The sequence below is a fragment of the Levilactobacillus parabrevis genome, from assembly GCF_044051715.1.
Classification (GTDB): Bacteria; Bacillota; Bacilli; order Lactobacillales; family Lactobacillaceae; genus Levilactobacillus; species Levilactobacillus parabrevis.
In genome coordinates this window covers 1,959,180-2,189,865 of the sequence record NZ_CP168688.1, presented here as the reverse complement: position 1 = coordinate 2,189,865, position 230,686 = coordinate 1,959,180, and the positions used below count along the sequence as shown (strand labels likewise).

Annotated in this window: 189 protein-coding genes, 7 tRNA genes, 3 rRNA genes, 1 other RNA gene, 1 pseudogene and 1 other annotated feature (2 of these 202 only partly in view); of the genes and pseudogenes, 163 read left to right on the top strand and 38 right to left on the bottom strand. The window is 49.3% G+C overall.

All coding sequences use genetic code 11. The annotated features are described in order from the left end of the window. The 5 genes from ACEPSU_RS10290 to ACEPSU_RS10270 all read left to right on the top strand — a co-directional run. A protein-coding gene (locus ACEPSU_RS10290; protein ID WP_020089167.1) for a metal ABC transporter permease crosses the window boundary here: on the top strand, positions 1-435 show its 3' portion. 363 nt of this gene lie to the left of the window's left edge; the window shows 435 of its 798 coding nt (coding positions 364-798); its start codon lies off the left edge, out of view; its stop codon occupies positions 433-435. A gap of 457 nt (positions 436-892) precedes the next feature. Beyond that, positions 893-1,732 carry a pur operon repressor gene (gene purR, locus ACEPSU_RS10285; RefSeq protein ID WP_027825945.1) on the top strand — a complete coding sequence of 280 codons (840 nt, stop codon included), beginning with the start codon at positions 893-895 and terminating at the stop codon, positions 1,730-1,732. An 11-nt stretch (positions 1,733-1,743) separates the two neighbouring features. Next, positions 1,744-3,123 carry a bifunctional UDP-N-acetylglucosamine diphosphorylase/glucosamine-1-phosphate N-acetyltransferase GlmU gene (glmU, locus tag ACEPSU_RS10280; RefSeq protein WP_395321443.1) on the top strand — a complete coding sequence of 460 codons (1,380 nt, stop codon included), beginning with the start codon at positions 1,744-1,746 and terminating at the stop codon, positions 3,121-3,123. A gap of 83 nt (positions 3,124-3,206) precedes the next feature. Then, positions 3,207-4,187, top strand: coding sequence for a ribose-phosphate diphosphokinase (locus ACEPSU_RS10275; RefSeq protein ID WP_020089164.1), 981 nt, complete (start codon positions 3,207-3,209; stop codon positions 4,185-4,187). A gap of 109 nt (positions 4,188-4,296) precedes the next feature. Continuing rightward, entirely contained in the window at positions 4,297-4,647 is a 351-nt protein-coding gene (locus ACEPSU_RS10270) for a DUF3899 domain-containing protein (RefSeq protein ID WP_395321442.1), read from the top strand. A 189-nt stretch (positions 4,648-4,836) separates the two neighbouring features. Here ACEPSU_RS10270 and yidA (ACEPSU_RS10265) read toward each other — a convergent pair whose 3' ends face one another. The 7 genes from yidA (ACEPSU_RS10265) to ACEPSU_RS10235 all read right to left on the bottom strand — a co-directional run bounded on the left by yidA (ACEPSU_RS10265) (position 4,837) and on the right by ACEPSU_RS10235 (position 11,742). Continuing rightward, the gene (gene yidA / locus ACEPSU_RS10265; protein ID WP_395321441.1) at positions 4,837-5,646 is read right to left on the bottom strand and encodes a sugar-phosphatase; all 810 of its coding nucleotides are present in this window, start codon (positions 5,644-5,646) and stop codon (positions 4,837-4,839) included. 19 nt (positions 5,647-5,665) lie between these two features. Beyond that, the gene (yidA, locus tag ACEPSU_RS10260; RefSeq protein WP_395321440.1) at positions 5,666-6,481 is read right to left on the bottom strand and encodes a sugar-phosphatase; all 816 of its coding nucleotides are present in this window, start codon (positions 6,479-6,481) and stop codon (positions 5,666-5,668) included. 1 nt (position 6,482) lies between these two features. Next, entirely contained in the window at positions 6,483-7,850 is a 1,368-nt protein-coding gene (locus tag ACEPSU_RS10255; protein ID WP_020089160.1) for an HD domain-containing protein, read from the bottom strand. 119 nt (positions 7,851-7,969) lie between these two features. Continuing rightward, positions 7,970-8,806, bottom strand: coding sequence for a lipoate--protein ligase family protein (locus tag ACEPSU_RS10250; RefSeq protein WP_395321439.1), 837 nt, complete (start codon positions 8,804-8,806; stop codon positions 7,970-7,972). A 233-nt stretch (positions 8,807-9,039) separates the two neighbouring features. Further along, on the bottom strand, positions 9,040-10,029 hold the full coding sequence (locus ACEPSU_RS10245) for an ornithine cyclodeaminase family protein (protein WP_395323389.1): 990 nt from the start codon (positions 10,027-10,029) through the stop codon (positions 9,040-9,042). Between the two features lie 18 nt (positions 10,030-10,047). Next, a complete protein-coding gene (locus ACEPSU_RS10240) occupies positions 10,048-10,917 on the bottom strand; it encodes a sulfite exporter TauE/SafE family protein (protein ID WP_395321437.1) in 870 nt (289 codons plus the stop codon). A gap of 15 nt (positions 10,918-10,932) precedes the next feature. Then, complete coding sequence (locus ACEPSU_RS10235; protein ID WP_395321436.1) at positions 10,933-11,742, bottom strand: TrmB family transcriptional regulator; 810 nt, start codon at positions 11,740-11,742, stop codon at positions 10,933-10,935. A gap of 414 nt (positions 11,743-12,156) precedes the next feature. On the opposite strand from ACEPSU_RS10235, the gene ACEPSU_RS10230 reads away from it, so the two are divergent. From ACEPSU_RS10230 to ACEPSU_RS10220, 3 genes are all read left to right on the top strand, one after another. Continuing rightward, a complete protein-coding gene (locus tag ACEPSU_RS10230; protein WP_020089158.1) occupies positions 12,157-12,597 on the top strand; it encodes a DUF1934 domain-containing protein in 441 nt (146 codons plus the stop codon). 44 nt (positions 12,598-12,641) lie between these two features. Beyond that, positions 12,642-13,298 (top strand): DNA-directed RNA polymerase subunit delta, encoded by a 657-nt coding sequence (rpoE, locus tag ACEPSU_RS10225; RefSeq protein ID WP_020089157.1) that lies wholly within the window; start codon positions 12,642-12,644, stop codon positions 13,296-13,298. Between the two features lie 168 nt (positions 13,299-13,466). Beyond that, complete coding sequence (locus tag ACEPSU_RS10220) at positions 13,467-15,074, top strand: CTP synthase (protein ID WP_260338905.1); 1,608 nt, start codon at positions 13,467-13,469, stop codon at positions 15,072-15,074. Positions 15,075-15,515: 441 nt separating this feature from the next. Here ACEPSU_RS10220 and ACEPSU_RS10215 read toward each other — a convergent pair whose 3' ends face one another. Beyond that, complete coding sequence (locus tag ACEPSU_RS10215) at positions 15,516-15,791, bottom strand: type II toxin-antitoxin system RelB/DinJ family antitoxin (RefSeq protein ID WP_395321435.1); 276 nt, start codon at positions 15,789-15,791, stop codon at positions 15,516-15,518. A gap of 64 nt (positions 15,792-15,855) precedes the next feature. Beyond that, positions 15,856-16,278: a MarR family winged helix-turn-helix transcriptional regulator gene (locus ACEPSU_RS10210; protein WP_395321434.1), complete on the bottom strand. Its 423-nt coding sequence runs from the start codon at positions 16,276-16,278 to the stop codon at positions 15,856-15,858. Positions 16,279-16,401: 123 nt separating this feature from the next. On the opposite strand from ACEPSU_RS10210, the gene alsS reads away from it, so the two are divergent. After that, positions 16,402-18,078, top strand: coding sequence for an acetolactate synthase AlsS (gene alsS / locus ACEPSU_RS10205; RefSeq protein WP_395321433.1), 1,677 nt, complete (start codon positions 16,402-16,404; stop codon positions 18,076-18,078). A 13-nt stretch (positions 18,079-18,091) separates the two neighbouring features. Beyond that, a complete protein-coding gene (gene budA / locus ACEPSU_RS10200) occupies positions 18,092-18,802 on the top strand; it encodes an acetolactate decarboxylase (protein WP_020089151.1) in 711 nt (236 codons plus the stop codon). A 600-nt stretch (positions 18,803-19,402) separates the two neighbouring features. On the opposite strand, the gene ACEPSU_RS10195 is transcribed toward budA, so the two are convergent. Continuing rightward, positions 19,403-21,736: an ATP-binding cassette domain-containing protein gene (locus tag ACEPSU_RS10195; RefSeq protein ID WP_395321430.1), complete on the bottom strand. Its 2,334-nt coding sequence runs from the start codon at positions 21,734-21,736 to the stop codon at positions 19,403-19,405. Positions 21,737-22,180: 444 nt separating this feature from the next. Here ACEPSU_RS10195 and ACEPSU_RS10190 point away from each other — a divergent pair, with 444 nt between their 5' ends. From ACEPSU_RS10190 to ACEPSU_RS10165, 6 genes are all read left to right on the top strand, one after another. Continuing rightward, complete coding sequence (locus tag ACEPSU_RS10190; RefSeq protein WP_395321428.1) at positions 22,181-22,717, top strand: TetR/AcrR family transcriptional regulator; 537 nt, start codon at positions 22,181-22,183, stop codon at positions 22,715-22,717. Positions 22,718-22,841: 124 nt separating this feature from the next. Further along, positions 22,842-24,131 (top strand): UDP-N-acetylglucosamine 1-carboxyvinyltransferase, encoded by a 1,290-nt coding sequence (locus ACEPSU_RS10185; protein WP_395361531.1) that lies wholly within the window; start codon positions 22,842-22,844, stop codon positions 24,129-24,131. A 100-nt stretch (positions 24,132-24,231) separates the two neighbouring features. Beyond that, positions 24,232-24,483: a type B 50S ribosomal protein L31 gene (locus ACEPSU_RS10180; protein WP_020089147.1), complete on the top strand. Its 252-nt coding sequence runs from the start codon at positions 24,232-24,234 to the stop codon at positions 24,481-24,483. Positions 24,484-24,728: 245 nt separating this feature from the next. Beyond that, positions 24,729-26,540, top strand: coding sequence for a DUF5776 domain-containing protein (locus ACEPSU_RS10175; protein ID WP_395321425.1), 1,812 nt, complete (start codon positions 24,729-24,731; stop codon positions 26,538-26,540). A gap of 402 nt (positions 26,541-26,942) precedes the next feature. Next, a complete protein-coding gene (locus tag ACEPSU_RS10170) occupies positions 26,943-28,343 on the top strand; it encodes an FAD-dependent oxidoreductase (RefSeq protein WP_395323183.1) in 1,401 nt (466 codons plus the stop codon). A gap of 191 nt (positions 28,344-28,534) precedes the next feature. Next, positions 28,535-29,248 carry a class A sortase gene (locus ACEPSU_RS10165; protein WP_395321423.1) on the top strand — a complete coding sequence of 238 codons (714 nt, stop codon included), beginning with the start codon at positions 28,535-28,537 and terminating at the stop codon, positions 29,246-29,248. Between the two features lie 120 nt (positions 29,249-29,368). Here the strand turns inward: ACEPSU_RS10165 and ACEPSU_RS10160 are convergent, their stop codons facing one another. Further along, entirely contained in the window at positions 29,369-30,394 is a 1,026-nt protein-coding gene (locus ACEPSU_RS10160; RefSeq protein ID WP_060463087.1) for an IS30 family transposase, read from the bottom strand. Positions 30,395-31,015: 621 nt separating this feature from the next. Between ACEPSU_RS10160 and ACEPSU_RS10155 the strand changes: the two genes are divergently transcribed. The 8 genes from ACEPSU_RS10155 (at position 31,016) to ACEPSU_RS10120 (ending at position 50,101) form a co-directional block, all read left to right on the top strand. Then, positions 31,016-31,711 (top strand): WxL domain-containing protein, encoded by a 696-nt coding sequence (locus ACEPSU_RS10155; protein WP_395321421.1) that lies wholly within the window; start codon positions 31,016-31,018, stop codon positions 31,709-31,711. 131 nt (positions 31,712-31,842) lie between these two features. Continuing rightward, entirely contained in the window at positions 31,843-32,889 is a 1,047-nt protein-coding gene (locus ACEPSU_RS10150; RefSeq protein ID WP_395321419.1) for a DUF916 and DUF3324 domain-containing protein, read from the top strand. Positions 32,890-33,362: 473 nt separating this feature from the next. Continuing rightward, entirely contained in the window at positions 33,363-35,759 is a 2,397-nt protein-coding gene (locus ACEPSU_RS10145; protein ID WP_395321417.1) for a hypothetical protein, read from the top strand. A 497-nt stretch (positions 35,760-36,256) separates the two neighbouring features. Further along, positions 36,257-38,758, top strand: a complete 2,502-nt coding sequence (locus ACEPSU_RS10140) for a hypothetical protein (protein ID WP_395321415.1) — start codon at positions 36,257-36,259, stop codon at positions 38,756-38,758. Positions 38,759-39,333: 575 nt separating this feature from the next. After that, positions 39,334-41,643, top strand: coding sequence for a hypothetical protein (locus tag ACEPSU_RS10135; RefSeq protein ID WP_395321413.1), 2,310 nt, complete (start codon positions 39,334-39,336; stop codon positions 41,641-41,643). A 489-nt stretch (positions 41,644-42,132) separates the two neighbouring features. After that, on the top strand, positions 42,133-44,475 hold the full coding sequence (locus ACEPSU_RS10130) for a hypothetical protein (RefSeq protein ID WP_395321412.1): 2,343 nt from the start codon (positions 42,133-42,135) through the stop codon (positions 44,473-44,475). A gap of 608 nt (positions 44,476-45,083) precedes the next feature. Then, a complete protein-coding gene (locus ACEPSU_RS10125) occupies positions 45,084-47,318 on the top strand; it encodes a lectin-like domain-containing protein (RefSeq protein ID WP_395321410.1) in 2,235 nt (744 codons plus the stop codon). Positions 47,319-47,728: 410 nt separating this feature from the next. Then, the gene (locus ACEPSU_RS10120) at positions 47,729-50,101 is read left to right on the top strand and encodes a lectin-like domain-containing protein (protein ID WP_395321408.1); all 2,373 of its coding nucleotides are present in this window, start codon (positions 47,729-47,731) and stop codon (positions 50,099-50,101) included. Between the two features lie 111 nt (positions 50,102-50,212). Here the strand turns inward: ACEPSU_RS10120 and ACEPSU_RS10115 are convergent, their stop codons facing one another. After that, positions 50,213-50,671, bottom strand: a complete 459-nt coding sequence (locus ACEPSU_RS10115; protein ID WP_395321406.1) for a low molecular weight protein-tyrosine-phosphatase — start codon at positions 50,669-50,671, stop codon at positions 50,213-50,215. A gap of 104 nt (positions 50,672-50,775) precedes the next feature. Here ACEPSU_RS10115 and ACEPSU_RS10110 point away from each other — a divergent pair, with 104 nt between their 5' ends. The 9 genes from ACEPSU_RS10110 (at position 50,776) to ACEPSU_RS10070 (ending at position 60,724) form a co-directional block, all read left to right on the top strand. Further along, positions 50,776-51,354 carry a LemA family protein gene (locus ACEPSU_RS10110; RefSeq protein WP_020090210.1) on the top strand — a complete coding sequence of 193 codons (579 nt, stop codon included), beginning with the start codon at positions 50,776-50,778 and terminating at the stop codon, positions 51,352-51,354. An 8-nt stretch (positions 51,355-51,362) separates the two neighbouring features. Continuing rightward, positions 51,363-52,256, top strand: coding sequence for a zinc metalloprotease HtpX (gene htpX, locus ACEPSU_RS10105; protein WP_395321404.1), 894 nt, complete (start codon positions 51,363-51,365; stop codon positions 52,254-52,256). A 118-nt stretch (positions 52,257-52,374) separates the two neighbouring features. Next, on the top strand, positions 52,375-53,115 hold the full coding sequence (locus ACEPSU_RS10100; protein ID WP_395361529.1) for a hypothetical protein: 741 nt from the start codon (positions 52,375-52,377) through the stop codon (positions 53,113-53,115). 216 nt (positions 53,116-53,331) lie between these two features. Continuing rightward, complete coding sequence (gene murF, locus ACEPSU_RS10095; RefSeq protein ID WP_395321400.1) at positions 53,332-54,717, top strand: UDP-N-acetylmuramoyl-tripeptide--D-alanyl-D-alanine ligase; 1,386 nt, start codon at positions 53,332-53,334, stop codon at positions 54,715-54,717. A gap of 194 nt (positions 54,718-54,911) precedes the next feature. Further along, positions 54,912-56,501 (top strand): DEAD/DEAH box helicase, encoded by a 1,590-nt coding sequence (locus ACEPSU_RS10090; protein WP_020090214.1) that lies wholly within the window; start codon positions 54,912-54,914, stop codon positions 56,499-56,501. A 498-nt stretch (positions 56,502-56,999) separates the two neighbouring features. After that, positions 57,000-58,142 (top strand): hypothetical protein, encoded by a 1,143-nt coding sequence (locus ACEPSU_RS10085; RefSeq protein ID WP_395321397.1) that lies wholly within the window; start codon positions 57,000-57,002, stop codon positions 58,140-58,142. Between the two features lie 343 nt (positions 58,143-58,485). After that, positions 58,486-58,848, top strand: a complete 363-nt coding sequence (gene acpS, locus ACEPSU_RS10080) for a holo-ACP synthase (RefSeq protein ID WP_395321395.1) — start codon at positions 58,486-58,488, stop codon at positions 58,846-58,848. Beyond that, positions 58,848-59,975, top strand: a complete 1,128-nt coding sequence (alr, locus tag ACEPSU_RS10075) for an alanine racemase (RefSeq protein WP_395321393.1) — start codon at positions 58,848-58,850, stop codon at positions 59,973-59,975. The genes acpS and alr overlap by 1 nt, the downstream gene beginning before the upstream one ends. Before the next feature lie 350 nt (positions 59,976-60,325). Continuing rightward, the gene (locus ACEPSU_RS10070) at positions 60,326-60,724 is read left to right on the top strand and encodes a type II toxin-antitoxin system PemK/MazF family toxin (protein ID WP_020090454.1); all 399 of its coding nucleotides are present in this window, start codon (positions 60,326-60,328) and stop codon (positions 60,722-60,724) included. A gap of 676 nt (positions 60,725-61,400) precedes the next feature. On the opposite strand, the gene cbpA is transcribed toward ACEPSU_RS10070, so the two are convergent. The 3 genes from cbpA to ACEPSU_RS10055 all read right to left on the bottom strand — a co-directional run bounded on the left by cbpA (position 61,401) and on the right by ACEPSU_RS10055 (position 65,111). Beyond that, complete coding sequence (cbpA, locus tag ACEPSU_RS10065; protein WP_020090453.1) at positions 61,401-62,042, bottom strand: cyclic di-AMP binding protein CbpA; 642 nt, start codon at positions 62,040-62,042, stop codon at positions 61,401-61,403. Between the two features lie 199 nt (positions 62,043-62,241). Then, complete coding sequence (locus tag ACEPSU_RS10060; RefSeq protein WP_395321391.1) at positions 62,242-63,630, bottom strand: L,D-transpeptidase family protein; 1,389 nt, start codon at positions 63,628-63,630, stop codon at positions 62,242-62,244. 521 nt (positions 63,631-64,151) lie between these two features. Beyond that, positions 64,152-65,111, bottom strand: coding sequence for an L-lactate dehydrogenase (locus ACEPSU_RS10055; protein WP_395321389.1), 960 nt, complete (start codon positions 65,109-65,111; stop codon positions 64,152-64,154). Positions 65,112-65,681: 570 nt separating this feature from the next. Between ACEPSU_RS10055 and pth the strand changes: the two genes are divergently transcribed. From pth to ACEPSU_RS09905, 30 genes are all read left to right on the top strand, one after another. Beyond that, complete coding sequence (pth, locus tag ACEPSU_RS10050; protein ID WP_125702034.1) at positions 65,682-66,239, top strand: aminoacyl-tRNA hydrolase; 558 nt, start codon at positions 65,682-65,684, stop codon at positions 66,237-66,239. A gap of 17 nt (positions 66,240-66,256) precedes the next feature. Next, positions 66,257-69,790, top strand: coding sequence for a transcription-repair coupling factor (gene mfd / locus ACEPSU_RS10045; RefSeq protein ID WP_395321386.1), 3,534 nt, complete (start codon positions 66,257-66,259; stop codon positions 69,788-69,790). A gap of 469 nt (positions 69,791-70,259) precedes the next feature. Then, positions 70,260-71,840, top strand: a complete 1,581-nt coding sequence (locus tag ACEPSU_RS10040) for a polysaccharide biosynthesis protein (RefSeq protein WP_395321384.1) — start codon at positions 70,260-70,262, stop codon at positions 71,838-71,840. Between the two features lies 1 nt (position 71,841). Beyond that, positions 71,842-72,117 carry an RNA-binding S4 domain-containing protein gene (locus ACEPSU_RS10035; RefSeq protein WP_020090279.1) on the top strand — a complete coding sequence of 92 codons (276 nt, stop codon included), beginning with the start codon at positions 71,842-71,844 and terminating at the stop codon, positions 72,115-72,117. Between the two features lie 110 nt (positions 72,118-72,227). Then, positions 72,228-72,638, top strand: coding sequence for an FtsB family cell division protein (locus tag ACEPSU_RS10030; RefSeq protein WP_395321382.1), 411 nt, complete (start codon positions 72,228-72,230; stop codon positions 72,636-72,638). A 461-nt stretch (positions 72,639-73,099) separates the two neighbouring features. Then, positions 73,100-73,648 carry a S1 domain-containing RNA-binding protein gene (locus ACEPSU_RS10025; RefSeq protein WP_260339349.1) on the top strand — a complete coding sequence of 183 codons (549 nt, stop codon included), beginning with the start codon at positions 73,100-73,102 and terminating at the stop codon, positions 73,646-73,648. 82 nt (positions 73,649-73,730) lie between these two features. Beyond that, positions 73,731-75,098, top strand: a complete 1,368-nt coding sequence (tilS, locus tag ACEPSU_RS10020) for a tRNA lysidine(34) synthetase TilS (RefSeq protein WP_395321379.1) — start codon at positions 73,731-73,733, stop codon at positions 75,096-75,098. A gap of 16 nt (positions 75,099-75,114) precedes the next feature. Next, entirely contained in the window at positions 75,115-75,657 is a 543-nt protein-coding gene (hpt, locus tag ACEPSU_RS10015; RefSeq protein ID WP_020090275.1) for a hypoxanthine phosphoribosyltransferase, read from the top strand. Positions 75,658-75,766: 109 nt separating this feature from the next. Next, positions 75,767-77,884, top strand: a complete 2,118-nt coding sequence (ftsH, locus tag ACEPSU_RS10010) for an ATP-dependent zinc metalloprotease FtsH (RefSeq protein ID WP_020090274.1) — start codon at positions 75,767-75,769, stop codon at positions 77,882-77,884. A gap of 209 nt (positions 77,885-78,093) precedes the next feature. Next, entirely contained in the window at positions 78,094-78,981 is an 888-nt protein-coding gene (gene hslO / locus ACEPSU_RS10005) for an Hsp33 family molecular chaperone HslO (protein WP_020090273.1), read from the top strand. A 9-nt stretch (positions 78,982-78,990) separates the two neighbouring features. After that, positions 78,991-80,007: a tRNA dihydrouridine synthase DusB gene (dusB, locus tag ACEPSU_RS10000; protein ID WP_395321376.1), complete on the top strand. Its 1,017-nt coding sequence runs from the start codon at positions 78,991-78,993 to the stop codon at positions 80,005-80,007. A 541-nt stretch (positions 80,008-80,548) separates the two neighbouring features. Continuing rightward, positions 80,549-82,114, top strand: a 16S ribosomal RNA gene (locus ACEPSU_RS09995). Between the two features lie 96 nt (positions 82,115-82,210). After that, positions 82,211-82,285, top strand: a tRNA-Ile gene (locus ACEPSU_RS09990). A 22-nt stretch (positions 82,286-82,307) separates the two neighbouring features. Continuing rightward, positions 82,308-82,380, top strand: a tRNA-Ala gene (locus ACEPSU_RS09985). Positions 82,381-82,549: 169 nt separating this feature from the next. Further along, a 23S ribosomal RNA gene (locus tag ACEPSU_RS09980) occupies positions 82,550-85,468 on the top strand. Positions 85,469-85,543: 75 nt separating this feature from the next. Beyond that, positions 85,544-85,660, top strand: a 5S ribosomal RNA gene (gene rrf, locus ACEPSU_RS09975). The 16S, 23S and 5S rRNA genes sit together here with 4 tRNA genes alongside, the layout of an rRNA operon. Positions 85,661-85,666: 6 nt before the next feature. Beyond that, positions 85,667-85,739: transfer RNA gene (locus tag ACEPSU_RS09970), tRNA-Asn, on the top strand. A 29-nt stretch (positions 85,740-85,768) separates the two neighbouring features. Then, a tRNA-Thr gene (locus ACEPSU_RS09965) sits at positions 85,769-85,841 on the top strand. 339 nt (positions 85,842-86,180) lie between these two features. Beyond that, on the top strand, positions 86,181-86,513 hold the full coding sequence (locus ACEPSU_RS09960) for a PTS sugar transporter subunit IIB (protein ID WP_260339901.1): 333 nt from the start codon (positions 86,181-86,183) through the stop codon (positions 86,511-86,513). A gap of 1 nt (position 86,514) precedes the next feature. Continuing rightward, positions 86,515-86,805, top strand: a complete 291-nt coding sequence (locus ACEPSU_RS09955) for a PTS lactose/cellobiose transporter subunit IIA (protein ID WP_395321374.1) — start codon at positions 86,515-86,517, stop codon at positions 86,803-86,805. Positions 86,806-87,209: 404 nt separating this feature from the next. Further along, positions 87,210-88,691: a peptide MFS transporter gene (locus ACEPSU_RS09950; RefSeq protein WP_395321372.1), complete on the top strand. Its 1,482-nt coding sequence runs from the start codon at positions 87,210-87,212 to the stop codon at positions 88,689-88,691. A 222-nt stretch (positions 88,692-88,913) separates the two neighbouring features. Continuing rightward, the gene (locus ACEPSU_RS09945; protein ID WP_395321370.1) at positions 88,914-89,729 is read left to right on the top strand and encodes a metallophosphoesterase; all 816 of its coding nucleotides are present in this window, start codon (positions 88,914-88,916) and stop codon (positions 89,727-89,729) included. A gap of 84 nt (positions 89,730-89,813) precedes the next feature. Beyond that, positions 89,814-89,896, top strand: a tRNA-Tyr gene (locus tag ACEPSU_RS09940). 10 nt (positions 89,897-89,906) lie between these two features. Beyond that, positions 89,907-89,978 (top strand) — tRNA-Gln (locus ACEPSU_RS09935). Between the two features lie 730 nt (positions 89,979-90,708). Next, a complete protein-coding gene (locus tag ACEPSU_RS09930) occupies positions 90,709-93,024 on the top strand; it encodes a leucine-rich repeat protein (RefSeq protein WP_395323379.1) in 2,316 nt (771 codons plus the stop codon). Between the two features lie 312 nt (positions 93,025-93,336). After that, positions 93,337-95,277: a S9 family peptidase gene (locus ACEPSU_RS09925; protein ID WP_395321366.1), complete on the top strand. Its 1,941-nt coding sequence runs from the start codon at positions 93,337-93,339 to the stop codon at positions 95,275-95,277. A gap of 12 nt (positions 95,278-95,289) precedes the next feature. Continuing rightward, complete coding sequence (gene proC, locus ACEPSU_RS09920; protein ID WP_395321364.1) at positions 95,290-96,090, top strand: pyrroline-5-carboxylate reductase; 801 nt, start codon at positions 95,290-95,292, stop codon at positions 96,088-96,090. 526 nt (positions 96,091-96,616) lie between these two features. Continuing rightward, entirely contained in the window at positions 96,617-97,759 is a 1,143-nt protein-coding gene (gene nagA / locus ACEPSU_RS09915; RefSeq protein ID WP_260339907.1) for an N-acetylglucosamine-6-phosphate deacetylase, read from the top strand. 36 nt (positions 97,760-97,795) lie between these two features. Further along, positions 97,796-98,497 carry a GntR family transcriptional regulator gene (locus tag ACEPSU_RS09910; protein ID WP_020089948.1) on the top strand — a complete coding sequence of 234 codons (702 nt, stop codon included), beginning with the start codon at positions 97,796-97,798 and terminating at the stop codon, positions 98,495-98,497. Positions 98,498-98,554: 57 nt separating this feature from the next. Further along, positions 98,555-98,677 carry a hypothetical protein gene (locus ACEPSU_RS09905; RefSeq protein WP_395321361.1) on the top strand — a complete coding sequence of 41 codons (123 nt, stop codon included), beginning with the start codon at positions 98,555-98,557 and terminating at the stop codon, positions 98,675-98,677. Positions 98,678-98,812: 135 nt separating this feature from the next. On the opposite strand, the gene ACEPSU_RS09900 is transcribed toward ACEPSU_RS09905, so the two are convergent. After that, on the bottom strand, positions 98,813-99,550 hold the full coding sequence (locus ACEPSU_RS09900; RefSeq protein ID WP_395323377.1) for a WecB/TagA/CpsF family glycosyltransferase: 738 nt from the start codon (positions 99,548-99,550) through the stop codon (positions 98,813-98,815). A 153-nt stretch (positions 99,551-99,703) separates the two neighbouring features. Between ACEPSU_RS09900 and ACEPSU_RS09895 the strand changes: the two genes are divergently transcribed. The 10 genes from ACEPSU_RS09895 to ACEPSU_RS09850 all read left to right on the top strand — a co-directional run bounded on the left by ACEPSU_RS09895 (position 99,704) and on the right by ACEPSU_RS09850 (position 109,838). Further along, the gene (locus ACEPSU_RS09895; protein WP_020089945.1) at positions 99,704-101,170 is read left to right on the top strand and encodes a nicotinate phosphoribosyltransferase; all 1,467 of its coding nucleotides are present in this window, start codon (positions 99,704-99,706) and stop codon (positions 101,168-101,170) included. Positions 101,171-101,260: 90 nt separating this feature from the next. Further along, a complete protein-coding gene (nadE, locus tag ACEPSU_RS09890) occupies positions 101,261-102,091 on the top strand; it encodes an ammonia-dependent NAD(+) synthetase (RefSeq protein WP_395321357.1) in 831 nt (276 codons plus the stop codon). A gap of 10 nt (positions 102,092-102,101) precedes the next feature. Further along, entirely contained in the window at positions 102,102-102,536 is a 435-nt protein-coding gene (locus ACEPSU_RS09885) for a hypothetical protein (protein WP_125702076.1), read from the top strand. A gap of 174 nt (positions 102,537-102,710) precedes the next feature. Beyond that, complete coding sequence (locus ACEPSU_RS09880; RefSeq protein ID WP_395321355.1) at positions 102,711-104,906, top strand: Tex family protein; 2,196 nt, start codon at positions 102,711-102,713, stop codon at positions 104,904-104,906. Continuing rightward, entirely contained in the window at positions 104,899-105,378 is a 480-nt protein-coding gene (locus ACEPSU_RS09875; protein ID WP_027826011.1) for a SprT family protein, read from the top strand. The genes ACEPSU_RS09880 and ACEPSU_RS09875 overlap by 8 nt, the downstream gene beginning before the upstream one ends. A gap of 20 nt (positions 105,379-105,398) precedes the next feature. After that, a complete protein-coding gene (gene thrB, locus ACEPSU_RS09870) occupies positions 105,399-106,280 on the top strand; it encodes a homoserine kinase (protein WP_395321352.1) in 882 nt (293 codons plus the stop codon). Positions 106,281-106,361: 81 nt separating this feature from the next. Then, positions 106,362-106,446: transfer RNA gene (locus tag ACEPSU_RS09865), tRNA-Leu, on the top strand. Between the two features lie 682 nt (positions 106,447-107,128). Further along, entirely contained in the window at positions 107,129-108,571 is a 1,443-nt protein-coding gene (locus ACEPSU_RS09860) for an MATE family efflux transporter (RefSeq protein WP_395321350.1), read from the top strand. Positions 108,572-108,724: 153 nt separating this feature from the next. Then, positions 108,725-109,336: an HAD family hydrolase gene (locus ACEPSU_RS09855; protein ID WP_020089938.1), complete on the top strand. Its 612-nt coding sequence runs from the start codon at positions 108,725-108,727 to the stop codon at positions 109,334-109,336. 88 nt (positions 109,337-109,424) lie between these two features. Beyond that, positions 109,425-109,838, top strand: a complete 414-nt coding sequence (locus ACEPSU_RS09850; RefSeq protein ID WP_020089937.1) for a PTS sugar transporter subunit IIA — start codon at positions 109,425-109,427, stop codon at positions 109,836-109,838. A 610-nt stretch (positions 109,839-110,448) separates the two neighbouring features. Here the strand turns inward: ACEPSU_RS09850 and ACEPSU_RS09845 are convergent. The 3 genes from ACEPSU_RS09845 to tnpA all read right to left on the bottom strand — a co-directional run bounded on the left by ACEPSU_RS09845 (position 110,449) and on the right by tnpA (position 113,414). Then, positions 110,449-111,498 (bottom strand): GGDEF domain-containing protein, encoded by a 1,050-nt coding sequence (locus tag ACEPSU_RS09845; protein WP_260340350.1) that lies wholly within the window; start codon positions 111,496-111,498, stop codon positions 110,449-110,451. A 219-nt stretch (positions 111,499-111,717) separates the two neighbouring features. Beyond that, complete coding sequence (locus ACEPSU_RS09840) at positions 111,718-112,848, bottom strand: GGDEF domain-containing protein (RefSeq protein WP_395323375.1); 1,131 nt, start codon at positions 112,846-112,848, stop codon at positions 111,718-111,720. A gap of 146 nt (positions 112,849-112,994) precedes the next feature. Continuing rightward, positions 112,995-113,414 carry an IS200/IS605 family transposase gene (gene tnpA, locus ACEPSU_RS09835; protein ID WP_395321346.1) on the bottom strand — a complete coding sequence of 140 codons (420 nt, stop codon included), beginning with the start codon at positions 113,412-113,414 and terminating at the stop codon, positions 112,995-112,997. A gap of 95 nt (positions 113,415-113,509) precedes the next feature. Here tnpA and ACEPSU_RS09830 point away from each other — a divergent pair. From ACEPSU_RS09830 to ACEPSU_RS09820, 3 genes and pseudogenes are all read left to right on the top strand, one after another. Next, positions 113,510-113,707 (top strand): annotated as a pseudogene (locus ACEPSU_RS09830) (helix-turn-helix domain-containing protein); the annotation flags it as partial. 121 nt (positions 113,708-113,828) lie between these two features. Then, a complete protein-coding gene (locus tag ACEPSU_RS09825) occupies positions 113,829-115,001 on the top strand; it encodes an IS256 family transposase (protein ID WP_057879063.1) in 1,173 nt (390 codons plus the stop codon). Positions 115,002-115,027: 26 nt separating this feature from the next. Further along, complete coding sequence (locus ACEPSU_RS09820; RefSeq protein WP_395361645.1) at positions 115,028-116,110, top strand: RNA-guided endonuclease InsQ/TnpB family protein; 1,083 nt, start codon at positions 115,028-115,030, stop codon at positions 116,108-116,110. Positions 116,111-116,314: 204 nt separating this feature from the next. Here ACEPSU_RS09820 and ACEPSU_RS09815 read toward each other — a convergent pair whose 3' ends face one another. The 4 genes from ACEPSU_RS09815 to ACEPSU_RS09800 form a co-directional block, all read right to left on the bottom strand. Next, positions 116,315-116,962, bottom strand: a complete 648-nt coding sequence (locus ACEPSU_RS09815; RefSeq protein ID WP_020089934.1) for an EAL domain-containing protein — start codon at positions 116,960-116,962, stop codon at positions 116,315-116,317. A 150-nt stretch (positions 116,963-117,112) separates the two neighbouring features. After that, positions 117,113-118,024 (bottom strand): metal ABC transporter solute-binding protein, encoded by a 912-nt coding sequence (locus tag ACEPSU_RS09810; protein WP_395321341.1) that lies wholly within the window; start codon positions 118,022-118,024, stop codon positions 117,113-117,115. Between the two features lie 186 nt (positions 118,025-118,210). After that, entirely contained in the window at positions 118,211-118,567 is a 357-nt protein-coding gene (locus ACEPSU_RS09805; protein WP_395323181.1) for a GNAT family N-acetyltransferase, read from the bottom strand. A 265-nt stretch (positions 118,568-118,832) separates the two neighbouring features. Continuing rightward, positions 118,833-119,990: an LCP family protein gene (locus ACEPSU_RS09800; RefSeq protein WP_395321339.1), complete on the bottom strand. Its 1,158-nt coding sequence runs from the start codon at positions 119,988-119,990 to the stop codon at positions 118,833-118,835. Between the two features lie 367 nt (positions 119,991-120,357). On the opposite strand from ACEPSU_RS09800, the gene ACEPSU_RS09795 reads away from it, so the two are divergent. From ACEPSU_RS09795 to ACEPSU_RS09760, 8 genes are all read left to right on the top strand, one after another. Further along, the gene (locus ACEPSU_RS09795) at positions 120,358-121,305 is read left to right on the top strand and encodes an AEC family transporter (RefSeq protein WP_020089930.1); all 948 of its coding nucleotides are present in this window, start codon (positions 120,358-120,360) and stop codon (positions 121,303-121,305) included. A 75-nt stretch (positions 121,306-121,380) separates the two neighbouring features. Beyond that, complete coding sequence (locus ACEPSU_RS09790; RefSeq protein WP_395361527.1) at positions 121,381-122,409, top strand: DMT family transporter; 1,029 nt, start codon at positions 121,381-121,383, stop codon at positions 122,407-122,409. A 267-nt stretch (positions 122,410-122,676) separates the two neighbouring features. Further along, the gene (locus ACEPSU_RS09785) at positions 122,677-123,039 is read left to right on the top strand and encodes a nuclear transport factor 2 family protein (RefSeq protein ID WP_395321337.1); all 363 of its coding nucleotides are present in this window, start codon (positions 122,677-122,679) and stop codon (positions 123,037-123,039) included. 256 nt (positions 123,040-123,295) lie between these two features. Further along, the gene (locus ACEPSU_RS09780; protein ID WP_020090513.1) at positions 123,296-123,967 is read left to right on the top strand and encodes a 2,3-diphosphoglycerate-dependent phosphoglycerate mutase; all 672 of its coding nucleotides are present in this window, start codon (positions 123,296-123,298) and stop codon (positions 123,965-123,967) included. A gap of 246 nt (positions 123,968-124,213) precedes the next feature. Beyond that, complete coding sequence (locus ACEPSU_RS09775; protein WP_020090512.1) at positions 124,214-125,440, top strand: serine hydrolase; 1,227 nt, start codon at positions 124,214-124,216, stop codon at positions 125,438-125,440. Positions 125,441-125,775: 335 nt separating this feature from the next. Beyond that, the gene (locus ACEPSU_RS09770; protein ID WP_395321336.1) at positions 125,776-127,080 is read left to right on the top strand and encodes a GntP family permease; all 1,305 of its coding nucleotides are present in this window, start codon (positions 125,776-125,778) and stop codon (positions 127,078-127,080) included. A gap of 24 nt (positions 127,081-127,104) precedes the next feature. Then, entirely contained in the window at positions 127,105-128,235 is a 1,131-nt protein-coding gene (locus ACEPSU_RS09765; protein WP_395321334.1) for a glycerate kinase, read from the top strand. A gap of 210 nt (positions 128,236-128,445) precedes the next feature. Then, positions 128,446-129,591 carry a hypothetical protein gene (locus ACEPSU_RS09760; protein ID WP_395321333.1) on the top strand — a complete coding sequence of 382 codons (1,146 nt, stop codon included), beginning with the start codon at positions 128,446-128,448 and terminating at the stop codon, positions 129,589-129,591. A 137-nt stretch (positions 129,592-129,728) separates the two neighbouring features. Here the strand turns inward: ACEPSU_RS09760 and ACEPSU_RS09755 are convergent, their stop codons facing one another. The 4 genes from ACEPSU_RS09755 to ACEPSU_RS09740 all read right to left on the bottom strand — a co-directional run bounded on the left by ACEPSU_RS09755 (position 129,729) and on the right by ACEPSU_RS09740 (position 133,309). Continuing rightward, positions 129,729-131,063: a C1 family peptidase gene (locus ACEPSU_RS09755; RefSeq protein ID WP_395321331.1), complete on the bottom strand. Its 1,335-nt coding sequence runs from the start codon at positions 131,061-131,063 to the stop codon at positions 129,729-129,731. Positions 131,064-131,278: 215 nt separating this feature from the next. Next, on the bottom strand, positions 131,279-132,085 hold the full coding sequence (locus ACEPSU_RS09750) for an aldo/keto reductase (RefSeq protein ID WP_395321329.1): 807 nt from the start codon (positions 132,083-132,085) through the stop codon (positions 131,279-131,281). Between the two features lie 193 nt (positions 132,086-132,278). Next, positions 132,279-132,965: a ribose-5-phosphate isomerase RpiA gene (gene rpiA, locus ACEPSU_RS09745; RefSeq protein WP_020090343.1), complete on the bottom strand. Its 687-nt coding sequence runs from the start codon at positions 132,963-132,965 to the stop codon at positions 132,279-132,281. 5 nt (positions 132,966-132,970) lie between these two features. Beyond that, positions 132,971-133,309, bottom strand: coding sequence for an acetyltransferase (locus ACEPSU_RS09740; protein WP_395321327.1), 339 nt, complete (start codon positions 133,307-133,309; stop codon positions 132,971-132,973). Between the two features lie 272 nt (positions 133,310-133,581). Between ACEPSU_RS09740 and ACEPSU_RS09735 the strand changes: the two genes are divergently transcribed. From ACEPSU_RS09735 to mprF, 21 genes are all read left to right on the top strand, one after another. After that, positions 133,582-134,121 (top strand): dUTP diphosphatase, encoded by a 540-nt coding sequence (locus tag ACEPSU_RS09735; protein WP_395361525.1) that lies wholly within the window; start codon positions 133,582-133,584, stop codon positions 134,119-134,121. 94 nt (positions 134,122-134,215) lie between these two features. Beyond that, positions 134,216-135,592: a DNA repair protein RadA gene (gene radA, locus ACEPSU_RS09730; protein WP_395361523.1), complete on the top strand. Its 1,377-nt coding sequence runs from the start codon at positions 134,216-134,218 to the stop codon at positions 135,590-135,592. A gap of 355 nt (positions 135,593-135,947) precedes the next feature. Next, complete coding sequence (locus tag ACEPSU_RS09725) at positions 135,948-137,114, top strand: PIN/TRAM domain-containing protein (protein ID WP_020090339.1); 1,167 nt, start codon at positions 135,948-135,950, stop codon at positions 137,112-137,114. Positions 137,115-137,264: 150 nt separating this feature from the next. Next, entirely contained in the window at positions 137,265-138,755 is a 1,491-nt protein-coding gene (gene gltX / locus ACEPSU_RS09720) for a glutamate--tRNA ligase (protein WP_020090338.1), read from the top strand. Between the two features lie 453 nt (positions 138,756-139,208). Continuing rightward, entirely contained in the window at positions 139,209-140,621 is a 1,413-nt protein-coding gene (gene cysS / locus ACEPSU_RS09715) for a cysteine--tRNA ligase (RefSeq protein ID WP_395361521.1), read from the top strand. Continuing rightward, positions 140,621-141,037 carry a Mini-ribonuclease 3 gene (locus ACEPSU_RS09710; protein WP_020090336.1) on the top strand — a complete coding sequence of 139 codons (417 nt, stop codon included), beginning with the start codon at positions 140,621-140,623 and terminating at the stop codon, positions 141,035-141,037. The genes cysS and ACEPSU_RS09710 overlap by 1 nt, the downstream gene beginning before the upstream one ends. Beyond that, a complete protein-coding gene (gene rlmB, locus ACEPSU_RS09705) occupies positions 141,037-141,807 on the top strand; it encodes a 23S rRNA (guanosine(2251)-2'-O)-methyltransferase RlmB (RefSeq protein WP_020090335.1) in 771 nt (256 codons plus the stop codon). Before ACEPSU_RS09710 ends, rlmB begins: the two co-directional genes overlap by 1 nt. 22 nt (positions 141,808-141,829) lie before the next feature. Next, positions 141,830-142,381 carry an NYN domain-containing protein gene (locus ACEPSU_RS09700; RefSeq protein WP_395321318.1) on the top strand — a complete coding sequence of 184 codons (552 nt, stop codon included), beginning with the start codon at positions 141,830-141,832 and terminating at the stop codon, positions 142,379-142,381. Between the two features lie 384 nt (positions 142,382-142,765). Beyond that, on the top strand, positions 142,766-143,335 hold the full coding sequence (locus ACEPSU_RS09695; protein ID WP_020088136.1) for a sigma factor: 570 nt from the start codon (positions 142,766-142,768) through the stop codon (positions 143,333-143,335). Positions 143,336-143,409: 74 nt separating this feature from the next. Further along, entirely contained in the window at positions 143,410-143,559 is a 150-nt protein-coding gene (gene rpmG / locus ACEPSU_RS09690; protein WP_081624552.1) for a 50S ribosomal protein L33, read from the top strand. A gap of 50 nt (positions 143,560-143,609) precedes the next feature. After that, on the top strand, positions 143,610-143,786 hold the full coding sequence (secE, locus tag ACEPSU_RS09685; protein WP_020088137.1) for a preprotein translocase subunit SecE: 177 nt from the start codon (positions 143,610-143,612) through the stop codon (positions 143,784-143,786). Positions 143,787-143,908: 122 nt separating this feature from the next. Next, positions 143,909-144,460 (top strand): transcription termination/antitermination protein NusG, encoded by a 552-nt coding sequence (gene nusG, locus ACEPSU_RS09680; protein WP_020088138.1) that lies wholly within the window; start codon positions 143,909-143,911, stop codon positions 144,458-144,460. 142 nt (positions 144,461-144,602) lie between these two features. After that, entirely contained in the window at positions 144,603-145,028 is a 426-nt protein-coding gene (gene rplK / locus ACEPSU_RS09675) for a 50S ribosomal protein L11 (protein WP_020088139.1), read from the top strand. Between the two features lie 97 nt (positions 145,029-145,125). Further along, the gene (rplA, locus tag ACEPSU_RS09670) at positions 145,126-145,824 is read left to right on the top strand and encodes a 50S ribosomal protein L1 (protein WP_020088140.1); all 699 of its coding nucleotides are present in this window, start codon (positions 145,126-145,128) and stop codon (positions 145,822-145,824) included. 73 nt (positions 145,825-145,897) lie between these two features. Next, positions 145,898-146,022 (top strand) — a sequence feature (ribosomal protein L10 leader region). Between the two features lie 25 nt (positions 146,023-146,047). Further along, positions 146,048-146,554 carry a 50S ribosomal protein L10 gene (gene rplJ, locus ACEPSU_RS09665; RefSeq protein WP_020088141.1) on the top strand — a complete coding sequence of 169 codons (507 nt, stop codon included), beginning with the start codon at positions 146,048-146,050 and terminating at the stop codon, positions 146,552-146,554. A 57-nt stretch (positions 146,555-146,611) separates the two neighbouring features. Further along, positions 146,612-146,977 carry a 50S ribosomal protein L7/L12 gene (gene rplL, locus ACEPSU_RS09660; protein ID WP_020088142.1) on the top strand — a complete coding sequence of 122 codons (366 nt, stop codon included), beginning with the start codon at positions 146,612-146,614 and terminating at the stop codon, positions 146,975-146,977. Positions 146,978-147,233: 256 nt separating this feature from the next. Beyond that, the gene (locus tag ACEPSU_RS09655) at positions 147,234-147,854 is read left to right on the top strand and encodes a hypothetical protein (RefSeq protein ID WP_395321313.1); all 621 of its coding nucleotides are present in this window, start codon (positions 147,234-147,236) and stop codon (positions 147,852-147,854) included. Positions 147,855-148,080: 226 nt separating this feature from the next. Next, on the top strand, positions 148,081-148,677 hold the full coding sequence (locus ACEPSU_RS09650) for an NADPH-dependent FMN reductase (RefSeq protein ID WP_395321311.1): 597 nt from the start codon (positions 148,081-148,083) through the stop codon (positions 148,675-148,677). A gap of 199 nt (positions 148,678-148,876) precedes the next feature. Then, a complete protein-coding gene (locus ACEPSU_RS09645; RefSeq protein ID WP_020088145.1) occupies positions 148,877-149,572 on the top strand; it encodes a response regulator transcription factor in 696 nt (231 codons plus the stop codon). 6 nt (positions 149,573-149,578) lie between these two features. Next, positions 149,579-150,958, top strand: a complete 1,380-nt coding sequence (locus ACEPSU_RS09640) for a sensor histidine kinase (protein ID WP_395321307.1) — start codon at positions 149,579-149,581, stop codon at positions 150,956-150,958. Between the two features lie 487 nt (positions 150,959-151,445). Beyond that, positions 151,446-154,055 (top strand): bifunctional lysylphosphatidylglycerol flippase/synthetase MprF, encoded by a 2,610-nt coding sequence (mprF, locus tag ACEPSU_RS09635; RefSeq protein ID WP_395323178.1) that lies wholly within the window; start codon positions 151,446-151,448, stop codon positions 154,053-154,055. A 650-nt stretch (positions 154,056-154,705) separates the two neighbouring features. Here mprF and ACEPSU_RS09630 read toward each other — a convergent pair. Further along, entirely contained in the window at positions 154,706-155,284 is a 579-nt protein-coding gene (locus tag ACEPSU_RS09630; protein ID WP_020088148.1) for a TIGR00730 family Rossman fold protein, read from the bottom strand. A gap of 174 nt (positions 155,285-155,458) precedes the next feature. Between ACEPSU_RS09630 and ACEPSU_RS09625 the strand changes: the two genes are divergently transcribed. Both ACEPSU_RS09625 and ACEPSU_RS09620 read left to right on the top strand, forming a co-directional pair. Then, the gene (locus tag ACEPSU_RS09625) at positions 155,459-156,361 is read left to right on the top strand and encodes a 3-hydroxyacyl-CoA dehydrogenase (RefSeq protein WP_020088149.1); all 903 of its coding nucleotides are present in this window, start codon (positions 155,459-155,461) and stop codon (positions 156,359-156,361) included. 106 nt (positions 156,362-156,467) lie between these two features. Further along, complete coding sequence (locus tag ACEPSU_RS09620) at positions 156,468-157,106, top strand: Vat family streptogramin A O-acetyltransferase (RefSeq protein ID WP_395321306.1); 639 nt, start codon at positions 156,468-156,470, stop codon at positions 157,104-157,106. Between the two features lie 378 nt (positions 157,107-157,484). Here the strand turns inward: ACEPSU_RS09620 and nrdF are convergent, their stop codons facing one another. The 3 genes from nrdF to nrdH all read right to left on the bottom strand — a co-directional run bounded on the left by nrdF (position 157,485) and on the right by nrdH (position 161,640). Next, a complete protein-coding gene (gene nrdF, locus ACEPSU_RS09615; RefSeq protein WP_260338822.1) occupies positions 157,485-158,480 on the bottom strand; it encodes a class 1b ribonucleoside-diphosphate reductase subunit beta in 996 nt (331 codons plus the stop codon). 182 nt (positions 158,481-158,662) lie between these two features. Beyond that, positions 158,663-160,828 (bottom strand): class 1b ribonucleoside-diphosphate reductase subunit alpha, encoded by a 2,166-nt coding sequence (nrdE, locus tag ACEPSU_RS09610; protein WP_395321305.1) that lies wholly within the window; start codon positions 160,826-160,828, stop codon positions 158,663-158,665. A 584-nt stretch (positions 160,829-161,412) separates the two neighbouring features. Then, positions 161,413-161,640 carry a glutaredoxin-like protein NrdH gene (gene nrdH, locus ACEPSU_RS09605; protein ID WP_020088153.1) on the bottom strand — a complete coding sequence of 76 codons (228 nt, stop codon included), beginning with the start codon at positions 161,638-161,640 and terminating at the stop codon, positions 161,413-161,415. Positions 161,641-161,839: 199 nt separating this feature from the next. Here nrdH and ACEPSU_RS09600 point away from each other — a divergent pair, with 199 nt between their 5' ends. The 24 genes from ACEPSU_RS09600 to ACEPSU_RS09485 all read left to right on the top strand — a co-directional run bounded on the left by ACEPSU_RS09600 (position 161,840) and on the right by ACEPSU_RS09485 (position 184,014). Beyond that, positions 161,840-162,442 (top strand): class I SAM-dependent methyltransferase, encoded by a 603-nt coding sequence (locus ACEPSU_RS09600; protein ID WP_020088154.1) that lies wholly within the window; start codon positions 161,840-161,842, stop codon positions 162,440-162,442. A 27-nt stretch (positions 162,443-162,469) separates the two neighbouring features. Next, complete coding sequence (locus tag ACEPSU_RS09595) at positions 162,470-163,000, top strand: nucleoside deaminase (RefSeq protein WP_395321303.1); 531 nt, start codon at positions 162,470-162,472, stop codon at positions 162,998-163,000. Between the two features lie 113 nt (positions 163,001-163,113). Beyond that, positions 163,114-163,200: signal recognition particle sRNA small type (gene ffs / locus ACEPSU_RS09590), an RNA gene on the top strand. A gap of 224 nt (positions 163,201-163,424) precedes the next feature. Then, complete coding sequence (dnaX, locus tag ACEPSU_RS09585; RefSeq protein WP_395321301.1) at positions 163,425-165,185, top strand: DNA polymerase III subunit gamma/tau; 1,761 nt, start codon at positions 163,425-163,427, stop codon at positions 165,183-165,185. Positions 165,186-165,205: 20 nt separating this feature from the next. Further along, entirely contained in the window at positions 165,206-165,523 is a 318-nt protein-coding gene (locus tag ACEPSU_RS09580) for a YbaB/EbfC family nucleoid-associated protein (protein ID WP_020088157.1), read from the top strand. A gap of 20 nt (positions 165,524-165,543) precedes the next feature. Then, positions 165,544-166,143, top strand: coding sequence for a recombination mediator RecR (gene recR / locus ACEPSU_RS09575; protein ID WP_020088158.1), 600 nt, complete (start codon positions 165,544-165,546; stop codon positions 166,141-166,143). Positions 166,144-166,154: 11 nt separating this feature from the next. Then, positions 166,155-166,406 (top strand): YaaL family protein, encoded by a 252-nt coding sequence (locus ACEPSU_RS09570; RefSeq protein ID WP_020088159.1) that lies wholly within the window; start codon positions 166,155-166,157, stop codon positions 166,404-166,406. 374 nt (positions 166,407-166,780) lie between these two features. Beyond that, the gene (locus ACEPSU_RS09565) at positions 166,781-167,917 is read left to right on the top strand and encodes a glycosyl hydrolase family 8 (protein ID WP_395321298.1); all 1,137 of its coding nucleotides are present in this window, start codon (positions 166,781-166,783) and stop codon (positions 167,915-167,917) included. Between the two features lie 81 nt (positions 167,918-167,998). Continuing rightward, complete coding sequence (locus ACEPSU_RS09560; RefSeq protein WP_395321296.1) at positions 167,999-169,147, top strand: hypothetical protein; 1,149 nt, start codon at positions 167,999-168,001, stop codon at positions 169,145-169,147. Further along, positions 169,144-169,497 carry a hypothetical protein gene (locus tag ACEPSU_RS09555; RefSeq protein WP_395321294.1) on the top strand — a complete coding sequence of 118 codons (354 nt, stop codon included), beginning with the start codon at positions 169,144-169,146 and terminating at the stop codon, positions 169,495-169,497. The genes ACEPSU_RS09560 and ACEPSU_RS09555 overlap by 4 nt, the downstream gene beginning before the upstream one ends. Beyond that, a complete protein-coding gene (locus ACEPSU_RS09550) occupies positions 169,494-171,059 on the top strand; it encodes a hypothetical protein (RefSeq protein WP_395350879.1) in 1,566 nt (521 codons plus the stop codon). The genes ACEPSU_RS09555 and ACEPSU_RS09550 overlap by 4 nt, the downstream gene beginning before the upstream one ends. Before the next feature lie 198 nt (positions 171,060-171,257). Then, complete coding sequence (locus tag ACEPSU_RS09545) at positions 171,258-172,511, top strand: glycosyltransferase (RefSeq protein ID WP_020088163.1); 1,254 nt, start codon at positions 171,258-171,260, stop codon at positions 172,509-172,511. Next, positions 172,435-174,603, top strand: a complete 2,169-nt coding sequence (locus ACEPSU_RS09540; protein ID WP_395361518.1) for a cellulose biosynthesis cyclic di-GMP-binding regulatory protein BcsB — start codon at positions 172,435-172,437, stop codon at positions 174,601-174,603. The genes ACEPSU_RS09545 and ACEPSU_RS09540 overlap by 77 nt, the downstream gene beginning before the upstream one ends. Continuing rightward, entirely contained in the window at positions 174,596-175,465 is an 870-nt protein-coding gene (locus ACEPSU_RS09535) for a diguanylate cyclase domain-containing protein (protein WP_395321290.1), read from the top strand. Before ACEPSU_RS09540 ends, ACEPSU_RS09535 begins: the two co-directional genes overlap by 8 nt. Positions 175,466-175,638: 173 nt before the next feature. Then, positions 175,639-176,283, top strand: coding sequence for a dTMP kinase (gene tmk / locus ACEPSU_RS09530; RefSeq protein ID WP_020088166.1), 645 nt, complete (start codon positions 175,639-175,641; stop codon positions 176,281-176,283). A 25-nt stretch (positions 176,284-176,308) separates the two neighbouring features. After that, positions 176,309-176,638 (top strand): cyclic-di-AMP receptor, encoded by a 330-nt coding sequence (locus ACEPSU_RS09525; RefSeq protein ID WP_020088167.1) that lies wholly within the window; start codon positions 176,309-176,311, stop codon positions 176,636-176,638. Between the two features lie 9 nt (positions 176,639-176,647). Further along, complete coding sequence (holB, locus tag ACEPSU_RS09520; RefSeq protein WP_020088168.1) at positions 176,648-177,664, top strand: DNA polymerase III subunit delta'; 1,017 nt, start codon at positions 176,648-176,650, stop codon at positions 177,662-177,664. Positions 177,665-177,690: 26 nt separating this feature from the next. After that, entirely contained in the window at positions 177,691-178,029 is a 339-nt protein-coding gene (locus ACEPSU_RS09515; RefSeq protein ID WP_020088169.1) for a DNA replication initiation control protein YabA, read from the top strand. Between the two features lie 16 nt (positions 178,030-178,045). Next, positions 178,046-178,927 (top strand): 16S rRNA (cytidine(1402)-2'-O)-methyltransferase, encoded by an 882-nt coding sequence (gene rsmI / locus ACEPSU_RS09510; protein ID WP_395321288.1) that lies wholly within the window; start codon positions 178,046-178,048, stop codon positions 178,925-178,927. 5 nt (positions 178,928-178,932) lie between these two features. Further along, a complete protein-coding gene (locus ACEPSU_RS09505; RefSeq protein WP_395321286.1) occupies positions 178,933-179,676 on the top strand; it encodes an acyl-[acyl-carrier-protein] thioesterase in 744 nt (247 codons plus the stop codon). Between the two features lie 279 nt (positions 179,677-179,955). Next, the gene (gene tsaB / locus ACEPSU_RS09500) at positions 179,956-180,678 is read left to right on the top strand and encodes a tRNA (adenosine(37)-N6)-threonylcarbamoyltransferase complex dimerization subunit type 1 TsaB (RefSeq protein WP_020088172.1); all 723 of its coding nucleotides are present in this window, start codon (positions 179,956-179,958) and stop codon (positions 180,676-180,678) included. Next, a complete protein-coding gene (rimI, locus tag ACEPSU_RS09495; protein WP_033388466.1) occupies positions 180,662-181,306 on the top strand; it encodes a ribosomal protein S18-alanine N-acetyltransferase in 645 nt (214 codons plus the stop codon). Before tsaB ends, rimI begins: the two co-directional genes overlap by 17 nt. 560 nt (positions 181,307-181,866) lie before the next feature. Next, positions 181,867-182,910, top strand: a complete 1,044-nt coding sequence (gene tsaD / locus ACEPSU_RS09490) for a tRNA (adenosine(37)-N6)-threonylcarbamoyltransferase complex transferase subunit TsaD (protein WP_020088174.1) — start codon at positions 181,867-181,869, stop codon at positions 182,908-182,910. A 30-nt stretch (positions 182,911-182,940) separates the two neighbouring features. Then, complete coding sequence (locus tag ACEPSU_RS09485) at positions 182,941-184,014, top strand: winged helix DNA-binding domain-containing protein (protein WP_395321283.1); 1,074 nt, start codon at positions 182,941-182,943, stop codon at positions 184,012-184,014. Between the two features lie 73 nt (positions 184,015-184,087). On the opposite strand, the gene ACEPSU_RS09480 is transcribed toward ACEPSU_RS09485, so the two are convergent. Continuing rightward, positions 184,088-186,040, bottom strand: coding sequence for an ABC-F family ATP-binding cassette domain-containing protein (locus ACEPSU_RS09480; RefSeq protein ID WP_395321281.1), 1,953 nt, complete (start codon positions 186,038-186,040; stop codon positions 184,088-184,090). A gap of 388 nt (positions 186,041-186,428) precedes the next feature. Between ACEPSU_RS09480 and ACEPSU_RS09475 the strand changes: the two genes are divergently transcribed. The 3 genes from ACEPSU_RS09475 (at position 186,429) to groL (ending at position 190,068) form a co-directional block, all read left to right on the top strand. Continuing rightward, positions 186,429-187,067 carry a redox-sensing transcriptional repressor Rex gene (locus tag ACEPSU_RS09475; RefSeq protein ID WP_020088177.1) on the top strand — a complete coding sequence of 213 codons (639 nt, stop codon included), beginning with the start codon at positions 186,429-186,431 and terminating at the stop codon, positions 187,065-187,067. Between the two features lie 1,026 nt (positions 187,068-188,093). After that, complete coding sequence (gene groES, locus ACEPSU_RS09470) at positions 188,094-188,378, top strand: co-chaperone GroES (RefSeq protein ID WP_020088178.1); 285 nt, start codon at positions 188,094-188,096, stop codon at positions 188,376-188,378. Positions 188,379-188,445: 67 nt separating this feature from the next. Next, a complete protein-coding gene (gene groL / locus ACEPSU_RS09465) occupies positions 188,446-190,068 on the top strand; it encodes a chaperonin GroEL (protein ID WP_020088179.1) in 1,623 nt (540 codons plus the stop codon). A gap of 84 nt (positions 190,069-190,152) precedes the next feature. Here the strand turns inward: groL and ACEPSU_RS09460 are convergent, their stop codons facing one another. Then, positions 190,153-190,995 (bottom strand): CatB-related O-acetyltransferase, encoded by an 843-nt coding sequence (locus tag ACEPSU_RS09460; RefSeq protein ID WP_395321278.1) that lies wholly within the window; start codon positions 190,993-190,995, stop codon positions 190,153-190,155. Between the two features lie 598 nt (positions 190,996-191,593). On the opposite strand from ACEPSU_RS09460, the gene ACEPSU_RS09455 reads away from it, so the two are divergent. Then, on the top strand, positions 191,594-193,429 hold the full coding sequence (locus ACEPSU_RS09455; RefSeq protein ID WP_260340173.1) for an APC family permease: 1,836 nt from the start codon (positions 191,594-191,596) through the stop codon (positions 193,427-193,429). Between the two features lie 145 nt (positions 193,430-193,574). Here ACEPSU_RS09455 and lrgB read toward each other — a convergent pair whose 3' ends face one another. The 4 genes from lrgB to ACEPSU_RS09435 form a co-directional block, all read right to left on the bottom strand. After that, positions 193,575-194,381 (bottom strand): antiholin-like protein LrgB, encoded by an 807-nt coding sequence (lrgB, locus tag ACEPSU_RS09450; protein WP_395361516.1) that lies wholly within the window; start codon positions 194,379-194,381, stop codon positions 193,575-193,577. A 24-nt stretch (positions 194,382-194,405) separates the two neighbouring features. Beyond that, complete coding sequence (locus ACEPSU_RS09445; RefSeq protein ID WP_395321275.1) at positions 194,406-194,855, bottom strand: CidA/LrgA family protein; 450 nt, start codon at positions 194,853-194,855, stop codon at positions 194,406-194,408. Between the two features lie 336 nt (positions 194,856-195,191). After that, complete coding sequence (locus ACEPSU_RS09440; RefSeq protein ID WP_020088184.1) at positions 195,192-195,998, bottom strand: LrgB family protein; 807 nt, start codon at positions 195,996-195,998, stop codon at positions 195,192-195,194. Between the two features lie 271 nt (positions 195,999-196,269). After that, positions 196,270-196,710: a CidA/LrgA family protein gene (locus ACEPSU_RS09435; RefSeq protein WP_020088185.1), complete on the bottom strand. Its 441-nt coding sequence runs from the start codon at positions 196,708-196,710 to the stop codon at positions 196,270-196,272. A gap of 401 nt (positions 196,711-197,111) precedes the next feature. Here ACEPSU_RS09435 and ACEPSU_RS09430 point away from each other — a divergent pair, with 401 nt between their 5' ends. Next, complete coding sequence (locus ACEPSU_RS09430; RefSeq protein WP_260340176.1) at positions 197,112-198,206, top strand: glycosyltransferase family 4 protein; 1,095 nt, start codon at positions 197,112-197,114, stop codon at positions 198,204-198,206. Between the two features lie 134 nt (positions 198,207-198,340). Here ACEPSU_RS09430 and ACEPSU_RS09425 read toward each other — a convergent pair whose 3' ends face one another. Next, positions 198,341-199,003 carry a YigZ family protein gene (locus ACEPSU_RS09425; protein WP_395321272.1) on the bottom strand — a complete coding sequence of 221 codons (663 nt, stop codon included), beginning with the start codon at positions 199,001-199,003 and terminating at the stop codon, positions 198,341-198,343. 77 nt (positions 199,004-199,080) lie between these two features. Here ACEPSU_RS09425 and ACEPSU_RS09420 point away from each other — a divergent pair, with 77 nt between their 5' ends. From ACEPSU_RS09420 to ACEPSU_RS09290, 27 genes are all read left to right on the top strand, one after another. Then, positions 199,081-200,397: a DEAD/DEAH box helicase gene (locus ACEPSU_RS09420; RefSeq protein WP_395321270.1), complete on the top strand. Its 1,317-nt coding sequence runs from the start codon at positions 199,081-199,083 to the stop codon at positions 200,395-200,397. Continuing rightward, a complete protein-coding gene (locus tag ACEPSU_RS09415) occupies positions 200,394-201,071 on the top strand; it encodes a ComF family protein (protein WP_395321268.1) in 678 nt (225 codons plus the stop codon). Before ACEPSU_RS09420 ends, ACEPSU_RS09415 begins: the two co-directional genes overlap by 4 nt. Before the next feature lie 138 nt (positions 201,072-201,209). Further along, a complete protein-coding gene (gene hpf, locus ACEPSU_RS09410; protein WP_020088190.1) occupies positions 201,210-201,764 on the top strand; it encodes a ribosome hibernation-promoting factor, HPF/YfiA family in 555 nt (184 codons plus the stop codon). A 924-nt stretch (positions 201,765-202,688) separates the two neighbouring features. Further along, entirely contained in the window at positions 202,689-205,052 is a 2,364-nt protein-coding gene (gene secA / locus ACEPSU_RS09405; protein ID WP_020088191.1) for a preprotein translocase subunit SecA, read from the top strand. Positions 205,053-205,242: 190 nt separating this feature from the next. Continuing rightward, positions 205,243-206,359, top strand: a protein-coding gene (gene prfB, locus ACEPSU_RS09400; RefSeq protein WP_395321265.1) for a peptide chain release factor 2 whose coding sequence is annotated in 2 segments (ribosomal slippage) — positions 205,243-205,314 and positions 205,316-206,359 — 1,116 coding nt in all. Because the reading frame shifts where the segments join, the coding sequence is not laid out codon by codon here. Positions 206,360-206,567: 208 nt separating this feature from the next. Next, positions 206,568-207,737 carry a PDZ domain-containing protein gene (locus tag ACEPSU_RS09395; protein WP_395321263.1) on the top strand — a complete coding sequence of 390 codons (1,170 nt, stop codon included), beginning with the start codon at positions 206,568-206,570 and terminating at the stop codon, positions 207,735-207,737. A 3-nt stretch (positions 207,738-207,740) separates the two neighbouring features. Further along, entirely contained in the window at positions 207,741-208,448 is a 708-nt protein-coding gene (locus ACEPSU_RS09390; protein ID WP_020088194.1) for a response regulator transcription factor, read from the top strand. Continuing rightward, positions 208,445-209,794: a sensor histidine kinase gene (locus tag ACEPSU_RS09385; protein ID WP_395321260.1), complete on the top strand. Its 1,350-nt coding sequence runs from the start codon at positions 208,445-208,447 to the stop codon at positions 209,792-209,794. The genes ACEPSU_RS09390 and ACEPSU_RS09385 overlap by 4 nt, the downstream gene beginning before the upstream one ends. 296 nt (positions 209,795-210,090) lie before the next feature. Further along, the gene (locus ACEPSU_RS09380; RefSeq protein WP_395321258.1) at positions 210,091-211,938 is read left to right on the top strand and encodes a DUF5776 domain-containing protein; all 1,848 of its coding nucleotides are present in this window, start codon (positions 210,091-210,093) and stop codon (positions 211,936-211,938) included. Between the two features lie 409 nt (positions 211,939-212,347). Continuing rightward, complete coding sequence (locus tag ACEPSU_RS09375) at positions 212,348-213,232, top strand: phosphate ABC transporter substrate-binding protein (RefSeq protein ID WP_395321256.1); 885 nt, start codon at positions 212,348-212,350, stop codon at positions 213,230-213,232. Beyond that, positions 213,232-214,161, top strand: a complete 930-nt coding sequence (gene pstC / locus ACEPSU_RS09370; RefSeq protein WP_395323174.1) for a phosphate ABC transporter permease subunit PstC — start codon at positions 213,232-213,234, stop codon at positions 214,159-214,161. The genes ACEPSU_RS09375 and pstC overlap by 1 nt, the downstream gene beginning before the upstream one ends. 2 nt (positions 214,162-214,163) lie before the next feature. Further along, entirely contained in the window at positions 214,164-215,048 is an 885-nt protein-coding gene (gene pstA, locus ACEPSU_RS09365; RefSeq protein WP_027825863.1) for a phosphate ABC transporter permease PstA, read from the top strand. 49 nt (positions 215,049-215,097) lie between these two features. Continuing rightward, a complete protein-coding gene (pstB, locus tag ACEPSU_RS09360) occupies positions 215,098-215,886 on the top strand; it encodes a phosphate ABC transporter ATP-binding protein PstB (RefSeq protein WP_235804776.1) in 789 nt (262 codons plus the stop codon). A 17-nt stretch (positions 215,887-215,903) separates the two neighbouring features. Further along, positions 215,904-216,662 carry a phosphate ABC transporter ATP-binding protein PstB gene (gene pstB, locus ACEPSU_RS09355; protein WP_260339923.1) on the top strand — a complete coding sequence of 253 codons (759 nt, stop codon included), beginning with the start codon at positions 215,904-215,906 and terminating at the stop codon, positions 216,660-216,662. A gap of 11 nt (positions 216,663-216,673) precedes the next feature. After that, positions 216,674-217,351 (top strand): phosphate signaling complex protein PhoU, encoded by a 678-nt coding sequence (gene phoU / locus ACEPSU_RS09350; RefSeq protein WP_020088202.1) that lies wholly within the window; start codon positions 216,674-216,676, stop codon positions 217,349-217,351. An 847-nt stretch (positions 217,352-218,198) separates the two neighbouring features. Continuing rightward, positions 218,199-218,537, top strand: a complete 339-nt coding sequence (locus ACEPSU_RS09345; protein WP_020088203.1) for a PspC domain-containing protein — start codon at positions 218,199-218,201, stop codon at positions 218,535-218,537. A 1-nt stretch (position 218,538) separates the two neighbouring features. Further along, positions 218,539-218,910, top strand: a complete 372-nt coding sequence (locus tag ACEPSU_RS09340; RefSeq protein ID WP_020088204.1) for a phage holin family protein — start codon at positions 218,539-218,541, stop codon at positions 218,908-218,910. Positions 218,911-218,999: 89 nt separating this feature from the next. Further along, positions 219,000-219,935, top strand: a complete 936-nt coding sequence (gene hprK, locus ACEPSU_RS09335) for an HPr(Ser) kinase/phosphatase (RefSeq protein WP_020088205.1) — start codon at positions 219,000-219,002, stop codon at positions 219,933-219,935. Positions 219,936-219,940: 5 nt separating this feature from the next. Next, entirely contained in the window at positions 219,941-220,804 is an 864-nt protein-coding gene (gene lgt, locus ACEPSU_RS09330; RefSeq protein ID WP_395321253.1) for a prolipoprotein diacylglyceryl transferase, read from the top strand. A 15-nt stretch (positions 220,805-220,819) separates the two neighbouring features. Further along, positions 220,820-221,833 carry an NAD(P)H-dependent glycerol-3-phosphate dehydrogenase gene (locus tag ACEPSU_RS09325; protein ID WP_395321251.1) on the top strand — a complete coding sequence of 338 codons (1,014 nt, stop codon included), beginning with the start codon at positions 220,820-220,822 and terminating at the stop codon, positions 221,831-221,833. Positions 221,834-221,862: 29 nt separating this feature from the next. Continuing rightward, on the top strand, positions 221,863-222,768 hold the full coding sequence (gene galU, locus ACEPSU_RS09320) for a UTP--glucose-1-phosphate uridylyltransferase GalU (protein ID WP_020088208.1): 906 nt from the start codon (positions 221,863-221,865) through the stop codon (positions 222,766-222,768). Between the two features lie 63 nt (positions 222,769-222,831). After that, a complete protein-coding gene (gene trxB / locus ACEPSU_RS09315) occupies positions 222,832-223,773 on the top strand; it encodes a thioredoxin-disulfide reductase (protein ID WP_395321249.1) in 942 nt (313 codons plus the stop codon). Between the two features lie 146 nt (positions 223,774-223,919). After that, the gene (locus tag ACEPSU_RS09310; protein ID WP_260339926.1) at positions 223,920-224,558 is read left to right on the top strand and encodes an HD domain-containing protein; all 639 of its coding nucleotides are present in this window, start codon (positions 223,920-223,922) and stop codon (positions 224,556-224,558) included. Between the two features lie 2 nt (positions 224,559-224,560). Beyond that, positions 224,561-225,082 carry a hypothetical protein gene (locus tag ACEPSU_RS09305; protein WP_020088211.1) on the top strand — a complete coding sequence of 174 codons (522 nt, stop codon included), beginning with the start codon at positions 224,561-224,563 and terminating at the stop codon, positions 225,080-225,082. Positions 225,083-225,346: 264 nt separating this feature from the next. Continuing rightward, complete coding sequence (gene uvrB / locus ACEPSU_RS09300; RefSeq protein ID WP_395321247.1) at positions 225,347-227,353, top strand: excinuclease ABC subunit UvrB; 2,007 nt, start codon at positions 225,347-225,349, stop codon at positions 227,351-227,353. Between the two features lie 21 nt (positions 227,354-227,374). Continuing rightward, entirely contained in the window at positions 227,375-230,224 is a 2,850-nt protein-coding gene (gene uvrA / locus ACEPSU_RS09295; protein ID WP_395323364.1) for an excinuclease ABC subunit UvrA, read from the top strand. A 155-nt stretch (positions 230,225-230,379) separates the two neighbouring features. Continuing rightward, positions 230,380-230,686: the 5' portion of an HdeD family acid-resistance protein gene (locus ACEPSU_RS09290; protein ID WP_395321243.1), read on the top strand. The gene runs 236 nt beyond the window's last position; only the first 307 of its 543 coding nucleotides appear in the window; the start codon lies at positions 230,380-230,382; the stop codon falls past the right edge of the window.

The following is a 230,686-nucleotide window of genomic DNA, read 5'->3' as shown; positions in this document are numbered from 1 at the left end:
GGTATCAGTGCTGGCGATGTCCAGCAGATGCTATGGCTGTCCCTGCTCGTGTTGGTCGTGGTCTTCGTGATCTACCGGTTCCTGAAATTCGATTCATTTGACCATACAGGGGCCCGGGTCAAAGGGCTTTGGACCAATGCGCTGTCGATTACCTTCTTGGTCTTGCTGGCGTTGAGTGTCAGCGTGGCAGCCCAAATCGTGGGGTCACTGTTGATCTTCATCCTGCTGACGCTACCAGCGGCAACGGCCAAGTACTTCGCCCACACGGTGGGGGGGATGATGGTGCTCGCCATCACGTTGGCTTTAGTCGGCGTCTGGAGCGGGCTGGTGCTGAGTTACGTGACGAACTTCCCCGTGTCATTCTTTATCGCGGCTATTGAAGCCGTCTTCTACTTCATTGCGCTGGGTTGGCAACGACTACAGACGGCGGAATGAGCTAGCATACAGGTTGAAAACGGTCGTCTGCGGCTAAGCTTGTTTTCAAATGTGATGTTGGCCCGACCGCGGTGTATTATCCTGGCACGGTTTGCGGTATTTTGAATTATAAGCAATAGCTAAATAAAAAGTGGTCTGAAGCTGTGGTGACTCAACGTTTTGCGTTGAGTCACCACGGCTTTTTTGCATATCGTGATGGCAATCAGTTGAAAGTGACGTGGGAAACCTATAGGCTGATAACTGGAAGTGAGGGGATTGCCCCGAAGTGAGGTTGATTAAGCGTAAATGGTTCAGACCTTTCTTGGCTTTCATAGTCAAATAATGGCGGATTATGCTTTCATTTTGATAAAAGTCCCAAAAAATTATTAATTCTAACCGAAATGTAACGAAAAACCCGAACATTTATGCTAAAATTGGGCTTACAATTAACTCTAAAGAAATAGATGAGGTGAAGAGGTTGAAAGTCAGAAGAAGTGACCGTTTGGTCGATATGACTCGGTATTTGTTAGAACGCCCGCACCAATTGGTGTCTTTGACATTTTTTGCAGCGCGGTATGAATCGGCCAAGTCTTCCATCAGTGAAGATCTGACTATTTTGAAGCGGACGCTCCAAGCTCGTGGTACCGGTCTGCTGGAGACCGTCCCCGGCGCCGCTGGTGGTGCCCGTTTTATTCCTTACATTTTACGAGAAGAAGCCGAACAATTTGTTGATGAAATGATTACTGAATTGTCCGAAGCCGACCGGTATCTACCCGGTGGCTACGTTTATATGTCAGATATCTTGGGCCGGCCCGCAGCCTTGCGGCAAATTGGTCGGATCTTGGCAACCCAGTACCTGAACCAGTCCGTTGACGTTGTCGTGACGGTGGCTACCAAGGGGATCCCGCTGGCACAGAGTGTTGCTAGTTACCTGAATGTGCCGTTTGTGATTGTGCGGCATGACTCTCAGATTACTGAAGGTTCAACGGTGAGTGTGAACTACGTTTCCGGTTCGACCAAGCGGATCGAACGGATGGCGTTGTCCAAGCGGAGTGTGAAGCCAAATTCACGCGTGTTAATCGTTGATGATTACATGAAGGGTGGCGGGACCGTTGGGGGCCTGCGCTCCCTGGTCGATGAGTTTGACTCACAACTCGCCGGCGTGGCAGTCTTTGCCGAAGGTGATTTTGACGGCCAACGGACTGTTAGCAAGTACACCTCGTTACTGAAAATCCAGACCGCGGATGAACAGATCCGTGTGGCGCCAGGGAATTACCTGACTCAGATTTTTGGCGATGAAAATAATTCATTAAATTAGGAGATATCGGAATGAGCACGAGAAATACGATTATCCTCGCAGCCGGTAAGGGTACGCGGATGAAGTCAAAGCTGTATAAGGTTCTACACAAGGTTTGTGGCAAGGCCATGGTCGACCACGTGCTGACCCAAGTTGAAAAGACCAACATGGATAAGGTTGTCACGATTGTCGGCTACGGTGCCGATGACGTGCAAGCCACGCTGGGCGACCGGACGCAATACGCCCTGCAAGCCAAGCAACTTGGGACTGGGGATGCTGTGTTACAAGCTGAACCCATTTTGAAGGATGAAGAAGGGACAACGCTGATTGTGAGTGGCGATACGCCACTGTTCCAAGCACAGACGTTTGAAGACCTCTTCGCCTATCACGAAGCCAAGCATGCGGCCGCTACGATCTTAACGTCCGTTGCCCCAGATCCTACCGGTTACGGTCGAATCGTGCGGAACAATATCGGTATCGTGGAAAAAATCGTGGAACAAAAGGATGCCAACTCCGAAGAACAAGAAATCCACGAAATTAACACCGGGGTTTACGTGTTCGACAACAAGAAGCTTTTCGCGGCCTTACACAAGACCTCTAACGACAACGCCCAGGGTGAATATTACCTGACCGATGTCGTTGAAATCCTGAAGCATGAAGGGGACATCGTGGCAGCGTACAAGATGGCTGACTTTGATGAATCCATGGGTGTTAACGACCGGGTCGCACTGGCCAACGCCACTAAGATCATGCGTGACCGGATCAACGAACAACACATGCGTGACGGCGTAACCTTGATCGATCCCGCCACGACGTACATTGACGCCGGTGTGAAGATCGGGGCCGATACCATTATCGAACCTAGCGTTCAACTAAAGGGCAATACCGTGATTGGCGATGACTGCTACATTGGGTCTCACTCCGAACTACGGAACGCTACGTTGGCCGACCACGTGACCGTGACATCTTCCTTACTTGAAGATTCCGACATGGCCAGTGGCTCTAACATTGGACCTAACAGCCACTTGCGGCCAGAATCTCACATTGGGCCTAAAGTTCACCTCGGTAACTTTGTCGAAGTGAAGAAGGCTACGATTGGTGAGGGAACTAAGGTGGGCCATTTGACCTACGTTGGGAATGCCAAATTAGGCAAGCACATCAACGTTGGCTGTGGTGTGGTCTTCGTTAACTACGACGGCAAGAATAAGCATGAGACCGTTGTGGGTGACGATGCCTTCATCGGTTCTAACTCGAACTTAGTGGCACCGTTGGATGTGGCTGATCACAGCTTTATCGCGGCGGGCTCGACCATTACCGATGCCGTCAATCAATATGACATGGCGATTGCTCGGGAACGGCAGACCAACAAGCCAAATTATTACCAGAAACTGCCTTATCGCGGTGAAGATTAAGCTGAAGGTCTTGTGTTTCGAGACCCGATAGCATAAAATTATTGTAGTGAATTCTGGCAGATAACTTGCTATTGGAGGAAATTATGGCTACGCAATATTTTGACCCTAAATTAAAGATCTTTGCGTTGAACTCCAACAAACCGTTAGCCCGTAAGATTGCTAACGAAGTTGGTGTTGAATTGGGGAAAACTTCGGTGGACCGGTTCAGCGACGGTGAAATTCGCATTAACATCGAACAGAGTGTGCGGGGCTGCCACGTCTACGTGATTCAGTCGACGTCGGCTCCCGTCAACGACAATTTGATGGAACTGTTGATCATGATCGATGCTTTGCGGCGCGCGAGTGCGGCTACCATCAACGTGGTCATTCCGTACTACGGCTATGCTCGTCAAGACCGGAAAGCCCGGTCACGGGAACCAATCACGGCGAAATTAGTGGCAAACATGTTACAAACGGCAGGCGTTACGCGGGTCTTGGCTTTAGACCTGCATGCTGCCCAAATCCAAGGCTTCTTCGACGTGCCAGTTGATCATTTGATGGGCGCGCCACTGTTGGCCGATTACTTCTTAACTAACCACTTGGATGAAGACGCCGTTGTCGTTTCACCCGACCATGGTGGGGTAACTCGGGCCCGGGCATTGGCTGAATTCCTGAAGGCACCGATTGCCATTATTGACAAGCGGCGGCCACGGGCCAATGTTGCGGAAATCATGAATATTATCGGGGACGTCAAGGGTAAGCGTTGTATCATGATCGATGATATGATCGATACCGCGGGGACCATTACGTTGGGGTCACAGGCCTTGATGGATGCTGGCGCCAAGGAAGTCTACGCTAGCTGTACGCACCCGGTATTATCAGGTCCCGCAATCGAACGAATCAAGAACTCACCAATTAAGAAGTTAGTGGTGACGGATTCGATTCAATTGACTGCCGACAAGCAGATTGAAAAGATTCAACAAATTTCCGTCGGTCCCCTGATTGGTCAAGCCATCAAGCGGATCAACGAAAACCGGCCGGTCAGCCCATTGTTCAAGAACCGTTTCCGGAGTCACGAACAATAAAACAGACAAAAAACTTGAGCGGCGCTGGGCGTTGGCTCAAGTTTTTTTCTTATCATTTTTGAAATAAGACCCGTTAGTTACTGGGCTAACGCTGAAGGGAGTTTATGAAATGAAAAGTTGGCAGAGATGGACCACGGGCTGGGTTGCCGGTGGTCTGCTAGTTGCCCTGGCCATGCGCATCTTGGGGCAACCCTTGATGGTGATTGGTAACCTGTTGTTTATGGTGGGACTAGCCTTAGTGCTCTTTGGCCTGATCTGTGTGCTGGCCAAGGGACACATGTTCACTGGCTGGCGGCACAAGCGTAAGAAGGGGCAGGAGCCGCTACCCGGAGAAAAAGTCGACGTGCGACACGTGGCGAGCGTGAAAAATTCACCGATTGTGGTGAATGGTGGTGCGCGCTTCGGGCTGTTAGCCGGCGCTATTTATATCGTTGTTGGGGTTGTTCTGACCTTGTTTTAGGGATTCAGAGGCTTGCTGGCGATGCTGAAAATTAAATCGATTTAGTGATGGGGATGTTGGCCATGGAGCGAGCATCCCTTTTTTGGTTACGCTACTGATTATTGGCGACTGAAGGCGTTGGAAGAAAAGGACGCAAAAAAATTGACCGACTAAGTTAGTGTCGGTCAATCCTAAAATCAAATTAGAGTATTACTTCAAAGCGTACTTCCGGATAGCTGCTGCCACACCATCTTCAGCGTTGGTCAGTGTTACGGCTTGAGCAGCGTCCTTGACCTCGTCGATGGCATTGCCCATGGCGACACCGAGACCGGCGTACTGAATCATGGTCAGGTCGTTTCCTTGGTCACCCAGAGCCATGACCTCATCAGCTGTGAAGCCCAGCTTAGTAGCCAGTTCACCCAGCGTATTCCCCTTGCTGGCCTTCTTGTTCATGACCTCGATAAAGAATGGCGTACTTTGAACCACGTAGTAGCGGTCGCGAACATCTTGAGGGATTTCCTTGTTAACTCGGTTGATGATATCGGGGTCGTCCACAAACATGGCTTTAGAAATGGTTAAGTCGCGATCCATTTCGCCGACTTCGCGGTACCGAATCAGCATGCGTACCAAGTAACTTTCGAAGATTGTGTAGCCACTGAGGTCCTTGTTTGCCGTGTAGATGAAGTCTGGCGTTTCAATCTGGAAGTGAACCTGCATCTTGCGGGCCAGGGCCTCGAGATCGATGTAATCATCGAAACTCAGGGAGTGGTTGGTCATCATCTTGCCGGAGACCGTCTGGGACACCGAACCGTTGTAGGTGATGGCGTATTGGTCATCGCCACTGAGGCCGAGGGCGTCCAGGTAAGGTTGCACCCCAGTCAGGGGACGACCGGTACACAGAACGACTTTGATGCCCTGAGACTTGGCAGCTTGGACGGCTTTAATCGTGGCCGGGGCCAATTCGTTCTTTTCGTTCAGTAAGGTTCCGTCAATATCAATCGCAATCATTTTAATTGTCATGTTGTTCGCAATTCTCCTTTTATGCTAAGTCTGGATTCAACGCGTATTTATAAATGGCCGCCGCCACGCCATCGTCGGCATTGGTCAGGGTGGTCACGTCGGCAGCCGCTTTGACACGGTCGTTAGCGTTTCCCATGGCCACCCCTAGTCCGGCGGTGGTAATCATTGGTAAATCATTGTCTTGGTCGCCAAGCGCCATAACTGCCGCTATTGGCAAGTTGAGGTAGGTGGCTAGCTTCTGTAGAGCATTACCCTTGTTGGTCTGCGGGGCCATGACCTCGATGAAGTGTGGATCGGTGCGAACCACGTAGAAGCGTTGATGGAACGCAGCGGGTAATCGAAGCGCATCAATTTTGGCCACCTCGTCGATATAGACGGCAGTTGGCATCAACAACTGGGGGTCCATCGCTGTGGCCTCTCGGAAACGCAACGGTAAGTGGACCAACTGACTTTCCTTGACCGTATAGCGGCTAATGTCGCGGTCGGCCGTGTACAGGTGCTTGGGTGTGACCACGTGGAAATGAACGCGAGACTTGCGGGCGAACGCTTCGAGGTCTACGTAATCGGCATAACTCAAGGCATTGCTCGCAAGCACTGTTCCCGTTGTGGTTTGCACCAGGCCGCCATTGTAAGTGATGACGTATTGGTCGTCACCGTGGAGGCCGAGGGCGTCGAGGTAGGGTTGCACGCCGGTCAAGGGTCGGCCAGTGCACAAGACGACCTTGATCCCGGTCGCAACCGCTGCCTGAATGGCAGTGATCGTGGCCGCAGTCAGCGTATTCTGTGGATCGAGAAGCGTGCCGTCGATGTCTACGGCAATCAACTTAGGTGTCACCTTAGTCAGAACCTTTCCGATCGATGAGTTGGTCGTTTTGGATGTAGCCGCCGAACTCGTCAAAGACTGGCTGGAAAATTTCAGGAGCATCGTTGCCTGGATTCAACATCTCTTTCGGGAAGAAGAACCGTTGATCTCCGGTAAATTTCCCGCGGATGGCGTTGACCAAGTCAGAGACCGTTGAAAGTTCACGGAGACTGCCGTCTGGTTCCTGAAGTTCAATCTGTGTCAAAGGATGCGTGACTTTGGGATCATAAGCATCATCGTAAGGCAGGTCATAGCTATTGTCGGTGGCCGTGTAGTACTCGGTGTTGAAGCCGACCGAGCGAATCAGATCACGCAGATGCGGCAACTGTTGCTGAGTATGCGCGTCAAAAATGGCACTCTTTAGTGGCTTTCGATCCAAGAAGCGGTGCGCCAGATCGGCCAAAATTTCATCCGGTGATTGCCGCCAGTGAATGAAGTAGGTCGTCAACACGCCATCGTCTAGGTTGAGGTAATCTTCCAGGTCGAATTGGTGGTTGAAGAAGGGCAACAGGAGGTGGGGAATGAAACTTTCATCGCTCTTACCTGCCTGATATAATTCATTGGCGCGGCCGAGTAGGTGATCCAGCACGACTTCCATCGATCGAGAAACCGGGTGGAAATAGACTTGCTGGTACATCTGGAAGCGACTTACAATGTAGTCTTCGACGGCGTGCATGCCATTCATAGCAAAGGCGATGCCGTCCTTGTATGGCCGCATTACCCGCAGAATCCGCGTTAGGTCAAAGGTTCCGTATTCAGTCCCAGTGAAGTAGGCGTCCCGCAAGAGGTAGTCCATTCGATCAGCGTCGATTTGGCTGGAGATCATCTGGACCACTTGTGGATTTGGGTAGGTCTTTTGAATAACGCTGGCTACTTCTTGCGGGAAGGTTGGACTGACCCGCCGTAAAATCTGGTTGACTTCGGTTTTGGGCGAAGTCAGAATTTCAGCGGTAATTGCCTCGTGATCCGTGTGGAAGATATGCTCAAACGTGTGTGAGTATGGGCCGTGGCCGATGTCGTGAAGTAAAGCCGCACACAGCGCGGTCAGCCGTTCGTTGTCATCCCAACCGCCATCACCTGGCGTTTTCGTAGGGTAGTTGCGTTGGAAGTTATCGCAGATTTGGCGCGTGACTTCGTAGACACCCAGTGAGTGGGTGAAACGTGAGTGTTCCGCACCATGGAAGATCAGCGAGGCTGTGCCCAGTTGTTTGATGCGGCGGAGTCGTTGAAATTCTCGGGAATTAATCAGGTCTAAAATAACTTGATGTTGCACGTAAATGTAGTTATGCACGGGGTCCCGGAAAACTTTTTCACGGGGCAGTCGTGCGGTTGCGTAGCTCACAGTGATTCCTCCTGACAATTTAAAATTATTTTTTTTTAGCATCGTTATCGTTCTTACTGGGCCTAGTGTACCAGTTCAGGGGATGAAACCAGAACGAAACGACTCTGAGCAAGCAAGTCTTACATAGCAGTCAAGCGCGGTTGGCGACGGGCCATCTGGGCAGTCTCGCGCGTCAGCGTTGTCGTAAATTGCGGCTCGGCCATCATTGCTGCTAACTTAGCCCGACCGACGCGGAGACCGGCTGTCGAACAAGCGGTGAGAAAACGTTCTTGCGCATCGGCCACGGTCAACGGTTGGTTGAGCAGGGCAGCTGTGGTGGTCATCACGTTAGGATCGACATCAGGAAAATGCCAGTCGTTGGAATGATCGCCCAGACCCGCACGATAGAAGCTGCGAATCAGATCGCCACGCATGGGCTGATCACCGGTGACACTGAGGTAGAGCATCGTGACCAAGGCATTGGTGCTGCGACGCTGGGCAATTCCGGCAATCTTTAGGCCGTTAACGCTCAGGTCGTAGTCGCCGGGACAGTAGGATCGCGTAATTTCATAGTGTTGTAGTGCCAGCTCGGGCCAGGCGGCATCCACGAGACTGGTCATCTGAGCGTAAGCCGCCTCAATACTGGGAATTGACGTGGTCAGCGGGGAAAAAAGTGAAACGTTCAGGACGCCACCATCGGCGACCACGGCCAAACCACCAGAATTTCGAAGAACGTAATCATAGCCATACCGCTGAACGGCTCTAATAGCCGCCGTCAGCTCTGGAAGCCGTTTATCCTTCAGTCCCATGATTACCGTGGGCTGCATGGTCCAGAAGTGCAATATGGGCTGTTTAAGCGTCGGTACCAGGTCTAGCAGAGCATTGGTATAGCCAAAGGCCAGATTTTTCTGGTCAGCCGGAATCGCCGTGGTTACGGTCTGGATACTGTCACCGGGTAAATCGAAGGGTCCCATCATGCCACCTGCTTTCGTGAAATCGTTTCAATGCTCTCATTATACTAGAAAACTTGGGCCACGTCATGGTCTGGACCAATTCTGCTTGATGTTGAGGAAGAGGGTAATTAAAGGTGTCTTCTGGTTAAGTCATAAAACGTATTGTACATTTTGTAGAGTTAAATTAGGGTTGTACAAAAAAACTACCTCCATAGTTGGCATTAATCCAACTAAGAGGTAGTTTATTTGTGAGTCGCTTATAACTTCATACCAATTTTCATTTCTTCGGCTTTTTTTACAATGCGATCTGCTACAACAACATCGAGTGCTGCGGTTCCGACAGTCTTGAAGAAAGTAATATCTTTTTCAGAAGAACGCCCAGTAATATTTTGGTTGATAACTTGTCCAAGCTCACCGCTTATTTCTTGTTTGGTGATGTCTCCGCGCTTAAGTGGCTGAATGATGTCTCCGGCCTCCGATAAGACGCCGTCCATAGTGTCGAAAACTATTCGGTCCGCTTGCTTGAGTAGTTCAACCGGTATTTCACACATTTCTGGCGTGTAAGCACCAACACCGTTGACATGGACACCTTGTTTGACTAACGTTCCATCAAATGTGGGCCGCTTAGAAGTTGTTACAGAAGTGATGATATCGACTTCAGGCACAACAGAGTTAGGATTAGCAACAGGTTCAAATGTTGTTGAGAATGCTTTAGAAAAGTTAAGTGCTGCAGTTTCACAGAACTTCTTTGCACGATCCATGTCTAGGTCCGAAACAAATACTTTGTCGAGGCTACGCACTGTTAGCATGGCTTCCAATTGTGCCATTCCTTGGCCACCAGTTCCAATTAGAAGAGCAGTTTTGCTGTTTTCGTTGGATAATAATTCGGTGGCTGCACCTTGGACAGCACCTGTACGAAGTTGTGTGAGGTAGGTGCCATCTAAAATTGCATTTACAATTCCGGACTGTGCATCCAGAGTAATCATCGTAGCCGGAACGCTGGGCAATTTCTTATCAATGTTGTCAGGATAAACAGAGACAATTTTCACACCCAATGAAGGGTCCGCACCACTGACGTAACCAGGCATGTAAAGACTTTGTCCGTTGTACTCCGGAATGTTGATATTGGTCCGTAAGGGGATGTCAGCTCGACCCGAAGAGTAAAGTGAGAGAGCCTCAGCGTCGGCATCGATGGCATTACGCATGGAGAAGAAAGTTTTGATATCATTTGCAGATAAATATCTCATATTAATAAAAGTCCCTTCTTAAACTGTTTCGGTTGATTTGCGACTATCGAGGTAGAGGCTGATTGCGGAGTAAAGTAGAACAACAATCACAATCCATTGAATGACAGAAGTATTTAAACTCTTAACCAGGTAAACAGCGACTAGCACACCAATGATTCCGAATACCGAAAACATAGTGATTTTTCGTGAATAGTCGTTAAGTTTGATGAATTGCATGCTTCCGATAGAAACAGAGAATGTGCAACCCCCCATCATAATTGGAAAGGCAGCTACAGGATTCATCCCCATGGCGTATACGGTTGCCATAGTTAAGGCATAGGAACCAATTCCAATGTTGTTTAAGGCACCATAGACGAACATCAAGAGGCCAGTTGTCCAAAGCTTCCATCCGTAAAGTTCGGTTGCTGTTCCATTTGAAGGAATCCAACCAAACTTACCGGCTAGGATTAAGCCAGTTGCGACCAATAAACCAATGATAACGAAGATCCGTATGATATGTTCTGGTAATTTCACGACAAAACGGGGTCCTAAGTAGGCACCAATTACTTGGCAAATAATAGCGACTAATAAGGTTTTAACACCAACTGTGATTGTAGAAATGTAGGCAAGGGACATGACGAATACAGGGATTACACATTGTGTATTTAAAGTACCAGGAAGCTTTTTCATGGAAACCCATTTAGCCTTGGGATAGAGGGCCGTCGAAATTGCAAAGTCTGAGATCCCAAATGTGGATAGAAAATAAATAACAATTTGTGAAAGCGGCGTCCAAATGGGGCTTGCCGGTTCTTCCATGATTTCGTGACGATGTTTAAGAAGGTCACGAACAAGAACAAAGATGAATAGAAAGTTGATTGCAATGATAGCAATAATTAGAATTTTTTGCATAATGAATTCCCTTCTTTATTTATCGAAGTAGATATTACGAACGCCTTCCAAATTGCTGCCGAATTTTTCTTCAGCCTCATCGTGCAAAATAGTCAGTGTCCGGAGATTATAGGCGTCGTGGAGGACATACTCCTGTGCCAGAAAAACCATGGAACTATTTTGAGTCCAAATTACATCGGTGTTGCCTGAATCATTGGGGAGTTTTCCGTAGGTAACAGCATTAGAATCACTCACTACATTTATCCAGCGGCCACCGTAGTCTAAGATCTTGTCCGCTTCAAAAAAATGTTTATAAAATCGCCTAAAGGGCAGGTTATATCGATGATGATTGCTGAATAAGATGACAACGAATTTGTGAAGACGGCTCTCGGCATCCGCAAGTGCTTGGGCTAGTTCATCGGTTAGGTCTTCAGAGTAGATTTGAACGTACAGACTTTCCTTGGCATTTCGAATTTGAAACAAGGCTTTTTCGAAGACTTGATCATAAGAGTTAACAGACCAAATCAAACTGGAATTATCATCGGGACGCAAATTCTTAAGTGATTTGTGGATGCCTTCTATATCTTGTTTGCTGTCACGTTGTAATTTGGAGACCAATTCTTCAACTGGTAAAGCAGTGTAAAGTGATTTTTCATCCTTAGACTGAAGGACTAATCCTTTGCTAGTCAATGAAGATAGCACATTGTAAACCTTTGAGCGAGCTATTCCAGCTTTACCGCTGATTTTATATCCTGTAGATGCGTCCATCTGTAGGAGAGAAACGTATACCTTGGCTTCGCTATTGGTTAAGCCAAATTTACTGAGCAGTTCAGTGACTGATTCCATATTTAATACCTCTTTTTTAATAGTAGCTACCATTGGGTACTATTATATCCGGATATTCTTAAAAGTCTATACTTTGTGATAGAATATATAAACATTCACAAGCTTATTTGAGAAATACAAAAAAATATAACATCGCGGTTTCATTGCTGTATAGATGTTTATTCAACCTAATGAGTGGTTAAATGAGTGTCTCTAATTAGTACGCATTTTCACAAACAATAAGGTGTAAACTGGTTAATATTTGTCGATTAGCTGACTAGGATTTAGGCGAAGATAGTTTCAGCAGATTCTATCGTTATAAGTTTCATGTGTTCGTACTGATTCAGAAGTTAGTTAAAAGAGCATAATAAGTAGGCTTTCCGTGGGAAATGAACTATAATTAACCCAGACAATTCGCGGAAAGGAAGTGTGCAGATGGATCAACTATCAGCGGGGGTGCCCGTGATGATTCACTTGGAGACCCATATCAAGCAAAATGATGACGTTTCCGACTACCAGTTAGACGTTGATGGTCAGCTGGTCCAGATGGGAGCCAACCTGTACTTGCGGTATCTGGAACCCGATAATGAGACCGGGGAGCAGACGCCAGTGACGATGAAATTTACGCCGGAGGGTGAAGTTCACCTGACGCGAAACGCCGAGGCGGAATTGCGCCTGCATTTCATCAGTGGCAAGCGCGTGACAGCCCGGTACAACACACCTTATGGCATCATGCCAATCGAAACGGTCACGCCGTATCTGGAGACCAGCTTCAAGGAAAAGCCATTTAGTGGAAATGTGAAGATCGACTATCTCCTCTATGCTGGGGAAGAATTAGTCGGGAACTACAAGATTAGATTGCAATTTACGGCATAAGCGAGTATCATATTTCGTAGACTGTGGAAAGGACGTGCACCAGTTTGGAATTAAAAGTCTTTGAGGGCCAGAATAAAAAGGAATTATCAATGATCGAAGTTGCTCACGCCATTTTGTCACAACATGGCGATGTGATGGCTTTTGCCGACTTGGCAAACGCCGTCCAAGCATATTTGGGTGACAGCGACGCGGAAGTTCGTGACCGGCTGTCCCAATTCTATACGGATTTAAATGTCGATGGTAGTTTCATTTCTCTGGGTGATAACCTTTGGGGACTGCGAACTTGGTATCCGTTTGAATCCATCGATGAAGCAACGGTTCACGCCGAGGAAGATGAAGATCAACCTAAGCGTAAGAAGCGTAAGAAGGTTAACGCCTTCTTGGCTGACACGACCGATGACGATGATGTGATCGATTACGATGACGACGATCCAGAAGACGACGATACCACCACCTACGCCACTGATGACGACGATGATGATAGCGCCACTGGGTCTGGGCCAGATCTGGGTAAGTTACAGACCGGCTTGGGCATCGATGACGATGACGAAGAAGACGATACAGAAGACATCCCTGATGGTATCGAAGATCAGCTTTCTCAAATGGAAGCGCCAGATGATGACGATACTGACAATCTCGACTTTTCCGCCGATGACGACGAAGCCGACGATGACGATGATGATGACGAAGAACAGAAATAAATTTTTTCTGTTCGCTTGACCTCCAGTCTAAAAACAGGTACTATATTTTTTGGGCTCCCTGCTACTTGTAGCAAGGACAACTGGACGGTGAAGTAGCTCCCTATTCCGAATGAATAGGGAGCTTTTTTATAGTTTGAAACCCTAAATAATCTTACAAGGAGTTTGCACATGACCAAATATATTTTTGTGACTGGCGGCGTGGTTTCATCACTAGGTAAGGGGATCGTTGCTGCTTCCCTAGGACGGCTGTTGAAGAACCGTGGGTTAAACGTAACCATTCAGAAATTCGATCCGTACATTAACGTGGATCCCGGCACGATGAACCCTTATCAACATGGGGAAGTCTTCGTGACCGACGATGGGACCGAAACGGATTTGGACTTAGGTCATTACGAACGTTTCATCGATAACAATCTGAACAAGTACTCAAACGTGACGACTGGTAAGATTTATTCAGAAGTTTTGGAAAAGGAACGGCGTGGTGATTATCTGGGAGCAACTGTGCAAGTGATCCCGCACATCACCGGCATGATCAAGGAAAAAATCATGCGCGCCGGCAAGACGTTGGGCGCTGATTTCGTTATCACTGAAATCGGTGGGACCGTTGGGGATATCGAATCCCAACCCTTCCTGGAAGCCATTCGGCAAATGAAGTCCGAAGTGGGCGACGAAAATGTCGTTTACATCCACACAACGTTGGTTCCGACCCTGCACGCGGCTCACGAAATGAAGACGAAGCCTACGCAACATTCCGTGCGGGAACTCCGGAGTATTGGGATTCAACCCAACATTTTGGTTGTCCGGACTGAAAACCATATTACCGATGACATGCGGCAAAAGATTGCGCTGTTCTGTGACGTGCAACCATCCGCGGTTATTGAATCTATGGATGTACCGACCATCTATTCCATTCCATTACGCTTACAGGAACAGGGCTTAGATCAAATCGTCTTGGATCACTTCAAGGTTGACGCACCGAAGTCTGACATGAAGAAGTGGGCCCAGATGGTCGATCACATGCAAAACTTAAAGCGGACTATCAAGATTGCCCTGGTCGGCAAGTACGTGGGCTTACACGATGCCTACATTTCCGTGGCCGAAGCCTTACAACACGCCGGTTATCCGGTCGATGCCCAGATTGATCTGGACATGATCGATGCCGAAAAGATTACCGATGACAATGTTGCCGATATCTTAGGTGCTGCCGATGGGATCATTGTTCCCGGTGGGTTTGGTGACCGGGGGATTGAAGGCATGATTACGGCCATCAAGTACGCCCGTGAACAGGACGTGCCATTCCTGGGAATCTGCCTGGGGATGCAAGTTGCCAGCATTGAATTTGCGCGCGACGTTCTGGGTTACAAGGATGCCAACTCCACTGAAATGGACTCTGAGACCAGCCACAAGATCATTGACCTGATGGCCGATCAGACTGACGTCCACGAAATGGGAGGAACCCAACGGTTGGGGTTGTACCCTTGCAAGCTGTTGCCAGGAAGCAAGGCCGCTGCGGCTTACGACAACCAAGCAATGGTCCAAGAACGTCACCGTCACCGTTATGAATTCAACAACCAATATCGTGCCGAAATGGCAGCCAAGGGCTTGGTCTTCTCCGGGACGTCTCCTGACGATCACCTGGTCGAAGTTATTGAACTACCAGAAAAGAAGTTCTTCGTGGCTTCCCAATACCATCCAGAATTTCTCTCCCGGCCTAACCGTCCTGAAGGCTTGTTCCGCGACTTTATCGCCGCTGCTAGCAAAGAAGTTAAGGACTAGGCTATAAATCAAGTTAATGTCACTAAATAAAACGCCACATCGTCCATATTTCTGGAAGATGTGGCGTTTTTTACGAAAATAGGTCACTATGAGTGCCGATAGCTAGCAATGTCGTCACATCGGTACTGTCATAAAAAACTAGTAAATGATTTCCATTGTGACCATCGAAATGTAGCTCGAGGACTTGAATCGTGACGTGTTCGCTTGTAGGCAGTCGACGTTTGATTTGCTTTTCTAATGATTTTGGAAAATGTAGAGGATGAACGTAGAAATAATCAGGGATCTCGCTCCCAGTCAGTAGGCAGTCGGTGACATAATCCCAAGGAGATCTTTCATCACTATCGAAGGGAACGTGTCCCTCAAAAATAGGGCGCCAACGAGGACTTTTCCTGACGCGTCTCAGTTGATGCTTGAACTGTGAAGTTTCATTAAGGATGTGGCTCATTCACGCAATGACCGTTCAAACGCCTCTTTGGAGGTGCCACCGGATAATGATTTGTCATTGGTCATAGCATCAGTCATTTCCATAATTGAATCAACAACTTCCTGTTTAGGCTGTGCAAAGTGTTCAGGAAGACCGTTGTTGGCGACTGAAGTTAAAACGATCCGCAAATACTCTGAAATTGTGAGTCCGTTTTTTTCAAGTTCAATTTGTGCACGAACTTTAACATCATGCTGAACTCTAGCGTTGATACGATCTGTCTCTTTATTTTGCATGGAACCACCTCCAAAACATAGTGTACACCATACGTCGTACACGTCAACTGATCTTACTCGTCGATTAGTCCACTTCAATAATATTCGTCACCGCCGCCTCAATCGCTGGAATCAGTGGACTATTGGCGTCGATACCGGTTTGGTCAAAGCGGTCCTGCCACCAACTGCGGCGGATCGTTTGCACCTGGTCGACCACGTCTTCGCCGGCAGGGGTCAGCGTCAACAATTGCGTCTTGCCCGTGCCAGCGGTCTTGGTCAGGTAGCCGAGGCCGAGAATCTTGTTGACCTCGCGGGTGGTTAGCCCCTTGTCGATGACCAGTGTCTTAGCAACCTGATTTTGATTAATGTCGGGGTGTTCGTGAACCGTCAATAAAACGCAAGCAGCCGTGGGGTTGAGCCCCAATTTGGCAAATGCCTCACGCGTGTCCTTGTAGTATTTGCGGTGCAGAATCGAAATGTCCTGCGCCAAATAACCGAGATCTTTCATGGATAACTCCTTCCCCGGAATCTTCTGTGTTGACAAAACAACTTAATGCCATTATGATGAATCTAAGTTGACTTGTCAACACAATCAAATGACTGAATAAACTTTAAAAAAGGCGGGGTAACGGTGAAAGATACGAAGACTGGTGCACAAGCACTGATTCAAAGCATGATTAATCAAGGCATTAAGTATGTTTTTGGTATTCCAGGAGCCAAGGTCGACCAACTATTTGAGGGCATTGAATACAGCAAGGATCCACGCGCGCCCAAATTAATTATTACGCGGCACGAGCAGAACGCAGCGTTGATTGCTTCTGGGATCGGCCGGCTGACTGGCAAGCCCGGCGTAGTTGCGACGACTTCCGGCCCCGGGGTATCGAACCTGACGACCAGTCTCATCACGGCCACGGCCGAAGGGGACCCCGTCATCGCCCTCGGTGGACAAGTTCCGCAAGACGATATTGGTCGGCTGACCCACCAGAGTATTCCTAGCAAGGAACTGATGAGCTCGGCTACTAAGTCTAGCGTAGAAGTTCAGAACGCCAATAGTCTTTCTGAAGCGTTTGCAAACGCTTACCAGACGGCAGTTGCACCCAAGGCGGGCGCTACTTTTATTTCTCTACCACAAAACGTCCTGAACGGCGCCGTTGATCGACCAGAAATCAAGGCCGTGCCAACGGTCGATCAAGGGGTGGCGGACGCTGCGACCATTGATGCCATCGTCGAAAAGATTCAGCACGCTAAGTTACCCGTCATCCTGGCCGGGATGCGGGCCTCGGCCAGTGACGTGACGGCGGCCATTCGCGAGCTCTTACAGCATGCCGCCGTTCCCGTTGTGGAAACGTTCCAAGGTGCCGGGGTGGTCTCACGTGACTTGGTTACCAACTACTTTGGTCGGGTCGGTCTCTTCCGGAACCAAGTCGGCGATAACTTGCTAAAACAAAGCGACTTGGTCATCACGGTTGGTTACGATCCCGTGGAATATGAAGCGCGGATTTGGAATGCTGATCGGACAGGCGACGTAATCAGTTTGGACAGTGTAGTTCCTGAAATTACCACGGACTACCAACCCGAAATGGTCGTTCACGCCGACATTGCCAAGACGTTACGGGCCATCGTCCAGAAGTTACCTGCTGATTGGGCTCTGTCCGAAGAGGTTCAGGCGCAACTCGACCAGTCTGGCAAGACGTTAGCCGCTCAGGCCGAAGCACCCGCTGCCGATGACCAACACGGAATTCACCCACTGGCCATCATCCAAGCGCTCCAGAATAAGGTGAACGATGAAACAACGGTCACCGTTGACGTCGGCAGTTTCTACATCTGGATGGCCCGCTACTTCCGGAGCTACCAACCACGGCACCTCCTGTTCAGTAACGGGATGCAAACGCTGGGGGTTGCCTTTCCGTGGGCGATTGCCGCTGCGTTGGAACGTCCTGGCCAACCAATCGTTTCGGTTGCCGGTGACGGGGGCTTCCTGTTCTCCAGTCAAGAGTTGGAGACGGCGGTTCGCTTGAAGTTACCGATCGTCCAATTGATTTGGGACGACGGCGCCTACGACATGGTGAAATTCCAAGAAGTTGCCAAATACGGTCACGAAGCCGGGGTCAGCTTTGGCCCCGTCGACTACGTCAAGTATGCCGAAAGCTTTGGTGCCACTGGCTTACGCGTCGATCATGCCAAGGACTTGGCCGCGACCTTAGATCAGGCTTTCCAGACTGAGGGACCCGTGGTCGTTCAGATTCCGGTTGACTATCGGGACAATTTAAAACTAAAATCATTATTGTTGAAAGATGTTTTAAGCTAAAGGGAGTAATGATATGAACGAAGCAACACTCTATCAACACGGGACCTTGGCCTTACTGGTTCCGGGCTTATTGACAGGAACTCTGACGATGAAGGAATTATTAGCGCACGGCGACACCGGGATTGGAACCGGTGAGGGCTTAGACGGCGAGTTGATTATTCTTGACGGCAAGCCTTACCAGGTCAACAGTCGTGGCGAGGTCAACGTGGTGCCGGAGAGTTTCACGTTGCCATTTGCCAACAGCCACTTCGCCGCTTATCAGCCACTGATGACGGTGGAGAATGCCACCAAGGAAGAGCTACACGATCAGGTGCTGGGCTTGACGCACAACGCCAACACCTTCTTCTCCATCCTGGTCACCGGGACCTTTACGGATGTGAAGACCCGGGCCGTGGCGAAATCCGAACGGCCATTCAAGTCACTAGCAGAAACGGCTAAGCAACAGAGCATCTTCACCCGCGACAAGGTGGAGGGGACTCTGCTTGGTTACTACTCACCACAAGTGTTTGACGGCGTTGCAGTAGGTGGTTACCATGACCACTTTCTGTCAGCGGCCCACGACTTTGGCGGGCACCTGCTGGACTTCGGCACGGTGACAGGGGATGTCCAGGTACAAACGTTTTCAACGTTGGAACAGCATCTGCCGGTAGATGACCAGGCATACTGCGAGCACGATTTCGCCAAAGATGACATCCAAGGCGCCATCCACGAAGCAGAAGGCTAACTGGGTCTTACCAGCGCGCCTTACCGGGTGGCAGAAATCGGCCGTGACGCTGTGGGCGGGCGTCTGGAGCCATAGTGCGGTCTCCCGACTTGGCCATGGACCTCTGAGAAACGAGTTTCATAGCCACCACTTCTCTAAGTGGCTGTGCCACTTAGAGAATTCCCACGGCTGGGCCGATTTCTGCCACCCTCACGGCTTACATGGTAGCTCACCGGGCAACGGTGGTGGAAACCGGTATGAAGTCGGGCGGAATTAAAAGTTTTGAGTTGATATAATTGAAAAAAGGTCCCGCAAATCGAAATTGATTTGCGGGACCTTTCTGTTAGATTAAATTTGAAAAAAGTGAGGACCCGTCGTCATTGCTGTAACGAATGTTCATTGGTTAAAAGCTAGTCTAGCCGGAGGAGGTCAGGATGTAGTCAGCCGTGGCAGCGCTGTTAGACCGGGCGTTTGTTTTTTCCCGGTCTTACAGCGCAGGGCGTGTTTGGAAACTCGCATGACTTTTGCGAGGTTTCAAACCGAGACGGAAGCCAGCTTCTTGGCTGGAGTCGGTCCTCACAGCAGACGGAATCCTGACAGCCGCAGGCGATAGTTTTTAACTTATTCTGAACGCAATGCCGTTGCCGCGTCCTTCTTGGCCGCCATCCGTGCTGGGATGTGGCCACCCAACATGGTCAGCACGGTACTGATGATAATCAGCACGATTCCGTGGACGGGGTTCAGGTGCGCGACGTTACTGAGGTCGGTAATGCTCTTTAAGACGATGTTGATGGGGAAGGTCAGGAGCCAAGCGATGATGACCCCGAGGACTCCGGAACCCACACCGAGGATGAACGTTTCAGCATCAAATACCCGGGTGATATCTTTCTTCCGGGCCCCTAAGGCCTTGAGAATCCCGATTTCCTTGGTTCGTTCGAGGACGGAGGTGTACGTGATGATAGCGATCATGATCATGCTGGTAACCAGTGAGATCCCGGCGAAAGCAACGAGGACGTAGGTGATGGCATCCATCAAGCCCCCGGTCAGGTCGGAAACGGTCCCGGCCATATCGGTGTAGATCACCTTGTCGGATTTGCTCTTACCCTTGTTGTACTTGTCCAGGTAATGGAGGACCTTATCCTTGTTCTTAAAGGTGTTCGGGTAGATCAGGATACTTGCTGGGGTGGTCGAGCCACCAAGGTAGCTGACCAAGTTAGTCTTGGTATCCTTGTTAACGGTTTGACCCGTCATAACGTTGCTGTCGGCCTTCTTTTGGGCCTTTACAATATCAGAGTTCTTGTTGGCTTTGATAATGTTTTGCGTCAGCTTGTCGCTGTAGGCAATCCCGGAAGACAGAACATTCTCAGAGGATTTTGACTTGACCCGCAGAATACCGGCAATCTTGATGGTCGTGTTGTCTTTGTTATTGTAAAGGGAATTCGTTGCCTTATTTGGAACGTAGTTGCCAGTAGGCAGGCTTTGGTAGTAGTTATTATTGTTGACAACTTTGATCTTCGTGCCGACAATCTTATCGTAGTTCAACTTTTGATTGTCCTTAACGTCAAAGTTTAGATTCTTCAGGGCATTGATATTTGTCGAGTTGTCGCGGTCAACGAGTAAGATCACATCGTTGGCACTCTTGGGATAACTCCCGGCGATGACCTTGTAGTGCTTCTTCAGGAAGCTCGTGCCGCCATCGTTAGCGCTCGGGTAGACTGAACCCCCGACACCAGTCGAAGCGGACATGGCAGATTGCATGGCACTTGGACTGTTCGAATTGCTACTGTCGGCGTTGGAGAAGGAGACCGTCTTGGTCTTGCCATCCGTTTGCCGCAGGAGGTTCATCCCGGTCGCGTAGGTGTAGGTGATGTTCTTACTTAAGTTACCGTTAATGTTTTTAACGTATTTTAAGTAACTCTTGGTAATCTTGTTCTGGTGAACGGATTTGTCGGCATCACTGATCTTAGCGACGACCTTGTTGGACTTGGTCGTCTTCTTACTATTCTGGGGACCAGTGGTCGAGCTATCCTGGGCCGTTTGCGAAATGGTGATGGGGAACTGTGCCAGCGTGTTGGACTGGGTCTTGTTGATCTGGGCCTGAAAACCATTGGAGAGGGCCAGCACGATGGCGATTCCGATGATCCCGATACTGGAGGCAAATGCCGTCAGCGCGGTCCGCCCCTTCTTGGTCCGGATGTTGTTAAATGACAGCTTCAATGCAGTCCAGAAGGTCATCTTGGTCTTCTTTAACTTGAATTGTTCGGCATCGGCGTGGTCGTCGTAGGGGTCGGAGTCGTGTTGAATCTTCCCATCGGCGAACTCGATGATCCGGTCGGCGTATTCGTGGGCCAGGTCAGGGTTATGGGTAACCATGATCACCAGTCGCTCAGCGGAGAGTTCCTTGATCAGCTTCATAATTTCTTCGCTGGTTTCGGTATCCAGGGCACCAGTGGGTTCGTCACACAACAGAATCTCTGGTTCGTTGGCGATGGCCCGCGCGATAGCGACCCGTTGGAGTTGCCCACCAGATAATTGATTTGGCTTCTTATTGATATGGTCGGTCAAGCCGACGCGATCGAGGGCCTTGAGGGCCTTTTCCTTCTTTTCAGCGTTGGAGACACCACTCAGGGTCATCCCCATTTCCACGTTGTCGAGGATGCTCAGGTGGCCGATGATGTTATAGCTCTGGAAGATGAAACCCACGGAATTATTCCGGTAGGCGTCCCAGTCGGCGGCGGAGAAGTCCTTGGTCGATTTACCTTCGATAGCCAAGTCTCCGGAGTCGTAAATGTCCAGGCCACCAATACCGTTCAGCATGGTCGTCTTCCCAGAGCCACTTGGACCGAGGATCGCAACGAACTCTTGGGAGCGGAAAGCAACGGAAACATCGTCGAGGGCCTTCGTGACAGAGTCCCCCACGTAGTAATATTTCTTGATGTGTTTGAGTTCCAGCATTTAAAATAATCCTTCCATTTTTTGAATTCGACTGTTGTTTGCGGTGTATTTCTGATAAAATATACATTAATGCAACACCGTGTCTAACATGATAGAAATAAAACCGTTAATTGGCAAGCGCCAATGTCAACAGAACTGTTGTCTTTGCAACTGTTTTGGCCAAGGTGTTGCGCTAATAACAGGCTACCGGCGTCCAACGATGCCTAGGCTAAAGGTCCGTCACTTACCTAACTTAGATGAGTTGCGTGACTGAGCGGTTTTAACGTTAGACAATGAGCATAGACTAAAAACAACCCGTTGACCGGCCTTAACTTTACCATGAAGTGGGGGTTGGCGGCACGTAATGTCTCTTATAATTAATCTATTAAGCAACTGCGATGACGATATGATTTGTGTCGGAGCGGCGGAGAACTGTCGGTGTGCCGGCAAGTGGGAGTGAGAGTTATGGTTGGTGTGAAAAATAATCGGCGGGCCCAGTATACCCAGCGTGTGATTCAGGATACTGTGTTGTCTTTACTTGAGAGTAAACCGATTAACGCCATTTCGGTCACGGAGGTCTGTACGATGGCCGATGTGAACCGGACCACGTTTTACCGGTACTACACCGACATCTATGACTGCGTGGCGAGCATTGAACGGGCCTTTGTGGCGGCTTTGCACCCGTTGAAGGGAGCCAGCCCCAGTCAGGCCTTAGAACACCTCCTGACGGCATTCTATGAGGATAAGAAGCTAAGTAATCTGGTCTTCATTGAAGGTCGAACCGATTTATTGGAACGGATGCAGGAGTTGGTTGCCCAGACAGGGCCTAAGCCGCCGCACATTGCGGACTACCAGGGCGCTTACATTGGCGCTGGTCTACAGAACATTTTAAAAAAATGGGTGAAGGACGGCATGCCCGAATCCCCACATAAACTAACGAAAATCATTATCGACACCATACTCGCCAAGAACCTAGATGACCTCCGAGACGAGGTATTGTAGTGGGCTAATATTACATTTTAGCCAGAATACCGGGAAAGTGTTGTCTTTTTGCCCGGCATTATTTATCATGGTATCTGACTGTATGGAATTAAAAGGAAGATTATTAAGTGAGGATAGCTTCATAATGAAAAAAATGATAATTCACGGCGGCCGTCGCCTTTCTGGAGAAGTGACGATCGGTGGCGCCAAAAACAGCACAGTGGCTTTAATTCCGGCAGCGATTCTCGCTGATACCCCGGTCCGTTTTGATATGGTACCGGATATCCTTGACGTGCACAATTTAATGTTAATTCTGAAATCAATGAACGTGCGCTCGACATTCGAAGACGGGGTCTTAACCATTGACCCAACTGAGATTGTGGAGGCACCGCTACCTAGCAAGGCTATCAAGAGCTTGCGGGCATCGTACTATTTTATGGGGTCCTTGTTGGGGCGGTTCCAACGGGCCACGCTAAGTTTCCCGGGTGGCGATAACATTGGTCCACGGCCAATCGACCAGCACATCAAGGCATTCGAAGCCTTGGGCGCTTCGGTGGAGGAACATGACGGTACGGTGCGCATCACGACCGGTCCCGAAGGCTTGCACGGTGCCCGGATCTTCTTGGACATGGTCTCAGTCGGGGCCACGATCAATTCAATTCTCGCGGCGGTCAAAGCAGTGGGGACCACGGTGATTGAAAATGCCGCTAAGGAGCCCGAAATTATCGACGTTGCGACGTTCCTGAACAACATGGGGGCGCACATTCGGGGGGCCGGTACCGATGTGATTCGTATCGAAGGGGTACCAACGCTGCGGGCGATGAACACCCACACGATTATTCCGGACCGGATCGAAGCCGGGACCTACCTGTCGATGGCTGCGGCCGTTGGGGATGGCGTCGTTATTAAGAACGTGATTCCAGAACATCTCGAAGCCTTTACGGCCAAGATGATTGAAATGGGCGTGCCACTAGAGATCAACGAAGACAGCATTTACGTGCCACGTTCGGAAAACCTCAAACCGATTCGCATCAAGACGATGCCCTTCCCTGGGTTTGCAACGGACCTGCAACAGCCACTAACGCCGTTGTTGTTCCGGGCGAACGGGAATAGCGTGGTTATCGATACCATCTATCCCAAGCGCATCATGCACATTGCGGAGTTACGGAAGATGGGTGCCAATATTCGTTCGGAAGACGACATGATTGTGGTCGATCCGAGTGAGGGGCTGACAGGCAGTCAGGTCGAGGCCGGTGAAATCCGGGCAGGCGCTGCGCTGGTCATCACGGGACTCATGGCCGATGGCGATACTGAAATCGAAGAGGCCGATAACATTCTGCGGGGTTACGACCGCATCGTTGCTAAGCTGACGGCGCTGAACGCGGATGTTGAAATTGTGAGTAAAGAAAGTTTGGTAGAAAACGGCCAAGATTAGCCATTGCCCGTAATTGGGTTTCATGGTATAATTCAACGGTTGACGATTAAATCAATCTCTGGCTCAGTAGATGAACCAGGGCAAAGGAGCGTAATACATTATGAAGCAAGGAATTCACCCAGATTACCACGAAGTTGTGTTCCAAGACTCAAGTACTGGCTTCCAGTTCTTGTCTGGTTCAACGGCAACTTCTGACGAAACGGTTGAATGGGAAGATGGCAACACTTACCCATTGATCCGTGTCGAAATTTCTTCAGATTCACACCCATTCTACACTGGTAAGCAAAAGTTTACCCAAGCCGATGGTGCTGTGGACCGTTTCAACAAGAAATACGGTTTGGCAAACGACTAATTATAATAAATATGATTTGTCGCCGGTGGCAGTTTATAACTGCTACCGGTTTTTGTGTCCATTTTTAGTGTATTAGGGACCACTTCTAGAGTGACGCCAGGGAAAGCAAGCACAGAGCCAATCTAACGTGATGTGAGGCTAGCTCACGTAGAATATGCAATCAGTCTGATTAATAATCGACATGTTTTACCACCTGCTGTGTTAAACTGAGCAATGTATACCAATCATAATAATGAGGTGATTCTATGACTGATCTGGTCCGCCGGCTGTTGGTGGCCGGCCTCACGTTAATCCTAGCGGGTGGCGCAATTGTGCCCGTGACGACCCAGGCAGCAACGGCGAGTTCTGTGGATGCGGTAGCGGGCGATGCCAGTGTTATCCCTGAGCGTATTCAAGTTGATTTGGTACAAGTGCCATACAATCTAATCACGGATGAAAAGGGCGTGACAACTCATGTTCCTTGGTATCCAGAGAATAAGCAACTCTACACTGTTCAAGAAGTGGCAGATGAGAATTTTCACGAAATCTTTGTTTCGGCTGTCGGTGAAGATGATAATTCTTACAATGTTGCGGGAGCTATGCATTTTCTCGGCGGTGGTCTTTTAAGTACGTCTAATGAATCCTTAGCCGACTATCTAACGGGTGACGATTTAAAAACATATGGACTCACTGAAGGAAAAGATTTAACTGAATTTCTCGGCACGTATGTTTATGTGCTCAGCTGGGCACTAAAGACGGCCGCTCAGATCTCTCTAGATCCAGAAGGCGTAGATATTGACGCAATTGTAAAGGACTATCAGGAAAATATCCGTCAAAAACGATTGGAAGCCTCTACGAGTGCATTAATAAAAAATTTTATGCCAATGCTTGATTCATATTTTGGAACTAAGGAAGCAATACTAGGAAATTATCAGGAAGTTTTGAATTTAAAATCAAAGATTTACTTATCGCAATACTCTGCAGAACAACTCAGTAAACTAGATCCAGAAGCCTCAGAGGTACAGGAGCGGGCATTGCTAGGGAGGTCACTCGAGAATTTTGTGACCCAGCAAGATGTGGATGGAACTATGAAGGATGTTGCGGATGGTCAATTAAGCATGGCGGGACAGCCAAGCTGTTTTGTATTTAAAAGGGGAGCTGCACCCATCACACCGTCTACAGTCTCCAGCAAGCCCGTCACTATCCGTTACGTTGACGAGCAAGGCCAGTCATTAAAGCCGGATAAAACGTTGGCCGGATCCCTGGGGACTGATTACCAGGCAGAACCGCTCGAGATTTCTGGGTACAACCTGGTTAAGACGACTGGAGAGGAAACAGGGAAGTTTACCAGTTCTGAACAGACCATTACTTATACTTATTGCAAGGCGGCAGATCCAGTCGTTAAGAAAAGCGTTATTTACGCCACGAGGAAGATTGGGTTGTATGACTCACCAACGTTTACCAAGCAGTCTCGATTGCAATGGTATGCGCAGAAGTCACGGATGAACCGACCGATGTTTAAGATTATTGGTACAGCAACCTCTAAGAATGGCGTCAAACGCTATCAGGTAGTGGATCTCAATGGTCAGGGGATCACGGGGTATATCACTGCCAAGACAGCGTATAGCACGCGCCTCCACTACACGACGCGGCCCAGTCGAGTCACTGTGATCAATCCTGACGGTCTGAATGCTTATACGAAGAAAAGCCTGACAGGTAAGTCTATTCATTACCGGCAGGGTCAGGTTCTTAAGGTAAAACGGGTTGTCACTCATAATCTCAACACGCGATTGGTGCTCAGTAATGGCCGCTACATTTCTGGCAATAAGAAGCTGGTCATCGCGGGAAAATACAAGATGCCTAAACGGGTGCAAGCCAAGACGGCGGTCAACCGCTATGATACGGTGCGGCTGACTAAGCGAAATCGACATTACACTAAGAAGAGCCAAGCCGTCTTTAAGGTACAAGGCTGGGCTTATACCAATGCTAACAATTTCCGCAAAGGGGACACGCTCCGTTACAAAGTTGCCGGCGGCTATATCACTGGGAACTCGCGTTTCGTGAAGGTGATTGAGTGAATCAAATCACAAGATTAATTATCTACTCTATACGTTAAGTCAGGTCCGCGTTGATCTGGCTTTTTTGCTTGGGAAATCCCGTCAGATAGCGGATTTTGTTAATAAGGAGAGTATTTGTTTTGACAAATTAAGTTAATTGGGTGAAAATACACTATCAGTACTGAAACAATCCGTCTCACGCCCGATATGCCGGGCACTAACGTAATCTCAGTGGTTAATATTTAATGGGTACTTCAATCCTTGGATAACCAGTGACTCATTTTGATGAGGCGTCAGTAATGGATTGAAAAGATGAGAAAATAATCGTATTTAATAAGGGCCTGACGAGTTGCCCAAGTTTCATGTGTTCATCGAGGGACACAACTAAATTTATGCGTTGCAGAATATGAGGGGGAACCTATGATGAAGGTCATTATTGTTGGAAGCACCCATGCAGGAACGAATGCTGCGATTCAAATCCTAAAAGATCATCCTGAAACGGAGGTCACCATTTACGAACGGCATACCAATGTGTCATTCCTGTCGACGGGGATTTCGCTCTTTTTGGATGGCCAGGTCAAACACCTGGAGGACATGTTCTATTCGTCCCCGGAAGAGTTAGCTGGTCTGGGTGCCAACGTTCTTACCCGTCACAATGTCGTGAAGATCGATGCGGCCAACAAGACGGTGGATGTTGTCGACATGGATTCCGGCGAATTGACCAGTGACACTTATGATAAACTCATCATGGCAACCGGTTCGACGGTTAACGTGCCACCAATCTTCGGGATCGATGAAGACATGGTCTTACTATGCAAGAATTACGAACAAGCCAAAGCCGTGTATCAGGCAGCTAAGGACCATAACCGCATCGCTATCATTGGTGGGGGCTATATTGGAACCGAGTTGGCAGAAAGTTACGCGCGGACGGGCCACGATGTCCTCTTAATTCAGTCGCAGGATATTCTGTTGGACCACTACGTTGACAAAAATCTGTCGGACAAAGTGGTTGATATCTTACGGGACCAAGGCGTTGAAGTCGTTCTGAACAGCCGGGTTACGGCATTTTCTCAGGATGACAAGGGGTTGGCCATCGAGACCAATGGCGAGACTTACCGCGCGGATGTGGCGATTGTCAGCACGGGTTTTGTGCCCAACACGACGCTCTTACGCGGTCAGGTTAAGATGGATCGTCACGGTGCCATTATCATTAACGATTACATTCAATCTTCAGACCCAGACATCTTTGCCTGTGGGGATGCCAGTGTAGTTAACTTTAACCCAACTGGGCAACCTGCTTATACGCCACTGGCGACCAACGCTGTGCGGCAGGGGATGCTGGCCGGTATCAACGTCTTTGGGAACCTGCAACGCTATATGGGGACCCAAGCGACTTCGGCTATCAACATCTTTGGCCGGACGCTGGCTTCCTCTGGATTGACACTGCGACACGCGGCTTCGGCAGGACTAAACGCGGATAGTGTGACCTTTGAGAGCACCTGGCGACCTGAGTATATGCCGACCACGGATCGCCTGCTGATCAACTTGGTTTACGACCGTGATAATCGGCGGGTACTGGGGGCACAGCTCTTCAGTAAGCATGAGGTTGCGCAGTCGGCCAATGCGATATCGATTGCGATTCAGAACCGTAATACGATCGATGACCTTTCCTTCGTGGATATGTTGTTTAACCCAAACTTCGATGATACCTTTAATTTCCTGAATCTAGTTGCGCAAAAAGCAGTTGCCCAGGAAGCGGAGCGCGGGAACCGGCAACCACGAGTTACGGCGGGCGTTAAACCGGACAAGAAAACCAAAAAGTAAAGTAACTTGTGGCGGGTAGCGGTGAGCTTCCCGCCTTTGTTGTGTGATCGTTGCTTGCAGAATACGAAGGTTAACTGGTGAAAGCTGCTTGTCACAGAACGTGGTGGAACGGTTTCACTTTGTTTTTGACAGTAAGTGGGGTAAAATTTGCCAGTGAAGATAACGCATAGTTGGGGGGAGTGGCAGTAATTATGGCAGATAAACGGCAACAACAGCCGAAGCACCGCTGGCGGTGGTTCTGGACAACGATTTTCATCATCTTAATTATCATCTCGCTCGGGTTAATCTTTAACGAGCAGATTAAGAACTGGTTGATTTCTTCCTATCAACCGCACATCTCCAAGAAGACTGTGCAGAAGAACGAGAAGAAAAAGGCGTCGTATGACTTCAGTAAGGTTAAGTCGTTGGACTTCTCAACCGTGGCTAATGCCCGTTGGAATACGGCTAATATCCACGTGGTGGGCGAGATCTATATGCCGCAGTCAAAGATTCACCTGCCGATTGCGAAGGGTGTCAGTAACGATGTGTTAGCACTGACGGCTGGAACCATGCGACCGGACCAGCAGATGGGACAGGGTAATTATCCGTTGGCAGGTCATCACATGAGTTCCCAAACGATTTTATTTAGTCCTTTGTATTGGAAAACCCGAGTCGGTCAACAAATTTACTTAACAAACGCCAAGAAGGTCTTCGTCTACAAAGTGAGCGTGCGGAAGTTCATTCCAGCAACGGACGTTAAGGTGGTCGATCAGACCAAGAAGACCATGGTGACGCTGATTACCTGTGATGCAACGGGAGCCAATCGCCTAATGATTCGAGGGAATTACGTCAAACAGATGGCCTATAAGGATGCGCCAGTGTCGGTTCAAAAGGGCTTCCATAGTGGATTTAACAATAAAAACTAACGAAAATCTGACATTTTTTGCGAAATTGCAAAAAATGTTATTTTTTTTGAATTTTTTTCGCTCCTCAATTGTCAAATCAAGTGCAACACTAAGAATCTATTCTTAGAAGTGGTCTAGTTGCTAAGCTAGTTCAGGCATTAGATCGGCTGGGCAACGATAGTTTAATGACCGCCGCAGCCGGTTGTTTAAGGTATCCTGAGCCAGCTGAATATCAATGAGTGAGGCCAAAACCAAGGATCTACCCTTCGGGAAGAACTCGCGCAAAAGGCCGTTAGTGTTCTCATTGGTTCCGCGTTCCCATGGTGAATAAGGATGGGCAAAGTAGATGTCCGTTCCCACCACTTGGCTCAAGCTTGAGAACTCGGCACCGTTATCAAAAGTAATGGTTTTAAAGTACTCAGTTCCATAGTCATATAAGGTGTTCTGGAGGGCTTTCAAGCAAGTGTCGGCATGATAATTGGGAAGTTTAACGATGATTTCTAAACGACTAACACGTTCAGTCAAAGTCATTAATGCTGGCTCAGATTCAACTCGTTTACCTTTGACCAAGTCACCTTCCCAGTGTCCAAGCTCTTGACGTGCTTGAACCACAGTGGGACGCTCTTCGATTGAATGGCCCAGATTCTTCTTATTGATTCGGTGATGCTTTGTTCCGGGACGTTTGACTCGGCGACGGAGTTTAGCTGGTAGGTCTGAATTACGGATAGTTAAACGCTGGTCATCAATGTATCGATACACCGTCGGTGTTGAGGGACAGACAACTCCTGGGTAATTAGTCTTGAATTGGTGAACAAAAGTATCCACACTATGCATTCTGGGGCGAGCTTTTAAAGCTGTAACCAAAGCATTACAGAAGGTTTGACAGTGATCAAAGAGTCCACGATAACAGCTGTTTAGCCGGTGCTTACGATAAACTGCTTCGCCAGTTTCCGCCAGATATGACTGTTCGAAGATACGAGTATTAGCGTTAATCTGTGTTGTTGTCCCCCGTCTTAATTCACGCGAAATCGTACTGGGATTACGATGAAGAGCCTTGGCAATCCGGCGGATGGACCAATCTAAGCCCCTTAGGGCTTCAATTCGACCACGTTCAGCTAAATTGAGTTGGTGATACTGATTAGATATGATATTCTTAATTCGGGTCATGAAGATACCTCTTTCTTGTTTGTGGTGAATTAAGAATAGGTCTTCATGGCCTTTTTGACTAGTCTGAATAAAGAACTGGTCTAGTAGAGCAGGTGTTGCACTTCAATTTTAAATCGAGGAATTTTTTTCGCTTGTGAAATTATGAAAGGAATTTCACAGTCGGAAAATGCTGAAGCTCTTGATAAATAAGGGTTCCTTAAAGTTGGTTCGATTGCGCAACTAAAATCCGTAGTGAACAAATACCCTGTGAACGATAGTTAAGAATCGCTTATCACACGACCATTCTTGAGGAATTGAGCTGATGAATCAAAGCGTACCGTGAAAATTTAAGGTTGACAAACGCTGATATATCAATGAATTAAGGCTATATCCGTGTATACTATAAACATAATCACATACTATTAAACAGTTCTGAGAAAAATAATCTTCCCCACACATAATTAATTGTGGACAGAAGAAGAAATCCGTGCTATTATAACTTATGTAATCAGATGAGTTCATCAGATGGTTCCAACGAAACGCCTCTAGTTGGGGCAGGTTCATAAAATAGAGTCGTTGCTTTGGACGAAAAGTTTAGAAGAGTAAAGAACAAAGACAATCAAGTTGAGGGAGATAAATATCATGACTAAAAAAACTTTACAATTAATCGCTACTGTTGCACTTGCTGCTGGGTTTGGGTTCACTACTGTTACTGCTAATGCGGATGAAACAACCACTGCTGACAACACCCAAAAAACTAACGCATCTGTCACGCTGACGCCAGGTACTGGTACTGGTATCCATGATGGGGCCGTGGAATTAACTGCAGCACCAGACTTAACATTCGGTACTCACGAAGTTACTGGTAAGGCTGATAGCTTTAAGATCACTCCTGCTGCTGGGATTACGAATGGGGAGAGTTCTACTAATAAGGCTGCTAAAGCTGGGGACGTTGAAGTTGTCAACAGTGGTAGTGATGCTGGTTGGAACGTAACGGTTGCTGCTACGCCTTTCACAGACAAGACTGATTCAAGCAAGGTGTTATTGGGATCTACTATCGCTCTGAATGGTACGCCTGCAACTGATAATGGTTCTGGTGTCAATGTTAAGCCAGCTACCATTGGTAGCGCCGCTCCTGGTGCTGCTGCCGTAACAACTGTTACTCCTGGTGCCGCTAACGCTGCTACTGTGTTGAACGCGACTGCTGGTAACGGTTATGGTACTTGGCAGAACCGTATCAGTGATGCAAGTTTGAACATTGCTGGTGGTAATGCGGCTGGTGAATACTCATCAACCTTGACTTGGACAATTGCTAACACACCTTCAACCCAAGCTTAATTCAATCAAATATTTTTGAAAAATGAGCTAAATTACCATAAATATTAAATTCGGAATGCGGTAGCGACAGCTACCGCATTCTTTGTTACAATGAAGAAAACGGTTTATAAAATGATGGAGGCAGGTTGACCATGAAACGTTGGTTGAGGGTATTAGTAACGTTAGGGACGTTGTTAGTAGCATTCGGTTGGATGCAACAGACTAAAACTGCAAAGGCAGAAAGTGTTGGTTATTCAGTTAGCACGATAACGCCGAAAAATCAGGATGATAAGAAAGTGACTTACTTTGCGCTTCGTGTGAAGCCTAATGAACAACAGAAATTGACGATTGTTATTCATAACTCAAGTAAGTCAGCGAAGAAATTCCAAGTTGGTGTTAATCAGGCGATGACGAATACTAATGGGGTTATTGATTATAGTCAAAGTAATCCCAAACCGGACAGCTCTTTAAAAGTCGGTATCAAAGATGTCTTTGGGAAAAATGATACACAGAAAGTTACTGTGAATGCCAAGAGTTCTAAGAAAGTTTCCGTGGACTACAAAATGCCAGCCAAGAAAATTGATGGCATGATTCTAGGTGGCATTTACGTCAAAGAAGTTAAAAATGGAAACACAGGCAGTAAGAAAAACGGTGTGACAATTAGTAATGCTTTTGCCTACGTTGTGGGTGTTAGATTGCGTGAAAGTGGTATCGATGTTGCGCCAGATATGCGGTTAAATACTATTAAAGCTGGATCAATCAACGGCTTTAGTCAAGTACAAGCCAACTTGCAAAACCCACGTCCTGGCTTGATGAAGGCGTTGAAGGTGGTTTCTAAGGTCACAAAGCAAGGCAGTTCAAAGACTGTCTTGAGTCAGACTAAGGAAGGCATGGCGATGGCACCTAATACTAACTTTAATTACTCCATTCCATGGGGCAATAAACAGCTAGCTGCTGGGGATTATACCTTGAAACTCGATGCGTACGCCAAGGGTGGTTATCATTGGCAGTTCACGAAGAATTTTACGATTACCCAAAAGGATATCAATTCCTTGAAGAACCGGATCAATACACCACAAAAGAACTACACATGGTGGTTCGTTGCCGGCGGGATTGTAATTGTCCTTCTGTTGGCTATTATCATTTACTTGCTGATGAAGAATCGGAAGAAAGATGATGACACGGACGAAACCGAATAAGTTATAAAATAACGGCTCAATGAATGGGTAGCAGAGATGCTATCTGATTCATTGAGTCGTTTTTGTTTGTTGTGAAACTGAATGCTGTTGACTTTAAGAATCTAGGGAAGTATAAATAACACGCTTTAAAAGTAAGGTTACATATGTGAAAATGTATAACGACTTGTTCGAAAACTTGAGTTCTTAATATAACACGGCAAAGATAGAGATGAAGACTTGTGCCTTACTAAAAGCTTTAATTGACGGCATCTTAAAGTAATCTTAAAATGAAGGACCAATCTAGTGGATTGCCAAAACAGAGCACTTGAATGATGGTATACTATATTTACTAGGAGAGCTAATAATTAGCCACAGATAACATGCTTCTACGGCGAAGGCTAGTTTTCCACGAATGACTGAATGGATAAAGCAAAAGTATCAGGTTGAGGAAATTAGAGTGTGCCGGTCGACTACCGGACAAGGGGGGTTGTGCGATGAATATCAAAAAAGGTATGTTAGAGATGGCTGTGCTGGCCATAGCTGGGTTTGGCGGATGGTCGACTGTATCGGCAAGCGCTAATTCTCAAGTCTTTAACACTGGTCAAGCCGCATTAGATGGTGCGCCCCAAGGAGTCGATCTTCAGAGTGGGTTGGATTCAAACTATTTCACGATTGACCCCAATGTGGGGACGGCTTCTGGTACTAACGCGGCAAAGATGACTAAAGCACATAGCCCAGCTGGAACTGGAAACTCTGCGATTCAGATCTCTAAGGCGGGTGTTCAGGATAGTTGGGGCGCCATCTGGTCAACGGATGAAACTTTTGATCTGAGCAAAAGTGAAACGGCTTCAATGTGGATCTATGCGAGTGGTGAAAATACAGCTAATGTTGGAGATGGTATGGCCTTTGTTCTCCAGAATGGCGGGACCGATGCCTATTCAGGCGCAGGTGAGTCCATGGGAGTCTGGGGTGTGGCTAACGATTTGTTCTCTAATGTGAATCCAGCTAGTTCCGCCATTAAGAATAGCTGGGCATTGGAATTTGATACGTATTCTAACGATGATATTCCTAAGCAAGGCACATACCTAGGCTGGCTTTTCGGGACGACACCTAGTACTTACGACTTTTTCAATAGTTCACCATCGTCGTATGATGTTGAAGGGCCGGGTGACGCACAGAGCTCGCAGTCGCAGATTACAGATGCCCATATTGCATCCAATTATCCAGGGTCAACCGATACTTATACGGGGACTGAGGTCTATGGTAATGGTGGTACGATTAATTCTTCTACTGGCAATAAGATTGCCCATACGGGGAACTTCTACTACTACAATCTCCAACACAAGGGTTTACTGAATGAAGGAGCCACAGGGGGGAGTGGGAAGCTTTCCGATCACCGGTGGCATCATATTACAGTATCTTACACGCCACCGACAACTTCCGGTGGTGATGGGTCCATGACCTACACGTATAATGATAAAAATCCTGACACGGGTCTTCCGCAGAAGTCGAATGACTATGCGACTGTTCCAATTGATTTGAGCAAGTTTAACTTGAGCTCGGGGCAGACCAAGGTCCGCTGGGGATTTACCGGGTCAACTGGACTATATTCCGAAAACAACTTGGTTATCTTCGATCAAATCCCTGGTGAAGCTCAGACTGATGCTTCGGCGACAATGACCACCAAGGATAATGCTGGTGATTACACCAATGATGTCAGCGATGGTGATTCTGTTTCTGGCGACAGCGATGTGAAGCTGACTTATACGTTCGAGCGGACTGGCGGGGATGAAGACTGGAAGTCGGTCAATGGGGATCTCACGATTCCAGATGATATTGATGTGACTTCGGGTTCGATTGCTTATCCGGATGCTAGTTACACGGATAGTAATAAGAATAAAGTCGATGTTTCAAAAATTGTGGCGTTGACCTCTTCCGGGGACGGGCAGAAATTGTCTGTGCCTCTTGCGGACAATGGATTGACCTTGAGTGGCACGCAGAAGGCCACGGTAACCTTATACGGAAAGGTCAAAGATGTTGCATCTACCAGTGACGTGAGTGAGGCGTCGCAGACTAGTTATTTCGTGGGAAGTAACGCGACTTCAACGGCGAAGACACCTAATTTTACGATCACCAAAAAGGTCAACCCGGCGTTAGCGATGGAATTGGATGAGAGTAGTAGTACTTTATCTGTTAACGCCGGCGGTTCTGATGATGCTATCGTTGCTGGTGTAGCTGTACCATCTGATAAGACGATGGATAATGGTGACATCACACTTCATCCGACGATTAATGGTGAGGCGCAAGATACTGTGAACTTAAACGATACAACTAGCGGCACTATGTATGGTTTTAAGTATCATATTGCGAATGACAAGCTGAAAGCTGGCGACAACACTGTTAGCTTCTACGCGACTGATACAGCCGGTGACAAATCAGCAACGGTGTCGACCACGGTGACTGCCGGTACAGTGGGCTTCGGCCATACAAGTGGTGATTTAATTTTTGAGCCCACGACGCTGACAGGTAGTGGAAGTGTGCTCATTGACCGTTCAGATGATTGGAGCTTGAATGTAGATGACAGCCAAACCAAGAACAGTACCTGGACTGTTACGGCCAATACTAATGGGATGTATCTTAACGGAACGGCTACGAGCACACCGCTGGATGGCTCATTGGTCTACACGGATAAGGCTGGCAATACCACGACGTTGAATAGTAGCGACTCGCCGGTGATTGCGAGCGGTACTTCAGATGGCACAGCCAGCACAACCAACATTGCGGCCGACTGGACGGGCGATACTGGCATCCGACTAAGGGTCAATAGTGGTGCGGTTGAGGGTGCCTATTCTGGTACAATTAATTGGTCATTTGTTAATTCAGTTGAATAATTTTCGAGAAAATGTCGCCTGTGGTTACTGCGGGTGACATTTTTTGCGGTTGAAATACCAAAACTCGCGAAAAATTGGATAGTTTTTAACATGATATTTTTAGGCGGATTTAATGTTACATAAGCAGTTCCTTGTGAATAAACTAGCTTTGCACAAGTCAATACAGCTAAAGAAGAGATACCGTTTGTGAAACTAGCTAAAATGTTGGTAATAAAGCAATTGTTGTACTTGCGGATAACTATAATATTATCAATATTTGCTCTTATATTTCTGGACCGTTGATGGTATACTATATTTATTAGGGTGGTTAAATGTTTTGAAAAGAATTCGTTAGCGGGTGCCAAGTAAGTATACCTAAATTACATACACTGAATGAGTCGTTTAACTTGATATGAGTTAAGCAGGACATTTAATCACGAATAGACGAAAATAATGTATTTTAAAAAGTTGAGGATGCACGAAAAGTCCGAAAGTATTCGGATGTGGGGGTTATTTAGATGAAAAGAAAGATAATGGGAGTGGCTGTGACTTTGGCCGTGGCCGGACTAGGGCTATGGTCAAACAAGATTAACGCTCAAGCTATAGCTGCACCGACGTATGGGACTAATGCCGCAGCGTTAGCAGGTGCACCACAAGGTGTGGATTTATCGAGTGCAGAATATAAAGACTATTTTAAAATTAGTAATGATGTTAGTGGGGTTACAGGAAAAAATGTCGCAAAAGTGATGGGAAGCGACGATGGTGTTGGAAGTCCTGCTGGGACTGGTAATTCAGTGATTCAGATTTCTAAAGCTGGTAGTAGTAATACAAATACCTGGGGGTCCATTTGGTCTGCTGACAAAACCTTTGACCTGACACAACCGGAAACGGCTTCAATGTGGATTTATACGAGTGGTGAAAACGCTAGTTCCATTGGTGATGGTATGGCCTTTGTCCTTCAGAATGATGGTGATGGTGTAAATGCCTTTTCTGGGACTAAAACGTGGGGATCTAGCAGTAGTACAGATCGAACTGTAGATGTACCAGGTAAAGGTGAGAGTATGGGAGTCTGGGGTGTAGACCCTGAGGAATACACTAAAAATGATTTGTCAACTTCGGCAATTCAGAAAAGTTGGGCTTTGGAGTTTGATACACACAGTAATGTGGATACACCGCCAGCTACTAATCCTATGCAAATGATTGTAAATCAAATTCAATGGGATCTAGATGATGCGAACCCTGCATCTTTTGATTTAGGAAAATACTATAACAGTTTTGACTCTTCAGGAGATCCAACTGGTGGTGGGACGACAATCCCCAGTAATGACAATCATATTGCTTCAAATTATCCTGGAAAGGCTGGAACTTATTCGTCGGCGACTCAGACAGGTGTGAAGACAACGTGGAGTACAGTTTCAGGACTATTTGGAAAAACTTGGCAGAAATCACCAACAGACTACTATTACTATAAAATGCAGCATCTGGGTTACTTAGGTGAAGGTGCTACAGGATATGGAATGAGTGATCACCGGTGGCATCACATCACGCTTGATTATACGCCACCGACAAGTGGTGACGTTAATGGCAAAATGAAATATACGTTTAACGACAAAGATCCTGAAACGGGATTAGCTAAGGCCTCCACAGATAGTACCACGGTACCTATTAAACTCAGTGCGTTTGGAGACACTACAAAAGTTAGATGGGGATTCACTGGGTCAACTGGTGAAGAAACCGAAAATAATCTGGTTGCCTTTGATCAGATTCCAGGTGAAGCTGAAACTAGTGCAACAGCTAAATTGAGTACAAGAGACGACGCAGGAAATTACACTGCGGTAGACGGTAGCGCTTCAACGCCTACAATTTCTGGTGGAACGCCAGTCAAACTTGAGTATACATTTAAGCGCGATGGTGGTCTAAAGGATTGGAAGAACGTTAATGCTTCATTGACCATTCCTAAGAGCATTCAGCTATCCTCCGGAAGGATAACAAATCCTGATGGTTCGGATGGTGGTAGTGTTGATATTTCAAAGCTAAATGGTACAGAACTTCCGGTTGCATTAGGCAGTGATGGTAATGGTGTGACACTGGCTGGTACACAAGAAGAAAAGATTACACTCTATGGGACGACATCAAATGTTGATACGACTGAAGACAGTACTACGAGTTACTTCCAAGGGACTAATGCGTCTTCTACTGCTAAGCTAACAGGCTTCAATATTGGGAAGTCCAAGTTGTCTATGGACATAGACACGGAAACCCTCGGTAGAGTGTGGCATGTGAATTATGGGGGGAAAACCGATGCTAAGGTTATTGGCGTAGTCGTCCCAACTGACAAAAGTGTGAAGCCAGCAGACATAACTATTCATCCGACATTGAATGGCGTTGCACAAGATACTTTCAAACAGGGTGATGACGATCACTATGACGGAAACTATGGAACGACTGGATTTCATTATACGATACCTAACTCTAAGTTGAAGGCGGGCTCTAATACTGTGAGTTTCTATGCAACGGATAATAATCCAGGTGATGGGCGGTCGCCAGTCGTTTCTACTGAAGTTATTGCAGGGACGGTAGATTTAGGTGATACAAGTGAAGATATGTCGTTTGGAAATATGACTCTGACTGGTTCAGGGGCAGACACAACACTCAAACGAGACAACGATTGGGGGTTAGACGTGATCGATTCTAGGGCTCCCAAGAGTGGTAATTGGCAACTCTACGCGTATGCTGATCCATTAACGACTGACCCTAAGCAGACTGCTGTCTCGACGACTTTGGATGGTTACTTGGTTTATCCGAGTGCGGATGGTATAGATAAGCCCTTGGGAACTTCGCCGGCTACGGCTACACCAGTTGCTAGTGGTGCGCCGAGTGGTGATGATACGACAAAGACGACTAACATTGCGCAGAATTGGACAGATAATTCTGGAATTAGATTAGTTATAAAAGGCGGCGCATCGGCCGGTAATTATAGTGGCGCTATTCATTGGACGTTTGTGAATTCGGCCGGTTAATAAAGATATGAGTCACCCGTGATGTTACGGGTGATTTTTTTGTGATTGACGAATTGTTAAATTGAAGGTTGTGATGTTTAAATTGTTCCGCTACGAATGACTTATCGACAAGACGGATCATATAGAAATGTTTGCAAAAACAAGTCAATGTTACGCAGCCGTAAATATGTAGATGGAGCAGGGACAATCAATTCTACTATAAAGGAATGAATAGCTCAGAAAGCCTTATGGTAAGACTGGTTGATGCTGTTATAACGGTGATTTGTAGAAAACGTTTGCCGTAAAACAACGAATGTTATCGCTTATAATTTCATGGAGTAGATGGTATACCATATCCATAAATGCTGATGCGTAAAATATTTTAAGCGCCATTTGTTGATAACGCTCATGTAAGTTCAGTGAAAATTCATACTGACAATTATCTTCTCTATTTGAGAATAGCATGGGCGAATGCCGTGAATTAAAGACGATCAATAGACAGGGCACATCACTAAGAATGAAGGTAGTATACGAGGAATCCGATGAAATTCGGACGCGGGGGTTTTTGAATGAAAATAAGGCGGAGCATACTAGGCATGATTATAACTTTGACCACGACTGGACTAGGGCTGTGGTCGGTGACGGACAGGGCCAGTGCTGCACCTGGTGCGGGGCCGTTTACGAGTGCGGCTAGTGCACTGGCAAATGCACCACAAGGAACACCTATGAGCAACTATTTTACGCTTGCACAAAAGAATACGGCGGGTAGTGCCGTGTCTAATAATTCTGCCGGCGTTGTCTCGGCTACGAGTCCTGTCGCCGGGATGACCAATAATGCTGTTCGAATTACAGCGGACACTAAAAATCAAACAGGTGCAATTTGGTCGACTAAGGAGTCATTCGATCTGTCTAAGAATCAAGTTGCGTCTATGTGGATTTTTGCGAGTGGTACTGATCCGAAAGGCAAGAATCCTAAGCCTGGGGATGGCATGGCCTTCGTTCTTCAAAACGCCGGGAATACGGATCAGTTTTCTGGCGCTGGAGAATCGTTAGGTGTTTGGGGGACAGATCCTAAGACTAGTAAATCTGAGCCACAAAAGTTGGCAAATACGGCTATTCCAAGTAGTTGGGCCCTTGAGTTTGACACATTTACGAATAATTCGGTACCGAGCACTGGAACTGATATCAACAGTGTACAACCATCAGCTTTTGAATTGGGTAGTGCGTACCAGACTGTGAACTCGGATGGAACGGGAGGGGGGAATAATCTCTCTAATCTTGCTCAGCACTTGGCCTCCAACTATCCTGGTCGAACCAATTCTTACGAAGCCTTAGGAACGTTTAGAGGGCCGGGACTCATACTTTACACGACTTACTATTACTACGGGCTGGCTCACCTGGGCTTTATGCCAGTAGGAAGCACCCTTGCTAACGGCACATGGCATCACGTTACAATGAACTATACTGCGCCGACAACCGCTGGAGCGAATGGAATGATGCAATATACGTTTGATGACAAGAATCCGCAAACCGGAGAGCCACAAGCCGCTTCTTATGGGAGTCGCACAGTTCCGATTGATCTGACGGCTTTTAACTTAAAGGATGGTCAAACAAAGATTCGTTGGGGCTTTACTGGTTCAACTGGAGAGAGTACCGAAAGTAACATGGTTATCTTTGATCAAATTCCCGGGGAGACTAAGACGAAAGCCACAGCAGATATGACCTACGAAAAGGATGGGCAATCAGTTTCAGTCACGTCTGATGGTAAGACTCAGATTCCCGGCGGCTCTAAAGTCACACTGAACTATGCAGCGCAGCGGCTCAGCGGTGATAATGTGTGGAGTGGGTTAAATGCCGAGATTAAGGTTCCGGATTATATTACGTTAAATGGGAAGGCAACGATTTTCTACGCCAACGGGTCGACACGGGAGGCTACAGTCACAAAGCAAAGTGACGGTTATGCTAATATAAGCTTAGCCACAGATGGTAGTAATACAGGCTTGACGCTGGATAACACGGATACGGTTAAGATTGCTGTCGGTGGTCGTGTCCAAAATCCAACGAGCGGGAATACCTACAGTAGTGGTTCTGATTTAACCAGTTATTTTAAGGGAACGAATGCCGTTTCGACGGCGGTCAGTCCGGCCTTTACCATTACACATCAAGACTTGCCTTCGTTGGCACTTTCATTGGATCACGATAAGGTGAACGTTAACGCAGGCGGTGATATTAACCTTTCTGGTAAGCTGGTCACGACAGATGGCTCCCAAATTACGAATAGCAATATGACGCTGAACATGGGGATCACAGTGCCTGGAGCCAGTCTACCAACAACTATCGCTCCCGTTGTTTTGAGTGAAAGTAATCCAGCATCTGGGTTTTCGTTTAAAATTGCGACAAATTCATTATCGGCTGGGACGTATACCTTAAACATCACGGCGACCGACACGAGTAATCCGAGTCACGTGTCAAACACGGCACTCATGACGATTGTGGTTGGTGGGGTTTCATTTGGCAGCTCGAGTGGAGATCTTACGTATCAATCGGCATTAAGTGGGTCGACGAAGATTATTCAGCGTAGCGATCCCAACTGGTCGTTTAATATTAACGATACGCTGATTAAGGGAAGTCCTTGGCATCTAACCGCTCAGGCGTCGAAGCTGACGACTGGGCCGAATGGAACTGGAACGGTACTGGAAGGGGAATTAGTTTACGGTCCGACTAATGACACAATGTCGAGTGCCGTCTTGGTTGACGATCATCAGTCGGATGGTACAAATACTCCCTTCAATATTGCCAGTGACTGGGATGCAAATTCAGGGATTCGACTGAGAGTGAATGGCGGCGCGTTGAAGGGGTCATATTCTGGTGAAGTGGACTGGGTGCTTGCGAATGGTCCTGCATAGCCATTAGATTTCAAAAGTTTAACGAGATTTGCTCCCTGCAGACTATCACGAATTGAACAGTAACTTTATAAATTGACCGCCTACAGAAATGTGGGTGGTCTTTTAATTTGGTCAGATTGTTTCCAAATTAAGGGGGAGAAAACGGTTCGAGAAGTGATAGTAAGTTTGGTTAACAACGCAACCTAAATTTTATGGTCAAATTACCCCATTTACGGGGCTTTCAGAATTATTTTGCTATAACGGTATCGGTTATCATCGTATAATTAACTTAGATATTGATCCCAGAACCAATCAATGAACCAACCTAATTACACTTAAAATCATCACCTGAAAACAATACTTAATGAGGAGGCCAGAGTGGTCTTATTTGGGCAGAGCCGTTTTGCGGACGGAAATTTTGCCGGTTTAGCTGTTAACATAGCGTTAAAAGTTGAGGAATAAGTTTTCGTAGTCACGCCCAACTGAATTGGGCAACGGGGGGGCTATCACATGCGATTTAGAAAAGGATTATTGACATTACTAGGAGCGTTGGCTATTGCTGGGATGGGGCTGTTTGCGGCTCCGGAAACGGCACAGGCTTTAGATTCGCCGGAAGATGCGATGGGCAGTGCACCACAAGGGGTTAAAGTTAAGGGCAATCCTTATTTCAATATACCAGACAAACTAGGAACTACTACCCTTGGAAACAGTGCCAAGCTTTTGGAGCAAGATCAAACTACCAATAGGTTACCGATGGATGGTATTGAGATTAGTAGTTACGGCGGGAAAAATACAGGTGGTGCAATTTGGTCGAATAATCGGTCGTTTGATCTGTATAAGAATCAGCGCTTGTCGATGTGGATCTACATGAGTGCTGATAACTCCTCTTGGACCAAGCCAGGTGAAGGTATGGCCTTCGTTTTGCAGAATGATAGCAATAATGAATTCTCTGGTACAGGTGAAGCATTAGGCGTTTGGGGTGTTGATCCACAATCCAAGGACGGAAGTGCATTGACGATTGCAAATAAGGCAATTCCCAATAGCTGGGCTGTGGAATTTGATACACATATGAATAATACGGATCCATCGGATTCATCATCGAATTGGATTATGGGAAAGCAGGCGCCAAGTGCTTTTGACTTAGGTGATGGATTTGGTTACGCAAATATGTCTGATAATACGGAAGTCTCACGAACTTATGATGGCGAGCATATTGCGTCTGGCTATCCTGGCGATCAAGGGACGTATTCAGATTTTAAAACTTTTGGAACAATACAGACTGGACTATTACCATCAGTTGGTAATTACCATTATTACAAGCAAGTTCATCGTGGTTTAATTACCGATACGAGCACCCTTTTGACTGACCGGGCTTGGCATCACGTGACACTTGACTATACGAAACCCGCAGCTGGTAGTACGATTGGGACGATGCAGTATTATTTAGATGACAAGAGTACCAGTACAGGGGCTCCAGTGACAGTGGATAATAAAAAGACAAAAGCTTATATTGACACGAAGAAATTGAGTGCGGATAGTACTAACAGTAAGGTATTCTGGGGAATTACAGGATCAACGGGTGCCTCAACTGACGCTGATTTTCCTAAAAATGATTCACAAAATAGTTTAGTTGTCTTTGAACATGTTCCTGGTCTGATTGACTCGAGTGCCAGTGCCAGCGTCATTGATGAAGCGACAAATAGTGAGGTTGGCACTGCTGGTATTAGCGGCAATAGTAAGGTGAAAGTTCAATATAAAGTCAATTATGATTCTGGATCGGATTCGTGGGACAGTATCATGGCAAACCTGCGTATCCCGAAAGGCATTCAAATAACGTCCGGAACGATGCAAAAGACTAATGATGCGGTGGCATCGAATGTTGATGTTAGCGGTCTTTCTGGTAAGGCAACTGATGGACAAAGTCTGAACGTCAATGTAGGGTCATTAACGGCTGCGAATAAGACGGCAACCATCACATTGGAGGGGAAGACCCTTAACGATAAGTCTTATACAACCAGCGACGTGACGTCTAACTTTGTTGGGACGGGTGAAATGACCAGTGCAACTATTAAGAGCTTTAAGATTACGCAACAGGCATTAATGCTGAACTTGAATCAGACCAGTATCAATGTTAATCAAGGCAATGATCTCGATATTACAGGGAATGTTGCTAAGGGTGATGGGACTACTTTGACGAATTCTAAGGTGAAATTGAATCCGACAATCTACGATGCACAAAATAATCCGACATCTTTACCAGCAGTAACACTGAGTGATGCCAACCCCGCTACTGGCTTTACTTATCATCTGGCATCGAATAGTCTACCTGCAGGGACGTACAAATTAAGTATTATCGCATCTGACGGTAGCGGAAATTATACGAATCCACAAACGGTAGATATTGTCATCGGTAACGTTGACTTCGGCAGTTCCTCTGGCGACTTGAACTACGATGCAACCATTAGTGGTTCAGGCCAATTGGTCAGTCGCTCTGACCCTAACTGGTCGTTCAATATTAACGATACGGTGACGAGCGGGACCAAGTGGAAACTGGATGCCGAAGCTACGCCATTGACGATGCAGTCTACCACGGGGACGAATGCTCCGGAAACGAATGACACCGGAACGCCGCTGGATGGTCAGCTGGTTTACAGTGATAAGACCGGTATCCATCCATTAACGGCAGATGCCCAGACACCGATTACCAATCATGTTTCAGATGGCTCCAATACACCTGTTAATATTGCTAGTGATTGGGACGATAATTCCGGGATCTTGTTGCAACTGAATGGTGGTGCGGTTCAGGGGAAGTACCGAGGAACAGTAACCTGGATACTGTCGAATACGCCTTAATGCTGAATAGAAATTTACGGAGATGTGGCCATTGACCGCATCTTTTTTTTCGCTCTGTTAGCTAATATTAGATAATTTGTATTCAAATTCTTGTTTGACCGAGGTCAGGATGTATTCTGCAATGTTACAACTTTCTTATAATGTAGAAATTATTTGTATACATCCTGAATGGTATACGTTGACCCAATTCGTTTGTTGTGTGGGGAAAGGCTACGCAGTGGGTGTTGCCTAAATGTGTGGCTTAGTTGAACAATCCTTGGTATAGCTTGAATGAGGGTGGACTCAGCTTTTTGAAAACGTATTAATCAGATAACTTATATTATTTTAGTTGTGTTCCGCCCCTAAACCGAATATAATGAATTTTGTTAATAGGAGAATCAATATAGGGGAGTTGGGTTCTTGGGGAAGAATCCGACTCGAGTTGATTCTACGAGTATTCAATCGGTTGCGCGCTTTTGACCGTCGGGGATTGAAAGTTAACTGAATTTAGGCCGAAACTGCTGATGTGGATAAGACATTGACAAGCAATGCAGCGTGATTGAATGGAGAGAAAGCTCGCCATTACTGACTAATGAAGGCAGCTTTTCGTTTCAGAAGGAGCGGGTATTTTGAAGATTAAATCAGTTTTATTGAGTGTTATGGCCATCGGGTTAGGGATTATGATTTGGGGACGGGGAACGGTTGCGCAAGCAGATTTGACGGATGCCTTAAACAAGGCACCACAGGGAGTTAATGTCGATAGTTACTTTCAGACTGGTAGTATTTTGCCAAACTCAGCAACTAAAGTAGCAACTGATTTTGGGGAAAATCAAGCAGTTCAATTAACAAATAATGCGGGTCAATTAGGAACAATTTGGACCCAAGATGATGCCAAAATGAGCTTGGATTCTGACGAAACGGCCTCCATGTGGATGTACTTTGGTGACAAAAACTCCAGTTCCGGTGATGGTATGGCATTCGTCATGCAAAATGATGATCGATATGATCATGGAATGGGTGCCAGTACCAGGAATGCAAATGGCAATTCAGTTGCAGGAGAAACTTTGGGTGTTTGGGGAACTGATCAGGATAAAAATATGTCTACAGCTGGTGAAGTTGCGGCAACAGGTATCCAAAATAGTTGGGCATTAGAGTTTGATACCTTTCATAACGGGACAACTGGAGAAGGAGCGTTAGGTGCTGGGAGTTCTTTCGATACAGATAGTTCATTGTCGGCCTCCTATGCGCATATTGCTTCTGGATTTCCTGGAAAAGCAAAGACTTACAATATGCATCAGGTACCGGTGACAACGACGACTAAAGTTCCGGATGGGACTTTTTTTGGAATTCCTCAGTATAAAGACGTAAGCACAACTAACCAGTACTATTATGCTTCCATGAATCACACTAAACCTATCGAAGGCAAGTCAGCAGGCTGGTTGGTTGACGGTAAATGGTACCACGTGACTTTAAAGTGGAATGCTGCTGATCAAACAATGACGTATGTTTTTGACGATAAGGATCCGAAGACCGGGCAGCCGAAGGCCAATGCAACAAGCAAAACGGTCAGTGTGCCGAAGTCAACCATTGATCCCGAAAATACTGGAAAAGTTCGCTGGGGCTTTACTGGTTCTACTGGGACTAACTGGGAACCCAATGCCGTTATCTTTGAACAGGTTCCTGGGATCGTCAATTCGAACGCCACTGCAACCTTGAAGGATGAAACAACTCAGAGAACGGTTGCCAGTGGGGACAGCGTTGGTGGTGGACACCACATGCGGTTGACCTACAACTTGGCCTACACGGGCGGTAGTCAGAACTGGAAAGATATTCAAGCTAAGCTTAACTTGCCAAGCAATATGACATTCTCTGGTGGAACGGTTACGTACGGCGATTCGTCGTTAGCCAAAACATCGCTTTCAGCGGCTGATTTGAACACCAAGTCTCCGACAGTGCCAATTACTGACATGTCAAAGACTAATCCAACTGCGACGATTACATTGGACGGTGTAGCGAGTCCTGGTGATTCCGCGTTAGCGATGAGTAAGTTTGTTGGGTCAAACGCGTTGGCTGATGCCACGGTTCCAGCATTCACTGTGACAGCACCGACTAAAACAAGTGCCTTGAATATGGTATTAACCGGTGACAGCGCTAGTGGTGAAACAAGCACGATGCCAGATAAGGATGTTCCGGTGACGGGACAACTGAAATATGACGATAATAGTGTAGTAAACAACGGCACTATGACGCTGCACCCAGTGCTTAATGGTGAATCACTGCCTACTGAGTTGTTGCGTTCATCTGATTCAGCTGGAGCGTTCACTTACAATGTGCCACAGGCCAAGTTGCTATCGGGTCAAGCTAATGACCTCAAGTTATACGCTGAAGATACCGATGGTCGGATCTCTAATGAAGTGACAGATACGATTACGGTGAAGACAGGATCACTAGATCTTTCAGTGCCGACGACTGCTAGTTTTGAACCGACAACATTGACCGGTAAGGAACAATTGATTCGGCCAAGTTCAGACTTAAAGGTAGCTGTAAGTGATACTCGTGGTAAGGGTAATGACTGGACTCTGTATGCTAAGTCGACACCATTTATGTCCAAGCTTAGAGGAACCTTGCCGGCCAGTCTCGTGTATAAGACTGGTGAAACGAAAGATGATTTAAGCGCGGGATATGTTAAGTTACATTCTGCGACGAGCACTAGCGATAATGATGTTACGGATGTGTCTGATGGCTGGACCGCTGACGAAGGGTTACTATTGGATGTTCAAGGTGATGCAGTTGGTGGAGTTAATAACGCACCAATGGCTTATATCGGACAAATAACTTGGAGCTTTACGAATGCGCCAACCTAATGATGAGATGAAGTCAGTCGATAAACGGCTGGCTTTTTTTTGTGTTTCAGTAAGTGTACCAAAAACGAAGACAATTAGATACCTTTATCTGCTAAAAGTGAGATATAAATATAGCGTATAGTCTTTTATAAATATTATTATAACGGCGTTTTATGGATTTTAATGTGGTTTATGTGCTATGCTTCTTTAAAATAGTACTGGGTATTATTATTGAATATATACTACTATAAAATTTGTTATGAAACAGCTACCAAAGCTTTGACTGAATAGAGTGTCGACATCGATTAACTTGACTAGCGAAAATGTCGTGGAAGCACTAATTTAGATTGATATCATAATTGAGAATGTTCGGAGGACAGCTATCTTAAAGGATTATAGGGGCATTGTTCGTAACACAAGGAGTGAGAATTTTGGGGATTAAATCAATAATTTTGGGAATCATGGCGGTTGGGCTAGGGCTCATTATTTTTGAGCGGCAGATGGTGGCACAAGCGTCAAAACAGGAAGATATAGGTACCGTTCTCGCGAATGCACCAAAGGGAATTACAATTGATGAGTACTTTAGTGCTGATAATATTAAAGGAAACGTGGCTACTAAGGTGCCAACTAAGTATGGAGAAAATCATGCTATTCAGTTGACCAGTGCACCTAATCAATTCGGCGCAATTTGGACAAGTGATGAAGCAAGGATGAGCTTAGGAGAAAACGAAACGGCCTCAATGTGGTTGTACTTCGGTAATGATCCTTTCCATGCTGGTGATGGTATGGCGTTTGTTATGCAAAATGATGAACGGAAATCTACTGCGACAGCCACCGATATTACAGGTAACCCAGCTACAGGTGAAACTTTAGGTGTATGGGGAATGGATCAACGGACTGATTTTAAGTTGATACCAGATTTGTCTGCAGTGGCGAAAAGTGCTATTCAGAATAGTTGGGCTCTAGAATTTGATACTTATGGTGGAAATCGTGATGACAATTTGACATCTCTAAAGGGCAATTTCCCCTCCCAATTTGATGTTGAAAACAGAACAGGCTATCCGCACATCGCTTCTAATTATCCTGGAGATAAAAACACTTACCGAGTTGGAGAGAGTGACGACTTGGTGTACTTGGGACCTACGTGGAGTAATTGGTTTGGATCATCGAAAAAGGTGCCTTATTATTATGTTAAAATGGCACATCAAGGTTTACTGTCCAAGCAAAGTGAATTCTTATCTAATGGGCAGTGGCACCATTTAACCTTAAAATGGCAAGCGCCATCGGCTGGGTCGTCTCTTGGGGAAATGACGTATTACTTTGATGATAAAGATCCACGAACTGGAATGAAATTGGACAATCCGGCAGTGCAGTCTGTTCAGGTTGATATCAGTAAGTTCCATCTGGGTGCGGATAAAAAGATTCGTTGGGGATTTACCGGCTCGACCGGAACACGTTATGAAAATAACTTGATCGTTTTTGAAAAAGTCCCAGGACTAGTCGATGTAGATGCCAATGCCCAACTAGTCGATAAGTCCCAGGCAAATAAAGTTATTGATGATCCTAAAGCCAGAGTCTATACGGGAGATCGAATGGTTCTGAAGTATCATCTGAACTATAAGAGTGGTCGTGATTCCTGGCAAAAGATTCAAAGTAAGTTACATTTGCCGGCGGGGATTGCTTTCAACTCGGCAACAGTTACCTACGATGATGGCAAACTCGCTGCTGATAAGGGGACAGAAACCTTCAGCATCAATCCCGATGATATCAGTGGCCAGTCAGTCAGCGGAACCTTGGCGCGATCCTTATCCAAGAACGTAGCCGTTGGTGAAACAACAGGGGCCACAATCACCTTTACGGGGTATGCGACTAGTAAGATAGCAACGGCAAGCACGCCAGAAGAAATTGCGGGTCAGACCAGTAGCTTCGAAGGCACCAATGCCATCACGCAAGCAACGACCAGTGCCTTTCAGCTGGTTGCAGGGGAAGACGATACCAGCGTGATGACCATGTCACTAACGGGTGATCACGTGTTGCCAGGCTCTGATAATCGGCGTGGCCACGAGTCACTGGCTTCAGCGGCAGATGTAACGGTCAGGGGTCGGATCGACTATCGTAAAAAAAGTGATGGTACAGCCATTGCGGGGAAGACGCTGACTTTGCAACCCCGGTTCAATGGGGAGAGTCTGCAGACCAAGGTAATTACGGATGTCGATAAGCGTGGGACCTATGATTTTACTTACACCATACCGGCTGGCAATCTATTGGGTGACGGCCATGACAATATTTTAGAGTTGTTTGCGGCGGATACGGCTGCTCACCTCAGCGCTACCAACAGTCTGCAATACACCGTGACGTTACAAAGTGGGGCCCGTAGCATGTCAGTCAGTTCTTTTGCCACCTTTAATAAGGACAATCCTCAGCATATGACTGGGCGTCAGATGCGACTAAAACCCGATACTAACTGGTCGGTTGTGGTTCATGACTCGGTCGGCAAGAACGATGCTTGGACGCTGCAAGCCAGCGCCTCCCCATTAACCTCGCGCCTACGTGACGGCCTATTGGCTGGTGACTTGAAATACGTCGATGGGGATGGCAATGAGAACAGCTTAACCCAAGGGAGTGTTAATCTGGAACACCATGTCACAGCCTCTGATGATGAGGATTTCGATATTACCAAGTTGTGGCGAGACAAGCCAAATCGAGGTATTTTCTTGGATATTGATGGTGGTGCCGCTCAAGGTCAGTACATGAGCCGCATTAGCTGGACGTTGATTCAAGACCCAATTACGCAAGAAACTTGAATTAATTTGGCTAACTAGTCTCTGCTGAACACTGCAAGGAATCTACAAATCAAAAAAGCAATGCCCGTCTTCACCAACGCTAGCTGGTTCAAAGCGGGCATTACTTTTCGTTTACGCGAGTTCGTCCAGCCAAGCTGGTAGGGCGGTCGCAAGTTCTTGATAGGTTAATTCAAATTTGTGCGTGTACCAGGGGTCGTCGATGGCTTCACCTTCGCGACCAGGGAGAATGTCGAGACACAGCTTGACCTTGGCGGCGTCTGCCGCGTTGGGGGCCATACGTTGTAGGTTAGCCACATTGGCGTGATCCATCGTGATGATGGTGTCGGCCCAATCGAAGTCTTCTGCTGTGATGGGCCGGGAACGATGTTGGCTCGCATCGAGACCATGGGCCCGCATTGCTTTGAGAGCACCGGGATGGGGATGATTGCCCTCTTCCTCGGGACTGGTGGCAACGGAAGCCACCTCGAATTGGTTCGTCAGATGATGTTGATCGAGCAGATCGTTAAAGATAGCTTCAGCCATGGGGGAACGACAGATATTACCTAAGCAAACAAAGAGCACGTGTTGCATGGGAAACCTCCTAATTATTGGTAAAGCCAGGCATACTTACTGGAGTCTGGTTTTAGCCTTTGTTATGATGAGTGTACCAGAAATTTTGAGAAGGAGTGATAGATATGGCCTGGATTATTTTAATTATCGTGTTAGCCATTTTGGTTATTTGGTACGTGAGCGCCTACAACGGTCTGATCAAGACCCGGACGTACGTGCAGGAATCCTGGAGTCAGATTGATGTGCAATTGAAACGGCGGAATGATTTGATTCCGAACTTGGTTTCCACGACCAAGGGTTATGCCAATTACGAGCAGGGAACGTTAAAAAAGGTGGTCGAGTTGCGGAATCAATTAACCGCGATTCCCGCCGATGATCACCAACAGACGATGGAAGTTTCCAATCAACTGTCTACCACATTGCGGTCACTGTTTGCCTTATCCGAAAACTATCCGGATTTGAAGGCCAACACGCAGTTCACCCAATTAATGGAAGAATTGACCAACACCGAGAACAAGATTGCTTACTCACGGCAACTGTATAACAGTTCTGTGGCTAAGCTGACGTTGATGATTCAATCGTTCCCAAGCAACATTGTCGCCAAAGTGCATCACTTCCAGACCAGCGAATACTTGCAGGTGCCTGAAGAAGAGAAGACGACTCCTAAGGTCAACTTTGACGACTTCAATCAATCCGATAAGTAGGCGATAACATGTTATATGACCAAATTGCCATGAATAAGCGGCGCACCAGCTACGTGATGTTTGGCTTTGGCCTCTTGGTTCTGTTGATCGGCGCCGCACTGGGGTACCTCTTCTGGAGCAACTGGCAGTCGGGCGCCGTGATTGCGGCGGTCGTGGCGGGCATTTACATGCTGATCATGATTAGCCAATCGACTAACGTGGTCATGAGCATGAACCACGCCCGTGAAATTACCGATGTGAGCCAGGCCCCAGAGCTGTGGCATCTGATTGAAGACATGGCGATGGTGGGAAAAGTTCCCATGCCCCGCGTCTTCATCATCGATGATCCCAGTCCTAATGCTTTTGCGACCGGGAATAGTCCCGAAAAGGCGGCCGTTGCCGTGACGACCGGGATCCTCCAGCGGTTGAATCGTGAAGAACTCGAAGGCGTTATTGGCCATGAAATTTCTCATGTCCGAAATTACGATATTCGTCTACAGACCATTGCGTTGGCGCTGTCCGCGGCAATCGGAATGCTGGTCAACTTTGCCAGCAACTGGTTGTGGTGGGGTGGCGGCCGTCGGCGTGACGATGACCGCGACTCAGGCGGTAACGTTATTGTTCTCGTGATTTCAATTGTCCTAGTTGTGCTAGCCCCACTTGCGGCCAGTATTGCACAAATGGCGTTGTCTCGAAACCGCGAATATCTCGCCGATGCTTCTAGCGTTGAGCTGACGCGTAATCCACAAGGCCTGATCAATGCGCTACGAAAGATTGACGACAGCGAACCGATGGAAGCTGCGGACCCCAACAGTTCCGCACTGTATATCGGCGATCCCTTCAAGAATAAGCACCGTTTGGGTGACCTTTTCGCGACCCATCCACCAATTGCTGATCGTATTGCACGCCTCGAAAAAATGTAAAAATAAAGGTGCAGTTTTTACGTGAGTTTCGTAGTACAATTAACAATGAGACTAGGGGAAAGAGTGTAAGGTTATGCGCGGAAATTTTGTGTATTTAAGTTTAGAACCCGTGACGAATATGATTTATTCGTTAGGGATATCACCGGCTGATTTTTTAAACGGGATTCCAGCGATTCCCAATCAGCTCCTTTTATTAAACGATGAATCTGGGAACGATGTGGAGATTAATCCCCACACGCGTCTACAGACCATCACGGGGCAGACACAGATTCGGCGCTACATGCTGGCGAAGCACGAGCGCGCCGTGAAGTGGTTAGACTACGCGCACGGTGATGACTTAGACTTCTTGTTGCCGGGTGAGATTGCCGAGCTACTCTATCTGGCCCATATGGAAACCCATATTCGGACACCGTTCTACGCAAAATTACAGAACGACTACGCTTATTTAACGTTACGCGATGGTTTTTACAAGACGTACTACCGCAATTTATCGGATTTTGATCACGTGTTGGAGGTCAGTATCAAACGGCACTTACGAGCGATGCACAATAATCGTTGGGTCTTTGCCCGGCCACTGGCCATCAGTGATGTGCCTCATGAAATCCTGCTGCAACTCACGCAAGGACTGCTGGATGGCACGATTATTGCCTTTGATCAGTTGGTCGAACGACACCGTATCTACGTGATTCCGGTGCGGGCGATTACTCATCCAGAGCGGCAAAACACCTGGTATTCGCAAGAAGAGGTGTATGCCGATTCCCGTGAAGTGGCTAGTCTGCGCTATGACCTTGCTACGCGCGAATGGGCGTTGAGCATTCATGATAATCAGGTATTCAGTGATGTTAAAGACTTAATCTGAAGACGTAAGAACCACCGATGGCTTAGCGGCTATCGGTGGTTTTGTGATTTGAGGTTCACCAAATTCTGACGAGTTTTAAGTTAGTCCACTAGAATTCATGGTATAATGAGTCTCAGTATTTCATTTCGACGTTAACCGGGAAGCAGACTAACTTCCCAGAAACTAACTTAAAGCGGAAGGGCGTTACGCTCTGCCCGTTACATAGGAGCATAAAACATGAAGATGCAGCTTGCTGAAATTGCCCATGCAGTTGGGGCAATCAATGATTTTGAACAATGGCGGAGTGTCAGCGTCACCAGTGTGGCGTTTGATAGTCGGCACCTCCAACCCGGAGGCCTCTTTATTCCGCTGACGGGTGAACAGGACGGCCACCAGTTTATTCAGTCGGCCATCGATCATGGCGCTGCCGCAACGCTCTGGGCTAGAGACCTGGCAACGGCTCCCGCTGGTTTCCCCGTGATTCAGGTTGCCGATTCGTTGAAGGCACTTCAAGCTCTAGCACAGTACTATTTGACGAAGATTAATCCTCGGGTGGTTGCCATTACCGGGAGCAACGGGAAGACCACGACTAAGGATATGATTGCCAGTATTTTGGCGACCCAGTTCAACGTGACCAAGACCCATGCTAATTTCAATAACGAAATTGGCGTCCCAATGACCGTCCTTTCCATGGAACCCAATACAGAAATGTTGGTCGTGGAAATGGGGATGGACCGGCCAGGACAACTCGACTTTCTGAGTAACTTGGTGGCGCCCGATGTTGCCGTCATCACCATGATTGGTGAGGCTCACATCGAGTTCTTTGGGACCCGGGATAAGATTGCTGATGCCAAGATGGAAATCACCCACGGCCTCAGTGAGGATGGAATCATCGTCTACAATGGTGACGAACCATTGCTGCGTGACCGGACAGCTGATTTGAATCTTCGTAAGCGGACCTTTGGGCAGAGCGAAACGACCGATCTCTTTGCGACTGACATTGAAGCAACGTCGACCGCTACCAGTTTTACGACTAATCTCTGGCCTGACAAACCCTTTACGATTCCAATGATTGGGACGTATAACGTGAATAACGCGTTGGCAGCCTTGTCAGTTGCCAATGTCTATCGGATTCGGCCAGAGAATGCCCAGAAGGCACTCGCAACGGTTAATTTGACTGAGAATCGGGCTGAATGGGTCAAGGGTGCCGCTGGTGAGGATATTCTCAGTGACGTTTACAACGCCAATCCCACAGCCGTGAAGCAGGTCTTAGCGGCCTTCTCGCAAACCCCAGTTGTCGGTAAGCGGTACGCGGTTCTAGGCGATATGCTGGAACTCGGTGTGCAAGCAGATAGCATGCACGCTGATATTGCCACCGCCATTGATCCTGATAAGCTCAGTCACGTCTATTTGGTGGGGTCCCACATGGTGGCGTTACAACAGCGTTTGGCACAAGAAATGCCGGACTTGCCTGTGACTCATTTTGCCGCAGATGCCTTGCCAGCGCTTACATCAACGCTTCAAGATACCTTGACGGCGGATGATCAGATTTTATTAAAAGGATCTCACGGGATCCATTTAGAGCAAGTATTAGCGGCGTTACAGGATTCTAAAGAAAAATAATAATTCATGTAAGCAGTTTCCACAAGTCGTGGGAGTTGCTTATTTTGTTTCACCGTTGTATGATGGCTTAGTTGCTTATTTAGAGAAACAAACTTACCCCGCCTTAGCCAATCATTAATCGCACCAAGGAAAACGGATTTTTTCCGAGATTTATGAGGCACTGAGGCGATGCACCTATTAGGAGGAAATTATTTTTGAAGTTTAAAGAACTGGGTCTTTCTGAAGACCTACTGAAGGCTGTTACGACAGCAGGTTACGAAGAAGCGACCCCAATTCAAGCCGAGACAATCCCCATGGTTTTGGCTGGTCAAGACGTTATTGGACAAGCCCAAACCGGGACAGGGAAGACTGCGGCATTCGCCTTACCAATTCTTGAAAAGATTGATAAGAAGAACGAAAACGTACAAGCGCTAGTTGTTTCCCCAACACGGGAACTGGCCATTCAAACCCAAGAAGAAATTTATAAATTAGGCCGTAACGAACGGGCAAACGTCCAAGTCGTTTACGGTGGTGCTGACATCCGTCGGCAAATCAAATCATTAAAGAACCATCCTCAAGTCGTTGTTGGGACGCCAGGTCGTTTACTTGACCACATCCGTCGTCACACCTTGAAGTTGGACCATGTTCAGATGTTAGTTCTGGATGAAGCCGATGAAATGTTAAACATGGGTTTCTTGGACGACATTGAAGACATCATCAAGCAATTGCCAGAGAAGCGTCAAACGATGCTCTTCTCTGCAACGATGCCACCAGAAATCAAGCGGGTTGGGGTGCAATTCATGCACGATCCTAAACACGTGAAGATTAAGGCGAAGGAATTAACGACCGACTTGATCGATCAATTCTACGTCCGTTCTCGTGACTTCGAGAAGTTTGACGTGATGACGCGTTTCTTCGACGTTCAAAATCCAGATTTGACTATCGTCTTTACTCGGACGAAGCGTCGGGTTGACGAACTTTCCAGTGGGTTACAAGCCCGTGGCTACAACGCCGCTGGGATTCATGGTGATTTGACGCAAAAGCGTCGGACGCAAATCATGAACGAGTTCCGTCATGGTAAGCTGGATATCTTGGTTGCGACTGATGTTGCTGCCCGTGGGATTGACATCAACGATGTGACCCACGTGTACAACTACGATATTCCACAAGATCCAGATAGTTACGTTCACCGTGTCGGCCGTACCGGTCGTGCCGGGAAGCATGGGGTTTCCATGACTTTCGTAACGCCTAACGAAATGGATTACCTGCGTGAAATCGAAAAGCTGACGAAGGTGCGTATGCTTCCATTGAAGCCACCTTCGGATGAAGAAGCACTTGTGAGCCAATTAGGTGCTGCTAAAGAAGCAGTTGCTGACTTGGTTAACAAGACGGATACTGAAAAGTTTGCTGAAGTGGCTAAAGGCCTCTTGGCAGAATATGATGCTGAAGACTTAGTTGCTGCGTTATTAAACGACATGACTAAGGATGATAGCAGTCAAGTACCCGTAAAGATTACGCCAGAACGGCCATTACCTAAGCGCGGTAGCAAGGGTCACGGTGGTTATCACCACGGTGGCGGTAACCGTCGCGGCGGCAATGGTGGCGGTGGCTACCGTCATCGTCAAGACCGACGTGGCAATGGTGGCGAACATCGTGGCGGTTCACGTGGTGGGCATGATTCACGCAATCATGACTCCCGTAACCATGATTCACGCAACCATGGTGGCGACCGTAATCGTCGCAGTAACAACAGTGGTCGGCGTTCTGAAGGTGGCCGTGGGTTCACCATTCGGAAAAAAGACTAAATTAAAGATAATTGATTAGAAGGAAGCAACGCTCGGTTAGGCAGACCGGGAGTTGCTTTTTCTTATGGTCAGTACTTTTCAACGCATCATTAACGACGAGTTCCATTCGGTATAATCCCGAGCGATCGTGTAAAGTGTGAAGCAGTCTGCCGATTAGGCTAGGTGATGTTGGCCAGGTTGAAACGCCTAGATAAGTCAGTAGTGTACTTCATTAAATGGTCTAGGCTAGATGCCGTGAATGCGGCTGTTATCAGGATGATACGGCCCCACTAAAATTAAAAACAAAAAAATCACGAAAAATTCTTAAAGCCGTTGGTGCCTGATACCACGGCTTTTTTGATTACATCGCAGAACAAATTGCCCCACAAATCAATTTGTGAGAGTATATTTGCTATTGCGTTTCAATTATTTGCGTGGTAATATTCTCTTATCGAAACGATATGAGAAATCTTATCTAAACAAACGACCCTAGACAACCAACCACGGAGGTTACTAATTATGGCCAATCATTTTGACTTACATGCTGCGACTGCTCTTGCCACTAAGCCAGGACCGTTCATGACCATGATCTTACCTGTTACTGGCGTGCCAGTTACTGACCGGACGCAATTTAACAGCTTACTCAAGGAAGGGAAGCGACAGCTTGAGACCGTCGCGCCTAACCGTGCCTGGTCTGCGTACGAAGATTCCTTTGCGCCGTACGAACACGGCCCACTGACTAACGGAAGTGCCCGCGGCCTGCTAATTATGGCGGGGGCCACGGAGAGTTATCACTACTGGCTGCACACGGCGGTGATGCCGACCGTTACCGTGACCTATCAGCCTAATGTTCTGCCGATTCTACAATCGCGGGATCTGACGAGTGATTATGATCTGTTATTACTGGACGGTAAAGGCTTTGAGCTAGCGCAGGTTCGCAGTGGTCGGCCTGAGTTGGTGAACCTGCCGGTGGAAGCACCGACGACTTTGGAACAAGCACTGGGGAGTGAACTCCGCGATCGCGGGCGTTGGCAACGGTCCGCTGGAGACAGCACGCACTACAGTGGAACGGGCACGTTGGATGCTAGCAAATCTGCCGACCAACGTAACTATTTCATGGCGGTCGATGCCTATGTCAGCCAACACTTCTCTAACGTTGACCAAGTACCATTGATTCTTGTCGCGGCGGCCAGCGACCAGGGGAACTTCCGTAAGCTTTCACAGAATGCTTACTTGGACGCCAACGTTCGGGTCGTGCAGCACCCAAATTTGGCGGCGGCTAACCAGACTCTGGCGGCGTTAACGGTCGGCGTGAACGACCAACGCCACGTCCAGGCCACGCAGATTCGCCAGGACGCCTACGACAAGGTTCGCCAGCAGAATCAAGTCGTTCAGGACCTAGGTGCTCTGGCAACGGCCGCGGTGCAGGGGCAAATCGCCAAACTGTGGATTCAAGACGATGCTAGTCAGCCCGGTCATTTAACAGAGAGTGGTGACGTGATGACAGCAACGGCCCTGAGTCGGCAGAATAACTTGTACAACGACCTCGCGTTGCTAGTCTCGCAGCGTGGTGGGCAGGTTGAAGTACTCCCGGCAGATGCTATGCCAACGCGTAGTCCGATTGCCGCACAGCTACGGATCAGAGAGTCCGTTCAGCTGTAGGGTTGCTTTGGAGGAAAAGGTAAATTGCAAGAGTGTCGGTGGATTCCCCAGTCGTGGTGGCGGTCTACCGGCACTTTTGCCGTTAGCGGGTCACTGCTAGGGTTTCTAAAAAGGCTACGAAAGGGGGTGGTGCCAATGCCCTAGAATGGTTTAAGCCCCGAAAGGTTTGCTATTTCTGGGAATTATCGGCCTGAACACGTTGGCTTTAAGTTAACTTACATTAGAGCCAATCCGCCAACACCTTTAGATTAGTTTATGTTTTCGCTTAACCAGTTAAGTTGTGGGGGTCAATTCGGCACGGCTGTGCTAAAATATAACCTAGACATTATGGAGAGGTGACATCATGATCTACGGAACGGGCATCGATATTACTGATTTGGCGCGGGTCAAGGACGTTGTGGCGAAACAACCACAGTTTTTGCAACGCGTTTTGACACCTGCCGAGTTAGCCGATTATCACGAATTGAGTGGACAACGCGCAGTGGAATTTATCGCTGGACGTTGGTCCGCCAAGGAATCCTACAGCAAGGCCATGGGAACTGGTATTGGTCGGAAAGTGGGTTTTCAAGATATTGAGATTCGGGATAACGATGCTGGCCGGCCCGTTGTGTTACGGCAACCCTTCGCTGGGCGCGCCCACGTTTCAATCTCACACACGGCGACCGTAGTCATGACTCAGGTTATCTTAGAAAGAGGGCAAGCGTAATGGTAGTTGGGGTACACCGTCCAACGCAATTGGTCATTGACCGGGCTGCGTTACGGCACAACATTCACGCGGAGGTTGAACGGTTAGATCAGGGCTGTGAATTGTTTATGGTCGTCAAGGCTAATGGGTACGGCCACGGGGCAATTCAGGTCGCTCAAGCGGCTAAGGATGCCGGGGCCACCGGATTCTGTGTGGCAATTCTGGATGAAGCCTTGGAATTACGGGCAGCCGGGTTTAATGAACCTATTCTGATTTTAGGGGTGACCTCACCGGCCGATGCACCGTTAATGGCGGCTGAGAGAATCTCTACGACGGTTGCGGCGACGGACTGGTTGACTGATGCTCAGGCTTACTTGGCCCTCGCAGAACCAACCGCAGAGCCCTTACACGTTCATCTGGGCTTGGATACCGGGATGGGGCGTATTGGTTTCCGGACAGTCGACGAATTGACGACGGCCATTGACTTTTTAGAGAGTCATCAGTCAACGTTAGACTTCGAGGGGATTTTTACCCACTTTTCTACGGCAGATAGCCCGGATGACCACTATTTCAAGCAACAGGTGGCTAAATGGCACGCCCTCACGGATAATCTGCCCCACCGGCCCCGCTACGTCCACGTTTCCAACTCGGCAACGAGTCTGTGGCACGCAGCATGTAACGACAATATGGTTCGGTTCGGCGTGTCCGGTTACGGCTTGAATCCTTCCGGGACGGCCATCGAAGCACCCTATGCGTTACAGCCGGCTCTGAGCTTAACCAGTGAGTTGGTCTTCACGAAGAAGATCGCGGCTGGTGATTCAGTTGGCTACGGTGCCACCTATACCGCTGAGCAAGACGAATGGGTCGGCACTGTGCCGATTGGTTATGCGGATGGTTACGAACGCCGTCTACAGGGCTTCCACGTGTTAATTGATGGTCAGGCTTGCGAGATTATCGGTCGCGTTTGCATGGACCAATTGATGGTTCGCTTACCCCGTGATTATTCGCGGGGCACAACGGTTACCCTAGTGGGCCAAGACCACGGCGTTGAGGTGACGTTGCAGGACGTGGCTGATTACTGTGGAACCATTCATTACGAGATTGCTTGCGGCTTCACCAGTCGGTTGCCACGGCGGTATCTAAATTAATTTAGGCGGGTTATAGTGTCCAGGTTAGGTGATTCGTGGTAAACTATATGAGTCGAGATGAATTCACAACCTAGGAGGAAAATCATGATCCGTTCTCAGCAATTAAACAGACCAGCTTTACGGTTACACATTTCCAAGAGGGTCCAGCGTCAAGCGTTGGTACCATTGCGGTCGGCTGCAGCTGATAAACTTTCGTTAATTGCAGGGTATCAAGCGATGGCCCTCATCAATCAGGATATTGCTCGAATTTTTACGCCGTGCGAGGAAGAAGCCGAACGGCGACTAACCAAGTTTCGTAGAACACAACATTAAAAGACAAAACAGAATAAGTAGATAGGGGATGGCGGCCCATGGCCCGTGTTGAAGTTAAACGCGGTGATGTGTTCTTCGCCGACCTATCACCAGTCGTTGGTTCGGAGCAGGGCGGCATGCGTCCCGTCCTGATCGTCCAAAACAACGTGGGGAACCACTACAGTCCAACCGTAATTGTGGCGGCAATCACCGCCCGGATCGAAAAGCCTAAGATGCCGACACACGTCGGTATTTCGGCGGATCGAACCGGTATTGAGCGGGATTCCGTCATTTTGCTTGAGCAAATTCGAACAATCGATAAGCAACGGTTAAAGGACCAGGTGACCCACTTGGACGTGAAGACGATGGCAGCGGTCGACGCTGCTCTGGCAACCAGCGTGGGCTTGGTGGATAAGTCGAAGAAGAAGCGGAAACGAAGCAACACCCGCACTACATAGCAATCTTAGTGACAGTTAAGTTCAGGACTCTTTGTTCTGGGCTTTTTTGTTGCCAATTTTCGGGTTAACGGTGGCTGGTCGCCTGCGGCTGCCAGGGTTCCGCTTGCTGTGGGGACCGGTCAAAGCCTGAGAAGCGGTCTTTGACCTCGCCTGCAAGCCCCGAAAGTTCCGGGTCTTGCAGGTCGTCCCGCGCTGTAGGTTGGCAAAAAACGCCAACCAACACCGCCGTCACAGCACGCTCCACCCTGGCATCCTCCGACTTCAGTTAGCAGCTAACTCGATATTGAGGCGGTAGTGCCAACGGAGCTGTTGGTAACTGGTGAGCTGGCTACGAATGCTGTTCAGTGGCAGTTTACGTTAGCCGGTCTTACTGAACAGACTTTGACAAGTATTGGTTGAGAATACCAATGTATAGCCGGAGGCAGACAGGGTGGAACCGGCCGTGACGGTGGTGTTGGGCCGGGCGGGTGATTCTTCCCGGTCCTACAGCACGGGACATCTTGGAGACACGTGGTTTTCGTGGCTTCAAGGTGAGCTGGAAGCCCGTTCTTTGGCTGGAAGCGGTCCCCACAGCAGGTGGAACCCTGTCTGACGCAGGCGAGCGGTCATATTCACAACCATGTAATAAAAAAATCGCTCCACCAATGGATGGTGGGGCGATTCGATAGTGTTTGATTTAGCTTTCGTGGCGTAGGTCTTCGATTTCAGGAACGTGGAATTCCTTACGTTCGAGGGCCTTCACAATCCGGTCCAACTTTTCTTCGTCAACTTCGGCGGGAAGGGTGAACATGGTCCGGTGAACCAGTTCACCTTCCTGAGCATCCAGGCTGATGACACTGGCAATTGACGTGTACTTCGTGATGATCTTAGCCATTCCAGCTAAGTCACCGCGTTCACCGGCTGAGACAACGGTGATCACGTAACTCCCAATGTTCACATTCCAAGATTGAGATAGCATGTCCATCAAACGAGTATGCGTCAGGATACCGTAAAAGGCGTTCTGGTCATCTAACACGGCGATGTAAGGTAAATCCTTGATGGAGAAGAAGACGTTAAAGAAGGCAGCGTTGACCGAAATGAATTTCGTGGCGTTCTTCAGTAATGACGTCACCGGGAGCTGCATGTCGCCGCCCCGAGACTTATGGCGATAGATGTGCATCTTATAGATATTTCCCCGGAAGATCTGTCCGGTTTCATCCAGGATCGGCACACACCGATAGCCCGAGTCTTCCAAGACTTTCAGGGCTTGTTCCAGGGTGACGTCCTCGCGAACCGTAACTAACCGTTCTTTCGGTTTCACTAGGGATTTTAGCAGCATAGCAGTGACCTCCTAAAATTAGAAACTTCTAATAATCTCCTTTAATAATACCATAGTTCCCCCCGTAAATGGTAGCTCTTTTTCGTGAAAGACCGGGAAAGTTTTCCTAAAGAAGGGACGGCCTGTAAGGGGTTATGAAAAATATCATAAAAAGTCACAACGCACGTGAAAAGTACGTTGTGACTTTTTTAGAAATTCATTAGAAGATAACGACGGGTGTTCCGACGCTAACGTTTTTATAAACGGAACCAACCTTGGAAGGTGGCGTGTTGACACAGCCGTGTGACCCGTGACTCTTATACCAAGTGCCACCGTATTGCGGTTGCCAAGGCGAATCATGAATCCCAACGCCGGTGTCATCGACAGGCATCCAGTACTTAACCTTAGAGGCGTAATTGGACCCGTTGTCGTTCTTGCCACGTAACGTGGTGTTGCGTTCCTTGCTCCAAATTACCCAGACACCGCTTGGCGTGTGGTGGGCAGTCGTTGGCAGGCCGGTGACAACTGCAGTGGAGACCACAAGCTTACCGTTCTTATAGACCCACATGTGCTGGTTAACTTTGTCGACTTCCACGTAAGAGTTGCCGATATCGGTACCGTTATTGTGGTAGCCACTCCCTTGAATGGCGGGGGTGCGTGACATCCCTTTGCCAGCTAGGACCAGCTTGCTGAGGGTCGGTGTCTCAGACTTGACCTTGATACTCCAGCCATAAAGGCCAGCCTTGACCTTGACCGTTCCCCGCTTGGTGGACTTGAAGGTCCGGGTCTTGTTGATGGTGCCATACTTGCTGCTGAGCTTGGTCAGATAGCTCTTGATGGCAGACGTATTAGTCGCCAATTTACCATCCTTGAGTGTCAACCAACTGGCTAACGTTTCGGCAGGGACGGTGATCTTGTGACCACTTAACTTGTAGACGTAACTTTCCTTCGTAATGGCAACGGCCTTTTCCTTAGCCGTCTTGAAACTAGTACTCTTAGTCGTAACCGCTGGCTTGCGGTAATCTTTGGAAACGTTGACCGTGGTTTCGCCCTTTTCGATGGCGTTGGTGATGGACATTGCTAGCTTAGCCGCATCCAGCTGGTTCCCGTTTTGTTCCTTGGTGACTTCATATTGCCCATCTTTGTAGGTAAATGAAGCATCCTTGGCAGCCGTCCGCGTCGTATTCGCTTTGGTCGCGATATGGTCAGCTAACGCTTTGACGCTTTCCTGATTGGCGCTGCTGGCATTCAGCTTAATGCTGTCCGCCGTAGCGGTCGTGACGTGGACTGGCCAGGACCAAACGTTTTGCTTGGCAATTAGCTGCCGTAAAGCCGCCTGGGACGTAACTTTCAAATCAACCTTTTGGGTCTTGAAAGTTGCAACGGTCTTACTGCCATCCTTTAACGTTAATTCTTGATTCTTGAGTGCGGACTTGAGTTTCGTTGCCGCTTGATCGGCAGTACTGCCGCCGACATTAACCCCAGCAATCTCGGTATCCTTGAAGAATACTTTAGCTGAGGAATAGTGATACGCTTGGCCTACGTAAATCGCACCGACCGCGACAATTGCGGTCACGATGCCGATTATGAAGCCGGTTTTCTTTTTCATTGGTAGTGACCTCCTAAAATAAGCCAGTGGAAGGAAAGTCGTCGTCCTTAACGATCACATACTAGCATAAACCTAGCTTACTTCAAACAACCTTAAATGACAATCTTACTGCCTAATTGTTAGCGCTTTCGTAACTAATTAATTTTCTAATGTTAATATTTAAGGTTATTGGTGTCGACGGTTATGGTGGTGAAAGGCTTTACCTTTGCGCTATAAATTTGTGCGCAAGCCGCTCATGGCTTGAATGGCGATAGCTTAAGACTTGACCGAAAATTTGTGAAGGAATCGGTGGCATAACTCATGGTGGCGTTCCTTAAGTAAGGGTCGGTTAGGAGCGAACAATTAGGAACTTGAGGTGCAACAGGGGAGGGAATATGGTAAAAGTCAAAATATTTCCAGATTTCTTCGGATTCTGACTGAGATTGATGGTCGTGCTATATACGGGTGCGAGAATACTTTAAAATTAACCACAAAAAAATCGCCGCTCCCGCAGGAACGACGATTTCAAAGTCATAATTGAATTACTTGAGGGCAGCTAAACCGTCCTTAGTAACTTGCTTCAAAGTAGCAGCTGACTTAGCCATTAAGTCCTTTTCCTTATCGGATAATGGAACTTCAATGACGCTAGCTAAACCACTACCATTGATAACGGCAGGCGTACCGATGAAGATATCATCTAAGCCGTATTCGCCGTTCAAAGCAGCGCCGATAGGTAATACGGCGTTTTCGTCACGCAAGATAGCCTTAGTAATCCGCATCAAGCAGGTTGCAACACCGTAGAAAGTGGCACCCTTCTTGTTGATGATTTCGTAAGCCTTATTCCGCGTGTCGTCTTCGATCTTAGCTAAGTCGTCGTCAGTCACGCCTTGTTCCTTGGCGAGAGTCATCAATGGCTTAGAACCAATCGTAGCTTCGTCGTATGCGGCGAATTCGGAGTCACCGTGTTCACCCATGATGTAGGCGTCCACGTTCCGTGGGTCAACGTTGAACTTCTTAGCCAAAGCAACGCGTAAACGTGCCGTGTCCAATGAAGTCCCTGAACCGATAACCTTTTCCTTTGGGAAGCCTGAGAACTTCCAAGTAGCGTAAGTTAAGATGTCAACTGGGTTAGCAGCAACCACGAAGATACCATCGAAACCGGAATCAACAACGGGCTTAACGATTGAAGATAAGATCTTTAAGTTCTTGTTAACCAAGTCCAAACGCGTCTCGCCTGGCTTTTGTGGGGCACCAGCAGTGATTACGACGATGTCAGCATCGGCGCAGTCAGAGTAGTCACCGGAGTAGACTTTCTTAGGGGCAGTGAAGACTTGAGCATCTTCAAGGTCTAAGGCGTCTCCTTCAGTTCTATCCTTAATAACATCCACAATCACGAATTCTTCAGCTAAACCTTGGTTCATCATTGAGTAAGCGTATGAAGAGCCAACGGCCCCGTCACCAACGAGAACTACTTTTTGATGGTTTTTAGTAGTCAAATCCATTCATCTCCTAATAAATTTTTGACATCAAGGTACGCAAAAATACCCACTTGTAAGTATAACATGTAAACCAGAGGCCGACCACGGCCGGGCTTGAAAATTTGTGAAGACAGCGTTTTCTTTTAGTGAAACGATTCACCATGGGCAGAATCGGTGCAGTGGCGGGGGGACTATGCTATACTCAGGGGTGTTAATTTGGTATCGTCAGAATAATTTGCGCCAGCTGAACGGGGAGAAATGCGACCGTCCAGCTCTTTTGTTTCTCGCATACCTTGAGGGCCACAATTATCGGTGGCCACAACTGTCTGATGTGGTGTCCGCCAGCCCCCCTGTGAATCTAAACGGCTAAGATTAATTATTCCATATATTGGGCAACTAGGTCTTGTGCGGCTTGCTGGGTGCCAGTATGATGGCAATCAGTGAAGATTCTGCTACCACTTTGGGATGCAGACAACCAGATTAGACACGGATTCAAGTGTCAGCGCGGGTGTCAGTGCTTGAGCCACGGCCAGACGCCAGGTAACCCACGTTAGATAATAGAACTATTGTGATAAGAGGGAGAAATTAGTAAGCATGAAAATGATCGTTGGTTTAGGAAATATTGGTCCCCAATATAACGGGACGCGCCACAACACTGGTTTTATGGTCGTCGATGAATTTGCCAAACAACACGGGATTGAACTCACCACCCGGAAGTTGGACGCCCGTTACGGGACTGGTATTGTGAATGGTGAAAAGGTGCTGGTTGTGAAGCCCACAACGTTTATGAACGAATCCGGCCGGGCGGTACATCCTTTGATGGATTACTTTAAGATCGACTTAGACGACATCTTTATCGTCCACGATGATATGGACTTACCCGTGGGACATATCCGCCTGCGTGATCACGGTTCAGCCGGGGGGCATAACGGGATCAAGAGCATCATTGCACATGTCTCCAGCAAGGATTTCAAGCGCCTGCGTGTGGGTACCGGTCATCCCGAGAAGATGTCCGTCGTTGACTACGTGTTGACCAAGTTCACCACGGAACAACAACCCCTCTTCAACCAGTCTGCAGATAAGGCCGTAGCGGCGTTGGATGACTGGCTGAGCGGGACGGAATTCACTCAGTTAATGAATAAGTACAACTAAGAAGAGGAAGTTATCTCGTGAATTTAGAAGCATTTATGACGCAGACGCCGGCATACGCGACGATCCGCCAAACACTAGGGGCCGGGCAACGCCAATTGGTGACCGGACTCAACGGTTCCGCGGAGACGTTGTTCATTGCCAGTCTGCTCCACGAACAGCAACGGTCGATCGTCTACGTGACGGACACCCTGTACCATGCGGGGCAGTTGGTCGACGACTTGGCCAACCTATTAGATGAAAATGAACTCTTCGAATTTCCCGTTGAGGAACTGTTAGCGGCCGAAGTGGCCACGAGTTCGCCAGAATACCGGTCTTCACGTATCGATGCCTTGCGGGCATTGCAGAGTGATCGACCGGTCGTTATCGTGACGGCGTTGTCTGGCCTACGCCGGTTCTTGCCGGCACCAGAGAACTTCGCGGCGGCGCGGTTTACCGTTAAAGCGGGCGATGACTTCGACCTCGAGGACTTGCAGCAACGGCTCTTTGGCATGGGCTACACCCACCAAAAGTTGGTCGCGGGTCCTGGCGACTTTGCCGTGCGGGGCTCGATCATTGATATTTATCCGCTGGCGGCGGACTATCCGGTCCGGTTAGACTTCTTCGATACCGAGGTGGACTCACTCCGGTACTTCGATCCGGCCACGCAACGGAGTATTGAAAATGTCGATGAGGTGGAAATCCTGCCGGCAACCGACTTTATTTTAACGGCCGACGAGCGCGCTGCCGGGGCTGATGCCCTGATGGCCGAACTGACGCAACAGACTGCTAAGCTGGATGAGGACGCCACGACCACGCTGACTAACCAGGTGAAACCACTGGTTGATGGCTTGCGGAAGGGGTCCGTTGATCCCCAGCTCATGGAGTTCGCCGACTATTTATTCCCGGAACATCACCAATTGCTGGACTACTTACCGACTAATGGATTGGCGTTGTTCGGGGACTATTCGCGTCTACAGGATGCTGAACGGCAGTTACTGGAGGATGAAGCCAACTGGGCGACGGATAAACTGACCCACCATCAGATCTTCGCGCAACAGACGTTTGGTGGTGAACTGCGGCCGATCATTAAGGATGATCCGCACGCGCAGGTCATGTTGGCACTGTTCCAGAAGGGGATGGGCAACCTCCGTTTTCAGGCGGTCACCAATGTCGTGACGCGAGCCATGCAACAGTTCTTCGGCCAACTTCCCGTGATGAAGACCGAGATTGACCGGTGGCGCAAGCAGAAACAGACGGTGGTCTTGCTGGTCCAAGACGAGGAGCGCCTCGCTAAGATCGAAGAGACACTGGACGACTTTGAAATCCAAGCCGTTTTGACAAAGGAAGAAAATTTACAGAATGATTTGACCCAGCTCGTGCCCGAACGGTTACGGACCGGGTTCGAGTTGCCAGAAGCCAACTTGGTCGTGATCACCGAAGCTGAAATGTTCCAGAAGGTCACGAAGAAGCGCGCGCGGCGGCAGACAATGGCCAACGCCGAACGGCTGAAGAGTTATACCGATCTGAAACCCGGCGACTACGTGGTTCACGTGAACCATGGGATCGGGAAATTTATCGGGATGCAGACGCTGACGGTGGATGGCGTGCATCAAGACTACATGACTATCGACTATCAGGACAACGCGCAACTCTTTATCCCGGTAACGCAGCTGAATTTGATTCAGAAGTACGTGTCCTCCGAGGACAAGAAGCCGCGGATCAACAAGTTGGGTGGTTCCGAGTGGGCCAAGACCAAGAGTAAGGTTGCCGCCAAAATTGAGGATATTGCCGACGAACTGGTTGACCTCTATGCCAAGCGAGCAGCCGAGAAGGGCTTTGCTTTTCCCAAGGATGACAGCTTACAGACGGACTTTGAAAATGACTTCCCTTACGCCGAGACGCCCGATCAACTGCGGACCATCGACGAAGTGAAGCACGATATGGAAAAGGCCCGGCCAATGGATCGTTTGCTGGTCGGGGATGTGGGTTACGGGAAGACCGAAGTTGCTCTGCGGGCGGCCTTTAAGGCGGTTGAAGCGGGCAAACAGGTAGCTTTCCTGGTCCCAACGACTATCCTGGCACAACAACACTATGACACCATGGTCAACCGCTTCGAAGGTTACCCAATCAATGTCGAAATGTTCTCGCGGTTCCGCACGACGAAGCAGATTCACCAGTCGATCAAGGATTTAGAGGACGGTCAGCTGGATATCGTGGTCGGTACGCACCGGTTACTATCCCAAGACGTGAAGTTCAAGAATCTCGGTCTCGTTTTGGTCGATGAAGAGCAGCGGTTCGGGGTCAAGCATAAGGAACGGTTGAAGCAACTGAAGGCGAACGTGGATGTCTTGACGCTAACGGCCACACCGATTCCCCGGACGCTCCACATGTCCATGCTGGGTGTGCGGGACCTCTCCGTGATTGAAACGCCACCGGCAAACCGATTCCCCATCCAGACCTACGTCATGGAACAAAATGCCGGGGCCATTCAGGATGGGATTCGGCGTGAAATGCAACGGGGCGGTCAGGTCTTCTACCTGCACAATCGGGTGGATGACATTGAGAAGACCGTCAGCCAGATTCAAGCGCTGGTTCCAGAAGCGCGTGTTGGCTACATTCACGGGAAGATGACCGAAGCCCAGCTGGAAGGGGTGCTCTTTGACTTCTTACGGGGCGATTACGATGTATTGGTCACTACGACTATCATCGAAACCGGGATCGATATTCCCAATGCCAACACGTTATTCGTCGAAAATGCCGACCGGATGGGCCTCTCACAGCTGTATCAACTGCGGGGCCGTATCGGACGAAGCAACCGGGTAGCTTATGCCTACTTCACGTACAAGCCAAACAAGGTTTTGACGGAAGTCAGTGAGAAGCGCCTCGAAGCCATCAAGGACTTCACCGAATTGGGGTCCGGCTTTAAGATTGCCATGCGAGATCTATCTATTCGGGGTGCCGGTAACTTGTTAGGTAAACAACAACACGGGTTCATTAACTCCGTGGGGTATGACTTATACACGCAAATGTTAAGTGATGCGGTCGCTAAGAAGCGGGGGAAGAAGACGCAGCCGAAGACCGATACCACGGTCGAACTGGGTGTCGAAGCTTACTTGCCGAGTGACTACATTGAAGATGAACAACAGAAGATTGAAATGTACAAACGGATTCGTCAGTTGGAGAGTGACGATGAGGTCAGTGAAATTCAAGCTGACTTGATCGACCGCTTCGGTGACTATCCAGAGAGCGTCGCGCAGCTCCTGACAATCGGTCAGTTGAAGTTAGCGGCGGATCTCGCGTTGGTAGACAAGATTCGCCGGGTCAACGGGGATGTCTTCGTGACAATCTCCAAGCAGGGAACCAACATCTTGGGTGGCGAGGACGTCTTCAAGGCGTTAGCCGCAACCCAGTTGAAGGCCACGGTCGCCGTCGACAACGATCGTTTGCACGTCAAGTTAGTCTTACAACCCAACATGACGGTCAAGGACTGGTTACCACAGGTACAACTGTTCATGGGGGCACTACGCGATATTGTGGTGCAGACAACGAAGCCGAAGGCGGATGAGAAGTAGTTAATTAGCATCGACTGGTTGCGTTGAGCTAGGCCTCTTGTCTTAACCATAAGTAAGGACTGGATAGTAAGTTTTATGCAGTCTTAGCGGTTGGACTATGTCGTAGAGTCAAGAAGACACCGCACTTAAATCCAAGTCATAAAACAGAAATGACGAGAACGTCACGACCTAAGCCAGTGTTAGCCGCAGGGATGATTGGTAGAGTACTGCCGATTGGTTCGGTTAAATCAGTGTGAGCCGTGAGGGTGGTGTAAATAGGCTCAGCCGTGGGAATTTTCTTAGCGGCTGAATTTGCCGCTTAGAAAATTGGTGACTTTGAAACTCGTTTCTCAGAGGTTCAAAGCAAGCTTAGAGACCGTTCTGTGGCTCTAGGCGTCCGCCCACCGCGTTCCGGCCTATTTACGCCCCCCGGTAAGGCGCGGTGATGCGCAATTTAGCAAGATACTCTAAGGAATAAGGAGGAGAGTTGATGGGCAACCGCAATGTGAATACGACCTTGCAAGGCGCCCTGATTCTTTCCATCGCGGCGTTCATTGCCAAGCTTTTGAGCGCCGTGTACCGCGTGCCGTTTCAGAACATGGTCGGTAACACCGGATTCTACGTGTACCAGCAGGTTTATCCGCTCTACGGCATTGGCATGACCTTTGCGTTGAGTGGCCTACCGGTGTTTATTTCTAAACTGATTGCGGAGGCGCCGGATTTGCCCAGTCAGCAGCAGGTGGCCCGGCAAGTCTATCGGTGGCTCTGGGGACTGGCATTGGTCATCTTTGGTGGCTTGATGTTCGGTGCGCCTAGCATTGCTCGTGGAATGGGGGATGTGCACCTTGCACCGCTGATTCAGATGGTGGCCTGGATGTTTTTGTTCATGCCAGCACTGTCGGTGGGCCGGGGGTATCATCAGGGTCGCTTTCAAATGCTACCCACGGCCCGCTCGCAGGTCATCGAGCAACTGGTCAGGGTCGTCGTGATCCTGGTGGCTGCCGGTTGGGCGACCAGTCACGACTGGTCCGTCTACACGATGGGGACCTGGGCGTTGAGTGGGGGCACGATTGCTGCAGTAGCGGCCTTGCTGGTATTACCGCGATGGCGACAACGAGATGTTGCGCCAGTAGCCAGTCTGCCACACGTTGGCCGGCGTTTGCTGATCGAAGGGGGTACCCTGTGTCTCCTGACGGCGATGCTAGTGCTCTTACAATTAGTGGATTCATTCACGGTCAAAAATGGCCTGGTCGCCGGTGGCATGGGTGATTTAGCAGCCAAGAGCCTCAAGGGGGTCTATGACCGCGCCCAACCGCTGGTGCAATTGGGACTGGTGGTGGCGGTGGCCTTTGCGACCTCGCTACTGCCAGCCCTGACCGCAGCACAGCAAGAACGGCGACCCGCGGCATTTAAACGGCTCACCACGACCATGATGCGCATTGCCTTGATGGTCGCCGTGGCAGCCACGGCTGGACTGATCAGCTTGATGCCGTGGATTAACCGGTTGTTGTTTGGCGACACCCAGGGTTCCGGCATGCTAGCGGTCTATATGCTGAGTATCATTCTGGCAACGCTGATTCAGACTTACAACAGTGTCCTGCAGAGTCAGGACCAGTACCGGTTGACGGTCGTGGCCCTAGCAGTTGGCCTAGCCGTCAAAATCGTGGGTAATCACTGGGCAGTCCGTAGTTTTGGGGCAACTGGAGCGAGTTGGCTGACAGTGATTAGCTTGGGCGCCATGCTGGTAGTGATTTGGTACGGGTCGGCAGTGACGTTACGTTCCGGTATTTGGACCAAGCCGTACATTCGAATTCTGTTAGCCTGTACCATCCTGATGGTGTTTGGCGTTCGACTCACTGTGGCTGTTTTAGAACACTGGTGGCCAGCTCTGATGACTAGTCGTTTGGCCATCGGTGGCGGCTTGCTCGTCACGATTCCCGTGGGGGGGCTACTCTTTATTGGCCTAGCTCTCAAGTGGCGTTTATTGTCGGTCCGGGAGTGGTTAGCGATTCCCCACGGTGAGAGTGTGTTAAGATTATGGCAACAACTTAGTCAACACGGAGGAAAATAATATGCGATTAGATAAATATTTGAAAGTTTCACGGATCATCAAGCGGCGGTCAGTCGCTAAGGAAATTGCCGATAAGGGTCGGATTATGATCAACGGTAAAGTGGCCAAGTCTTCGAGTGACGTGGCAACAAATGATGAGTTGGTTATTAAGTTCGGTAACAAAACATTAACGGTCAAAGTTAACGAATTGTTGGAAACCACAAAGAAGGACGACGCTGAACGGATGTACACCATCGTCAAGGAAGACTACGCGCAAGATTTTCGGCAAGAAAATTAGGTTAAATATGACGAATGTTTTACATTATGCTAAACGTGGTAGACGCGTAAATTGAAACTTGCTATACTCAAGTTAAACTATCTGGTGAAAACTGAGGAGTGAGTGGAAAAATGGCTGACGTAAAACCGAAACCGGCGAAGATCGAACGTTTAGAAAATGACTATACCCGGCGACTGGACCGCCAACAAGCAACGGTTCACCATCATCAATGGCTCGGCAAACGTCGGATGCGGCGGGCAACCCGCATTCTCGCTATCTTTGCTGTGTTCGCAGTTGTCTTAGGTATTCAGCTCGTTCGGACGAATGCCAGCCTGCATCACGTGCGGCAAGAAGTGACCACCAGCAAACAAAAGCTGGCGGCCACGAAAGCCACTGACCACAAGCTTAAGTTGCAAATTAAACAATTAAATAACAAAGACTATTTGGGGCGTTTGGTTCGCTCAAAGTACTACTACTCGAAGTCTGGGGAAACGATTTATAGCTTACCCGGCGACCATGCGAGTGATGTGACTGTTAAATAGTTCAGTTAAGGATCCGCCAGTGCAACACGAACTGGCGGATTTTGTGTATTCGGGACTATTTACTGAGAGTTTGTTGTGACTTTTCGCGTGAATGGGGGTAGCATGAAGGTATTCACAAAAGAATATTGCTATCATTATTTGAGGCATTACCATCGTTTCTTGCAGGGAGCTAGACGGACGTCTGGGCTAACACAAAATGGCCAGTGAGTGATCTTGGCCTGATTTAAAAAAGAGACGGCCAAATGCAGCGGTTGTTTCCCGTTTTGACGGGCAAACGAATTAGCTACCGGGTAACATAAGTGAACCCGGAAACTAATAAGTGGCGCGAATGTTAATTTAACGGGCTTTCCGGTCGGTCAGAAAAATTGGTTAATGGACTTTCTTTTTAGTTTTTCTCGTGTGGAAATGTGGTAAATTGTGTTATACTGAAAGCACTTATTTTAAGGAGGAACTTCTTTTTTATGGCAATCGAGGTTGGAGCTAAAGTTTCCGGAAAGGTCTCCGGAATTACGAACTTTGGTGCATTTGTTGATTTAGGCGACCACAAGACCGGACTAGTGCACATTAGTGAGATTTCTGACGGTTACGTCAAGGATATCCATGACGTTTTGTCCGTCGGTGACGAAGTAACGGTCAAAGTTTTGACTGTTGGTAACGATGGGAAGATTGGTTTGTCGATTCGCAAAGCGACGGATCATCCGGCTGGTGACCGGCCCCATCACAGTAATCACAATGAACACCGGGATCATGAACAACATCGTGGCGGTGGCAATAATGCTGCTAACCATGGTGGCGAAAGTCATGGCCACGGTCGGCGGTTTGAAAATAACGGTCCCCGGCCTCACCATAGCTCAGCCAATGGTCGGTTCTCTGGCCATCAAGCGGCTCCCCATAAAGAAAATTTTGACGACATGATGTCAGGGTTCTTGAAATCAAGTGAGGACCGTCTGGCAACGATTAAACGAAACACTGAAGGCAAACGTGGCGGCCGTGGCGGCCGGCGGAGTTAGTCAGCAGACTAACGTGCCATCAAGATGAAGAGGACCGCACTTGTGCGGCCCTTTTTCATAACCAGAAAGAGGGGGAGCTTCCGTGTCATTGGAAACGGACTTTCGACACAATTGCCAGGTACATGGTTGGAATGATCCCCACCAACACGGCTTAATTGCGGTCTCGACTGGCGTTGATTCGATGGTATTACTGGCGTTATTTGCCCAGTTGCCAGTTGACCAGCGCCCCCAGCTGACGGTGGTTCATGTAAATCATCAGTTACGCGAGCAGAGTCGAACGGAGGCAGCATTTCTCAAAGAATGGTGTGCACAACACCAGCTACCGTTGGTTGCGACCGTTTGGCCCAGGGATCAGCAACCCACGCACGGTATCGAGGATGCTGCCCGGCAGTTTCGCTATCAGTTCTTTGCTGAGCAGTTAGCGGCCCAAGACGCTGATTGGCTGGCGACCGCTCATCAGGCCGATGAGCAGGCCGAAACTATCCTGTTTAAATTATTGCGGGGCGGTCAGCTCAATCAACTGACGGGGATGGCGGCCAGTCGTCCGTTTCACGCGGGTCACCTGATACGTCCGTTACTTCCCTATACGAAGGCAACGTTGCGGGCATATGCGAAGCAGCAACAGATTCCCTGGTACGAGGATGCTACGAACCGTGAGTTGACGGCAAGTCGTAATCGGGTACGCCTCCAGCTTCTGCCAGCCATGCGGCAAGAAAATCCGCAGGTTGACCGGCACTTACTGGACTACGCAGATCAACTGCAGGCGGTACTCCAGGTGGCGGATCAGGCGGTGACTGATAGCTTGACCCAGATTGTGCGTCAATCAGACCCAATTGTCGTTGACACGCAGGCCTTTTTCAAGCAATCAGTTGCTCAGCGGCAATTGCTCTTGACGCGGCTGATCAAGCAGTGCCAGCCAACCTTGAGTACGGAAGCTAGTGTACTTAGAGCGTGTGAGCAGCTATTGGCGAACGCACAGCATCCGACGGGTACGGTTGATTTGGGTGCCGGCTGGTCACTGGTTAAAAAGTATGGAACGTTTACATTCAATCAATTCGAAAATTTCCAGCAAAAATCCAAGGAAGTTTTTAGTTTTATGGTAGTATTAAACCAATGGCGAACGTTGGGAAATGGCTGGCAACTTGGCTGTTTCACTACGGATAGTCGTGATCACTTACCGGCAAGCGAGGTCGTTGCTCTGACAGCCGACCAATTCCCGTTACGGGTACGGTCGTGGCAGGCAGCGGATCGATTACGGTTAGGAAATGGGCATCATCAGGCAGTTCGGCGGGCATTGATCAATGCCAAGGTTCCCCGGGAAGAGCGGGCGGCCGTGCCAGTCTTGGTGACGGCTCAAGATGAGGTGATCGCGGCACTGGGAGTGAAGTGGGCAGTCCAACCACAACGCGCGCACACGAGAAACTATCACATCAAATTAAAGCATGAATAGGCGAAAGGGGAACAGCATGAATAACGATATTTTAAAGGTCCTTTACAGTGAGGAAGACATTGCCGCGGCTTGCAAACGGTTAGGTACGCAACTTTCAGAAGACTACCGGGATAAGACACCATTAATCATTTGTGTCTTGAAGGGTGCTATTCTATTTATGACAGATGTTATTCGCGATATGGATATCTATGCAACGATTGACTTCATCGATGTCTCCAGCTATAACGGTGGGACCGCGTCATCTGGAACGATTCGGTTATTGAAGGACTTAGATACCGACGTGACTGGGCGTGACATCATCTTAGTAGAAGATATTATCGACACTGGTCGGACATTGAAGTACCTGGAAGACCTACTGAAGGACCGGAAAGCGAACTCCATTCGGGTCTGCACCTTGATGGACAAACCAAGTGGTCGTGTGGTCGAAGCTAAGGCGGATTACGTTGGGTTTAACGTTCCAAGTGAATTCGTGGTTGGCTATGGGTTGGACTACGAAGAAAAATATCGGAATCTCCCGTATGTTGGTGTTTTGAAGCCATCTGTTTATTCAGATAAATAATTAGTCAATGATAGTCAATTGTGATAACATCTTATTTAGTCAAAGGGGCATATGCTCTAAAATTCGTTCCTACAGTAGATGTTGGGAACTGTGAGTGAGGAGGCACGACATGAATAATCGACGAAATGGACTGTTCCGTAATAGTCTGTTTTACATTGTGATTTTCTTGTTGGTCATTGGTGTAGTTTACCTGTTCAACGGTAACGGCAACAGTTCTCAAACTCAAGAGATCCAATCGAGTCAATTTGTTAAAGATCTGAATGCAAACAAGATCAAGAAATTCTCCATTCAACCATCTGGGGGAGTTTACAAGATTACCGGGGAATATCGGAACGCGCAAAAGCGTACAACCAACACCGGATTTAGTCTCGGCGGCTCACAGAGCACAGCAGTGACTAGCTTTAGCACACAAGTCTTGACCAATAACTCAACGGTTTCTGAGATTGATAAGGTTGCTAAGAATCACAATGTTAAGATGAACACCAAAGCGGAAGAGTCGAGTGGCTTCTGGGTTAACTTGTTAGTCTATGTTGCGCCACTAGTTATTTTCTTCTTCTTCTTCTACATGATGATGGGTCAAGCCGGCCAAGGTGGCGGCAATGGCAAGGTCATGAGCTTTGGGAAGAGTAAGGCCAAACCAGCCGACAGCAAGGAGAACAAGGTTCGCTTTGCCGACGTTGCTGGTGAGGAAGAGGAAAAGCAAGAACTTGTTGAAGTTGTTGAGTTCTTGAAGAATCCTCGTAAGTTTGTGGCGTTAGGTGCCCGGATACCATCTGGTGTCTTGCTGGAGGGTCCTCCTGGTACTGGTAAAACGTTGCTGGCGAAAGCCGTTGCTGGTGAAGCCGCGGTACCATTCTTCTCGATTTCTGGTTCAGATTTCGTGGAAATGTTCGTCGGTGTCGGGGCTAGTCGTGTCCGGGATCTGTTTGAACAGGCCAAAAAGGCTGCACCATCAATCATCTTTATTGATGAAATCGATGCGGTTGGTCGTCAACGGGGTGCCGGCATGGGCGGTGGCCACGACGAACGTGAACAAACGTTAAACCAATTACTGGTCGAAATGGACGGGTTTACTGGGAGCGAAGGGGTCATTGTTATGGCCGCTACGAACCGTTCCGATGTGTTGGACCCTGCCTTGCTACGGCCAGGTCGGTTTGACCGGAAGATTCTCGTTGGTCGGCCAGATGTTAAGGGTCGTGAAGCTATCTTAAAGGTTCACGCCAAGAACAAGCCATTAGCCAATGACGTTGATTTGAAGGAAATTTCTAAGCAAACACCTGGTTTCGTGGGTGCCGACTTGGAAAACCTGCTGAACGAAGCGGCCTTATTAGCTGCACGGCGGAATAAGACACAGATCGATGCTTCTGATTTGGATGAAGCCGAAGACCGTGTCATCGCCGGGCCTGCTAAGAAGGATCGGGTCATCAGTCCTGATGAACGTAAGACGGTTGCTTACCATGAAGCTGGGCATACGATCGTTGGGTTAGTCTTAAATGACGCCCGCGTGGTCCACAAGGTAACCATCGTTCCTCGTGGGCGTGCTGGCGGATACGCCATCATGTTGCCACGTGAAGACCAGATGCTGATGTCTAAGAAGGATGCCATGGAACAGATTGCCGGCTTAATGGGTGGTCGGACGGCTGAAGAGTTAATCTTCCACTCCGAATCATCTGGGGCCTCCAATGACTTTGAACAGGCAACGCAAATTGCCCGCTCCATGGTTACCCAATATGGGATGAGTGATGCACTGGGGACTGTCGCACTGGAAAGTGCTGGCGGACAACCATTTGCAGGGGCTGGCTATACCGGTCAACCAACTTACTCAGAACATACCGCTAACTTAATTGATAGTGAAGTTCGCCGGATCATCGGGGAAGCACATGACACTGCCCGGAAGATTCTGGAAGAGCATAAAGCAGAACACAAGATTATTGCGGATGCCTTGCTGAAATACGAAACGTTGGACGAAAAGCAAATCCTCAGCTTGTTTAACACTGGGAAGATGCCTGAAACGGACAACGGAAACGAATTCCCTAGCGAAAAGGCGGCAACTTTCGAAGAGTCTAAGCGTGAACTTGAACGCCGCGAAGCAGAACGCCAAGCTTCTACTGAAGCTAAGTTGGCTTCTAGTGCCTCAAGTGATACTGAATCTGCAGCAGAGCCAGCCAGCTCAGCAGCAAGTTCGGCAGCGCCAGACGATCACGATGAGTCCGATCATTCCGAATAATTACAACGATCTAAGGTCCGGGACGGCTGTCTCGGACCTTTTCGTGACTTATGGGGACGACTGTCCTCGGTTGGATGGTAGTCAAATGACGGTTCACGTGGAGAAAGTACGGGAAAAATTGCAATAGGCGTTAGCTATATCTTTGCAAATCCCGAACTTTCTGGTAATGTAGGGCATGACAAAGTGCAATGAAAGGACGTTTATATTTAATGGCAGATTATTTAGTAAAAAGTTTGATTGATAATGGGATGTTCCGAGCTTACGTGGTCGACGCCACGGAGACAGTTGCTGAAGCACAACAACGGCATGACACTTGGAGTTCAGCCACGGCTGCTTTGGGACGGACCCTGATTGGGACAATGTTGCTGTCGACCTCGCTATTGAAGGGGAAGGAAACGTTGACGGTCAAGGTTAATGGTCACGGACCCGTGGGGGCTATCGTAGCCGATGGAAATGCTGATGGGACGGTTAAAGGTTACCTTCAGTACCCCCACATTAGCTTACCGTTGAACGAGAAGCACAAGATCGACGTGAAAAAGGCCGTGGGTGTCCAAGGGATGATGACGGTCACCAAGGACCAAGGCCTGGGTCAACCTTACACGGGTCAGGTTCCCTTGATCTCTGGTGAACTGGGCGAAGACTTTACCTACTACCTGGCAAAGTCCGAACAGATTCCCAGTGCGGTCGGCGTTTCCGTCTTTGTCCAACCGAACAACACGGTCAAGGTTGCTGGTGGGTTCATGATTCAAGTCATGCCAGGTGCATCCGATGAAGCTATTTCACGCTTGGAGAACCGCATTAAGGAGATGCCGATGGTCTCCGAATTGCTGTTAGATGGACAGAAGCCAGAGGACATTCTGAAGCTCCTGTTCCCAGATGAACAGATCAAGATCTTACAGAAGATGCCCGTTGGCTTTAAGTGTGACTGCTCTAAGGACCGGTTCGCCAAGTCTTTGGCCGCGATTCAACCAGCAGCTATCCAAGAGATGATTGATCAAGACCACGGTGCTGAAGCCGTTTGCCACTTCTGTGGGACGAAGTATCAGTTCTCCGAGGATGATTTACGGCAGATTCTGGCCGAAGCCCAAGCAAAGTAGGCGTTGTCGATGACTTGGAAGATTGGTGACGTTGAGATTCCAAATCGGGTGGTTGTTGCCCCTATGGCGGGGGTAACTAACGTGGCCTTCAGGCGTATCTGCAAGGACTTTGGTGCCGGACTCGTCGAGTGTGAGATGATCTCTGGGCAGGGAATCCACTATCAGAATCAGCGGACGCTCAATATGATGGCCGTTGATCCCAGCGAGCACCCCATGAGTATTCAGATCTTTGGGGGAACGCAGGAGACGTTAGTTCAGGCTGCCCAGTATGTGGATCAGCAGACGTCCGCGGATATTATTGATATTAATATGGGGTGTCCGGTGAACAAGGTTGTGAATACCGAAGCGGGAGCCAAATGGTTGCTTGATCCCAATAAAGTTCACGACATGGTTGCTGCGGTTGTGGCTGCTGTCGATAAGCCGGTGACGGTTAAGATGCGTACGGGCTGGGATAGTCACCACGTTTACGCGGTAGAGAATGCCCTGGCCGCAGAGAGTGCGGGTGCTGCGGCAGTTGCTATGCACGGTCGAACCCGTAAGCAGATGTATCAAGGACACGCGGACTGGGATATTCTAGCTCAGGTTGCCAAGCAGCTGACCGTTCCATTTATGGGAAATGGGGATGTACGTACGCCGGAAGATGCTAAGCGCATGCTGGATGAAGTTGGTGCTGACGCTGTGATGATTGGTCGCGCGGTCATGGGAAATCCGTGGTTGTTGCGCCGAGTTAATCGGTATCTTGAGACGGGGGAATTGTTGCCTGAGCCGACCGTGGCGGAGAAGGTTTCATTGGCCAAGGAGCACCTGCATCGATTGTGCATTGCTCGTGGGCCGGAAGAGGGACCGATGGATTTTCGGACGCAAGTGGCTTATTACCTCAAGGGGATTCCTCACGCGGCTCGTACTAAGGTAGCGTTGACTGATGCTACTGAAGAGGGGGTCATGGTCGAGATCCTTGATGAGTTTGTTGCTAAGATTGCGGCTCGTGAGCGGTGGATGGCTGTCCAACGATTTTCAGATAAGTAAAGTAATGGATTAAAGCCCGTTAAAATAGGTTTCTATAGATGGAACTTGAGAATTCAGAGAACATTTCTGAATTCTTTTTTAGTTTATTGTGTTTTTTCTCTTGACCTAGCTTGAGATGATTGATAAGATATTACCTGTTGCTGTTTGAGACAGTCAATGCATAAATAACAAATTATTGAATAGTCATACAAATTTGAAATTAATGCTTGACGAGTTAAACAGCAACTGATAGAATGATCTATGTTGTCAAGACGTGCTTCATCCGTCATTCATTACTTCTTGAATGTTGAATAAATATTCAGAAAGCTGAAAAAAGATGTTGACACGAATTTCACAACATGATATACTTTAAAAGTTGTCACGGAGCGATTGCTTCTCTGATAACTTGGTAGACCTTTGAAAACTGAACATTGTTTCGACAAACCAAATATGTGTAGGGCGGTTTGATACTCGGTATCAAACCCAAACAATATTTGCGAAGTCAATTCGCTTTTATGAAAATAAAGTAACAACAATCGATGAGCTATTCAAGCATCATCTTTAAGATGAGAGTTTGATCCTGGCTCAGGACGAACGCTGGCGGCATGCCTAATACATGCAAGTCGAACGAGCTTCCGTTGAATGACGTGCTTGCACTGATTTCAACAATGAAGCGAGTGGCGAACTGGTGAGTAACACGTGGGTAACTTGCCCAGAAGCAGGGGATAACACTTGGAAACAGGTGCTAATACCGTATAACAACAGAAACCGCATGGTTTCTGTTTGAAAGGTGGTTTCGGCTATCACTTCTGGATGGACCCGCGGCGTATTAGTTAGTTGGTGAGGTAAAGGCCCACCAAGACAATGATACGTAGCCGACCTGAGAGGGTAATCGGCCACATTGGGACTGAGACACGGCCCAAACTCCTACGGGAGGCAGCAGTAGGGAATCTTCCACAATGGACGAAAGTCTGATGGAGCAATGCCGCGTGAGTGAAGAAGGGTTTCGGCTCGTAAAACTCTGTTGTTAAAGAAGAACACTCTTGAGAGTAACTGTTCAGGAGTTGACGGTATTTAACCAGAAAGCCACGGCTAACTACGTGCCAGCAGCCGCGGTAATACGTAGGTGGCAAGCGTTGTCCGGATTTATTGGGCGTAAAGCGAGCGCAGGCGGTTTCTTAAGTCTGATGTGAAAGCCTTCGGCTTAACCGGAGAAGTGCATCGGAAACTGGGAGACTTGAGTGCAGAAGAGGACAGTGGAACTCCATGTGTAGCGGTGGAATGCGTAGATATATGGAAGAACACCAGTGGCGAAGGCGGCTGTCTAGTCTGTAACTGACGCTGAGGCTCGAAAGCATGGGTAGCAAACAGGATTAGATACCCTGGTAGTCCATGCCGTAAACGATGAGTGCTAGGTGTTGGAGGGTTTCCGCCCTTCAGTGCCGCAGCTAACGCATTAAGCACTCCGCCTGGGGAGTACGACCGCAAGGTTGAAACTCAAAGGAATTGACGGGGGCCCGCACAAGCGGTGGAGCATGTGGTTTAATTCGAAGCTACGCGAAGAACCTTACCAGGTCTTGACATACTATGCAAATCCTAGAGATAGGACGTTCCCTTCGGGGACATGGATACAGGTGGTGCATGGTTGTCGTCAGCTCGTGTCGTGAGATGTTGGGTTAAGTCCCGCAACGAGCGCAACCCTTATTATCAGTTGCCAGCATTAAGTTGGGCACTCTGGTGAGACTGCCGGTGACAAACCGGAGGAAGGTGGGGATGACGTCAAATCATCATGCCCCTTATGACCTGGGCTACACACGTGCTACAATGGACGGTACAACGAGTCGCGAAGTCGTGAGGCTAAGCTAATCTCTTAAAGCCGTTCTCAGTTCGGATTGTAGGCTGCAACTCGCCTACATGAAGTTGGAATCGCTAGTAATCGCGGATCAGCATGCCGCGGTGAATACGTTCCCGGGCCTTGTACACACCGCCCGTCACACCATGAGAGTTTGTAACACCCAAAGCCGGTGAGATAACCTTCGGGAGTCAGCCGTCTAAGGTGGGACAGATGATTAGGGTGAAGTCGTAACAAGGTAGCCGTAGGAGAACCTGCGGCTGGATCACCTCCTTTCTAAGGAATATACGGAGGCTACACATACTTTGTCGAAACAATGGTCAGTTTTGAGGGGTCTACCCTCATTATCATATGATTTTGCTAAATGATTTTGGGCGTATAGCTCAGCTGGTTTAGAGCGCACGCCTGATAAGCGTGAGGTCGATGGTTCGAGTCCATTTATGCCCATTGACCGCAAGGTCATCATTTTGGGGAATTAGCTCAGATGGGAGAGCACCTGCTTTGCAAGCAGGGGGTCAGCGGTTCGATCCCGCTATTCTCCATTGGTGCGAGAGTGCCAAGGAATTTGTTCTTTGAAAACTAGATATTATCAATTATTTTCCTTTAATTATTAAGATAATTAAAACCGAGAAACAACTGCGTATTTTTGAGTTTTTTAATTAGTTTATATCGCTAATACTCAATTAATCAGCGATTACGAAGTAATCGTTAGGTTAAGTTATGAAGGGCGCATGGTGGATGCCTTGGTACTAGGAGCCGATGAAGGACGGGACTAACACCGATATGCTTCGGGGAGCTGTACGTAAGCTTTGATCCGGAGATTTCCGAATGGGGAAACCCAATTACTTTAATCAGTAATTACAACTCAGGGAATACATACTTGAGTTGAGGCAGACGCGGGGAACTGAAACATCTAAGTACCCGCAGGAATAGAAAGAAAAATCGATTCCCTAAGTAGCGGCGAGCGAACGGGGAATAGCCCAAACCAAAGAGCTTGCTCTTTGGGGTTGTAGGACTGAACATTTGAGTTACCAAAGTCAATGATAATCGAAGAGTCTGGGAAGACTCGGCATAGAGGGTGATACCCCCGTAGATGAAATTGTTGACCCTCAGTTCAGTATCCTGAGTACGGCCACACACGTGAAACGTGGTCGGAATCCGGGAGGACCATCTCCCAAGGCTAAATACTCCCTAGTGACCGATAGTGAACCAGTACCGTGAGGGAAAGGTGAAAAGCACCGCGGAAGCGGAGTGAAATAGTTCCTGAAACCATGTGCCTACAATTAGTTAGAGCCCGTTAATGGGTGATAGCGTGCCTTTTGTAGAATGAACCGGCGAGTTACGTTAATTTGCAAGGTTAAGGTGTAAAGACCGGAGCCGTAGCGAAAGCGAGTCTGAAACGGGCGTTTCAGTAAGTTGATGTAGACCCGAAACCAGGTGACCTATCCATGTCCAGGTTGAAGGTGCGGTAAAACGCACTGGAGGACCGAACCCGTGTATGTTGAAAAATGCTGGGATGAGGTGTGGATAGCGGTGAAATTCCAAACGAACTTGGAGATAGCTGGTTCTCTCCGAAATAGCTTTAGGGTTAGCCTCGGAGTTAAGAATCGTGGAGGTAGAGCCACTGTTTGGACTAGGGGCCCGTCATGGGTTACTGAATTCAGATAAACTCCGAATGCCACTGATTTATATCCGGGAGTCAGACGATGAGTGATAAGATCCACCGTCGAAAGGGGAACAGCCCAGACCATCAATTAAGGTCCCTAAATACATGCTGAGTGGAAAAGGATGTGGAGTTGCACAGACAGCTAGGATGTTGGCTCAGAAGCAGCCACCATTTAAAGAGTGCGTAATAGCTCACTAGCCGAGTGATCCCGCGCCGAAAATTTACCGGGGCTAAGCATGTTACCGAAATTATGGATGCGACCAATAGGTCGCGTGATAGGAGAGCGTTCTAAGGGCAACGAAGCTAGACCGCAAGGACTAGTGGAGCGCTTAGAAGTGAGAATGCCGGTATGAGTAGCGAAAGATCAGTGAGAATCTGATCCACCGAATGACTAAGGTTTCCTGGGGAAGGCTCGTCCTCCCAGGGTTAGTCGGGACCTAAGCCGAGGCTGAGAAGCGTAGGCGATGGATAACAGGTTGATATTCCTGTACTAGTTAATCATGTTTGAACGATGGAGGGACGCAGTAGGCTATGGTGTGCACACGATTGGAAATGTGTGTTCAAGCGTCAAGTCTGGTGATGAGTTAAATGCTTATCGCTAAGGACAAGGCGTGACGAGGACCGAATTTTAGTAGGGAAGCGCCAGATGTCACACTGCCGAGAAAAGCTTCTAGTTAGTGATTAATTACCCGTACCGCAAACCGACACAGGTAGTCGAGGAGAGTATCCTAAGGTGAGCGAGTGAACTCTCGTTAAGGAACTCGGCAAAATGACCCCGTAACTTCGGGAGAAGGGGTGCTACACGCAAGTGTAGCCGCAGTGAAAAGGCCCAGGCGACTGTTTATCAAAAACACAGGTTTCTGCAAAATCGCAAGATGACGTATAGGGGCTGACGCCTGCCCGGTGCTGGAAGGTTAAGTGGATGAGTTAGCTTCGGCGAAGCCCAGAAATGAAGCCCCAGTAAACGGCGGCCGTAACTATAACGGTCCTAAGGTAGCGAAATTCCTTGTCGGGTAAGTTCCGACCCGCACGAAAGGCGTAACGATCTGGGCACTGTCTCAACGAGAGACTCGGTGAAATTATATTACCTGTGAAGATGCAGGTTACCCGCGACAGGACGGAAAGACCCCATGGAGCTTTACTGTAGCTTGATATTGGGTGTTGACACAGCTTGTACAGGATAGGTCGGAGCCGTAGAACTCGGAACGCTAGTTTCGAGTGAGGCGCTGGTGGGATACGACCCTCGCTGTGTGAACACTCTAACCCGCACCACTAATCGTGGTGGGAGACAGTGTCAGGTAGGCAGTTTGACTGGGGCGGTCGCCTCCTAAAAAGTAACGGAGGCGCCCAAAGGTTCTCTCAGAATGGTTGGAAATCATTCGTCGAGTGTAAAGGCAGAAGAGAGCTTGACTGCGAGACAGACAGGTCGAGCAGGGACGAAAGTCGGGCTTAGTGATCCGGTGGTACCGTATGGAAGGGCCATCGCTCAACGGATAAAAGCTACCCTGGGGATAACAGGCTTATCTCCCCCAAGAGTCCACATCGACGGGGAGGTTTGGCACCTCGATGTCGGCTCATCGCATCCTGGGGCTGTAGTCGGTCCCAAGGGTTGGGCTGTTCGCCCATTAAAGCGGTACGCGAGCTGGGTTCAGAACGTCGTGAGACAGTTCGGTCCCTATCCGTCGCGGGCGTAGGAAATTTGAGAGGAGCTGTCCTTAGTACGAGAGGACCGGGATGGACATACCGCTGGTGTACCAGTTGTGCCGCCAGGCGCATCGCTGGGTAGCTATGTATGGATGAGATAAACGCTGAAAGCATCTAAGTGTGAAACTCGCCTCGAGATGAGATTTCCCATTCCTATATGGAAGTAAGACCCCTGAAAGATGATCAGGTAGATAGGCTGGAAGTAGCAGCGCCGTGAGGCGTGGAGCGGACCAGTACTAATCGGTCGAGGACTTAACCAAGTTGAAAACGTGGTTGTTTCCGAATGGAAGATAATTGAATAATATCTAGTTTTGAGGGAAGAAGTTCTCTTATAGTGTGGTGGCGATAGCCTAAAGGATACACCTGTTCCCATGCCGAACACAGAAGTTAAGCTTTAGCACGCCGATAGTAGTTGGGGGATCGCCCCCTGCGAGGATAGGACGTTGCCACGCGATTATTCCGGCATAGCTCAGTTGGTAGAGCACCTGACTGTTAATCAGGTTGTCGACGGTTCGAGCCCGCCTGCCGGAGTCGGGTTAACCTGGTTAACCAGTTGATATGCCGGCTTAGCTCAGCTGGTAGAGCATCGGTATCGTAAACCGAGGGTCGGGGATTCGAATTCCTCAGCCGGCATCAGATAAGTGATTAGTCTACGGACTGATCGCTTTTTTTGTGTTTGCGGTTAAACCTGACCGGACGGGGTTGAACCGAGATGGGAGGCCATAAGGTATCGCTGGCTTGAAAGTGATGCCCGCCATTAAGGGTGAATACCCATAGAATTATAATGGAAGCGCTTACCCAGAAAGTGACAATTGGTATATGCAATTTAATTAAATTGGTATATATCACCGATACACTGATGCACGGGCATTTGTAGCGATAAAAATATAAATGATTTTTCTAATTATCTATTGTGGTATACCTCTATCAGTGCTATTCTATAAGTATCAATTAAGCACAGGAGATGCCATCATGAAAAACGTATTGTTAGTATGTGGTCAAGGAATTTCAAGTCAATTATTCTTAGGGGAAGCTAAGCGGACTGCTGAGACCCAACGTGTACCGTTACACTTCAGTGCAACGAGTTTAATGGAAGTAACGCCTGAATTATTAGCTGAACAAGACTTAGTTCTCTTGGCCCCACAAGTGGCTTATCAAGCCAAGATGCGGGCTAAGATCGGTGATCAAGTTCAAACGGCACCAATTCCCAACGACATTTACGGTTGGTTGAACAGCCAAGCGTTGGTTAAGTACGCTTGTCATCAATTAAACTTTGCCCCCGCAGCTGTGGCTGTCGCTTACTAACATGACACCCACGATTGAACAGCTGGCGATGCAGGTGTTGGTCACCGCAGGAACTGCTAAGGAGAGCCTGTATCGTGCCATTGCAACCGCTCGTGAACAGCATCAGTCGTTAGAGTTATCGGTTTGTCACGATCAACTCCTAGCGGCCCATAAGGTCCAAACGCAGATGATGGCAAAAATGGCTGCTGAGGACCTTCCCGTTACAATCCTCATCAACCATGCGATGGATACTTTAATGGCCGTACAGGGGAACTATGAGCTCCTTGAAGCTCTCGGTCCTGACTGGCGCTAATTTCAAATTGTACTCAAGTCCGGGACGTGTCGTCTCGGGCTTTTTGATGTGCACTGCTTTATCGAGGTCGAGCGCGTGAACGGCACTTTTAGATATCCTGTAAGTCGGATAATCAACGTAATTTTATTCATTAAAGGAATAATATTCGCCGATCGATGGAAATGAATAAAAAATAAGAGGATTGCATGAGATAGCTAATAATTTCATCATTGTTTTTTGCGCGTGAGGGCGGGGATGGAGACGCTTTTATAACGAAAACCGTTGCGTAACGGGCCTTCATGAAGTATAATTACAACTATGTTTTATTAGAGGTCTATGAGACCCTGCCACAATCGCATTTAGCGAATCAGATTGTGAAATAAAGAAATATTCATTTTAACAAAGGCAATGGAGGTATTATCGTTTTGAATAACAAACCAGAGTCGACCACCCAAGACCGAACTTTCTTCGGTCAACCGCGGGGGTTATCAACGCTGTTCTTCACAGAAATGTGGGAACGGTTCAGTTACTACGGGATGCGTGCCATCCTTATCTACTACATGTACTACTCAATTTCCAAGGGTGGTCTGGGGTTCGATCAAGCAACTGCTGCCTCAGTGATGTCCATCTATGGATCGATGGTTTACCTGTCATCCGTCCTCGGGGGTTACCTGAGTGACCGGGTATGGGGGAGTCGTCGGACCGTCTTCATTGGTGGGATTCTCATCATGTTTGGTCATATCGCTCTGTCTGTGCCAGCTGGCCGGATTGCGCTGTTTATCTCCATTCTGTTGATTGTCTTGGGGACTGGGCTCTTGAAGCCAAACGTTTCCGAAATGGTTGGTGGCCTGTATGACGCCGGGGATACCCGTCGTGATTCCGGTTTTACCATCTTCGTCTTCGGGATTAACTTAGGTTCCCTGGTTGCGCCACTCCTTGTGGGTTGGTTAGGGATGAAATACAACTTCCACTTAGGGTTCTCCTTGGCCGCTATTGGGATGTTCCTGGGATTGGTTCAATACTGGTATGGTGGGAAGAAGTACTTGAGTAAAGACAGTCTTTACCCAACCGACCCATTGGAACCCGGTGACATGAAGAAGTTGGGTGTTCGCTCAGCTGTTGGACTCGTAGCTTTTGCACTGATTGTTCTGTTAATGTTCCTCTTAGGTTCATTGAACTTAAATAACTTCATTCTGTTACTTTCCATCGTGGCCATTGCTACACCAGTCGTTTACTTCACGATCTTCTTAACCAGTAAGAAGGTTACTTCAACTGAACGCAAGCACGTTTGGGCTTACTTAGGTCTCTTCATCGCTGCCGCTATCTTCTGGGCAATTGAAGAACAAGGATCCTCAGTTTTGGCACTGTTCGCCGCTAACCAGACGAACAACCATTTCTTAGGTGTGCACATCTTGCCGTCATGGTACCAGATGTTAAACCCACTGTTTATCCTGATCTACACGCCATTCTTCGCTGCAATGTGGAACCGTTGGGGTAAGAAGCAACCAAGCTCACCAGCTAAGTTTGCAACTGGGATGTTGTTCGCCGGTGCTTCCTACCTGATCATGGTGATTCCAGTCGCTTTGTTTGGGACGAGTTCCAAGGTCAGCCCACTCTGGTTAGTTGGTAGCTGGGCAGTTGTTGAAATTGCCGAATTACTGATCTCCCCAATCGGGTTGTCCGTGACGACCAAGCTGGCACCAAAGGCCTTCCAATCTCAGATGATGAGTATGTGGTTCTTGGCCGATGCCGCTGGGCAAGCCGTCAACGCACAAGTGGTTAAGCTTTACACGCCGGGCAACGAAGCAGGTTACTTCATGGGCGTGGCCATCGTGGCCATCGTCGCTGGGTTGATCATGTTCGTCTTGGTTAAACCAATTAAGAATTTAATGGCCGGTATTAAATAGTCAATATCCACCGGTAAAAGTGCTACTCTATTATGGAGTGGCACTTTTTATTTGGCTTACTGAATCGGACAGTGCACCAGAAAGCTTGGGCATCATATTGAGAGTGACGCCACGAGAGTTGAGATAGTCGTAATGGCATGACCGTCCTCCCTGAGATTAACGGCATCTGGTTCCTAGCATGAATCGCCTTACAATAGAAGTAATGAGAGAGGAGCAATATTTTTGGTTAAAGTAGCGTTAATCAGTGATCTTCATTTCGATGTCAACCGGCAGTCTGTGGATGCACTCTTGCCGCAGCAGGCCGGATATCTCATGCAACAGGGTGTGGGCCTGTATTTAGTTGCCGGAGACATTACCAATCATTTCACACAATCCTTAGACTACGTGACGCGATTACAGCGGTTAATTGCGCCCGCCCAGGTTCGCTTTATTGCTGGAAATCACGACATGTTACATGATGTGACGTATGCGGCCCTTGAGAGCCCCTTAGCGCCGACTTACCTCCATCAGGGGCAATTAGACGTAAGCGGGACTAACTGGCGAATAATCGGCAATAATGGCTGGTACGACTACCAGTTTGCAGACAACCTGGTCGATCGTGACTTTTTAACCTGGAAACGGGCTTTTTGGGTCGATGGCACCATTGAACAGCCACAGTCTGATCCGGAACGGATGGATCACGTGTTAGAAACGGTGACAGGTCAGCTAGAACAAGCTCAGGCTGAGCATAAACGTGTCTTGTTCATGACGCATTTCGTCCCCCACCGGGCGTATATTCGCTATACGGACGATGATCGTTTCTGGAATATGGCAAATGCCATGTTGGGGAGTCCGCGGATGGGGGAATTGCTAGACCGGTACCAAGTAGATGTGGTGCAGTTTGGCCACGTGCACCGTCACTTTGCGCCGCGACAATTTGGACAGACAATCTACTACGATCAGGCGGTGGGGTATCACGGCAAGCGGATCAACGAGTGGTCGCAGACGGATTATTTCACGGAATGGCGCGACCGGCTGCGGTTTCTCGAATTAAAATAAAAATATTTTCTAGAAAAGGCTTGACGATTTATGCAGAATTCTGTATGATAATAAACGTTGATTCGTTACGGCGATTCACGTTTTGGTGGGGTAGCGAAGTCTGGCTAAACGCGGCGGACTGTAAATCCGCTCCTTCGGGTTCGGTGGTTCGAATCCACTCCCCACCATTTTTATTATTGGGCTATAGCCAAGTGGTAAGGCAACAGGTTTTGATCCTGTCATGCGCTGGTTCGAACCCAGCTAGCCCAACTTAGACCAGTCACTGTGTGTGGCTGGTTTTTTTGTGTCCAAATTTGGCTGACAGCTTCTGTCAACAATGTTTTTCAGTCGGCGGTCTTCGCTAAAATGGGACCGATCCGACCGCGGAAAGTCAGAAGGGTACATCGTTTAACGGTCAGCTGTGTGCAGAACAGCTAATGCCAGTCTCACAACAGGTGACGGCCGTGCTACGGACCGATGAGGGTGTACTGCAGGGCCGGTAACTTTGAGCTGAAGAATCCTCAGGACTAAGAAATACTCAAACGAGAATTGCATAGATGTACGGAACAGGACTGAGAAATTCATAAGTCCTGTTTTTTTGCATAAGTGAGTTGTGCGTGACGAAATAAATCGTGGCAAATTTTGAGGGAACGGGTTCGTAAGGATGGATAGAAATCGATATTTTTGCTTAAAATTTGTCGTCAGGCTCCTGATAATGTGTTAAAAATAAAAAAACTTTTTTCGCCACACAATACGGATAGTGTGGCGTAACAATTGCCTGATTCAGTGAACTTTCCATCATTTACTAACATTTAGTACACAGAAAACGGTTTTAATATTGAACAAGTTATCATATCGAGCCTACAATAGCCATAATGGTTTATCCCCTTTGCAGTTAACAATCGCTGGCATTTATTTTTGACCGTGGTACGATGAATATTGTGCTTTTTTATTGAACGATTTTAAATAGACGACAAGAGGTAAGGAGCGGTGGCTGATAATGCGTAACGAAGAGACCCATCAACCGTTAAAAATGCAAAAAGTGAAGCGTTATTGGCTATATGCTGGTATTGCGCTGGTGGGACTAGGCACCGGCATGGCATTGACCACGTCACCAGTTAAGGCGGACGTGCAGGAAGAAGCTTCTCAGGCAATTGATGGCAAGGATATAAGTGACGATGCAAGGGATGTCCAGTTGGACAAGAATAATCTGACCAACGGGAATCCTACGTCAGGAAACGACAACAACGATCCGGATAACGCGTTAGACGCTGACATGGATGGATTAGATGATGGAACGGAAGATGATTCCGAGAAAACAGACGATGAAAAAGTTGAAGAGGCGCCAGCTGATGGCGATACTGCAGATAAAGAAGAGAAGTCCGACTTCACTTTTAGTCAAGATGCCAGTGGCAACTATACGGTCACGGGTTATACCGGCGCCGCACAGCAACAGGCCAATGGGGATGCCCCCGTTGGTGGATACGCGACGGCGATTACTATTCCGGATACGTATCTGGGAAAATCCGTCATTGCAGTCGGTGCCAATGCGTTTAACAATGACGGCACCAGCAATGATCACTTGTCGATTGTCGACAAGTTGACGGCGGTCACGCTTGGTCGTAACTTACAGTGGATCGAAGCGGGGGCCTTTGCGAATAACGCCCTTACTTCGCTTAGCTTTGCGCCGGCCAATAATCTGTGGTCAGTCGGGGAGAATGCCTTTGCAAACAACCGACTAACCGATGTTGACCTAAATCAGGTCGCTCAGATCAATACGGATGCGTTCAAGGGCAATCGGCTGACTTCTTTGGTGATTCCAGAGAAGACGACGAACATTGCCGCGGGGGCGTTTGCAAACAATTCGCTGACGCAACTTACTTTAGGGAGCAATCTGGTAACGGTGGGTACTGGGGCGTTTGCCGATAATCAGATTGCAGGAACGCTGGTGTTGCCAGCGAATCTAACCCAATTAGGCGATTATGCCTTTAAAAATAACGATATCCAGTCAATTGTTTTTAATACTGCCATGAAGCGATTAACGACAGGAGTCTTTGCGGATAATCACTTGACTGGAACCTTAAGTCTACCGATGGGACTACTCAGTGTGGGGGAATCGGCTTTCCGGAATAACCAGTTATCGGGGATAGAGCTCGGAGATTCACTCGAAACGATTGGCGAGAATGCCTTTGCAAACAATCAAATTAGCCACGTTCAAGCGGCTGGCTCAGTGAAAACGTCTATTGGGAACGATGCCTTTAGTGACCAGTCAGCTTCGGTGACCGCTAGTGTGGAGACGACTACCACAGCGGCCTTAGGTGTTAGGGCGGCGATTAAAGCACAATTGGGATTGACCAACCTGGACCTTGCCGGGCTACAGTTTATTTATGGTGGGAATGGCTTGGACTATAACGAGTATGAGGACACCTTGACGCTACCCCAGGACTACGATGACGCAACAATTGCGTTAGAGTTGAAGACGGTCAGCACGGATACGGGAACCTATGGCACGGACGGGCTGGTCTTGAAGCTGGTGCCAATCATCGTTAAGGCAGATCTGCACATTCCAAGCACCAAGGATGGGCAGGATTGGCTTGATAACTGGGTGGCCGATGTCACGGGGCAAATAGGTGCCACGGTGACCATCGCAGTGCCCCAGCTTAAGGGCTACGATGCCCAACCGATTACGGTCAAGGCAACCGTCAATGCTGATGGTACAATCACCACGCAAGACCGCGTGACTTATACACGACTCGCTGCACCGACAACGGGCGGCGGTCACTTTGGCGGTGGCGAAAGCTTGGATATTAGTGGTGAGAGTGATGTGAACATGCCAACGACAGGGAATATGCCCCAGCCTGGCGATCAGCAGAGTGGTCCAAAGGGAACGGCAACTTTACCTGCTACGGAAACTACGACAATCAGTCATTTGCAATCACCCCAACAGACCACTCAAGTCCTGCCATTAGCCGTGCGGTCGCATCGACCGGGCATGGCAACAACAGCGTCAGCTAAGCATACTGTGTGGGGGATGCCAACTTCAGCTAACGGAGAGTCTTTCGCCCAGTCAGCGACTGGTCCAGATGGGATACGGACCACAGCGATGGCGGGGAAAGTCCGGCTACCCGAAAACGGTGGGCAGCGGGCTTCATCCGTGAACGCACATTCAACCCAGGTAAGGCCTGTCACGGCGTCAACCTTGCCTCAGACGGACGACCAGCAATCAGTCTGGCAATGGTTGGGAATCGTGCTACTGGCGGGATTAGGTTGGTTAGGTTTAGGTCGCCGTAAACATCAAAATTCACGCGTGCAATGAAATCGAGCGAAAGCGGGTAAGCTTAGTCTTACCTGCTTTTTTGTTGCCTGGTTTTCATTTCGGCGGATGAAATGGCCCCTTACTTACTACTAATGTAGAAATTGCCGATATAGTCGCATCAACTTGCGAAATTTCGGCAAGATTCGTTTTAATGATGAATTGGGTAAGGGTGGAAAGTATTTGTTGGGAATGTACCTCGCACGATGCCCGGCACAGCAGTCATAATTGACAAGTCAGTCGAACTTCGCTAAAGTCAAACTAATAATTGCTCCAGACCATTTGGAATTTGAACTGAGAAAGTGGGGTCTTGTGATGCCAACAACTGTGCAACCAGAAGACCTGTTTGCCTTGCGTCCATTGGCACAACCAGTGAGTGATGGGAAACGGGTGTACTACTTAGAAAGTTACCTAGACCAGCAGGCGAATGCTGGATTAGCGACTATTTATAGCGTTAGTCTTAAAGATGGCGATGATCAGCGGCAGTGGAGTCCGGATGGTGTGGTGGTCAGCCAGCTGGCACTGAGCCCCGACCGACGTTACCTGGCCTTTAGTGGACGGGTGAACGACCATTCGCAGATGTTTCTGGTGGCGGTCGATGGTGGCACCCCCGAACAGATTACGCACGGCGATACCGATGTCACGAATCCGGTGTGGTCCGCACAGGGAGAGACGTTGTATTTTCAGACAACGGTTGGAGCGCCTAAGCCCAGTGAATTGCCTCAAGTCAAAGTGGTCACGCGGTTGATGTATAAGGCCAACGGTGCGGGTGTCTTACCGGAGAATCTGACGACGCAGTGTATTCGCTACGAATGTGCCACCGGTGATCAATCCGTCGTGTTAGCGCAGTCGATTAACTTCACTGTGACGGCGGCGAATGCTAATGGACTGGTGTATTCACGTGAGCGTTTGCCCGAAGATGAGCACGATTTCAGTACCGGAGTCTACTGGCACGCCTTTGGTGGCGGGACCGATAGCCTATTGAATCAGGATCAGGCGCAGGGCGATTTCGGCAAAGGGGTTCTGAGTCCCGATGGCCGGTACGTTGCGCTGTGGGGACAGGATAATCACATCATGAATGTGTCCCAGTCCCACGCTTGGGTGGTTGATCTGGCGACGACACACTTGACCGACGTGACTGTTCCTCGTGATGTTGAGGTCGGTGACATGTTGGCGGTCGACAGCCAGCAGGGACAGTCCGGACACTGGCTGGCTTGGCGAGATGACGACACGCTGCTGACGGTGGAAAATGAACACGGTCGGCTGAGTGTGATCAGTCAATCACTGACCACCGGGGAAGTGACGCCGCTGTTGGATGGCAACCGAGCCATTACGGATTTCTCGGTCGTCAATGACCACACGTTAGTCTTCACCGAAACGACCATGACCAGTGTCAGCCGCCTGAAAAAGTTGGACCTAACGACGGGACTGGAGGTCGAGTTGGTCAATCCCAATGCCACCTACGAGGCGACCCATACGCTGGTTGATGGCCAACGTTTTACTTTTAAGGGTGCACAGGACTGGCCAATCGAGGGCTGGTACTTCCCACCAGTTACGCCGGCAGCACACCATCCTGCGGTTCTCTACGTCCATGGCGGACCACAGGTTGACTTTGGATACGGCTTCTATCACGAGTTACAGTACTTAGCGGGTGAAGGTTATGGCGTGATCGCCATCAATCCTCGCGGGGGCAATAGCTACGGTCAGGACTTTGAGACGGCTGTGATTGCGCATTACGGTGAGGGTGATTTCGAGGACTTAATGTTGGGAACGGATGCTGCCTTGGCATTGGACCCAACCATCGATCCTAAACAACTCTGCGTGACCGGGGGCTCATACGGGGGCTTCATGACCAACTGGATTGAAACGCACACGGATCGGTTTGCGGCGGCTGTGACACAACGCTCAATTTCCAACTGGATCAGTTTCTACGGCACGAGTGATATTGGGTACTTCTTTACACCTTGGGAGCTTCAACAAGATATGACGGCAATCGACGAACTTTGGAAATTCTCGCCGCTGGCCTACGTGAAGCAGGCAACGACGCCTATTCTGGTGCTCCACGGAGAAGCAGACCTCCGCTGCCCAACTACACAGGGAGAAGAATTCTACGTGGGGCTCAAAGAAGCCGGGGTCGAGACCCAACTGGTCCTGTTCCCCGAGTCAAATCACGAACTCTCCCGCTCTGGGTTACCCAACTTACGAATCGAGCGGTTAAAACGCATTAATCAGTGGTTCAAAGACCATTTACAATAGGAGGAAGTCTAGATGAATATTGGATTTATTGGGGTCGGCGGTATGGCCCAAGCTATCATTTGCGGGTTGCTTAACGCTAAGACGTTTGCACCAGCAGAAATTGTGGTTCACAGTCACCGTGAGGAAAGCTATTTGCCGTATGCCCAGGCGCACGACCTAGTTGCGGCTAAGAGCAATCAGGCAGTCGCTGCGGCTAGTGACTTAATCGTGCTAGCAGTGACGCCAAACGTGGCCCCGGCAGTCTTAGCAGAAATCAAGGATGAACTGACCGCCGATAAAACGTTGATCTCGATTGTAGCCGGCCTATCATTGGCCGACATAGCAACGATTACCGGTGCGGGGCTTCCCACGCTGCGGACGTTGCCCAACGTGAACGTTGAGGTCGGTGCGGGGATGACGGCGGTTGCCGCCAACGCTGCACTGGCCGGTGACCGTTTGACGGCGGCACTGCGGGTGTTTAACACGATTGGGTCGACGACCACGTTAGGTGAGGACCAATTCGGCGTCTTCAGTGCGCTGGCGGGGAGTTCGCCGGCCTATATTGACTTCTTCATCGATAGCTTGAGCAGAGCCGGCGTGAAGCACGGCCTGACCAAGGCCCAAGCCACGGCAATTGCGGCTCAGGCCACGTTGGGTTCAGCTAAGATGGTCCTGAAGAGCGACAAGATTCCGTTTGAACTGATTGACCAGGTCTCCTCACCAGGTGGGAGTACGGTTGCTGGGTTACTGGCGATGGAAGAAGCCGGCCTGATGACGGCGGTGGTCAAGGGCATCGATGCGACGATCAAACGCGATGCCGGGGAAACGGACTAGTTGCTGACGCTACTGTTAATGGGATCACTGACCAAGTTTTAGAGTCCGTGAAAACAAGCGGCACGAGTGCGGCCTAACTATGAAAAAATTTGTGAAAATTATCTACGCGTGTGAGTTGCATTTTTGGTCTATACCGATTACAATGAAAAGTAGGCATTGGTTGGTTCTAGCAGGGTAGCTATAATTATTTTGGCGAGAAGTGACTTGTCAGTTTTAATGAATGAGATGCAGGTATGACTGAGCAACGTTTCGGCTTTAGTGTGGAGGGTGTCTCCATATGAGCCGTGAGGGTGGCGTCAATCAACCCAGCTGTGGGAATTATCTTAGCGGTTTACCGCTTAGATAATTGGTGTCTTTGAAACTCGGTCTATGAGGTTCAAAGACAAGCCGGAAGACCGCACTAAGGCTTCCGGCGCCCGCCCTCAGCGTCCCGGTTGATTGACGCCACCCGGCAAGGCGCTGGTTATATCCAGCTGGGGTACACTAATGCCAGACTAGTTGTTGTCATGTGATGAGGAGGAGACTCATGAGTATTGTCTTAAAGCACGCTAAGATTTATACCGGGGACGACGTGATCCCCGATGGTTACATCCGTTTTGACCAACAGATCGAAGCGGTCGGGCCGGTTGCTGATTTTCAGCCACTGCCCGCCGATGAGATTCACGTGGTTACGGGCCGGACGATTGTGCCCGGTTTTATCGATGTTCATAGCCACGGTGGTTATGGATATGATAGTATGGATGGGGACCCTGAACAGATCGATAAGATGGTCAATCTGATGGTCCATGAAGGGATTACGTCGATTTTCCCCACCACGATGACGCAGTCAAATGAAGCCATCGACCATGCCATGCAGGGAATTGCGGAAGCAGCCCAGCACAATCCGGTGATTCAAGGGGTCCACTTGGAAGGCCCATTTATTGCGGCCATCTTCAAGGGTGCACAACCGGAGAAGTACATTAAGGATCCCGACGTTTCCCTGTTGGATCATTGGAACAAGCTGTCCGGTGGTCGGGTCAAGTTAATTACCTATGCACCAGAGGACCCAGGTTCGAAGGCATTTGAAGCTTACTGTTTGGCCAACAAAATTGTGCCATCCGTGGGCCATTCTAACGCCACGCGAGAACAACTCCTCGAGAGCCGGGCAACCCACGTGACCCATCTGTACAACGCACAGCGAGGCTTGCGTCACAGAGAGCCTGGTGTGACCGGCCATGCCATGCTGGAAGACAATTTGTATTGCGAATTGATCTGCGATGGCTTCCACATTGTGCCGGATATGATAAAATTGGCTTATGAACAAAAGGGGCCACACCGGTTGGAACTGGTGACCGACTCCATGCGTGCCAAGGGGATGCCAGAAGGTGTCAGTGAACTTGGCGGGCAAAAGGTGATTGTGAAAGACCGTCAAGCGCGGTTGGAAAGCGGCAATTTAGCCGGTTCCGTCTTGCGGTATGACGAAGCCTTCAGAAACATCATGGACTTTACCGGTTGTGATATGAATGACGCCGTGCAAATGAGTTCGGTCAACCAAGCCGAAGAATTCAACTTGACGCAAAAGGGCAAGTTAGTTCCCGGCCGCGATGCTGACCTGAACCTCTTCACCCGTGATTTACAGCTGGAAACGACCTACAGTTTAGGGCGGAAGTTCAGTCAAGAATCCAAGTAAAAATTTAGTTGTATTTTCAGAAGGGACGTAGGTGCTGTGAGCTCACCGATTTATATTCAAATTCATAATGACATTAAACGCGCTATTGAGGCAGGAAAGTGGGCGGTTGGCGACCGAATTCCGTCCGAACGAGAACTGTCTCGAGATTTTGATGTGAGTCGGATGACGCTCCGTCAGGCGATTCAGACCCTGGTTGATGAGGGGATTCTGGAGCGCCAGGTGGGGTCCGGAACCTACGTGGCCAATCAGAAGGTTCAAGAAAAGATGTCCGGGGTCACGAGTTTTACCGATCTGATGTTGGCCCAGGGTAAACAACCTGCCAGCAAGACCATTTCGTATCACGTGATGAGTCCATCACTCAGCGAGGCGGAGAAGCTGAAGTTGCATGAGGACGAGCAGGTACTACGGATGGAACGGATTCGGTTTGGAGACGATGTCCCGATTTGTTTTGAAGTGGCCACGGTACCAGAACATTTGGTGGACGGCCTCAGCAAGCAAGAGGTGACCAGCTCTCTGTACCGGGCGTTGGAAGACAAGAAGAATTTAAACCCGGGGAAGGCCCAACAGACGGTCTCCGCCATGTCTGCTTCCGAACGGATCGCCGAGTTCTTGAAGATCAAGCGTGGCGATGCCATTTTGCGGTTACGACAGGTGACCTATCTGCAAGATGGGACGCCATTTGAATACGTGCGGACGCAGTATGTCGGCGAACGGTTCGAGTTTTATCTTGAAAAATAAATTAGAGGGAGCTGGACGGTGTGTTCGGCTCCTTTTTTGAAAAAGGAATGGTGTGAAATGAAGAAGGAGCAGCGGTTTGAAGTCACCCCTACCAAGGCTGACGGCGGCGTGTCGTTTGACGTCGTGACGGATAAGCAAACGGGGGTAATACGTGTTGGCCTCCAACTATATTGGCAGTAGCTTAACTGTGTTGGTCGATAAGGAGGGTAAGCCACTGTTGAAACGGGAGAGCCTGACGTAATCAAAAAGGCACCATCCACAGTGGGACGATGCCTTCGTATGAAAGTGAAACTGAGTATTAATGAGAATCGTAGTCTACGAACGCTGGCGTTTGGCCTGTTGCCGAACCAGATGTAGGTAGTGGGGAATCACGGCGATACGCTTCAAGCGTTTGGGTTCCTTAACCGTGCGGTAGAACCATTCCAAGTGATGGTCTTGCCAGAATTTTGGTGCCCGATCGACAGCGCCAGCAAGCACGTCGAAGCTCCCACCGACGCCCATCCACAGGCCTTTGGTCATGTGACGATGGGTAGCCACGAACTCTTCTTGTTTCGGGAAGCCAAGAGCGGCGAAGACCATATCAGGCTGTGTCCGTTGAATATCGGCAATGATGGCCGTATCGTCCTTGAAGTAGCCATCGTGAATTCCGGCGATGATCAGCCCAGGATAGTCGCGCGGTAGCTTTTGTTTCAAGGTGGCGATGACTTCGGGCTTGGCTCCGACAAAGTAGGCTGAACGGTGATGATCGCTGGCCCACTGAAGCAGCCTGATCAGGGTGTCAAAGCCGGTGATTCGTTCGGGCAAAGGTTGCTTCAGAATCTTAGCACCATCGAGAATCCCGATGCCGTCCGGTGTAATAAAGTCGGCGGACTGAACGAGTTGCTTGTAGGCGGGATTGTGGTGGGCGTACATCACGATTTCTGGATTAGCGGTCACCACGAAGGTATTTTGTTGCGCGATGATGCGCTGTTGAATGGTTTGTTGGAAGTTAGCAGCGGTGGTCTTGACGAAGGGTAAGTCGAGCACCGTTACGGTAGAAAATGAAGGTTGCATGGGGTCTCCTTTCGAGATGGTCATGCCAACGAATAAAGCCGGCGCGACCGTACTAAATAGTATGACGCTCTGTGTGATTCATGCTAAAATAAGTCTATTAGATTAAAATATGAAACAGTCCAGCTTGAAAACTAGCTAAGGGAGTAGCTCATTATGACGAATTTGTATCCTGACGACAGTTTGACTCTGCACACGGATGCCTACCAGATCAATATGATTCAGACGTATTATCAACAAGGGATTGCCGACAGACACGCTGTTTTTGAAGTGTTTTTCCGTGACATGCCGTTTCATAACGGTTATGCCGTGTTTGCTGGTTTGGAGCACATCGTTAATTATATCCAAAATCTGCACTTTTCCCAAGCGGACATTGAATATTTACGAGAAGCTGAAGAATATCCAGAAGATTTTCTGGACTATCTTGCTAATTTTAAATTCCGAGGCTCGATCCGTTCCGCCGTTGAAGGCGAACTGGTCTACGCTCACGAACCAATCTTACAGGTGGAAGGGCCCCTGGCTGACTGCCAGTTAGTGGAAACGGCCATTCTTAATATTGTGAATTATCAAACATTGATTGCCACGAAGGCCGCCCGGATTCGTTCCGTGGCTGGTGACGATGCGTTGATGGAATTCGGAACGCGGCGGGCGCAGGAATTTGACGCCGCTATCTGGGGGACGCGAGCTGCCTATATTGGTGGTTTTGACGCGACCTCTAACGTGCGGGCCGGCAAGATTTTTGGAATTCCAATCAGTGGGACCCACGCTCATGCGCTCGTGCAGACTTACGGCAACGATTACGATGCCTTTATGGCTTACGCCCAGACCCATCACGACTGTGTCTTCTTGGTTGACACTTATGATACATTGCGCAGTGGGGTGCCGAATGCGATTAAAGTTGCCAAGGAACTTGGCGACAAGATTAATTTCCAAGGTGTGCGGATCGACTCCGGCGATATGGCCTACCTGTCCAAGCGGGTGCGTCAAAAGTTAGACGAGGCCGGTTTCCCCAATGCTAAAATATTTGCGTCCAATGACCTCGATGAAAAAACGATTCAAAGTCTCAAGATGCAGGATGCTAAGATTGATGTCTGGGGGATTGGAACGAAGCTGATCACCGCCTTTGACCAGCCAGCGCTGGGAGCCGTCTACAAGATGGTGGCTATTGCTGATGATGCCGGTAAGATGAAAGGTACGATTAAGCTGTCCAACAACGCCGAAAAGGTGACAACGCCAGGCAAGAAGCAGGTTTGGCGAATCACCAAGCGTGCCGATGGGAAGACCGAAGGGGATTACGTAACCTTGGCGGATGAAGATCCGCGTAGCGAGGAAACGATTTTCATGTTCCATCCTAGCTTTACCTATATCAATAAGACGGTTAATGACTTTAATGCACGGCCAATTCTTCAGTCGATCTTTGAAGATGGCAAGCTGACCTACAAGTTGCCAGCATTGTCAGCAATCCGTGATCGTTGTCGGGGTGCCTTGGCCAATCTTTGGCCAGAGTACAAACGGGACTTGAATCCGCAGAAATATCCCGTTGACCTTTCCCAAGATTGCTGGGATCACAAGATGGCCATTATCAAGAAAATTCACACCTACGTGCAAAAGATGCCTGAATAATCACGTATTACGGGTCGCGGTACCCAGCATTTAAGGACGCAGTTATTGCGGCTGGGTATCGTGGCCTGATTTAATTAGGGGGCAAGCAACATGCGAGCAATGCAAAAAGAGATTATTGAAGCGTTGAAGGTTCAACCCACCATTGATCCGGCCAAGGAGATTCGGCGTAGTGTCGACTTTCTAAAAGCGTATCTGAAACGCTATGACTTTTTAAAGACGTTAGTTCTCGGAATTTCCGGCGGGCAAGATTCAACGTTGGCGGGAATTCTGTGTGAACAAGCCGTGACGGAATTGCGTCAGGAAACCAATGACAGCAGTTATAAGTTTATTGCGGTACGGTTACCTTATGGCGAACAGGCCGATGAGGACGATGCCATGATGGCCATCGATGTCATGGGTGCTGACGAGACGCAGCGGGTCAATATCAAGGACGCAGCGGACGCCATGGAGGCCGCAGTGACGGCGAACCACAATACCGTGAGTGACTTCAATAAGGGAAATATCAAGGCACGGCAACGGATGATCGCGCAGTATGCCATCGCCGGGGCCCACGCCGGTGCTGTGGTCGGAACCGACCACGCAGCCGAAGCCATCACCGGGTTCTACACGAAATATGGTGACGGTGCGGCGGATATTTGTCCCCTTTGGCGGTTGGATAAGCGTCAGGGAGCGTCTATGTTGGCTTACCTGGGGGCACCAGAAAACCTCTACAAGAAGGTGCCAACGGCTGATTTGGAAGATGATCGACCAGCGCTGCCCGATGAGGTGGCGTTGGGTGTCCGGTATGCGGATATCGACGACTACCTTGAAGGCCGCGACGTGAGTGACCAGGCGGCTGAAAAGATTGAAGGTTGGTACCGGAAGACCGCGCACAAGCGGCACTTACCGGTGAACATTTACGATACTTTTTGGAAAGACTAGGTGATTAGTGATGCGCAAGAGTAATATGAGTGGTTACATCAACGTTTTAAGTAAGGTGCTTCAAGGAACCGAAGATGAAGCTGGCGAAATGAATAGCGACTTTGAAAAGGTTCGGGCAGCTATCGACAACGATACGGTCAGTGACCTTTCCCAAGTGGACTTGCAAAAGATTGTCGACAACTTCCAACGGGGAACCGATGGCTATGAGGACAAGCTGAACAAGCTCGAACAGGCCAGTGCGCCGGTACGGATTCTGGGTAAGCACAAGTCATTGGTGGCAGCGTTCCGCGTTTACACGGAAGCTTGCCAAGCGATGACTGATAGCATCAACGTGGAAGCCCAAACGGTAGATGTTGACGCCTTCAATCAATCTGAAAAGACACAAGAAAATGCCATGGAAAAGGTTACCGCTGCCACGCAACGGATTATGACCAGTCCCATGTAAGACGAAGGATGTCACTCATTTCGAGCGGCATCCTTTTTGTTCGCTTGGGGGATAAGACCGTTGTGGTGGTGGGATTCTGGTGAGCGAGGGCCGGCAAATTTTGACCGTAAGTCAGCCGGTGTTCCTGCTAACCATGGTATAATGCAGGTATGATTACAATGACGGAGGGTTTGCATGGCAAGAGAGAATGAAGAACAGCTCAGCGCCTTGGCACGGCCAGTTCACCAGCAACTAAGTCAGTACCGAGTGCAGCAGATTCAGGCGGTCCTGACCCTCATGGATGAGGGAAATACGGTACCGTTCATTGCACGTTATCGAAAGGAACGGACCGGCTCGTTGGACGAAGTCGCCATTCGAGAGATTGAAGACGAAGCGAACCGTTTATCTAAATTAAATAAGCGGCGGCAAGATGTGTTGAAGACAATTGCTGACCAGCAGGCTTTGACGCCACAGCTCAAGCAGAATTTAGAGCACGCGACGACCTTGCAGCAGGTCGAGGATTTGTACTTACCCTATAAGAAAAAACGGCAGACTAAGGCAACGATTGCGGCGCAGCATGGGCTAAAGCCGTTGGCAGAGTGGCTGTTGACCTTTCCGCAAGAGAATTTGGATGCGCGGGCCCGGCAGTACGTGAAGCCGGAGCAAGACTTACCGGATCTGGCGGCTGTCTGGGACGGGGTTCACGAGATCTTAGCGGAGACGTTTAGTGAACAGGCGGCTTTTCGGGAATGGATTCGGCATTACACGTGGCAGCATGGTGAATTGACCAGTAAACTACGGCGCGGTGCAAAGGATCGTGATGAGCAGCAGGTTTACGCGACCTATTACGAGTTTAACCAGCGTCTGAATCAGTTGCCACCATACCGGGTCTTGGCGATTAACCGTGGTGAACGGGAGAAAATTCTGTCCGTGGGAATCGATATTGATGCCACGTCAATTCTACAGTATGGACATTTTCGTTTAGTCGGCCAGCACAAGGGTCCGGCTGTGGCCAAGATCGAAGCGGCCTTTGCGGATGCCTACAAGCGATTCTTGGGGCCAGCGATTGAACGGGAATTGCGGCGGCAGTTGACCGATCGAGCTGATGAGCACGCCATTCAGGTCTTTGGCAATAACTTGTATCACTTGTTGATGCAAGCGCCACTGAAGGGGAAGGTCGTGATGGGCTTTGACCCGGCATACCGGACGGGTTGCAAGTTGGCCATCATGGACGCCAACGGCCGGTTCCTGACTAAGCAGGTGATTTACCCGCATAAGCCTGCCAGTGGTAAGCAACGCGCGGCAGCGGGACCAGCCTTTAAGCAATTATTAGAGCAGTATCACGTCGAAATGATTGCCATTGGTAATGGAACGGCGAGTCGGGAATCCGAAGAGTTCGTCAGCGATATTTTAAAGACGTTGGATCATCCAGTCTATTATGTGTTGGTCAACGAGGCGGGGGCGTCGGTCTACTCGGCGAGTGCGAATGCCCGGGCTGAGTTCTCAGATCTCCACGTTGAGGAACGGTCGGCTGTCAGCATTGGCCGGCGGTTGCAGGATCCCCTGGCCGAGTTGGTCAAAATTGATCCGAAGGCAGTTGGCGTAGGACAATATCAACACGATGTGCCCGAGAAAGCTTTAGATGAACAGTTGGATCGCGTCGTGGAAACGGCGGTCAACCAGGTAGGGGTCAACGTGAATACGGCGAGTCCGGAATTACTTACCCATATCTCTGGGTTGACGGCGACGACGGCACAAAACATTGTGACGTATCGTAACGATAACGGGGCCTTTGCCAGCCGTAAAGAACTGCAGAAAGTTCCCCGCCTTGGGCCCAAGGCTTATCAACAATCGGTGGGGTTCCTTCGCATCATTGGCGGTCAGGAACCCCTGGACAATACGGATATTCATCCTGAAAGTTATTCGGCGACGCGCCAATTATTACAGGGGTTGACCGGTGAGAGAGCAGCGATCGGTACACCCAAACTGCAGCAGGAGTTAGCTCAGTTGAACCAGGATAAGTGGGCAGTGGAGTTGGGTGTGGGTCGTGAAACCTTAGCCGATATCATCGCCGGGCTGAGTAAGCCAGGACGAGATCTGCGGGATACGATGCCGGCACCCCTGTTGCGACAAGATGTGTTAACGATGGCTGATTTAAAGCCGGGGATGGAACTACAAGGGACCGTCCGCAACGTGGTCGACTTTGGTGCGTTCGTTGATATCGGTGTGAAACAAGACGGCTTGGTCCACATTTCCCAGTTAGCGGATCACTACGTCAGTGACCCGAGTGCGGAAGTGACGATTGGGGATGTCGTGACGGTTTGGGTGTTGACCGTTGATGAGAATCGACAACGAATTCAGCTGACGATGCGGACTGATGGTCATGACTAATCAGGAACTGCAACAGTTGGTGGAACGAATTTCACTAGAGAGCTTTGGCAAGCCATTTCGACACCGTGCCTGGTTCAATGCCCGACTGCGAACAACAGGAGGGCGTTACCAGCTCAAAGATCACAGTATTGAGATCAATCCCAAAATGCTAACGGACTACGGCGAAGCGACGTTAGTGGGAATCATTAAGCATGAGCTTTGCCATTACCACCTACACTTGGCGGGGCAATCCGGGCAACATCGGACGCGCGCATTTCGAGAATTACTCCAACAGGTAGGGGGCTTACGATTTGCGCCAGCGCCGAAGCAAGCGCAACCGAAGCCGCGTCGTTGGCAACTATACGTGTGTCAGCACTGTGGGCAGAAGTATTACCGCGCGCGACGAATTGATGTTTCGAAGATGGTGTGTGGGCGATGCCACGGTCGGCTAGTTTGGCAGAAGACGGTCGTGGCGGTGCAACGTCCGCGTTAAAATTAGGAGGTCAGTGAATTATGGGAAAAACAATTATTCGAGTACCAGCAACGTCGGCGAACATGGGTCCCGGCATTGATTCCATTGGTGCTGCGCTGCATCTGTACTTAACGGTTATTATTGAAGAAAAGACGGAAAAATGGCGGGTCAACCATGCATTGGGTACCAGTATTCCCCGTGATGAAAACAACCTGATGGTGCAGACGGCGCTGAAGGTGAACCCGAAGTTGCAGCCGCACCAGCTGACGGTAATGTCCGATATTCCAGTATCCCGTGGATTGGGTAGTTCCACGAGCGCTGTGATTGCTGGCATTAAGATTGCCAATGAATTGGGCGAGATGGACCTGACGATTCCAGATCAATTGAACTGGGCGGTTAAGCTCGGTGGTGAGCTGGACAACGTGGCCCCGGCTCTGATGGGACAAGCGGCCGTTGCAACGGTCAACGATGGCGTTGCCGACGCCATCAAATTGCCGTTACCCGATTTACAAGCGTTGGTCTTTATCCCAGGACAAAAGTTGTTGGCTCAGAAGAGTCGTAAGGCGTTGCCCAAGCAAGTGTCCTTCGATACAGCGGTTCATGCCAGCAGTGTGGCGAACGTCTTGGTGGCTGCCCTGTTAAAGGAAGACTGGGAATTGGCAACAAAGCTGATTGAACAGGATGAATTCCACGAACAGGCGCGGTCACAGCTCGTTCCTGAACTGAATCAAATTCGCGAGGCCGCTCATGAACTTGGCATTGTCGGGACCTATCTGAGTGGAGCTGGTCCAACCGTTGTGACGTTCGGAACTTCAGCACAATTGACTTTATTGCGGACTAAGCTTACAAACGCTGATTTACCAGGTAGTTTGCGCATTTTAGAGCTCGATCAAGACGGTGCAACCGTCCTGACGGATGCATAATTTTAAATTTTTTTGAATTAACTTGCAAAAAAATATTGTCACTGCCCGAATCATTTGGTATACTATTTCTTGTGAGTTAATGCGGCCATGGCGGAATTGGCAGACGCGCAAGATTAAGGATCTTGTCCGGGTAATCCGGGTGGAAGTTCGAATCTTCTTGGCCGCATAACGATTATAGAGACACTGATCAGTTTATCTGGTTGGTGTCTTTTTTATTGATCTGAAATGTGGTAAGGCTTATTGGACAAGTGGATTTAGGTTAACCAGTGTTTTGGACGTTTTGAAAAAATGGGAAGCTACTAGAGCATGAGAGCTTTATACCATCGATTGCTTGGAACAGACTAGTGGTGTAAGCCTATTGTGGAAGAAAGGCCAGTTAATTTAGAAGATATCGGAGAGCTTCATACGACAGCTTGTTTTTGCTTAGCAATTGGTGAAATTTTCATAAATAAGTCAGATAGCCGTTTATTTATGAAAACAGGCGCATCTCACGGATACCAGTTTTGTTAGCATAAGGGTGCTAGATGCTGATTAAACCTGTTTTCAGTAAAGATTATGTAAAGGCACTTGAAGTTATGAATAATCTGCTTAAAATAGGTCGGTAGAACTCGAAATCAAGGTCGAATGTGCCCGTTAAATGACAAACAGATAACATTTTCGCTACGCAATCGTTTTCAGGTGAAATGGGTCTTCAAAAATCATTAAGAAGGGCGTATTATTGAAAACTAATCGAGCATTTATGAAAATTTTCATAGTTTTCGAGCAAATAGGCTGACAAATTGGTTAGCAGGCGTTATAGTAGTAATCCTGTGCCAACGGTTGGCAAAATTTTAAAAGGAGGTCGGCGCATGAACGACTTAACTAAGGGTAACTCCCTCAAACTCATTTTCTTTTTTACGATTCCACTTTTAATTGGTAACTTATTTCAGCAATTATATAACGTTTCTGATACTGTGGTTGTGGGGCAAACCTTAGGGGTCAAAGCGCTGGCTGCGGTGGGGGCAACGGGCTCCATCAACTTTTTGATTATTGGTTTCGCGCAAGGATTAACTGCTGGGTTGGCCATTATTACGGCTACGCGTTATGGTGCACGTGACTACAAGGGTGTACGGAAGTCATTTGCTGCGAGCATTGTCATCTCGATTTTAATGACGGTTGTCTTGACCGTATTGGCGTTGACGTTTGTTGACCCGATCCTGCATCTCATGCAAACGCCAGCCTCCATTTTTGAAAATGCCCGGATCTTTATCAGCACCATTTTTGCCGGAATTTTTGCTTCAATGGCCTTCAACTTACTTTCAAACATTATTCGGGCTCTCGGGGATTCCCGGACACCACTGATCTTCTTAATGATCGGAACGGTGATCAACGTTCTATTGGAATTACTCTTTATCTTAGTCTTTCACATGGGGGTTGCTGGTGCCGGTTGGGCAACGGTTATCTCACAGGTCATTGCGTCTCTGCTCTGTGTAGTCTACATCGTTCGGTCCATTCCGTTACTGCACATCTCCAAGGACGACTTTAGAATTGACTTCCACGAGCTGTGGGACCACTTCTCTACGGGGATGCCGATGGGTTTTCAACTGTCGATCATCGCAATTGGAACGATGGTGATGCAGGCAGCCCTGAACTCATTAGGGACAGACTCCGTTGCCGCTTCTACCGCTGCTTCCAAGGTTGATCAATTGTGTTCCCTGCCAATGTCATCCTTTGGTGTAACAATGGCGACTTTTGCTGCCCAAAACTTTGGGGCATCGAAGTACAGCCGGATCATGGAAGGGGTCAAGAAGACTCTTTGGTTATCTGGAAGTTTCGCCGTCTTTGCCGGTGGTTTGGTTATTTTCTTCGGGAAGCCAATTGTGACGCTGATCATCGGAACTGCTGATGAGAACGTCATTCGGTTATCACAGACCTACTTCAACATTATTGGGAGTAGTTACCTGTTATTGAGTGTCCTCTTTATCATTCGGAACACCCTCCAAGGTCTTGGGCGACGGGTATTGCCAACGCTGGCTGGTGTTGGTGAATTAACCATGCGCGTCTTTGCCGCGGTATTCATGGTTGGGGCATTCGGCTATGCCGGTGCCGTATCAGCGGAACCACTGGCTTGGTTGGGCTCCTGCGCTATTCTGGTACCGTCTTGGATTCGTGCCGTCAAGCAACTGCGGAACCTGCAACGTTCTGTGGATGTTGTTGAAGGTAAGACGACGGAAGAACAGGCAGCTGTTGCGTCACAAACGGCAGCAACCCAACCTCGTTTGGCCGGAGCACAGCCTAAATTAGAGTCTTAGCATTAAGCGTGATACACTAGAGGTGGTCGTTTTTAAGCGGCTACCTTTTTTGACGAAAAACAGACGGTAGTGGCTGACTAACTGACTTTGACTGCTAGCTGAGTGGTTTACTCGGTGACGTGGCTACCCGCTAATCAAGGAGTGCTTAACGAAATGAAGAGTTTTATTTTTGATATTGATGGAACCCTGCTGGACACGGAAGCGATGTACATTAAGTCCCTTCAGGCTATTTTGCATGAGCGGGGGATGGATCGCCCGTATGCTGAACTGGCGACGACCTTTGGCATTCCAAGTCGTGATGCATTGATTCGATTAAAGGTTCCGGAAGTTGAGAAAGTTTTGGCCTTATGGGGTCCACGTACGCAAGCTTATCGTGAGACGGTTGCCGTTTACCCAGGGGTTAAAGCCGCTCTGCAACAGTTGAAGGATGCCGGTGCCCAGTTGGCCGTCATGACCTCTAAACAGAAATTTGAGTATGAACGTGACGTGGTTGGTGAAGGCTTGGCGGATTACTTTACACAGCACGTTATTGCCGAGGACGTCGCACATGGCAAACCGGATCCGGACGGCATTTTGTTAGCAATGGCGCGGCTGCATGCGGACCCAGCGTCCACCATTTATGTTGGCGACACGGATTACGATGTTCGTGCCTCACAGGCCGCACACGTGACCTTTGGGTTTGCAGGTTGGAACGGCAAACAACCGAATGGCTTTACACCAGATATGACGTTTGCGCAACCGAAGGATATGTTGAAATTGCTGTAAAGTAGTTGTTCTAGAAGTTTTGTGCTATATTTGTCTCGAACGGTTTTTCAGAAAGCCGTAATTGTGGTATCACCAAAGGGGTGGCAGGATGCTTGCCATAATCGTCACAGGTCACGGTGAATTTACCCGTGGCATCTTACAGAGTGCCGAGATGATCTTCGGTAAAGCGCAGAAAGTTATGGCCGTGACTCTAGGGCCCAACGAGAGCGTGGAGGATTTGGTCAATCATTATCGTGTAGCTATTCAGAGCATGCAACCCGTTTCGGAGTTGTTATTTCTGGTTGATTTATGGGGTGGTGCGCCTTTTAATGCGGCGCAACAGGTTGTTGCCCAGGCACCAGAGAAGTATGGCTTAATTGCGGGGCTCAATCTGCCCATGCTGATTGAAGCACTGACGATTCAAGACCAACCGCTTGAGCTCGTCGTTCCTCATCTCGTTCGTGCAGCGCAGGGGGGTGTTCGTCACCTTGATTTGTCTGCACAGGATGACGATGAAGATTAAGTCGAATATGTTGAGATTACGAGAAGTCTTGCCAAGTTGGGTGAGGCTTTTTTATTTTGGAAAGCGCCAATTTGTGTGGTGATAAGTACACCAGCATCCGTTCTGTGGCGGAGTGGATGGTCTTTAAAGACCGCGGGCGGATGCGTAAGCGGCTGAGACAGGAATCTAGGCTTCCTAGATGTAAAGTGAATGGTCAACGGATAAGCAATAAAGAACGCTTTCCTATGGATGGAGACTGGCGTGTTGGTGAAAGGAGACTTGTGAGGACAGCTACCAAAGCGTGATTGCGGTTGCAAGAGGACTTCCATTCCGGATCACCCACCATTCATTTTTTTGGTAGGTTAACCTTAGCATAGATTTTAATTTAATACAGCCTATTGACCTTATAAATATATTTTTAAAGCGTTCGGGTAACGAGAAAATATTGAGAATGGGGTCTCAGATAACCTTTACAAATATTTTACACAGCGCGGTCGTAAGGCATGTTATGATTCTGGTATAGACCAAAATAGTTAGCGTAGGCTCCTTGATATGCATCGTTCAATACTGAAAAAGGTTGGATTAAGAGCTTAAAACGGACCTCTACGGATTGTAGAAGTCCATTAACGGTTTAGCCCACAGTCACCTGATCGCGACCGTGGCGTTTAGAGTGGTAGAGTTGTTCGTCAGCACGGCGATAGGTATCCACTTGGTTTTCATCGCCAGATTTCAGTTGGGTCAGCCCCACTGAAATTGTAATATTGAAAGTTTCACCCGCATGCTGCATGGGTGTCTCTCGAATACGACGAGCAATGGCAGTCACCGTTGTGCGTGCTTGTGCTGGCGTATAGTTAGCGAAGAAAATTGTAAATTCTTCACCACCTGTACGGTAAAGCTGTAGTTTGGGATTGCTGGCCTTGAGCTCTTGCGTGATCATACGAGAGACGGTCGTTAACACGTAGTCACCGGTCAGATGACCATAGGTGTCATTTACCTGCTTGAAGTGATCGATATCAAAAAGCATGAGTGTTAGAGGTTCCTGGTGTCTCTGTGCGTGGTCGAAGGCCTGACCGAAGTTATTCTTGTACGCGTAGAAGTTATGAACGTGAGTTAATTCATCAAAGTTAGTGGTATACGTGAGTTGCGCGATGGTGTTAGCACCGTCGCGGACAGAACTGATATAGACAAACATGATGGTCATGAAGAAAAAGCTGAACAGTATTTCCCAACCAACCGTTATCAGGTGCAGATTGAACCGGAACTTCATGACGCCCCACATAGCTGTTGAAAAGGCAAGATTGACCAAACTATAATCAACAAAGTCTGTCCATGTGTGGTGCTGATGTTGCTTAACCAGTTTCATGGCGTAGTACAGCCCCACATAGATGGCAGCAAACAACCAGGACAGGGGGATCATCAGAGTACCATTGATACCCATAAAGCCTACGATGACGATAGCCGTTTGCCAGAATTTAATTTCTAATTGTAGGAAGTAACTGATGAAGACGACCGCAAATATTTGAAAATTGACGAATACCCAGCCGTTCCCGGTACCATCGACGGAAAGTTGTGCGCCAACAATCAAGATGGCCATGTAAAGCAAACCAATAATGGTTCGCACTCTGCTGACGTTAATGGTCGGATGGCGCTTCTGGAGCTTTTTGGTGATACGATCGGTCATAAACCAATAAAGGGTTAACACGCCTAGTAAAAAGAAGACACTCGTGAAAGCAGGCGTTACGAACCATTGGGCCCAAGTCATATTAAGCCATCCTTTCCATAATTTTTTTAGTGCGCTTTGTATACTACCACAGATTACACTATTTTTGGTCATCATTTTTACGATGTGTGACAAAAGGACTCAGAACCAGCGTTCCGAGTCCTCGTTAAGGCTAGGGGTTTAGCCAATTGTGACTTGGTCACGACCATGACGCTTAGAGTAATAGAGACTTTCATCTGCCCGGCGATAGAGGTCGACTTGGCTGTCGTCCTCTGTTTTTAACTGGGTAGCGCCAACTGAAATACTAATATCGATGGTCTTACCTGCATGCCGAAACTCAGCTGAACGCACACCCTGTGCGATAGCGTCGACGTGTTCGCGGGCCTGACCAATGGTGTAGTTGTCAAAGATGATCGTGAACTCTTCACCACCGGTCCGGTAAAGAACAAGTGTGGGATCAATCGTTTGCAATTGCTGCGTGATTAATTCGGCGACGTGACTCAGAACGTAATCACCCGTCAAATGACCATAAGTATCATTCACGTGCTTAAAATGGTCGATATCAAAGAGCATTAACGTTAAGGGATGGTGCTCTGTTTGCGCGGCCTTGAACTGGTGGCCAAAGGCTTTCTTAAAGGAATAGAAGTTGTGTACCCGCGTCAATTCATCATAGTTCGTCGTGTATGTCAGCTGGGCCAATGTGTCGGCACCAGCCAACAGAGAATCAACGTAGACGTACATAATCGATAACAGAAGGAAGCTAAAGAGAATTTCCCAGGCGGCAATCGTCCAACCGAGATTGAAACGTAGCAAAATCAACCACCACAGAATAGTGGAGAAAAAGAGGGCAGTGCTGGCAAAATCGAAGTAGTCGCGCCAGGGACTGTGGCGGTGACTTTTAATGAGCTTCATAGTTAGGTAGAAGCCAATGTAGACAACGGCATATGCCCAAGTTAGCCCAATCATCAAAGTGCCATCGATTGCCATGAATATGAGCGTTGCCAAGGCCAACTGCCAGATGCGAATCTCCAGCATCAAAAAGTAACTGACAAAGACTACCGCAAAAATCTGAAAGTTAGTAAAGACCCAACTGTGGTCGGTACCCATGACGGAAACTTGTGTCACGATGAGGAGAATAACCATGTAGATGAGTCCGAAGATTGTTCGAACTTGGTTAGGATCAGGGTGTTGGCCACGGTTTTCCATGTATTTAATTAGTTTACTAGTCGAGAACCAGTAGAGGGTCAGGACGCCCAGCAGGAAAAAGATACTGGTAAAGGCGGGCTCCACGAACCATTTGGACCAGGTCATGAGATGTCATCCATTCTATAATTGACTACCAAAAAACATTCGGTACTTATATATTAACGCGCAAAACTTAATGGAACCACCCATTGCGTGAAATTTAATATAAGCTAGGCAGAATTCTCTTGTTTTCAAGCAAGGGATGAATGCCACTATCTCTTTCGCTGACTGGCAATGTAGTTTTCTACAGTTTTCTTGCTCGTATCACCAAGGGTACTCATGAAGTAGCTTGAGGACCAAAGATGTCCGCCCCAGAACTTCTGAGCCTTTATTTCTGGGTGTAATTCAAAGAATAAGCGAGCCGAACCGCCCTTGAAGGCTTTGACAACATTAGTTGGTGCATACTTGGGTTTAAAGCTTAGTAGTAGGTGGATATGGTCTGGCATTACTTCCATTTGCTCAATGGTTACTTCGTTTAGTCGGGCTATTTTCGTTAGAATGTCGGCCATTTCAGCGACTAACTTGGGCGTTGTAAATGCTTCATGCCGGTATTTGGTGACCCAGACTAAGTGAAAATGAAAGTTGTAAACATAACCTAGTTCGTGAATTATTTCGCCAACATCTTTTCTCATATGAGTCCTCCATAAATATTATTATAAGCCGTTCTGTTATGGATACAGTATGCTCATATGGTATGATCCTATCAAGCAAGAGGAGGTGGCAACTTATGGCGAAAACAATGGCCCAATTATCTTATCATTATGGCGTTAAGGTTAGAGTCTTTCCTTCAACCGAACAAAAGCGGCTGATTAAGCGTAACAGTGACGCCAGTCGGTTTATTTATAATCAGATGAATGGCATGAACAATGACCTATTCTGGTTAAAACAAGTGAAGATTCCAATTACACTTGTCTTGAATCGCATCGTTGATTGAGTGTTTAAATAATTATGTGTAAATAGAAAAATAAGCAATTGAAAAGGGAAAGCCTCTCCCTTATGATAGTTAGCAACCACACTCACTTCATAGGACATAGGAGGCTTTCCCCATGACTCAGTTTAACAAAGAAATTATGGCAGCACTAGCACAAAAGCAAGATTTGGACGAAGTTTTTCGGCAACATTTGGAAACGGCCATCAATGATTTAATGCACGAGGAACTTTCATCGTTCCTCGGTTATGAACCCTACGACCGCCAAGGCTTTAACAGCGGCAATTCACGCAATGGGCATTATCTGCGAACCTTTAAAACTAAGTATGGGGAACTAAACTTGGAGGTTCCACGCGACCGAAATGGCGCCTTTAATACGCAAACTATTCCAAGCTATCAACGCCAAACGGATGGTTTAGAAGCCACGGTTGTCCAGCTCTACGAAAAAGGGATTACCACTAGTGAGATCGCGGATTTGATTGAGAAAATGTATGGTGCTCATTACACACCACAAACGGTTTCAAACCTCACGAAGGTCGTTGACCAACAGGTCAACGCCTTCAAGACGCGCCCTCTAGCGAGTCGTTACGCAGTCATTTATGTGGACGCAACATACTTACCTCTGCGCCGGGACTCAGTGGCTAAAGAAGCCGTGCATATCGCCATTGGCATTCGACCAAATGGTATGAAAGAGGTCCTAGCATACCAAGTCGCTCCAACTGAATCCAGTACCGTTTGGGAAGAGCTTCTCGTGGACATTCAGCAGCGTGGTGTAAAAGAAGTCCTCTTATTCGTGGCCGATGGCTTAGTCGGCCTTACCAACACAATTGGTGACCACTTCCCTAAGGCTAAGCTCCAGCAGTGCCTGATCCACGTCAGTCGGAACATTGAAGCTCACGTTCGAACTAAGGACCGACAAGAGGTCCTTAACGACTTCAAACTGATCCATCAAGCAGCTACCATGGACGACGCAAAACAGGCCTTAGCTGACTTCATAGACAAGTGGCAAAAGGCGTATCCAAAAGTAACGGGCAAGCTAGAAAATAATCCTCATCTCTTGACCTGTTTCACTTTTCCAGCTGCGATACGCAGTAGCATCTACAGCACAAATCTCATTGAATCATTCAACAAGAAGCTAAAACGGCAGACAAAGAAGAAAGAACAATTTCCAAATGAACCAGCACTAGAACGCGTTCTGGTCACAGTTATTCGTGACTACAACGGCCAAAATTTTGAGCGAACGCATCGAGGTTTCAAGCAAATTCAAGATACGTTAGAATCCATGTATTAGAAGCTAGCTAATGGGAGAGGACTTCCATTTACACAAAAAATTTGACACTCCCCGTTGATTTGACCGAACGTCTAAAGAAGCCATCAACCGCTATCTCCAATATTCATGGTTGGCTTAATCATCCGGATTTTGACAGTCTGATGAAAGCTAATGCTATCAAGAATTACAAGACTGCCTGGAAACTATTCCATCAGGTTCATCAGGCGGGAACTCCAAAATTTCATAAACGTGGTTATATTCAGACTTATCAAACGTCTTGTCTTTACGGTGCCAAAGTGACAGTGCCAACCATGCGTAATGGTAGCGTAAGGCTAAATGATGCCCACTACTTACAACTACCCAAGCTGGGGCGCCTCCGTTTCAAGGGGCTACCATCGAAGATCTTGGACCAAGCCGATGATATTAGAATCGGGACAACGACAATTTCAATGGATGCGGTCGGCCATTACTTCGTTTCCCTGCAGATGGGGTCGAAACACCCTTTCGTTTCTAAACAATCAGTCGTTGAATCTAAAGTCGGCATCGATTTGAACCTTGATAATTTTCTGACGGACTCCAATGGGCAGGTAATTGATAACCCACGTTATTACCGGACTATCAGAGGAAAATTAGCAAGAGCCCAACGGAAACTGTCACGGCGGGCAAGACGAGCTAAAAAGAGTCAACGACGTTTATCAGCATCAAAGAATTATCAAAAACAACGGTTACTAGTGGCTAAATTACAGCTTAAAGTCGCTAACCAACGCAAGAACTTTCTGCACCATGTCTCTACGGCCTTGATCAAAAACCACGATTTAGTCGTAGCTGAAGAACTACGGAGTAAAAATATGTTGCGGAACCACGCTTTGGCAATGAGCATCGCGGACGTTGGCTGGCGAACATTATTGGACATGCTGACCTACAAAGCTGCTTTGTACGGTCGAAGACTTTTGACTGTCAACCCTCGAAACACAACGCAAACTTGTAGCCATTGTGGGTACATCATGACTGGTAAGAACAAGTTGACATTAGCTGATCGCAAGTGGACGTGTCCTAATTGTGGGATATTTCATGTACGTGATCATAACGCAGCTAAAAATATTTTAGCTAAGGGTTTAGCAACCCTGTAAAAAGTGAGTCCGCCTGGCAACCTGCGGACATAAAAGGCTTTGGTAATTAGCGGGTAAGTCCTATTCGTAGGCTAGCGCTGTATCTAAGCAAATTGTGGTCGCCATGCCGTGGGGTGTGGCTCTCACAAGCGTCCGTTTTTAAACGGGCGTGGTTGACATGAAATAAGGAGTCGACCTGAACATGCGATTCAGGCGACTCCCTTTTTAAACGAGGCTAGGCTTGCCGTAAAGGTAGCCTTGATGCAGTGAAATGCCAAATTTCTTGGCAAGGGCTTGATCCTTAGCATCTTCGACGCCTTCAAGAATCAATTGTAGCCGGTAATATTTTGCGATTTTGGACCAAAAAGCTAAGGCCGTTGGAATTTCTTTTGCCCGTCCGTCCATTCGCAGATTTTGCATGGCAAATTTAATTTGATCGACGAAGGGAAGCAGGTGCTGAATATTATCGTACGTGTTCGACCCGGTACCGACGTCGTCTAAGACCAAATCAATATCGTATTGGTGAATGGCAGTACTAAAAAGTTGAATTTCCGGTAAGGTAGGCGCTTCGGTAAGTTCAATCGTTAAGGCGGCCGGTTTTAGTCGCTTCTTTAGCGCAATAATGGTCCCCAAGGTGAGGGGATCACGTAGTTGTTGATTGTTAAGATTAAAGGCCAGCACTTGCTGATTGACCGCTGTGTTTAAAGCTTCAGCGGTCTCTTCTAAGAGTTTGGCTTGTTCGCCCACTGAAATATCGGTGAAGTGTTGAGGAAGAACCCACGTCTCATTTTGCTGCTTACGTAGGAGGACCTCGTAGCCAAATATCTGATGATTCTCTTGGTTAATCTGTGGCTGCACAAAAAAACGATACATTTGGGTCGACTCCTTTAAATTTCCCAATTTAATGAATTAACTATATTTTAGCGCATTTCTATAAAAGAACAACGTCATATATCGTTTAGTGTTGCCATTGATTCACGTTTCGATTAAAACCAGATGTATACTACCGACGCCCTTGATGAGTTATTGTACTTGCTGAATTTTCTCTAGCTGGCGATATTGTCCTTGCATCCAGGTCAGATAGTTGGCATCTTTGGGTAGTGTCTCGGTTACATTAAGGACGGGTACCTGATGCCGATCGGCTAGCTTCACCATGGCCTTGACTGTCTTGTCGGAGGCTTGACGGTTATTGACAAAAAAGGCAATCTTGTGTGTTTTGATATCGTTTTGCATCTGCTTAATATCTCTTGGTGAGGGATCTGTTCCGTTCTCGACAGCTAAAGCAAAGTGCGTGTTATTTTGGCGATACCCCAATGCCGTCAGGGCGTAGTCGAAGACGGGTTCACTAACGTCGACACGCTGATTGTGGCTGTTTTGCTTAAGTGTCTTAATCTGTTGTTGAAGTGGCGCAAGGTGTTTAATGTATTTGGCGGCGTTTTGCTGATAGATGGCCTTATACTTCGGTGCTTTCTTACCGAATTGCTTTGCGAGGGCGTTGGCTAGCTGGGCCATGGTCTCCGGATCGTACCAGATATGCTCATTAGCGCCGGTTTTTTTGCCCATAACGTCCTCACCGACCCGAATGTTGCGGACAGACTTGCTGGCGTTACTTTTCACGAGTTTTTGCATCCAAGCATCATAGCCTAAACCGTTGGAAAGCACCACGTTTGCTTGGGAAACGGCAGCGGCTTCCTTGGGTGTGGGTTCGAAATCGTGAGGGTCAACGCTAGCGCTCTTTATGATGGTTGTGACGGTGCCATGGCTCCCCAGCACAGCCTTGGCCGTTTCGCCGTAGAAGTCCAGGCTGGCGACCACGTGAATTGGCTTAGTCGCACTGGTTGCTGACTTCTTGTTCGGCTGGCTACAGGCGCTAAGGCTGACACTAACGAGGATCAGGCCGATAAGACTAAACGTAGCTTTTTTGAAAAATGACATCTAAAATTCTCTCCCTTAGTATCTAAATAGTAATTATTACTATTTGGATACTACAGAAAGATGATTCGTTTGGCAAGGATAATTTTAGGAAGAGCCGTTAACTTCAGGCGCAATAACTAAAAACGACGTCACCTGTAGGGGATAACGTCGTTTCATTTGTCATAACTGGAGCTGGCTGTGGTGGTTTTATTTTTCTTCATTTGCGAGGTCAAGTTGGAGTTCTAATTCAATAGCCTTAGTGGGCGTATTCTCTGGTGGTGCCTCCACGTAGCAAAGATGAGTAAATCCCACGGCAACCCAGAACTTTAAACCGAGGTAATTGGCAGCTGAGACCATTAGTCGGATGGTCTGATAGCCTTGTTGCCGGTATTGCCGACCGAGTGCTTGCATGCAAGCACGCCCGAGGCCTCGTCGCCGATTAGCCTGTGAGATGTAGAAATGAAGTAAGTAAATATTGGTACTGGTTTCCGCAAATGTCCAGGCATAACCGATGATTTGTTCATCATGATAAAGTGTTAGGCAATGGGTTCGGTCAACTGGAATCTCTGGAATTACGGCGTGAATGTCGCCAAGTGGTGCTAATGGATTGCGACCTTCAATCTGCTGAAAATAAGGTGGGCCTCTTGGTAGATTGCATTTAGAACAGGAAGCTCATTTGCGACTGAAGGGGAGACAGCGATTGTCAATGGGAACACCTGCTAACTTCAATATTTAGCAGTGATTTGCCTAACCTCAGTATACTGCACTCAAACAAAAACAGCACCACCCTAGAAGGTGATGCTGTTTATTCAATCTAAATTTAAAAGGATTAGTAACCGTAGTTGCCGTTATTCGTGGAGCCCGTTGACGCGTCATAACCGGAGTTGGTCGTGGTCGTGTCGTAGCTGGTATCCGTACCGTAAGCGGAGGTATCAGCATCCGTCGTGAAGTTCTTGGTATTGGCCAAGCCCAGCGTCTTACGAATGTGATTCGAGATATTCTTCAGCTCGTCGTTGGTTGGAACTTGATAAGAGAGGCCATCGATCATGGCGTCCTGTCCCTGCAACGTTTCTGACTTGATATGGTGAGAGGCATCGCCGTATTTAGCACGGATCTGCATCAGATCATCAAAGGTCAGGTCGGTCTTCAAGTTCCCCTTAAGGGAGGTTAAAATCTGTTGGTAACGGGTAAGTGAGGTCAAGCCGGCCGCCTTAACGACTAGCTTTTGTAAGACTTGTCGCTGCCGCTTTTGTCGACCGTAGTCACCTAAGGGATCTTCGTGGCGCATTCGGGAATAAGCCAGGGCCTGTTTCCCATTCAAATGAATCTTCTTTCCCTTAGTGACGTTAGCTGCGCCGTATTGGAAGGTTAGGGGTGGTGTCACATCGACGCCGTTAACGGCATCGACCATCTTCTCCAAGCCACCCATGTTGACGATAGCGTAGAAGTCGATTGGAATGTCCAAAAGGTTTTCAACGGTCTTAACGGCCGTCTTTGGACCACCAAGCGTATAGGCGGCGTTGATCTTCTGAACGGAAGCGTTGACCCCAGAACCGACCGTCACTCGCGTATCTCGTGGAATACTGGTTAGGTAGGCGGTTTCGGTCTTGGGATTGATTGTGGCGACCATCAGGGTATCGGTTCGTCCCACATCAGAACGGCCTAATGCCCCAGTATCGGTTCCCATCAGCAGGATGGAGAAGGGTTGGTTCTTCTTCAGAACGGCGGAGACGTTACGACTCTTAGCCGCCTTGGAGGACTCATAGGTTTGGCTAAAGGTCTTCTTGGCTGAATTCCAGGCCTGATAGCCGTAAGCCAGTCCACCGGTCAGCATCACCAGTAGGGCAATGACAATCGTCCACATCGCGGGACGATGGGGGTGAACTTGCGGCGTTTTAAAGTGTGAGTTACGGTCAGCACGCCGATCGTAGACTTGTTCGAAGTCTTCTGGTGATCGGTGACGTCTACTTTCATTATCGTTTGGCATAGTTATTTCCTCATCCTCATTAAAATCTTTGTATACGCGCTGCTGGCGCTCACGAAATACTACCGGAGTCGGCCAGCGCAACCAAATTCTAAAAGTTCCCCTGGAAATCTGGTTTGCGGACTCAATTAATTTATTAGACCACAAAAAAGGCCATTCGTAAACGCCAGGTTGGCCCTAAAACAGTGAAAACGCCAATCAATATGGAAGATGAAAGTCGTTTTCAAAAGCTTGTCAAGGCTAGTCAAAGCATGGTACATGGGCGTTTGTAACCGGTTACGAATCTGGCGATTTTCAGAACCGTGCTATAATGGGCCAAGTTAGTTAAGAATCGTTAATATTTTGGCACGTGCGGCGAGGAGGGTGACTGATGGCCGTCTTTGTTCGAAGCATCTCCGGTGTTTTAATTATCCTGGTGATGATTGGTTTGGGTTATATTCTTTCTCGTCGCGGTTGGTTCGACGAGCACTCTCGCCGGCTGATTGCGCGGTTGGTTACGCAGATTGCGTTGCCAGCCTACATGATCAGTACGATTACGACCCAGTTCTCGGCGCAGACTTTGAAGTCAACGCTGCCAGATCTGCGGTTCCCCGTCGTTTCCATGTTAATTATGTTTGGATTATCGGTGATTGCATTTCATGGGTTCAAGATTCACCCGCAACGACGGGGATTGTTTGAAGCCATGTTTGCCAATTCCAACACCGTGTTCGTTGGCTTACCAGTCAATGAAGCCCTATTTGGACCGAAAAGTATGCCGTTCGTCTTGGTCTATTACATGGCCAACACCACGTTCTTCTGGACGTTGGGGGCTTACTTGATCCAACGAGACGGGCAGGGCACTGCGAAATTCAATCTCGTGACCACGCTGAAGAAAATCTTCTCGCCACCGCTACTAGGCTTCATGCTGGGGGTCGTGCTGGTTTTACTCGATATTCAATTACCGGCGTGGATCATGAAGGACTTCAGCTATGTCGGTGGCCTTACGGTGCCGCTGTCGATGATCTTCATCGGGACAGCAATCGCTGGTGCTGGCGTCCAGAATATCCGGCTGAATCGAGATAGTTTAGGCATTTTATTTGGTCGGTTCTTAGTTGCACCGACGTTGATGGCCTGCTTGGTCATTCCAACGCCGATGCCAGTGTTAATGAAGCAAGTCTTTATCTTACAAGCGGCGATGCCCGTCATGACGAATGCACCGGTAGTGGCCAAGCTCTACCACGCGGATACGGATTACGCGGCCATCATGGTAACCGAAACGACCCTCCTAAGTTTAGTGGTGATTCCGATTTTGATGGTAATCGTCCAGCAAATTCATTAGTTGACAGGTTTTACATAGGGAGGAACTAGGTTCGTTTTGAGAAGAACATTGTTGTACGTCGCATTTTCAACTTTAATGTTTAGTTCAATGGAAATCGCCTTGAAGGCTGCCGGCGGGGCATTCAACCCCATCCAACTCAACCTGATTCGATTCTTCATTGGGGGAGTCATCCTGTTGCCAATCGCCTTACGGGCATTGAACAAGCAACAACATCACTTGACGCGATCCGTTTGGGGCCTATTCTTCCTGACCGGATTCGTCTGTGTCATTGTCTCCATGACGCTTTATCAGTTAGCTATTTCAGTCGACGAAGCCTCAACGGTTGCCGTTTTGTTCAGTTGCAATCCCGTCTTCGCCCTGATCTTCTCCTACCTGATCTTACACGAACGGCTCGGTCGTGCTAACTTGATTGCGGTGGTTATCTCAATCATCGGGTTAATCGTCATTGTGAACCCAGCACACTTGACCAACCCCGTTGGTTTAAGCTTAGCCATCGGTTCTGCGCTGACCTTCGGGCTCTACAGTATCGTTTCGCGGTGGGGTTCCGTGCGGCATCACTTTAACGGGATTATCATGACCTGCTTCACTTTCTTTGCCGGGTCATTTGAACTGTTACTGTTGATGCTATTGAGTCACGTGCCCGCCGTTGCTGGTGGGATGCGTCAGGTATCTTGGCTCAGCCAGTTTGCCGCAATGCCGATCCTGAAAAACGTTAGTCTGGAATACTTCTGGTTACTGTTCTTCATCGGGGTCTGTGTCACCGGTGGTGGGTTTGCCTTCTACTTCTTAGCGATGGAACGTTCTGATGTTTCCACCGCTTCCTTGGTCTTCTTCATCAAGCCAGGGCTGGCACCAATCTTGGCTGCCTTACTGATTCACGAACAGATCTTGACCAATACCGTTATCGGAATTGTCATTATTCTGTTGGGGTCAGTGGTCACCTTTATGGGGAACCGGGTCAAGTCTCGGGAATCTCAATTGGCGGATCAAGAGGCTACGGTACCAGCCAGCGAATTCCAAGAAGAGACGCAGACGGCAGCTGCCAAGCTCCGTGCGCGGGCGCAAGCTCACGTGAAGTCCTCTTCAACGGAATCAACGGATTAATTTAAAATTAAACGCGTCTCTGAGAGTAAATGCAACGCTCAGAAACGGATAGTAGAAATGACTGGCCGACAGTTGTTTCTACTATTTTTTTGTCACGTGTTAAGGCCTGTTACTTGAAATAGATCGTATTGCCTGTGAGTAATTGGCTGTAGCACCTTGCACTTGAGTAGGTAAATCTAATGAAGGAATGGCTCACAATTCGGTTAACTGACTTTAAATTTCGTAGCTTCGGCCTACACTAGAACTCTGATTGAAGGAGGGACTTACATGGACGTAAAAGCAGAATTGATTAAACGTTATTTCAGGCTATCGGACTTGGCTTCTCGTGACGATCAAGCCTGTCGGGAGATTATCAATCTTTTCGCTGACAATGCAGTTGTTAAGGGAGCCAATGGGATGGTCGCCGCAACTCCCGCTGATATTACGACATTTTTTGAGAACTTTTTTCAGGATAATCAGTCATTACGACACCTTTGTCAGGTCGTCATTACCAATGGTACCTATCAAGCTGAATGGGCGGTTGCGGGGTGTAAACGGAATGGTAAGTTGTTTGCTTTCCACGGATTGGATACTTATGAATTTAATCAGAATAATAAAATAACTTTTCTACAAGTCGAGATTCGGCAATGAGTGTAATGCCGTCAGAGCAACGTTATCAAAAGAATCAGTTCCGGCAATCGCGAGAGGTTGTCGGAACTGATTTTGGGTCGTTGGAGACCAGCGCCTTTAGCTGACCATAGCTAGTTACAGGCAATCCATGAGCACAGGGAATCGAGGCAGAAGTCAACGGTGACTATCCGTGATTTTTTGCACAAATTAAACGAAACCTGGCCGCGGCTATGTTATGATTGTCGTGGTAATTATAGAGAGAAAGGGAGCGTGACGAATGGCAAAGCTGGTTATTTTACGGCACGGCGAGAGTGTCGCCAACCGAGATAACATTTTTACGGGGTGGAATGATGTCCCGCTGACTGCGAAGGGTCGACAACAGGCACGGGCTGCTGGACAGTTGGTGGCACAGACGGGGCTTCATTTTGGTGCGCTCCACACGTCAATGCTACAACGGGCCATCGTCACTTCAAACATTGTCTTGGAAGCCATTGATCAGCTTTACATTCCAGAATACAAATCTTGGCGGCTTAACGAACGCCATTACGGTGCGCTTCGAGGGAAGAATAAGGATCGTGTTCGTGAAGAGGTCGGCGATAAGCAAATCAAGATTTGGCGGCGAAGCTTTGAAACGGTGCCACCGCAGCTGGACCACATTGTGCAAGATGCGCGATACGATCGGTTCGGTCCTGACATCGAGCCTTTAGGTGAAAGCCTCGAGATGGCCTATCACCGGTTGATGCCATACTGGGTGGACCAGGTTGCCCCCCGGTTGCTAGACGGTCAGAATCAGCTGATCGTGGCTCATGGCAGTACGTTGCGGGCCTTGATCAAATATTTAGATGGTGTCGCGGATGCGGACATTAGCAAGGTTGAAGTTGCCAATGGTGAACCCATTCAGTACACGTTTGATGAACACCTGAATGTACTCAAAAAATTAATTCTTTAATAATTAGTTAACGAAATACTAAGATAATTAGGTTGGCGGACACAATTGGTAGAAAAGATTGTGTTTAGCCAGCCTTTTCGTATAATCAGAGGCAGGGACTTTTCCGTAAGTAATTGGTGGACCACGTTGCCAGGTAATCTAACAGCTCGGTTTGCACAGCACGTCACGGGGAGCTTGACGGCTTGTGTGGATGGTCAGCTAATTGCAAAATCAAGTGGGGTCTAATTTCTAGGGGGATTGAGGATTGTGAATAAGCGTAATTTGGGGCACTGGGCCATTTTGGCAACAGTGATTGTCGGTATTACCGGTCTGGTCATCGGGATGCACGAGATTGATACCAAGGATCAGCAGGCGGTGCACACAACGAATAAGCTACATGCTAAGCAAACACGGCAGGAGATTGCGTACGATGCCTTGCGTAGCAATCAACTGCGGCAAAAGAAGAAAACGGCGTTGGATAAACAGAATAAGGGGCAGAAGCATCCCCAATTTGCGGCCCGCTTCACCAAGAGTTTGAAGGCCAAAAAATTTGTGGGGACGGCCCTAGTGGTCAAGAACAACAAGGTGGTCTATCAGCGCTCATTTGGTAAGGCCAATGCCAAGAAGCAGCGGGCTAATCAGCCGACGTCACAGTTTTTGATCAACTCCATCCAAAAGTCAATCACGGGGATGCTCGTTATGCGAGCCGCTCAGGCCGGACAGCTCCACCTGACGGATAAGCTCAGTAAGTACTATCCACAGATCAAGGGGAGTAATCGGGTGACGATTCGGCAGATGCTCAATATGGAAGCCGGGATCAGTGGTGATCTGAATCCCGGGACGACGTTGACAGAACCCGCAGTTTACAAATACGCGGCGCAGCAAGCGCGCATCAACCGAACGAAAATTAATCAATTTAATTACCAACCAATCTGTTATACCCTGTTAGCGGGAATCTTGCGAAAGGTGACGCACGAATCCTACTATGGGTTGTACTACGAGCATGTGGTAACGCCGTTGAACCTGAACCATTCTAGCTTTGCACAACTCAAGCATCCTGGGACGACGATCGGTTATAGTGGAACGGTTCCTGGCAACTATTCGCAGCCCCACGTGCCATCTGCCAAGGACATGGCCGTTCAAATTGCCACAGGGAATGCCACAATGTCTGCTGGCGATGTCTTCAGAACGGAGCGGGCGTTGATCCAGGGAACGTTGCTCAAGAAGCGCTCTGGTGCAAATATTCTCCACCAAAGTAAGTCAACCACGGCTCACTATGCGGGAGGGATGTATCACCTCGACCGTATCGGTTACTACGGTCATGGCGTTGGCGATGACTACGAAGGGACGTATGCCCTGAGTCGCAACGGGAAGACCGGAGTCGTTCTGTTGTCGAACAACTACTATAAGGGTGGGATGTATCCGACGTGGTCAACGGAAGACCTGGCCCTCAATACCTTCCGAAATGTTAACGCGGTAAGCAAACTCTATTAGGAGTCAAGAAGTCGGCAGGTTTGCCGGCTTTTTTAGTACCTGGATAAGGCTAAAAAACTTTATCGTTAATAAATGAGCAAAGAGGAAAACGATTGCATCTGGTGTGCCCGTGGTTAGGAATGTTCCAATCCATTAGTCGATAAATGGTGGTGCGTCAACAAGGCAGCGCTCTCATATAAGTGACCAGTGGTTGTTAAGTTTAGGAACTCTTCCTATATAATTAACCAACTGAAGGATAATTAACGCTTTCATTGTGAAATAGGTTGTTGTATAATTCTACAGGTTCAAAAAGTTAGTTACGCAATTCACTTATTGGCATAAGGAGCGTGAAGAGAATGACTGTTTCAGTTAGCTGGATTGGGGCCCTTATTGGGTTAGCCCTTGCTATTATTTTGATTTTACGGAAATTAAACCCCGTCCATTCTCTATTATTGGGAACGATTGTGGGTGCACTGATTGGTGGTGCTAATTTAACACAGACCGTCAACATTGTTGTAACAGGTTCACAAAGTGTCATGGGAACCGTTGTCCGGGTCTTAGCTGCCGGCGTCTTTGCCGGGGTCATGATGGAATCCGGAGCGGCGAACGCCATTGCTCGCGGAATCGTCGATAAGTTCGGCGAGAGTCTGGCCATTCTGTCGTTGGCTTTAGCCACGATGATCATCACGGCTGTGGGGGTCTTCATCCCCGTTGCCGTTCTGATTGTGGCCCCGATTGCCCTCGAAGTGGGGAGTCGGATGCAGATTTCTAAGCTAGCACTGCTCGTTGCCTTGTCTGGTGGGGGAAAGGCCGGAAACATCATCTCGCCAAACCCGAACACGATTGCCGCAGCCCACGGGTTTCACCTGGAACTTAGCCAATTGATGGTCGCTGATTTTATCCCGGCCGTCTTTGGATTAGTGGCCACGGTGCTGATTGCCAGCCTGTTACGTCACCACGGCACGATTGCGACGATGGCTGACGTTGCGGCCAACCAGGAACAGGGCGATCAACAGGAAACAACGACCCTGCCATCGTTAGGAACGGCCATCGTGGCACCGCTCTTAGCTGTGATTTTATTGCTTATGAATCCGGTCGGAAACGTCTTACACATTGGCTTTCTTGAAAAGTTCAACGTGGATGCGATGTACATTTTGCCACTGGCTGGGCTGATCGGCATGCTCGCCATGCATCAGGGAAAGCAGGTTCTGGCTTACACCAAGGCGGGGATGGCCCGCATGACCGACGTCGTTTTGATTCTGATTGGTGCCGGTGCAATCGGAGGGCTGATCACCACCTCGACACTGCCGGCAGCTATCGTTCACTTGATCAAGATCTCCGGGATTTCCGGAACGTTCTTGGCACCAATTGCCGGGATTCTGATGGCGGCCGCAACGGCTTCCACCTCGACGGGGGTTATTTTGGCGACCGGATCCTTTGGTAAAGCCATCTTGGCCTTTGGAACGGCGCCACTGGCAGCCGCTGTGATGGTTCACACTGGGGCCACGGTCATCGACCACTTGCCACAGGGAAACTACTTCCACGTGACCGCCAACGCCATGAACATGACGTTAAAGGAACGGATGCAGTCGGTTCCTTACGAAACGGCCGTGGGGCTGACGATGACCATCGTCGGTGTCGTGATGTTTACGCTGTTCTAGCGTGACGGAAAGGATGACGAGATTATGAAAATTGTGATTGCTCCCGATTCTTTTAAGGGAAGTTTGACGGCTAAACAAGCTGCTGAAGCCATTCATACGGGGCTAAAACGGGTCTTTCCCGATGCCGACTATGAAATTGTGCCGATGGCAGACGGTGGCGAAGGGACGGTCCAGTCCCTAGTCGACGCCACGCGGGGAAGCTTTCGCCACACCACCGTCTTGAACCCTTTGGGCGAGACGGTCTCCGCTGAATATGGTCTACTGGGTGACCAGCAGACGGCGGTCATTGAGATGGCAGCGGCGAGTGGTATTCAATTTGTGAATGATGAAACGAAGAATCCACTGGTGACGACCACGTATGGGACGGGGCAGCTCATGTTGGATGCTATGCATCACGGCGCCCGGGAAATCATCATCGGTATTGGCGGGAGTGCCACAACTGATGGGGGTCAGGGGATGGCCGAAGCTCTGGGCGTTAAATTCCGCGATGCCGCTGGTAACCCCATCTCTCGTGGTGGCGGTGGTCTGGCCGATCTTGCAACGATTGATGTGAGTGGTGTGGATCCACTGGTGGCGCAGACCAAGGTGCGCATCGCTTCGGATGTGACCAATCCGTTGGTGGGAGCAACTGGTTCTGCTGCGGTGTTTGGCCCACAGAAGGGTGCCACACCAGAGATGGTCAAGGTGCTGGATGCGAACTTAACCCATTACGCTGCGGTCATCAAGGCAACGTTGGGTAAGGACTTGGCTGACTTTCCGGGTGCTGGTGCCGCTGGGGGATTAGGTGCGGGGCTACTGGCGTTTACTGATGCCAACATGGAAAAGGGTGTGGAGATCGTAGTTCGTGAAACTCATCTTAAGGAACGAGCTGCGAATGCCGATTATGCCTTCACTGGTGAGGGTGCCATCGACTTCCAGACCCAATATGGCAAGACACCCATGGGGACGGCCCAAGCGGTTAAGGCCGCTAGTCCCAATGCCAAAGTAATCGGAGTTGCCGGTAACGTTGGAGCAGGCATTGATCAACTCTACGATCTTGGTATCGATGCTATCTTCGGCATCCTACCGGGCATTGTAGATCTGCCGACCGCCATTGCGACCGGTCAGGAAAATCTGGCACGGACGGCGGAGAATATTGCCCGGGTTATTAAATAGTCTTAGTTAAGACGGGGGACTGTGACGGTGGTTGCAGCCCCTCTTTTGGTAATGTCCAAACAATAATTTAAGTAAACCATCAAATTGCTCAGTCTTAACCATTCCTTTGGTGCCCGATTGTTTGAAAGTGGTACCATTGAAACTAGAGAGACCGATTGACGATTTATACCACTTGTCAATTGATTGTATAGCAGTTGAGGGGGAGTTCAGATGATTAAGGGAATCAAATGGGCCATTGTGGGGAGTCTCATGCTTTTCGGGGGCGTCGTGGCTGGGGGTCTGGGACCGGTACCGTCGGCGCACGCAGCCAGTACGGTTAAAACAAAGTATGCCCTCGGCAATTATCAAGCTCAAAAGTTAAAGTGGGCTCGGAATAAAAATGAATACGTGATGCGGCCCAAGACGTATGCTTGGTCGGCGACCTATCAGCGCCAGGGAACCTTTCAAACACGGCCGGCGACCTATCAAACTTGCCGAGGGAATGCACCGGCAACCTTGACGACGGACCTCTATCTGCCGGTCACGGTTCGCCACTCCGGCGATTGGGGCAATCCCCAAAGCCTGGTGTTAACAAAGAACGGCCGAACCGCTTACGTAGGCTACTTGAAAACGGGAACCACGAGTACCGGATGGATCGTGAAGTATGATCTGGCGAAGTTGCGGCAGAAATTTGGTGCAACTACGGGTAACATGGCACTCATCCGCCAAGCAACTAATGCCTATTCTAAAGGGAAGGTGACCGCCCGACAGAAAACGGTGATGACGGCCATGCGGATTGGTCCCACGTTTGATTTAGGCCATGGGCAATCGCTGGCATTGAACCCGCGGACGCAACAGCTCTGGTTGAGCCGGACGAGTGGCGAGGATGGCCGGTATGGGAGTGCCGTGCGGGTCTCGACCCGTACCTTGCGGCCAGTTCAGACGGTCGACTATCGGCTGGTCAATAAGATTGGTGCTAAAATAGCCGTCAACAGTACCCTCACGTTTGATAAGCGTGGGTACGCCTACTTCAGCAGTTATAGTGGTAAGCGCGCCCTGCGCGTTTATCGGGGAACCATTTCTAAGAAGGGGGTTCACTTCAAGCTGGTCATGCAGGGGCTGAAGTATCGGCCCGGACAGACACACCAGTCGATTGCTTACAATGCCAAGAATGATCGACTCTACTTTGTTAGCGACGACGCGATTTCTTCCGTACCGTTAGCGAAGTTGAACCGCGGTAGGGTTAAGCCTAAAGATGTAAAAGCAACGGTCTTTGCCAGTCACCGCGAGTTCGAAGGCCTGTCGTTTACCGGCAGTGGTCAAGCCTATGTGCTCTTGAACCGGGGGCCAGAAGTGATGCGGTTAACCTTTAAATAGCCATAAAAAAATTCCGAGACAACGTGTCCCGGAATTTTTGGTGTTTACTTTAATTAGAGTAGTAATAGCGTCCCGCTGTTTAAGAAGGACAGCGTCTCATTTTAAAAGCTATCCTAGCCGGAAGAGACCAGAGATGATTAAGCCAAAGCACCCATTGGATCCCATGGTGCCAAGACCGTTGGTTCTTCAGTTTCTTGCGTCTTCTTTAAGTTGTCAGGCAGGAATTGCTTGTTGACGACGACTTGGTAGCAGTATTCGTCCATCCAGGCGTCACTCATCACGAAGTAACCCTTCGTGCCGACCTTTTCACCCCAAGAGTTTTCAACCTTCCACTTGGTTGGTTGGCCATCGACTAAGTTGACACCAGTCAAGACCATGGCGTGGGTCATCATGCTTTCCCCGTAGTCCAGGCGTTCTGCCTTGGTCGTGGAGAAGTCGATGTTGAAGAGGGCATCCTTGTCGTAGAACTTGGTGTCCATGATCCCCTTTTGACGTTCTGAGGATTGACCAACGTCACAACCGAACCAAACGGATTGGCCAGCTTGTAATTGCTTGATGGCCAAGGCTTTGAAGTCCTTCATCGTGACGTTTAAATGCTTCACTTGGCGGCCGTTGACCACGTTACCCAGCATTTCAACCGTGTAGGTGTGGTTGTAAGGCTTGTCGTCAGTAGGAGCGTTGATGATGGAAACGTAATCGCTCAGGTCCCAGTTGACGTACTTGTCAAAGAAGGACTTTGGCGTTAAGCCCTTGTCGATGTGGTAGTTCTTGTCGTCGTCGCGGTATTCGAAATCAAATTCGCTAACAGGTTCGCCGAGTGAGAAACTCAGTAAGCGGTAAACTTCACCAAGCATCTTGTCTTTAGCAGCGGCAATGTCAGCATCGCTGGCTTTGTCGGCAACTAACTTACGTAAAGTTACGGCGTCTTTCCGCAGCTTTAAGTTCAGCGTGCTGTTGAGTTCGCTAGACTTGGAACTGTTGTAAGTTTCAGGCATAACGGACTTAGGCACGATCCCGTACTTTTCAATGATGGCGCATAGCATGTCCCATTGACCACCATCTTGTTGTGGGGTAGCCATTAAGAAGGCGACCTTACGGCTAGAGGTTGGTTGGTCAGCGGTGGCCAAGACGTTTTCGTAGAAGTAGTTGGCTTTTTCAAATTTGTCCCAGAAGTTGGTGTAGTTTTGAGATAATTCAAAGTCACTTAAGTTGAAGAGGTCGGCTAAATGATGACGCATCGTGTTCAATGCGGCAAACATCCAGCAACGACCACTTTGCTTTTGGTTAGCAACTTTCCCAGTATCCAAATCGATGGAGAAGACGGGAGTCATGTCGGTTTCAGAAGCATAATCGGCAGAGGTTGCTAAGATTCCTTGATGGCTGACGGCGCGTTCCAAAACCTTTGCGGTGGGGTCGGCAGCTAAAGCTTGTTGATAACGGGCGGTTTGGTCCGCCGTAATTTCTTTACTCAATGACGTCACTCTCCTAACTTATTTCTCTCATTGTACTCCAATATTCTCATTTTTTGTATAGATACCCGAAAGTTGTTTAAAAAATGGACGAGCGGACCTCAGTAAGAGCGGTGCTAACGGGATTTTGAATCAAAAAGGACCCCGCAATACGATTCGTATCGAGGAGTCCTACCATAAAGAATTAAATTGAATGATCCCTGGATAGTCGGACAGGCTTAGTCGTAATTAAGATGCTTGTCTTGATCGAGGGCGTTGATTTCGGCAATTTCAGCGGCTGTTAAGTTGAAACCGGAAATTTCGAAATTTTCCTTAACTCGTGCTGGCTTTGAGGACTTAGGGAAGACCACGAAGCCCGTGTCGACTTGCCACCGTAAAACAATTTGAGCGGGTGACTTGCCATACTTTTCAGCTAACTTGGTAATCACGGGGTCTTCAAGAATTAAGTGGCCGTGACCGATTGGGGAGTAACCTTCGTTGATCAAACCATTGTCCGTGTCGAACTTGCCTAATTCGGCTTGTACCTTGTAAGGGTGGCGTTCGATTTGGTTGACCATTGGCTTAACCTTAGCCATGGCAAAGACTTGTTCGAGTTGACTTTCGGAGAAGTTGGAGACACCGATAGCCCGAACCTTCTTTTGTTGGTAGAGGGTTTCTAAGGCACGCCAAGTATCCAGCGTCAGCTCGAAGTTTTCTTCGTTTGGCCAGTGGATCAGGTATAAGTCCAAGTAGTCCAGTTGCAGGTCGGCTAGCGTCTTGTCAAAGGCAGCCAAGGTCTTGTCGTAGCCTTGATCAGCGTTCCAAACCTTGGACGTGATGAACAGGTCAGAACGGTCAATACCGGAAGCCTTGATGGCTGCACCAACGGCTGGTTCGTTGCCGTAGATGTGTGCACAGTCGAGATGCCGATAGCCGGCGTCTAAGGCCGTCTTGATTGCTGCCGGAACATCCTTACTGTCAATTAAGTAAGTTCCGAATCCTAACATTGGAATGGTAACGCCGTTGCTTAATTGTGTCGTTTCCATGTAATTACCTCGCTCTACAAATATTTTAAAGTATCTAAACACATACAACTATGATACACTACTGCGCCAATAGTTTCATGGATAGACCCTTACCGATTACGATAGGGTAGTGTGATAAACGCCATTAAAAAATCACCCACGCAATTCGATCGTAGAATTGGTGGGTGACTATTAAATCTTTAATTGGTGAGGATTAGTCGCGAGCGTTCAAGACTTCTGGACCGTCTTGACGACCAACGATAACCGTGTTGACCGTGTCTAAGAACAGGCCGTGTTCAACAACACCCACGATGCCATTCAAGGTGTTGGCTAAGTCGTGGGGATGATCGATGCGACCCAAGTGTAAGTCGATGATGTAGTTCTTGGAGTCGGTCAAGACGTGGCTACCGTCTTCGTTCATCCGGAAGCTAGGGTGTAAGTCCATCTTGTCCAACTTTTCCAGGACGTGGCTGGAACCGAATGGAATAACTTCTAGTGGTAGTGGAAACTTGCCTAAGTGGTGAACCATCTTGCTTTCGTCAACGATCCACATGTTCTTCGTGGAGTTGATTGCAACGATCTTTTCCCACAGGTGAGCGGCACCGCCACCCTTAATCCCTTGGAAGTTGTCGTCAATTTCGTCGGCACCATCGATGGTTAAGTCGAGGTGGTCAACTTCATCCAGTTGTTTGATGGTGATGCCCAGGGATTCGGCTTGCTTAGCGGAGCGGTCTGATGTTGCGACCCCCACAATGCTTAAACCTTCTTCTTTGACGCGCTTACCTAGAGCGTCGATCATGTAGCGAACGGTCGAGCCGGTTCCGATTCCTAAAATCATGCCATCCTTCACGTACTTGACGGCTTCTTGGCCAACGAGGGCTTTTAATGCGTTTTGATCCATCTTAACTACTCCTCTTCTATGTGTTCTGGGTGTAAGGCAACTGGTCGCACGGCATCCGCACCGCTAACGGGCAACTGATGCGCCGCTAGAAAATCGGCGGGGTGGGTCGCAAAGTAACGCTTGGCGTACGGGTCCAGTAATTTCACACTGACTTTGGCGGTTGTTGCCAGTTGGGTAAAACGTTTTATCAGTTGCTCAGTTAACGCGGTAGCGGGCTGGGCAGGGCGTACAAAAATCTGCTCGAGAACCCAAGTGGATTCATCTAAACTCAGGTAGTGCAAGCTTGCCAGTAGCCGGTCGTCGTCAACGATTGTCAGCTCACCCGGACGTTCCGTAATCGTCATGGTTATTTGCTCCTTTTGTGACCAGATTCACTCCTAATTTTGGTCTATCCGCGGGGCCTTGTCAACTAATTTTCGCTGGCGAACAATTTTGCTGGTATTCTCACTGAAAGGTAGGTACTCTAGTAAGAGGTTATTCGACAGTCGAAGCCATTTCTATTTTGGTCATAGGGTGTTAGAATAGACGGCCGTGGCGTCAATAAATGCCACGATTAGTTGTAGAAATAATACGGATAGTAATTGAATATAATTTTAGACATAAAAGGAGTGTCACGATGCATCGAGGATTTGAAATTGTCAGTAAATATGCGGGACAAGATATTAAGGTGCCTTACCGCACCACACAACAGGCTGCAGGGTATGATTTCGAGTGTGCCGAGGACTTCACCTTGCCCTCGATTTGGCGGCATGACCTGCTTCACGCGTTCAAACGGCTCTGGCACCGTGATCTCTTAACGACGGAGGAATTGGTCGCGGGTCAGCATGACTTGAAGCCTTGGCTGGTACCCACGGGCGTTAAGGCTTACATGGCGCCCGGCGAGGTGCTCTTGCTGGCGAACCGTTCGAGCAATCCCCTGAAGCACAATCTGATTCTGCCCAATGGGGTCGGTGTGATTGATGCGGACTATTATAATAATGAAAAGAACGAGGGCGAAATCTTCGTTCAGCTGGTCAACGTTGGTCTGAAGGATCAAGTGATCAAGAAGGGACAACGCATTGCTCAGGGGATATTCATGCCATTTCTGTTGGCCGACGGAGAGCGGATTCCAAGTCAACAACGGACTGGTGGATTTGGGTCCTCTGATCGCAACTAAATCTTTACATTTGAAGCTGATAGACTAGTGGGGAAACACCCCCGAGATATGCTAAAATGAAAGTGCTGAAAGTAAACGGATAAGGGGGATGAACGTGGCTAAAACGAAAACGAAATTTGTCTGTCAGAATTGTGATTATAGCTCCCCCCGGTACCTGGGACGCTGCCCCAATTGTGGGGAGTGGAACACCATGGTCGAAGAGGTTATCACGCCGGCTGCGGCCAAGCCTCAGTCAACACGAACGACGGTGACTGGCGAGCATTCTAAGCCACAATTGATGAATGACATCAAGCACACGACGGAAATGCGGGTCAAGACCCAAATGAACGAACTTAACCGGGTGCTGGGTGGCGGTATCGTACCCGGGTCATTGATCCTGATTGGTGGAGATCCCGGTATTGGGAAATCGACGCTGCTGCTCCAAGTGTCCGGCCAGTTGAGTGCGACCGGGGGCAAGGTGCTCTACGTGTCCGGGGAAGAAAGTGCTTCGCAGATCAAGATGCGTGCCGACCGGTTAGTCGTCAATAGCGACAACCTCTACCTCTATCCGGAGACGGACATGGCTAGTATTCGGGCCAACATTGAAGAGATGCAACCAGATTACGTGGTCATTGACTCCGTGCAAACCATGCAGGCCCCAGGGATCGAATCGGCAATTGGGTCGGTTTCTCAGATTCGGGCGGTGACTGGTGAGCTGATGCAGATTGCCAAGACTAACGGCATTACGATTTTTGTCGTGGGTCACGTGACTAAGGGTGGCGCGATTGCCGGTCCTAAGATTCTGGAACACATGGTGGATACCGTGCTGTACTTTGAAGGGGACCTGCATCACACCTACCGGATTCTGCGAGCGGTCAAGAACCGATTTGGCTCGACCAATGAGCTGGGAATCTTTGAAATGCGTGAGGGTGGTCTCTATGAGGTGGCCAATCCTTCGGAGATCTTCTTGGAGGAACGGCTAAAGGATGCGACTGGTTCGGCCATTGTAGTTTCGATGGAAGGAACTCGGCCTATCCTGGTCGAAGTGCAAGCACTGATTTCACCATCGGTCTTCGGTAACGCCCAACGGACATCGAGTGGCTTGGATCGCAACCGAGTGGCTTTACTGATGGCCGTATTGGAGAAGCGCGCCAACCTGATGCTTCAGAATCAAGACGCTTTTCTGAAGGCCGCTGGTGGTGTGAAGTTGGATGAACCAGCGATTGACTTGGCGATTGCCATGAGCATTGCCTCCAGTTACCGTGACACGGCAACGGAACCCAGTGACTGCTTCGTGGGTGAAGTGGGGTTGACTGGTGAAATTCGCCGGGTCAGCCGCATTGAGTCCCGGGTAGCAGAAGCCAAGAAGCTTGGCTTCAAACGAATCTTCGTGCCTAAGAACAACATGCAAGGATGGAATCCACCGGCCGGCATCAAGGTCGTCGGGGTCTCAACCCTGTGTCAGGCATTGAAACTAGCACTGGATATTTGATGTTGTTGAGGGCCATTCGGGTTAGCAATATGTTGGATTGCATGAAAGCAGGACCACTTAAATTAGTTGAAATGTGATTGCAATAAGCATGATTGGGTTAAAAAAACTAGCTTGAGCCGGAGGAGGACAGGGATGGAACCAGCTGTGAAGGTGGTGTTAGCTGGCGATTTTTAGCCAGGTTACACCATGGACGTGTTTGAAGACTCGTTGATTTTTACGAGGCTTCAAACCGAGGACCAAGACCGATTCTCAGGCTTGGTCCGGTCCCCACAGCAGGTGGAATCCCTGTCAGCCGCAGGCGCAGTTAGTTGCAAGTTTTTAATTAAATTATGGTGATTTGAAAGGAGGTGAACGTATGCGTAAGAAAACAGTTATTCTCGTGATCTTCGCCATCCTAGGTGGTGTCATGGGGGTGGCGTACCTTTCTCGCTTTTGGCACCTCATTGGGATGAACAGTCCGCTCGTCAACAACATCTTAGTTAACATTTTAGTTGGTGCAATTATTTTCCTCATTCTGGGGTTGTTGTTTGCTGGACTGATCATGCGGGTGGTCAATAAGCTAGAAGCCTATCTCAATAAACAGAATCCAATGACGATTCTCTTTGGCAGCTTGGGCGCAATTATTAGTTTGGCATTGGCCCTGCTGATTTCGTCGTTTCTTTTCCGGGTGCCATCGTTCTTCATCAGTACTTTCATTCCGTGGATTCTGATGCTGTTGTTTGGGTATCTCGGTTTCCGGATCGGGACGCGACTGAGTAAGGTCCGTGCCGAAGAGTGGCGTAAGTTGTTCCAGTCACGGAGCAAGAAAGCTAGCGAAGAGGAATCTAAGAAAGTCATCGATAAACAAACGGAACCCAACTTCCATCACTATAAGATCTTGGATACCAATATTTTAATCGATGGTCGGATCTATGATCTGGCCAAGACGGGGTTCCTGGAAGGGACATTGTTGGTTCCTAACTTCGTGTTGTATGAATTGCAGTACATCGCGGATTCCAGCGACTCCATCAAACGGGTTCGTGGACGTCGGGGGTTAGATATCTTAAACAAACTCCAGAACGAAAACATCATGCCGATTGAAATGTACGAAGGCGACTTTGAGGATATTCCCGAAGTCGACAGTAAATTGATTCGACTGGCCAAGGAAAATGGTGGGGTCATCGTCACCAACGATTACAACTTGAACAAGGTTATCCAGTTCCAAAACGTTCAAGTCCTCAACATTAATTCCTTAGCTAACGCCCTGAAGCCTCGGGTAATTCCGGGTGAAAACCTGCACGTCATGGTGGTTAAGAACGGGACCGAACGGCAGCAAGGGGTCGCCTATCTCGATGATGGCACGATGGTCGTCGTCGAAGATGGGAAGTACTTCATCAACAAGCAGTTGGATGTGGTCGTAACGAGTGCCATCCAGACCGATGCTGGGCGGATGATCTTTGCCAAGCCCGTGCATTCTAGCAGAAACATTGAAGAGGATGCCGGGGGCAAGGGCCAATCGAAGAAACCGAAGCGGTCGCGGTAAATAACCGCTTACTTGAGATTTCTGGGAGAGATTAAGGGTCACACCTTTATTTTTCCGGTTTGTCATTGTACACTAAGAACAATGTGTCATCTCACAGATGGCAGTTAAACACTAAATTACGTAAATAATGGAGAAAGAGGCGCAAACGTTTTGGCGAAAAATTCAATTCGGGTTCGGTACGCACCGAGTCCTACCGGTCATTTGCACATTGGTAATGCCCGGACAGCGATCTTTAATTACTTATTTGCCCGGCACAACAAGGGTAAGTTCATCATCAGAATCGAAGATACCGATACTAAGCGGAACATCGCGGATGGTGAAAGAAGCCAACTGGAAAACCTGAAGTGGTTAGGTTTGGACTGGGATGAAGGTCCCGATGTTGGTGGCGACTACGGTCCCTACCGGCAATCAGAACGGCGCGACATTTACACGCCACTGATCCAACAACTGATCGATGAAGGCAAGGCCTACGAATCTTACCGGACGGAAGATGAATTACAAGCCGACCGTGAAGCCCAAAAGGCCCGCAAAGAAATGCCACACTACGAATATGAATACGCTGGTATGGATGAAGCCGAAAAGCAAGCTGCTATCGATGCCGCTAAAGCTAAGGGCTTGAAGCCAGTTATTCGTTTCCGCGTCCCAAAGGATGAAATCTTTGCTTGGGATGACATGGTTAAGGGGAACGTTTCCTTTAATTCCGATACCATTGGTGGGGACTTCGTCATTGCGAAGCGCGATGGGATGCCAACTTACAACTTCGCCGTTGTTGTTGACGACCACAAGATGGCCATCAGCCACGTTTTCCGTGGGGACGACCACGTTGCCAACACGCCTAAGCAATTGATGATCTACCAAGCCTTTGGTTGGGAAGCACCTAAGTTTGGTCACATGAGCCTGATCATCAGCAAGGATACTGGTAAGAAGTTGTCCAAGCGTGACGAATCCGTGCTCCAATTCATCGAACAATACCGTGACTTGGGTTACCTGCCAGAAGCCATGTTCAACTTCATTCTGTTGTTGGGCTGGTCTCCAGTTGGGGAAGATGAAATCTTCAACCGTAAGCAATTCATCAAGATGTATGATGAAACGCGTCTGAGTTCATCCCCCGCAACCTTTGACAGTGATAAGCTGGACTGGTTGAACAACCGTTACGTGAAGGATGCTGACGAAAGCACCATCGTGGACTTGGCCTTGAAGCAATTGATCAAGGCGGGGAACGTTCCTGCTAACCCAGACACGAACACCATCGAATGGTCGCGTCAATTGATCAACCTGTACAAGCAACAAATGAGCTACATGGCACAGATCAACGACATGGCTTCCGTCTTCTTCCAAGAACCAGAACAAGTTTCTGGCGCTGCACTGGAAGAAATCAGCAATGATACGGCACCAGTTGTCTTAAAGGCATTTGCTGAAGAAATCGAAAAGCTCGATCTGTTTGATTCCGTTGAAATTTTCCACGTGATCAAGCGGGTTCAAGCCAAGACCGGTATCAAGGGTCGTCAATTATGGATGCCAATCCGAATTGCCGTAACCCACGAAATGCACGGTCCAGAATTACCTGAATCAATTGAATTAGTCGGCCGTAAGACCGCATTACAACACATTCACCAAACTTTGGCCCAACTCGAAGGCTAACGTTTTGGTAAAGAAGCCGAATGAGGGGCCATTGGCCGTCCATTCGGCTTTTTGCTAACCGCTCTGGTATGCTACAATGGAGCTAACTCATTCGACATCCTGGGGTTGGTGCACACATGTCGCCTCCCGGGCGGTTCTGAAGATACTGATTGGATACCAATGCATGCGTAAGTTCATATCATTTATGAGGGACTAGACAATCGCGTAGGGATAGGTCAGTGTAAGCCGGAGGTTGGTTCTGGAGATGCTCAGGTGTGTCGTTTTCCTTGGCCGAGTGATTTGCTCGGTCTAGGAAAAGGCCAAGCTTGAAGACTCGTGTTCTGTGCGAGGCTCCAAGTTGTGCCCACCCGTTCCAGTATCTCCAGAACCAACCGGAAGGCAAAGTCGATTGCTGCCCACTCAGCGATGTCGAAACGAAGCAATATATAAAGGTTACGCGAAAGGAGCCTCGCGATGCTCAAAGTATTTAATACCATGACCCGCCAGAAAGAGACCTTCGAACCCATCACTCCCGGAGTGGTTAACATGTATGTGTGTGGTCCGACCGTCTATAACTATATTCATATTGGGAACGCGCGAAGTGCCATTGCTTTTGACACGATTCGGCGTTACTTCGAATATCGCGGCTATCAGGTGAAGTACATTTCTAACTTTACCGATGTCGATGATAAAATGATCAATCAAGCGAAAAAATTAAACATTACCGTTCCCGAATTGGGTGATCGGTTCATCAAAGCCTTCAAGGAAGACACGGCTGCATTGAACATCGAACCAGCAACCGCTAACCCGCGGGCTACGGAACACATTCCCGAAATCATTGAATTCGTGCAGGACCTGATCGACAAGGGCTACGCTTATCCAGTTGATGGGGATGTTTATTACCGGGCACACAAGTTTTCCCATTACGGCGAATTGTCCCATCAGAACCTGGATGAGCTCGAAGAAGGGGCTTCTCAGCACACCAACGATGAAGAGACGGCGCGTAAGGAAGATCCTGTCGACTTTGCTCTCTGGAAGGGGGCTAAGCCGGGTGAAATCTCCTGGCCGTCTCCTTGGGGTGCGGGTCAACCTGGTTGGCACATCGAGTGCTCCGTCATGTCAACGCACTACCTCGGTGATACCTTTGACATCCACGGTGGTGGTGAAGACCTGACCTTCCCCCACCATGAAAATGAAATTGCACAGAGCGAAGCCAAGACGGGTAAGACGTTCGTCCACTACTGGTTACACAACGGTTTTGTGACGGTCGGCGACGAGAACGAAAAGATGAGTAAGTCACTAGGCAACTTCGTGACGGTTCACGACATCTTGAAGACCATCGACCCGCAGACGTTGCGTTTCTTCATGGCTACGACCCAGTACCGACGGCCAATTCAATACAGCCAACGGAACCTGGACACGGCGGCGCGGAACCTGGAACGGCTTCAGACCTCATACAACAACATGGGATATCGTCTGAAGGATGCCGAAGATGGCAATGATCCGAAGGTTGAGCAGGAAATTCGGCAGATCATCGCGGACTATAACGATGCCATGGACGACGACTTCAACGTGCAAAACGGGGTTGCCGAGGTTCATGACCTAGCGCGGTTGGGTAACGTGTATGCTGAACGGCCAGTGGTCTTTAGCGGGACACTGACGTTTATTCGCCAGACCTTAGCCGACCTGCTCAGCGTGTTCGGTGTGGAGCTGGCAGAAGCTGACGCGTTGGGTGATGATCGAATTCAGGCACTGATCGATGAACGGTTGGCTGCCCGGAAGAACCGGAACTTTGAACGTAGTGATGAAATTCGTGAACAACTGAAGAGCCAAGGAATTATCTTGGAAGACACGCCCCAAGGGACGCGTTGGAGAAAGGGAAATTAATGACTGAACAAACAGAACAAGTCGATTTTCGACAATTAAACGGGGTCGCACTGGCCTACATGGGCGATGCCGCCTACGAAGTAATTATTCGTCAACACCTGATTGCGGAGGGACTAGCTAAGCCTAACCATCTGCAGAAGAAGGCGACCCATTACGTCTCAGCGAAGGCGCAAGCCGCACTGATCGACCTGATGGAAAAGGATGGCATCTTAAGTGATGACGAGTGGACGATGTTTAAGCGTGGGCGCAATGCCAAGAGTTACACGCACGCCAAGAACACGGACGTCGTGACCTACCGTATTTCTACCGGGTTTGAAGCCTTGATGGGCTACTTAGCACTCAGTGGACAACAGGACCGGGTCAACGAATTGGGTAAATGGTGCATTGAACAAGTAGAAGCGGGGCGGACTGAATAATGAATCCAGAAAACGAAACGAACGACGTATCTAACGATTTTGTCATCGGCCGGCATCCAGCCGTTGCCGCATTGCGTAGCCAACAGACCATCAACAAGGTTTTCTTGCAGAGTGGGTTGAAGGCCGAGGCGATTGACGAGATTCGTCAATTGGCCAAGAAGCGTCACTTGGTGATCTCAGAAGTGCCTAAGCAAAAGCTGGACCAACTGACGGATCATCAGAATCACCAAGGGGTAGCCCTGGGTGTTGCGGCGTTTGAATATGCTAGTATCGATGACCTGTTCGCTAAGGCCGAAGCAGCCGGTGAGGCGCCTTTCTTCCTGATCCTGGATGGTGTCGAAGATCCCCACAACTTGGGGTCCATCTTGCGGACGGCCGACGCCAGTGGCGTTCACGGGGTAATCATTCCCAAGCGCCGCGCCGTTGGGTTGACCTCGACCGTTGCTAAGACCTCGACTGGGGCCATTGAAACGGTGCCGGTTGCTCGGGTCACTAACCTGGTCAACACGGTTCATGAACTGAAGGAACGGGGCATGTGGATCTTTGGGACCGACATGGAAGGTTCCGACTACCGGGACTGGAACGCCAAGGGCGCCGTTGGTCTGATCATTGGTAACGAGGGCAAGGGAATTTCTCGCTTGCTCAAGGAAACGGTTGACGAGATGCTGACGATTCCAATGGTTGGGTCCGTGCAAAGCCTAAACGCTAGTGTGGCTGCTGGCCTGCTGATGTATCAAGGCTTCAGTTCTCGACACCCAGTCCAACACTGAACGAAGGGATGAGCGTGGGAAAATGAAAGAAGATATTCTTATTGTCGACGCCTATAACATGATCGGCAACTGGCCCAAGCTCAACCGGCTAAAGCTCAGTGATCGGTTACCGGAGGCCAGGGACTTACTCCTGTCCATGTTGGCAAACTATAAAAAGCTACGGGACGCCTCAATTACCGTGGTTTTTGACGCGATGTATGTACCCGGTATCTCCAAGAGTTATCGGCAGTTCGATCTGGAAGTCGTCTGGACGAACCGTGACGAGACGGCGGATAGCTATATTGAAAAGCTAGCCAAGGAGCGTCAGACACGGTTTACCCAGGTGACGGTCGCCACCAGTGATCAGGCCGAACAGTGGACCATCTTTTCAGAGGGGGCCCTGCGGATTCCTGCCGGAGAGCTGTTGCGTGACATCGAACGGGCGCAGAATGAGGTCAAACAGACCGCCCGTGAGTTTGCGGATAAGGGCTTGGTACGTAAGTCGCCGTGGAACGACCAACAGCTGTACAAGCTGGAAAAGTTGCGGGACCAAATGATGGCGCGCCCAGATCATGGGCACCGACCAAAGCACTAGCTGTCATACGTTAGTGTGGGTTGGGACTTACCCTATAGAATACTAATGTAAAAAAACTAAAAGTAGTCGCACGTTTTCCGAATATAAATTATTTTGTTTTCGGTCATGTGACTGTGAGCCACTTCGACCAATCCTTAAAAGGTTGGTTGGGTGGCTTTTTGCGTACCATAGAGATAGTAGACGGTGTTTGGATAGTGAATTAGGCTAACTAACGATTTGAGCGGTGATGGCTATCGACGATTAAGGCCGAGCGCACACTAACCAGAGATTGTTGGTAGATAGATGCAATTATAAAAAGATAAATTTTATTTAAACGTCCGTTCGCTCGGCAATGGGGAGGGCCTCCTTTAGACTAGAAATAGACCCAATAAGGAGGCTTTCCCATTGATCGAATTAAGTGATACACAGCTCCTCTTTCTCATCCGTGAATCGCTGGATTCGCCCGCATTACTGGTGCTATTTGAACGCTATCGGCCGGTGCTGTTTAAGATCCAGAGCAAGTATTTCATTCCCGACCACGACCTTGATGATTGGAATCAGGAGGCCTTGTTGGTATTCTGTCGCGTTGTGCAACGGTACGAGATCGCGCGAATGAAGAGCTTTGGCGCCTTCTACCGGCGGGCACTCTTGTTTCGGGTGTACGATTTGATTCGCCAGAGTCAGACGCAGAAGCGCCTTGAAGATCGTTTGGCAGTCTCCCTGGAAGCCAATCGCGTATTTATCTGTGACACGGTCGGGGATGCACGGTGGGTGCTGCGGGAGAGCCTAGAGGTGAAGGATGCGGTTCGCCAGGTAGGGGAACGTCTATCTGGCATTGAACGCGGTGTCTTCAACGACCTCCTGCAGGGACAGTCCTTACAGGGAATCAGTCAGGCGCGGGCCCTGTCGCTAGCTCAAGTCACCAGTGCGGCTCACAGGAGTCAGATAAAGCTCCGTGAAGTCTTTGCCGAATGATTGACGGGCGGGAAAGACAATGGTAAACTACACCAGTATGAGTTGAACATGATTTGATTAAAGGTGGTGGCAAGATGGCTCAAAGGAAAATTGCTCTGGCCTGTTCAGTATGTGGGTCGCGAAATTACACCATCACAGCAAGTGCGACCCGCACTAAGCGTCTAGAGGTTATGAAGTTCTGTAAGGTTTGTGGGAAACATACGTTACACCGCGAAACCCGTTAATGTGACTGATCGTAACACCAAAACACTACAATCTATTAGGAGGCAACACCATGCGTTTATTCCGTTTCTTTAAGGCGGTCGGACAGGAAATGAAGCAAGTTTCTTGGCCTGGTCCTAAGCAAACGCGGCACGATACTGGTACCGTTATTGGCATTTCCGTGCTCTTCGCGATCTTCTTCGCGGTCGTTGACTGGATCGTTCAGTACGGCTTAAAGTTCATCGCCTAGGTGAATTGTCAGTGGTCAAATACGGCCAGATATGGTATATTAAGTAGCAACAGGAACTTCGTGTATTGCGGAGTTTTTTTATTTTGGACGAAAAAGTCAATTATTAAAGGAGTGCACCACACATGGTTGAGTCAGCTGAAAAGCAATGGTACGTACTACACACGTACGCCGGATACGAAAACAAGGTTATGGCAAACTTGGAATCCCGTGCCGAATCAATGGGGATGCAGGACAACATTTTCCGTGTCGTTGTTCCTGAAGAAGAAGAACACGAAGTTAAGAATGGTAAGGACAAGGTCACGATGGAAAAGACCTTCCCTGGCTACGTCTTAGTCGAAATGGTCATGAGTGACCAAGCTTGGTACATTGTCCGGAACACGCCTGGGGTTACTGGGTTCTTGGGTTCCCATGGTCAAGGTAGTAAGCCAACGCCACTGTTGCCTGACGAAGTGGAACGTATCTTACGTCGTGTGGGGATCTCCGCACGTCACGCTGAATTGGACGTTGCACCTGGCGACTCCGTAACCATCGTGGATGGTGCCTTCAGCGGCTTAGTTGGTAAGATCACGGAAGTCGACAACGAAAAGATGAAGTTGAAGGTCAACATCGACATGTTCGGTCGGGAGACCAGTACGGAACTCAACTTCGATCAAGTCGACCCTATCCTGGGTTAATCCGGCTTTTTCAGAAAAGAACTTGTTGCAGTTAGTAAAGTGTGGTATGATTCTCAGGTATGCGTGATGCATATTTTTCAAAGTGGGAGGGGCAAACTAACAGCCCCACTTACCACACACGGACTCAAGGAGGTATTGTCTCGTGGCTAAAAAAGTAGCTAATGTCGTTAAATTACAAATTCCTGCGGGTAAAGCAACCCCAGCTCCCCCAGTTGGACCAGCTTTAGGTCAAGCAGGTATCAACATCATGGGCTTCACTAAGGAATTCAACGCTCGTACCGCTGACCAAGCTGGTATGATCATTCCTGTTGTGATCAGTGTCTATGAAGATCGTTCCTTTGATTTCATCACTAAGACTCCTCCAGCAGCAACGCTGTTGAAGAAGGCTGCTGGTGTTGAAAGTGGTTCCGGCGAACCTAACACGAAGAAGGTTGCTACGGTAACCAAGGATCAAGTTAAGCAAATCGCTGAAACTAAAATGCAAGATCTAAACGCAGCTGATGTTGAAGCAGCTATGCGCATGATTGAAGGTACTGCCCGGAGCATGGGCTTCACGGTCGAAGGTTAAGCTCAGTTTTCGGATAGTCGGACACTTCACGAAAATGAAATGTGTCAAGTGGGAGGTTTATCCGTTACAACCACATTTGCAAGGAGGAATACACAAAATGGCTCACAAACGAGGTAAAAAGTATCAAGACGCTGCGAAATTGGTCGAGGCTGACAAGGTCTACACCATGGGCGACGCCGTTGATTTAGTTAAGAAGATGGATTTCGCTAAGTTCGATGCAACTGTTGAAGTTGCCTTCAAGCTTAACGTTGACACGAAGCAAGCGGACCAACAACTCCGTGGCGCATTAGTATTGCCAAATGGTACCGGTAAGGAAACCACGGTAATCGTATTCGCTAAGGGTGACCAAGCTAAGGCTGCTGAAGCAGCTGGTGCTGACGTTGTTGGTGAACAAGACTTAGTAGAACGCATCCAAGACGGTTGGTTGGACTTTGACGTTGCTATTGCAACGCCAGACATGATGGCCCAAGTTGGTCGTTTAGGTCGGGTCTTAGGACCTAAGGGCTTAATGCCTAACCCTAAGACGGGGACTGTTACGATGAACGTCGAAAAGGCTGTTTCCGATGCTAAGAACGGGCAAGTTACTTACCGGACTGACCGGGATGGTAACGTTGCTGTTCCATTTGGTAAGGTTTCCTTTGATGCTGACAAGCTTGCCGGCAACTTGAAGACCATTGCTGAAACGATTGTTCGCATTCGTCCAGCTGCTGTACGTGGGACTTACGTTCAACACGTTTCAATTTCTTCAACGTTCGGCCCTAGCGTCGACGTTGACTTGGCTTCATTATTAGCCTAAGTTAAAACGTGAATTAAAAAAATCCCTTGCAGTGCATTGACAGTAATGTCGAAGTATTGTATGCTATTGAAGTTGTATTTAATAGATCCTACCTAAGACTCAGGTGGCCTAATGGTCTTAATTTCCTGCCGAGGCAGAAGTTTACTTAAACTTTTGACTCCTTATGTCTTGGTGGCATAGGGATTTTTTTATCCCACCAAACTTTTCCGGGAGGTGAAATAATTTGAGTGAACAAGCTATTGCTATCAAAGCAAAAAAGGTTGATGAGGTTGTTGAAAAATTCAACAACGCCGTCAGTGCTATCGTTGTTGACTACCGTGGTTTAACTGTTGAAGAAGCAACTGAATTACGGAAGCAATTGCGTGAAGCAGGCGTTCATATGAGCGTTATCAAGAACAAGATTTTGGTTCGGGCTGCTGAAAAGGCTGGTTACGAAGGTCTTAACGATCTTTTCGCTGGTCCTACTGCCGTTGCTTTCTCTGACGAGGATGCAATTGCCCCAGCTAAGGTTTTGAAGAAATTTGCTGATGGTGTTGACGACCTTGAAATCAAGGGTGGTTTCATCGAAGACAAGATTGTCTCCGTTGACGAAATCAACACTTACGCTACCTTACCTAGTCGTGAAGATCTTCTTTCTATGCTGGCTAATGTCTTACAGGCACCAGTACGGAACGTGGCTTACGCTGTTAAGGCTATTGCTGAAAAGGGTGACGAAGGCGACGCAGCCTAAGTCCCTGATTCAAATTGAAACATAAAATATAAAACCCAATTATTGGAGGAAAATAACATGGCTTTTGATAAAGATGCTATCATCGCTTCTCTTAAAGAAGCATCAATTACTGACCTTAACGACTTAGTTAAGGGTATCGAAGACGAATTCGGCGTTTCTGCTGCTGCACCAGTTGCTGCAGCCGGTGCTGCTGGTGGCGACGCTGCTGCCAAGGATTCATTCGACGTTGAATTAACTGAATCTGGTGACGCTAAGGTTAAGGCTATCAAGGCTGTCCGTGAAATCACTGGTTTAGGTTTGAAGGACGCTAAGGGTCTTGTTGACAACGTACCATCTGTCATCAAGGAAGGCCTTTCAGAAGACGAAGCTAACGACATCAAGGAAAAGCTTGAAGCCGCTGGTGGTGTGGTTACGCTTAAGTAATCACTTACACTTCGAAAATAAAGAAGTCGCTGCCTCCGGGTGGCGGCTTTTTGTTTTTCATCACCATTCTGGGAGTTAAGCCGTTAGCCGGGGTAAGCTAATGTTTAGATTGCCAGCCTATAATGGGGCCCGAGGGTTTCTAGGGAGTCGTGTCTCGCTGCGACCACCCTTGGGATTACATATTGATTGGGGAAAAGGGGAGCTTAGGATGCACAAGGGGATTTTGCCGCAATTATGGTTTTGGAGCGGTTTTGCGTTGAGTTTATATGTATTACTACTGATTTCAAGCATACCCGTGTTGGGATTGGTACGGTGGCCCGGCGCCCACGGTATGATCAATAACGCGGGCATTCGGATTCTGGTCACGTTGGTATTGATGGTGCTCAGCGCCCTCGCTATCTGGTGGTTTTATCGGTATCACACCAGTCTGTGGCTTCGACAAGTCATTACACCACGCCACGTGTGGTGGACGTTGGCGAGCACGGGTTTAGGCGGCGTTGCGTTGGCAATCATTGCCTTTACGCTAACGCCATCTACGCTGACGGTACCTTTGATTCCGGGACTGACCGTTGAGCTCTTACTGGGTGGCTTCGCCGTGTTCGTAGCGTCACTGCTGTTCGTGTGGGTATTACAGGGGATCTTACAAGAACGGCTCAACCGGTTGCCGGATTTTCCGAAATGGGCGGCGGTGTTGTTGCCAATCATTTGCTACATCTTAGTTTCTTGGGGGTCACTGAGCGATAATCTGTCAGCGCTGGTCGTTGGTGGCGTTGTTGCGGGTATCTATCAGGCTACCCGCGACTGGCAGTGTTCCTGGTTAGCGATGGCATTGCTGACGGTGGTATCGTTAGGCTTGCCACCAGTCGGATTAGGTTAAGTTAGTTGTGAGTGATCGGCGGATGCGCCGGTCACTTTTTTAGACAATTACGATGCCATACGAAAAAAGTATGTACTTACATTAAGTTAGTAACAGGCCTGATGCTCCGGGAATAACGATGGATTTACTTACTTTTAGTTATCAGATGATTGATTAATTCTCATTGTATTTAGTTAACCCCGTGCTAAGCTAACACACGTTATTAACTAATTAGGAGGTCCTCCCCATGTCAGTAAAAATTGGTGTTATTCTTGGTAGTACCCGGACGAATTCGCTCGGTGAAAAGTTGTTCAAGTACCTACAACAGGCAATGCCCACTGCGGACGTTGACTTTACGTGGATTGATCTGAAAGATTATCCGTTGCCATTTTACGACCACGCAGAGACGCCGTTGTCCGAGGCCATCCAAGGCCTGGCACCAATCGAAGAGCAGTGGCTGAACGTATTAAAGGTTCAGGATGGTTATGTCATTCTCAGTCCGGAGTACGATCATGCCATTACGGGGAGCCTCAAGAACGCCTTAGACTTTGTGGGTCCCGAGACCGATCACAAGCCGGTTCAAATCGTGACCTACTCCAAGTATAGTGATGGTGGGGCACTGGCCGCCGCGTCCGTCGTTGAAATTCTCCAGATGTTAAAGATGATGGTCTTGCCCGCCCCAGTCCTGCTGTGGAATGCCGAACCCAACTTTACAGCTGACGGCACGCTCGTCAAGACAGCGCCAAACAGTGATCACTTTGCGAAGCGCTTGGCGGCAGCCTTTGACGAGCTGGTTCACTACGCAACGTTGATGAAGGCACACCCGTATCAAGCTAAATCATGATAACGACAGAGAGTCTGAGCTAAAATGCCAGGCTCTCTTTTTTTGGCCAAATTTAGGTAGCCGATTAGTCTCCCGCGCCGTTTCGTATCAAAGAATTCATAGATCTTTTAGAAAACCTGAAGATTTACCCGTACAGTGGTCAGAGAAATTGTAGTGGCGTAAGCTAAACTTAATGATACGAAAGCTAGGGGGATCTGCAATGAGTGACATGATTTTAGTGGTGGAGGACGATGCGGCGCTACTGGCGTCGGTCAGCATGGATCTGCAGTTCGAGGGGTACACGGTGCTTAACGCCAAGGATGGCCGCAGTGCGCTTGAAGTCTATGAAAATAATCGGGGACAACTGGATCTGATCATTCTAGATTGGATGCTACCCAAGCTGGACGGGCTCGGGGTGTTGCGGCGGATTCGACGTAACGATGACTTACCGGTAATCATGATGACTGCGCGCGACTACGTCAGTGATAAAGTCACGGGGCTGGATACCGGGGCGGACGACTACATTACCAAGCCGTTTGACCTGGAAGAACTGCTTGCGCGGGTTCGCGTTATCTTGCGGCATCGTCAAGCTACAACGCCAGCCACGCAGCAACTCCACGTGGGTCAGCTAATGGTCGACACGCGCAGTCGTCAAGTCAGAAACGGGGGCGAGCTGATCCAATTGACGCAACGTGAGTACGATCTGTTACTCTGCCTCATGAAGAATGCGGGGGAGACACTGACCCGGGATGATTTGCTGGATCAGGTCTGGGGCGTAGACTTTGAGGGGCAACCCAACATTGTTGACGTTTATATCCGCTACCTGCGACACAAGCTTGCGGCGGGACACGTCAATGATTTGATCCATACGGTGCGTGGCGTGGGTTACGTCCTTTCCACGGAATATCTGGGGTGAGCGCGAATGGCTAAAGCACAAACAACGGCCGGAGAAATTCATAAACGGGTGATTCGGCTACTTATTTTGGCAACGCTACTCATGGGGACCGCCATCATCGCGGTGGTCGGTTACCAGCAGATTCGCCAGACTCAGGATTCAGCGACTCGGTTGATGAAGGGGCTTCAACACTCGGTAATCGATGACCAGCCTGACTGGTACTGGTGGCGGCGATATAGTGCCATTGATACCTTTGAGACCAACGTCCGGGTGACGAACCCCCGCGATAGCGCAGTTAAATACTACTACTCGCCCTATACTCGCGACTTTCTAAGTCATAAGCCTCACCGGGTGTTGGGCATTCGAAATATCAGCTATGCGCCGGAGTACGGGCTAACGTACTATCGAGAAAGTTACTATCATGGAAATCGTTTGGAAATTTGGCTAAACCTCATGCCAATCGTGGTGACCCTGTTGTCGGTGGCGATTGTGGTGCTGCTGGTTATGGTGGCAACGATCTTGATTGGAGGATTTTACGTCCGATCGGTCGCTCGAAAACTCACGCAGCCATTGGCTAGTCTGAATACTGCGGCACAGGAGCAGGCCCACCAGCGCGAATGGCGGATTGCTCTGCCCGTTCCGGCGCAACCGGTGGAAGTCAATCAGTTGGCCGCGAGCTTTAACGCGCTTTTGGAGACGGTCAATGCACACACCGCTCAGGAGCGGCAGTTCACCTCGAATGCAGCCCATGAGCTGCGGACACCGATTGCCGCGGTCCTGACCCAAGTGCAGCTTCTCCAGCGACGTGCGGCGGACCATCCGGAGATTATTCCACAGTCGTTGGCCTATATCAGTGATGAGTCGATGCGGATGAAGAATTTGGTGGATAGTCTGCTGACGCTGTCGCGAGCTGACCGCGCCGTTTTGGAGCTGGCGCCCGTTGATCTACAGGACGTGATTGCCGCGGCGACGACGCGTGAACGGCCACTCCTTCACCAGACACTTCGCGTAACCGGCAATCAGTCGCCAGCCGTGATTCTAGGGGCTGCAGAGAGTCTTGAGCAGGTGTTGACGGCCTTGCTCGATAATGCTGCCAAATACTCACCCGCTACGTCAGTCATCACCGTTGACTTAGAAACGACAGCGACCACCCAGATCATTCGGGTTAAGGATGAGGGGATGGGGATCAGTGCGGCGGATAAGCGGCATATCTTTGAACGTTTCTATCGTGCTGATCCAGCGCGAACACCAGAAATTGCGGGCACCGGGTTAGGCTTGGCGATCGTTGACCAGTTGGTGCATCTGAATCACGGGACCATTACCGTTGGCGACAACGTGCCGCAGGGGAGTCAATTTGTGGTGACGTTGCCTCGAGCGGATGGCCAATCTGAGAAAATCTCAGAATAATTTCTTTTAGGGTAAGTTTTTAAAGTGGACCGGTTCAGCTATGATTAAAACAGTCAATTGCAGTTGAACTTTTTTAGGGGCAACCGGACGGATCGTGGCGTGACAAAAAGTTTTTGGGGGATGTCATGGCGCATAGACCGGCTGACGGCAATTGAACGTCTAGCTTGACACACCACCTGAGGGGGACGGTCCTTTCCGGGAGAACCGGCTTGCGTGAGTCACGGCGAGAATCGCATTGGGGAATGCGGTTATGGAAAATAGAATCTGATGAGTGATAGCACAATTGGTCAACGGAGTATGGAGAAACAACAAGTTAATATAGTGGGTAGTGCCGATCAGCGTGGACTACCTAAAGGAGCCGGGCGTGGGGACGTCGGCTCCTTTGATGTATAGTAAGTCAGGTAACCTAACGGCTGATTCCAGCTCTGCCTTGATTGTGTTTCGACTGGGCCATTGCGATAATGAAGAACTACGGGGGGATTTTATGATGGGGAAAAGACTATGGTCGGGCATTCAAAAACACATGACGTTGATTAAAGGGCTCTTTATGTTTTCCGTGCTGCTCTTTATTATCCGAGAGATTGGACGTGTGGCGCATGAGGTCAGTGGGCAGCAGGTGCAATCAGTCCTAGCGTCGTTAAGCTGGGGAACGTTGGGGCTCCTCCTAGTGGGGGGCTTTGTGGCGGTCCTGCCAATGCTGATCTACGACTTCACTATCGTGGAATTCTTACCCGGTAAGTTCTCGACGGGGTACATCGTTCGGAGTGGCTGGGTGACCAACACCTTCACCAACCTCATGGGGATGGGCGGTCTCCTCGGGGCAAGTCTGCGAGCGAACTTCTACTCGGCGTCGGCCACGAAGAAACAGGTGGTGTATGCCATTTCAAAGATTGCGCTGTTCCTGTTGGCCGGGCTGTCCCTGTCGTGTTGGGTTGCCCTCCTCTTGCTCTTTGGGTTTAACGTTGGCCAACCGTATCAGGGGTACTGGTTCTGGCTGTTGGGTGGTGGTCTGTATTTTCCAGGCTTGTTCTTTTTCACGCGATTCAATGACAGCGAGTTCTTTAAGGACTTGACCTGGACGCGTGAGCTGCGCTTGATCATTGGGTCCAGTTTGGAGTGGGGTGGTTGTGCGCTCTTCTTTCTCCTAATTGGTTGGACACTGAATCTACCGTTAAATCTAGCCGCTGTATTTCCGATGTTTGTGGTGGCCTCGGTCGCGGGGGTCGTCTCGATGATTCCCGGTGGCTTGGGGAGTTTTGACGTCTTCATGATCCTAGGCCTGGGGATGCTAGGAGTCAGCCGCGCGGATGCGGCGGGGTGGCTGTTACTGTATCGGCTATTCTACTATCTCTTCCCGTTTGGCGTGGGGGTTGGCCTGTTCTTCCACGATGCCGGTCGTAAGATCAACCGCTTCTTAAATGGCTTGCCGGTCGCAGCTCTGCGGCGGGGCGCGCACCTATTCGTGACGACCTTTATGTATTTCTCTGGTGTGATGATGCTCCTGTACGCGACGATTCCAGACGTGGTCTTAACCAACCATCTCTATATTCGGTTGGTGCCCTATATGTTTTACTTCCTGGATCAAGTCTCCAATATTATCGTGGCCTTTCTCCTAATTGGATTGGCCCGGGGGGTTGGGGCACGAGTCAAACGGGTCTTTTGGCCAACGCTCGTAGTGTTAGCAATCGCCATTGGTAACACGCTCTGGCGGGAGAACTTTCCCGGGGGCTTGGCGGTTCTGCTGGGATTGGTGCTGGCCTGCCTCATCTTTGCACGGCCGGAGCTGTACCGCGAGGGTTTCCACTATTCCTGGGGTGGCCTGCTGATCGATGGCAGTATTTATGTGGGCACGTTCCTGTTGTATACCGTATTAGGGTTGTACATGTTTCAGGGGAACCATCGGCCATGGCTACCGCAAAGTTGGTTGGTACCGTCGATGCAGGTATGGCTGAACGGCCTGGGTGGCCTGCTGGTAGCCTTGCTGATCCTCTTGGGCATCTATCGCTACCTGGCACATTCACGGCAGGCGTGGTTGCGTCAGCCGTTTGATGGGCCGCGGGTGCGCGCGCTGATTCAGCGGTTTGGTGGCAACGAGGTCAGCCATTTAGCCTTCTTGCGGGACAAGCGCCTGTATTTTTACCAGGAAGATGGTGAAGACCAACTGTTGCTTTTGTTTCGGCAGCGAGCCGATAAGCTTCTGGTCATGGGCGAACCCATTGGTAATCAGGAAAAATTAGCACCGGCGCTCAAGCAGTTCATGCACGATACAGACCTGGCAGGCTTGCGGCCCGTCTTCTACGAAATCAGTGAATCGCTGACACTACGGCTACACGAGATGGGGTTTGACTTCATCAAGGTGGGGGAAGAGGGCCATGTCGACCTGGCCACATTTAATCTGGTGGGAAAGGCTCATCGTGGAGAACGCGCGCTGGTTAATAAGTTCCGTCGTGAGGGGTATACCTGTGAGATTCAGCAGCCCCCATTCAGTGACGCGGATTTTGCAACGCTACAGGCGATTTCTAACTCGTGGCTGGGTGATCAGACGGAGAAGGGCTTTTCAATGGGGTTCTTTGACCGAACCTACCTCGACGAAGCACCGATCGCCGTGATGAAGAATGCTAGCGGTGAAATTGTGGCGTTTGCCAATCTGATGCCTACGGGAGATCGGAAGATGACGTCGATTGATTTGATGCGTGAGAGTCACGAGGCCCCCTCCGGCATCATGGACGGACTATTCGTGTACCTGTTCGAGCTGTGCCGTGATCAAGGCTATACCGCCTTTAATCTGGGGATGGCTCCCTTAGCCAACGTAGGCGTCTCGAACTTTAGCTTTATTGAGGAACGGGCGGCCCACCTGATCTATCAGTACGGGTCCAGCGTCTACAGTTTCCAAGGCTTACGGGCGTATAAGGAAAAGTACGTGACCACCTGGCAGCCAAAATACTTGGCATACCGGCGGCGCGCATCGCTGATCTTCACGATGCTCCAGCTGATGCTGGTCATCAATCGGCCAGCAACGGGACCAAAGACACGGCTGGTGCCACATTGGCTGGATCGCTGGTTAACCGATGAGATCAACTGGCAGAACCGCCGTTAACTGGTCTAAACCTAGTCGCTTGCGGCAGCCAGGGATTCCGCCTGCTGTGGGGACCGGCCCAAGCCTGAGGAGCGGTCTTGAACCTCGACTTGAAGCCGTCACAGTTCAGACGTCTCCAAGCTCGTCCCATGACCTAACCTGACAAAAACCGTCAGCTAAGGTCATCGACACGGCTGGCTACACCCTGGCTGCCTCCGGCTTAGACTGGTTTTTACCCGCGATAGCGGCTGATCTGACCAATTCGGGTATCTGTCGTTGAACAATATCGCCGTGTGACGCAGTTGGCTAATGCCGTTTAACCAAAAAGAGTGTAAAAAAAGAACGAGCATTTAGCCCGTTCGGTTAGATTCATCTTGAAGTTAGGTATAGTTGTTATCAATAAAACTGAGAACGGAAACGTTATTAGTTAGTGTTTTGGGTTAGAGATAGCGTAGCCGGAGGAGGCCAGGGATGGCGCCAGCCGTGATAGCGGTGTTAGACCGGGTGTTTTTCCCGGCCTTACAGCGCGGGACGTGTTTGGAAACTCGCATGACCTTCGCGAGGTTTCAAACCGAGCTGGAATCCCGTTCTTTGGCTGCAAGCGGTCCCCACAGCGGCAGAATCCCTGGCAGCCGCAGGCGACAAATCCCGACCAAAACACTAGCTAAAGACTAGTTCGTGTATTTGTAAGGCAGCTGGTGATGGAAGGTCGCGAAGCCTTCGAAGATTTTGTCAATCGAAGGTGCGTCAATAAAGAGATCCATGTTTTCTTGTGGTGCGAAGCCTTGGTCACAGCACTTCTGCATCATGGCCACGAGTTCGTCGAAGTAGTGATTGATGTTGAAGAGGGCAATTGGCTTTTGGTGAACGTTGATCTGGCTCCACGACAGCATGGTCGTGAATTCTTCAAACGTACCAAAACCACCAGGAAGGACGATGAAAGCATCGGACTGGCGAAGCATTTCGTCTTTCCGTTCGTCCATGGTGCTGGTCTCTAACAACGTAGTGACGTTGGTTTCGGCCAAGCCCATTTCGCTTAAGAAGGTTGGGATGATCCCGATGACTTCACCACCGGCGTCCATGGTGGACTTGGCAATCGCGCCCATCAGGCCTTCCTTCCCCCCGCCGTACACAACGGGATGGTGGTTAGCGGCGAGGTATTGGCCGAGCGCGTTCGTTTGTTTGAGAAAGTCTGGATCATAACCGTGGTTGGATCCGCAGAAGACGCAGACGTTTTTGATTTTTGGCATAGAAATTGACCCCCTGAATTTAGACAGTGGCGCGCCGGATAACGCAATCAGTTTTAACCGATAGCGGCGCGTAACTTACAATCCATTATACCGCAAAATGGCGGGTGGCCTAGGCCAGATTTTGTGGAGTTTTGTGAAGATTTGTTGGGGAATGACTAGAAAGGGTGAGGGGTAATGGCAATCGAAAAAGTTGTGATCGCTGGTGGCGGGACAATGGGGAGTCAGATTGCGTTTCAAATTGCATATAGTGGCCTGTACGTGACCGTCTATGACGTGAATCCAGCGGCTAGTGCTGCGGCGAAACGACGCGTGGCTACGTGGGACCGAACCTACATGCGAGAACGCAAGGCGACGCCGGCCGTCATCAAAACGACCAATGATCATCTGCGTTACGCCACGGATCTGGAGACGGCGGTGGAAGATGCCGACCTGGTGATTGAGACCGTTCCGGAAGTGGTGAGCGTGAAAAATGAGTTCTACGCGCGATTGGCTAAGGTAGCTCCGCAGGAAACTATCTTCGCTACCAGCACGTCGACGATGGTTCCCAGTCAATTTGCGGCGATTACCGGCCGACCCGGGAAATTCTTGGCACTCCACTTCACGAACCACGTCTGGGTCAATCACCTGGCCGAGGTGATGGGACATCCGGGAACGGATCCCGTCATTTACCAGGAAGTCGTGGCCTTTGTGCGCCGGATTGGGATGGTGCCGATTCAGCTACAGAAGGAACATCCGGCTTATATTTTAAATGCTATGCTGGATTCTTTCCTGAGCACGGCGTTGATGCTATGGGTCGAGGGGGTGGCTGACTTCGAGACCATTGATCGGACCTGGATGATGGCGACCGGTGCCGTGCGGGGGCCGTTTGCGGTACTTGACGAGATTGGCCTACAGACGGCCTATCAGCTGATGTTAGGTGCCAGTGCCGAACCGGGACGCGAGGGCTTGGTCACAGTAGCCCACCGAATCAAGATCGAATTGATCGACAATCATCGGCTGGGTCAGGAAACTGGAGCGGGATTCTACGAGTATCCGCACCCGGCATTTCGGCGGGAAGGATTTGTGCAGGGAAAATAGGGTGAGTAATGGCCAACCAACGACGGTGCGGCCATTTTATTTTGGCATTGCTTTCCGCTGGGGTGCCCGGTACACTGGGGGTAATTGAAGACGAGGAGGCTTTTCCATGACAGTTCCTGATGTGAATGCAGTTTACCCCAACCCGGAAATTAAGGAAGTCGTGTTTCTAAAGAACGTGATTCAACGGCCCAACATTGAAGTGGGCGACTATACTTACTATGATGATTCGGTGTCGCCGCTAGACTTTGAACGGCACGTGACCCACCACTATGAGTTTCTAGGTGATAAATTGGTGATCGGCAAATTCTGCTCGATTGCGAGTGGTATTGAATTTGTGATGAACGGTGCTAATCATGCCATGGCCGGGGCGTCAACCTATCCCTTTAACATTTTAGGTGGCGACTGGCAGGCCTTCACGCCGCGTCTCGCGGATCTTCCATTGAAGGGCGATACCGTGGTTGGTAACGACGTTTGGCTAGGGCAAAACGTGACGGTGTTACCCGGTATCACGATTGGTGACGGAGCCATCGTAGGAGCCAACAGCGTCGTGACCAAGGATGTCGCTCCGTACACGATTGTTGGCGGTAACCCGGCCGCGCTGATTCGGCCGCGTTTTGACCCGGCCGTGATTGTGGCTTTGGAAAGATTAGCGTGGTGGGACCGAGACATCGACTGGATCACGGCCCATATCCCGGCACTGACGCGAGCCACGCCAACGGTTGAGAAGATTGAAGAGTTGATGTAAAGTGGGAGCTTTTGTGGGATGCTAAGCTGTGTGAAGAGTGTAATAGCATGAGAATTTAGGCACAGTTTGGTCAATAAAGATGGTTGAAGGCTGGTTTAGCCGGAGGAGGCTAGGATGTAGCCAGCCGTGACGATGACCTTATCTGACGTTTTTTGTCAGGTTAGGTCATGGGACGAGCTTGGAGACGTCTGAACTGTGACGGCTTCAAGTCGAGGTTCAAGACCGTTCTGTGGCTTGGACCGGTCCCCACAGCAGGCGGAATTCTAGCAGCCGCAGGCGACAATCCTCACCCATATATAACCGAAAAACAAAAGACGCCGCAAGCGTGCGGACCATCATACGGTGGTTCGGCGCTTGCGGCGTCTTCATCTGTCGAATTTATTTGCTAGGGTCATCGGGCGCTTTGGGTTCGCCGATGTTGTAGTCGCTGTCGTTCATGGCTTCGACGTTACCCAACAGGTAACCGTTCCCCACTTGGGAGAAGAAGTCATGGTTGGCAGTCGATGTGGAAATACCGTTCATGACAACGGGGTTCACGTCCTCGGCAGTGTCGGGGAAGAGGGGATCTTGGCCCAGGTTCATCAGTGCCTTGTTGGCGTTGTAACGGATGAAGGTCAAGACTTGTTCTGTCCAGCCGACTTGATCGTAGAGAGTGTGGGTGTACTTTTCTTCGTTATCGTATAACTTGTAAAGGAAGTCGTACATCCAGTCCTTCATTTGTTGTTGTTCGTTGTCGGTCAATTCCTTCATACCGAGTTGGAACTTGTAACCGATGTAGGTGCCGTGGACGGATTCGTCCCGCAGAATCAACTTGATGATTTCGGCAACGTTAGCCAGCTTGTTGTGACCCAGGTAATACAGTGGGGTAAAGAACCCGGAGTAGAACAGGAACGTTTCCAAGAAGACACTGGAGATTTTTTTCTTCAGGGGGTGCTCGTCATCGTGGTAAAGGTCGAAGATCCGCTTAGTCTTGTTCTGCAGAAATTCTTCGGAGTCGCTCCACCGGAAAATTTCATCGATCTCATCGGGCGTATTCAGCGTGGAGAAGATTGTGGAGTAACTCTTGGCATGAACGGATTCCATGAATTGAATGTTGTTTAAGACCGCCGTTTCATGAGGGGTCCGAACGTCCTTACGCAGGGCCGCCATCCCATCTTGAGATTGCAGCGTATCCAGTAAGGTCAGCCCACCAAAGACGTGACCCACGACCCATTGATGGTCGGTGTCCAGCGTCCGCCAGTCATCCAAGTCGTTGGAGACGGGAATCCGGGTGTCCAGCCAGAATTGTTCCGTTAATTTTTCCCAAGTTGCCTTGTCGATTTCGTCAGAAACCGCGTTCCAGTTGATTGCGTTATAATCTTCAGTTCTTGCCATTGCAGCCACTCCTTTTTCGTATTGCCGGGGTCCAACATTCTGTTGGCCTAAGCTTACCACATTTAGGTGGTGAAAATGTGAATCAAAAAGCGGCGACTTCCGCTAATGTTGCCCAGTACAGAATCCCGGAGGAGTCACTGGACTGAGCAACACGCGGATTCACCGCTTTTACTTAATTTTTGCTAAATAACACAGCTTTCACATTGATTGGCACCGACTTCGTTATTGTCGTCGGTAAACGTCCGTACGTAGTAGATGGACTTGATGCCCTTGCGGTAAGCATAGTTACGTAAGATGCTGAGGTCTCGCGTTGTCATCTTATCGGTCCGGCCGTTCTTCCATTCGTACAGGCCTGCTGGGATCGTTGAACGCATGAATAACGTCAGACTCATCCCTTGGTCCACGTGTTTCTGAGCTGCCGCGTAAACGTCGATAACCCGCCGCATGTCCGTATCGTAAGCGGACTTGTAGTATGGCATGGTGTCGTTGTCCAGATAAGGTGCTGGATAGTAGATCTTCCCAATCTTCTTTTCCTGGCGTTCCTCAATCCGATTAATGATGGGGTGGAGGCTGGCCGTGGTGTCGTTGATGTAGGAAATCGATCCGTTAGGCGCAACGGCCATCCGGTTCTGGTGATACAGTCCGTCTTGCATGACCGCAGCCTTGAGCGCTGCCCAGTCTTCAGGAGAAGGTAACCAGACGTCCTTAAATAAGGCTTGGACCTTTTCCGCCTTTGGCCGCCAGTCTTGTTCTGTGTAACGGTCGAAGTAGCTCCCGTCGGCGTAGGTACTCTTCTCAAAGTTGTGGAAAGTTTCGTGGCGCTCCTTAGCGATCTCGTTGGAAGCTTTGAGCGTCCAGTAGTTCAGCAGCATGAAGTAAACACTGGTGAACCCGATGCTGTCCTTGGACCCATACATCATGTGGTTCTTGGCAAAGTAACTGTGAAGTCCCATGGCTCCCAGACCAATCGTGTGAGCGAGTCGATTGCCCTTTTGAATAGAGGGTACGACGTCGATGTCGGAATGATCGGTGACAAATGTCAGGGCACGCACCATGGTTTCCACGGAGTGACCGAAGTCGGGGGAGGTCATCAGGTTAACGATGTTGGTTGACCCCAGGTTGCAGGAAATGTCGGTTCCCTTTTGAATGTATTCTTGTTTGTTGTTGACCGTGGATGGCGTTTGAACCTGCATGATTTCGGAACACAGGTTACTCATCACGATGCGGCCATCGATGGGACTCTCGCGGTTGGCGGTATCGATGTTGACGATGTAAGGATAACCGGATTCCTGTTGGAGCTTGCCAATTTCCGTTTCCAAGTCACGCGCCTTCAGCTTCTTCTTACGAATGTCAGGGTTAGCGACCATGTTGTCGTATTCCGTCGTGATGTCCACGTAGGAGAATGGTTTGCCGTAGATACGTTCCACGTCGTAAGGGCTAAACAGATACATGTCGGCGTCTCGTTCACAGAGCTCGTAGAATTTATCGGGTACCGTGACCCCAAGTGACAGCGTCTTGAGCCGAATCTTTTCATCGGCGTTTTCCTTTTTTGCACCCAAAAAGGCGATGATGTCGGGATGGAATACACTCAGGTAGACCACACCGGCCCCTTGACGTTGGCCCAGTTGATTAGAGTAGGAGAAACTGTCTTCTAATAGTTTCATTACTGGAACCACGCCAGAAGCGGCGCCATCGATGTGTTTGATGGGATCGCCGGCCCCCCGCAGGTTGGAAAGGCTAATGCCGACCCCACCACCGATACGGGACAATTGAAGCGCGGAGTTGATGGTCCGGCCGATGGTGTTCATGTCATCGGTGGACTGAATTAAGAAGCAGGAAACCAATTCACCACGCCGCGCCCGACCAGCATTTAAGAAGCTTGGCGTTGCGGGTTGATAACGTTGGTGAATGATTTCATCGGCAAGGTCGTGGGCTAATTGTTGGTCGCCACCGGCAAAGTCGAGGGCGTTCATGGCCACGCGGTCGATGAAGTTTTCCAAGTAGTAGTCGTTGTCGTCCGTTTTCAGTGCGTATTGGGCGTAGAACTTGTAGGCGGCCATGAAGGACTTGAAGTGGAAGTTTTGGGCCTTCAGATAGCTGTAGAGGTCTTCGATGAAGTCAAAGGGATACTGATCGATGACCTGTTGTTCAACGTAGTTCCCGGCGATGAGGTAATCGAACCGGTCACGGAGCGTAGCAAACTTTTTCGTGTTAGGGATCACGTTTTCCGTCAAGAAGGCCTGCAAGGCTTCCTGATCCTTATTCAGCGGAATCTGTCCATCGACGGGGATGTTGATCTCGTTGTTTAAATCGTAGTACGTGACGTCGCCTAAATTCTTTAAACTCATACTCGTCATCTCTTCCTTCTCTTAATAATCATTGCTTCTAGGTCTAACGGCTATCGCCTGCGGTGGTCAGAGATTTCGCCTGCTGTGGGGACCGGTTCAAGCCTGGAAAGCGGTCTTGCACCTCGACTTGAAGCCGTCACAGTTCAGACGTCTCCAAGCACGTCCCATGGTCTTAACCTGACAAAGGACGTCAGCTAAAGCCATCGACACGGCCGGCTACATCTCTGACCACCTCCGGCTAAGCTAGCAGTTAGCCCGGCAGTTAGCTGCCAGGTATCTCTTGGGCTAGTTTTATACGGAAAATCTCGGGATTCTAAGCGGCGAACCCGCTAAGAGAACTTCCACGGCTGAGCCCATTTTGACCGTCCCTGCGGCTGACGCTTGTGTAGTCCAGCAGCAATTGCCTAATCTCATATCATCAGCATTTGATAAACACTGATGAATTGAACAGAGACTACATATAGGGCAGAATGCCCAAGTCGTATTTGGTAGACAATTAGTTAGTTAACCATCAAAAATCATATAAAAATGGCGACACCGTGAACAAACACGACGTCGCCAAGACGGGTTTGTGCTTACTTCAATTAGCCCGCAATCTTGGTCAATTGGTCTGGCCGGAAGCCATAGAAAGCAGGAAGCCCTTGTGCTTCAACAACTGGTACGGCTTGGAAGCCGTGGTCTCTAAGGTAAGACACATATTCTGGATTTTGATTAATATTCCGTTCTTCAAACTCCACGTTGTGTTCGCTGAGAAAACGCTTTGTCATCTTGCATTGCATGCAATTATTCTTTGAGTAGACTGTTACTTTCATTGTTGCCACATCCCTTAAATTTCAATATCAATGTGTTAAGTGTACACCAGATATTGAAAATAGCAATTAAAAAAAGCACCATATTTGGTAGTTGGTCAATACAATAACTACCAAATATAGTGCTAGACGGATTAAATTTATTTTTCTTGTTTTCCGCTAAAAAACTAAGGTAAAATAGACCTAAAAGGTGGCGGAGAATTTGACTAATCACTATTATACACAAAATCCAGACGTTTTACATGAGGAACACCATTGGCCGTTTACCCTCTTAGGCAACGAATTGTTGTTTACCACCGACAACGGAGTCTTCTCCAAGAACCGAGTCGACTACGGATCACGGGCTTTATTAGCGGCCTTTAATGCCGATAAGACGCCGGCTGGCCCTTGGCTAGACTTGGGCACGGGGTACGGCCCCATCGGCCTGGCACTGGCTAAGAAGTGGCCTGAACGGCAAGTCACAATGGTCGATGTCAACGAGTTGGCGTTGGACTTGGCGCGGCAAAACGCCGTGGCTAATCAGATTGAAAACGTTGAAATCAAGACGTCAGATATTTACGAGCACGTCACGGAGCGTTACGCTGCCATCCTAACGAACCCCCCCGTTCGAGCCGGTAAGCAGGTCGTCACGGCCATGCTGACGGGCGCCAAGGAACACCTCTTACCAGGGGGGACGTTGACCGTTGTGCTTCAGAAGAAGCAGGGGGCACCATCGGCCGAGAAGAATATGAAAGCCACGTTTGGTAACTGTGAAATCATCAAAAAAGACAAAGGTTATTATATTTTGGAAAGTACGCTGAATTAACCTAACTGACTGGAAAGGAGGGGTTCGATGCGTGACACTTCCTATTCACCTCTGCAACGACATTATATGGAAGAAGCTCTGTTTGAAGCGGACCAAGCTGGCTTGATCGGCGAAGTGCCGATTGGGGCGGTTATCGTCCATGAGGGCAAGATCGTTGGCCGGGGGCACAACCTCAGAGAACACGCCAACGATGCCACGCTCCATGCCGAGATTCGTGCCATCGAAGAAGCCTGTGCCACGCTTAAAAGCTGGCGTCTCGAGGATTGTCAGCTTTACGTGAGCATCGAGCCCTGCCTGATGTGTAGTGGGGCGATCATCAACGCTCGAATTCCAGAAGTCTATTATGGCGCGCGGGACCCCAAGGCGGGGGCCGTGGACAGTCTTTATCAGACACTGACTGACGAGCGACTTAACCACACCGTCACGGTTCACGAGGGCCTGATGGCCAAGGATGCTGGTGAGCGGATGGTGGCGTTCTTCAAAGCGGCAAGAAAGCGCCAAAAGGCGGCTAAAAAGGCCCGAAAGGCCAAAGCAGCGGCACAGGATTCGCAGAACTAACCAGTTGTCATGAGGCACGTGAGCGGTGCTGTTTTAGACGAGTATCCCTGACAATTTTGCCAAGCTGCTAGACAGGCTTAGCGAATCATGATACACTAGTTATTGCCGTTAAGGCCTTGAAGCAAGGGCGGACTTACGAATTGTGTCAGGTCCGGAAGGAAGCAGCACTAAGTTTGCTTCGCTTTGTGCTTCAAGTTTATGAGCAATTAAGCAGGAGCTGTGACGTTTGTCGCAGCTCCTTTTCTGTCTTTAAATTTCATCTGGTCAAACCGGATAGTTAAGGGAATAGGCACGATTGGTTTCAAAAACCAAAATTAATTTCCGCTAAAACCGACCCAACAATCCGTGACAGACGGTAGGGAAAAAGGCTATAATTATGAACAGCGAATTTATCTGAGAATTATTGAAGAAAGGAACCGATTGCATGGCTTATCAAGCACTCTACCGGGTCTGGCGCCCGCAGCGTTTCGATGACATGATTGGGCAAGAAGTCATTACGCGTACGCTGAAGAATGCCATTACGACGAATCAAATCAGTCACGCGTACCTCTTTGCCGGGCCGCGGGGCACTGGAAAGACCTCGGCCGCGAAGATTTTTGCCAAGGCAATCAACTGTCACCATCAGGTCGACGGCGAACCCTGCAACGAATGTGAGACGTGTAAGGCCATCACGGCTGGCACGCTCAACGATGTTATCGAAATCGATGCGGCCTCCAACAATGGGGTTGAAGAGATTCGTGATATTCGGGACAAGGTCAAGTACGCGCCGACCGTGGCCGACTACAAGGTCTACATCATTGATGAAGTCCACATGCTGTCGACTGGGGCCTTCAACGCTTTACTGAAGACGTTGGAGGAACCGCCGGCTAACGTGATCTTTATCCTAGCCACGACGGAACCTCACAAGATTCCGGCTACGATTATTTCGCGGACCCAGCGCTTTGATTTCAAACGGATCGCAGCTAACGACAGTTACGAGCGGATGATTTACATCCTCAAGCAAAAGGACGTCACCTATGATGATCAGGCCGTGAAGGTGATTGCCAAAGCTGCCGAGGGCGGAATGCGGGATGCTCTGAGTATTCTGGATCAAGCCCTGTCCTTCGGCGACAACGAGATTACGTTGGACAATGCCTTGCTGGTCACTGGGAGCGTCACCCACGAGCTGTTAGCGACCTACATTTCACAAGTTCTGGCCGGTGATACCAAGTCAGCCTTGGCAAGCTTACAGTCCGTCTTAGAGGCTGGTAAGGATGCCGAGCGGTTTACCGAGGATATCATCAGTTATGCCCGGGACCTGTTGCTGTATCAGCAGGCACCACAGATGGTTGAAGAGGCCGAGATGGGGAGTGTCAGCGAGGACTTTCAGGCACTGGCCAAACAGACCCCGGCGCAGACCATGTACGCCATGATCAACGAACTCAATGCCATTCAACAACAGATGCGCTTCACGACGCACCCCGATGTTTATCTAGAAATTTTGACCATTAAGTTGGCTGAGATTGGCAGACAGAAGGGGGCAACGCCAGCGGCTACGACGACACCGGCGGCAACGCCGAATGCAGAGGCACCGGTGCCCGCACAAGCGGCGGGGAACGCCGATGTGACGGAACTTCAGCACGAGATCGATCAATTACGGTCGGCCGTGAAGCACCTCGAACAGGCGCCAGCGGCTTCAGCTGCGGCGCCGACCAAGGCGAAACCCCGGGTAGCCAAGTCACCGGCGACCAAGGAAGTTAACCTGGCAAAGATTTATCCGGTGCTGGGTTCAGCGACCCGTGAGAAGCTCAATCAGCTCCAAGAGGTCTGGCCTGACTTGCTCAATAGCCTGACCGTGACGCAGCGAGCTGTCATGAAGGTGTCGCAACCCGTGGCGGCGGCCAATTCTGGGGTCATTGTGGCCTTTGATTATTCGTTCCTGTATCAACGGGCGACGACCGATCACGAGCTGACGGATGCCTTAGAGAACGGCCTCGACCGGATGATTGGGTCGGCATTACCGGTGGTCTTCGTTCCCAAGGATGAGTGGCCGGTGATTCGCAAGAATTATCTGACCGCCCACCGTGACGAGTTGCAGGCCAATGGCGAGGAAGATGCTCAGCCGGCAAAGCCCGCGGCCAATCCGGTCGTGACTAAGGCCGAAGAACTCTTCGGTAAAGATATTGTGGATGTTAAACAAGATTAAACCTTGAAAGGATGATACCAATGCGGAACATGGGAAATATGGGAAACATGATGAAACAGATGCGGCAAATGCAAAAGAAGATGGAAGAGGACCAAGCGAATTTGAACGCGCAATCCTTTACCGGGACCTCACCAGACGACATGGTCCAAGCGACGTTTACCGGCGACCGGAAGATGACTGACTTAGCAATCAAGCCAGAAGCCATCGATCCCGACGACCCCGACATGTTGGCCGACCTAGTGTTAGCTGCCGTTAACGACGCGTTGACCAAGGTCGATGAGACCACGAAGCAAACGTTAGGCAAGTACACCCAAGGGATGAATATTCCTGGTATGTAAGGCAGAAAGGACGTTGTGACATGCAGTACCCAGAACCCATTGCGCAGTTGATCGACAGCTATATGAAGCTGCCGGGCATCGGCCAAAAGTCAGCGACTCGGCTGGCATTCTTCACCATTGATATGGCGGACGACGATGTCACGGCGTTTTCCAAGGCGTTGGTCTCGGCCAAGCGGGACCTGCACTATTGCTCGATCTGTGGGAATATCACGGAGAGCGATCCCTGCACCATCTGTGCCGACAAGACGCGTGATCAAAGTCACGTCTTGGTGGTCGAACAGGCTAAGGACATCATGGTGATGGAAAAGATGAAGGAATATCACGGCTTGTATCACGTCCTCCATGGCGTGATGTCGCCGATCGAAGGCAAGGGGCCCGAGGACTTGAACATTACCAGTCTGATTAACCGCCTGCAGAAGAATCCTGATATGAAAGAAGTCATCATTGCCACGAATGCCACGCCTGAGGGTGAAGCCACGGCAATGTACCTCTCGCGATTGATCAAACCGGCGGGGATTAAAGTGACTCGCTTGGCTCACGGCTTGTCCGTGGGGAGTGATATCGAATACGCTGACGAAATGACGCTGTTCAAGGCCGTTGAAGGTCGGACAGAGATGTAGGAGGGCGACTGATGTTTGGACGAAAGAAACGCCAATTTCCCCGGTTGAAGGCGGCCTACGATGAGCAGCTTCTGGCCACCATCGATGATGCTAAGGACCGTTGGGACCACGCAAAGCAAACGGAAGAAGCCATTGCCGATGCCGACAACGAAATGACGGCTAATACCGCCCTGGCACGGCAAACCTACCTGTTCTTGTACCGAGAAGCCCGGTTACGGCGGGTCAAGGGCAAGCACATCTCGGCGGCAGTTTTCCGCGACTAAGTAATTTTTCAGACAAGGCATTGAAATAAAAAGTGAACTCCAGATTGACCATCAGCGGTTAATCTGGAGTTTTTTGTCGAAATCATGCAAGTTGCGTAATATACATAGACTGTATAAATGAATTGTGACCAATTGGATGAGCGGGCTACCGGCAGTAATGGTTCATGACGCAGACGGCTAGATAGTGTAACCCAATCTTTACGGACTTAGTGACAGGAGATGGTTTCCGAATTTTGGACGGCGTTTTAATTATCATACAATAAGTATTTCTATAACTTTTGTGTTATATAACGACGTGCTTTTTCTAGAAAAAACATGGTAAGATGAAGGTGAATCGTCGATTGAAATTCCGAATTTAGAGAAGGGATTACGAGATGAAAAAAAGGCAGTGGCTACTCATCGCACTTGCGGCTGAATGCCTGCTATTACTGGGAGGATGCCGGTCCAAAGCAGCAACGATGACACCACCTAAAGCGACACCAGCTGGCTTTGTACGGAAGACGACGCTCCACACGGTAGCCGACCAAAAGCGTCAACAGCAATTGGCTAGTTTTATCACCCAGAAGATGCGGACAAAACAGGGTATTTATACCAACTATGTTGATACCGAGACCCGTCAATCCGGGGCAGCCACCGGACATGAATTATTAAGCGAATCCGCCGGAATGTGGTTGCAGTATTTAGCCGAACATCATCAGTATCAGGCCTTTCGTCAATTTTACCAGGCAACGGTCAAGACGTTTGGTGACACTGGGCAATTCAGTTATCGTTATGATCCGCGCAGTAAGAAACGGTTTGCGGTTAACGCCACACTTGATGATTTGCGAATCATTCGGGCGTTGAATTTGTATGATGCACAGACCAAGACAAATCGTTATCGCCAGGCCGCAGCAAGTCATTTTGCGGCGTTGAAGGCGGGGGCACTCAAGGATGGAAAACTCTACGATTACTATGACCCCCAGACGAAACAGACGGCTAAGACGACGAGTCTCGCTTACTTTGACTTTAAGACGTTACACTATTATGAGAATGAAACTAAGGCTGGACGTAAGGCTTACGACGAGCAGCTTAAAGTGGTTCAGGGTGGTTATTTGGGGAATGTCTTCCCCCTATATGCAGCCAGCTTTAGCTGGGGAACGCTGACGTATTCGCCTAAGAATCTGAACACGTCGGAAGCCCTGGAAGTTCTGCTACACTTGGCCGAAATCGGCCAGTTGAAAGCAACTAGTCGCACTTGGCTAGCCCAACAGGTTAAAGCGAAGAAGCTCTATAATGGCTATTCAACAGCGGGGAGCGTCACCAACAGCGGACAGTCTACGGCTAACTATGCATTGGCGGCCATGATCTTTGCAACGGCCAATGATCAGGCCAACTACCGGATGGCTATGAGGTTGGTGTGGGCTGGACAAGTTACACAGCCATCGGTGATTCAAGGCGGTATTGGGGATGCCAAGACGCATCAAAGCTATTCTTACAGTAATTTAACGGCGCTCAATGCCGCTAGTTACTGAGCAATTAATTACTAGTGCAGGCCAATCGTAGATGATTAGAGTCTAGGCCAAGTTTGCACGAGTTAGGAGAGAAGGGGCAGCGTGACCATCGATGGTATCAAATTAAAATGGCTAGCTGGCTGGCGATGGTTTGCGCGGCACTGTTCACCGGCATTATTGGCAACGGTGTTGGCGGCTGTGATTGCCGGTTACTTACTCTTCGTACCGCCATTTCACGGCCTCGCTGATAACGGTGATTTTTATCGGGCACAGTTTGTGAATGGTCTTTATCATCTGAAGGGTTACAGCATGCTCGACTACGTCACGCCGAAGCTGGGAATCATGCAGTATTACAATGACACGACGGCCGCTGTGTTTTCTTCGCAACCGCTCTTTGTCAAGCTGGCGATTCTGCTGAATAAGCTGTTTTACAGCAAAACGGTCTTTGATTTACGCTTCATGGGTTTGGTCTATTATGTGCCTTATCTAGGAAGCATGTACCTTTTGACCATGGCGATGACGGCACCGTACCGCAAATTACGAAGTTATCTGATTGCCTTGCTGATTGTCTTTGTCTTCGCAGACTCGTCATTTACGCTGTATTTCAACTCTTTCTTTGCAGAGCCCGGGATGCTGATTTTGATGCTCTACGCCTTCGCGTCACTGATGCTGGTGGCCCGTCGTCCGCACTGGCATCCCCGCATTTTGACGATCGTCTACTTTGTCAGCATTATGCTACTGATTGCGAATAAACAGCAGAATGCGCCGCTGGCGTTGAGCTACGTGGTGACCAGCATCGGGTTGTTCTTTATCTTTAAGAAGCGAGCGCAGTGGCTGTGGATTCTGGGAGGTATCGTCGGTATTTTGGTAACGGGGGTCCTCACCTACACCCTCATTACGAAGCAGTTTAATGACATTAACCAGTACCAGGCGTTTACCCACGGGGTTCTATTGCATACGGATGATCCGAGCAAAAAGATTGCGCAGCGGGGTGTGGACGAGCAGTACGCGTTGATGCGCAATCAGGATTACTACCCGAAGAGTTTTGCCGCTATCAATCCGAGCGACAAGTCCGTCAAAAAAGGGTTGAACGACAAGACGGGGTTTGGCTGGATTGTCTTGTACTACGCCCATCACTATCCCCAGTTTCACACGTTACTTGATGTGGCTGCCGGTGACATGATGATTACGCAGGTTAAAGCGGTTGGGATTATCAGCAGGCAAGCGGGAAGCCAGCTGGGGCCCAAGTGACCTACTTTACGGGGTTCAGTAGCGTTGCTGGGGCGTTCTTCCCGCAGAAGTTCTCGTTCGATATTCTACTGACAATTGCGTTACTGATTGTCTTTCTGATCGGGGCCTACAACGATCTGGTCCACCACCGAGTGGTCAATATCGTGCGCTTTTTCCTGGTAACGGGGCTATTAACCGTCTTTATCTTTGTTCCGATCATCTCGATTATCGGGGACGGGGATGCTGACCTGGCCAAACATCTCTTCATGGTGCCAGTCAGTTTGGATCTAATCTTCATTACCTTTATCGCGGACCTGTTGAACCATCGATTATGGCACTCCAACGGAAACATTGAGGAGGATGACACGTGAAAAAGCGATTAATTTTAGGCTTACTCGTGCTTGTCGCCTGTCTAGGCATAGGGTGGGGGCAAACAAGTCCCGCCATTGCTGCCAGTAAACGCGTTCTCATTGTCTACGATGCAATTAATCCCACGGTTGACGGGCAAAAAAAGTTAGCAGGACTCCAGCAGATCTTGGCCAGTGCAGGCGTTGCGACTCAAACGGAACGATTGAGCGACTACCATGCTGGACAGTTGACAACGAAAGCTTACGCTGGCGTGGTTACGCTGATCAATTGGCCGCAAGGGGACTTGAAGAACGCTGAATTTACGCGTGATCGCGCGGCCTTTACTGGAAAAAAGCTGCACATTGGCCAAGGACTAAGTGCGGTGGAGGCCCGCGAGCTTCATGCCGTTCGTCGTAACGTGTATCACCAGCAGCTGATACTGAGCGCCGAGGGGCAGCAGCAACTGCTACCCTTCAGTGAGGATATCACGTTGTTGAAGACGCAGGGGAAGGCACACCGGTATGGCACGTTGCGTCCGCAGAATCAGGGCATCGGGCGTTATCCGTATGGCACGGTCGTCGGTCAACGGGGGTATCTACCGTACTTTGAGGCGAGTGGTTTCAGTCAGGTTTTAGCTGCGCAGACGATTGCACAACTGTTTGGCAAGCAGCGACAGTTACAACCACTCCTGACAATAACGGGTGTCACGCCCTACAGTGATTTGAAGCGGTTGACGACGTTGGCACAACGACTCAATGCAGCGGGCATCCCGTTTGCAATTAGTACGACCTCAGTGGCCGACAATACATCACTGGCGGCATTCTCCCGTTTTGCGAAGGCCTTACGAATTGTGGAAAATAATCAGGGAATCATCTTTCTTCAAGTGCCGGTTGTGGGGGCTGCCAATAAACAGAGTGGCAGTCTGCTAGAACAAACCATGGTCGAAGAGCTTAACCAATTGGGGCAGCGACAGGTCATGCCGGTCGGCATCAGCGCACCAGTCTATTGGAATCAAGATAAGGTCTTTCGAAAGTATGGGTTGGCCCGGTCGACCAACGTCTTGTTACTCCCCAATCCAGCGACAACAACGTTTGCGTACCAGGATAATCTTGGAGGACGTTACGCACAGACCTGGACGGGACTTAGCCTGAATTCACTGTTGACAGTCAAAGATGGGCAACGCGTCGCGGTCAATCAGTTAAAGTTCCCAGTACCGACGGCAGTGACGGTTGCTTTTCCGACTAGTCGCAAGCAGTTAGTAGCCATGACGCATCGGGTAACGCAACTGAATGTTAATTGGTATCAACCACAGGACAGCTTACAGACGAAAATAACGAGTGCTTCGGCGACCTTTGCGTACAAGCAAGGCACGTATTATCTCAACGGGAGTCCGGTGACCGTGGGGCCTGAAGCAACGGGAATTCCCAAGTATCATTTTTCCCAGAAACGGCACGTGGCGTTAGATCGCTACTTCAAGGTTCAGGGCAATATTCTATTGGTGTTCTTTACCTTCACAACAATCGTACTGGTGACGTTCCTGATTCTAGGTCGACGAATCTACCGCCGCATGTTCCGTCGGAAATAATGTACGGTCGGTAGGCTGTCAAATAAATGGTTGCGAGTCTCCATCAATGTGCGGCTAAAACGAAAATGTGGGGTAAATCGGAAATAAATGCGACAAATTTCGGGGAAAATACATTAGTAATAAGTGACGGGTAATTTTGTGAGGATGTTGGTGGCTTAAAGGTAACGGCATGTTGATTTCTGAGAGGATGGTGGTTGTTTGAGTATCTTAGATTATTTTGTATTCGTCTCGATTCTGGTGATCTGGGGAATTTTAGTGGTCAATCTGATTCTGACAATGGCCGGTTATACCCAGTACCTCAAGGATGTTCGGACACCGGCGCCGGAGTTGCCCGAGCAAGTACCGTTCGTATCAGTCATGGTGCCGGCACATAACGAAGGTATCGTTATCGTGAAGACGGTGCTGTCACTGCTGAACTTTGACTATCCCCATGACCGATACGAGATTATTGTGATCAATGATAATTCCAGTGATAATTCTGCAACACTGTTGAAGCAAATTCAGGATACGTATCCTAAACGTAATCTTGAGGTGATCAATACAGATAAAACCAATGGTGGGAAGGGAAAGTCCAATGCTTTGAACATTGCGTTGAAGCAGGCTAAGGGAAGCATTATTTCGGTCTACGATGCGGACAATACGCCGGAGCGTCCCGCACTACGCTATTTGGTGGGTGAACTGATGCAGGATAAGACGTACGGCGCGGTTATTGGAAAATTCCGTACGCGGAACAAGAATGCGTCGTTGCTGACGCGGTTCATCAATGTCGAAACTCTGTCCTTTCAGTGGATGGCTCAGGCCGGGCGCCTGCGATTGTTTAAACTCTGTACGATTCCCGGGACCAACTACGTGATTCGGCGAGATCTGTTGGATAAAATCGGGGGATGGGATACCAAAGCTCTGGCCGAGGACACTGAAATCAGCTTTCGGGTGTACCGACTGGGCTATCGAATTTATTTCCAACCCAAGGCGGTCACCTGGGAACAGGAACCTCAGACGTTGGACGTGTGGTTTCATCAGCGCACGCGCTGGGTCAAGGGGAATATCTATGTCATCTTGAAAAATCTGCCGTTGATCTTTCGTAAGACCGGCCGAAAGATTCGCTTTGATCTGTTATATTTCTTATCCGTTTACTTTCTGCTCATGACGTCGTTAATTCTTTCAGATACCGTGTTTGTGCTTTCGGTGGCCGGTATTGCGCATTCTAACCTCCTAGGGTTCAATAACACGCTGTGGATCTTTGCTATCGTGTTATTTGTCATCAGTACTTACGTGACGATTACGACCGAAAAGGGAGAAATGACGTTAGGCAACCTGTTGATTATTATTTTTATGTACGTCGTGTATAGTCAAATGTGGCTGGCAGTCGCGGCCTATGGAATGGTGGGGTATATTCGTGAACAAGTCTTTCATCAACAAGCAAAGTGGTATAAAACTAAACGCTATCAGTAAACTAATGGTTACGGTGGTTCTTTTAGGAGTGGCCTTTCTGAGTGTGTTCTTGGGAGCCACCCCAGCTAGTGCCAAGACCAAGGTTGCGTTGAAGACCTACACGCAGCCGTTTCAAAACAATACGACCAGTCTGTCCGGACAATCCGTGGAGATGAGTACCTACTTTATCAAAATGGACTACTGGGATGTGAAGAAGGCAACACTGAACCTCAACTATCAGGTCTCCCAATTGTCTAGTCGGCAGTTATCGGATATCACGGTATCGTTAGGTGGGGTGAAGTTTGCTTCATTTCGGCCGAATAAACAAACCGGGTTACAGACGAAGACGATTAAAATTCCATTGCGACTCCTGTCCGGCGAGAATGAACTTAAAATTAGTGGCCAGATTCTCAATCGGGCGGGTAAGCGAGATTATCGGTTGACGCAGACGCCGGCCAATTGGTTGACGGTAGACAATCGTTCAGCCGTGAACTTTCAGTACGCGTTAAAGGCGCCGACTAAGAATATCGATGCTTTCTACGATCACTTCTCGGGGCCGGACACCATCGTTAATCGCGATGCCTACATTGTCGTTCCCAATCAAGCGAATAATGCTGAATTAGCAGCCAGTATGTATGCCCTGACTGGTGAGTCACGGGTGATTACGACTGAAAATCAGCAGATTCCCGTCGTACAAATGAGCAATGCTGATGGTAGGGCTGCGGATTATCAATTGGTCATGGCTGAGTATCAGCACCTGCCGGCCCGTTTTCAAAAACTATTTAAACGTGCGGATTTGCGCAATACCGGCCAGATCAAGCGCTATGATGCCAAAGGTAAACATTACTTGGTAGTGACGGCAACTACGGGAACACTGCTCGAGAAGGCGGCGCGTTTCGTGGCTAATTCTGAACTAATGAAGGAGTCCAAGCACCCGACCGAGACGATTACGGCCGGTACCCAGACGTTTACGTCGACGTTAAACTACGACGGCAAGTACCAACTGACGACCGAGGCTGATCGGATCACCGGGGCTAATCATCAGGAACGGAGCTATTTCGTGAGCTTGCCCGTTGATCGTAACAATGCGGATGGGTTGACCATTAGTATTCATCTGCGTTATGCACGGAATCTGGATTTCAAGAATTCTTTAGCCACGGTGTACATCAACGATACGCCCATCGGGAGTAAGCGGCTGAGCGCGGCCCGAGCCGATAACGATACGTTGACGGTGGCGTTACCTAAGGGGATGGCCCTAGGGAACAGCTTTACCGTGCGGGTGGCACTGGACTTGCCGATGAGTAATACGGCCGGTACCCAGGACAACACGCATACGCCGTGGGCCAGCATTGAACCGACATCGGTAGCTCGGGTTAAATCAGCGCCGGGGAACGACCTGCTCTTTAGCAACTATCCAAATCTATTTCTGAAGAATGCGACCTATAACGACATTGCAGTGGTTCGGCCTCAAACGATGACCAGTACGGATTATCAGACGCTGACGAACATCTTTAACCTGATCGGAAACTATGCTGAAAATAATCGGGGAACGATTAAGTTTTACGATCAGCAACCGAGTAAGCATGTAATGGCTGACGCCAATGTGATTGCTTTTGGCACGCCTAAGCAAAACCAATTGATTCACCACCTGAATCGTCACCTTTACTTCAAGTACAACGATACCGAAGCGCGATTCCTGTCGAACGAGAAGCTGAGTATTGAACAGCAGTATGGTCAAACTATCGGTAGTGCTCAGTTATTACGCTCCCCATACAACCGGAAGAAGGGGCTATTGGTCGTCACTGGCGCACGTGCAAACGGAACTTACCTGGCATCAACCCAGATCAATTATCAGCGGAATATCGCACAGTATAAAGGCGATGCCATCATTGTTGATCCGGATAATAATCATGATGACTTCCGGTTTAAAAAGAATAAGTTAATTGACACTTCACTGAATACTAAACAAGAAGTAAGTCGTCATTCTCAGGAGTTGCTCTATCTAGGGATTGCATTGATGGTGATTGTCGTTGTAACGGTAGCGTTATTACTCTTGCTGTGGAAGCACGGAAGCTTGCGGCGCCGGCGAAAGGAGACGACTCATCATGAATAATCGGGCGAAGAATTCGAACAAAGAGACTTGGCTGACGGATATTTATCTGATTGCCTTTCTTATGACGGTGAGTGGGCTTGCACTGGGGATGGCCGCGACTCAGATTCACTATTTGATGATCAACGTGAGCTTTCTGGCTGTGACCATTTGCTTGATTCTCTTTACCTACTTCTGGGGAATCATTACGGGGTTACTGTTAAATCTGGCATTTATGTTTGCCCAAGTCTTGATTGTCATCTACGTGAGTCAAACGCATGCCGATACGGTGGCGTGGGGCTTGACGTTTTGGCTGTTTTTACCACTTCTACTGTCAGTGACGTTTTATGGCATGACAGTTCACCTGCGGAAATTGCAGGCGGATAATGTGAAACTGCGGAGTGACTTGGTGGAACGAGGCGCGTTCGATGAGTTGACGAATCTGCGAACGACGGTTTCCTTTATTGAAGATACGGCGGTGTTTACGGAAACAAATCGTCGGTTCAACCTGCCAGTGACGACAATGATTATTCGAATTCGTTACTTTCAAGAAATGCGGAGTATGATTAGTGATGCGCAACTGAGTGCCCTTCTTCAATTAGTGTCAGAGACCATCAAGGATGCGATGCGGACCAACGATATTACCTACCTGTTGGATCGGGCGAACCCAACTTGGGGTGTGCTACTATTTACGGATTCCAAGGGGGCTAACATTGCGGGTCAGCGTATCAAGGAAAATTTCGATAAGGCATTGGCCACAACGGATAGCTTGGCGACTTTAGAGGTCAGATTAGTCGTCGGCGTAGCTAGTTGGGATTCCGAAAAGATGAAGAATCCGTACGATTTGATGAACGCCGGGATCAAGGAAACCGAGTACGACGTTTAGATAGTGTCTGGTTGCAAATGGACCTTTATTTTTGCTGGTTATGGAAGGCGTTAACAAGCGCCACGCGGACGCCTATCGATTGTTAGCGAAAGCGTGAAATTCAAACGATGCAAATAGACATCATTTCTTAATTCAAGTACAATGTATGTATTCAATCAAAAATGGGGTCGAGTATGTTGTCAGGAACATTTATAAGCTTCGAAGGACCCGACGGCGCCGGTAAGACCAGCGCTCTCGCGGCCATTACCGCTAAGATTCAGCCCACTTTGGGGGACCGGTTGACGATTACACGCGAACCGGGGGGCAATCCCATTTCAGAAAGCATTCGGGCGATTATTTTGGATCGGGCGAATACCGATATGGACTACCGCACGGAGGCGTTGTTGTACGCTGCAGCACGGCGGCAACACATCGCACAGACGATTCTACCGGCACTTGCTGCTGACCAGTTGGTTCTATGTGACCGCTACGTGGATAGTTCCGTTGCCTATCAGGGAGCGGGCCGCCAAATTGGTGAGGACGCCGTTGCACAAATGAATACCTTCGCCACGGATGGGTTACTGCCCGACTTGACGGTGTATTTTGACGTTCCTGCCGAGGTGGGACTGCGCCGGATTCAAGCGCACCGTCAGGCCGATCAAGTTGATCGACTAGACGTTGAGCAGGCAGCCTTCCACAATCGTGTGCGGGCCGCTTATCTGCGGTTGCAACAGGCTCATCCAGAACGGATCAAATTAATCGATGCGACCCAGGCACCTGATCAGGTGGTTGCAGAAGCCTTGGCATTGATCAAACAAACCGCAACCCGTTATTTCTAAACCGGCATTTGAGGGAGGAACAGCAATGAAATTATTAATCGCTATCGTCCAGGATAAGGACGCAAATCGCCTCAGCAATGAGTTCATCGATAAGAACATTCGCGCAACGCGATTGTCGACCACTGGGGGCTTCTTGAAGTCTGGGAATACCACGTTTATGATTGGTGTAGAAGAGGACCGGGTCGATGAGGTCTTGGAAATGATCAAGGCGGCCAGTCACACGCGGCAGCAGTTCATGACGCCACCCGTTAACCTGGATGCGCAATTAGACAATACGTCGTCGTATCCGGTGGAAGTTCAGGTCGGGGGCGCTACGGTCTTTGTACTCCCTGTCGATCAGTTCCATCAATTTTAGGGGGCATTCATGACCGAAGAATCTCTCGTGGCAACAGCACAACGGTTGCAGCCACAGCTGTTGAGTCATTTCATGAATTTAATCACCGAGAACCGGTTAGCCCACGCTTACCTATTTAACGGGGCTGACGGGACCGGTCGGCAACAGTTGGCCACGGTCATTGCCATGCGGCTCTTCTGTCCCAATGTAGACGAGAACGGTCTGCCCTGTGGTCATTGTCCGGAATGCCAGCGTATTCAGGCCGGGGATCATCCCGACGTCGTGTCGGTGGTCCCGGATGGGCAACGCATCAAGGTGGATCAGGTCCGCTACCTCAAGTCCGAATTTACCAAGAGTGCCGTTGAAGGTAACCAGAAGATCTTTATTGTCGACCAGGTCGATCGTATGACAACGGGGGCAGCCAACAGTCTTTTGAAATTCATTGAGGAGCCCGTGGGCAATACCGTTGCTCTGTTGTTGACGGCCAATAAGAATCTGATCTTGCCCACGATTCTGTCACGGACACAAGTCGTGGACTTCCTGCGAGTGGCGCCCGGTGCGTTAGCCGATGCGTTGGCGGCCGCGGACATCGTCCCTAGTCAACGTTATCTGTTGGCGACGCTGACCGAAAGCGTTCAGGCCGCCAAAGCGTTAACGGCTGAGGACTGGCTGAAGACGGCCCAGGCGAGTGTGGGTCAGTGGTTCAGCGCGGCTTGTGCTGGCGATGAGCGAGCCTTTGTGCGGGTACAGACCGAACTGTTGCCTTTAGGAAGTAATCGTGATCTCCAGGGAACTATTCTGGATATGGTGGTGCAGGTCTGGCACGATGTCTTACGCCAGCAGAATGCTAGCGTGGCCGATGACCAGTTGGCCTTTCCACAGGTCGCACAAGTCAGCCGACAAATGGCCCAGCGGCTCAGTATCGATCGGCTCGTTGCCATCATGACGCTGACGCTGGAAACCCGGAGTCAGCTTGCTGGAAATATGAATTTTCAGGGCATCTTAGAAGCCTTAACGTTACAGATCCTAGCGCAGATTCCGCGCTAAACAGTCAGCATTGGAGGGGTGGCAACTTGGAAAAACAAGAAGTATACGATCAATTTAAGCAGCTCGAGGGCCAAATACAAGAAGTGCTCGCCCAATTCACTGACTTACAGGCCGAGATGACCCAGGTGTTCGAGCAAAATGCCGAATTGGAAATCGAAAACCAACATTTACGGGACCTTCTGCGGGAGCTCCAACGTGACTTACCCGAAGCACCTGAGACGCCGCAGGGCTTGTCCAAGTCACGGCAGATCTTGGAAAAATTGTATGAAGAAGGCTTTCACGTCTGCCGTGAATTTTATGGCACGCGGCGTAAGCAGGACGAGGAATGTGCCTTCTGTCTAGAAGTTATTTATCGTGATCAATAGGAGGTCCGCACCACACATGGAACGTCAACGTAGTTTTCAAGCCGCAGACAGCGGTCACTTATACCTGGTGCCGACACCCATTGGCAATCTCGACGACATGACCTTTCGTGCCGTCAAGACGTTAAAGGCGGCCGATTTGATTGCCGCCGAAGATACGCGTAACACCCAGAAACTCTTAAATCACTTTGAAATTGAAACCAAACAAATTAGTTTTCACGAACACAACACGCAGGAACGCATTCCCCAATTGATCGCGAAGCTTCAGCAGGGGATGCAGATCGCCCAAGTCAGTGACGCGGGGATGCCATCCATTTCGGATCCCGGCCATGAACTGGTCAACGCCTGCATCGACGCTCACATTCCGGTGGTACCGTTACCCGGTGCCAACGCGGGTCTAACGGCATTGATTGCCTCGGGTTTAGCGCCACAACCGTTTTATTTCTACGGCTTCCTGGATCGCAAACCCAAGGATCAGCGTGCCGAGATCGACGAGCTGGCCCAACGTCCTGAAACGCTGATCTTCTACGAGGCGCCGCACCGTCTGAAGAAGACGCTGGCCAACTTGGCTGCGGGGATGGGGGAAGATCGGCCCGCTGTTCTGTGCCGTGAACTCACGAAACGCTACGAAGAATTCTTGCGTGGAAGCCTGAGCGACTTGGCCGAATGGGCCGCCACGGATACGGTGCGGGGCGAGTTCGTTGTGTTGGTTGGGGGAAATGATCACCCAACGACCACGGCGACCGCTGCGGTTGACCTCAGTGAACCCATTGAGACGCAGGTCGACCGTTTGATTGCGGCCGGTGACAAGCCCAACGCAGCTATCAAAGAAGTCGCGAACCTCCGCGGCCTGAAGAAACAAGAAGTTTATCGAACTTACCACCACTTAGATGAGGAGTGACCTGCGTGGCCAAAAATGAATTCAGTGAACCCCACCGAGTCGTCTACTACGAAACGGATGACACCGGCCATTTAACCCTCGCCATGCTAATCAACTTGTTCGTCCTGGTCTCCGAGGATCAGAACGCCGCGTTGAAATTAACCACGGACGACATCCACAGTCTGGGGGTTGGTTGGGTTGTGACACAGTATCACTTGCAGGTTGATAAGCTTCCCCAGATTGGGGATCGGGTGACCCTCAAGACGCGGGCAACGGCCTTTAATAAATACTTTGCCTACCGGGAGTACTGGTTGCTCGATACTGAGGGCAATCAGTTAGCTTACGGCGAGGGCATCTGGGTCACCATGAGCTACGCGACCCGGAAAATTGCGACAATTCCAGCGGCCATCATGGCACCGTACGGAACCGAGCCCGTCAAACGGTTACCGCGTTTACCCCGACCAGAGAAGATTGACCAAACGGCGACCAGTGTTGCTAAGCCGTATACGGTGCGCTACTTCGACATCGATGAGAATGGCCACGTGAACAACGCCCATTACTTCGATTGGATGTTGGACACCTTGCCCGCCGAATGGCTCCGGCAACATCAGCCGGTTGACGTCCGGATTCGCTTTGAAAACGAAGTGAAGTACGGTCATCAGGTGACGAGTGAGGTTGCGCACAGCCATGCGACAACGACTCAGCACACAGTAAAGATCGGGACAACGACCGCGGTTCTGGCCACAATCGATTGGCAACCACGGCGCTAAGGCGTCAAGGTGTGTCTGTGACGACGTGTGCTGCCCCCTTGAAGTTGAAATGAATGCGTCAGCTTTTTTGAATAAATTGATTAATTTTGATAAAGACAGGCAGAGAAGATGTGCCGTGCCAGTCTTTGTGGTAATATAAGACACTGATATGAATAGTACACGAGAAAAAGTAAGTAACCGGTTATTGGGAAGCGGCGGGCCGGGAACACCAGTCGCCGCTTTTACCAGTTTCGCTACTGGCTGTGGTCACCATACACATGAAGGGGAACCCAAGCAAATATGAAGATTTTAGCAATTGATACATCGAACCGTCCGCTCAGCGTCGCTGTCTTGGATGATGCCACAGTGTTGGCCGCCATCACAGTCACGGTTCATCAGAAACATGCGGAATACCTGCTGCCAGAGATTGAACGGCTCTTGGCAATGGCGGAACTCAAGCCAACCGACCTGGATCGCGTCGTGGTTGCGGCGGGACCAGGTTCCTACACGGGGATTCGGATCGCCGTGACGACCGCCAAGACCTTGGCCGCAACGTTGAATATCGACCTGGTTGCCGTGTCGAGCTTAGCAACCTTGGCCGCCAATGTGCCGGTTGAAGGCGCCCTCGTTGCCCCAATCTTTGATGCACGGAATCAAAACGCCTTCGCCGGGTTGTACCGGATCAAGAATGGCGTGCCAACCGCAGTGATTGCGGACGCCCATACTGGAATTGCGGACTTTCTGGCCGCAGTCAACAAGTACGGTGAACCTGTGTGGTTCCTAGGTGATGCCGCCAACTTTAGCGACTTGATTGCCACCACGATCTCCGCGGCGACACCGGCAATCAGTCCGTGGCTGAATTTGCCGCAAGTGGCCACGATTGGCTTGTTGGGGCAGAAGCTGACCCCTGTGAGTGATGTTGATCGGTTCGTGCCGAACTACCTACGTTTGACGCAAGCCGAAGCCGAATGGCGTGCTAAGAACCCAGAAGAGGATACCGAATCGTATGTTGAAAAAATTTAAAAATTGGTATAAAAATGTATTTGGTAGTCGGCGAGAAGTCGTACGCGAGGAGACCATGGATGTTAAAAATCATCGGGTCGAGATTCACGACGTCACGTATTTCGTGGCTAAGGCCCTATTTACCGATATTCCAGAAATGATTGAAATCGAGCGAGCCGTGTACGCGGGTCAAGCCCCATGGGATTCAACGGCCTTCGCCAATGAGCTCCGGCGGGAAAAGGATCGGCTGTACTTGGTTATTCGTAAGAATGACAAGTTGCTGGCATTTATCGGGAGTACCTTTGACGAACGTAACCGCGACGCCCACATCACCAACATTGCTGTCTTACCAGAGTATCAGAGCAAGGGCCTTGGTCGTTTCCTACTGGGAATCATGATCAAGAAGGCGCGCAAGCTGAACTATAAGACGGTCAGCCTGGAAGTACGCGTATCCAACAAGAGTGCGCAACGGCTCTATCGTGACCTGCAGTTTGAACAGACCGGCATCAAGCGGGGCTACTACTTTGGTGACCACGAAGATGCCGCCGACATGGTGCTGTACCTCAATGAAAATGAGGACGAAGCGCTGGCGGATGCGGACGACACTCAGGATCAGGACACAGAACGCCAGACGCGTGAACAGAATTAGCGACGATAACATCAAGGCGGGCGAGGCATCGGGCCACCCGCTTTTTGTGTGTGATGGGTGTTAGCCGCGTTTAGAAACTTTCGCCGTTTCGTGGTATAGTTAATGCCGGAATTGAAGTCGGATTCGTTAAGTGAACGATCAATCCAGAATGTGGTACCAACCAAAATTAAAATAGTTAGCCTATTATTTTGACTTTGGTGAGATCCACATGACTTAGTGGTTGACCTAACATAGTTAAAAGTAGCGATAGTAGATAAGAAAAAAGGTTGTTGTTTGGTCGTGTCGGTTTAGTAGATATCAGCAATGAAAGTGCTGATGACGGTGCACGGGTTAAACCAGTGTGAGCCGTGAGGGCGGTGGCAATAGACCCAGCTGTGGGAATTCTCTTAGCGGCTGTGCCGCTTAGAGAATTGGTGTCTTTGAAACTCGGTTCGCAGAGGTTCAAAGCAAGTCCAGAGACCGTTCTTTGGCTCTGGACGTCCGCCCTCAGCGTTCCGGTCTATTGCCACCGCCCGGCAAGGCGCAAATGAGAGTTTAACCCAGTGTGAAGAGGAAGAGGAGTGAGTCCAACGGAAAAGCGAAATTTGATTTTAGCATTTGAATCGAGTTGTGACGAGACCAGTGTGGCGGTTATCGAGGATGGTCACAAGATCTTGTCCAACATCGTAGCGACCCAGATCAAGAGTCACCAACGGTTTGGCGGGGTCGTTCCCGAAGTTGCCAGTCGGCATCACATTGAAGAAGTGACGTTGTGCATTAAGGATGCTTTGGCCGAGGCCGAGGTGGGCTACGAAGATTTGGATGCCGTTGCGGTGACGTACGGTCCCGGATTGGTCGGTGCACTGTTGATTGGGGTCACAGCTGCCAAGACGGTGGCTTTCGCTCACAACTTACCATTGATTCCAGTCAACCATATGGCGGGGCACATTTACGCGGCCCGTTACGTGGAACCCATCGAATTTCCAGCGTTAGCTTTGCTGGTTTCCGGTGGTCACACCGAGTTGGTCTACATGCCTGCCGAGAATCAATTTGAAATCATCGGTGAGACGCGCGATGACGCTGCCGGCGAGGCTTATGACAAGGTCGGCCGGGTCATGGGTGTTAACTACCCAGCCGGAAAAACGGTCGATGAGTGGGCTCATCAGGGGAAAGATACGTTTAAGTTCCCGCGGGCCATGGAGAAGGACGACAACTTTGACTTTAGCTTCAGTGGGTTGAAGAGTGCGTTCATCAACACGACCCACCACGCTGACCAAATCGGCGAAACGCTGAGCAAGCAGGACCTCTCTGCCAGCTTCCAGCAAGCCGTTGTGGATGTGCTAGCCGAAAAGACCAAGCATGCGTTGGCCGATTATCCTGTGCATCAGCTGATCTTAGCTGGTGGGGTGGCTGCCAACAAGGGCCTGCGTGAACGCTTAGAACGTGATCTGCAGAGCAACCCAACGACGCATTTGGTTAAAGCACCGCTGAAGTTGTGTGGTGATAACGCCGCCATGATCGGCGCTTTTGCCTACGTGGCGTATCAGCACGGCGTTTTTGCCGATGCTACGCTAAATGCCGATCCTAGTCTGGAGTTTGACTGGGCGGCAGATTCCGTTAAATAATAAATACGTATAACTAGAGGAGGACGTCCCATGAATCAAGCCGAATTGTTTGCCTATCGCCTGTACCAACAGGGATTGTTAACGACGAGCGCTGAATTGGCGGCGCCTTTTTTTAATGTTGTGGGGATTCAGGCACAGAACCAGCGCGCAGCAGAGCTCAACGTTGCGTTGCAAACGGGGATAACCCGACCCGAGCTCCTGAAGTTTTACCGGGAGCAAGGCATCGTCCGGTCGTGGGCCCAGCGGTGGACGATTCACTTGCTGACGCCCACTGACTTGCGGTTGATCGTGTCGGCCCGCCAAAATGAGCGACTCCCCAAGGCTTACTTCTTGGGTGCCGAAGAGCATGTGCGTGCGGCGGCCGCTGCGATTGACCAACTCCTGCAGCAGACGGGGCGCTTGACGCGGGCGGCATATACTGCACATCTACAAACAACTTTTGCCTGGTATACCGAACGGCCCCATAACTTGGATTACGCCGTTCTACAAGTGTTGACGGCGCAGGGCAAACTGCAGATGGCACCAAGCATGAGTGGTCAGGACTGGCTGCTCCTGGCGCCAGCGACACCCACGCTATTGGATCAGCAGGCTGCAACGGCGGAATTGATTCGTCGGTACCTGCACGGCTTCGGTCCGGCAACACTGGCTGATTTTGTGAAATGGTCCGGCATTAAGGTCAGTCAGGTCCGACCGGCTTGGCAGGCAGTTTTGCCGGAATTAACGCCGGTGATGGTTGGACAGGAACAACTCTGGACGATTGATCCGATTTCCGCTGGTCAACTCACGGCGATTACGGATCAACTGGCTCACCTGACCGTGGTTGCGGCTAGTTTTAGTTCACCCATGACGGGCTACCTTGATAAATCCTGGTTGGCGCCAGAACCGGTTCGCCAGCAGTTATGGTCGAAAAATGGCATTCTCCGGGCACCGATTATTGCAAACGGTGTTGTCGTGGGAAAATGGACGACGCAAATCGGCCAGCGACAGATTGCGTTTGCAGTCGATGGCTGGGGAGCGTTCGACCATAATCAATTGGAAGAAGGTTTCGACCGTGTGGCCCGGTTTTTAGAGCTCGACTACGCTGGTTTTACTGAAAAGGCTTAGTTCTAGAAATAACTAAAAACGCGCCGCAACAGTTCACAATGAAGTGAGTTGCTGCGGCGCGTAGTTATTGGGGTTAATCGTCAAACTCTTCCAGTTCCAGACTCTTCTCCGTCCAAGCATCCTCAGTCTCGCTGAGTTGCGTGGTCACGGCGGTGAGTTGTTCTTGAAGGTCGGCGAGCTTGCCCGCATCGTTGAAGTTTTCTTCCTTACTCATTTCAGTTTCAACGGCGGTCTTTTGCTTTTCCAGATCACCCATTTGATCTTCCAGGGCAGTGACTTGACGACTCAGTTTACGTTTAGCCTTCGCCTGGTCCTTTTGCGCTTGGTAATCCACCTGTGTCTGCTTAGGGACGTCAACAGTGGGGTGAGCCGCCTCGGCTTCGGCAGCTTCCTTAGCGGCGTACGCGTCCTGCTCGGCTTTCTTAGACACATAGTAATCGTAATTTCCCAGGTAGCGCGTGGTACCTTCGGGGCTCAGCTCGACCACTTGCGTTGCCACTTGGTTGATGAAGTACCGGTCATGGGAAACGAACAGGATGGTCCCGTCGAATTCATTCAGGGCGGTCTCCAAGACTTCACGGCTATCGATATCCAGGTGGTTGGTCGGTTCGTCAAGCATGAGGAAGTTGTCGTGTTGCAGGGCTAGTTTCGTCAGCAGTAACCGCGCCCGTTCACCACCACTTAGGCTGTGAACGCTCTTGTCGACATCGCTCCCGGTGAAGAGAAAGCTACCAAGTATGGAGCGGATATCGCCCTCGGGGGTCGTGGGATGGTCGTCCCACAGCTCATGTAGCACGGACTTCTTGTCGTGCAGCGTGGCTTGATCCTGGTCGTAGTAACCGGTATCCACGCCGGTACCGAAGATGATCTGTCCCTGAATGGCTGGAATTCGACCGAGAATTGTCTTGAGCAGGGTGGACTTACCGATACCGTTGGGACCGACAATAGCAACGGCCTGATGTTTCTTGATATCTAAGGTAACGGGGGCCGCGAGAATCTGGCCATCGTAACCCACAGCACCGTTGACGACGTCCAGCACAACGTTACCGCTTTGGCGCTTCGGATGAAAACTGAAACGGGCAGCTTTTTCGTCGCCTTCTGGTCGGTCCATCTTATCCATCTTTTCTAATTGTTTGCGTCGGGCCTGAGCCCGTTTAGTGGTGGATGCCCGGACGATGTTCTTGTTGACGAAGTCTTCCAGTTTACCGATCTCGGCCTGTTGCTTGTCGTATTCCTTCCAAGCTAAGCGCAACCGTTCTGCCTTGGCAGCGATGTAGTGCGAGTAGTTACCGGGGTAGTGGTCGAGGCCACCATGAGCCATGTCGTAGACGTCGTTGACCACGTGATCGAGGAAGTACCGGTCATGGGAGACGACGAGGATGGCACCGGGATAACCTTGCAGGTAGCCTTCCAACCAGGTCAACGTTTCAACGTCCAAGTGGTTGGTGGGTTCGTCCAAGATCAAGAGGTCGGGACGTTCTAGTAGCAGTTTAGCCAGGGCCAATTGCGTCCGTTGGCCACCAGAAAGTTCATTAATTGGCTTATCATAGTAGCTTTCGTCAAACTCAAATCCGTGGAGCACACCACGAATTTCGGCTTGGTAGCCGTAGCCGTTTTGGTCGCTGAAATCTTGTTGGAGCTGATCGTAACTCGCCGAAACTTGTGCGAACCGTTCCTGATCGGCGGTCACGGTTGGGTCACTCATTTGCTGTTCCAATTCATGCATCCGGTTTTCCATGGCGATGAGCTTAGCAAAGACACTGAGCATTTCGTTCCAGACAGTCTTGGTTGACGCGAGACCGGCATTCTGAGCCTGATAGCCCAGGGTCAAGCCGCGTTTGGTCGTGATCTGACCGACATCTGGGGTGGTTTCACCAGCAATCATTTTTAATAGGGTTGATTTCCCTGCACCGTTGCGGCCGACGAGGGCCACCCGTCCGTGTTCAGGAACGTCCATACTGACGTTTTCGAATAGGACGGCGGCACCGAAGCGCCGGGTAACTTGTTGGACTTGTAAAAGAATCACGGTGAGCCAACCTCCTTTAGTGGTTTTTTGTGTTAGTTTTAGGGTTAAAGTTACGTTAGAAGTTGCCGCTGTTACGAATTGGCTAGCTTGCACGGCGTTAAATGCTGCCGCTTATCCGAAGCAAGTTGCCGTTATCCCTGTTGTCGGGTGAAAATGGTCCCAATGATAAGGGGAGATAGCGGACACTGATACCCACTATTTTAGCATATTCTCGAGAGAGACCGAAATTACGATTTAAATAGTGAAAAAAACTTGCAAATTCTTTCACAAGATGAACGGTTATGCTATAATCTATAAGAAAGTTGATTTCACAATCCAGACAATTATTTAAATAAGAGGCTATCGCTTGTGAACGATAGCCAGTTTCTTTGATTAGGAGGTCTCGTTTTTGACAGAACAAAAAATTCCCCGGGCGACCGCCAAGCGCTTGCCCATCTACTACCGTTACCTTAATATTTTACTTGATGCCGACAAAACCCGGGTGTCTTCGACTGAATTGTCCGAAGCCGTTAAGGTCGATTCCGCAACAATTCGTCGGGACTTCTCGTACTTTGGGGCCCTCGGTAAACGGGGCTATGGTTACGACGTTGAAAGTTTGATTAAGTTCTTTAAGAAGATTTTGAATCAGGACCGCTTAACGAGTGTTGCCCTGATTGGGGTCGGAAACTTAGGTCACGCCCTGTTGAACTTCAACTTCCATCAGGACAGCAACGTGCGAATCAGCGCCGCCTTTGACGTGAAGCAAGAGATTGCCAACACAATTCAAAGTGGGGTTCCCATCTATCCGATGACGGATCTACGGACGCAGTTGGAAGAACAACAGATTGAAGTGGCCATTTTGACCGTTCCATCCCAAGTGGCACAAGAGGTAACCGATGAAGCCGTGTCTGGCGGTGTCAAAGGTATCTTGAACTTCACACCACTGCGGATCACCGTGCCAAAGGGTGTCCGTGTCCAAAACGTGGACTTGACCAACGAGCTTCAAACGTTGATCTACTTCCTGGAACACTACAATAATTTAAGTTAATGGTTGAATCGCAGTCCTCATTTGGGGATTGCGATTTTTTTTGATTGTCCTTATCAATTTCGTCTGCGGTTGCCAGGGATTCCGTCACTGTGGGGGCCGCCTGCAGCCAAAGGGCGGGCTTCCAGCTCGGTTTGAAACCTCGCAAGGTTCATGCGAGTTTCCAAACACGTCCCACGCCGTAAGATCGGGAAAGAGCAAGCGCCCGATCTAACGCCGTCGTCACGGTTGGCGCCATCCCTGGTAGCCTCCGACTAAGGTAACTTCAGAACCATCATAGCCCCAAGTGGAGTGGATACTACCATAAGCTATAAGTCGACTAAGATTTTCTGGATTCTGAATAGGCTACTGAAGTTAGATAAGATCAATGATTAGTTTTGAGCGAAGCTAGGATGGGATTTTGCATTTTGAGAACAGAATGTCTAGACTGATCGGCTTACTATTGGGAAATCGTCAGTCTTTTCACTCGATTTGAAGCCTCGAAATTCACGAGTCTTCAGAGTTACCTGTGGTGTAAGCTGGTTCCAGAATAAATTGCCAGTTAACACCGCCCCCGCGGCTGGCTCAGTCAATTTTTAGGATAAAAGCGTATTTAGCCGGAGGAGGCCAGGGATGATGCCAGCCGTGACGGCGGTGTTAGTCCGGGCGCTTGGGCCTTCCCGGTCTTACAGTGCGGGACGTGTTTGGAAACTCACGCGAACTTCGCGAGGTTCTAAACCGAGCTGGAAGCCCGTTTCTTGGCTGGAAGCGGTCCCCACAGCGGCAGAATTCCTGGCAGTCGTAGGCGACAGTTCTCATCTAATGTGAAAAGACATCTAGACCGAAGCAACTGTTATCTGGAAAATGTAAAATTCGCTAAGCCTCTCAGCCACACCGGATAGCGCGTGGTGGGGGTGCTGAATCAAGGAATTTGTTTGTCAAATTCCTTGATTTTTAGAGGGAAAAACCATATATTAGATATTGTTGATTAGCACTTATGTTAGTCAAGTGCTAACAGTGCTAATAAGTAAGTTCATTGGAGGGATTCAAGTGTTAAAACCATTAGGAGACCGCGTCATTTTGGATCAACCAGAAGAAGAAGAAACCACGGTTGGCGGCATTGTGCTCGCAAGTAACGCTCAAGAAAAGCCACAAACGGCAAACGTTGTAGCTGTCGGTGATGGCCGTGTGTTAGACAATGGCGAAAAGGTAGCCCCAGCTGTTAAGGTTGGCGACAAGGTATTGTTTGATAAGTATTCCGGTACCGAAGTTAAGTACCAAGACACGACTTACCTTGTTTTACACGAAAAGGACTTAGTCGCAGTCGTCGACTAATCCAGTTTCCACTTAAGAAGACTATCCAAGATAATTCAAAAATTTTAGTATGAGGTGAATTTTTAAAATGGCTAAAGAATTAAAATTTTCTGAAGACGCCCGGAGCAAGATGCTTGCCGGTGTTGATAAGTTAGCTGATACGGTTAAGACTACCCTTGGACCTAAGGGACGTAACGTCGTTTTGGAACAAAGCTACGGCAACCCAACCATCACGAATGATGGTGTCACGATTGCTAAGTCCATCGAACTCGAAGATCACTTCGAAAACATGGGTGCTAAGTTGGTTTCCGAAGTTGCTTCCAAGACCAACGACATCGCTGGTGATGGGACGACCACTGCCACTGTTTTGACGCAAGCTATCGTCAACGAAGGTATGAAGAACGTGACTGCCGGTGCTAACCCTGTTGGTATCCGTCGCGGGATCGAAAAGGCTACGAAGGCCGCCGTTGATGGGTTACACAAGATGTCCCATGACGTTAAGACCAAGGACGATATCGCCCAAATCGCTTCAATTTCATCTGCTAGCCAAGACACCGGTAAGTTGATTGCCGATGCTATGGAAAAGGTTGGTAACGATGGGGTTATCACGATTGAAGAATCTCGTGGTGTTGATACCAGCTTAGACGTTGTTGAAGGGATGCAATTCGACCGTGGCTACATGTCACAATACATGGTTACCGACAACGACAAGATGGAAGCTAACTTGGACAACCCTTACATCTTAATCACTGACAAGAAGATTGCTAACATTCAAGACATTTTGCCATTACTGCAATCCGTTGTTGAACAAAGCCGTTCACTCTTGATCATTGCCGATGACATCACTGGTGAAGCCTTACCTACCTTGGTTTTGAACAAGATGCGTGGGACCTTTAACGTTGTTGCTGTCAAGGCTCCTGGCTTTGGTGACCGTCGTAAGGCTACCTTGCAAGATATCGCCGTTCTGACTGGTGGGACTGTCATCACCGATGACTTAGGTCTTAACTTGAAGGACACGACGATCGATCAATTGGGTCAAGCACAAAAGGTCAACGTTACCAAGGACAACACCACGGTCGTTGAAGGTGCTGGTGCCAAGGATCAAATCGCTGCCCGGGTTGCTGAAATCAAGGGCCAAATCGAAGAAACGACTTCTGACTTCGACCGTGACAAGTTGAAGGAACGTCTGGCTAAGTTAGCCGGCGGGGTTGCTGTTGTTCGTGTCGGTGCCGCAACTGAAACTGAATTAAAGGAACGTAAATACCGCATTGAAGATGCCTTGAACGCAACGCGTGCCGCTGTTGAAGAAGGCTTCGTTGCTGGTGGTGGGACTGCTTTGATCAACGTCATCAAGGACGTTGCCAAGGTTGAAGCTGAAGGCGACGAATTGACGGGTGTTAACATCGTTCTCCGTGCTTTGGAAGAACCTGTTCGTCAAATCGCTGAAAACGCCGGTGTCGAAGGTTCCGTTGTTGTTGAACACCTGAAGGGTGAAAAGGAAGGCATTGGTTACAACGCTGCCGACAACAACTACGAAGACATGGTTAAGGCCGGTATCACCGACCCAACCAAGGTTACCCGTTCTGCTCTGCAAAACGCTGCATCCGTTTCCGCTCTGTTGTTAACGACTGAAGCCGTTGTGGCTGACAAGCCAGAAGACAACCCAGCACCTGCAGCTCCTGCTAACCCAGGTATGGGCGGCATGATGTAAACATTAAATCACTAGCTTGCTAGTGTGAAATTGAAGAAGCCAACCGGCGATTGTCGGTTGGCTTCTTTGTGTTAGATTAGTGGGTTAGACGTTGAGCTTACCGGCCGTAGCCAGGTCAGTAAAGGTCGTCGTCGGTGGTGTAAAGGGTTGAAGATCGCCGGTTGCTACGAGAGTGCCAACCGTATCGATGAAGGTTTCGATGTCGTCATCGGGAGCCACACCGTGGAAGTCGCCGAAGCCGTACTGCCACCATTTCAGATTAACGAGTTGTTCAATAATGTAACTGGGAAAACGGAACTTGAGAATGCGCGCGGGGACACCGCCCACTACCGCATAGGGGGGCACGTCCTTGGTGACGACAGCTCCGCCCGCAATCACGGCCCCGTCACCCACAGTAATCCCGGTGGGGGCGAAGCGTACGTCCTGACCAATCCAGACGTCATTGCCGATGACAATTGGCCCGGCATTTGGAACGGGATTGGGTACGCGCTTGAACGTGTTGGCCGTATCTGCTAAGTAGTCGTTGAAGGCATCCACTGAGTGACTGTACGTCAACATTGACGTGGTAAATCGCTTGGTTGGATGGCTTCCTTGCATGCGGTTCACATTACTGGCAATTGATGAGTAGCGGCCAACAATGGTGTTTACCGGTAGGGCACTGTTAGCGGAACTGAAAGCGCCCATACTAAAGAAATGCCAGCCAGTGAGAAAGATACTGTAGGCCTCGGCCTGGAGACCCGTTGGTACACAGATCATCCGACCAAATGGGATTCGTGGCTGCGCAGTTCTCCGGGGTTGTGTATAGATGCGTCGTTGTGTTAGGAGCCGATCAAGCTCTGGTGTATAGGGCATGAGTTGATTCTCATGCGACCGTGTTGCCAATAGATTGTCTTGGAAAAAGGTGACGCCGTTGATTGTCGTTGTCATCGTCGAATTCCCCCCTTAAGTGTAAGTATACTATAAATTGCTTATAGGTTGATTAGCCGTGTTCGAAAGATTCAGTTGCTGGCGAACAGAACACTTGTTGACGGATGACTTGTAGGTGACGGTTGTCTTCACCGGGGCACTGTGCGGACCCGTAATGGTTTCGTAACGGCGTTTGTGAGTCGTATTGGGCTTGATATTTACTGGATATAGAGGGGCTAAATGGGGGATGCAGATGGGACGGAAATTAAGCGAGTTTGTACGGTAGATTAAATTAGTCATCTCGGTTAGGGCATTGTAAGCTGGGAAGAGTCGTGGTCAGGCAAGATTAGAACGGGCAAAGTTGGTGAATTTTCACAACGAGAGCGCCCAATTTGTGAAGCGCTTTCTTTTGCCGCTGGTCGGCAATGTTGAATGGGCAGTCAATTGATGCGACCACACCGTTTGCAGTTTTCTTAGTTGCTAAGCTGAACAAGAGTGGTATTGTTGAGCTAGTTGTAGTAGAATTACGTTTGCGTTTGAAATTGAAACGATTATAGAGACTTTAAAAGGCGGGTGTAGGCCCGTTTTCATTATTTATGGAGATAAGGAGTAAGTAGTCATGTGGCGTTATTTAAAGCGGGTTTTAATTGGTAAACCCCTAAAGACCATGGATGAAGGCGGTCAGGCGTTGACCAAGTTTAAGGCATTAGCCTTACTGTCATCTGACGCGTTATCCTCCGTGGCTTATGGTACTGAGCAAATTACCACAGTCTTAATCACCTTATCTGCAGCGGCCCTGATGTATCAATTGTGGGTTGCGGCGCTGGTCTTAATTCTGCTGTTTGCGATCACGCTTTCTTACCAACAGATCATTCATGCCTATCCGTCCGGTGGTGGCGCCTACGTGGTTGCCAGCACGAACTGGGGGCAATCGGCAGGGTTAGTTGCCGGGGGATCACTGTTGGTCGATTATATGCTGACCGTGGCCGTTTCAACGACATCTGGGACCGAGGCCATTACCTCGGCGATTCCGGCATTGTCGCCATACTCGGTGTTGATCTCAGTCCTGATTGTGATTGGGATCATGCTGTTAAACCTACGGGGGATGCGTGAGTCTGCAGCGTTCCTGACGGGGCCAGTTTATTTCTTCATTCTGATGATCTTCATCATGATCGGTGTCGGCTTCTACAACATCGTGACGGGCAATATTACCTACCACGCTTCGGCGCAGTTGGGTGGGTCCGTTTCCGGGATGACGCTGTTGCTGTTCTTGCGGGCGTTCTCGTCCGGGTCTTCCTCCCTGACCGGGGTGGAAGCACTCAGTAACGCGGTGCCAAATTTCAAGAAACCGAAGAGTCACAATGCGGCGGCAACACTGGCCATTATGGCAACGATCCTGGCCATCTTCTTTGGTGGCATCACGTTCCTCAGTTACTACATGGGGGTTCGACCACAGGCTGGCCAAACGGTCCTCTCACAGATTGCGAGCGGCGTTTTCGGTCACGGGGTCATCTACTATGTTCTGCAATTATCTACGGCACTGATCTTAGCCGTTGCGGCTAATACCGGGTTCTCGGCATTTCCAATTCTGGCGTATAACCTGGCCAAGGATAAATTCTTACCACACGCGTACTTGGACCGGGGAGACCGGTTGGGTTACTCCAACGGGATTATTTCTCTGGCTGTCGGGGCCATCGTCCTGATCTTCATCTTCCATGGACAAACCACGCTCCTGATTCCGCTGTATGCAATCGGGGTTTTCGTGCCATTTGTCCTGTCACAATCCGGAATGATTATTCACTGGTTCCGAACGCGTGAGGGCTTCTGGCAGGGAAAGGCGTTTATCAACCTTATCGGTGCGTTGATTTCACTAGCGCTGGTTCTGATTCTGTTGTTCATCCGCTTTGCCAATGTTTGGCCATACCTGATCATCATGCCACTGTTACTCCTGCTGTTTAACCGAATTCATCAGCACTACAAGCGAGTTGCCCGGCAACTGCGGGTAGCGGCGAAGACGAAGGCGGATATGCACGAGTATGACGGCGCAACGGTCATTGTCTTGGTCAGCAATATTACGCGGGTGACGGCTGGTGCCATCAACTACGCCCGATCTATTGGGGATTATGTGATCGCGATGCACGTGTCCTTCGATGAAAATCCAGAGAAGGAACACAAGACGGCGCAGGAGTTCAAGGAAGAGTTCCCGGACATTCGGTTCGTGGATATTCACTCGTCCTACCGGTCTATTGCGACGCCAACGTTGCGGTTCTGTGACGTGATCGCCAAACGGGCGGTTGAACGGAACTTCACGACAACGGTCTTAGTGCCGCAGTTCGTGCCGCGGCATCCATGGCAGAATATCCTGCATAACCAAACGGCGTTGCGCTTACGGACGACGTTGAACTCGCGGGAAAATATTATCGTATCGACTTATAACTATCACTTGAAAGAGTAGTGACTTCGCCCTCCAAAACCAACTTGGCTTTGGGGGGCTTTTTGATGTGAACGGTTGGTGTGGCGGATTATAAAAAACGGTCCCCCAACCGTTGACGATTGGGGGACCGGGTCATTTTTGCCGTGTGATGAGCGTGGTAGGTGAATCAACGCAAGCCAACTAAAGAGGCGAACGGTGGAACCAGGAGATCGACGACGATTGAGATGATGACGACGGCAATCGAAGCCATGGATCCTTGAATTGAGCCCAGTTGAACGGCTTTAGCTGAACCGACCGTGTGTCCGGCGGTTCCCAGCCCTAACCCAGCACCGATGGGATCTTTGTCGATTCGGAAGAATTTGACCAGCCAGTCACCTAGAGCGTAGATGATGACCGAGTTCAAGATGCAGGCGGTCGCAGTGACCGCGCCGACACCACCGATGGCATTGGAAATCGGCATTGCAATGGCCGTTGTCGCTGCTTGTGGCAGCATTGAAGCAATTCCTACCTGGTCGAGACCAATGAGCTTAGCGGCCTCGTAAATCACTAATAACGAGATGCTGAGTCCAATGATTAGCGACAAAATAATTTCGAGCCAATACTTTTTGACAATGTCGTTCCGTCGATAGAGCGGGACGGCAAAGGCACTCGTCGCCGGGTTCAAGAACCAGAAGATGATGTCGCCGCCGGGTTTGTAGGCGGACCGGTAAAAGTTGGCTGTGGTTGTGCCAAAGGTTTTGGCAAGGAGAAAGAGGACGAAGATCCCCAGGACCATCCCCACGAAGAGGGGTTGGAAGAGGAAGAAGCCCTTGCTGATTTTGAAGAGCCATTGGCCGATTAAGTAAACGACGAGTGACAAGAAGATGCCAAAGATGGCGTTACCAGCGGTGGAGCCGTCGGCGTTGGTTCCAAGACCATCGCCGAGCCATTTGCCCCACAACGCTAAATTGGGGTTTTCCGCTAAAATAATCATTTTATAACCTTCTTTATTTAGGCGCTAAAGGGTCGACTCCTGTTCGGCCGCTGTTGTCCGGCGGAACAGGTGCTGACGAAGCCAAATCAGTCCGACGGCGGTGTAGCTGACCAGCACCAACATGACGATGGTGGCGATGAGCACAACCGCGGTAATTTGGAGTCCCTGGGTCTTCAAGATATCGAGGCTCGCGGCGAGTTGGACGCCGGCAGGGACGAAGAGAAAGGCAATCAGGCTGATCATAAAGTCAGCGAATTTTTCAACGTTACGTAATTTTAGAATGTGAGTGGCCAGTAAAATGTAGAGAATAACAATCCCGATTACTGGCGTAGGTACGGGAAGGGAGGCTGGGAACAGAGGCGAAATGAGACTTGCCACAAATAAGATGGCAGCGAAAATGCTCATTTGGCCTAGAATCGGTGTCGGTTGTTCCGCGACAGTCTCTGATGGTGTGGTGTGATTAGTCGAAGCCAAGATAAAATCTCCTTTCAAGCACGAAGCGTGCTACGGCGATTGAGGAGATTTCACAAAGAAAACCTTGGCAGAGGCAGAATGAAACTAGCTGTGAAACCGCTCTCAATCGTTCATAATCATTATATGGGATTTGAGCGGAATGCACAAGGACAATCTGCGTTATGACGCGGTTTGTCCGCTTGCTTGTGCAGTGATATAGGTCTGCAAGTAGCCAGACTAGGTTTCAAAAAGCTTTTCAGGATAACTATTTTTTCACAAGCCATCGGTTTCGGCGGCAAATGATGAAATTTAGTCAAAAAAAGAGTGAGAGATTGGTCTACGCTCTTTCGATTCGCGTTACTTTAAGCCCATAAAGGCGGCAAAAGGTGGCACGACGATATCAACCACAATTGAAATGATGACGACGGCAATTGAAGCCATGGAACCCTGAATGGACCCCAATTGTAAAGCCTTGGCGGAACCTACGGTGTGGCCGGCGGTTCCTAGACCGAGGCCAGCGCCGATGGGATCATTGTTGAGCCGGAAGAACTTAACCAACCAGCCACCCAGTGCGTAGATAATGACGGCGTTGAGGATGCAGGCCATAGCTGTGATGGCCGCATTCCCACCCGTAGCCGCCGCAATTGGCATGGCAATCGCGGTCGTGGCAGCTTGTGGTAACATGGAGGCAATCCCAACGTCGTTCAAGCCCAATAAGCGAGCAGCTCCGTAGATAAAGAACAGGGAAACCACAAGACCAATGATGAGGGACAAGGTAATTTCGAGCCAGAAACGCTTGACGATGTCGTTACGTCGGTACAGCGGAATGGCAAAGGCGATCGTCGCTGGATTCAGAAACCAGAAGATAATGTCGCCGCCTGGTTTGTAGGCCGACTTATAAAAGGTAGCGGTTGTGGTGCCAAAGACCTTGGCCATCAAAAACAGGATAAAGATACCGAGAACCATCCCAACGAAGAGGGGTTGGAATAGGAAGAACCCTTTGCCCACTTTAAAGAGCCATTGACCAATCAGATAGACTAACAGGGACAGAAAGATACCAAAGATTGCATTACCAGCGGGGGCGCCGGCCGCGTTTGTGCCGAGTGCATCACCCAGCCATTTCCCCCAGACCGCCATGTGCGGTGCTGCTGTAAGAATAATCATGGACACTCATCTCTTTTATGCTTTATGCTAAAGATTGAAGGTTGTCGCCTGTGGTTGCCAGAATGTTGGCTAATGTGACGGTTGCCTATCGGTTAGACCAATAAGCTGTTAGCAATCGCATTAAATGGTATTCAGAGTCGGTTTGAGCCAGACAGCATTGCTATATTGAGCTGAAACAGGTTTAGGCATTTTCAATCTTTATGTTTTTGAAGAATGAAACGTGATGGGACTGACAGATTAAGCCGAAATGTTGCGGTCACCGTTTTTTTAACTAGGATTTGACGTCAGCACTGCGATGGAAGACGTGTTTGCGAATCCAAATCATACCAGCTGTGGTGTAAGCGACAACGACCAGCATGACGATCGTTGCAATCAGAACCACGCTGACGATTTGAATCCCTTGCGCCTTGAGAATGTCGAGGCTGGCGGCCAATTGAATTCCAGATGGGACAAAGAGAAAGGCAATCAGACTGATCATGAAATCACCAAACTTTTCAACGTTCCGTAACTTAACGATGTGAGACGCCAGCAGTAGGTAGAGAATAATCAAGCCGATAACCGGCGTCGGTACGGGGAAGGATGGCGGAAACAAGGGTGAAATTAAACTGGAGACGAACAAAACTGCGGCGAAGATTGCCATCTGCACAATAATGGGAGATGGTTTCTCTTCGGTGGTGGTTTCCGTTTGGGGAACTTTATCTTGGCTAGCCATAGAAAAATCTCCTTTCAATGAAACACCAAATCCAACCAACAATTACTAAAATTTCACAAGAAAATTAGGCACTAATTATAAAAATATCAATAAGAGCTTAATTGCTCTTGAACTAACCACATTATATGGGGCCAACTCCGAATACACAAGCTTAATCTCCGCCATTTCGGCGATTAACGAATATTTATATACTTATAATTAGCGGAATCCAGTAGGCATTTGTTTTCATTGGATTTTCGCTGAACTAACTAAGCGATGATTGAAGTGGTTGTGCTTGTGAAAAGTGATGTGGGGACTTGCAAACCTTAACTTTTCTGAACATTCTTCAAATGGCGGTTGTGTTTAATTTGGGAGATTTGTATAATTAGCAAAAGATATGTAGGAAAGAAAGAGGACACTTTATGAGATTTGAGATTATTGTTAGCTTATTTGCTACCATGATTATCTCCGCAGTCCTAACGCCGTTTGTGCGCCGCTTTGCGTTTCAAATTGGTGCGGTGGATAAACCGAATCAACGACGGGTCAACAAGGTGCCAATGCCGACACTTGGTGGCCTAGCAATCTTTATTGCGTTTACCTTTTCAACCATGTTTCTCTTGCGTGATCAAATGCCAACGCAACAGTTGTGGGGCCTGTTCGGTGGTGAATGTATTATCATCGCGGGTGGTATGATTGATGACGTTTTTGAATTGAGACCGCGGCAGAAGGTGATGTTTCAATTAGCTGCTGCGTTGGAAGTTTACTTTGTGGCCGGCGTTCGCATGCGCTATTTGACGCTGCCCTTTATTGGGGTCTGGCACTTTGGCTGGTTGGCATTGCCCATCACGCTGCTGTGGATCGTGGCGATCGTCAACGCCATCAACCTGATTGACGGGCTCGATGGCTTGGCAACAGGGGTGTCGATTATTGCGCTGACGACGACCGGGATTATTGGTCTTTTCTTCCTTAACGTGGCAAACACCTGGGTAGCCATCATGATCTTTGCGCTGGTTGCCGCGATGGTCGGGTTCTTGCCCTATAATTTCTTCCCAGCACGGATTTACTTAGGGGATACCGGGGCCCAGTTCATTGGGTTCATGATTGCCTGCTTCTCGCTGTATGGGTTGAAGAACGTTACGTTTATTTCCGTCATCATCCCCGTGATTATTCTCGGGGTACCCATCACGGACACCGTGTACGCGATGATTCGGCGGATTTTAAACAAACAGCCAATCTCACACGCCGATAAACACCATCTGCATCACCGGTTGATGCAGCTAGGATTGACCCACCGCCAAACGGTGTTGGTCATCTACGGAATTGCACTGATTTTCTCCTTCATTTCACTGCTGTATCCGTTATCGACGATTGTGGGCTCGGTCCTCTTGACGGTAGCCATTCTGATTGGTTTGGAGCTGTTCGTCGAGGCAATTGGGTTGGTAGGCTCGAACCGCCAGCCGCTATTGCACTGGATCAAGCGCATCGTGAAGCAATTGACGTCTAAAAATTCAGATTAAACGAAAGCAGCACGCCGTTAAATTGGCGTGCTGCTTTTTTCACATTTATTAAATGGGATGAAATCAGTTGCCGGCGGCTGCCAGGAGTTCTGCCACAAGCCGCAGGCAAAACTGACGACTGTTTTTTTACAAGGTTAGTCCGTTTCGCGGCTACTGGCGTGGATCTCAACGGGAACTTCGTGGTAGTCAATGTCACCCACAGTCACGGTCAATCTGTTGCTGAGAAGATCCGTAATGGCTTGCTGGGTAGCATCAACTTTGTCTAAATCGACCGCAATCGTGACGGCTACGGCATCCGTGTAGGCGGTGTCTAGCGTGGTGATTTTTTCTTCGGACAGGTAGTGGTTCAATCGGTCGTAGTTGGCATAATCGACCGCTAGGGTCAGGGCACGTTGGCGGACACGTTTGACGACACCGACAGCTTCGATCGCCGTCGATGTGGCGTTACTGTAGGCGCGGATTAAACCACCGGCACCCAGCTTGATACCACCAAAGTAACGGGTGACGACGGCAATCACGTTGTGGAGCTGATTGCGTTGTAGCACTGTTAGAATAGGAACACCGGCCGTTCCCGAGGGCTCACCGTTGTCACTTTCCCGTTGAATCTCATCGTGTTCACCCAAGACGTAGGCCCAGCAATGATGGTTGGCTTTGGGTTCACGTGCACTGACGGTGGCAAGAAACGCCTTGGCTTCGTCTTCAGTCGCCACGCGAGCGATATCGGTGATAAAGCGAGATTTTTTGATTTCTAGGTCGTGTTGGCCAGTTGCTTGAATCGTTAAATAGTCGGTTTCCATAAAAAAACACCTTTCTCAAAAATATTTCGCCGCTTTTTACGGAGTTAGTTCCTGTACCACCAGATGGGAGGAACTTCATGATTAATTTATCAGAATATTTTGGTCGCCGCTTACCAGCTACCACCGGGACGGACCGGTTGGGAACGGGAAAGCTGGCCGTAAAGCGAGTTGGTCAGCGGTATCAGTGCCAACGGTGTCAGCAGTGGCTGGCGAACTCGGATCAGCTGCCGAATGGGGCGTGGTACTGTCGCCAGTGTTTACAGCTGGGGCGAGTAACCTCACAGACTAAATTATACACTATTCCGGAGCCCAATCGTTTCTCGTCACCAGAGTCACCGCTGACTTGGACGGGAAAATTGAGTCCGGATCAGCAACGGGCCGCCGAGAAGATTCGCCAGCACGTCCAGCAGGGCCAAAGTCAATTGTTGTGGGCCGTGACTGGGGCTGGAAAGACTGAGATTGTTTACCCGGCATTGGCATGGGCTGTTGCACGAGGATGGCGAGTCGCCTGGGATTCACCTCGGGTGGACGTCTGTTTGGAGCTCGCTCCACGAATTCAGGCGGCATTTGCGGGAGTCAGCCAGTGTGTATTGTACGGGGAGCAACCGGCTCCGTATCGCTACAGTCAGCTGACCGTCTGTACAACCCACCAGTTGTTGCGGTTCGAACACGCCTTTGACTGGATCATTGTGGATGAGGTCGACGCCTTTCCATTGGCGACGAGTCCGTTACTCCAATTGGCGATTACACGCGCCGAGAAGCCCACGGGCCAGCATCTCTACCTCACGGCCACGCCAGGCGAAAAGCTGCAACGTCAGATTCGCCAACGGACGCTGGTCGCGACTTATTTACCCTTGCGCTACCACGGTTATCTCTTGCCACAACTGCGGGTGAAATTGGCGTGGCGGTGGCGAGAATATTTACGCAAGGGGCGATTACCGCGTCCCCTCATTCAACAACTCCTAACCTATCTACAGAAGGGGCAACGATTTCTGCTGTTCGTCCCCCACGTCCGTGACCTCCCAGAGATCATGGCCGAGTTAGGACGACAAGGCATCCGTGGTGGAGTTAGTGTTCACGCCGCCGACTCAGAACGAACGGGTAAGGTTCAGGCGTTACGCGATCAACGGCTCTCTTTTCTAGTGACGACCACGATTCTGGAGCGGGGGGTGACCTTTCCCAATATTGCGGTGGTGATTCTGGGTGGTGACGATGCCGTCTTTTCAACGGCGGCACTGGTTCAGATTGCCGGACGAGCTGGGCGGAGCGCAGAATTTCCAGGGGGCGAAGTGACCTGCTACGTCCAAACGCAGACCCGGGCCGTTCGGCGTGCGCAGACGATGATTACGCGACTCAATCGACAGGGAAAGCAACGGGGAGGGCGGCGACCATGACTATCTGCGTGTGGTGTGCCCGAAACTTCGAGCCCCCGGTGACCTTGCAGGACTTGTTGCGCTGGCGACCGTTGCCGGTACCAGCTCTCTGCCCCAGTTGCCAGGAGCGATTTACACCGATTACTGGCGCTCACTGTCCAGCGTGTGGTCGGCAGCAGGCGACGACGGTTCGGTGTCATGACTGTGAGCGTTGGGGGGCAGAAACACTGACGAATCGGGCGCTTTTTCAGTACGATGCGGGGATGAAAGCTTACATGCAGCAGTATAAATTCCAAGGAGATTATGCCCTGCGTAAGGCGCTACAGGCCCCACTGTACCAGGCTTTAGCTCAACAAAGTTATGATGTGTTGGTCCCAATTCCAGTGGATCAACGGACGTGGCTGACCCGAGGCTTTAACCAGGTCACAGGGTGGCTGCATGGTCAGCCCTTTCAGCAGGTGTTACGAGTGAAAGCGGATCACAAATCTCAGCCTCAATCGGCTAAGACTCGAGCAGAGCGATTGGTGACGCCACAACCGTTTATGTTGGACGCCGCTGCAGCAAAAATCATTGTGAATCAGCAGGTGTTACTGTTGGATGACGTCTACACGACGGGGAGAACATTGCGACATGCGGCGAGCCAAATTTATTTAGGGGGCGCGAAAACGGTTACTAGCTTGACTTTAGCGCGTTGAGCACCATTAAATTTCGTGAGAATAATTGTTTCTGATAGGGCTTTCTATTATAATAATAGTAAGCAAAGCATATTAGAAGAGTGGTCCTTCTAATGCTGAGCAAGCCAAGTGTTTCTTGGTTGAAGGGAGAGAAGTTTTATGCTCACATTTAATATTCGTGGTGAAAACATCGAAGTTACTGACGCAATACGGGATTACGTTGAAAAGCGTATCAGCAAGTTGGAGAAATATTTCGACAACAAAGTTGAGGCAATTGCGCATGTCAACCTGAAGGTCTACCAAAACAAGACAGCGAAGGTTGAAGTAACAATCCCACTCCCATACTTGACATTACGGGCAGAGGAAACTTCTCCGGACTTATATGCAAGTGTTGATTTGGTTACCGATAAGCTGGAACGGCAAATTCGCAAGTACAAGACCAAAGTTAACCGTAAGTCCCGGGAAAAAGGTTACAAGAACCTTGATTTCGCACCCGAAGCTGCGGAGCCAGAACCAGCTGAAGGTAAGGAGTTAGAGGTTGTTCGGACCAAGCGCGTTTCGTTGAAGCCAATGGATAATGAAGAGGCTGTCCTGCAAATGGACATGTTAGGCCACGATTTCTTTATCTATGAAGATGCTGAAACGAACGGCATTAGCATTGTGTACCGTCGTAATGACGGCCGCTACGGTTTGATCGAAGCCGATGACCAATAACCAATAATGTTAACTAAACTAATGAAGCACCGCCTTGTGCGGTGCTTTTTAGTTTGCACCAAGAACGTTAATGTTCATTCGCCTCACTACCACCCTCACGGCTAACCTTGATAGTCAATGTGCTATTAACGTTAGCTAGGCGACTTTTAAATAACTTTAGATTGATGATTTTCAGTTCGGTCGTTTGCCAAACAATGCGTCTTATATAAAAATAAGTTGATATTGCTGAGCATTCTGGAACGTTGGATACGCTATTTCAAAATGACTGTTATGGCGTTATTGGCAGCGTGTCGAGGATAATAGGCGTTTAGAATTACTGCTTTTGCCAGAATTGTCGAATGATTAAGGGGGCTAACCCATATGCCAATCTGTCATGGGATTGTTAAGCAACTGTTATGCAAAAAGCGATACATTCAGCGGTTAATCTGGTAAAATTAATAAGATTACTCTTAGGGGCCAGACTGGCTGAAACGACGCGATTCCCGCTTGGGAGGAAGTTGGCGCAGGCCTGGGGTCAATAAGGGTGATAGTTTAGTGACTATTTTAGTCAATAATCATGCGAAAGAAAGCGGTTTTACGGCATTTACATGATTAGAAAAGTTTCATATTGGCTGGGTTAGTGTTAAAATGTAGATTGATTTATTGCCAAAATAAACGGTTGAAATCACTGTCTCGTGCGCGGCAAGTTTAACTTGCTGGCAACGAGGATTATTCTTGCAAAAGAATGAGCGATTTTATTAAGATTATCCAGCTGTCCGCCCAGCAACCTGTGGGCAGCAATAACTCCTAGGATTGGGGCTAACTCAGTTCAATTTGGGGGTAATTGTGGTGGCAGCGCTGTTCGGCGTTGGATCCACAAACTACCGGTGTAAACCGGGAGTGGTTGACGCAGACTTATTAAAATGTACTGAAGGGAATTCTCACATGGCAAATATTTTGAAACGATGGGTCGAAAGTGATCGACGGACTTTACGACGCCTCAGTAAATTAGCGGATGAAGTCGGTGCTTACGCTGATGAATACGCAAAGCTTTCAGATGCAGATCTGCAAGCAAAAACGCCAGAATTAAAGCAACGCTATCAAGACGGCGAAACCTTGGACGATTTACTGCCCGAGGCCTTCGCTGCCGTTCGTGAAGGCGCAAAGCGGGTCCTCGGCCTCTATCCATTCCACGTCCAAATTATGGGGGGAATTGTGCTTCATGAAGGTAACATTGCCGAAATGAAGACCGGTGAAGGGAAGACCTTGACCGCAACCATGCCCGTTTACCTGAACGCCTTAGCCGGCGAAGGGGTGCACGTTGTTACGGTTAACGAATACTTATCCGCACGTGATGCCACTGAAATGGGTGAACTTTATAACTGGATGGGCCTTTCCGTGGGGTTAAACTCCGCTGAAAAGTCCCCTGAAGAGAAGCGTGAAGCCTACAAGGCCGATATTACGTATTCGACCAACGGGGAAATCGGGTTCGATTACCTGCGTGATAACATGGTTGTCTACAAGGAAGATATGGTTCAACGGCCCCTGAACTTCGCGATTGTCGATGAAGTTGACTCCATCTTAATTGATGAAGCGCGGACGCCATTGATCATTTCTGGTCAGTCTGAAGGAACGAGTGCCCTTTACAAACGGGTTGACCGTTTCGCCAAGACGTTACACGAAAAAGAAGACTTTAAGATCGACCTTGAATCCAAGACGGTGGCTTTGACCGACGTTGGGATTGAAAAGGCTGAAAAGTACTTTAACCTGAAGAACTTATACGACACCGATAACACGGCGTTGACCCACCATATGGACCAAGCCTTACGGGCAAACTTCATCATGCTGCGGGACAAAGACTACGTGGTTCAAGACGGCGAAGTTCTGATCGTTGATTCCTTTACTGGGCGGGTTATGGAAGGTCGTCGGTACTCCGACGGGCTGCACCAAGCCATTGAAGCCAAGGAAGGCGTCGAGATTCAAGAAGAAACGAAGACGATGGCCAACATCACGTACCAAAACTTATTCCGGATGTACAAGAAGCTTGCCGGGATGACGGGTACTGCGAAGACCGAAGTTGAAGAATTCCGGGAAATCTACAACATGGACGTTATCTCCGTGCCAACCAACAAGCCGGTTGTCCGGGTCGATGAACCTGACCTGTTGTACCCAACCTTGGAATCCAAGTTTGATGCCGTGGTTAATGAAATCAAGATGTTACACGAAAAGGGTCAACCAATGTTGATTGGTACCGTTGCCGTTGAAACGTCCGAATATATTTCACAACGGTTGGATGATGAAAACATTCCGCACGTGGTCTTGAACGCTAAGAACCATGCGAAGGAAGCCGACATCATTCAAAACGCCGGTCAACGTGGTGCTGTTACCATTGCGACCAACATGGCTGGGCGGGGGACCGATATTAAATTGGGACCCGGCGTGGTTGAAATTGGTGGTTTAGCCGTTATCGGGACTGAACGACACGAGTCTCGGCGGATTGATAACCAGCTTCGTGGGCGTTCCGGTCGTCAAGGTGACCCTGGTATGACCCAGTTCTACCTGTCCTTGGAAGATGATTTGATGCGTCGGTTCGGTTCCGAACGGGTCAAGAACTTCCTCGAACGGATGAACGTTGACGGTGAAGATGCCGTTATCCGTAGCCGGATGATTACGAAGCAAGTTGAATCCGCCCAAAAGCGGGTTGAAGGGAACAACTACGATTCCCGGAAGAACGTGCTGCAATACGATGATGTTATGCGGCAACAGCGTGATGTCATCTATGGCGAACGTAACCAAGTCATTAACCAAGACAAGTCCCTCAAGTGGGTCTTGATGCCAATGATCCAACGGACCGTTGACCGGGTGGTTAACTTACACACCCAGGGCGACCAATCCGATTGGGATTTGGATACGTTACTCGACTTCGGGATCTCTGCAATGGTTTCACCAGAAAAGATCAGCCTGGATGCATTGAAGGGCAAGTCGGCTGATGAGATTAAGGCCTACTTCATGGGCTTAGCCGAAGATGTCTACAACGAAAAGCAAAAGCAACTCTACGATCCAGCTCAAATGTTGGAATTCGAAAAGGTTGTGCTCTTACGTTGTGTGGACTCTCACTGGACGGACCACATCGACACCATGGACCAATTGCGTCAATCAATCGGTCTGCGGGGCTATGGTCAATTGAACCCATTAGTTGAATATCAACAAGAAGGATTCCGGATGTTTGGTGAAATGATCTCTGACATCGATTACGATGCCACCCGATTATTCATGAAGTCAGAAATTCGACAAAATATTACCCGTTAGTACGGGAGACGAGGCGGGAAGAGATTCCGGCCTCGTTTTTTAGAAAAAGAGTGTGCTCATGAGCGGAACTGACTGCCCATGAGCACACGTTTCGGCAATGTAGCCAATAAGCATGTAAATGTGGCCCATCAAAACGCAACACACAAAAAACGAAAAATTACAAAATCAATAAAAAAAGGAGCCAACCACTATGGAACTCAGCGATGCCAAACGTAACATTGCGACCATGAAGGAACAACTTGCCGGCTTTAGGGGGTCACTTTGACTTTGATGCCCTGAACGAGAGCATCAGTATCAATGAAAGCCAGATGGCCCAACCCGATTTTTGGAACGATGCGCAGTCGGCCCAAAAACTGATTGATGAAACCAATGAAATGAAGAAAAAGGTTGAAGAATTCCAGAGCCTCAACGATCAGATTGATAACCTGGAAGTTGCCGTGGAATTGTTGCAAGAAGAACCCGATGCAGATATGCAGGCGGAGTTCGAACAGAATTTCAAGGCTGCTCAGGATGCCTTACATCAGTACAGCCTGAATCAGTTATTGAACCAGAAGTATGACCGGAACAATGCAATTCTGGAAATTCATCCGGGCGCTGGGGGCACTGAATCCCAAGACTGGGGTGAAATGCTCATGCGGATGTATACGCGCTGGGCAGATCAGCATGCCTTTACAGTCACGGTGCTGGATTACCAGCCAGGTGAAGTTGCTGGTTTGAGTAGTGCAACACTGTTGATTGCCGGGCACAACGCCTACGGTTATCTAAGATCCGAAAAAGGGGTGCACCGTCTCGTGCGGATCTCACCATTTGATTCGGCGGGTCGGCGTCACACGTCCTTTGCTTCCGTGGATGTCTTACCCGAGCTGGACGATACCGTGGACGTGGACATCAATCCGGCTGACTTGAAAGTCGACGTTTATCGGGCGTCCGGTGCCGGTGGGCAACACGTTAACAAGACGTCATCGGCCGTGCGGATTACCCATATTCCAACCGGAATCGTGACCCAGAGTCAAGCACAACGGTCACAGCTCCAAAACCGGCAGACGGCGATGGGGATGTTGCGAGCTAAGTTGTATGAACGTGAAGAGGAAAAGAAGGCTCAGGAAAAAGCCGCCATCGAAGGTGAACAGATGGATATTGGCTGGGGGTCGCAGATTCGCTCCTACGTCTTCCATCCGTACACGATGGTTAAGGATCACCGGACGGATTACGAAACCGGGAATGGGCAAGCCGTTATGGATGGGGATCTCGATCCCTTCATTGACGCCTACTTGCAATGGCAACTCAGTCAGAAGAATCCAGACTAAACCTAGCGTTAACAGGAGTCTGGGACAAAACCTCAACCATCTTATAGGGTTGAAACGTGCACCAAAAGGCAGCCGGTTTCGCTCTCAGTCACCAGCGGTAGTAGTCATTTTGTAAAATCATTAGGCGGGTAACACGAATGTCGTGCGGCCCGCTTTTCTTTCATGCTATACTGGGGACAGTTATTTTTTCAAGAAAGGTGTCGATGACATGCGGATGTTTATAGCGTGTGGCAGTTACCTCCTGCAGCTCATGGTGTGGGTCGCGGTACTGCGGTTGTGGGTGACGAGTCGCTCACGGATCAAACGCGAACGGCGGAGCTTTGGGAGCGCCGTCTATAGTGATCATTTTGAATTACGTCACTTTCTGACGCAGGGAGTTGTTTTGGGCCTGGGTCTTTCAGTGGTAAATTTGGCGGTGGGATTTAGCCTACCACTACTGTGGATCGTGATTTATGAAATCTTGGCAACCCTCACGTTGGTGATCTTACCAACAACGATGTTGCCCTTAACGTTGATTGTGGTGAGTTCGCTTGCCACTTACTTTGGGGGAGCTTACATAACCGACTGGCCGAGTTTGGCGCCGACCGGATTGATCTGGGGAAATGGCGCAGCAAGCCAAGTTCCAGCACAGAATTACTTGTGGTTAGCGGCGTTTTTCTTTCTTTTTCTCGGGCACTGGTTGTCCCATTACGGTGGCCGTTTTACAGCACCACGAATTTATGCCAAGCAACGGGGAAAGCGTATCGCCGGATATCCGTGGCGTGAGTTCTTAGTCTTACCCATGGTGACGCTGGTTCCGGGAGACTGGTTCGCTAGTCACTGGGCCTTTTGGCCACTTCTGACCATTCATGGTCATTCCTTCGCTATTTTAGTGGTGCCGCTATTAGTTGGGTTGCGGTTTACAGTCTTCCGGCAGATTCCCCGCGTGGTTTATCAAAAGCTTGCTAAATGGATGATCTGGTTAGCAGTCATTGCCATGGGCTTCTTTGGCTGGACGACCGCGCGACCACAGGACTTTTCAGTCTTACTGATCCTGTTGCTGGTTGGTTACGCTATCGTCCTATGGCGGGCAAAACGTTATGACGAGCACCAACAATTCTGGTATTCTCAAGTTGACGATGGGGTGCGGGTCCTCGCAATTCGCCCCCAGACGCCGGCAGTAAAACTCGATCTGGTTGCTGGTGATATTATTCTTGAATGTAATCACCAACCAATTGACAGCGAAACATCCTTTTATGAAGCGTTACTGATTAATCCAACTTACTGTCACCTGAAAGTTCGGAACATGGCGGGTGAGTTAAAAGTGACGGAGACGGCAATTTATGCTGGTGCGCCACACGAAATCGGTATCGTTCTATTCAGAGATCAGGAGGCATAACCCATGAGCAGAGTCCTAGTCGTCGATGACGAGCCGGCAATCGTGACGTTGCTGCAGTACAACCTGGAACAAGCAGATTATCAGGTGGTTACGGCAATTGACGGTGAGCAGGCGTTGAATTTGGCATTACACGAAAAGTTTGATGTCATTCTGTTAGATTTAATGCTACCGAAGTTAGATGGTGTTGAAGTGACCAAACGGTTGCGGCAGGAGAAAATCAGCACGCCCATCATCATGATTACGGCTAAGACCAGTGAGTTCGACACCGTGTTTGGACTCGAACTGGGGGCCGATGATTACATCACCAAGCCCTTCAGTCCGCGTGAGGTGATTGCCCGGATGAAGGCGGTCATGCGCCGGTACCACGAGGATGAGCCAGAAGAAAAGCCCGTTAAGTCAGTTGCGAGTCGTTTGCAAGTGGCTGATCTGACGATTGATCAGGACAAGTTCCAGGTCAAACGGGGGGACCAGTCGATCGACCTAACGCCCAAGGAATTCGAACTCTTACTCTTCTTTGCCAAACGGCCGGGGAAGGTTTGGAGTCGTGAGCAATTACTGGAAGGTGTCTGGGGCTTCGATTACAGTGGACAAACGCGGATGGTTGATATTCACGTGTCCCATTTACGCGAAAAAATTGAAATTGATCCGAAACATCCGGTGCTGTTAAAAACAGTGCGGGGCTTCGGCTACACCTTTGAGGCACAGTCATGAGGCGGCTACTCGCCGTGCTGGTGATCTTCGGGAGCCTAAATAGTCTGCTCGTTTGGTGTGTGCGGCCCTCGCAATTGGGGATTGCTCTCCTGATAGCGTGGTCGTTGGCATTGATCGAGATGGCCGGCGTTAGTTACCTCTTGCGTTGGGGCAATCAGCGGATCAGCATTCTCACCAAAAAGGTTGAGGGGATTCGGCACGAAGAGACGCCAGCCCACGTGTTGCTGTCGCCGCATGACCCCTTCTACCAGTTAGCGTTGCAAATTAATTATTTACAGACGCACCAGCGCAAGGTTCAGCGTAAGATTGCCGGTCAGAATCAGGAATTCGCGACGCTGCTGGATTACCTGCCAATCGGGGTCATGGTGATCGACCGTTATCGTAAGGTTGAGTTAGCCAATCCGGCAATGGAGCAGTTTCTACAACAACAGATTTCGCCACGTCGGCATCCATTTACACAGGATGTTCGCCAGTTTGAGTTAGCTAGCTTGATCAACTCGGCATTGAGCGAGTCGGCGACCCAGCATCGTGTATTAAAGTTACCGGGGACGCCGAACGAGCGGACTGTCGATGCTCAGGCCATCTATACCGAGACCTCCCAGGATTACTTTCAGGTGTTGGTCTTGCTGTACGATGTGACCGAAGTCTACGCGGTCGAGCAGATGCAGGTGGACTTCGTGTCCAATGCTTCGCATGAACTGAAGACGCCAGTGACGGCGATCTCTGGTTTTGCCAAGACCCTCTTGGCGGGGGCTAAGGACGACCCCGAGAAGTTAACGGAGTTCCTAGAAATTATCGACCAGCAGAGTGAGCGACTGGTTGAATTGATTAACGACGTGCTGACGATTTCACATTTGGAATCGGGGAACGCTGTGGAGGCCGCCGAAGTGCCGGTGGGGCAACAGGTTGAGATGCAAGTCTCCCTACTGAAGCCACTGGCTGCCGTCAACCAAGTGACCCTGGTCAATCAGGTGCCAGCGGATTTAGTTGCCGTGACGGATCAGCACAAGTTCGATCAGATCTTGAAGAACGTGCTGGGAAACGCCATCAAATATAACCGATCCGGGGGAAGCGTGACGCTCACTGCAGCGGTGACGACCAAGACTTGGTCGCTAAGCATCGCGGATACTGGCGTGGGTATTTCACCACAGGATCAGTTGCGAGTCTTTGAGCGGTTCTATCGGGCTGAGGTGTCTCACTCCAATCAACGGGTCAGTGGGAGTGGGTTAGGTTTGGCCATTGTGCGTGAACTGGTGGACTCGTTGAATGGTAAGATTGACTTGCAGAGTCAGCTGGATGAGGGGACCACGGTCACGATGACTTTTCCAGTGAATGCGCCGAGTTAAATGAGAATAATTGAAAATTATGTGTAAATGAAGTGGTGGTGCTCGTCAGCGGTGATGGGGCCGCCATTTTTAGTTGGTTCGCTAGTGAAGACGGGGACGATGAGGGCCTGTTTTCATAAAATTTACCCAGTATTTGGATTATGTGTAACGCCCTAATTTGGCTAATCATTGGCCTAACCAAGTCTTTGCTCAGAGAAACCAATGCTGTTATAATAGGAAAATAAGCGCGACTAATCAGGCTGACCATGGTATACTGTCTATAGATATAATGGCGAAAAGTTTAAGGGGTGAGCCAAATGAATAAGACAATGAAGCGACTTACCATTTCAGGACTGACATTACTCTTACTAGGGGGGATTTTGAGTCCTAGTATTGCACTGGCGGACACGACGGCGGTTGGGACACAACCGATTGCCAGAGTGGCTGCCGCTGAAAAAACGTACCAGATTGGTACAGTGGAGATGCCTTACACGCTAATCAGTGGTAAAGACGGGACACAAAAAGTTTATTGGTACCCTGAGTGGGGGACTAGCGTGACCCGGGCTCAAGCGGAGCAGCCGGGATTTATTCAAGCGATGATCGCCAAGTATCCTAATGACGACAAGGCGGCAGAATTTGCCAACAGCATTCCGGAACTGGCGAGCTCTCAGATTTCGTTACTACCCGGGGAAAGCCTTTATGATTATGTGATTAGAGAGGCTGGCGGTGAAGAGGCCACCGGGATGACCGCGGCGGACTATATCAAGTCGAATGCGGTCGCCGCATATTATTTTGCCTGGGACTTTAGCACCGGGGCCAAGGTTTTCTTGAACCAAACGACGCAGGCAGAAGTTCAGGCGGACTATGAGGCTAATCTCAAACCTAAACTAGCCGAGACTCCTGAAGGTGCAGGCATCATGAAGCAGGTTGAACAGACACTGGCCACGAGTCCTGAGAATTTCTATCAAATTATGATTGGAAATTGCAAGATGTATCTTAGGACGTATCATTTAGGTGATTTAGATCAGGCCACTGCAAAACTGGCTGCTACGGTTGATCCGGATGCCACCGAACGGCAGTTGACGGCCTTATCGACTAAGCCGCTGACGGATTACCTACAGCTACAGGCTGATGGGACGTACAAATACGATGGGATACTTTCAACTGAATTCAAGTCCTTCAGCTCTTGGTATGAGGACGTTGTGACGCCTGAGCCCGGACCTGACCCGCTGCCGGTGACGAGTCAACCAGTGACGGTTCATTACGTGGCCGAAGATGGTACCCAGGTCGCACCGAGTCAGACACTGACGGGAAGCTTGGGCAGTGCCTACCAGGCAGAAGCGGCTAAAGTTAAAGGTTACACGTTGACCAAGACGCCAGCGAACGCAACCGGGGAATTTACCAGTACGGCACAGACCGTGACCTACGTCTACCGCGCTGATCTGCAAACCGGTGGGGATGGCGACACGGCGGTACCAGAGGGCACGGTGATTTACGCCACCAAGAAGATCGGTCTTTACCGGCAAGCTACCTTTACGAAGCAGGCCCGTAAGCAGTGGTATCAACGTAAATCACGCTTGAACCGGCCAATGTTTGTGGTAACCGGGTATGCGGAATCCAAGAATGGCGTGGCACGTTATAAGGTCAAAGATGTCAATCATCACAGCAGGACAGCCGGTAAGACTGGTTACGTGACGACCAACAGCAAGTACACGACACCCGTTTATTATGGGTCAAAGCACAAGCAGATCACGGTTATCAATCCGCGAGGGATCAATGCATATAGTAAGAAGAATTTGACGGGCAAGGTGGCACACTACCGTCAGGGACAGGTTCTCACCGTTAAGAGAGTCGTGGAACACAACCTGACCACGCGGTTCGTGCTCAACAACGGTCGTTACGTGACGGCCAACAAGGCATTAGTCCAAGCGGGAAAGAAGACGATGCCTAAGCGGGTTCAAGCTAAACAAGCATTGAATCGCTACAACACCGTTAACTTGACAGCGCGCAACCACCACTACGCCAAGAACACACAGGCCGTTTTCAAAGTTCGGGGCTGGGACTACTCCAACGCCAACAACTTTAGTAAGGGTGACACGTTACGCTACCAGGTGGCTGGCGGTTATATCAGTGGGAATCCACGGTTAGTGAAGACGATTAAATAGAGTGACCGTGCTGTTGGATATAATTGGCGAGAATTTGAAAGATGAGAATGGTTGGCAAGGCATAGATTGAGATAATTAGCCGCAATGGGATGACTGCCATTGTGGCTTTTTGGTTTAGATCCTTTCTTGGTGGTGGCGTTTTGGAGGATGACGTCATTCACTGTAGTTAGAGTTAATCTAAGTCGGAGGAGGTCGGAGGTGTAGCCGGTCGTGACCAACTAGAAAGTCCAGTTAGTAGTTAGCCACGCCAGTAATCAGGGGCAGACACCCATTCGCCTAAAAAAAGTTGCGTGAATGGGCTATATTTACATAACCTTTACAATACGTCTACATGACATTTACATTCGTTCGGTATACTTATTTTCGAAAGGGTCGGGTGGCAACATTCGGCCGATAGGAGGTTAGCGGTATGTCGAAGAAACGCTGGTGGCAAGGACTGGGCTTATTGGTTATCGTAGGTCTGGGCTTCTTTGCTTACCAAACGCGCGAGGTCAGTCACGCGGGTGAATCTATTACGGCGGTGGGGTCTACGGCCTTGCAACCCTTAGTAGAAGCAGCCGGTGAAGAATATACGAGTGATCATCTCGGAACGTTCATCAACGTTCAAGGTGGAGGAACCGGAACGGGGCTGAGTCAGATTCAAGAAGGTGCCGTTCAAATTGGGAACTCCGACCTCTTCGCGGGCGAACAGAAGAGTATCCGGGCGGACGAGTTAGTCGACCACCGGGTAGCTGTTGTCGGCATTACGCCGATTGTGAATAAGAAAATTGGCATCAATAACCTGACGACTGCCCAATTGATTCAGGTCTTCACGGGTAAGGTCACCAACTGGAAACAGGTTGGTGGTGCCGATGTTCCCGTTGTATTGATCAACCGCGCTCAGGGGAGTGGCACCCGGGCGACCTTTGAGCAGTTTGGCCTCGCAGGTCATCAATCGAAGACCTCGCAAGAGCAAGATTCATCCGGGATGGTGCGCCAAATCGTGGCGACCACACCGGGAGCCATTAGTTACGTGGCTTTTTCCTATGTCAATAACACTGTACAAGACATTGCGCTGAACAAAGTGGCGCCCACGGAAGCCAACGTCAAGACCAACGCTTGGAAAATCTGGTCTTACGAACATCTCTATACCAAGGGTCAGCCGACAGGTTTAACGAAGGACTTCATTCGTTACGTGCAGTCACCGGCCATTCAGAAGACGTTGGTTCGGCAGTTAGGCTACCTGTCGCCGGATCAGATGAAGGTCGAACGTGACGTTAACGGCCAAATTAAGCAGTTAGGAGGCGCCAAATGATGAAGTCTACCCAGCAACTGGAGCAACAGCTCAAACGCCACTCCAAGGCAGCTAAACTAGAAATCTGGGGTAAGGTCGTCAGTTTTTCGGCGCTGATCCTGATCGTCGCGGTCGTGGTCGGAATTATTGGGTTTGTGGCCTCCAAGGGGCTTGCCACCTTCTTTACCAATCACGTTAGTCTCTGGGACTTCCTATCGGGGAAGAGCTGGAACCCGGGTGTTACGGATGCCAATGGCAAGCCGGAAGTTGGGGCGTTACCGATGATCATGGGGTCATTCCTGGTTACGGTGCTTTCAGCAATCGTCGCAACACCGTTTGCTATTGGGACGGCGGTCTTCATGAATGAAATTTCCCCGAATAAGGGGGCCAAGATTCTCCAACCGGTCACCGAACTTCTGGTAGGAATTCCGTCCGTAGTTTACGGGTTCATTGGGCTTTCCGTTGTTGTTCCAGTAACGCGGGCCATCTTTGGTGCGAGCGGGTTTGGGATTCTCTCGGGAACCTGTGTCCTGTTCGTCATGATTTTACCAACGGTGACCTCAATGAGTGTCGATGCGCTTCGTGCGGTTCCACGGTATTACCGGGAAGCCTCGCTGGCTTTAGGGGCGACGCAGTGGCAGACCATCTATAAGGTGGTCCTTCGGGCGGCAACACCCGGCCTGATGACAGCCGTGGTCTTCGGTATGGCACGGGCCTTCGGTGAAGCATTGGCCGTTCAGATGGTCATTGGGAACGCCGCGCTGATGCCGGGGAGCTTAGTTGACCCGTCATCCACGTTAACCTCCGTGTTGACCACGGGGATTGGAAATACCGTCATGGGCTCCTTGCAGAACAATGCCTTGTGGTCATTAGCATTGGTACTGTTGCTCATGTCGTTAGTCTTTAACCTGATCGTTCGCTTGATCGGTCGAAAGGGGCGTCTCCAATAGTGATGAATCCAAAAACGCAAAATAAAGTGGCAATTGGGACGTTATACGGCGTTGCCGGGTTAGTTGTCTTGATTTTGTTGGCCCTCCTCGGCTATATTCTGGTCAGTGGTTTGCCACAGTTGAGTTGGCACTTCTTGACGGCTCCCGCGAAAGCCTTTCTCAAGGGCGGTGGGGTCGGCGTTCAATTGTACAATTCCTTCTATCTTTTAATTCTGGCCATGCTCATTTCCTTTCCAATTGCATTGGGCGCGGCCATTTATCTCTACGAGTATGCCAAGGATAACTGGGTTACAACCACGATTCGAACGGCAATTGAAATTTTGAGTTCGCTACCCTCCGTGGTGGTGGGGCTCTTCGGCTTCCTGTTCTTCGTAGTCAAGTTGCGACTGGGGTTCTCGATTCTGTCCGGGGCCTTTGCTTTGACCTTCTTCAATCTCCCTTTGCTGACGCGAAGTATCGAGGATTCCTTACGGACCATCGACACGACGCAACGCGAAGGGGGGCTGGCACTGGGGCTGTCGCGGTGGGAAACGGTCACTCGGGTCATCCTGCCCGCAGCGGTGCCAAGCATCCTGACCGGGGTTATCCTGAGTGCTGGCCGAGTTTTCGGTGAGGCTGCCGCCTTGATCTACACGGCCGGTCAGAGTGCACCGGCGTTGGACTTTACCGACTGGAATCCGTTCAACATTTCCAGCCCGCTGAATCCGATGCGACCAGCCGAAACGTTGGCGGTTCATATTTGGAAGATCAACTCCGAGGGGATTATGCCGGATGCTAAGGCAATTTCGTCCGGTTCCTCGGCAGTGTTGGTCCTCGCCATCTTATTATTCAACTTCGCGGCCCGTTACCTGGGTAAGCGGCTATACAAACGATTAACGTCAGCGTAAAGGAGGGTCAGCCATGTTTCTAAGTAATGATGTTCAGGGCAACACAGAAATGTTGGAACGGCACATTGTACAACCAGCAGACGCAGACCATCCGACCATCTTATCTACGGAGGACCTGCACGTTTACTACGGTAAAAAGGAGGCCATCTCCGAGGGTGACTTGCGGTTCGCCAGCAATCAGATTACGGCGCTGATAGGGCCGTCTGGTTCTGGTAAGTCGACGTTCTTGCGTTCCTTAAACCGGATGAACGACCGGATTGCCACGGTGACGGGGCGCATCATGTACCGGGGCGTCGACATTAATCAGCCCAGCATCGACGTGTATGAGATGCGGCGGCGCGTGGGGATGGTCTTCCAACGACCGAATCCGTTTGCCAAGTCCATCTACGATAACATTGCCTTTGCGCTACGGCTGCGGGGGACGACCGATAAGCACGAGCTTGATGAAATTGTTGAGACGTCTTTGAAGCAGGCGGCTCTCTGGAATCAGGTCAAGGATGACCTGAATAAGAGTGCGCTGGCGTTATCAGGGGGGCAGGCCCAACGACTCTGCATTGCCCGAGCCATCGCTGTCAAACCAGACATTCTCTTGTTGGATGAACCAGCGAGCGCATTGGACCCCGTGTCAACCAGTCAGTTAGAAGATACGTTGTTAGAACTCAAGCAGAATTACAGCATCATTATTGTCACGCACAACATGCAACAGGCTGGACGGATCAGTGAATATACGGCATTTTTCAATCAGGGGCGGGTATTGGAATACGATACCACGAGCCATATTTTTACTAATCCACAGGTTCAGATCACAAGCGATTACGTTTCGGGGAACTTCGGTTAAGAGGAGGAAAATTGAAAATGAGTAAGGAAATTTTAACGACCCAAGATCTACATTTGTACTACGGGGACAAGGAAGCTTTGAAGGGCATCAACTTGAACTTTGATGCTAAAGGAATTACGGCATTGATCGGGCCATCCGGGTGTGGGAAGTCCACCTATTTACGGACACTCAACCGGATGAATGACCTGATTCCCAACGTCACGATTACTGGGACCATTAAGTTTAAGGGCCAGGATCTCTATGCACCGAGTGCCGACACCGTGCAGATTCGTAAGGAAATTGGCATGGTGTTCCAACAACCTAATCCGTTTCCGTTCTCCATTTACGACAATGTTATCTACGGGCTGCGAATCGCCGGTGAGAAAGATAAGGAAAAGTTAGATGCGGTCGTTGAAAAATCCTTACGGCAGGCTGCCGTGTGGGATGAAGTCAAGGATCACCTTCACGAAAGTGCGTTAGCCTTGTCCGGTGGGCAACAACAGCGGGTCTGCATTGCGCGGGTCCTCGCCGTTTCACCAGAAATTATCCTCTTGGACGAACCGACCAGCGCCCTGGATCCCGTTTCCAGTAGCCAAATTGAAACAACCCTCTTGAATTTACGCCACGATTATACGATTATTACAGTAACCCATAATCTCCAACAAGCCTCTCGGATTGCAGATCGAACCGCTTTCTTCATGAACGGTGAGTTGGTGGAAGTGGACCAAACCAAAAATATTTTCATGAATCCCGCTGAAAAGCAAACGGAAGATTATATCAGCGGCCGATTCGGTTAAGGAGGCAAGTTATGCGCAGATTGTTTGATGATGAGTTAGCGGAACTAGACGCTGACTTTACGGAAATGGGCATGTTGGTCAGTGAGGTCGTGCAACAAGCGGTCGACGCCTTTATGAACCGCGATGCTGTTGCGGCACAAAAGCTGATCGATCATGACCACGAAATCAACCAACGCGAAATTTCGCTGGAGCAGAAGACCTTTGAAATGATTGCGTTGTATCAACCAGTGACGACCGACCTGCGGGAAATTGTCACGATCTTGAAGGCTGTTTCGGAATTGGAACGGGCAGCGGACCACGCAAGAAACGTGGCCCACTCCGCCATTAAATTCGGAAGCAAGCAGAAGATTCCCGTACTCGAGCAATTGATTGGTGAAATGAGTCAGATTACCACGCAAATGATTCGCGATGTACTGACCGCGTACGTCAACAAGGATGAGCATGCCGCACGCGAGTTGGCAGAAGTCGACCGCAAGCTGGACCAGCTGAACCACCAGATTCGAGCGGACAGCTATCAGCAAATGCGGTTGGACCCAGCATTCGAGACTGGCGCTTCAATTTACCTCAACGTGGCGCAGGACCTGAGCCGAATCGGTGATTACGTGACGAACGTGTGTGAGTGGATCGTCTACCTGAAGTCCGGCCAGATCATCGAACTCAATCCCGCCAATTCAGACAGTCCCAACTAGCAATCTGATTGGCCACATGGCTGATGTCTGGGGCCTCCGGGATGGCTAAAATGGGCCGTGACGCTGTGGGGGGACGCTTGAAGCCAAAGAGCGGTCTTCAAGCTTGGATTTAAGCCGCTAAGAGTCGCGTCTTAAATCCACCAATTGACTAGTTGGCAAGCTTGCCAACTAGTCAATTCCCACGGCTGAGCCCATTTTAGCCATCCCTGCGGCTGACATAGGCGTTATCTATCAGTGTAGTTTGAACATTCCCAATTGTTTCCGTGACTACAACTGAAAATTGAAAGTTGATATAGGCGTCTCCGTCAGCCGGAAATTCCACCTGCCGATGGGACAATCATCGTGTGTACCATACAATAGAACCATGTTTATCAGCAGTCAATTTGGACTGCTGTTTTGGTATCATAGGTTTAATCAATGTAGTGGGACGGAACTAAGGTGACGGTGCGAATGGTGCGGAGGCCAAACGGATGTGAGCCGTGAGGGTAGTGGCAATCAACCCAGCCGTGGGAGTTCTCTTAGTGGTGAACTTTGCCACTTAGAGAACTGGTGTCTTTGAAACTCGGTTTTCAGAGGTTCAAAGCAAGTTCAGAGACCGCTCTTTGGCTCTGGACGTCCACCCACAGCGTTCCGGTTGATTGCCACTGCCCGGTAAGGCGTTGACAACATCTGTATCGACTCCACAGCAGTCGGAATTCTGGCAACCGCAGGCGATAACAGACACCCAAAGCTTAACCTAAGATGAAGATTTAGACGAACGGTCACTGGAAACTTGCTTTCAGTGGCCGCTTTCGTTATTCTTGCCATAAAAGGAAATCTAATGACTTTAAAAAAGGAGTGGCCGTCAATGGCAGCAAAAAAAGGATTTACACGTTCACGGACTAATCGCCTATTGGGCGGTGTATTGGGAGGAATCGCCGAACATTTTGGCTGGAATGCGAATCTCTTACGGTTGATCTATGTTTTGGTTACCATCGCTATCCCATTTGTTCACGGAATCTTGGGCCTGGCAATTTACGTGATCTTATACACGTTTATGCCGCTAGAAGAACGCGCAGAGGGTGAGGGCCCGAACTTTCGGGACCTCTTCCGTGGAGCGAGTCCAGCACCCAAAGATAATGGGCGTAAGGTGATTCACGATGTCACGGAACAGGACGTTAAGGACTCACACAAGGACGGTGAGTAATGTGCGCTTTTGGACCCGAATCTTGGTCAATGCCGTCATTTTTCTGGCTCTAGCGGGGTTCTTTCAAAGCTCACTCGCGGGTGGCTTTCAAAATGACTTCTACGTTTCAAGCATCTGGATCGCGCTCGTCGCTAGCTTTGTTTTAGCACTACTCAATGCGGTGGTTAAGCCAATTTTATTTGTCCTGTCGCTACCAATCACGGTTCTGACACTAGGATTATTCAGTGTGGTCATCAACGCCATCATGCTAGAACTGACATCCTGGTTTGTGGGTAGTAGTTTTGCCTTCGCCTCATTTGGGGTCACATTGATTGTGGCAATTATCATGTCAGTGTTTAACGCAATCATCAGCGACCATTTCGCCCGTAATTAAGTTACCCAATACGGGCGAATTTGGTAGGAGTCGTCCGGGTAAAGTGCTAAAATTAAAGGTAGTTCACTATGCAATAAGGAGGAACTCCTATGCCAGAGAGTGTTACAGTGGCTGATCTTGTGAAAGCAAATCGCCTGGATGTTTATTCCGGTGAGGATCACTTGGATCGGCTGATTACGACCAGCGATATTTCACGTCCCGGTTTGGAATTAACCGGGTACTTTAACTACTATCCAGCAAAGCGGATTCAGCTGTTGGGGATTACGGAAACGTCCTTTGCCAAAGGGATGACGCACGAGAAGATACTCGACGTCATGCGGAAAATGTGTCAACCTGAGACGCCAGCGTTCGTGATTTCCACCCAATTGGATCCACCAGAAGAACTCAAGCAATCCGCCGAGGAAGCTGGGATTCCAATTCTGGGAACGAAGCTGACGACGTCCCGGGTCTTGAGTAATATGACAAACTTCCTTGAAGGCAAATTGGCCGAACGCCAGTCGGTTCACGGGGTCTTGGTCGACATCTATGGTGTCGGGGTCATGATCACCGGGGATTCCGGCGTTGGTAAAAGTGAAACCGCTTTGGAATTAGTTAAGCGGGGTCACCGATTGATTGCTGATGACCGGGTTGAAGTCTATCAACAAGATGAACAGACCTTGGTTGGGGCCGCTCCCGCCATTCTCAGTCACCTCTTGGAAATTCGAGGGATTGGGATCATCGACGTGATGAATCTGTTTGGTGCCGGGGCCGTTCGTGCGGAAACGGACATCGATCTCATTGTCCACTTGCAAGCCTGGAAAGATGACAATCATTTTGACCGGTTAGGGAACAACAGTGAATCACAGAAGTTCTTTGACGTTGTCGTGCCTAAGATTACCATCCCAGTGCGGACTGGGCGTAACTTGGCAATCATCGTTGAAGCAGCGGCCATGAACTTCCGGGCCCGTTCCATGGGTTACGATGCCACCAAGGTATTCGACGAAAATCTGAATCGTTTGATTAAACAAAACTCACAAAATAAATAGGGGAGATGGGCGTTATTTTTTCACCAATCATGGCGGCGCTTAATCCCATCGCCATTCACTTAGGCCCCATCGCTGTGCACTGGTATGGCGTGATTATCGCTACTGGGGTCGTCATCGCGGTCATCTTAGCGGTGCGCGAAGGTCGTCGCCGGGGCATCAATCCCGACGACATTTACGATATGATTCTGTGGGCACTACCAGCGGCACTGATTGCGGCCCGCACGTACTACGTGGTCTTTCAGTGGCCGTACTACGCCAAACATCCCGGCGAGATTATTGCCATTTGGGATGGGGGTATCGCCATCTATGGTTCCCTGATTGGGGCTGGACTTGTCGTGTTCTTTTTCTGCCGGTCCCGGTTCATCCCGGTCTGGCTAATGCTCGATGTGGCCGCGCCGACGGTCATTCTAGGACAAGCCATCGGTCGTTGGGGCAACTTCATGAATCAAGAAGCCTTCGGTCGCATTACCAGCCTGGCCTTCTTGCAGGGCCTGCACCTGCCAAACTTCATCGTTAATCAGATGTTGATCAACGGTGCTTACCGGCAGCCAACCTTCTTGTATGAGTCAACCTGGGACCTCTTGGGGTTCATTGTGTTGATGAGTCTGCGGCATACGCCCGGACTCTTTAAGCAGGGAGAAGTCTTCCTGAGCTATGTGCTATGGTATTCGTTTGGGCGTTTCTTCATTGAAGGAATGCGGACGGATAGTCTGATGTTGTTCGGGGGACTGCGGGTCTCACAGCTGCTTTCAGTAGTGTTGTTCATCGGCGCGTTGATTATCTGGAGCTACCGTCGGCGGCAAAAAGTTGCCTCAGCGGCGTATCTGGATGGCAACCCGTTTCGTGAGTCATCTAAACTTTCTAAATAAGGAGAATCCATTACTATGTCAGAGAAAATTGCAGTACTCGGTGCCGGTTCATGGGGATCAATCTTAGCGAGCGTCTTGGATGAAAATGGGCATGACGTTCGGCTTTGGTCGTACAATCCCAAGCAAGTTGAGGAATTGAACACGAAACACACGAACGCGCACTATATCAAGAATTTTAAGTTTTCTCCCTCGTTAGTAGCCTACTCTGACTTGGCAAGTGCTTTGGATGGGGTGCAAACGATCCTGTTTGTTGTCCCAACCAAGGCCGTACGTTCCGTTGCTGGACAAGTGGCCACGATCCTACAAAAGACAAACAATCAGCCGGCCTTGATTCATGCCAGCAAGGGGATCGAACAGAAGACCTACAAACGAATCTCACAGGTTTTGGCGGAAGAGATTCCAGCAGCTAACCGCAAGTCAATCACGGTCTTATCTGGGCCTAGTCACGCCGAAGATGTTGCTCGGCATGATTTAACGCTGGTTACGGCTGCGAGTGAAAGTTTAGATGCTGCCAAGCATACGCAACAGTTATTTATGACGACTTACTTCCGGGTTTATACCAACCCTGACATCATTGGGGTTGAAATTGGCGCGGCACTAAAGAATATCATTGCTTTAGGTGCTGGTGCCTTACACGGGCTGGGCTACGGCGACAACGCTAAGGCTGCCTTAATGACCCGGGGATTGGCCGAAATTTCACGTTTGGGGACGTCATTTGGTGCCGATCCAATGACCTTCATCGGGTTATCCGGTGTCGGTGATATCATTGTAACCGCAACAAGTTCCAACTCACGGAACTGGCGGGCCGGTGATGAATTGGGTCGCGGCGAAGCCCTTGACGACGTGATCAACCACATGGGAATGGTCATTGAAGGGTTGGCAACGACGAAGGCCGCTTATGAACTTTCTAAGAAGCGCGGCGTTTCGATGCCAATTACCGAAGCCATTTACCAAGTGCTTTATGAAGGCAAGGACATCCGTAAGGCAATTTCAGACTTGATGCAACGTGAAGGCCGTTCGGAATTTTAATTACAGGGGATACAGGAGGAATAAGAATTATGCGAAAAGTTAGAAAAGCAGTCATTCCAGCCGCCGGTTTAGGGACCCGCTTCCTGCCAGCAACCAAGGCTTTAGCCAAGGAAATGTTACCAATCGTGGACAAACCAACGATTCAGTTTATCGTCGAAGAAGCCCGGAAGTCCGGCATCGAAGATATCGTTATCGTTGATGGGAAGTCGAAGCGGTCCATCGAAGACCACTTTGATTCCAATCCAGAATTGGAAGCCAACCTGGAAGCTAAGCACAAGGAAAAGATGCTGCGTCAAGTGCAAGAAACGACTGGAATGAATCTGTATTTCATTCGGCAACCCTATCCACGTGGCCTGGGGGACGCTGTGTTAACGGCGAAGGCCTTCATCGGTGACGAACCGTTCGTGGTGATGCTGGGTGATGACATGACGGATAGCAAGGTTCCGTTGACCAAGCAGTTGATCGACCGGTATAACGAAACTGGTGCCTCAACCTTAGCAGTGATGCGGGTGCCTCACGAAGAGACCGCCAAGTATGGGGTCATTAACCCGTCCGAGGAAACGGCACCGGGGCTGTACAACGTTACAAACTTCGTTGAAAAGCCACAACCTGATGAAGCACCAAGTGACTTGGCCATCATCGGGCGGTACCTCTTCACGCCAGAGATCTTCGAAGCGTTGGAGAATACGCCAGTCGGTTTGGGTAACGAACTTCAACTGACGGATGCCATTGATAATTTAAACAAGACTCAGCGCGTCTTTGCCCACGAATACACGGGCAAGCGTTACGATGTCGGCAATAAGTTTGGCTGGCTGCAGACGAACATTGAATACGGCCTGCGCCACCCAGAAACGAAAGAACCCTTACGGAAGTACATTGAAGAGATGGGTGCTAAGCTCACCGCTGAAGATGAAAAGGGCAATAAGTCAAAATAGGTGACAAACTTCCTTTTTGATAGTAAAGTACACTAAAGGCTAAGAGCAGAAGGGAGCGTTAAAATGAAAAACTATGATGTTATTGTGATTGGTGCGGGTCCTGGTGGTATGACCGGTGCGTTATACGCCTCACGGGCTAACCTGTCCGTCTTGATGTTGGATCGCGGAATTTACGGCGGTCAAATGAACAATACGGCAGCCATCGAAAACTACCCGGGCTTCAAGTCCGTCCTTGGACCAGACTTGGCTAAGGATATGTACGATGGGTCCACGCAATTCGGCGCAGAATTTGCGTACGGTAACGTGGAAAGCATCGAAGATCACGGTGATCACAAGGTCGTCAAGACCGATGATGGTGATTACAGTGCCGGTGCCGTACTGATTGCGTCTGGTTCCGAATATAAGAAATTAGGCGTTCCTGGCGAAAATGAATTTGGTGGTCGTGGTGTGTCTTACTGCGCGGTCTGCGATGGTGCGTTCTTTAAGAACCGTGAAGTCGTTGTTGTCGGCGGTGGTGACTCAGCCGTTGAAGAAAGTATCTACCTGGCAGGAATCGTTTCTAAGGTAACGGTTGTGGTTCGGCGCGACCAATTGCGGGCCCAAAAGGTCATTCAGGACCGGGCATTTGCAAACGATAAGATTGAATTTGTTTGGAACACCAACGTTACTGAAGTTTTAGGTGACGAGATGAAGGTGACCGGTGTGGCCACGAAGAACAACCAAACTGGCGAGACCGGTGAGATTGCGGCAAGTGGGGTCTTCATTTACGTGGGGAACTTACCAATGACCGACGCCTTCACTGACTTGGGCATTACTGATGACAAGGGCTGGATCAAGACTGATGACCAGATGGCTACAGCCGTTCCCGGCATCTTCGCTATTGGTGACGTTCGCCAAAAGACCTTGCGGCAGATTACGACTGCCGTTGGGGACGGTGGGATTGCTGGCCAAGAAGCTTTCAGTTTTCTGGAAGACTTGAAGGCTAAGGCGGCTTCCGCCAAATAATGGACGATTTAGCGGGAACAACCTCACTGGGGTGGTTTCCGCTTTTTTTGAAGGCTTAGTTGCCCATCAGGGTGAGAATCGGTATCGTCGAGGGCGGCTGGTTCCACTGTACATATATGGAAAATAAAATAGAGGAGTGTTAAAACATGGGGATGAATCAATTCTTACAGAGCTTGAGTGACCTGGAAACAATCGATCGCGCACCGGGGTATTTTAAATTTGAGCAACATTCTGTGGCGGCCCACTCGTTTAAAGTAGCCGAGGTCGCTCAGTTTCTAGGTGATGTTGAGGAGCAGGCTGGTCATGAAGTAAACTGGCGGTTACTCTACGAGAAGTCCTTGAATCACGACTACACGGAGCGATTTATCGGTGATATCAAGACGCCTGTGAAGTACGCCACCCCCCAGTTGCGGCAAATGTTGGCCGATGTGGAGTCGTCATTGACCGCGAACTTTATTGAAAATGAAATTCCGAAGCAGTTCCAGGCGGCCTACACCCGACGCTTGGGTGAGGGGAAGGACGATACCTTGGAGGGACAGATTCTTTCTGTGGCCGATAAGGTGGACCTACTTTACGAATCATTTGGTGAAATTCAAAAGGGAAATCCGGAACCCGTCTTTACTGAGATCTACCGGGAAAGTTTAACGACGATTTTGAAATTTAAACAGATGGCCTGCGTGCAGTATTTCTTAGCGGAAGTCCTACCAGAAATGCTGGCGGCGGACTTTAGTGACCGCCAGAAGTTGGCCACGTTGACGGATAATTTGTTGAAGCAGGGAGATTAAGCATGAAATTAGCTGAAGTATGGAATCAAATGATTACGGGAGCCACGGTGCGGCCGTTGACTCACGCTGATGACGATTTAATTTATAAGTTTCAGGCGGCCCATCCCGATTATTTTAATCATTTTCAGGATCACCCGGTGACCCGGAACGAAGCGATTCAGGACGTGACCGATGTTCCCATGAATGCGATGCCAGATCAAAAAGCCTATTTGGGTATTTTTAAGGATGATCAGCTGGTGGTCCTGGTAGATTTGATCATTGATTATCCGTTGCCTAGTCTGGTTTGGCTGGGGATGTGGCTGACCGATAAGCAGTTAACGACCGAGCAAGCAGCCGACTACTATCACAGTTTAGTGGCGACATTGCGAGCAGCTGGGGCGGTTCAGTTACAGCTCAGCGTCTTCATGGGTGACCGGCAAATGAAGCAGTTCTGGGAAAGCCAACAACTTCAGCCTATTCATACGACGACGGTCATTCGTGGTGAACGTGCGGCCAACGTGACCATTTATCAGGATAAGTTCTGAGCATAGAGCGTCAAGCTGGCGAAAGTATGTTCGGTATGGTAAAATATTTGAGCATGATGGGAAACGGATTGTTTCCCATCTTTTCTGATGATTAAAAATATTTTTATAATGTTAAACGCTGATGTGCCGGGAATTAGTAGCTGTATCTGCCATATAATTATTATGGACGTTAAGCAGTTTTTCGGTGACGAACAGACGGCTGTTTTGAGTCGGAGTTTGAGGGTAAATTAAAGTAAACTAGAGATTTGGTAGGGAGGTTATGCCATGATTGATCGACAATCGGACCGTAAGTTTGACCTGGTTTCGAAGTACCAGCCTACTGGTGACCAGCCAGAGGCAATTGCACAGCTGACTAAGGGACTCAATGAACACGAGAAGGCGCAAATTTTACTGGGAGCTACTGGGACCGGGAAGACGTTTACAATTTCTAATGTGATTAAGAATGTGAATAAGCCCACGCTGGTTCTGTCCCACAACAAGACGTTGGCGGGCCAGCTTTATGGGGAATTTAAGGAGTTCTTCCCCAATAATGCGGTGGAGTACTTTGTCAGTTATTATGATTATTACCAACCGGAAGCTTACGTGCCTTCGAGTGACACTTACATTGAAAAGGATTCGTCGATCAACGATGAGATTGATAAGCTTCGGCACTCGGCAACGAGTTCGCTACTGGAGCGAAACGACGTCATCGTCGTGGCTTCCGTATCCTCCATCTTCGGTTTGGGGGACCCCACCGAGTATAAGAACCACGTGGTTTCACTCCGCGTGGGCCAAGAGATCGAGCGGGACGCTTTACTTCGCAAGCTAGTAAACATTCAATTTGAACGGAACGATTATGATTTTCAGCGGGGCCGGTTCCGGGTCCACGGTGACGTGGTCGAAATCTTCCCGGCGTCGCGTGATGATCGGGCGTTGCGGGTCGAATTCTTTGGTGACGAGATCGATCGGATTCGTGAAGTCGACTCGCTGACCGGGGAAATCGTTGCGGATCGCGAACACGTAGCCATCTTCCCAGCGACCCACTTTATGACGAACGATGACATCATGGCCAAGGCCACGGCGGGCATCGAAGGCGAAATGAAGGATCGGGTTGCCGAGTTAGAGGGTCAAAGTAAGCTGCTAGAAGCACAACGGCTCAAGCAACGGACGACCTATGATCTAGAAATGATGCGTGAAATGGGCTACACCAGTGGAATCGAAAACTATTCGCGTTGGATGGACGGTCGTAAGGCTGGTGAGCCACCATACACGCTGTTAGATTTCTTCCCTAAGGACTTCCTACTCGTGGTCGATGAGTCTCACGTGACCATGCCACAAGTTCGCGGAATGTATAACGGGGACCGTGCGCGGAAGCAACAACTGGTTGACTATGGTTTTCGGCTGCCTAGTGCGCTGGATAACCGGCCACTCAAACTGTCTGAGGTTGAGCAACACATCAACCAGGTGATCTACATGTCTGCTACGCCCGGTGATTACGAGCACGAGCAGACTGACCACGTCGTTCAGCAGATCATTCGGCCGACTGGCTTGCTTGACCCGACGATCGATGTCCGGCCAATCATGGGTCAGATGGATGATCTCGTGGGAGAAATCAACAAGCGAGTTGAGGCCAACGAGCGGACGTTTGTGACGACGTTGACCAAGAAGATGTCAGAAGATTTAACCGACTATCTGAAGGACTTAGGCATCAAGGTGGCCTACCTGCATTCCGATATCAAGACGCTGGAACGAACGCAGATTATGCGGGATCTTCGGCTGGGTAAGTACGATGTTTTAGTCGGAATCAATCTGTTGCGGGAAGGGATCGATATTCCTGAAGTTTCCCTGGTGGCAATTTTAGATGCCGATAAGGAAGGGTTCCTGCGTAACGAACGGTCGTTGATTCAGACGATTGGTCGGGCGGCCCGGAACTCTCACGGGTCAGTTATCATGTATGCTGATTCCGTGACGGCGTCGATGCAGGCCGCAATGGACGAGACGGCTCGGCGGCGGAAGGTGCAGATTGCTTATAACAAGAAGCATGGCATTACCCCAACAACAATTATTAAGCCAATCCGTGACTTGATTGCGGTGACGAAAAAGAATGATCATGAGGGCGAAAAAGATGACTTCGTTTCGAGTGACTTTGAAGATATGTCCAAGGATGACCAACGCAAGTTAATCTCCCGGTTGGAAGACGAGATGCGGGCCGCCGCTAAGAAGCTGGACTTTGAACAGGCCGCTTCACTGCGGGATACCGTCATGGATATGAAGACCGAGATCGGAGATTAGGTCGAGTAAGGAGAATGTTAAGTGTTAAACGATAAAATCGTGATTCATGGTGCCAGAGCGCATAACTTAAAGGACATCGACGTCACTATTCCGAAGAATAAACTGGTCGTTATCAGTGGCTTGTCCGGATCAGGGAAAAGTTCCCTGGCCTTTGATACGTTGTACGCTGAAGGTCAGCGCCGCTACGTGGAAAGCCTGTCGTCGTATGCACGTCAGTTCTTAGGACAAATGGACAAGCCCGACGTGGATTCCATCGATGGGCTCAGTCCAGCTATTTCAATCGATCAGAAGACCACCTCGAAGAACCCCCGGTCGACGGTGGGAACCGTTACTGAAATCAATGACTACCTGCGACTGTTATGGGCACGGGTCGGGACCCCCATCTGTCCGAATGATGGCACGAAGATTACTAGCCAAAGTGTTGAACAGATGGTCGATCAGGTGCTGGATCTTCCTGAACGGACGAAGCTCCAGGTCCTGTCACCCATCGTGCGGGCTAAGAAGGGCCAACACAAGAAAATTTTTGAAAAGATTCGGCGTGAAGGCTTCGTGCGCGTCAGAGTCGACGGGGACATCATGGATCTGGACGATGTACCCGAATTAAATAAAAATCAGAATCATGATATTGCAATTGTCATCGACCGAATCGTGGTCAAGGCGGGCATTCGTTCCCGACTGTTTGATTCTTTTGAAGCCGCACTGCGGTTGAGTGGTGGCTATGCGATTGCTGATGTGATCGGTGGGGATCCCCTGATCTTTTCCGAACACTACGCTTGTCCCGTCTGTGGGTTTACGGTGGGCGAGCTGGAACCCCGGTTGTTCTCCTTTAACGCGCCATTCGGGGCCTGCCCGGACTGTGATGGGTTAGGCGTCAAGCTGGAAGTTGACTTGGATCTTGTCGTGCCTGACAAGACGAAGACGTTGCGTGAAGGGGCTTTAGCACCTTGGAATCCAATCAGTTCGCAATACTACCCAGCTTTGCTGGAACAGGCTTGTGACGCCTTTGGTGTGGATTTGGACACCCCGTTCAAGGATTTATCGAAGGCCGATCAACAGCTCGTGCTTTACGGATCTGATGGGAAAGAATTCCATTTCCACTATGAGAATGACTTTGGTGGGGTTCGGGACGTCGACGTGGCTTTTGAAGGGGTTGTGCCTAACGTAGATCGTCGATACAAGGAAACGAATAGTGACTTTACGCGCGACGTCATGCGTAAGTACATGGCTGAATTGACCTGCCAGACGTGTCACGGCTACCGGTTGAACCGGCAGGCCCTCAGTGTGCAGATCAATCACCAACACATTGGTGCCGTATCCGACTTGCCGGTTGATAAGGAACTGGCCTTCTTCAAGGATCTGACCTTTGGCGAACAGAACCAAGTGATCGCCCAACCAATCTTGAAGGAAATTCGGGATCGGTTGACCTTCTTACGGAACGTGGGTCTGGACTACCTGACATTGAGTCGGTCCGCCCGCACCCTGTCCGGTGGGGAGGCCCAACGGATTCGGTTGGCTACGCAGATTGGCTCTAACTTGTCGGGTGTGCTCTACATCTTAGATGAACCCTCAATCGGGTTGCATCAGCGGGATAACGACCGGTTGATTGCCTCATTGAAACAAATGCGTGATCTCGGGAACACCCTGATTGTGGTGGAGCATGATGAGGACACCATGCGCGCTGCCGACTACATCGTGGATATTGGTCCGGGTGCCGGTGAGAATGGGGGCCACGTGATGGCCGCCGGAACACCTAAGCAGGTCATGCGTTCCCGAAAGTCTTTGACGGGTCAGTATCTAGCGGGCAAACGCTACATTCCCGTGCCGTTGGAACGTCGGACCGGTAACGGAAAGACTATCCGCGTAACCGGAGCCGCTGAGAATAACCTGAAGGACATCACAGTTGATTTTCCACTGGGTGAATTTGTCGTCGTGACCGGGGTCTCTGGTTCCGGGAAGTCGACGCTGGTAAACACGATTTTAAAGCGAGCGTTGGCGCAGAAGTTGAATCGTAATTCTGAAAAGCCTGGGAAATACAAGAGTATTGCTGGCGTGAAGAACATTGAACGACTGGTCGATATTGACCAGAGTCCGATTGGTCGAACACCACGGAGCAACCCGGCCACCTATACCGGAGTCTTTGACGACGTTCGGACGCTGTTCGCACAGACCAACGATGCCAAGCTCAGAGGGTATCAGAAGGGCCGCTTTAGCTTTAACACTAAGGGTGGTCGTTGTGAGGCTTGTCATGGGGATGGTATCTTAAAGATCGAAATGAACTTCTTGCCCGACGTCTACGTACCGTGTGAAGTCTGCCACGGGACGCGGTACAACTCGGAAACGCTGGAAGTTGAATACAAGGGGAAGAATATTGCCGACGTGTTGGACATGACGGTTAGTGAAGCCCTGAAGTTCTTCGAAGCCATTCCTAAGATTACGCGTAAGCTCCAGACAATTCAGGACGTGGGATTGGGTTACGTAAAATTGGGCCAACCTGCGACGACCCTGTCTGGTGGGGAAGCACAGCGGATGAAGTTAGCTTCTGAACTGCACAAGCAGCAGAACGGGAAGAACTTCTACATTCTGGATGAACCAACTACTGGGCTGCACACTGACGATATCAAACGGTTATTGACGGTGCTGCATCGCCTGGTAGATAAGGGAAATACGGTCTTGGTCATCGAGCATAATCTCGATGTGATCAAGACGGCGGACCACTTGATTGACCTCGGTCCTGAGGGTGGAGAAGCCGGCGGAAACGTTGTGGCTACCGGGACCCCCGAAGAGCTGGCCGAAGTGAAGAATAGCTATACCGGTCAGTACCTGAAGCCCGTTTTGGAACGGGATAAGGCACGGACGGAAGCAGATGCTTAATCAGTGTTAACAAATTGTAAATTAGGGCGTTGAGACTGCCACGTGGCGGTTTCAACGCCCGTTTTAGTTAAGTGAACTTGTTTACCTTGCCGAAAACCAGTACAATAGTTGGAAACCGGTCAACACCTGACCGAAGTTGTGAGGAGATACAGACAATGTTTAATTTTAATCGTACCCGTTGGGGCTTTGACTGGAGCGAATTTATTCTCGGCATTTTATTCCTAGTTGCTGCGTTTGGACTTTTTCGCTCACCTAAAATAGGTTTGACTGGTCTAGCCATCATCTTTGCCATTATGGCGCTACTGAGTGGGATGACAACGATTGCGGGTTACAGTAAGCTGCACGAGGCAACCGGTTTGCGGGCCAACTTTGCGTTAGTTTTGGGAATCTTGGATATCCTAATTGCGGTGGTTTTCTTCTTCGATATGAACAGTGCCATCGTGACACTGGGGTACCTATTCG

Excerpts from the sequence above, each read along its gene's own strand:
- nusG (WP_020088138.1), top strand. The coding sequence starts at position 143,909 with ATGGTTGAGTCAGCTGAAAAGCAATGGTACGTACTACACACGTACGCC.
- ACEPSU_RS10175 (WP_395321425.1), top strand. The coding sequence starts at position 24,729 with ATGACTGATCTGGTCCGCCGGCTGTTGGTGGCCGGCCTCACGTTAATC.
- ACEPSU_RS09795 (WP_020089930.1), top strand. The coding sequence starts at position 120,358 with ATGGCCGTCTTTGTTCGAAGCATCTCCGGTGTTTTAATTATCCTGGTG.
- ACEPSU_RS10030 (WP_395321382.1), top strand. The coding sequence starts at position 72,228 with ATGGCTGACGTAAAACCGAAACCGGCGAAGATCGAACGTTTAGAAAAT.
- ACEPSU_RS09930 (WP_395323379.1), top strand. The coding sequence starts at position 90,709 with ATGCGTAACGAAGAGACCCATCAACCGTTAAAAATGCAAAAAGTGAAG.
- ACEPSU_RS09325 (WP_395321251.1), top strand. The coding sequence starts at position 220,820 with ATGTCAGAGAAAATTGCAGTACTCGGTGCCGGTTCATGGGGATCAATC.
- ACEPSU_RS09620 (WP_395321306.1), top strand. The coding sequence starts at position 156,468 with ATGACAGTTCCTGATGTGAATGCAGTTTACCCCAACCCGGAAATTAAG.
- cysS (WP_395361521.1), top strand. The coding sequence starts at position 139,209 with ATGCTCAAAGTATTTAATACCATGACCCGCCAGAAAGAGACCTTCGAA.
- ACEPSU_RS09845 (WP_260340350.1), bottom strand. The coding sequence starts at position 111,498 with ATGACCGATCGTATCACCAAAAAGCTCCAGAAGCGCCATCCGACCATT.
- alr (WP_395321393.1), top strand. The coding sequence starts at position 58,848 with ATGGTAGTTGGGGTACACCGTCCAACGCAATTGGTCATTGACCGGGCT.
- ACEPSU_RS10035 (WP_020090279.1), top strand. The coding sequence starts at position 71,842 with ATGCGATTAGATAAATATTTGAAAGTTTCACGGATCATCAAGCGGCGG.
- acpS (WP_395321395.1), top strand. The coding sequence starts at position 58,486 with ATGATCTACGGAACGGGCATCGATATTACTGATTTGGCGCGGGTCAAG.
- ACEPSU_RS09875 (WP_027826011.1), top strand. The coding sequence starts at position 104,899 with ATGACTAATCAGGAACTGCAACAGTTGGTGGAACGAATTTCACTAGAG.
- rpmG (WP_081624552.1), top strand. The coding sequence starts at position 143,410 with ATGGCTCAAAGGAAAATTGCTCTGGCCTGTTCAGTATGTGGGTCGCGA.
- recR (WP_020088158.1), top strand. The coding sequence starts at position 165,544 with ATGCAGTACCCAGAACCCATTGCGCAGTTGATCGACAGCTATATGAAG.
- budA (WP_020089151.1), top strand. The coding sequence starts at position 18,092 with ATGAACGAAGCAACACTCTATCAACACGGGACCTTGGCCTTACTGGTT.
- hprK (WP_020088205.1), top strand. The coding sequence starts at position 219,000 with ATGCCAGAGAGTGTTACAGTGGCTGATCTTGTGAAAGCAAATCGCCTG.
- cbpA (WP_020090453.1), bottom strand. The coding sequence starts at position 62,042 with ATGCTGCTAAAATCCCTAGTGAAACCGAAAGAACGGTTAGTTACGGTT.
- ACEPSU_RS09740 (WP_395321327.1), bottom strand. The coding sequence starts at position 133,309 with ATGACGATTACGGAACGTCCGGGTGAGCTGACAATCGTTGACGACGAC.
- ACEPSU_RS10055 (WP_395321389.1), bottom strand. The coding sequence starts at position 65,111 with ATGGATTTGACTACTAAAAACCATCAAAAAGTAGTTCTCGTTGGTGAC.
- ACEPSU_RS09710 (WP_020090336.1), top strand. The coding sequence starts at position 140,621 with ATGACTGAACAAACAGAACAAGTCGATTTTCGACAATTAAACGGGGTC.
- ACEPSU_RS09790 (WP_395361527.1), top strand. The coding sequence starts at position 121,381 with ATGTTTAGTTCAATGGAAATCGCCTTGAAGGCTGCCGGCGGGGCATTC.
- galU (WP_020088208.1), top strand. The coding sequence starts at position 221,863 with ATGCGAAAAGTTAGAAAAGCAGTCATTCCAGCCGCCGGTTTAGGGACC.
- ACEPSU_RS09415 (WP_395321268.1), top strand. The coding sequence starts at position 200,394 with ATGACTATCTGCGTGTGGTGTGCCCGAAACTTCGAGCCCCCGGTGACC.
- trxB (WP_395321249.1), top strand. The coding sequence starts at position 222,832 with ATGAAAAACTATGATGTTATTGTGATTGGTGCGGGTCCTGGTGGTATG.
- ACEPSU_RS10230 (WP_020089158.1), top strand. The coding sequence starts at position 12,157 with ATGGATCAACTATCAGCGGGGGTGCCCGTGATGATTCACTTGGAGACC.
- ACEPSU_RS10215 (WP_395321435.1), bottom strand. The coding sequence starts at position 15,791 with ATGCAAAATAAAGAGACAGATCGTATCAACGCTAGAGTTCAGCATGAT.
- ACEPSU_RS10270 (WP_395321442.1), top strand. The coding sequence starts at position 4,297 with ATGAAAAGTTGGCAGAGATGGACCACGGGCTGGGTTGCCGGTGGTCTG.
- secE (WP_020088137.1), top strand. The coding sequence starts at position 143,610 with ATGCGTTTATTCCGTTTCTTTAAGGCGGTCGGACAGGAAATGAAGCAA.
- secA (WP_020088191.1), top strand. The coding sequence starts at position 202,689 with ATGGCAAATATTTTGAAACGATGGGTCGAAAGTGATCGACGGACTTTA.
- ACEPSU_RS10190 (WP_395321428.1), top strand. The coding sequence starts at position 22,181 with ATGGTTGGTGTGAAAAATAATCGGCGGGCCCAGTATACCCAGCGTGTG.
- ACEPSU_RS09460 (WP_395321278.1), bottom strand. The coding sequence starts at position 190,995 with ATGACAACGACAATCAACGGCGTCACCTTTTTCCAAGACAATCTATTG.
- lrgB (WP_395361516.1), bottom strand. The coding sequence starts at position 194,381 with ATGATTATTTTAGCGGAAAACCCCAATTTAGCGTTGTGGGGCAAATGG.
- pstB (WP_260339923.1), top strand. The coding sequence starts at position 215,904 with ATGAGTAAGGAAATTTTAACGACCCAAGATCTACATTTGTACTACGGG.
- dusB (WP_395321376.1), top strand. The coding sequence starts at position 78,991 with ATGACTTGGAAGATTGGTGACGTTGAGATTCCAAATCGGGTGGTTGTT.
- ACEPSU_RS09700 (WP_395321318.1), top strand. The coding sequence starts at position 141,830 with ATGAAAGAAGATATTCTTATTGTCGACGCCTATAACATGATCGGCAAC.
- rimI (WP_033388466.1), top strand. The coding sequence starts at position 180,662 with ATGTTGAAAAAATTTAAAAATTGGTATAAAAATGTATTTGGTAGTCGG.
- ACEPSU_RS10275 (WP_020089164.1), top strand. The coding sequence starts at position 3,207 with ATGGCTACGCAATATTTTGACCCTAAATTAAAGATCTTTGCGTTGAAC.
- ACEPSU_RS09565 (WP_395321298.1), top strand. The coding sequence starts at position 166,781 with ATGAAAAAAAGGCAGTGGCTACTCATCGCACTTGCGGCTGAATGCCTG.
- ACEPSU_RS09855 (WP_020089938.1), top strand. The coding sequence starts at position 108,725 with ATGAAGAGTTTTATTTTTGATATTGATGGAACCCTGCTGGACACGGAA.
- rlmB (WP_020090335.1), top strand. The coding sequence starts at position 141,037 with ATGAATCCAGAAAACGAAACGAACGACGTATCTAACGATTTTGTCATC.
- ACEPSU_RS09880 (WP_395321355.1), top strand. The coding sequence starts at position 102,711 with ATGGCAAGAGAGAATGAAGAACAGCTCAGCGCCTTGGCACGGCCAGTT.
- ACEPSU_RS09840 (WP_395323375.1), bottom strand. The coding sequence starts at position 112,848 with ATGACCTGGTCCAAATGGTTCGTGGAGCCCGCCTTTACCAGTATCTTT.
- rsmI (WP_395321288.1), top strand. The coding sequence starts at position 178,046 with ATGGAACGTCAACGTAGTTTTCAAGCCGCAGACAGCGGTCACTTATAC.
- tmk (WP_020088166.1), top strand. The coding sequence starts at position 175,639 with ATGTTGTCAGGAACATTTATAAGCTTCGAAGGACCCGACGGCGCCGGT.
- dnaX (WP_395321301.1), top strand. The coding sequence starts at position 163,425 with ATGGCTTATCAAGCACTCTACCGGGTCTGGCGCCCGCAGCGTTTCGAT.
- ACEPSU_RS10130 (WP_395321412.1), top strand. The coding sequence starts at position 42,133 with ATGCGATTTAGAAAAGGATTATTGACATTACTAGGAGCGTTGGCTATT.
- ACEPSU_RS09440 (WP_020088184.1), bottom strand. The coding sequence starts at position 195,998 with ATGATTATTCTTACAGCAGCACCGCACATGGCGGTCTGGGGGAAATGG.
- ACEPSU_RS09750 (WP_395321329.1), bottom strand. The coding sequence starts at position 132,085 with ATGGAAACGACACAATTAAGCAACGGCGTTACCATTCCAATGTTAGGA.
- ACEPSU_RS09385 (WP_395321260.1), top strand. The coding sequence starts at position 208,445 with ATGAGGCGGCTACTCGCCGTGCTGGTGATCTTCGGGAGCCTAAATAGT.
- pth (WP_125702034.1), top strand. The coding sequence starts at position 65,682 with ATGAAAATGATCGTTGGTTTAGGAAATATTGGTCCCCAATATAACGGG.
- ACEPSU_RS09725 (WP_020090339.1), top strand. The coding sequence starts at position 135,948 with ATGCGTAAGAAAACAGTTATTCTCGTGATCTTCGCCATCCTAGGTGGT.
- ACEPSU_RS09760 (WP_395321333.1), top strand. The coding sequence starts at position 128,446 with ATGATTAAGGGAATCAAATGGGCCATTGTGGGGAGTCTCATGCTTTTC.
- ACEPSU_RS10140 (WP_395321415.1), top strand. The coding sequence starts at position 36,257 with ATGAAAAGAAAGATAATGGGAGTGGCTGTGACTTTGGCCGTGGCCGGA.
- ACEPSU_RS09420 (WP_395321270.1), top strand. The coding sequence starts at position 199,081 with ATGATTAATTTATCAGAATATTTTGGTCGCCGCTTACCAGCTACCACC.
- ACEPSU_RS09525 (WP_020088167.1), top strand. The coding sequence starts at position 176,309 with ATGAAATTATTAATCGCTATCGTCCAGGATAAGGACGCAAATCGCCTC.
- ACEPSU_RS10100 (WP_395361529.1), top strand. The coding sequence starts at position 52,375 with ATGATTTATTCGTTAGGGATATCACCGGCTGATTTTTTAAACGGGATT.
- nrdH (WP_020088153.1), bottom strand. The coding sequence starts at position 161,640 with ATGAAAGTAACAGTCTACTCAAAGAATAATTGCATGCAATGCAAGATG.
- ACEPSU_RS10170 (WP_395323183.1), top strand. The coding sequence starts at position 26,943 with ATGAAGGTCATTATTGTTGGAAGCACCCATGCAGGAACGAATGCTGCG.
- ACEPSU_RS09375 (WP_395321256.1), top strand. The coding sequence starts at position 212,348 with ATGTCGAAGAAACGCTGGTGGCAAGGACTGGGCTTATTGGTTATCGTA.
- ACEPSU_RS09810 (WP_395321341.1), bottom strand. The coding sequence starts at position 118,024 with ATGTCATTTTTCAAAAAAGCTACGTTTAGTCTTATCGGCCTGATCCTC.
- rpiA (WP_020090343.1), bottom strand. The coding sequence starts at position 132,965 with ATGGATCAAAACGCATTAAAAGCCCTCGTTGGCCAAGAAGCCGTCAAG.
- ACEPSU_RS09435 (WP_020088185.1), bottom strand. The coding sequence starts at position 196,710 with ATGGCTAGCCAAGATAAAGTTCCCCAAACGGAAACCACCACCGAAGAG.
- ACEPSU_RS10070 (WP_020090454.1), top strand. The coding sequence starts at position 60,326 with ATGGCCCGTGTTGAAGTTAAACGCGGTGATGTGTTCTTCGCCGACCTA.
- ACEPSU_RS09960 (WP_260339901.1), top strand. The coding sequence starts at position 86,181 with ATGAAAAACGTATTGTTAGTATGTGGTCAAGGAATTTCAAGTCAATTA.
- ACEPSU_RS09905 (WP_395321361.1), top strand. The coding sequence starts at position 98,555 with ATGAAGAAGGAGCAGCGGTTTGAAGTCACCCCTACCAAGGCTGACGGC.
- ACEPSU_RS09785 (WP_395321337.1), top strand. The coding sequence starts at position 122,677 with ATGGACGTAAAAGCAGAATTGATTAAACGTTATTTCAGGCTATCGGAC.
- ACEPSU_RS09595 (WP_395321303.1), top strand. The coding sequence starts at position 162,470 with ATGCGTGACACTTCCTATTCACCTCTGCAACGACATTATATGGAAGAA.
- ACEPSU_RS10195 (WP_395321430.1), bottom strand. The coding sequence starts at position 21,736 with ATGCTGGAACTCAAACACATCAAGAAATATTACTACGTGGGGGACTCT.
- uvrB (WP_395321247.1), top strand. The coding sequence starts at position 225,347 with ATGATTGATCGACAATCGGACCGTAAGTTTGACCTGGTTTCGAAGTAC.
- nrdF (WP_260338822.1), bottom strand. The coding sequence starts at position 158,480 with ATGGCAAGAACTGAAGATTATAACGCAATCAACTGGAACGCGGTTTCT.
- ACEPSU_RS09955 (WP_395321374.1), top strand. The coding sequence starts at position 86,515 with ATGACACCCACGATTGAACAGCTGGCGATGCAGGTGTTGGTCACCGCA.
- htpX (WP_395321404.1), top strand. The coding sequence starts at position 51,363 with ATGTTATATGACCAAATTGCCATGAATAAGCGGCGCACCAGCTACGTG.
- rplL (WP_020088142.1), top strand. The coding sequence starts at position 146,612 with ATGGCTTTTGATAAAGATGCTATCATCGCTTCTCTTAAAGAAGCATCA.
- proC (WP_395321364.1), top strand. The coding sequence starts at position 95,290 with ATGAATATTGGATTTATTGGGGTCGGCGGTATGGCCCAAGCTATCATT.
- ACEPSU_RS09850 (WP_020089937.1), top strand. The coding sequence starts at position 109,425 with ATGCTTGCCATAATCGTCACAGGTCACGGTGAATTTACCCGTGGCATC.
- tnpA (WP_395321346.1), bottom strand. The coding sequence starts at position 113,414 with ATGAGAAAAGATGTTGGCGAAATAATTCACGAACTAGGTTATGTTTAC.
- holB (WP_020088168.1), top strand. The coding sequence starts at position 176,648 with ATGACCGAAGAATCTCTCGTGGCAACAGCACAACGGTTGCAGCCACAG.
- ACEPSU_RS10150 (WP_395321419.1), top strand. The coding sequence starts at position 31,843 with ATGAAACGTTGGTTGAGGGTATTAGTAACGTTAGGGACGTTGTTAGTA.
- ACEPSU_RS09925 (WP_395321366.1), top strand. The coding sequence starts at position 93,337 with ATGCCAACAACTGTGCAACCAGAAGACCTGTTTGCCTTGCGTCCATTG.
- ACEPSU_RS09770 (WP_395321336.1), top strand. The coding sequence starts at position 125,776 with ATGACTGTTTCAGTTAGCTGGATTGGGGCCCTTATTGGGTTAGCCCTT.
- ACEPSU_RS10245 (WP_395323389.1), bottom strand. The coding sequence starts at position 10,029 with ATGAGATATTTATCTGCAAATGATATCAAAACTTTCTTCTCCATGCGT.
- ACEPSU_RS10185 (WP_395361531.1), top strand. The coding sequence starts at position 22,842 with ATGAAAAAAATGATAATTCACGGCGGCCGTCGCCTTTCTGGAGAAGTG.
- ACEPSU_RS09570 (WP_020088159.1), top strand. The coding sequence starts at position 166,155 with ATGTTTGGACGAAAGAAACGCCAATTTCCCCGGTTGAAGGCGGCCTAC.
- lgt (WP_395321253.1), top strand. The coding sequence starts at position 219,941 with ATGGGCGTTATTTTTTCACCAATCATGGCGGCGCTTAATCCCATCGCC.
- hpf (WP_020088190.1), top strand. The coding sequence starts at position 201,210 with ATGCTCACATTTAATATTCGTGGTGAAAACATCGAAGTTACTGACGCA.
- ACEPSU_RS09485 (WP_395321283.1), top strand. The coding sequence starts at position 182,941 with ATGAATCAAGCCGAATTGTTTGCCTATCGCCTGTACCAACAGGGATTG.
- ACEPSU_RS09885 (WP_125702076.1), top strand. The coding sequence starts at position 102,102 with ATGCGCAAGAGTAATATGAGTGGTTACATCAACGTTTTAAGTAAGGTG.
- ACEPSU_RS09310 (WP_260339926.1), top strand. The coding sequence starts at position 223,920 with ATGGGGATGAATCAATTCTTACAGAGCTTGAGTGACCTGGAAACAATC.
- pstA (WP_027825863.1), top strand. The coding sequence starts at position 214,164 with ATGAATCCAAAAACGCAAAATAAAGTGGCAATTGGGACGTTATACGGC.
- ACEPSU_RS09535 (WP_395321290.1), top strand. The coding sequence starts at position 174,596 with ATGAATAATCGGGCGAAGAATTCGAACAAAGAGACTTGGCTGACGGAT.
- ACEPSU_RS09425 (WP_395321272.1), bottom strand. The coding sequence starts at position 199,003 with ATGGAAACCGACTATTTAACGATTCAAGCAACTGGCCAACACGACCTA.
- ACEPSU_RS10110 (WP_020090210.1), top strand. The coding sequence starts at position 50,776 with ATGGCCTGGATTATTTTAATTATCGTGTTAGCCATTTTGGTTATTTGG.
- ACEPSU_RS09580 (WP_020088157.1), top strand. The coding sequence starts at position 165,206 with ATGCGGAACATGGGAAATATGGGAAACATGATGAAACAGATGCGGCAA.
- hpt (WP_020090275.1), top strand. The coding sequence starts at position 75,115 with ATGAATAACGATATTTTAAAGGTCCTTTACAGTGAGGAAGACATTGCC.
- ACEPSU_RS09390 (WP_020088194.1), top strand. The coding sequence starts at position 207,741 with ATGAGCAGAGTCCTAGTCGTCGATGACGAGCCGGCAATCGTGACGTTG.
- nagA (WP_260339907.1), top strand. The coding sequence starts at position 96,617 with ATGAGTATTGTCTTAAAGCACGCTAAGATTTATACCGGGGACGACGTG.
- ACEPSU_RS09860 (WP_395321350.1), top strand. The coding sequence starts at position 107,129 with ATGAACGACTTAACTAAGGGTAACTCCCTCAAACTCATTTTCTTTTTT.
- ACEPSU_RS09650 (WP_395321311.1), top strand. The coding sequence starts at position 148,081 with ATGTCAGTAAAAATTGGTGTTATTCTTGGTAGTACCCGGACGAATTCG.
- yidA (WP_395321441.1), bottom strand. The coding sequence starts at position 5,646 with ATGACAATTAAAATGATTGCGATTGATATTGACGGAACCTTACTGAAC.
- rplA (WP_020088140.1), top strand. The coding sequence starts at position 145,126 with ATGGCTCACAAACGAGGTAAAAAGTATCAAGACGCTGCGAAATTGGTC.
- ACEPSU_RS09625 (WP_020088149.1), top strand. The coding sequence starts at position 155,459 with ATGGCAATCGAAAAAGTTGTGATCGCTGGTGGCGGGACAATGGGGAGT.
- ACEPSU_RS09380 (WP_395321258.1), top strand. The coding sequence starts at position 210,091 with ATGAATAAGACAATGAAGCGACTTACCATTTCAGGACTGACATTACTC.
- ACEPSU_RS10025 (WP_260339349.1), top strand. The coding sequence starts at position 73,100 with ATGGCAATCGAGGTTGGAGCTAAAGTTTCCGGAAAGGTCTCCGGAATT.
- ACEPSU_RS09455 (WP_260340173.1), top strand. The coding sequence starts at position 191,594 with ATGTGGCGTTATTTAAAGCGGGTTTTAATTGGTAAACCCCTAAAGACC.
- ACEPSU_RS09630 (WP_020088148.1), bottom strand. The coding sequence starts at position 155,284 with ATGCCAAAAATCAAAAACGTCTGCGTCTTCTGCGGATCCAACCACGGT.
- ACEPSU_RS10220 (WP_260338905.1), top strand. The coding sequence starts at position 13,467 with ATGACCAAATATATTTTTGTGACTGGCGGCGTGGTTTCATCACTAGGT.
- ACEPSU_RS10210 (WP_395321434.1), bottom strand. The coding sequence starts at position 16,278 with ATGAAAGATCTCGGTTATTTGGCGCAGGACATTTCGATTCTGCACCGC.
- ACEPSU_RS10040 (WP_395321384.1), top strand. The coding sequence starts at position 70,260 with ATGGGCAACCGCAATGTGAATACGACCTTGCAAGGCGCCCTGATTCTT.
- ACEPSU_RS10160 (WP_060463087.1), bottom strand. The coding sequence starts at position 30,394 with ATGACCCGAATTAAGAATATCATATCTAATCAGTATCACCAACTCAAT.
- ACEPSU_RS10135 (WP_395321413.1), top strand. The coding sequence starts at position 39,334 with ATGATTATAACTTTGACCACGACTGGACTAGGGCTGTGGTCGGTGACG.
- groL (WP_020088179.1), top strand. The coding sequence starts at position 188,446 with ATGGCTAAAGAATTAAAATTTTCTGAAGACGCCCGGAGCAAGATGCTT.
- pstC (WP_395323174.1), top strand. The coding sequence starts at position 213,232 with ATGAAGTCTACCCAGCAACTGGAGCAACAGCTCAAACGCCACTCCAAG.
- ACEPSU_RS09765 (WP_395321334.1), top strand. The coding sequence starts at position 127,105 with ATGAAAATTGTGATTGCTCCCGATTCTTTTAAGGGAAGTTTGACGGCT.
- ACEPSU_RS10155 (WP_395321421.1), top strand. The coding sequence starts at position 31,016 with ATGACTAAAAAAACTTTACAATTAATCGCTACTGTTGCACTTGCTGCT.
- ACEPSU_RS09800 (WP_395321339.1), bottom strand. The coding sequence starts at position 119,990 with ATGCCAAACGATAATGAAAGTAGACGTCACCGATCACCAGAAGACTTC.
- pstB (WP_235804776.1), top strand. The coding sequence starts at position 215,098 with ATGTTGGAACGGCACATTGTACAACCAGCAGACGCAGACCATCCGACC.
- ACEPSU_RS09900 (WP_395323377.1), bottom strand. The coding sequence starts at position 99,550 with ATGCAACCTTCATTTTCTACCGTAACGGTGCTCGACTTACCCTTCGTC.
- ACEPSU_RS10060 (WP_395321391.1), bottom strand. The coding sequence starts at position 63,630 with ATGAAAAAGAAAACCGGCTTCATAATCGGCATCGTGACCGCAATTGTC.
- thrB (WP_395321352.1), top strand. The coding sequence starts at position 105,399 with ATGGGAAAAACAATTATTCGAGTACCAGCAACGTCGGCGAACATGGGT.
- phoU (WP_020088202.1), top strand. The coding sequence starts at position 216,674 with ATGCGCAGATTGTTTGATGATGAGTTAGCGGAACTAGACGCTGACTTT.
- glmU (WP_395321443.1), top strand. The coding sequence starts at position 1,744 with ATGAGCACGAGAAATACGATTATCCTCGCAGCCGGTAAGGGTACGCGG.
- ACEPSU_RS10115 (WP_395321406.1), bottom strand. The coding sequence starts at position 50,671 with ATGCAACACGTGCTCTTTGTTTGCTTAGGTAATATCTGTCGTTCCCCC.
- ACEPSU_RS10085 (WP_395321397.1), top strand. The coding sequence starts at position 57,000 with ATGGCCAATCATTTTGACTTACATGCTGCGACTGCTCTTGCCACTAAG.
- ACEPSU_RS09540 (WP_395361518.1), top strand. The coding sequence starts at position 172,435 with ATGGAATGGTGGGGTATATTCGTGAACAAGTCTTTCATCAACAAGCAA.
- ACEPSU_RS09645 (WP_020088145.1), top strand. The coding sequence starts at position 148,877 with ATGAGTGACATGATTTTAGTGGTGGAGGACGATGCGGCGCTACTGGCG.
- ACEPSU_RS09735 (WP_395361525.1), top strand. The coding sequence starts at position 133,582 with ATGCATCGAGGATTTGAAATTGTCAGTAAATATGCGGGACAAGATATT.
- nadE (WP_395321357.1), top strand. The coding sequence starts at position 101,261 with ATGCGAGCAATGCAAAAAGAGATTATTGAAGCGTTGAAGGTTCAACCC.
- hslO (WP_020090273.1), top strand. The coding sequence starts at position 78,094 with ATGGCAGATTATTTAGTAAAAAGTTTGATTGATAATGGGATGTTCCGA.
- ftsH (WP_020090274.1), top strand. The coding sequence starts at position 75,767 with ATGAATAATCGACGAAATGGACTGTTCCGTAATAGTCTGTTTTACATT.
- ACEPSU_RS09395 (WP_395321263.1), top strand. The coding sequence starts at position 206,568 with ATGCGGATGTTTATAGCGTGTGGCAGTTACCTCCTGCAGCTCATGGTG.
- ACEPSU_RS09640 (WP_395321307.1), top strand. The coding sequence starts at position 149,579 with ATGGCTAAAGCACAAACAACGGCCGGAGAAATTCATAAACGGGTGATT.
- ACEPSU_RS09895 (WP_020089945.1), top strand. The coding sequence starts at position 99,704 with ATGACGAATTTGTATCCTGACGACAGTTTGACTCTGCACACGGATGCC.
- ACEPSU_RS09815 (WP_020089934.1), bottom strand. The coding sequence starts at position 116,962 with ATGTATCGTTTTTTTGTGCAGCCACAGATTAACCAAGAGAATCATCAG.
- ACEPSU_RS10235 (WP_395321436.1), bottom strand. The coding sequence starts at position 11,742 with ATGGAATCAGTCACTGAACTGCTCAGTAAATTTGGCTTAACCAATAGC.
- ACEPSU_RS09825 (WP_057879063.1), top strand. The coding sequence starts at position 113,829 with ATGACTCAGTTTAACAAAGAAATTATGGCAGCACTAGCACAAAAGCAA.
- murF (WP_395321400.1), top strand. The coding sequence starts at position 53,332 with ATGAAGATGCAGCTTGCTGAAATTGCCCATGCAGTTGGGGCAATCAAT.
- ACEPSU_RS09780 (WP_020090513.1), top strand. The coding sequence starts at position 123,296 with ATGGCAAAGCTGGTTATTTTACGGCACGGCGAGAGTGTCGCCAACCGA.
- ACEPSU_RS10240 (WP_395321437.1), bottom strand. The coding sequence starts at position 10,917 with ATGCAAAAAATTCTAATTATTGCTATCATTGCAATCAACTTTCTATTC.
- ACEPSU_RS10250 (WP_395321439.1), bottom strand. The coding sequence starts at position 8,806 with ATGATGGGACCCTTCGATTTACCCGGTGACAGTATCCAGACCGTAACC.
- ACEPSU_RS10165 (WP_395321423.1), top strand. The coding sequence starts at position 28,535 with ATGGCAGATAAACGGCAACAACAGCCGAAGCACCGCTGGCGGTGGTTC.
- mprF (WP_395323178.1), top strand. The coding sequence starts at position 151,446 with ATGGGGAAAAGACTATGGTCGGGCATTCAAAAACACATGACGTTGATT.
- ACEPSU_RS09345 (WP_020088203.1), top strand. The coding sequence starts at position 218,199 with ATGGCAGCAAAAAAAGGATTTACACGTTCACGGACTAATCGCCTATTG.
- ACEPSU_RS10145 (WP_395321417.1), top strand. The coding sequence starts at position 33,363 with ATGAATATCAAAAAAGGTATGTTAGAGATGGCTGTGCTGGCCATAGCT.
- nrdE (WP_395321305.1), bottom strand. The coding sequence starts at position 160,828 with ATGAGTTTAAAGAATTTAGGCGACGTCACGTACTACGATTTAAACAAC.
- tsaB (WP_020088172.1), top strand. The coding sequence starts at position 179,956 with ATGAAGATTTTAGCAATTGATACATCGAACCGTCCGCTCAGCGTCGCT.
- ACEPSU_RS10180 (WP_020089147.1), top strand. The coding sequence starts at position 24,232 with ATGAAGCAAGGAATTCACCCAGATTACCACGAAGTTGTGTTCCAAGAC.
- ACEPSU_RS09305 (WP_020088211.1), top strand. The coding sequence starts at position 224,561 with ATGAAATTAGCTGAAGTATGGAATCAAATGATTACGGGAGCCACGGTG.
- ACEPSU_RS09430 (WP_260340176.1), top strand. The coding sequence starts at position 197,112 with ATGAGATTTGAGATTATTGTTAGCTTATTTGCTACCATGATTATCTCC.